A 223,329-nucleotide genomic window follows, 5' to 3' on the forward strand; every position below is an offset into this window, starting at 1 on the left:
CGTACCGGGACCAGGGCGTCATCCTGCGGACCCACAAACTCGGCGAGGCCGACCGGATCATCACGCTGCTCACCAGGCAGCACGGCCAGATCCGGGCGGTTGCCAAAGGCGTGCGCCGCACCAGCAGCAAGTTCGGCGCGGTGCTGGAACCCTTCATGGTCGCGGACCTGCAGCTGGTCTCCGGCCGGAGCCTGGACATCGTTACGCAGGCCCAGATGGTCGGGCCGTACGGGCGGGACATCGCCGCCGACTACACCAAGTACACCTCCGCCGCCGCCATCTGCGAGACGGCGGAAAAACTCACCGACGTCGACGGCGAATCGGCAGGAGCGCAGTACGGGCTGGTCATCGGCGCGCTCTCGGCGCTCAGCCGCAGCGTGCACGCGCCCGAGCTGATCCTGGATTCCTACCTGCTGCGGGCGCTTGCGACGGCGGGCTGGGCCCCGAGCTTCGACCAGTGTGCCCGGTGCGGCGCCCAGGGGCCGCATACCGCCTTTGCCGCTCCGCTGGGCGGCGCGGTATGCCACGACTGCCGTCCGCCCGGGTCGGCCTCGCCCGCACCGGAAACGATGCAGCTGCTCGCCGCCCTGCTCTCCGGAGACTGGCCGGCAGCGGACGCCTCCGCCGCCGGCCCGCGCCGTGAGGCCGCCGGCCTAGTGGCCAGTTACCTGCAGTGGCACCTTGAACGAACCCTGAAATCCCTCAAGCATGTGGAGCGAGTGTGACCCCGATTTCCCGGCAACCGCAGCAGCCATGGCCGCATCCCTCCGGCGCCAAACCGCCCGCCCTGCCTCCGGCGCTGGTCCCGGAACACGTGGCCATCGTGATGGACGGCAACGGCCGCTGGGCGAACCAGCGCGGGCTGCCGCGGACCGAGGGGCACCGCGCCGGGGAAGCGGCCCTGCTGGACGTGATGGCCGGCGCGATCGAAATCGGGGTCAAACACGTCAGCGTGTATGCCTTTTCCACCGAGAACTGGAAGCGGTCCCCGGAAGAGGTCCGCTTCCTGATGGGCTTTAGCCGGGATGTGCTGCGCCGCCAGCGCGACCAGCTCGACGATTGGGGGGTGCGGATCCGCTGGTCCGGCCGCCGGCCCCGGTTGTGGAAGTCGGTGGTCAACGAACTGGAGGTCGCCGAGCGACAGACGGCCGGAAACTCCACCTGCACCCTGACCATGTGCGTGAACTACGGCGGGAGGGCGGAAATTGCCGATGCCGCCGCCGCCATCGCCGCCGACGTTGCGGCCGGACGGCTGCGGGCGTCGTCGGTCTCGGAAAAGACCGTGCAGCGCTACCTCGACGAGCCGGACCTGCCGGACGTCGACCTGTTCCTGCGGACGTCGGGGGAGCAGCGTTTCTCCAACTTCATGCTGTGGCAGTCCGCGTATGCGGAGATGGTGTTCATGGATACCCTCTGGCCCGATGTGGACCGCCGCACCCTTTGGGAAGCCATCGACATTTACGCCCGCCGCGACCGGCGGTACGGGGGAGCGGTGGACGCCGCCGCGGCCGGCGGGGCCTAGCCGGTTGCAACCGCGGCGGCCGTACTACCGCTGCTGGGTGTCCGTAAGGTCCTCGGTCCGGTCGTCCTGCAACACGTAGGCCTGCGCCCAGCGCTGCAGCCGGGCATAGGCGTCCCGCCGCACGTCGGTGCGGGAGAGGAACACGTCGTGCAGGGCGTCATGCACCTGCTCGATGGAGACGCTGTATCCCAGCCGGACCGCCCGCTCGGTCATGGTGCGGATGTCCAGCACCACGTCGGTGCTCCTCATGTCCTCGTGCCAGACCGAGCCGTTCATGCTGCGCGTCGAAGACATCACCAGCACCGGGATCTCGAGCTTCAGCCCCTTCGCGACCTTCGACTGTCCCTCCCAGATGGCGCTGAGCCAACCGGCGCGCACGGGGAAGGACTCCGGCGGCCGCAGCCTGGGGTCCAGATCCCATTCGCCCTCGGCGGTGCGGCTGATGCTGCGGTAGTAGAAGCCCCGGACCGGCAGTTTGATCTCGGTTTCCGGCTTGAGCCGGGACAAGGGGTCCAGCACCGCGCCGGCGGCTCGCCGGACCAGGGAGCTGCCGTGCATTTCCAGCCAGGGACTGTTCAGGACCAGGGCGCGCAGCTCGCCCGGGTGTTCCGCCGCCCACAGGGCCGCCACCAGCCCTCCGGTGGAGTGTCCCATCAGTGTGATCTTCGTCTCCGACTGGCCGCGTTCCTCACGGATCAGATCGAGCGCCAGCGAAATCTCGTCCTCGTACTGGCGCAGGTCCGTCACGAAGCCCGCCGGATCCCCCTCCCGCAGGCTGCGTCCGTGATGGTGCAGGTCCAGCGCAAAGAACGCCACGCCTTGGCGGTGCCAGAACTCCGCCAGTTCCGTGTTGAAGAAATAGTCGCTCCAACCGTGCACATACAGGACGGCGTGCCCGCCGGGGGAGCGCTGCGGGGAGTGCGGCAGGTAGCGGATCAGCGTCGCCCGCTGCTCCCGCCCGCCGGGGGCCGGCACTTGCAGGACCGTGGACTCGAACTCCGGGCCGAGGATGTCTTCTTGCCAGTCGGCTGCCGTCGCCACGTGGTCCTTCCTCTCTGTCCGGTTGCTGCCCCCATGTTATCGCCGGGTGGACACGGTTTGGTGCGGCGGCCTCCGCACGGAAAACTAGGACCATGCGCCTCTACCCCGCCTTCTTCCGCGCCGCGTTCTCCTGGATGGACGCCGAGCGTGCCCACCGAATCGGTTTCCAGCTCATCCGTGCCGCGCACCGGTGCGGGGCAGGGGCAGTGCTGCGCCGCGTCACGCGCCCGGATCCGTCCCTGGCCACCGCGGCGCTGGGCCTGACCTTCCCCTCGCCGTTCGGCCTGGCCGCGGGCTTCGACAAGGAAGGTTTCGGCATCGAGGCGCTGGCCGACCTGGGTTTCGGCGCGGTGGAGGTCGGCACCATCACCGGGAGCGCGCAGCCGGGCAACGCGCAGCCCCGGCTGTTCCGGCTGGTCGAGGACCGCGCCGTGATCAACCGGATGGGCTTCAATAACGACGGCGCGGCCGCCGTCGCGCCGCGGATCGCCGCCGCCCGGCGCGGCCTGGCTTCCCGATACGGCACGCTCCGGCCCGTCATCGGCGTGAACATCGGCAAGACGAAGGTGGTGGAACTGGCCGATGCCACCGAGGACTATCTGAAGAGCACCCGGCTGTTGGCCCGGTCCGCCGACTACCTCGTGGTCAATGTTTCGTCGCCGAACACGCCCGGATTGCGGCTGCTGCAGAACGTGGAGACGCTGCGGCCGCTGCTGCGGGCAGTGGGGGAGACCGCCGATTCCGCGGCCGGCCGCCATGTCCCGTTGCTGGTGAAGATCGCCCCGGACCTCAGCGACGAGGACATCGACGACGTCGCCCGGCTCGCGCTGGAACTGAACCTGGACGGCATCATCGCGACCAACACGACGGTTTCCCGCGAGGGCCTTGTCTCGGACGACACCAAGATCGCGGCCTGCGGGGAAGGCGGCCTCTCCGGGACCCCGTTGAAGCAGCGCTCCCTCGACGTGCTGCGCCGGCTGCGCGCCGCCGTCGGGGACGACCTGGCGCTAATCTCCGTGGGCGGTGTCGAGACGGCCGGCGACGTGCAGCAGCGGCTGGACGCCGGTGCGACCCTGGTGCAGGGCTATACGGCGTTCCTGTACGAGGGACCCTTCTGGGCAAGCCGCATCAACCGCGGCCTGGCCAAGCGCCGGCGCTGAACCGACCCGCGCCATCCGGCGCCCCGGCATGCCCTCCGAAGGGCGACCGGGCCTCGGATGGGATGCAAAAGGACCGAAAACCGCGATGCTCCCGGCCGATGGCATGCGAAAGGGCCGGGAGCCGCGATGCTCCAGGCCCCAGGGATGCGAAAGGGCCGGGAGCCGCGATGCTCCCGACCCTTCGACCGGCCCCTCCCCGCTGGATCAGGCGGGGTATTCGCCGCGCTTGACCTGCGGCTTCGGCAGGCGCATCCGGCGCAGCTGCAGCCCGCGCATCACGCCGTACCAGACTGCCCCGCGCTCCACGTCGCCAAACTTGGCGGCCAGGCGCTTCTTGAGCTGGCGGCCGAGGATGAAGGCATCGATGGCGACCAGCGCCAGCAGCACCCAGAAGCCAAACAGGATGAACGCCTGGACGTTGAGGTCGCGGATAAAGCTGAGGACCACGAAGATGAGGGCGAAGACGATCAGGAATTCGCCCAGCACCCAGCGGGCGTCCACGAAGTCGCGGACGAAGCGCTTCTGCGGCCCCTTGTCGCGCAACGGCAGAAAGCGCTCGTCGCCGGTGTTCATGGCCTCGCGCATCTTCAGCCGCTGATCCGCCATGGCGGCCCGGTTGGCCTCCTTGGCGGCCTTGCGGTCGTTCGGGACCAGGGGGCGCTTGCGCGCAGCTTCCTGGTCCTTGCGCCGGGGCGTGGGCGCGCCCTTGCCGTATCGAGGCTGCTGGGCGTCGTTGGCCTGGTCGATGGTTTCCTGGGGCGTGGGAGCCTCTTTTTTACGTCCGAACACCAGTCAAGAATACCGGACCGCGTACGGCCGTTGTCCCCCTTGGGACCCGCGCCGCCGGGGGAGTCACGGGGGCATCGTCGCGACGGAGCCCGGGCGATAGGGTGTCGACTATGACCAATGTGAACGTAGACGAACTTGCGGCCGCGGTCGACGCCGGCATGGGGCTCACCATCTCCTCGTTGGAACAGCTGGTTTCGATCCCGGGGATCGCCTGGCCGGCCTTCGACCCGGAGGACCTGGCGCGCAGCGCGGATGCCGTAGCCGGCATGGTCCGGGAGCTGGGCCTGGAGGACGTGCAGATCCTCAGCGTCGCGAACGGCGGGGCCGCCGGCGGCCCCGCCGTCGTGGCCCGCCGCCCGGCCGCGGCCGGCAAGCCGACCGTCCTGTTGTATGCCCACCACGACGTGCAGCCGCCGGGGGACCCGGCGCTCTGGCGGACGGAACCGTTCAAGGCCACGGAGATCGACGGCCGCCTCTATGGGCGCGGAACGGCCGACGACAAGGCCGGGATCATGGTCCACCTGTCCTCGCTGCGCACGCTGCTGGAGGTCCTCGGAGACGATTTCGGGCTCGGCATCACGTTGTTTATCGAGGGGGAGGAGGAGGCCGGCTCGCCAAGCTTCCGCCCGTTCCTCGAAGCTCACCGCGAACTGCTGCGGGCAGACGCCATCATCGTCGCCGACTCCAGCAACTGGAAGGTCGGCGTCCCGGCACTGACCACGAGCCTGCGTGGCCTGGTGGACGGCACCGTGGAGCTGCGGGTGTTGGAACACGCCGTCCATTCGGGCATGTTCGGCGGGCCGCTGCTGGACGCGCCCACGCTGCTGGCCCGGCTGATTGCCACCTTCCACGACGACGACGGGTCGGTCGCCATCGAGGGCCTCGTGTCCGCTCCCGCCGCCTCGGTGGACTATCCGGAAGAAGACTTCCGCCGCGATTCGTCGGTGCTCGAGTCCGTGCGGCTTGCGGGCACCGGAAGCATTGCCGACCGGCTCTGGAACAAGCCGGCCTTGTCGGTGATCGGCTTTGACGCCCCCAGCGTCGAGCTCGCGTCCAACACCTTGATCCCCGCCGCCCGCGCCAAGATCAGCCTGCGGCTGGCACCGGGACAGGATCCGGACCGGGCGATGGAGGCGGTGGCCGCGCATGTTGCCGCCCACGCGCCCTTCGGCGCCGCCGCCACGTTCGTGCCGGGGGAACGCGGCCACGCGTTTGCCACCGACACCTCCGCGCCGGCGGCCCGGGCGGCGCTGTGGGCCCTGGAGCAGGCGTGGGGCACGCTGCCGGTGGAGGCCGGCATGGGCGGGTCCATCCCGTTCATCGCCGACCTCACGGAGGTCTATCCGGAGGCACAGATCCTGATCACCGGCGTCGAGGACCCCGATTCGCGGGCGCACTCGGCCAACGAGTCGCTGCATCTCGGGGACTTCCGCAACGCGGTCCTGGCCCAGGCGCTGCTCCTGGCACGGTTGAACGGCGAGGGACTCTAGGCCTGTTCGCGCCAGGCTGGAGGCGGGGGAGAGTTATCCCATTTCGGCCCACCAGACGTACGATGGATGGGAAGCCCGACGCACCACTGAGTAATAGCAGCAGGTCACCGGACGGCCCGAAATAGATAAGGAAGTGCAATGAGCGCAACGACCAACTCGTCCGCCCCCACTTCGGCACCCGAAGCGGCAGAACTGCCCACGCATGAAGTTGCTTTGACCGACGTCGCCGCCGGAAAGGTCCGCAGCCTCCTGGAGCAGGAAGGCCGCACGGATCTGCGCCTGCGCGTTGCCGTACAGCCGGGCGGATGCTCCGGCCTGATCTACCAGCTGTACTTCGACGAGCGGATGCTCGACGGAGACGCTGTCCGTGATTTCGACGGGGTCGAGGTCGTCGTCGACAAGATGAGCGTTCCTTACCTCTCGGGCGCCTCGATCGACTTCGAGGACACGATTTCCAAGCAGGGCTTCACCATCGACAACCCGAACGCCGGTGGCTCCTGCGCCTGTGGAGACTCCTTCCACTAAGGGCCTGCAGGGCGCTCTCCGGCCGCCGGGACGGCCGACGCACGGGGGAGCCTGTCACATGGAAGTCATGTGGGCGGGTAAGCTCTACAGTGAGTAGTAAAACTGGATATGCGGCCAGGCTCAGCTCTGCCATGGCCGCATCACTTGCACGAAACAAAGAGGAAGGGCCGTCTGTGAGTTCGCAGGTTCGAACCGGCAGTCGACGCGCCAGAATCGCCAAGGCTACAGGTCTGGGTGCACTCGGTGCGTTGTTGTTGACGGGATGTTCAGAAGAAGTCCGTTTGGGTTGGTTGCCCACCGAGCGGGACGTTACCAACCACACGCCCGAAATCATTGATTTGTGGGTCAACGGATGGATCGCCGCGCTGGCCGTCGGTGTCGTGACCTGGGGCCTGATCCTCTGGTGCATCATCGCGTACCGCCGCCGCAAGGACGAAACGGGTTACCCGCGCCAGCTGAGCTACAACCTGCCGCTGGAGATCTTCTACACCGCGGTTCCCGTGGTCATGGTCATGGTCTTCTTTTACTTCACGGACAAGACCACGTCCAACATCACCGAGCGGGTGGACAACCCCGACGTCGTCGTCGACGTGCGCGGCAAGCAGTGGGCCTGGGACTTCAACTACGTCAAGCAGGACAAGTACTTTGCCGGCGTGCAGGCCCACCTGACCGGCGAGACCGGCGTCCCGGAGACCCTGCCCACGCTGTACCTGCCGGTCAACCAGAGCGTGGAGCTGCAGATCAACTCCCGCGACGTCATCCACTCGTTCTGGGTTCCCGCCTTCCTGCAGAAGGTGGACATGATCCCGGGCAAGACCAACTTCCTGAACTTCACCCCCACCCGTGAGGGCATCTACGACGGCAAGTGCGCCGAGCTTTGTGGCGAGTACCACTCCGAAATGCTCTTCCGTGTCGCGGTGGTCTCCGAGGCTGAATTCGACGCTCAGATGGCGCGGCTCAAGGACGGCCAGCTCGGCGAAGAGTACGACCGCAACCCCTACGCTGAAGCGTCTGAGTAAAGGAGCGAGGGCCACAAGTGTCAACGTACGAATACACAGCTGACGACCGGGCTACCACGGTAGCTCCGCGCGTCGTGCCGGTGTCCAAGGGGCGCATCGTCGTCAACTGGATCACCTCCACGGACCACAAGACCATCGGGTACATGTACCTGATCGCGTCGTTCATCTTCTTCTGCCTCGGCGGCGTGATGGCCCTGGTCATCCGCGCCGAACTGTTCGAGCCCGGCATGCAGATCCTGCAGACCAAGGAACAGTACAACCAGCTGTTCACCATGCACGGCACGGTGATGCTGCTGATGTTCGCCACGCCGCTGTTTGCCGGCTTCGCCAACGTCATCATGCCGCTGCAGATCGGTGCCCCCGACGTAGCGTTCCCGCGCCTGAACGCGCTGGCTTTCTGGTTCTTCCTGTTCGGCAGCATCATTGCGGTGGCCGGTTTCATCACCCCGCAGGGCGCCGCTTCCTTCGGCTGGTTTGCCTATGCACCGTTGTCCAACACCACCTTCTCCCCGGGAGTCGGCGGGGACTTGTGGGTCTTCGGCCTGGCGCTGTCCGGCTTCGGCACCATCCTCGGTTCGGTCAACTTCATCACCACGATCATCACCATGCGCGCCCCGGGCCTGACCATGTGGCGGATGCCGATCTTTACCTGGAACACGCTGGTCACCGCCATCCTCGTCATGATGGCATTCCCGCCCCTGGCCTCGGCGCTGTTCGCCCTCGGCGCCGACCGGCGCTTGGGTGCGCACATCTTCAACCCGGAGAACGGCGGTGCCATCCTCTGGCAGCACCTGTTCTGGTTCTTCGGCCACCCTGAGGTTTACATCATCGCCCTGCCGTTCTTCGGCATCGTTTCCGAGATCTTCCCGGTGTTCAGCCGCAAGCCGATCTTCGGATACAAGGGCCTGGTCTACGCCACGATCGCCATCGCCGCGCTGTCCGTGACGGTGTGGGCCCACCACATGTACGTCACCGGCTCGGTGCTGCTGCCGTTCTTCGCCTTCATGACGATGCTCATCGCGGTGCCAACCGGGGTGAAGTTCTTCAACTGGATCGGCACCATGTGGCGCGGATCGATCACCTTCGAGACGCCCATGCTGTGGAGCCTGGGCTTCCTGGCGACCTTCCTGTTCGGCGGCCTGACCGGCATCATCCTGGCTTCCCCGCCGCTGGACTTCCACGTCTCCGACACCTACTTCGTGGTGGCGCACTTCCACTACGTGGTCTTCGGCACCGTCGTGTTCGCAATGTTCGCGGGCTTCTACTTCTGGTGGCCCAAGTGGACCGGCAAGATGCTCAACGAGCGCCTCGGCAAGATCCACTTCTGGATGCTGTTCCTGGGCTTCCACGGCACCTTCCTCATCCAACACTGGCTCGGCGTCGAGGGCATGCCCCGTCGCTACGCCGACTACATGCCGGAAGACGGGTTCACCGCGATGAACCAGTTCTCCACGGTTGCATCCTTCGTGTTGGGCGCCTCGATGATCCCGTTCTTCTGGAACGTCTACATCACCTGGCGCAACGGCAAGAAGGTCGAGGTCGACGACCCCTGGGGCTTCGGTGGTTCGCTTGAGTGGGCGACCTCCTGCCCGCCGCCGCGGCACAACTTCACCTCGCTGCCCCGCATCCGGTCGGAGCGCCCCGCCCTGGACCTGCACCACCCGGAGCTGGCACCGCGGCACACCCCGACGACTCCGGCACCGGTGGCCCAGATGGCCGGTCCCGCTGACCAGAAGGACGCATAACTGTGAAGATTGAAGCCTGGCTATTCATTGCGCTTGCGCCGTTCTTCGCCCTCGTTGCCACCGTCTACGGCTACATGGGGAACTGGGAAGAGCCCGTCGGCTGGCTGGCGCTGTACCTGACGGCCGGATTGTCCTTGATGATCGGCGGTTACCTCTGGTTTACGGCGCGGCGCATCGGTGCCCGTCCGGAGGACCGGGTCGACGCCGAGATCCATGAGGGTGCCGGCGAGCAGGGCATGTTCAGCCCGTGGAGCTGGTGGCCGATCGTGCTCGGTCTCGGTGCCGCCACTGGGTTCATGGGCCTGGCGGTCGGCTGGTGGATCGTCTACATCGCCGTTGGCCTGACCACGGTGGCCATCATCGGCTGGGTCTACGAATACAGCCGCGGGGACCACGCGCACTGATTCCCGCAGCTACACGACGAAAGGGTCCGGAACCGTCAGGGTTCCGGACCCTTTCGTCGTCCCCGCCGGGGGGCCGGGCGCGGCGACGCTGGTCTAGACCGGATAGGATGAAAGGGAATTAAACCGGCTGAGCAGGAGGCCGCATGTCCGTGAACGCCGCCGCGATCGAGGGTGGGCTCGATGGCTCCTCCCGTACCGCAAAGCACGTCCAGCTCAGGGACATTTTGCGCAGGCATGCCCAGGAGCGCTGCGAACCCGGGGCCGCTTTTCCCTCGGAGCGGGAACTGGCCGAACGCTTCGGCGTGGCGAGGATGACCGTGCGCCAGGCGATCGATTCACTGGTCGCCGAACAGGTGCTCGAACGCATTGTCGGCCTGGGAACGTTTGTGCGGCAGCCGAAGCTGGACCTGCAGGTCAAGCTCACGTCCTACAGCGAAGAGATGCAACGCCGCGGCATGGTTCCCGATGCCCGCGTCCTCAGCTTCGAGCAGATCGGCGCCACCCCGCTGGTGGCCCGCGAGCTGCAGATCGAGGAGGGGCAGCCGGTGGTGCGCTTCCGCCGCCTGCTGCTGGCGGACGCCGAACCGATGAGCGTGGACGAAAACTTTATTCCTGCGCAGCGCGTGCCGGGGATCCTCGACGAGGGCCCGCCGTCGTCGCTGTACAACGTCTTGAGCGAACGATACGGACTCATCATGGAGTGGGGCGAGGACACGATTGAGGCGACCGCGGCCCAGCCCTCCATCGCGCGGCTCCTGAGCGTGGACATCGGATCGCCGCTGCTGAAGATCCAGCGGCATGCCTACGTCTCCAAAACCATGGTCGACTTCTCGATCTCGTATTACCGCGCGGACCGGTACAAGCTGTGGGTGCCGCTGCAACGGCCCGGGGGACGTGCGCCGCGTTCCTACAACGTCAAGCGCTTCTAACGGCTGTACGGCGCTGCTGAAGGCCGTCTCGGCCGCAAATGGCGCCGCCGGCCGGGCCCAGAGCTACTGCTGCGCCGGGGGAGCGCCGTGCGGCCGCGTGCCGCCCGTGGTCGCCGTGAAAGCCCCCGTCCCGCCCGGTATACGCAGGGAGCCCCACCGCGGTGAAGCAAAGGGGTGAGACATAGAGAAATGGCCCCGGACCAGGTCCGGGGCCATTTCTCTATGTGGATTTTGCCTTAGCGGGCGGTGACTTCCGCCTTCTCGGCGGGTGCCTCGACCTCGGCGTGGTGGCTGTGTGCAGCCTCCAGCTCGGCCGGGGTAACCGGTGCCACACGGTCTTCGAAGAAGAACCGGGACAGGGCACCGCGCAGCTTCTCGGAGCGCTTGATGTGCCCGGCCCTGTTCGGCTGCGCCGGGATTACCTCGGGCGACTCGTAGCTGACCAGCCGGTACTGCTTGTACTCGTTCAGCGGCTCGTGGACCTCGATGAACTCGCCATGCGGCAGGCGGACAATGCGTCCGGTCTCCCGGCCATGGAGGGCGATCTCGCGGTCCTTGCGCTGCAGCGCCAGGCAAATGCGGCGCGTGACGATGAAGCCGAGGATCGGGCCCAGGAAGAACAGGGCGCGCAGCCAGTAGGTCACGTCGTTGAGCGACACGTGGAAGTGCGTGGCGATCAAGTCGGAGCTGGCAGCTGCCCACATCACCGAGTAGAAGACGATGCCGGCGACGCCGGTGGCGGTGCGGAACGGGACGTTGCGCGGGCGGTCCAGGATGTGGTGCTCGCGGGTGTCCTTGGTCACCCAGCTTTCGATCCACGGCCAGGCGAACATCACGGTGAACAGCAGGGCCGCCGGGCCGAGGGCCGGGATGAGCACGTTCAGCGAAATGGTCCGGCCGAAGATCACGAACTCGCCCACACCGGGCATCAGGCGCAGCGCGCCGTCCACCCAGCCGATGTACCAGTCAGGCTGGGTACCGGCCGAGACGGGGGAGGGGTCGTAGGGGCCGTAGTCCCAGATCGCCAGGATCTGGAAGTTCGCGGCAATGACGGCCAGGATGCCGAAGACAACGAAGAAGAAGCCGCCTGCCTTGGCCGCGTAGACCGGGCCGATCGGGAAGCCGACGACGTTGGTCTCGGAACGGCCGGGGCCGGGGTACTGGGTGTGCTTGTGCACGACAACCATGAACAGGTGGACGGCGATCATCAGGAGGATCAAGGCCGGGACCAGCAGGATGTGGAGCACGTACAGGCGGCCCACGATGTCCGTACCCGGGAACTCGCCGCCGAACAGCAACAGCGATATGTAGGTACCAACCAAGGGGATTGCCTTGATCACGCCGTCGATGATGCGCAGGCCGTTACCGGAGAGCAGGTCGTCCGGCAGGGAGTAGCCGGTGAAGCCGGCTGCCAGGGCCAGGATCAACAGGACGCAGCCGACAACCCAGTTCAGCTCACGCGGGCGGCGGAACGCGCCGGTGAAGAACACGCGCAGCATGTGGAACGAGACCGAGGCAACGAACAGCAGCGCAGACCAGTGGTGCAGCTGACGCATGAACAGGCCGCCGCGGACCTCGAACGAGATCTCCAGGGTGGACTGGTAGGCGACGGACATTTCGACGCCCTTGAGCGGCACGTACGGTCCGTCGTAGTGCGTCTCGGCCATCGAAGGATCGAAGAAGAACGTCAGGAACGTTCCGGTGAGCAGCAGGATGACGAAGGAGTACAGCGCCACTTCGCCGAACATGAAGGACCAGTGGTCGGGGAAGATCTTCCGACCGAATTCCTTGACGATCCCCGAACCGCCGACGCGGGTATCGACGAAGTTGGTGATCCGCCCGACCCGCGTCTTGGGTACGTAGGTATCAGTTGAAGCGCTCATGCTTAGCCACGCTCCCAGTAGCTCGGTCCGACAGGTTCATGGAAATCGCTCGTGGCGATCAGGTAGCCCTCGTCGTCGACGCTGATCGGCAGCTGGGGAAGGGCGTGCGCGGCCGGGCCGAACACTACCTTGCATTCCTGGGCGGCATCGAAGGTCGACTGGTGACAAGGGCAGAGCAGGTGGTGCGTGTGCTGTTCGTACAGCGCCACCGGGCAGCCAACGTGGGTACAGATCTTTGAGTACGCAACGATGCCATTGTAGTTCCAGTCTTCGCGGCCTGGGGAGACCTGGAGGACGTCGGGATTCAGGCGCATCAGGAGGACGACGGCCTTGGCCTTCTCCTCGAGCTTGTGCTCGGCCTCGTTGAGCCCCTCGGGGATGACGTGGAACGCGGAACCAATGGTGACATCCGAGGCCTTGATCGGGGTGCCGCTGGGGTCGCGGGTCAACCGGACGCCTGCGTCCCACATGGTATGCCGCAGCACCTCAGGGTTCAGGTCCTTGGACAGGTCGCGGAAGATGCCGATGGCCGGCAGGATCGCCAGCACGCCGGCGCCGATCAGGGTGTTGCGGATCAGCGGGCGGCGGGAGATGCCGGACTCGTCCAGGACCTGGCCGATGATCTGCTCGGCGTCCTTGCGGTCTTCCTCGGTGCGGACCTCGTGGCGCTCTTCGACGATCTCGTGGTCCGGCATGAGGGTCTTGGCCCAGTGGACAATGCCCACGCCAATGCCCAGCATGGCAAAAGCGGTGCCCATGCCGAGGGTGAAGTTCTGCAGTCGCAGCGTTGCGGTGGTGTCATCCAAGCGGATGCCAAAGTACCCGACGAAGAAAAGTACGGTGCCGATGATGGAGATTACGAAGAGTATCGCAACCTGGCGTTCGGCTCGCTTTTCCGCCCGGGGATCTTTGTCGGCACGGCGCGGGCGGTGCGGGGGGAGTCCAGGATCCTGAAACTTCTCCACGTCGCTCTGACCAGCCGTAGCAACGGTGCCCGAGGTGTTCGGACTGCCGTGACTATGGTCGCCCATGATCCCTCTCATCCTTCTCTAAATAGTTCAAAACTCATTAATGACTGTTGGCGCTTCTCCGGCGGCCCGTTGGGCCGCCGGAAGCGAAGGTTAGGAAGACCGCTGGGTCAGCCAAATGGTGAACGCGATGACCACGCCCAATCCAAGCGTCCACATCAGCAGGCCCTCGGACACGGGGCCGAGCCCGCCAAGCGAGATCCCGCCGGGGGAGGGCTGCTCTTCGATGGTCTTCAGGAAGGCGATGACGTCGCGCTTCTCCTCCGGGGAGATGTTCGCGTCGCTGAACACCGGCATGTTCTGCGGACCGGTGGCCATGGCTTCGTAGATGTGCGCTTCGCTGACGCCGCTAAGCGCCGGCGCGAACTTGCCGCGCGTCAGGGCACCACCTGCTGCGGCAGCGTTGTGGCACATGGCGCAGTTGACCCGGAAGATCTCACCGCCGGCCGCAGGATCACCCTGGGAGACGTCGAGGAATTCATCCGCCGGAATTGCGGGACCGGCGCCGAGGGAGGCTACGTAGGCCGCCAGCTGCATGGTCTGCTCTTCGTTGAACTGGTTCGGCTTTTCCAGTGCCTGGGGGCCGGACATCTGCATGGGCATGCGGCCGGTTCCTACCTGGAAGTCCACGGCTGCGGCGCCGACGCCGATCAGCGACGGACCGGCCTGGTTGCCGTGCGCACCCTCCGGGGCCCCGACAGCACCGATTCCGTGACAAGTTGCGCAGTTGGCCACGAAGAGCTTCTCGCCCTCTTCGATGTCCTGCGCGGAAAAGGTGGTGGTTTGGGCCTTGGCCTCGTTGACGTTCCCGGCAACGGCGTACAGTCCGCCGGTGACGAGCAATCCCATGAGCAGCAGGGCAACGGCCGCCAGGGGATGTCGTCGCCTCTGGGAGAGTGCCTTCACTTGTTGGTTCCTAACTTTGCGGTGCGTGTGCGTAGATGTTCGGCTGGCTCGGTTCGCAGCGAGGCGCGGACCTTTCGGCCGTCTACTTAAGGAAGTAGATAATGATGAAGAGAGCGATCCACACGACGTCGACGAAGTGCCAGTAGTACGACGTGACGATGGCCGATGTGGCTTCGAAATGGCCGAACTTCTTGGCGACGTAGGCGCGGCCGATGATCAGCAGGAAAGCGATGAGGCCGCCTGTGACGTGGAGGCCGTGGAAGCCGGTGGTGATGTAGAACGCCGAACCGTAGGAGTTCGAGGACATCGAGACGCCTTCGGAGACGAGCATCGCGTATTCGTAGGCCTGGACGGAGACGAAGATGGCGCCGAGGATGAATGTCAGCAGGAACCATTCGACCATGCCCCACTTGGCGACATTGAAGAGCCCGCCGGAGCGGCGGGCCTGCAAGCGCTCTGCGGCGAAGACGCCGTACTGGCAGGTGAAGGAACTGGACACCAGAACGATGGTGTTGGCCAGCGCAAACGGAACATTCAACTTCTCGGTTTCCATCGCCCACATCTCGCCGGAGGTGGCGCGGAGGGTGAAGTACATAGCGAAAAGGCCGGCGAAGAACATCAGCTCGCTGGAGAGCCACACAACGGTTCCGACGGAAACCAGGTTGGGGCGATTCAGCGTTGGATGCGCCGGGGTACTGGGGGCATGGGTTGCAGTTGTCACAAGGCCATTATGTCTATAAATCTGCCCACTTCACCAATGCATTTGAACGCGTGGCGTCGCGTTCCGGTTCCTGAAGCGCCGGATTCCGCGGAACGGCGCGGAAGTTAACAATCCGGAAGTTTCTACAAAACGTAGATAACCTAGTGAAGTGACGACCGAACCCAACGCTCAGAACACACCCACCTGGCCTGAACTGATCTCTGCCCTGATCTCCCGGCAGGACCTCACAGCGGCCCAAACCCAGTGGGCGATGAACACAATCATGTCCGGCGGGGCCTCCGACGCGCAGATGGCCGGCTTCCTGGTCGCGCTGCGGGCGAAGGGGGAGACGGTCGACGAGCTGACCGGCCTGGTGGAGGCCATGGTCGGCAACGCCCGGCCGATTGACATCCCGGGGGAGAAGCTGGACATCGTCGGTACCGGCGGGGACCGGCAGAACACCGTCAACATCTCGTCCATGGCCGCCCTGGTGTGCGCGGGGGCCGGGGCCCGGATCGTCAAGCACGGAAACCGCGCCGCGTCGTCGTCGTCTGGTTCGGCCGATGTGATCGAAGCCCTGGGCGTGCGCCTGGACCTCCCGGTGGACCGCGTGGCGCAAACTGCCGTCGAAGCGGGGATCACGTTTTGCTTCGCGCAGGTGTTCCACCCCTCCATGCGTTATGCGGGCGCGGTGCGCGCGGAACTCGGGGTGGCCACCGCCTTCAATTTCATGGGTCCGATGACCAACCCGGCGAATCCCACGGCGGCCGCCATCGGCGTTGCCGATGCCCGGCTCGCGCCGCTCATCGCCGGCGTGCTGGCCGCCCGGGGCATCCGCGCACTCGTCTTCCGCGGCGGGGACGGCCTGGACGAGTTGACCACCACGGGCCCCTCGTCGGTATGGGAGGTGCGCGGCGGCGCCGTGACGGAACACGACCTGGACCCGCTTAACCTCGGCATCCCCCGGGCCACGCTGGACGACCTGCGTGGCGGGGACGCCGCCGCGAATGCCGAAGTGGTGCGCCGCGTGCTCGCGGGGGACAAGGGGCCGGTGCGCGACGCCGTCGTCCTCAACGCAGCCGCCGCCCTGGTGGCCAACGATGCAACAGCCGACGCTCCGCTGCTGGAGCGGCTGGCCGCCGGTTTGGAACGGGCCGAGGAAGCCATCGACAGCGGTGCCGCGGCCGAGGCGCTGCAGCGCTGGATCGACGCTACCCGCTGACTTCCCGGCCCGCGCGTGGGCCGCAACAGCTTAACAATTAAGAACAATTAACAAGGAGTGCCCCGGACAAAATGTCCGGGGCACTCCGCCTGTCCGCGGAGCCTAGTGCTCGAACCCGAGCGAGAAGGCTGCATCCAGGTCGTGCTTGGAATAAGCGCGGAAGGCGATGTGAGTGGTCGTTGCCTGAACGCCCTGGACCTTCGAGAGCCGGTCGGCGATGACATCGGCCAGCTCGTCGTGCTTGGCGACCCGTGCGACGGCGATCAAATCCCATTCCCCGGTGACCGAATAGACCTCGCTGATGCCCTCTATCTCGGAGATCTCCTGGGCGCACTCCGGAATCCGGGTCGCATCGGTGCGGATGAGAACGAATGCTGTAGCCACTGCACTGCCTTTCTGCTGGAACTGGGTGTTCTTCCCTATGTCCGAGGTTATTCCACCCGTCGGGCGAAACGTAGTTTGATGAACAGTGCGGCGGCCGCGCGCCACCCCAACAGCAGGGCGCCGAGCACCAGGAAGGCCACGATCTGGAAGGACGGCGCGAGCCCGCCGCCCGCGAGGCCGCGAAGGGCGAGCCCCAGGGCCACTGCGGCCAGCCAGACCGCGACTCCGGTCGGCCAGAGGGCGGCCGGCCGGCGCCAGGCGCGCGAGGCCAGCCAGCCTACGAGGGCCCCGGCCAGGAACGGGCTCGCGGTGATCAGGATTCCGGCCAGCGCCATTCCGTGTTCGTGCGTGTTTCGGCCGGCCGCCGCAAAAATGACGACGGCGGCCAGGTCCAGGGCGAGCGATGCTGCCACCAACGGGATGCCCGCGCGGAGCCGGGGCGATGTTTCAGTCACCCCTCCACACTATCGGGCAGGCACGGGCGTACGATTCGAGGACGAGCCGGTCGGGTCCCTGGCGACGGGTCAGGGGCCGAAGCCGGTCGGCTGGTCAGGGGCCGAAGCCCGCGGCGGATGGGGAGGAGCCGAAGCCATGAAGTTGGCACAGGTCGCGCTCGGTGTGCACGAGCTCGAGCGGGCCACCGCTTTCTACACCGACCTGCTCGGTTATCCGCCGGCCGGGGTCTTCGACCCTCCGGGCCTGGTGTTCTTCGATCTCGACGGCGTGCGGCTGCTGCTGGAGGTGGGCGCGCCGGCCGCCCTGTTGTATCTGCAGGTTGACTCGGTGCGGGACCGGGTCGAGGAACTGCGCGCCCGGGGAATACCGGTTGCCGAAGAACCACACATCATTTTCCGGCATGCCGATGGTGCCTTGGGACCTGCCGGCATGGATGAATGGATGGGCTTCATCCGCGACTCGGAAGGCAATCTCGTGGGGCTGGTCAGCCACGAGCAGGCGGAGCATTAAGGTTGCACCCGTGCCCACAACCCTGCATACTTGTTGCTTGAGCAACAAGGAAGCAGATTTGTATGTATGTGTTGACGGTCGATCAGCGGCGCTCCCGGCGCCACGTGGACCTCGTCGAGGGCGCGCTCGGCGCCCTGAATGACGACCCGTCCCGTCCGCTGGTGCGCGGTTTCGAACGCACCGCCGGCGACGAGATGCAGGCGGTGGTCGCCGACCCGGCCGTCGCGGCTGATCTTGCCCTGGACCTGGCGGTCAGCAACCACTGGAGCGTGGGAATAGGCGTGGGCGGGGTCGTCACCCCGCTCCCGGAGTCTACCCGCGCGGGTTCCGGCGAGGCCTTCGAGCGCGCGCGCGAAGCGGTGACCGCGGCCAAGACATCGCCCGGCAACGTCGCCGTCTCCGGTGCCCGCGAGGAGGCCGGCCATGCCGAAGCGGTGCTGCAGTTGCTGGTATCAGTGGCACGGAAGCGCAGCAGGCAGGCGACGGAAGCCGGGTTGCTCAGTGATGAAGGACTGACCCAACAGCAAATTGCCGACCGGCTGGGGATCACCCAGCAGGCCGTCTCCAGCAGGCTGCACAGTGGGCTCTGGCCCGAGTGGCGACGCGCACGGCTGGCGGCCCAAGCGTTGCTGGAAGGGGCCGACCGATGAGCGTCATCGCACTGCTCACGCTCTGCGTGGCCACGGCCGTGGCGGCGCCCATGTACTTCGAGCGGTTCCAGGGCCGGGGCAACCGCTGGCTGTACGCCGCCAGTGCCGTATCGCTGTTGCTCCTGGGCATTGCGGCATTGTTGGCGGTCCTGGGGTCGGGCGGTCTAGGCCCGGCAGCCTATGCGTTGGGCGTGGCGGCCGCCGCGATCGGCGGTGGCCCGGCCACCGTGACCATCCTGCGGTTGTCGTTCAATGCCTCGCACCCTGACAACCACACCGACCCCGAAGCATCCCCGGTGCTCCGCGGAGGGGCCTGGATCGGGGTGCTCGAGCGGACGGCCATCGCGGCCACCCTGCTGGCCGAGTGGCCGGAAGGATTGGCAGTCGTCCTCGCGGTGAAAGGCCTGGGTCGGTATTCCGAACTCGGTCAGTCCGGGGCGGCCGAGCGATTTATCCTGGGCACCCTCGCGAGCGTGCTGTGGGCCGCGGCCGCTACCGGCGTCGCGGTTCTCCTGCGCTGAGCGCAGGCGGGCTCGGCATTCCCGGGCCAAGGCGGCGGCGCCAGGCCAGCGGCGCGCAGTCCGTAACAAAAACCACGGTCCCGCCCGGTGCTGCCGCCGCCCCTGCTGGGCCCGTGTTCCGTCCCCATGAAATATTGCCAGCGGTCTGTTGCCCACGCCACATTCGGCCTCTTATGATGATCACCGGTCAAGGAGCGGCCATGGGGAACTCTTGAGGGGACAAAGCATGGATCCCAAACTGCGAGTGGTCGTCCGGCTGGATATCGATCGGGAATCCGCCAATATCGAAGTGCGCGGGCACGTGACAACCCGAAACATCGTGGCGCTGTATTCGTTGGTTCGCCGCACCAGCGCCCTTGCGCCCGGTCGGGGCGTCACCATCAACCTTCAGCATGCCCGGATTGAAGCTGTCGCGCTGGAAGAGCTTCACCGCTGCAGTGAAAGCAAGCAGCTTCCCGGTTATGCGGCGCCCGAAGGGGAGGGGTGCCGCCTGCAGGTGATAGACCCGGGTGGCAGGGACGCCACGGCCCCGGTGCTGGCCGGTGCCCCCGGCTGAGCTGGAGGCATAATGTTTGGCTGCCGGTGGGTGCCCGGTTCACGTTGAACACCCGATTCATGGACGTTCGAGGGGCGGTTCTGGTACGCCTGACGCAGGGGAGGAGCCCATCATGCAGAAGATCACGCCATGCCTGTGGTTCGACAGCGAAGCCGAAGAGGCGGCACAGTTCTATGTCCAGCTGTTCAAGAACTCGAAGATCCTGGACGTAACGCATTACGGCGAGAGCGGTCCCGGGATGGAAGGCCAGGTGCTGACCGTAGAGTTCGAGTTGGACGGCCAGTCCTTCACGGCCCTGAACGGGGGAGCCCAGTTCACGTTTAATGAGGCCGTGTCCCTGCAGGTGGATTGCGAGGACCAGGCGGAGGTCGACCGGCTCTGGGACGCCCTGACCGCCGACGGCGGTGCCGAGAGCCAATGCGGATGGCTCAAGGACAAGTACGGATTGTCCTGGCAAATCATTCCCTCGGTGCTGCCGCGGCTGATCGGGGGACCGGATGCGCAGAAGGCCCAACGTGCCATGGAAGCCATGCTGCAGATGCGGAAGATCGACATCGCCGAACTGCAGCGCGCCTACGACGCCGGCTAGCGCCTTGTCCGCCGCGAGCCCTTTCTGTCCGCTGCCGCCGGCCGGGTGCTCACAGGATGCCGGCCGGCAGGTGCGTGTTCCTGACTGCGTCGAAGACGACGTCGGTGAGTCTGTGCTGGCGCGCGAGGACTCTCCGCTGCCTTGCCGCGCCGGTGCCGTCGCGAAGGATTCCGTCGACGACGACCTGTATGGGTTCCAGATCGTCCGTTTCCGCCAGCACGGGGCCGACGTGTTCGAGCAGGGCGCTGACCACGTTTCGGGCCGGGGTGCGGTCGCTCTTCAACGGGTGGAGCAGTTCGTCTTCCAGTCCTGACCTGCTGGCCCGCCAGGACGCAAGACGCAGCAGCTCTGCCGGTACCGGAGGCGGCGGGCTGCCGTCGCTCCATTGGCGGGCAGCCGTCTCTACCAGCGCCCGGCACAAGGCGGCCACGGCGGCAGCTTGTTCCGCTTGCAGGCAGACATCGGCCACGCGTATTTCAACCGTGGGATGCCGTTGACCGAGCCGCGCGTCGAAATAGATCATGCCCTTATCCAGCAGCACGTCGCACTCGAGCAGCATCCCCAACAGTTGGTGGTAGGCAGCGGGGGAGCCGAAGATGCCGGTCGGCCCGGCGGTGGGCCACCGTTTCCAGACCTGGTAGCGGAAGCTGGCGTAGCCACTGTCCACGCCCTGCCAAAAGGGGGAGTTGGTGCTCAGCGCTAGCAGGACCGGCAGCCAGACCCGGATCCGGTCAAGCACGGCAACGGCTTCCTCATCGGAGGCAACCGAAACGTGCACGTGGAAACCGCACGTCAGCTGTTCGTGCAGGGTCAGACCGAACCGGGCTTCCATGGCCTGGTATCGCGGGCGCGGCACGAGACTGGTAGTGGCGGGCAGGGGATAGGTGCCCAATGCTGCAGCCCTGGCGCCAAAACGCCGCGCCTGTCGGTCAGCCTCGGCGCGCCCGGCCCTGATACCCGCTGCCAGCTCCTGCAGATCCTTGTACGGAGCGGACACCGCTTCGAGCTGTTCCTGCTTGACCTCCGACATCAGGCTGCCCTTGTAGCCTCCGCGGGACGCCGTATCCCGAGGTGTATCCAACGTCGCAGGCTCTCCCTGCCCCCGGAGCAGTTGTTCCGAGACTGAGGCCAGGGCGCCGGTCTTGGCGTCCACCAGGAGCAGCTCTTCCTCCACGCCAAAGGTTCGCATGCTGTTTAGTGTTCACCACAGGCGGGCTTGGCGAAAGACCGTCGCGGCCCGCCGGACATTCCTTGGGGGCCGGACGCGGCACGTTCACGCCGGTTGATCAGGTTCGCCCGCGGTCATGACCGCATTCAGGGGTCCCGCCGGGCCGCAAAACGGGATACCGTAGCCGTCACGGAGGAGCGCATGCACCTCCGGCAGGGCCCGCAACCGATCAGAATCCCCACGGCCTGATCTTCGCAAGGCCGCTTTGCAGCCCCGGGGTCTGTGCCGTTGCGAGCCGGCGTATATCGGCCCTCACCCTAGGATCGTGCTGTGGAAATCGTCGAAACCATGCTCCCCGGCGTCGGCATGCGTTATGACCTCAAGACGAGGACCAACGTCAATTTTTCCCTGGTGATAGACCGGAATGGCGGGGCCGACATCCTGACCTTTGACGAGGCCGATCCGGACCGGGCAATCAGCAAGCTCCAATTGGAACCGGAAGAAGCGTTACAGCTGGCCGAGCTCTTGGGCGCGCCCAGGATCACGCAGCGCTTTGCGGATCTTTCCAGGGAGGTCCCGGGATTGGAAACCAGCCGCTTCACCGTTCGGCCCGACTCACCGTATGCGGGCCGGGCTCTGGGTGACAGCAAGGCCCGCAGCCGGACGGGGTGCTCAATCGTGGCGATCATACGAGGAGAGCGCGTGATCACGGGCCCGACCCCGCAAGAGCAACTCCTGGCCAACGATGACCTGATAGCCCTGGGTTCGGCCGACGGGCTCGCCGCACTTGAGGCCCTCATCAATGCGCCGACCGCCACCTGAACGTGACACACCTGTCGCTCCTCCTGATCGAACTGGGAGTGCTGTTCACCGTCCTATCCGGGCTCGGGCTTCTGGCCCACAGGCTTGGCCTTTCACCGGTCCCGTTTTACCTCCTTTCCGGCTTGCCGTTCGGAGAGGACGGACTGCTGCCGGTGCATGCCGCGGGGCCCTTCGTGGAAACCGCGGGGGAGATCGGCATTGTCCTTTTGCTGCTCCTGCTGGGACTCGAGTTCTCCGCGGCCGAGCTGATGTACAGCCTCAAGCGGCATCGTGTCTCGGGTTTGATCGATTTCCTGCTGAACGCGGTACCCGGATTCCTGCTGGGACTGGTGCTGCAACTGCCGTGGCAGGCGGCTTTGGCGCTTGGGGGAGTCACCTGGATATCCTCGTCCGGCATTATCGCAAGGTTGCTTGATGACCTGGGCCGCTTGGGAAATCGGGAGACGCCGGCGGTGCTGTCGATACTGGTCCTGGAAGACATGGCCATGGCACTGTTCCTGCCCATCCTGGTGGTGGTCCTTGCCGGCGGCGGAGCCTGGCAGGCAGCCGGGGGAGTCGCCCTGGCCGCAAGCGCTGTGACACTGGCCCTTGTCGCGGCACGCAAGGCCGGGTATCGGATGGGACGTCTGTTGTCTCATCCCCAGAATGAACAGGTCATGTTGCGCCTCCTGGGCATTACATTGGCCGTTGCCGGAGTGGCCGAGGGTATGGGCGCCAGCGCAGCAGTCGGCGCGTTCCTGGTGGGCATAGCGATTCCTCAGCACTTTGCCGACCGTGCCCGGCACGTTTTGAGCCCGCTGCGCGACCTCTTTGCTGCGATCTTCTTTGTGACCTTCGGCCTGGCCATCGATCCTGCGGACATGTGGCCCATCCTGCCAGCAGCCCTGCTGTTGTCCGTCGTGACCGCTGCTACGAAACTGGGTACAGGCTGGTGGGCAGCAGGAAAGGAAGGCGTGCGGCAGCGTGGACGGCTCCGGGCGGGGGCCGCCCTGGTCACCCGGGGTGAGTTTTCCGTCGTCATTGCCGGTCTGGCGGTTGCGGCAGGCTACACAGTGGTGGGGCCCATCGCCGCAGCATATGTGATGATCCTGGCGGTCGCAGGTCCTCTTCTGGCCCGCTTCAGCGACGCATGGGTGCCTCGAGCGGACGGTAAGGGCCTGCCGAAACCGGGCCCCGAACCGAGGTGAAGACTTTTTACGCCGAAGCCGGGGCACGCGGGCAAGACGTCCTGGTGCACCCGGCGTTTCAGGGAACAGGCGTAGGGCGCGCCCTTTTTGATCATGTGAGGCAGCGGTACCAGCACGTTCGGCAAACGGTGCTCATCACCGATGATGAACCTCGGCAACGCGCCTTCTACCAATCCATGGGACTGACCGAGGGATCGGATTTCGAATCAGGTCCCGTCCGCGTCTTCGCCCGGTTCCGCTGACGTGCGACCGTCCAAATACCGACGGCGCTGTGCTCTTCAAGACGCCGCCGCCCGCGCTTCAGCGCAATCTGGCCCTGGGCAGCACGTCTCTGAAGTCCCGGCCGTCAGGGGACAGGATGGATGCCCCAGCCGAGCCACTACTTGACATAATGTTGATTATCGGCGTTACGGAAAGGCCTAAGCGGGGACCTAATCCGTGGCGGTTCGCCTCCTGCTGCGGCGCATGTATACGCGGTCGTCGGCTGCGCGTTATGCCCAGCTTTCGAGTGTCCTGGCATGCGCGCCTGACCGGTGCATCTCGCTGCAGGCCGGCTGTGTTCGGCTCGTGGGTCCAATGATCCCTTGTCGTCCACAGACACACGAGCTCGCCGAACGTTGGCAACAGGCAGCCAGGACTCAATGTCACGCTATCTGTGCGGCGAGTTCGAGGCGAGACCCGATAGTGGGCTGGAAAAGCTGTTTTCCCGCAACCGCGTGTGCAATCGGGATCCCCTCGAACAACGTCGGCACTCCCCTCAAACCATCATTAGGTTGACATAACTCTGCACCCGCCTGCTGCCGTCGGCGCTCCGGACTCCGGCGGCAAGCTTGGTCCTCAGGCGCCGACGTAGGCCGCCAGGTGCTTGCCGGTCAGCGTGGAACGATCGGCGACGAGATCAGCAGGCGTCCCCTCGAAGACAATGCGGCCGCCGGCATGCCCGGCCCCGGGGCCGATGTCGATAATCCAGTCGGCGTGGGCCATGACGGCCTGGTGGTGCTCGATCACGATGACCGACTTGCCGGAGTCGACGAGGCGGTCCAGCAGGCCGAGGAGCTGCTCGACGTCGGCCAGGTGAAGTCCCGTCGTTGGCTCGTCGAGCACGTAGACGTCGCCCTTTTCGGCCATTTGGGTCGCCAGCTTGAGCCGTTGCCGCTCGCCGCCGGACAGCGTGGTGAGCGGTTGGCCCAGCGTCATGTAGCCGAGTCCCACGTCGGCGAGTCGTTCCAGGATCTTGTGGGCGGCCGGGGTGCGCGCGTCGCCTGTGCCGAAGAACTGCTCGGCCTCGGTCACCGGCATGGCGAGCACCTCCGCGATGTTCCGGCCGCCGAGCCTGTATTCCAGCACGGCCGCCTGGAACCGCTTCCCCTCGCATTCCTCGCAGGTGGACTCGACGGTTTCCATGATGCCCAGTTCGGTGTAGATGACGCCGGCGCCGTTGCAGACGGGGCACGCGCCCTCGGAATTGGAGCTGAACAAAGCCGGCTTGACGCCGTTGGCCTTGGCGAATGCCTTGCGGATCGGTTCGAGCAATCCGGTGTAGGTGGCCGGATTGCTGCGCCGGGACCCTTTGATCGCTCCCTGGTCAATCACCACGACGCCGGGGCGGCGGGCGACCGAGCCGTGGATCAGCGAACTCTTGCCCGAGCCGGCGACCCCGGTAATCACCGCGAGTACTCCGAGCGGGACGTCAACGTCCACGTCCTGCAGGTTGTGCGTCGAGGCGCCCCGGACCTCCAAGGCGCCGGTGAACGGGCGGACCGACTCCTTCAGGGACGCCCGGTCGTCGAAGTGGCGGCCGGTGGTGGTGTCGCTCCCCCGCAGTTCCTCAACGCTGCCTTCGAAGCAGATCGTCCCGCCCGACGTGCCCGCGCCCGGCCCGAGATCCACGACGTGGTCGGCAATCGCTATGGTCTCGGGCTTGTGCTCCACCACCAGCACGGTGTTGCCCTTGTCCCGCAACTGGAGCAGCAACTGGTTCATCCGCTCGATGTCATGGGGGTGCAATCCGATGGTGGGTTCGTCAAACACGTAGGTGACGTCGGTGAGCGACGAGCCCAGGTGGCGGATCATCTTCGTTCGCTGTGCCTCTCCCCCGGACAGCGTCCCCGCCGGCCGGTCGAGCGACAGGTACCCCAATCCGATCTCCGCAAACGAATCGAGCAGGTGCTGCAGCCCGGTGAGCAGCGGCGCGACCGACGGCTCGTCCAGAGCGCGGATCCAGTCGGCCAGGTCGCTGATCTGCATCTGGCAAAGATCCGCGATGTTCTTGCCGCGGATTTTCGACGACAGCGCCTCTTGCGCGAGCCGGGTCCCGTTGCACTCGGGGCAGGTGGCGAAGGTGATTGCGCGGTCCACGAAGGCCCGGATGTGCGGCTGCATCGCCTCACGGTCCTTGGAGAGCATCGATTTCTGGATCTTGGGAATCAAGCCCTCATAGGTGAGGTTGATCCCCTCCACCTTGATCTTGGTCGGCTCCGAATAAAGCAGCTGGTGGAGCTCCTTCTTCGTGTACTTCGCAATCGGCTTGTCCATGGGCAGTCCTGCACCGCTGAAGATGCGGCCGTACCACCCGTCCATGCTGTAGCCGGGTACCGTCAGCGCGCCTTCGGAGAGCGACTTCGTGTCGTCGTAGAGCGCGGACAGGTCGAAATCGCTGACCGAGCCCATGCCTTCGCAACGCGGGCACATCCCGCCGAGGCGGTTGAAGGTGGCCTTCTCCGCCTTGGTCTTGCCGCCGCGCTCGACCGTGATGGCCCCGCTGGCCTTGACCGACGGGACGTTGAAGGAGAAGGCGTTGGGCGACCCGATATACGGGTCTCCCAGCCGGCTGAAGAGGATCCGCAGCATGGCGTTGGCGTCGGTGGCCGTGCCCACGGTGGAACGCGGGTTGGCGCCCATGCGTTCCTGGTCCACGATGATTGCGGTGGTCAGGCCGGCGAGGAAGTCGACCTCGGGACGCGACAATGTCGGCATGAAGCCCTGGACGAACGCGCTGTAGGTCTCGTTGATCAGGCGCTGCGACTCCGCGGCAATGGTGCCGAACACCAGCGAACTCTTGCCCGATCCCGAGACCCCGGTAAACACCGTGAGCCGCCGCTTGGGGATCTCGATATTGATGTCCCTGAGGTTGTTCACCCGCGCGCCCTGCACCCGGATCTGGTCGTGGCTGTCCGCCGAATGCAGCGACGGCTGCTGCAGGTCCCTCGTCGTGGCCGTGCTCATTGCTGTCTCCATCCCTTGGGTGCCTCGCCCGCACGGCCCGACCCTGCGCCGGCGAGACCGCTGTCCGCTCGGTTCGGGGTGCCTTGCCTGCGGGCGCCCCTCCGCCCGACGCGGCAACGGTTACGTCTCTTTACCTTAATGGACTAGCCCGGAACCCGCTCCGGATTTTTGGTCCGCCGCGCGGCCGGTCGTTACTCCGCGGCCTCGCCGACCGCTTCGAGTGCTTGGCGGATGCGGCGGGACGGTCCGCCCAGGTTCAGGTCCTTCGCGAGCTGCTCAAGCCGCTCTGCCTCTTCGGGGCGCAGCGGCCGGAGGGCGGCATCGAACGTCCCGAGCTCCAGGTCGCGGACGACGCCGACAACGGTCGGCGCGACGTCGAGGTAATCGGCGGCCTCCGTGATCCTGGCCCGCATACGTGCCGCCATGGCAGCCGTGGGATCCGCTGCCGCCGCAACGATCCCGCCGAGGCTGCCGTAGTCCTTCAGCAGCCCGGCCGCCGTCTTGTCGCCGATGCCCGCAACTCCGGGCAGGCCGTCGGACGTGTCCCCGCGCAACGTGGCGAAGTCCGCGTACTGACTGGGCAGCACGCTGTACTTGCGCACCACCGACACATCGGTCATCACCTCGAGGTTGCTCATGCCCCGCGCCGTGTAGATCACCCGCACACCGCGGTCGTCGTCCACCAGCTGGAAGAGGTCCCGGTCCCCTGTGACGATATCCACCGGCACATCGGCCTGGGCCGCGAGACTGCCGATGACGTCGTCGGCCTCATGATGGTCCGCGCCAACGACGGCGACATTGAGCGCGTCGAGCACCTCGCGGATCAGGGGCAGTTGCTCGACCAGGCCCGCCGGTGTCTCCTCGATATCGAGACCGTCGGGCACGCGCCGGGCCACGCGGTGGCCCTTGTAGGTGGGGAGCAGCTCAACCCGCCAGGCGGGGCGCCAGTCGTTGTCCCAGCAGGCCACCAGCCGGGTGGGCCGGTAGTCGGCGATCAGCCGGGCCATGATGTCGAGCAGCCCGCGCACGGCGTTCACGGGGGTGCCGTCCTTGGCCTTGATCGTGTCCGGCAGGGCGTGGAAGGCCCGGAAGTACAGCGACGCGGTGTCGAGGAGCATCAATCGTTCGGCCACAGGTTGCCCTTTCGCTGCCGGTGAGGAGCACGTCCACGGGAGTTGGTACTACCTTAGTGGCATGGCTCCCGGTCCCCTGCGGTACCGCAGCGGCTTGGTGGCGCTGCCGATGACGGCGGCCCTGCTGGCCGCATGTTCGGGCGCTCCCGGGAGCCTCTCCCCTGCTTCCCCGAGTGCCCGGAACGTGATCACTGCTGCCGTGGACCAGAGCCGGGCGGACTACACGGACCGGGTGGTCAGCCTCATGATCACCAACACCTCCGCGCAGCCCCTGCTCGTCACCTCCGCGGCGCTGCATTCCCCGCTTTACGACGACGCCGCCGACTGGAAGCCAACGCGCACCGGCGGGACCAAGGTGGCCCCCGGTGCGACGGTGAGCCTGCCGGCCGACCTGCCGGCCGCCCGGTGCTCCGCCGGTCCGTCCCCGACTGCGGCGGAGTATCGGATAACCGTGACCCTTGACGGCGAGGGCCCCGCGCCGGGCACGGTGGAGGTCCCTGCCAGGGATCCGCACGGTGTCCTCGCGCGCAACCACACCGGGGACTGCCTGGCCCAGGCGGCGGCTTCGGTGGCCGGGCTTCGGGTCAACCCCGGGCTTCAGGTGCTGGCCGGGAGCCGCGCTGCCGTCGTCGGAGTCGAGGTCCGGCCGTCCGGCGGGAAGGGCTCGCTGGTGATCGAATCCTTCGGGACCACCACCTTGCTCAGCGAAGACGCCGAACACCCGTGGCCCAAAAACATCCGGGTGGCCGGGACGGATCCGGCGTCGCGGCTGGCCCTGCATGTCGTGCCGACCCGCTGCGATCCCCATGCGCTGGCCGAAGACAAGCTGGGCACCAAGATTCCGGCAACGATCAGGACGGCGGGCGGAGCGGGCGTGCTGCGGCTGGACGGCGGACGGGATTTCACCCGCGAGGTATACCGGTTTATCGCCGACGCCTGCTCCTCCGCGGACCGGAGCGGCTAGCGGCGCAGGATCGACCGGAGCGGCTAGCGGGGCAGGATGGGACGGAGCGGCCAGCAGCGCAGCAAGGGCTGGCGCCCCTACACTGACAGCTGTGACTGACTACCCTGCGGAACGCCTGCGCGATCTCGTTCATTCGCTGGTCGCCTCCGGCGACCCTGCGCCCATCCTGCAGGTCGGCGAGCCCGTGCTGAGGCAGCCTGCCGCGACGTTCGACGGGCAATTGGACGACGCGGAACTGAACGCCCTGCTCGCACTCCTGCGCCGGACCATGCACGCGGCGCCCGGCGTCGGACTGGCGGCGCCGCAGATCGGCATCCCGCTGCGCATCGCGGTCCTCGAGGATGCCTTCCCAACGGCGCCCGAGGTGGCCGCCACCCGGGAACGGGCCCCGCTCCCCTACTTCGCCATCATCAATCCGTCCTACCGCGCCCGCGGCGACGAGACAGCCGCATTTTACGAGGGGTGCCTGTCCTTCGCGGGCTACCAGGCGGTGGTGGAACGCCCCCGCAGCGTCGACCTCGACTTCGAGCGGCCCGACGGCGTCCGCGTGCGCGAGACCTTCTCGGGTTGGCAGGCCCGAATCGTGCAGCACGAAACGGACCACCTCTCGGGCACGATCTACGTGGACAAGATGCAGCCCCGGTCTTTGAGCGGCAATGACGAGTACACCCGGCACTGGGCGCAGCCGACGATTGACCTGGCACGCGCCGGCCTGGCCTTCTAGGCCCCGCAACGGCCCAGCCGCCGTGCTACGCCCGGGCTGCGGGATCCGGTTCGGCGGCTGCCGCCCGTCCGCCGTCGTTGTTCTGCGCCGTGGGAAGGTGGGCCGCCCACCAGCGCAGGATTTCGTCGAAGCGCTGCTTCCGGTGCCACGGCGTACCGGTACGGGACAGCTCATGGTTCTCCCCGGGGAAGATCAGCAATTGCGTGGGCACGCCGCGCTGCTTGAGGCCCACGTAGTAGCGCTGGGCCTGTTCCAGCGGGCAGCGCAGGTCGTCTTCGGAGTGGATGACGAACACCGGCGTCCGGACGGAATCCAGCAGGGCGAACGGGTTCTGGCTGTGCACCTGCTCGGGATCCGTGCCGGTGTATTCGTCGGAGAAGAACCAGCCGATGTCCGAGGAGCCGGCGAATGACGGCGGGTCCAGGTAACCCCGCTCCACGATCGCGGCGGTGAACCGGTGGTCCCGGGACACCGTCCAGGCGGTCAGGTAGCCGCCGTAGGATCCGCCCATGATGCCCTGCCGCGTACCGTCCAGCTGCGGGTATTTGGCGACGGAACCCTCCAGGAACGCCAGGACATCGGCCATGGCGAGGGTTCCCAAGGCACCCTTGACGGCGCGCCCGTGCGCCTGCCCGTAGCCCGCGGAACCGCGCGGGTTGCACATGACGACGGCGTAGCCGGCCCGGGCATAGACCTGTGCCTCGTCGAAAACCTCCCAGCCGTACTGCGCGAACGGCCCGCCGTGGATGTTCAGCAGCACGGGATGCGGCCCCCGGCCCTCGGGCAGCAGCACCCAGCCGTGCACCGGGTATCCGTCGGCCGAAGCAAAAGTCTCTTCCCGCGGCGCAATGAGGCCCGAGTCCCGCAGCTCCGCGGAGAAGTCGGTCAGCCGGGTGAGCCCGCCGCCGGCCACGAGCCCCAGATCACCGGCGGTCGACGCGTCGGAGAAACTGACGACGGTGTGGCCCGCCGCCCGGTCGGCCGCCGCTGCGTTCAGCGGCCCGTCGACCAGGACCGCCATGCCGCCGGTTGCCGAGACCTCCACCAGCTGCACGGCGCCGCGCTGCCGGTTCAGGGCCAGCACCGCATCCGGGCCGGCCGCCACCAGCGTGCCTTCGCCCAGGTCCGTCCCCTCCGGATCGGTCAGGCGGCGCACCTCGTGGGGGGCGGAGACCGGAGCCGCGTACAGCGCGGCATTCTGCGCGACGAAGTCCCTCCCGCCGCCGATGAGGCTGCCGAGGTAGAACAGCCAACGGCCGTCGGCGCTGGGCTGCGGCGACGCGGCGGCCAGGAGCGGGCCGGAAAGGTTGGACATCAGCCACGGGCTGCCGCCGGCAGCGTCGGGCTCCAGCGCGTACACGTCCCGGCGCAGGTCCTCGTCGGCTCCCTCGTGGAGGGCGGCGGTGAAGTAGAGCGTGCGGCCGTCCGGGCTGAAAGCCGGGCAGTCATGGTCGGCGTCCGCGAACGTCAGCCGGCGCGCTTCGGGCACGGCGGTGAAAGCGGCTTCGCCGTCCCGGCCCGCCCGCCGGGCGGCGCGGCCCACCGGGGCGACCGGCGGTTCGGCCTGCAGATCCGGTGCGTCCACCGCGAACAGCTGGGCCCGCTTGTCGCCGGTGTAGCCGACCCCGTTCAGGCGGTACTTGTAGCCGGTGACCAGCCGGGCATCCTCGGCGCCGGGGCCAACGCCGTCCATCGTGCCGTAGCGCCCGTCCGCGGGGACCCGGGCCGCGAAGACCAGGCGGCGTGAGTCCGGGGACCAGACGAACGAGGAGACCCCCAGTTTCTCGTCCGTGACCGCGACCGGCTCCCCGCCCCGACTGTCCACCACCATCAGTTGCGCCCGTTCCCCCGGTCCGGCCGCGCGCAGGAACGCCAGGCAGAGCCCGTCGGGCGAGTAGGCGGGTGCGGTGTCCCTAAAGCCGCGCGTGAGGCGGCGGGGCGCACCGCCGCCGTCGTCCAGCGGGACTTCCCACAGTTGCCCCACGTAGCTGTCCGACGCGAAGTCGGGATGCGTGGCCGAAACCGCGGCCCGGCCGCCGTCCGGATGGAGCGTGGGGGCGGACACGGAATTTAATAAAGCAATGTCTTCAGATCGCACGACTGTGAGCCTAGTCTCACCAGCAGGCCGGAGCCAATCGGCGGATCGTGGTCCGGCTTTGCCTAGGATGGAGCATGCCCTCCGCCCCGCACTTCCAGGACCTGATCCCGCTGCTGCTCTGCCCGGTCTGCGGGGAAGGACTGCTGGCCGCCGGGCCCACCCCGGCCCAGGGGCTGCGCTGCGCGGAGGGCCACCAGTACGACGGCGCCCGGCAGGGTTACGTCAATATGCTCACCGGGCGCGGCACCCGGTTCACCCCGGACACGGCCGACATGGTGTCCGCCCGGGAGGCGTTCCTGGCCGCCGGCCACTACGCACCCCTGGCGGACCAGCTGTCCCGGACGGTCCGCGCCCTTCAGCCCGGCTCCCCCGCTCCCGTGGTGCTGGATGCCGGCGCCGGTACCGGCTACTACCTCGCGGCCGTCCTCATGGGGCTGGGCGACGGGCGGGCCGTGGCGCTGGACCTGTCCAAGTTCGCCCTCCGGCGCGCGGCCCGGATGCTGCCGGACGCCTTGTGCCTGGTCTGGGACCTCTGGAAGCCGCTGCCGCTGGCGGCCGGGACCGTGGACCTGATCCTCAACGTTTTTGCGCCCCGTAACCCGGCCGAATTCGCCCGTGTGCTGAAACCGAACGGGCACCTGGTGGTCGCCACCGCTGCGCCGGGGCATTTGGACGAGCTGCGTGACGTGGTCCCGCTGCTGGCCGTCGACACCGATAAGGCCGACCGGCTGGGGGCGGCCCTGGGCGGCGACTTCGAAGAACTGGCCGCCGATCCGCTGCAGGTGCCGCTTCAGTTGGGCGCCGAGGACATCGTGCGGCTGGTCATGATGGGGCCCAACGCCCACCACACCGACGCCGACGCGGTGCGTGCGGCCGTCGGGGATGCCGGACGGCCGCTGCAGGTTACCGCGCGTTTCACCGTGAGCACGTACCGGCGCCGCGGCCGCGACGGGGAGCCCGTCCGCCCCGCCGGTTAGCCGCCGCCGGTGTCCGAGCGCCCCCTAGCCGCGGCCGGGCCTGGCGGGGGATTTCTTCCGGACGCCCGGATTCAGGTCGACGAACATCCACTTCAGGAACAGCTGGATCAAGGGTCCGATGGCCAGGACGAACACCAGGGTGCCGAGGCCCACGACGCCGCCGAGCAGCCACCCGGCGAGGGTTGCCGCTGCTTCAATGCCGGTGCGGACTATCCAGACCTGCCAACCGGTCGCGGCGTGCAGGCCGGTCATCAAGCCGTCCCTGGGTCCGGGTCCGAGGCCTGCCCCGATATACAGCGCGCTGGCCGCCGCCAGCAGGACCAGTCCGGCCGTGAACGAGAGGACCTGCGCGGCCAGGTGATCCCAAACCGGGATGAGCAGCAGCCCGAAGTCGGCGAAAAACCCCACGAGGATGGCGTTCGCGACCGTTCCCGCGCCCGGCTTTTGCCGCAGCGGGATCCACAACAGCAGCACGGCCGCGCTGATCGCCACCGTGGCCCAGCCGAAACTGATGCCCGTGGCCTTGGCGACGCCCTGGCTGAGCACATCCCAGGGGGCCGAGCCAAGATTGGCCCTGATCATCAGCGCGATGGCGATCCCGTAGGCGAAGAGGCCGGCCAGCAGCCGCAGCGTCCGCAGGGACAGCCGATTGCTGGTCAGCAGGGTTCGCATGGCCGGTTCCGGGGTGCGCGGCAGGGCGCGGTGTTCAGCACTGGATCATCCTATCCGGCAACGCACCCAGGCCCGCGGGACGGCCTATCTGGTCACAACTTGGCCACGAAACGCCTCGTAGCGTCCGGAAGTGACGGATTTCACTCCGCCGCGCGTCGTCGTCGGGCATGATGGAGGTACTAAGGGCACCGGCAGCCCGCGGTTTCATGCATGCGTGCAAGAGGCAGGCTCGGGAGACGGCGGCTGCTCCAACATCAGGGGGTACTGATGATCGAATGGCTCGTCGCCAACAGCTGGGTCCTCTGGCTGGCCGTGTTCCTGATCCTGGCCATCGTCGAAATGATGACGCTGGACCTGTTCTTCATCATGATGTCCTCCGGGGCGCTCGTGGCCCTGTTCGCGGCACTGCTCGGCCTGCCCTTCTGGATGCAGGTGGTCATCTTCTGCGTGGTCGCGTTGCTGATGGTCCTTTTCGTCCGACCGGTAGCGCTGCGGCATCTGCGCAGCGGACCGCGGGACCTGGCTACCAACGTTGACCGGCTGATCGGCGAATCGGCGATGACCCTCGAATCCGTCACCGATCATTCCGGCGTCGTGAAGATCGGCGGCGATACGTGGTCGGCCCGGTCGGCGGACGGCTCGCCCATCCCGGCCGGCCAGCGCGTTTCGGTCGCCCGGATCGAGGGGGCGACCGCCGTCGTGACTCCGCAGCGCGCGGACGGGCCGCTGCCGGCCCAGTAAGACCCGGGCGGGCATCGTGCCGGCACCGTGACCCACTGAAACCACTCTTAGAGGGGAACTATGGATAGCAATATCGGAATCTGGATCGTGCTGCTGGTCCTGATCGTCTTCGTCGTAATCGTGCTCGTCCGCGCCGTGCGGATCATCCCGCAGGCACGGGCGGGCGTCGTGGAACGGCTGGGCAAGTACCAGCGCACGCTGAACCCCGGGTTGACCATCCTGATCCCCTTCGTGGACCGGCTGCTGCCGCTGCTGGATCTGCGCGAACAGGTCGTGTCCTTTCCCCCGCAGCCGGTCATCACCGAAGACAACCTGGTGGTCTCCATCGACACCGTCGTCTACTTCCAGGTGACCGATGCCCGCGCCGCGACCTATGAGATCGCCAACTACATCCAGGCAGTGGAGCAATTGACCACCACCACGCTCCGCAACGTGGTGGGCGGCCTGAACCTGGAAGAGGCGCTCACCTCACGCGACCAGATCAACGGCCAGCTCCGCGGCGTCCTGGACGAGGCGACCGGGCGCTGGGGCATCCGCGTCTCCCGCGTGGAACTCAAGGCGATTGACCCGCCCCACTCCATCCAGGACTCCATGGAAAAGCAGATGCGGGCCGAGCGCGACCGCCGGGCGGCCATCCTGACGGCTGAAGGCACCAAACAGTCCCAGATCCTGACGGCCGAAGGCCAGCGCCAGGCGGCCATCCTCGCCGCCGAAGGCGACGCCAAGGCAGCGATCCTGCGTGCCGACGGCGAGGCCCAGGCAATCCAGAAGGTGTTCGACGCCATCCACAAGGGCAACCCCACACAGAAGCTGCTGGCCTACCAGTACCTGCAGACGCTGCCCAAGATCGCCGAAGGCGAGTCGAACAAGCTCTGGATCATCCCCAGCGAGGTGGGCGAGGCGCTCAAGGGCATCGGCAGCCTGCTGGGAACGGCCACCCCGGACAGCGAGACAGCCCCGGCCGCCTCAACAATCGGCAGCGAGCTGCGCGGCTGACACAGCAGAAAACAGGCACGGGGCCGGGAGCCCGGAGCGTCAGCCGGTCGGATGCTCCGCGCCCCGGCTTCGGTTTACCCGGGACCGCCGCCCGGACTATAATGGGTGGTTTGCCGGGAAGTTGCCGCCTACAACCATCCTTGACGCAGGCGGGATTCGCGTTATCATCGCGGCCGGGAACAGACGGCCGCCCGCCGACGTTGAGAGTGTTAGCGAGCCATCGCGGACGCGGTCCAGCCGCCTGTCCGCCACAAGACAAGAGGGAGAGATCATGAGCGATCGTAGCCTGCGGGGTATGCGCCTCGGAGCGCAGAGCATGGAGACTGAATCCGGTGTTGAACCGGCTCCGCGCCAGCGCGTTGAGTACCGTTGCGAGGACGGCGAGCAGGTGTTCGTGACCTTTGCCGCAGAAGCCGAGATCCCCCCGGTATGGGTTTCCAAGTCGGGGAAAGAAGCACTCCTGGTCAACGGAGAAAAGCCCGTCGACCCGAATGCCAAGCCGGTGCGCACCCACTGGGACATGCTGCTGGAACGCCGCAGCGTTGAGGAGCTCGAACAGATCCTCGAGGACCGCCTGACCAAGCTGCGCGAACGCCGCGGGGAACGGCGCACGGCTTAAGGCCTGACAGCCCCGTCCTTAAAGAGAGGGAGCGCGCCCGCCGGGGCGCGCTCCCTCTCTTTGTGCCGTGGGGTTGTGTGCGGTCGCGGTCAGCCTTTGCGGGCGCGGAGTCTCCGCCACTTGTCCGCGATCCCCCACTTGGTGACCAGCAGGATGGACTCCAGCACGATGCCGCCGCTCATTTTCGAGTCGCCGTATTCGCGTTCGACGAAGGTGATCGGCACTTCACGGACCGCCAATCCTGCCTTCAGCGTCTGCCAGGTGAGGTCGATCTGGAAGCAGTAACCAACCGATTCCACGCTGTCGAGATCGATGGCGCGCAGGGTCCCGGCCTTGAAAGCGTTGAAGCCGCCGGTGATGTCCCGGATAGCCACGCCGAGCATGAGCCGGGAGTACAGGCTGCCGGCCAACGAGATGGCCTTGCGGTGGAGTGGCCAGTTGACGACCTTCCCGCCCGGAATCCACCGCGAGCCCTTGACCATGTCCGCGCCGCCATCGAGTGCGCCCAGTAACCTGGTCAGTTCCTCGGGCTGGTGTGAGCCGTCGGCGTCCATCTCCACCAGGACGTCGTACCCGGCGTCAAGCCCCCAGCGAAAGCCGGCGATGTAGGCGGCGCCCAGCCCCGCTTTCCCTTCGCGGTGGAGGACATGGATGGCGGAGTCATCGGCCGCCAGCCGATCGGCCAAGGTTCCGGTGCCATCCGGGGAATTGTCGTCGACCACCAGGATGTCCGAGCCGGGTACGGCGGTGCGAAGGCGGGCTACTGTCTTCGGGAGGGACTCGATCTCGTTATACGTCGGGATGATGGTGACGACCCGCACTCAGTGGCCTTTCGAACGTTGTGCTGCAAACCGCAGATTTCCTCGTGCCGGAGATACCCGGAGGCTTCCGCATCGACGGTCCAGTATAGGCCATGAGTTTGTACCGGAGGCCGGCGGGCACGCCCGGCCGCGCGGCCTGAAGGTGAAAGGAAGGGTAGGTCCACACGCCTTCGGGCCACGAAAGCAAACCTGTGGGGGAACGCAGACATGTTTTCTACTGACGTGCGGACCTACCCCGGAAGTGCCGGTTCGTCAAGGGACGTCGGGCGCAACCGCCCGCAGGCAGGTGCCGCCAGCAGCCTCTCTCCCCGGCACGGACCGGTATCCGCGAAGAAATACCGGCCCATTGAGAGTTCAGCCTACTGGTTGTGCGGGATGTGTCAATACCGCTCTGACCTGCGGTTTTGTCCATACCTGCACGTCAGAGCGGGGCTCCCGGCGGTCGAAAGTTCTCGAAATCAAACAAATCGTTCAGATTTTTCCGCGACCGCCGAAAACGGAACTACCTCAGGAGCCGTCATAAATGGTTACTCCATTCATCACCGTGCGGACACACACCGGCAACCTGCCACTGTCCAGGGAGGGCAGCATCGGCGTGCCCGCACGCGCATCGGTGCTCCAAGCGGACACCCGCGAGTCGGGAGTCTGGATGGAAAGTTCGTCCGCGTCCCAGACGGCGAACGTCGCGGGAGTACCCGGAGCCAGCTGGCCCTCCATGGGGTTCCGTTCGCCCGCGGCCCGCCAACCGGCCCTGGTGTGCGCCAGGAACGCCGCCCGGGCGGAGATCTGCTCGGACCGGTTATGGTGCTCCAGGCACGCCTTCACGGCGGCCCACGGGCTTTGTTCCGTGACCGGGGCGTCGGACCCGATCGCGACCGGAACGCCCGCAGTCTGCAACGTTCCCACCGCGTTCATGGCGAGTGCAGACTCGGCGCCCAGCCGCGTGGCATACATGCCTTCCGCCCCGCCCCAATAGGCGTCGAAGAGCGGCTGCATGCTGGCGGTCACCCCGTGCCGGAGCATCCGCTCCAGCGCCCCCTCGGGGACCATTTCCACATGTTCAAGGCGCGGGCGGGCCGACCGTACCGCCGCGTCCCCGACGCGTTCGGCGGCCAGGTCCAGGGCGTCAAGCACCCGCAGCAACCCGGCATCGCCAATCACGTGGAAACCCGCCTGGATGCCCTGCTCCGCTGTCAGTTCCACATGCCGCGCAGCAGCCTCGGTGTCGAGATAGAGCGTCCCGTGCTCCCCCGGGAGGTCGGCGTAGCCCGCACTGACGGCCGCCGAATGCGATCCGACGGACCCGTCCATGGTCAGGTCCCCGCCCAGCCCCCGCAGGCGGCCGGAGAAGTAGTGCACCGTTTCCTTGACCTGTTCGGCGGAGGTCATCAGCTCCCCCCAATACGGCAGGATCCTCGGCCCGGGCTCGGCATCGCCGAGTTCGAGCAGCGCCAGCAGGTCCTCGGCGGGACCCAGCTGCGGGGCAGCCATTTCCGTGACGGCGACGTACCCGCGGGACGCAGCGTGCCGCAGGGCCAGACGCTGGAGCTCTTCGCGCCGGCCGGATGCAGGGATCTGGACCGCGGCCCGGGCCCGTGCAAGGGCCGGCCCGCTGGCCGTCCCGGTCTCCGACCAGCCGGGCAACTCCGAGAGCGACAGGCGGGTCGCCAGCGCGGCCGAGACGGCCGCGGAATGGACATCCACCCGCGTCAGGAAGACATCCGCCCCGCCCGACGCGCGATCCAGTTCGGCGGCGGAGGGGGCGCGGTTCTCGGGCCAGCGGGTTTCGTCCCAACCGTGGCCCAGGACGGGGCCGCCGTCCTGCCGGGAAGCGGCGGCGACGGCGTCGAGCAGTTCCACCAGCGACGCGCAGCCGGTCAGGTCGAGCGAGGACAGGGCGAGCCCCGTCTGCGTCACGTGGGCGTGCGCGTCCACGAAACCGGGCGCCACCAGACGTCCATCGAGGTCGACCACCCGCATGCTGCCGTCGGCAATGGACGTCGCGGCGTGCTCCGACCCGATCCAGGCCACGGTGCCGCCGTCGACGAGCATCGCCGTGGCGTACGGGTCGGCGGCGCTGTAGACGCTGCCGTTGCGGTACAGCGTAAGGCCCGTGGCAGCGGGCAGGACAGATTCGCTCATGGAAATCCTTTCAGAAGGTGGTGTGCGCGCGGTAGCCGGGCTATTCGGCCACGGCGGCGTAGGCGACGACGCCCCGGCGGACCAAGCCAATGGCTTGCCTGCCGCGGGCCGCGAGCTGAGGATCGAGGGCGGGCACTTTGATCAGCTGGTCCAGCAGGTCGATCACCTGCTTGGCCCACCGGACAAAGTCGCCGGCGGCCAGGTCCGTGCCCTTGAGCGCGGTCTGCAGGGACCGGCCGCTGGCCCACTTGTACATCGGCCAGGCGAGTCCGAGCTCCGGCTCGCCGGTGAGCGGCAGCCGGTGCTGTTCCTCAAGATCGGTCAGCTGCGACCATTCACGGACGGCGATCATGACCGACGCTTCCATGGCGGCCGAGGGCATCTTGGGCCGGATGCCGGCCTCTTCCCGCTTGGCCTGGTACACGAGGCAGGACACGAAGGCCGCCAGTTCCGCGGCGGTGAGCCCGGCGAAGGCGTCCTGCTCCAGGCACAGCGCCACCAGCAGGTCACGGTCGCCGTAGATGCGCCGCAGCCGTTCCCCGGCGGGGCTGATGGCGACACCGTCGCCGCCGGTCTCCAGGTAGCCATAGCTGTCCAGCACCTGGCAGACCCGGTCGAAGGTCTTGGCGATGGTGTTGGTGCGGCCCTGGATCTGCGTCACCAGCTGGTCGGTTTCCTTGCGGAGGTTCCACCAGCGCTCCGCCCAGCGGGCATGGTCTTCCCGGTCGCTGCAGCCGTGGCAGGGGTGGGCCTTGAGTTTGCGGCGCAGGTCGTTGATCTGCCGCTCGGCCTGGGTCCCGCCGGGAACGATGAAGTCACGGTGCTCGCTCCCCCGCCGCGGCGGGCGCTTGTCGTGCAGCGCATTGCGCAGCGAGGACGCCAGGTCGCGGCGTTCCTTGGGGCTGCGCGCGTTGAAGGTCTTGGGGATCCGGATGGTGGAGAGTACCTCCACCGGGCCCTGGAAGTCGTCGACGGAAATGCGGCGGATGTGCTTCTCCTGGGTCAGCACCGTGGGGCGGGGCTCGCGGGCGGCTTCGTCCCGGTCCAGCACCACGGCGTAGCCGAGGTTCCGGCCCGCCGAAATGTCGATGATGTCGCCGCGGCGCAGGCGGTCCAGGGACGATGCCGCCGCCGAGCGCAGGTGCCGGGACTGGGTGCGGGAGGCGCGTTTCTCGACCTCGTTCAGGTCCCGGCGCAGGCGGGCGTATTCGTTGAAGTCGCCCAGGTGGCAGCTCATGGCCTTCTCGTAGCCTGCCAGCGACTCTTCCCGGCTGCGCACCTGCTTGGCAAGGCCCACCACGGAGCGGTCGGCCTGGAACTGCGCGAACGAGGTTTCCAGGATCTCCCGGGCCGGGCCGCGGCCAAACTGCGCGATCAGGTTGATGCTCATGTTGTAGGTGGGCCGGAAACTGGAGTTCAGCGGATACGTCCGCCGCGACGCCAGGCCGGCTACGGCTCCCGGATCCGTGCCGGGCTGCCAGAGCACCACGGCATGGCCTTCGACGTCGATGCCCCGCCTGCCGGCGCGGCCGGTGAGTTGCGTGTACTCCCCTGCCGTGATGTCGACGTGCGCCTCGCCGTTGAACTTGTCCAGTTTCTCCAGCACCACCGTCCGCGCCGGCATGTTGACGCCCAGCGCCAGCGTCTCCGTGGCGAAAACGGCGCGGACCAGGTTGTCGGCGAAGAGCTTCTCGACCACTTCCTTGAACGTCGGCAGCATGCCGGCGTGGTGGGCTGAAAAGCCGCGGGACAGGCCTTCGCGCCAGGTCCAAAAGCCCAGCACGTCCAGGTCCTCTTCGGCTATGTCCTGCACGGCCTCGTCCACGCGGCGGACGATGACGGCGCGTTCCTTTTCCGTGGTGAGCAGCAACCCGGATTCCAGGCACTGCTTCACGGCGGCGTCGCAGCCGTTGCGGGAGAAAATGAACGTGATGGCCGGCAGCAGTCCCTCGCTGTCGAGCTTGGCGATGACCTGCGGCCGGCTGGCGCGCCGAATCCGGGTCAGCGCCTGCCGCGGGGGTTCGGGCGCGCGCCGCCCGCGCCGGCCGCCGGAACGGCCCCAGTTGGCGCTGCGGTTGAGCCGGTGCTCGGCCGACGCCAGTTTCAACAACTCGGGGTTCACCTCGTAGGCGCGGCCGCTGCCGGTGCCGGATTCCTGCGCGGTTTCGTCGAAGGCGACGTCGCCGGCGAAAAGATCGAACAGGTCCGAGCCGACCATGACGTGCTGCCACAGCGGCACCGGGCGGTGCTCGGACACCACCACGTCGGTGTCGCCGCGGACGGTGTCCAACCAGGCGCCGAATTCCTCCGCGTTGGAGACGGTCGCGGACAGTGAGACCAACTGCACGTCGTCGGGCAGATGGATGATGACCTCTTCCCACACGGCGCCGCGGAACCGGTCGGCCAGGTAGTGGACTTCGTCCATCACCACATAGGCCAGGTCCAGCAGGGTGTCGGAATTGGCGTACAGCATGTTCCGCAATACCTCGGTGGTCATCACCACCACGTCCGCGTGCGGATTGACCGAGGTGTCCCCGGTGAGCAGCCCCACCCGCTCCGCGCCGTAGGTCGCCACCAGTTCGTTGTACTTCTGGTTGCTCAGGGCCTTGATCGGCGTCGTATAGAACGCCTTGAGTCCCCGCTGCAGGGCCATGTAGACGGCGAACTCGCCGACGACGGTCTTGCCGGCGCCGGTGGGGGCCGCGACCAGGACGCCGCGGCCGCGCTCCAGGGCCTCGCACGCCTCGCGCTGGAAGGGGTCGAGTTCGAATCCGAGCGTCTGGCTGAACGAGTACAGCCGGGTCTTGGAGAAGGCCACCCGTTCGGCGGCCGCAAGGTAGCGTTCGGAGGGGGAACTCATAGCAAAAGCCTATCCGCTTAAATCCGCCGGCCCGATGGGTGCCGCCGGCCCCTGGCCGGGCCGCAGCCTATTTGGCTCCGTCCTGCTCCGGGTTGTCGGCCTTCAGCTGATCGAGCGGCGTGGCCTGGTCGACGCCGGCGGCTACTTCCGCTTCACGGACCTTGCGCCGCTTGTCCCGCCGCTTGTCGTTGAGCAGGCTGATGCCGGTTGCCACGAAGAACAACGCCAGCAAGGGGGCCGCCAGCAGGAACATGGACATGGCATCCGGGCCGGGGGCGGCCATCGCCGCCACCAGGCAGACCACGAACACCACGATCCGCCAGCTCTTGATCACGCGGCGGCCGGACAGCAGGCCGGCGAAATTCAGCCCCACCAACACCACGGGAAGCAGGAACGCGATGCCGAGGGAGAGGAACATCCGCATCACGAATGTGAGGTAGTCGGTGGCCAGGATCTGGTTCACGCCGCCTTCCGGCGTGAACATGGTCAGTACCTTGACGATCTCCGGGAGCACGATCCAGCCGAAGTAGATCCCGAGCAGGAACAGCGGCACGGCGGCGACCATGAAGCCGAGCGTGTAGCGGCGTTCCTTGGTCTTCAAGCCGGGCGTGATGAAGGCCCACACCTGGTAGATCCACACCGGGGAGCTGACCAGCAGCCCCAGGAAGATGGAGACCTGGATTTTCAGGTCGAACGGAGATCCGACACTGCCGTAGTTGATTTCCGCACGCCGGCCCTCTTCCGCCGAGATTTCCATCAGCGGTGCCTGGACGGCGACCATCACGGGGTCGTACAGGAACCAGCCGGCGACCGCGCCGAGCAGGACGGCAATGCCGGAAACGATGAGCCGGTTGCGGAGTTCTTTCAGATGGGCCTTGAGCGGCATCCGCCCCTCAGGGTTGGCCTTCCGGCCTTTCTTACCGGCCACGGCCCTTACTGCTGGTGCGGCGATGGGGATCCGCCGTTCGCATTCGGCTGCTGTCCGCGGTTGTCAGTGTTGTTCCGCGGCGGGTTGACCACGCGGCCCTCGACGGGTTCCGAGTCCGGGGCGGCGGTGGACGCGTCGTCGTCCTTCATCTGCTTCACCTCGGACTTGAAGATCCGCATGGACTGGCCCAGGCTCCGGGCAAGGCCCGGCAGCTTCGGTGCGCCAAAGAGCAGCAGCACAATGATCACCAGAATAATGATGGTCCAGGGGTTATCGAAGAGTCGTCCCATGCGTGGTTCCTTTCGTCTAGTCCATCCTATGCCATCGGCGGGTCAGGACAGCCGCAGATCGCGGAGGGACTGCCGCTGGCCGCGGGCGGCGCGCCGGGCGAACCTGCGCTGCCTCCGCTCCTCGCGCCTCCGCTCCTTGCCCTGGACGTATTCCTCCTTGAGTACCGTGGAGTCGGCGAAGAGTGCCAGCCGGGGGCGGTGCGGGTCGGCGGGCTGCCGTTCCGTCTGGAGTCCGCCGGCCAGCCGGTCGGCCGCCGCCTCGAATTCACGCAAAGTTCGCATGAACTGGCGGAAAATCCGCCAGCCGAGCAGGGCGATGAACACCAGGGCCAGCGCGCAAAGGGCAACCCAGAGAAGGATCCAGAACCAAAGGGGCATGCTGTCCACTCTAGCTTCCGGCCGAAGCCGGGGCCTCGCGGTAGGCCTCCAGCGCCTGCCGCAGCCATTCCCGGGTCTGGCCGGCCGCCTCCGCCGGTTCCAGCACGGCAACTTCGCCGCCGTGGCGTGCCGCCAGGCCGGGCAGCACAGCCGTGCTGGACAGCCGGATTTCGGCCGCGAGCGAACCGTCCGCAAGGACCGCGCGGCGCCGGGCATTGTATTGGTCGGCCAGTTCGGCCAGGCGCTCGGAGATCCGCAGGACCACCACCTGGTCCGTCTCCTGCGGGGTGAACAGGCTGTCGGGGAATTCGCTGCTCCGTTCGGCCGGCGGCTCAAAGTGCTCGGCGGTGGCGGCCAGGGAGCGCATGCGGTCTACCCGGAACTGCCGCACGGCCTGCTGGCGGTGGCACCAGGCCTCGGTGTACCAGTGGCCGTCCACGGCGAAGACCCGGAGCGGATCGATCCGGCGGTTCGTCATCTCATCCCGGGACGGCACGAGGTAGTCGATGTCCACGCTGCGCCGGGCGGCCGCGGCTTCCTGCAGCGCGAGCACCTCGGGCGTGCTGTCCTCGGCCGCCAGATCCGCGGCGATGGCCGTGTGGCGGGCGGCAACCCCGCCGGCCGCCGCCAACAGCTTGCTGAGCGCGCTGCGCAGGGCGGGCTGCTCCCCCACCCCGGGCACCGTCTCGAGGGCCTGCAGGCCGACCACCAGCGAGAGCGCCTCGTCCAGGCTCAGGCGCACCGGCTTGTCGATCTCGTCGGCGTTGTTGATGGAGATGGTGCCGTCTTCCCAGAAGGCTTCGATGAGCTGGTCCGGGCCGTAGCCGGGAGTCCCGCAGACGAACAGCAGGTTCAGGTCCTTGATCAGCTGGTTCTTGCTGATCTTGAACTTCTCGGCGGTGGCGTCCAGCGGCACCCCCGGATTCGCCGTGACGTAAGAGACCAGATCCAGCAGCCGCGGCAGATGGTCCAGGGACCCCGTCTTCCGTGCCGGCCGTGAGCTGTCCTCCAGCAGGGTGTACGACGGCGGTGCCTGGGTGGCGGCGGCCAGGGCGCCTTCCAGCCGGCGCACCACGGCGCCGCGCAGCTCGTCCGGACCCTGGACCAGGGCGTTGGCACCGTGCGAGGCAATTTCCTCCGCCAGCACCTCCGCGTCGCCGTAGCCAAGTGTGACGGCGTCCCAGCCCGCCGGCGGCCGGACGTCCTCGGCGGGTGCGGCGGCCGCACGCAGCGAGTTGGCCTTGTCCTGCCGGAGCAGGAGGACGGCGGTCCCGTTGTCCTCCGGCGCCTGCAGCCCGTCCAGCACCGTGCGCATGGCGAAGCCTTCCGGGATGCTGTAGGTCCCGTTCAGCTTCTTTATGGTGGAGGTGATCCTGGACAGCCGGAAGGTGCGCTGGGCGTCCCGGTCCAGGTCGCGGCCGGCCAGGTACCAGTGGCCGTAGCGGTTGCCCAGCCCCCAGGGCTCCACCCGCCGCGGCTGCGGCCGGCCGTCTTTGGGCGACCGGTAGTCGAAGGAGACCGGGGTGTGGTCCAACACCGCCTTGAGCAGCGGTTCGAAGGCCGGCTCCGCGGTGCGGATGCGCGGTTCCACCCCGATCAGTGGATCGCCGTCGGCCAGGGCTCCGTGCACGTCGAGCCGGCGGACGGCCCGGGCGGCTGCCGACCCCAGCGAGGCCTGCTGCCACAAGCGGGAGGCCAGCGAGAGCACCGCGCTCTCCCGGGCGGTGAAGTGGAGTTCCGGCAACCGGTACTTGTGCCGGTCGATCCGGTACCGCAGCCCGCTGTTGTCGTTTTCGTAGAGCGTGTCGTCCGGGAACGTCTCCACCGGGATGCCCATTTCCCGCAGGTCCTCTTTGTCCCGCTCGAACAGCCGGTTGAAGGCGTCGTCGCTGGTCGCCTCGCGATACGGCGGGATCAGCGCGCGCAGCTCTTCCTTGCTGTAGCCCCGGCGGCGTTCCAGCAGCGCGATCAGCAGGTTGAGGAGTCGTTCGGTCTTGGAGGCGGACATAGTTGAAACGTTACTGGCTGGAGGGTTTCGGGGCGAAGTCAACGCCGAAGGGGCGGAGTAACGATGAACTAACGTTCTCCGTCGCTCCGCCCCCGGCTGCCGGTCTGTGGGCTCAGCGGACGCCGAGCAGGTCCACCACGAAGATCAGCGATTCGCCCGGCGCGATCGCGGACCCGGCGCCGCGGTCGCCGTATGCGAGGTGCGCCGGGATCTCCAGCCGGCGGCGGCCGCCCACCTTCATGCCCAGCAGGCCCTGGTCCCAGCCCTGGATGACTTGGCCGACGCCAACGCGGAAGTCCAGCGGTGCGCCGCGGTTCCACGATGCGTCGAACTCTTCACCGGTGGACCAGGCGACGCCCACGTAGTGGGTGGACACGGTGTCGCCGGCCTTGGCCTCGGCGCCGTCTCCCACGATGATGTCTTCGATCACCAGGTCCTGCGGGGTTTCGGTCCCCGGGAAGTCGATCTCGGGTTTGGTGCGGTCGTATTCGCGCTTGCCAAAAGACATGCTGAACCTCTCTTGCTTGACGTGTATCTGGTGCTGCGTCGGCTACGTTACCGCACGGTGCGGCATCCCCTACCGGACGTCCGTAAGCTCCACATAGAAGATGAGGTCCCCCACGGCATCTCCCTGGCCCTGCACATAGGCCATCTCGGTGGGAATGGACAGCATGACCTTGGCACCTTCCTTCAGGCCGGTCAAACCCTTGGTCCAACCTTCGATGACTCGGTTGAGCGGGAACTCGGTGGCTTCCCCGCGGGAATAGCTGGAATCGAATTCGGTGCCCTTGGCCCAGTTCCATCCGGCGTAATTGGCCCTAACCGTGCTGGAAGCGGTGGCTTCCTTGCCCTTGCCTTCTTCGATGACCTTGACGATGAGGTTCTCCGGCGCGTCGTTGCCTTCAGGGATCTTGACCGAGGGGACGCCCTCGCCGTCGAGGGTGATCTCGGGAAGTTTGCCGGCCTTCTCCAGCTCGGCGACCTCGGCGGGACTTGCCTTGACGGCCTTGTCCTTGACATCCTCCACGGTCAGGACGAACAGTTGCGGGTTTTGCGCCGGCGCGGACGCGCCGGCGGTTTCCGGAGGCTGCAGGTAGTAAGCGATCTGGCTGCCCGGGTTGGAGCCCAGCAGAGCCCCGTACAGCGTCGGATCGGCAGCTTCCAGATCCTTGCTCAGTTCCACCGTCTGGTCCGCCAGGCCGGAGTAGGTCTCGACCAACTGTTCCCCGGTGACAGCGTCCTTGGCCAGCAGCCGGTAGCGGATCCACTGGCCCGCGGCAGCACCGTCCCCCTCGCCTTCGGTGATGACTTCGGCCCGGGATTCGGGCAGTTCCAGCGGCGCGGCGAATTCGACGGCGGGGGCGGCGCCTTCGGCGCCGGAGGTCACGGAGATGTCATCCAGGCTGTCCGAACCCGAATCGCCGTTGCCGCCGCACGCGGTGAGCAGCAGGGCGGCCGGCAGGAGGATGGAGAGTATTTTGCGCACAATCGACTTTCTTATCGCGGAACTTGCGGGCACGGGACATTCTCGCAGAGAAATCTGGTGATCCGCTTGGAATACGGGGCGGAGGTCACAAGGTGGCGAGCAGCGCCTCGACCCTGGGGTCCTCGCTTTTGAACGGATCCTTGCAGAGGATGGTCTGCTGGGAGCGGTCGTTGAGCTTCAGGTGGACCCAGTCGACCGTGAAGTCGCGGCCGTTTTCCCGGGCCGCGCGGACGAAGTCGCCGCGCAGCTTGGCGCGGGTGGTCTGCGGCGGCCGGTCCACGGCGTCCTTGACGTCCTGTTCCTCCACCACCCGGGCCACCTCCCCGCGTGCCTGCAGCAGGTGGTAGAGGCCGCGCCGGCTGGAGATGTCGTGGTAGGTCAGATCCACCTGCGCGATCCGCGGGTGATCCAGGTCGATGGCCTGGCGGTCCATGATCCGGTTGATCAGCCGCTTCTTGATGGCCCAGTCGATCTCCCGCTCGATGCCGCGGTGGTCGCCCGATTCGACGGCCGCCAGGGTCCGTTCCCACAAATCGAGGATGCGTTCCACGTGCGGGCTGTGTGCCCCGTTGGCCTGGACGAACCCGCGCGCCTTGGCCAGGTATTCCTGCTGCATGGCCAGCGCAGACATCTCCCGCCCGCTGGCCAGCTTCAGCGGCCTGCGGCCGGTCAGGTCGTGCGAGATGTCCCGGATGCTGCGGATCGGGTTTTCCAGCCGGAGGTCGCGCATGATGACCCCTGCTTCGATCATCCGCAGGAGCAGGTCCACCGTCCCGACCTTGAGCATGGTGGTGGACTCGGACATGTTTGAGTCGCCGTTGATGACATGCAGCCGCCGGTAGTACTCGGCGTCTGCGTGCGGTTCGTCCCTCGTGTTGATGATGGGCCGTGACCTGGTGGTGGCGGACGAGACGCCCTCCCAAATGTGGTCGGCGCGCTGGGAGAAGGCGAAGATGGAGCCGTTCTGCGTCTTGAGCACCTTGCCGGCGCCGACCAGGATCTGCCGCGTCACCAGGAACGGGATCATGATGTCGGCCAGCCGGGAGAATTCCAGTTTGCGCGGGATCAGGTAGTTTTCGTGGCTGCCGTAGGAATTCCCGGCAGAATCGGTGTTGTTCTTGAACAGGTAGACGCTGCCGCCGAAGCCCTCCCGCGCCAGGCGCTCCTGGGCTTCGTTCATCAGGTCTTCGAGGATCAGTTCCCCCGCCCGGTCCTGCGCCACCAGTTGGGCGACGTCGTCGCATTCCGCGGTCGCGTACTCGGGATGGGACCCGACGTCCAGGTACAGCCGGGACCCGTTGGTCAGGAACACGTTGGACGACCTGCCCCACGTGACCACCTTGCGGAAGAGGTAGCGGGCCACCTCTTCGGGCGAGAGCGGGCGCGAATCCGGCGCCGAATAGGAAATGCCGAATTCGGTCTCGATCCCGAAGATGCGTCGGTCCATGGCTAGCCGTCCATTCCCTCGCCTAATATCCGGTGCAGTTCAGCGGTCGGCAACCGGCGGAAGGCGCGCCGGCTCCCCCGGGTGGACAGCGGGTCGCGGTCCAGGACGGCGACTTCCAGGCCCTCGGGACGCAGTTCCCTGCCCTGCCCCGCGTCCTGCTCGCCGGTCCCGCCGGACAGGGCGGCCACCGCCGCCCGGACCGCGCCGGGAAAGTCCCGGTCCGCGGCCGGGTTGCCGCGCAGCCTCTCGCCCACCGCCTCGGCCGAACCACCCATCACCACGAAGCCGCGCTCGTCGGCGATGGACCCGTCGAAGGTCAGCCGGAACAGCCGGTCGTCGCCCGGCGTATCGCCGACCTCGGCGACGGCAAGCTCCACTTCGAACGGCTTGCTGTCGGCGGTGAACACGGCGCCCAGGCTTTGCGCGTACACGCTGGCGAGGCCGCGGCCGGTGACGTCATCCCGGTCGTAGGAGTAGCCGCGCACGTCGGCGTAGCGGACCCCGGCCTGGCGCAGGCTTTCGAACTCGTTGTATTTGCCGACCGCGGCGAACGCGATCCGGTCGTAGATTTCCCCGATCTTGTGCAGCGCCGGCGAGGGGTTTTCGGCGACCAGCGCGATTCCCTCGGAGCAGCTGAGCACCACCACGGAACGGCCCCGGGCGATGCCTTTCCGGGCGAAGTCCGCCCGGTCCTTCATCAGCTGTTCGGGCGAGACGTAGAACTGTTGCGTCATGCTCAGGCCTCCCGTCCGGCCGCGGCCCGCGCTCCGATGACGGCCTCGGACGTGGCGGCGAGTTCCCGGTCCGGGATCCGGCGGGCGCCGGCGGCGTTGACGGTGTAGATCACTGGCCACACCTGCCGGACGGCATCCGGTCCCCCGGTCGCCGAGTCGTCGTCGGCGGCGTCGTACAGGGCTTCGACGGCCACCCGGACCGCTGCCGCCTCCTCCAGGTTCGGCTGCCAGAGCTTCTTCAGCGCCCCGCGGGCAAAGACCGACCCGGACCCCACGCTGTGATGCTCCTGCTCCTCATAGCGTCCGCCCGTGACATCGTAGGAGAACAGCCGGCCAACCCGCCGCTCGGCATCGAATCCGGCGAAGAGCGGAATGACTGCGAGGCCCTGCATCGCCATGGGCAGATTCGACCGGATCATCGCGCCCAACCGGTTGGCCTTGCCGTCGAGGCTGAGCAGCGTGCCTTCGATCTTCTCGTAGTGCTCGAGTTCCACCTGGAAGAGCCGCGTGATGTCCAGGGCGATGCCGGCGGTGCCGGCGATGCCCAGCAGCGAATGGGAATCGGCCGGAAAGACCTTTTCAATGTGCCGGCTGGCAATCAGGTTGCCCATGGTTGCCCGCCGGTCGCCGGCCATCAGCACGCCGCCGGCGAACGTCATCGACACGATGGTGGTGCCGTGGGGCACCATCGGTGCCGCCCCCGCCGGCAGCTGCTGGGCCCCCCGGGCGCCCGGCAGCAGATCCGGGGCGGTGCGCGCCAGATACTCGCTGAAGGAGGCGGTGGCTGAATGGGAAATGTGGGCGAAAACCGAGCCCGGACCGCCGGCCGGCATGTCCATCAATTACTGGCCGCCCTTCTGCACGAAACCGCGCACGAATTCTTCCGCGTTCTGTTCCAGCACGCCGTCGATCTCGTCCAGCAGATCATCCGTGCCTTCGGTCTCGGCCTGCGCGGCCGGTGCGGCGGCAGGCTCGGGCGTGGGCTCGTCGTCGTACTCTTCGTCGTCGCGGCGCGAGTCCACGTTCTTGCGGTCCTGGGTTGCCATGATGGCCTCCTTCTGGTGGGACGATCGACTCTGTCCTAGTGCTTATGTTGCCACGTGGGGCTCGTCCGCGGGGCCCAGCAACGCCGTGATGAAGTCCTCTGCCGACGAAGCTTCCTCGAAGAGCCTGCCGGTCAGTGCGCGGTTGCCGCGCAACGGCTCGCGGGTGGGGATGCGCTGCAGCCGGCGCCGGTCGGGAAGATCGAAAATCACCGAGTCCCAGCTGGCCCCGACGACCTCGCGGGGGAAGTGTTGAATGCACTTCCCGCGGAAGTAGGCCCTGGTGTCCTCGGGCGGCTCGCCCACGGCGGCGTCGATCTGTGCGTCCGAGAGCAACCGGCGGATCCGGCCGCGTGCGGCCAGGCGGTGGTAGAGGCCCTTCTCGGGCCGCACGTCGGCATATTGCAGGTCGATGAGGCCCAGGCGCGGGTCGCCCCACTCCATGCCGTCCCGGTCCCGGTAGGCCTGCAGCAGTTTGAGCTTGGCCACCCAATCCAGCTGGTCGGCGGCGTCCATCGGGTCCCGGCGGAGCGTGTCCAGCACCGCAGCCCAGCGCCGCAGCACGTCCGCGGTCTGGCCGCTGTCGGTCCCGTGCCGGCGGCAATGCTCCACCGCTGCCTGCAGGTAGATCTCCTGCAGGTCCAGGCCGGTGACCATGCTGCCGTCCTTGAGCGGTACCTTCTGCTGCAGGGAGGGGTCGTGGCTGATCGCCTGCAGCGCCTGCACGGGGTCGGCCAGCTGGACGTCCGGTACCTCGCCGTGTTCGATCATCGACAGCACGACGGAGGTGGTGCCCATCTTCAAAAAAATCGACACCTCGCTCAGATTCGCGTCGCCGATGATCACGTGCAGCCGCCGGTACTTGTCCGCGATCGCGTGCGGTTCGTCCCGGGTGTTGATGATGGGCCGCCGGATGGTGGTCTCCAACCCCACTTCGGCCTCGAAGAAGTCCGCGCGCTGGCTGACCTGGTAGCCAGGGGTGCGGCCGTTGCTGCCCAGCCCCACCCGCCCGGCACCGCACACGACCTGCCGGGACACGAAAAACGGAATCAAGCCGGTGACAATCCGGTTGAACGGCACGCTGCGCGGCATCAGGTAGTTCTCGTGCGCGCCGTAGGAGACCGACTTGTTGTCGGTGTTGTTCTTGTACAGGTTCACCGGCGAGAATCCCGGCGTGGCGGCGATCCTGCGCATCGCGGCGAGCACGACGGCATCGCCCGCCTTGTCCCAGCGCACCGCATCCAGCGGGTTGGTCACCTCGGGCGAGGAATATTCCGGATGGGCGTGGTCCACGTACAGCCGGGCCCCGTTGCTGAGCACCATGTTCATGAGCACGCCGGAGGATTCGTCCGTGTAGAACTCGTTGCCGGCCGCGCGGCCGCCGGCCAGCGCTATCTGCTCGGCGTCGAGGATCGGCGGGACATCGGTGAGCTGGGAAGGGTCCGCCTGGTCACGCGACAGGTCGAATCCGCGGGCATCGTGCAGCGGCTCCTCGTCGGTGTAATCCCACCGGGTGCCGGCCAGGTTCCCCAGGCCCTTCCGCATGGTCGCCGCGTACGCGTTGATCACCTGCGAGGAGAGCACCGTGGAGTTGGCCAGGGGTTCGCCGGGAGCATGGATGCCATACTCCGTCTCCGAACCCATCACGCGATAGACGCTCACAGGTACTGCCCGGTGTTGGACATCGTTTCGATGGCCTTGCCGGCCTCCTGCCCGGCCTTGCCCTGCACGATCGTGCGGATGTAGGTGATCCGTTCGCCCTTCTTGCCGGAAATCCGGGCCCAGTCGTCCGGATTGGTGGTGTTGGGGAGGTCCTCGTGCTCGCGGAATTCGTCCACCACGGCGCTGAGCAGATGCTCGATCCGCAGGCCCTTCTGCTGGTTGGTCAGCAGGTCCTTGATGGCGTTCTTCTTGGCCCGGTCCACCACGTTCTGGATGACGGCGCCGGAATTGAAGTCCTTGAAGTAGAGCATTTCCGTGTCGCCGCTGGCGTAGGTGACTTCCAGGTACTCGTTCGACTTGTCGGTGGAGTACATTTCCTCGACCGTGCGCTGGATCATCGCGTCGATGGTCGCCTTGCGGTCCTGCCCGTGCTCAGCGAGGTCCTCGGCATGGATGGGGAGGTTGGTGGTGAGGTACTTGGCGAAGATGTCCGCGGCCGCCTCGGCGTCCGGCCGGTGGATCTTGATCTTCACGTCCAGCCGGCCGGGGCGCAGGATGGCCGGGTCGATCATGTCCTCGCGGTTGGAGGCGCCGATGACGATGACGTTCTCCAGCTTCTCGACGCCGTCGATCTCGGACAGCAGCTGCGGCACGATGGTCGTTTCGACGTCGGACGAGACGCCGGTGCCGCGGGTGCGGAACAGCGAATCCATTTCGTCGAAGAAGACCACCACCGGGCTGCCGTCGGATGCCTTCTCGCGTGCCCGGGCGAAAATCAGCCGGATGTGCCGCTCGGTCTCGCCCACGTACTTGTCCAGCAGTTCCGGTCCCTTGATGTTCAGGAAGTAGCTGCGGGTGTCCGTGCCGCTGCGCTCGATGGCCTTGGCGGCCAGCGAGTTGGCCACGGCCTTGGCGATCAGCGTCTTGCCGCAGCCGGGAGGGCCATAGAGCAGGATGCCCTTGGGGGCCTTCAGGCCGTGCTCGCGGTAGAGGTCGGGATGCAGGAAGGGAAGCTCGACGGCGTCGCGGATCTGGTCGATCTGCGGTCCCAGGCCGCCGATGTCCTCGTAGGAGATGTCCGGCACCTCCTCGAGGATGAGGTTCTCCACCTCGCTGCGTGGAATCTTCTCCAGCGCGTAACCGCTGCGGGCGTCGATGGACACGGCGTCGCCGACCCGGAGCCGTTCGGTCCGCAGGGCGCCGGACAGTTTGACGACCCGTTCCTCGTCGGCGCGTCCGACCACCAGGACGCGGTCACCGTCGAGCATTTCCTTGATGGTGACCAGTTCGCCGGAGCGCTCGAAGCCGAGCGCGGCGATCACTGTGAGCGACTCGTTGAGCAGGACCTCCTGGCCGGGGGCGAGGTGGTCCATCTTTACCAGGGGGCTGACCGCGACGCGCAGCTTGCGCCCGGACTGCACGATGTCGACGCTCTCCTGCACCACGGCAGCGTTGCTCGTGCCGGGCCGCGGCCGTTGCGCCTTGTTAACCTGGGTGATGGTCGCGAAGCTGAAGGGGGTTTCGCCGTCGCGTTCGAGGGCGGACTTAAGCCGGACAATCTCGCTCTTCGCGGTCTCGAGCGTGGAGACGAGGCGGGAATTGTTTTGGGTGGCCGCGGCCAACTGCTTGTCCAGGTGGCGGAGTTTGTCGCGCAGGACGTTGATCTGGCGCTGGGCGACCGTCAACGCGTCACGCGGGTCGTCCTGCCGTTCAGCCGGTGCCGGTTGGTTGTTCTGGTTCTGGTCGTTCATCACCGCGACCTGCTTCCGTGATCGGTTCCTTCCCTAGACACTAACCGGCCCCCGCGCCGGCTGCACCTGTCTACGAAAGAAAACGCCAAACCGAGACATCTTGTTCCGATGCCCCCGCGGAAGCGGCCCGCGTCCCGCCCTCAGTCGGTTTCGGGGTTGATGTCCTTGAACGCTCCGCGCTGCACGGTGGAGGCGGCATCCTTGGCAGCGCGGCGCAGCCGGCGGTCGGACACGGTCCGCTCCCCCAGTGCCTCGGCATTCCAATCGTCCTCGTCGCCGGTCCACGCCTGCACGTCCTCGGCGGCGAAGCCGGTCTTGGACGGACGACGCTTGGGCGTCAGGCCCGTCTCGCCGCCGGCCAGCCGGCGGGCCGTGAGCAGGAAACCGGTGTGCGCCACCATGCGGTGGTCGGGCCGGACGGCCAGGCCCTCCAGGTGCCAGCCGCGGACCATCGACTCCCAGCCGTCGGGCTCGGTGAACCGGCCGTCGGCCCGGATCGCCTCGGCAGTACGTGACAATTGCGTAACGGTCGCGACGTAGCTGATCCAGACGCCGCCGGGCGCCAGCACCGTCGCCACCGCGTCCAGGCACTCCCACGGCGCCAGCATGTCCAGCACCACCCGGTCCACGCTGCCGGGTTCCTCGGCTTTGACGACTTCGTCCTGGAAATCTCCCAGCGAGATCTGCCAGGCGGGGTGCGGTCCGCCGAAGAACGTTTCCACGTTGCCGCGGGCAACGTCGGCAAATTCCTCGCGCCGCTCGAACGAGTGCAGCCGTCCGCCGTCGCCCACGGCGCGCAGCAGCGATATGCTCAGGGCACCCGAACCGACCCCGGCCTCCACCACCCGGGCGCCCGGGAAGATGTCCGCCATGGTCACGATCTGGGCGGCGTCCTTGGGGTAGACCACGGCGGCGCCGCGCGGCATGGAGAGCACGAAGTCCGAAAGCAGCGGGCGCAGGGCCTGGTACCGGTGGCCCACCGTGTTTGCCACGACCGTGCCCTCTTGCCGTCCGATCACCTCGTCATGCGGCAGGAAGCCCTTGTGCGTATGGAACGCGCCACCGGGCGTCAGGGTGATGGTGTTCATCCGGCCCTTTTCGTCCGTGAGCTGGACCCGTTCCCCGGGCCGGAACGGCCCGCGTCGCTGGTCGGCGCCGTGCGCGCTGGTGGTGGAGCTCATGCGTGGGATCACTTCCGGTCGTTGTGTGTGCGGCCGCGGCGGTGTGTGCCGGGCCGGTTCGTCGATTGTATTCCGGCCGGCGGCCGGGTTCCCGGCGCCGACCGGCGGGATCAGAGCCTGCCGGCCTTGCCGGTGATGGCGCGGACCACCGTGCTTTGCTGGAGCACCCCGGTGACGCGGCCCTCGCCGTCGATCACGGCGTACTCGCTGCCGGCCAGCCGGGCCAGGTACTGCACCAGCTCCTGGCCGGCAGCCGCCTCCGGCACGTAGGCCCCCGGCGCCAGAGCCCGGGAGACGGCCGCGGCGGGAGTCCGGGGGGCGGCCGGCGGCGGCACCTGCTCCAGCGCCGTGGGGTCCACGACTGCTTCGGGCTGGCCGGTCGCGGCGGTGAGCACCACGGAGAGCCCGGGGTGCCCCTGGATCAGCTGCCGCACCTGGTCCACCGTGGCGGTGGCGGGCAGCGACGCGGCCGGAAGCTTGAGCTGCCCGGCGCTGACGGACGGCAGCCGCAAGCGCATCCGGGCGTGCGAGATGGCCGAGCTGGCGCCCATCCAGAGGAAACCGCACACCAGCACCATGAGCACCACCAGCTGGAGGTCCGGCGTGCCGCCCCGCAGCAACGGGACGCCGATCACGCCGATCACCAGCAGCACCACGATGGCGCGGCCGGCCCAGCCCGCCGCCACGGTCCCCTTTTCCTGGCTGCCGGTCGCCTTCCAGACGGCGGTCTCCACCAGACGCCCGCCGTCCAACGGGAGCCCCGGAAGGATATTGAAGACGGCCACCAGGAAGTTGGCCCAGATGAAGATGTCGGTCAGCAGGAACGGAATCGGTTCGCCGCGGAACAGCGGCAGGACGAGCATGCCGGCGCCGGCCAGCGCGAAGTTGGCCACGGGCCCGGACAAGGCCACCAGCAGGGACTTGCCCGGCGTGGCGTTGAAGTTGTCGAACTGGGTGTGGCCGCCCCAGAGATTGAGCACGATCTTGGCCGACGGCCACCGGAAGGTCCGGGCGGTCAGGGCGTGGGCGAGTTCGTGCACCAGCACCGAGAACAGCAGCAGCAGCGCGTAACCGAACGCCACGGCGTACGCTCCCACGCCGATCTCCGGCATCAGGCGCTGCACCTGGGGGCCGAAGATCAGCACGATGAAGGCGGCGATCACGAACCAGGACCAGGCCAGGACCACCGGGACGCCGAACATGCGGCCCAGGGGAATGCCTTCGCTGCGTTCCTTTTCCTCGGCCGGCCGGGGGGTTTGCGTGCTCATACTCCTGCTTCCTGGGCGGCGCCCACCAGGACGCCCTCCACGTCCGCCAGGCCCTTTCCGGCCAGGCTGTCCCAGTGCGGGCGCCCCGGTACCGGCGGAACGGGCACGACGTGTGGGATGGCCACGGTCACGAGGCCGGCGGCTTCGGCGGAGGCAACCCCGGGAACCGAGTCTTCCAGCGCCACGACGTACTGCTTGTCGGCGCCGGGCAGGTGGCCGCTGAGCCAGTCGAAGGCCTGCTGGTACGGTTCCGGGTCCGGCTTGCCGCGCGTGACCATGTCACCGGTGACGACGTGGCGGAAGCTGCCCTCGGGCAGCGCCCTGACCACTTCGGCGGCGAGCTTGGTCTCGCTCATGGTCACCAGGACCGACGGAATGCCTGCCCCGGCCAGCTCCGCGAGCAACTCCCGTGCGCCGGGGCGCCACGGGATGCGCCCGCGGACGCGTTCGGTCACGGCGTCGATCAGCCGGTCGACAATCTCGCGGATGCCCAGTTCGACGCCGGCCTGCTGCAGCACGGCGGCGGATGTCTCCAGCGCATTGCCCACCAGCTTTTTGCCCAGTTCGTCGTCCCACACCCCGCCGAACGAAGCAACCAATTCGGTTTCGGCTTCGATCCAGTACGGCTCGGTGTCGACGAGCGTTCCGTCCATGTCCCAGAAAACGGCCTGCAGGCCGGACGACGGATGGCTGGACGCAGCGGGGGAAGGGGAAATTTCGGGCATGCATCCAGTCTACGGGCCCTTCCTGCCCGGCCCCGGCATCGGCCCCATCACGGGCTCCGGCACGGGGCTACGGCACCGGAATCGGGGGCTATGCTGGGCGCGAATCGAATGTCGGCTCACTGACAAGCCGTGCCGGGAGGATTAGGGTGAAACCGTGAGTACTCAGGACAGTGGCGACCTGCCCACGGAAGGCGACGGCGAGCAGCGCGGTTTGCACTTGCTGTTCCCGCAGACGAAGCCCGGCGAGACACCGCGGCGTTATACCGTGATGCTGGCTGCATTCGAAGGCTGGAACGATGCCGGCGAAGCCGCCACGGACGCCGTCAAGTACCTGAGCCGGCTCTGGGACAGCCACAAGGTGGCCACGGTGGACCCGGATCTTTATTACGACTTCCAGTTCACCCGGCCGGTGGTGCACCGCACCGCCTCCGGGGAACGCCGGATCAAATGGCCGACGACGAAACTGACGCGCAGCAGCATCCCGGGCAGCCGGCTGGACATTATCTTTGTACACGGGGTGGAGCCGTCCTACCGCTGGCGGGCGTACACCGCGGAACTGTTGGCCCACGCCGAAGAGCTGGGCGTGGACTGCATCATCCTGGTAGGCGCCCTCTTGGCCGACGTGCCGCACACGCGTCCCATTCCCGTCACGGTCACCAGCGACGACGACGACGTCCGCCGCGCCCTGAATACCGAGTCCAGCCAGTACGAAGGCCCCACCGGAATCGTCGGAGTGTTGTCCGATGTCGCCTCGCTGGCCGGCATTCCCACGATGTCCGTCTGGGCCGCGGTGCCGCACTACGTGGGACAGTCGCCCTCCCCCAAGGCCGAGCTTGCTTTGCTGCACCGGCTGGAGGACATCCTGCAGGTCCCGCTGGAAGTGTCCGTCCTGAGCGAAGAAGCCGAAGCGTGGGAGCGCGGCGTGGACGAACTTGCCACCGAGGATCCGGAAGTCGCCGCCTACGTGCGGCAGCTGGAGGAGGCCAAGGACACGGCCGAGCTGCCGGAGGCAACCGGGGAATCCATCGCCCGCGAATTCGAGCGCTACCTCAAAAAGCGCGGTAAAGAGTAGGGGCCTCCACGGGAACCACACGCCGCTTAGCCGGTTGGGGCGGGCCCTGTCGTGTCGACTTCGTCGCCACGCCGGGTCCCTGCCCGCCCCGCCCTTCCCGCTCGTTCCTCGCTCGGCGATGCGCGGCTTAGTGGTTCCCGCCTCCGGCCCTAACTCTTGGCTTAGAGCCGGATGCCCAGCAGCGCGTCGAGCAGCGCCGCGAACTGCCCGGCGCCGTCACCGGCCTGCCCTCCGGCCTGCTGCCGGGAGTGCTCGGCGAAGCCGTCGATTTCGGCCAGGGCCGCGGGTGCGTTGAGGTCGTTCGAGAGCGCCTGGCGGATTTGCTGTGCCAGCTCGGGTACCTGTTCGGCCTGCACATAGGGGGCCGCGCCGCGCCACGCAGAAAGCCGCGCCTGCGCCTGGCGGAGCAGATCCCCGGTCCAGAACCAGTCGCTGCGGTAGTGCTGGCCCAGCAGCACGGTGCGGATCGCAGCCGGCTCCACGCCTTCTTCGCGCAGGGCCGAGACCAGCACGAGGTTGCCCTTGGACTTGCTCATCTTTTCGCCGTCGAGGCCGACCATGCCGGCGTGCATGAAGTGCTTGGCCAGCGGCTTGCCGGTCATCGCGTAGGCGTGCCCTGCGCTCATTTCGTGATGCGGGAAGCTCAGGTCCGAGCCGCCGGCCTGGACGTCGAAGGTTTCCGGCAGGAATTTGCGCGCGATTACCGAACACTCGATGTGCCAGCCGGGGCGGCCGGGGCCGAGCGAGGCGCCCGGCCACTCGGGTTCGCCGTCTCGGGCGACGCGCCACAACAGTGCGTCCAGCGGGTGTTTTTTGCCCGGGCGCTCCGGATCGCCGCCGCGCTCGGCAAAGAGCGGCAGCATTTGATCTTCGGTCAGCCTGGAGGTGGCGCCGTTGTGCCAGCCCGGTCCCGCTGCGGCAACGGAATCGAAGTACACGTCGCCGTCGGGCTCGCCGCCGGTGCCCGGTACGCGGTACGCGAGGCCGCGGGCCAGCAGGTCCTCCACCACCGGAACGATCCACTCGATCGATTCCACCGCTCCGATGTACTCGCCGGGCGGGATGACGTTGAGTTCTTCCATGTCCGTGCGGAACAGCTCGGTCTGGTCCTTCGCCAGCAGCTGCCAGTCCATGCCGGTGGCCGCGGCGCGTTCCAGCAGCGGATCGTCGATGTCCGTGACATTCTGCACATAGTTGACGGTGCGCCCGGCGTCGCGCCAATAGCGGTTGAGCAGGTCGAAGGCCACGTAGGTGGCGGCATGGCCCATGTGCGTGGCGTCGTACGGGGTGATGCCGCAAACGTACAGGCTTCCCGTCGAGGACGGCTCAAGCCGTACCAGCGACCCCACGGAGGTGTCGTGGATGGTCAGTTCGTCTTTGCCGCCCGGAATTTCGGGTACGGCACGGGCATTCCAACCAAGCACTCTTGGGTTTCCTTCCGATGAGGTGAACGGACGCGGATGGCGGGCGGGGCCGCCGTCGTAAATGACGCTCCTAACATTCAAGAATGCAGGAGCCGGATAAATTCCCGCGGGTCAGGCGTTGATGACTCCGGCGCCCAGCAGCACGAACAACAGCGCGCCCAGGGCGATCCGGTACCAGACGAAAAGCCGGTAGCTGCGGGTGGACACATACTTCAGGAACCACCCGATGATCACGAAGCCGACGCCGAAGGCCACCACCGTGGCCAGCGCCGTCTCCCCCAGCCCGTACGGCCCGGGTTCACCGAAGCTCTTGGCCAGCTGGTACAGGCCCGAGGCGAAGACCGCCGGAATCGCCAGCAGGAACGAATACCGGGCGGCGGCCTCGCGGGTGTAGCCCATCAACAGGCCGGCCGTGATGGTGCCGCCAGAGCGGGAGACGCCCGGGACCAGGGCCAGCGCCTGGGCCAGCCCGTACAGGATGCCGTGCTTGTAGGTGAGCTTGTCCAGCGTGCGCATCTGGCGGCCGATGGAGTCGGCGATGGCCAGGAACACGCCGAAGACAATCAGCATGGTGGCCACGATCCACAGGCTGCGGAAGGTGGATTCGATCTGGTCCTGGAACAGCAGCCCGAGCACACCGATGGGGATCGAGCCGATGATGACCAGCCAGCCCATCCGGGCGTCCGGGTCGTTCCGCGGCACCTTGCCGGTGAGCGAGCCGAACCAGGCCTTGATGATGTTGACGATATCGCGCCAGAAATAGACGACGACGGCGGTTTCCGTGCCCAGCTGGGTGATGGCGGTGAAGGCGGCCCCGGGATCGGCGGCACCGGGCAGAACCTCTCCGATGATGCGCAGGTGCGCGCTGGATGAGATCGGGAGGAACTCGGTCAGGCCCTGCACGAGCCCCAGGATGATTGCTTCTAGCCAATTCACATCCTCGACCTTATGGCACCAAGGCCCGCGGAACGGAAACGGACACAGCCGCGGCGGCGAAGATCCGCCCACGGCACGACGCCGGGCACCCGGCGCGGGGCCGGGGCGGATGGGCTGCCCGTGCGGGAGGACGAGGCACGCGCCTGCGTCGGCGGGCCGCTGCCAAGGGCGCGGCAGCGCAGGCCATAAGCTGGCTTTATGGAGCACAATCGCTTGGGTCACAGCGGGTTGAAGGTCCCGCAGCTGTCGCTGGGAACGATGACGTGGGGAGAGGAAACGGACGAGGAGGCCGCGGGCACCATGCTGCGCGCCTACCTGGACGCCGGCGGCACGCTCCTGGACACCGCCGCGCCGTACGCCGAAGGCCGCAGCGAGGCCATGCTCGGGGCGTTCCTGGGCGAACTGGTTCCCCGGCAGGAGGTGCTGGTGGTCTCCAAGGCGGGCGTGACGCGCAGCGAGGGCCGGCGCGAGGTGGACACGTCCCGCGGCGCCATGTTGCGCAGCCTGGACGCCAGCCTGGCCCGGCTGGGCACGGACTACCTGGACCTGTGGCTGGTCCATCTCTGGGACGACGGCGGCGCGCCGCTGGAAGAGACCCTGTCCGCCCTCGAGCACGCGGTCTCGTCGGGCCGCGCCCGCTATGTGGGAGTCTCCAATTACTCCGGCTGGCAGCTGGCCCGGGCTGCCTCGATCAGCCCGGTTCCGCTGGTCGCGGTGCAGAACGAATATTCGCTGCTGCACCGCCGGGCCGAACACGAGGTCATTCCGGCGGCGCGGGCCCTCGGGCCGGGCCTGATGGCCTGGTCGCCGCTGGGACGCGGCGTCCTGACCGGCAAGTACCGCACCGGCATTCCGGCCGATTCCCGGGCCGCCTCCGAGCAGCGCGCCGGGTACGTGGAACCGTACCTAAGCGGCCGGCCGGCCCGGATTGTGGATGCGCTGGCCACGGCGGCGCGCGGCCTGGACGTCCGGCCGCTGGACCTGGCGTTGAGCTGGGTGCTGCAGCGGCCCGCCGTCGGCACGGCCGTGGTGGGTCCCCGCACGCCCGCCCAGCTGGCAGAAATCTTGAAGGCGCCCTTGGACGCCCTGCCCGCCGCGATTGGCCAGGCGCTGGACGAGATTTCCACGCCGTAACGTTCCGTCCCGGGCGCGGCGGCGCCGGCCCGTCAACGCTTGATCGGGTCCGGGCGGCCTCGGGGGCGTGCTACTTTTCTTCGATCTCCAGATCGTCGTCGAAGGGGTCCACCACGTCGTCGGGTTCGTCCATGCCCTCGTCGTCCGACTCGTCGTAAATGACCAGCGGGGTCACTTCGCCGTAAGCATCGTAGAGCGCGTCCTCGTAGGTTTCGAACGATTCCATAATGGACGAGAAGGCCGCTTCCACGGCAGGATCGTCATCACCCCGGCGGCTGGAAGCGGCGGCCAGGTGCTCTTGCAGGGCGGAAACCAGTGACTCGAGTGCGACGCGCGGATCAATGCTCATGCTGTAGACGTTAGCCGCATTGTGGAGAATAAGTGAAGAGAACAGGAGGGCAATGAGAGAACAATTTCTGGGTGCCGCCGTCACCCGCGAACGCGACTACGCCCGGCAGTACGAATACCTGGTCCTGACCGTGAACAAAGACGAATCCGTCGGCGAGGCCCGCCGCGCGCTGACCGAGCACGCCGAGTACGGCAAGTGGGATCTGGTCCGGACCCGGCTGTACCTGGGCGGCGGCCGCAAGTACTGGCTCCGCCGCAGGGTGCTGAAGGTCGAACGCACCGCCTGACCCCCGGCAGGCGGTGCGCGGCCCGCGTCAGTCTTCCAGCGGCCCCAGCCAGGCCGTTGCAACAGTGCTGTGCGCGGACTCGTCGTCCGAGGGGTGGTAGAGCCCGGCCAGCACGTCGCGGTACAGCCGCTCCAGTTCACCGCCGCGGAAGTACCCGCCGCCGCCGGAGACGCGTACGGCCTTCTCCACCACGTCCTTGGCGGTTTCGGTGGCCCTGATCTTGATGCCGGACAGTTTGGCGAACCAGAACCTGCCGTGGTCGGCCAGCGTATCCACGTCGCGGGCAATGGACGCCAGCTGCGGGTACAGCCCGTCCATGGCCAGGGCGGCGTCGGCCACCCGCCAGCGGATGTCCGGATCCTGCGCGTAGCTCTTGCCCGTTTTCAGCGAACGACGGCGGTGCACGGCTTCCACCGCGAGGTCCAAAGCCCGGGTGCCGATCCCCGCATAGACGGACGAGAGCAGGATTTCGAAGCACGCGAAGATGCCGAAGATCAACGGATCCGGGTTGGGTCCCACCGGCAGTTTCCGGAAGATCCGCTCCGGCGCGGCGACCGCGCCTTCCAGCACCGTGGTGTTGGACTGGCTGGCGCGCATGCCCAGCGTGTTCCAGTCGTCCTTGATCCGGTAGCCGGGCTTGTCCCGGTCGATGAACCCCCACACCAGCTGCGGTTCGGTGCCGGAATCGTCGCGGCCGAAGACACCGAGCCGCGTCCAGGCGGGCGAGAGGCTGGTGAACACTTTCGTGCCGGTGAACCCGTACCCGCCGTCCCCGCGGGGTGCGGCGACGGTGCGCGAATCGAAGAGGACCTGGTCGTTTCCGGCCTCGGAGACCCCGAACCCGAAGACTTCGCCGCGGCCGGCCTCGGCCAGGACGTAGTCCATGCTGTCGTCGCCACGGGCCTTGAGGACCCGCGCGACGCCGGTCCACACCAGGTGCATGTTGACGGCCAGCGCCGTGGCGGGTGCCGCGGTGGCCAGCCGCATCTGTGCCCGGGTTGCCTCCTCCAGCGTGTAGCCCAGGCCGCCGTCTTCCTCCGGGACGAACATTTTCAGGTAGCCCGCCTCGACGAGGTCGGCGAAGTCTTCGTGGAAGAAGCTGTTCGCTTCGTCGTAACCTGCGGCCCGGCCCCTGATGGTCTCAAGCAGGTCGTCCGGGAGCAGTTCTTCAACACTGGCGGGCATGCCGGTGGTCCTTTCGTCGTCGTTCCAAGTGGTCAGTAGGTGGTGAGCAGGCGCTGCAGGACGCGGGTGCCGAACTTCAGCGAGTCCACCGGCACCCGTTCGTCCACGCCGTGGAACATACCGGTGAAGTTCAGGTCATCGGGCAACCGCAGCGGAGCGAAGCCGTAGCCGGTGATGCCCAGCCGGGCCAGCGCCTTGTTGTCCGTGCCGCCGGAGAGCGTGTACGGGAGCACCACGGCGTCCGGATCCTCGTGCGCCAGCGAATCGATCATGGCGTCCACCAGGTTCCCGGCGAACGGCACCTCCAGCGACCTGTCCTGGTGCACGTAGCTGACCTGCACGTCGGGGCCCGCCAGTTCGCGGATGGTGGCCAGCACGAGCTCTTCCTGCCCGGGCAGTGTCCGGGCGTCAATCCGCGCCTCGGCCAGCCCGGGGATCACGTTTTCCTTGTAGCCGGCCTTCAACACCGTGGGGTTGGACGTGTTCTGCAGGGTGGCGCCGACAAAGCGGGCCAGGGTGCCCAGTTCCTTGAGCAGGATGTCCGGGTTGTCCGGGTCGAATTCGACGCCGGTCAGCTCGGTCACCCCGTCGAGGAACCGGCGGGTGGTGTCCGTCAGCTCGATCGGCCACTGGTGGGCCCCGATCCGGGCCACCGCGGCCGCCAGCGTGGTTACCGCGTTGTCCGTGTTGATCTGGGAACCGTGCCCGGCCCGGCCTGCGACTGCCAGCCGCAGCCACGCGATCCCCTTCTCCGCGGTCTGGAGCAGGTACGCGCGGCGGCCGCCAATGGTGGCCGAGAAGCCGCCCACCTCCGAGATGGCCTCGGTGGCGCCGTCGAAAAGCTCGGGACGGTTCTCTACCGCCCAGCGCGCCCCGTAGGTGCCGCCGGCCTCTTCGTCGGCGAAGAACGCGAAGACGATGTCCCGGCGCGGGCGGGTGCCGCTGCGTGCCATGTGCCGCGCCACCGAGAGGATCATCGCGTCCATGTCCTTCATGTCCACGGCGCCCCGGCCCCAGATGAGGCCGTCCCGCTCCTCGCCGCTGAACGGGTCCACCTGCCAGTCATCGGCTTGCGCCGGCACCACGTCCAGGTGGCCGTGCACGACCAGCGCCGGCGCCGAGGGGTCCGTGCCGGCCATCCTCGTGACCACCGACGTCCGGCCGGGCGCGGACTCGAACACGTCGGTGGCCAGTCCGGCTTCTTCCAGCAGTCCGGCGGCGTACTCGGCGGCCTGCCGCTCCCCCGGCCCCTCGTTGCCGCCGTAGTTGGAGGTGTCGATCCGGATCAGTTCCTGGCAGATCTGGGCCACTTCTTCGTGCGGGCTCGGTACAGTCATGAAGGCTCCTCGGAATCGATGTCTGTCCCCAGCCTAACGAGCGGGAGCAGTCGAGGGCAGCAGCTGTCCGCAGGAGGCGCCGCAGGTGGCGCCGCAGTTGGTACAGCCGGAGTCGGGCCCCGGTGCCGGCTCCGTCGGGCGCACGGAGGGCCCGATTCAACAGTTCGGGCAAAACATGTTAGAGTTTTTCTCGCTGCTTTCGACGGAATCGGTGCGCCTGAGGGCCTCTGGAGAACCGGCGAAAGTCCACCTGCGCGGGTGGCGGAATGGTAGACGCGCTAGCTTGAGGTGCTAGTCCTCTTATTGAGGGTGAGGGTTCGAGTCCCTTCCTGCGCACAGAGAAAGCCCCGGACTTCCGGGGCTTTTTTGTGCCCGCAGCGCGCGAAGAGCGCAGGCGGCCCGGCGCAGCCACGGGTCCTCGTCTTCCGCCCACCGATCGAGGATTGCTTCCGCACGCATGCGGGACCGGCCGGTCAGCCCCTGGATCAAGGGACCGACGACGTCAATGGCGAGCGGGTCCGCCAAGGCCGCCAGGCGCGCGTCGCGCAGGAAGCCTTCCAGCCGGGTGAGGTCCGAGCTTCGCAAGAGGCGTTGGTTCGACTGCAGCAGCACCACGGCGGCCAGGCGCCGCTCGAAGACCGGCCGGGCCCACAGTTCGGAGCTGAGGGCGGTCACCTCGTCGTGCGAGAGCAGCCGGAACTTCCGCCCGGCGTCCCGGACCGTACCCCGGACCGCACCGACCGACGCACCGTAGTAGCGCAATCCGTCGCCCGCCTCGTTCTGCGCTTCCGCCCGTGCCCAGGAGGCTTCCCGCCGCAACGTGCGGTCGATGAATTCTGCCGCCTCGCTCATCCAGCAATTCTTTCATTCACTCACCGTCCCGGCCGCTACCCTCCTATCCGGATGCCCGATCGTTGCCGGTTTCTTCCTGGCCGGGCGCCCGTTCGTGACCGGCTTCTTCCTGGCCGGTGTAGGTGCGCAGCAGGTCTTTCGCGCCCTCGGCCGCCTGCCCTTCCTGATCCAGCGTCCGCTGCATGGTTTCCGCGTTCTCCCGGCCGGCCGGGAACGGCGGGAGCAGCGGAACGTCGGGATCGGTGAGCACCTCGATAAGATACGGCCGGTCGGCGGCCAGTGCCTCGTCCCATACGGCCCCGAGCTGCTCGGGGTCCTCGACCCGTTTCCCGTGCAGTCCGAGCAACCGTGCGTAGCCCGCGTAGTCGACATCGGGCAGGGCCTGGCTGTCGGCAAACCGCGGCTCGGCCTCCATCTCCCGCTGTTCCCAGGTCACTTCGGCGAGTTCCCGGTTGTTCAGGACGCACACCACAAAACGAGGGTCCATCCACCGCTGCCAGAGTCGGCCGACGGTAATCAGTTCGGCCAGGCCGCTCATCTGCATGGCCCCGTCTCCCGTGAGGGCAACAACCACCCGTTCCGGGGCGGCCAGCTTGGCGGCGATGCCGTACGGTATCGAACAGCCCATGCTTGCCAGGGTGCTGGAGAGGTGCGCTTGCGCCCCTGCCGGCAGCCGCAGCTGCCGGGCATACCAGTAGACGGAACTGCCGACATCGACGGCGAGCAGGCCGTCCGGCGGGAATCGTTCGCTCAGCTCAAAGGCCACCCGTTCGGGGTTGACCGGTTGCGCCGGCGTCATGGCCCGCTGCCGCGACAGCTCGCGAGACTGCCGCACCCAGCCTTCCACCTGCTCGCGCCACCCGCCGCCTGCGCGGTCCTCAAGCAGCGGCAGCAGCGCCGCCAGGGTGGTGGCGGCGTCGCCGGTGAGCGCCGCCTCGACCGGATAGCGGTTGCCGATGGCACTGGCGTCATTGTCGATCTGCACCGCTCGGGCAGCACCGGGCGGCGGGTAGAACTCAGTCCAGGGGTCATTGGAGCCCACGATCAGCAAGGTGTCGCAGTGTCCCAGCAGTTGGCCACTGGCGGCGGTACCCAGATGCCCCATGGTTCCGGCCGCGAAGGGCAGCGACTCGTCCACATAGGGTTTGCCCAGCAGGCTGGTGGCAATGCCGGCCCCGAGCTTCTCCGCCACCGCAACTACCTGCCCGCGGGCATCCCGCGCTCCCTGTCCTACCAGCAGGGCAACCCGCTGCCCGGCGTTGAGCACGTCCGCGGCCGCGCGCAGGTCGTCCGGGTCCGGGACCACGTGCGGGGCACGCCAGATCGGCGCGGTGGTCACCACGCCATGGGTGTGCTCAAGTTCGGGGGCGGGAAGTTTCTGGATGTCGTGCGGAATGATCACCACGGCCGGGCCGCGGCCGCTCAGGGCCGCCTTGAAGGCGCGGTCCAGCACCAGCGGAACCTGCTCAGGGGTGCTCACCTGCTGCCGGAAGGTGGCCACGTCCTTCGTCAGGTTGGCCAGGTCCACTTCCTGCATGTACCCGGAGCCGAGCGCGGTGCGCGACTGCTGCCCGACGATGGCCACTACCGGGACGCTGTCGAGTTTGGCGTCGTACAGGCCGTTGAGCAGGTGCACGGCTCCGGGACCCTGGGTGGCCGTGACCACCCCCACCCCGCCCGTGTACTTGGCGTGCCCCACCGCCATGAAGGCGGCATTTTCCTCGTGCCGGGCCTGGACGAATTCGACCGGTCCCCGCGCGCCGCAGCGCGCCCATGAACGTGTTGATGCCGTCCCCGCTGTAGCCAAAAATCCGCGACACCTGCCACGCGCGAAGCCGATCGACAATAAGGTCTGCAACGAGCCGCTGGGCCATATCCACTCCACTCGCAATTCTCAGGGTGCTTACTGTTTAACATCCCTATCATCCGCTGCCTCCGTTTTGAACCGTCCCTGAGCCGCCCCGCGGCCGGCATGCAAAGATGGCGGCATGGAACTGAACGGAGAACTGGCGGCCCATCCCGTCAGGCAGGGCGCAGTGGATCAGCGGGACATCGACCTGTACCGCACGCTCACCGCCGACATTGCCGCGGGCGTCGCGGTGGTGTCGACGCGGTGGCGGAACCGGGACTACGCGGCGACCGTCAGCGGTTATCTCTCGGTGTCCTACGATCCGCCCACCATGCTGGTCAGCCTCTTCGAGGAGTCGAGGATTTGCGACGCCGTGGCCGACTCGGGGACCTGGGCCTTGAGCCTGCTGGCCTCGCAGCATCAGGGCACGGCGAACTGGCTGGCGAGCCCGGGCAATCCGGTGGAAGGCCTGCTCAACCAGGTGCCGTACCGGCGCGGCCCGGCCACCGGTGCTGCGGTGATCGGCGGAGCCCCCGCGTGGTTCGAGCTGAGGACGACAGCGGTGCATCCGGCGGCGACCCACCTGCTGATCGTCGGCGAGGTGCTGGCCATGGGCCGGGACGCCGCCGGTGCGGAAAGCGCCGATCCGCTCATCCACTTCGGCTCCTCCTACCGGCGCCTGGGCCGCTAGCAGCGCCGGGCCACGGCCCGGTGCCAGCGAGGCCGGAGTTGGTCAGGGCAGCGCCGGCGGCCCGGAGTAGGCGCCTTCCCAGACCGCCCGCGTTCCGGATTCGCCGGTCAGCACCACTGCCACCGTGGCGCCGGCACACACGGCCAGCACGGCGACGGCGAGCACCGCCGCGATGACGCGGTATCCGGCGCCAAGCCTGCGCCGGGAGGAGGCGTCCGCCGTCGTTCCGTAGCGGAACCACAGCCACAGTCCCAGCGCCACAGTGAAAAGGCCGGCCACCCACGGCAGCAGCATGTCGCCCAACCGCATGTGTTCGACGGCCAGCGGCGTCTGGTCGATCCTGAGGAACAACCAGTGGCCGGCCTGTTGGGTGACCGGCACCAGCACCAGGGCCAGCAGGGCGATCAGCGGGGTGGCAATCCCCAGGCGCCGCCTCGCCGCCGGCCAGAGCAGGGTGAGCGCAACGCACAAAGCCGCCAGCGGAACGAACACCACGGTGGCGTGGACCAGGAGCACGTGCAGCGGCAGGGAATTGATTTCGTACTCCACCGGATCCGCTCCTTGTGTCCCAGACCTGGCCCGTCAACCGGTAAGACGCCCGGGTGTTACGTAGCGGTTCAGCCGGGAGGCGGGCGGCCGGTCCATTGTCTTACCCGGCTGCCTGCTCTATGAATGGACTATGACGGCCACGCTGAGAGCCCTGGAAACCGCTGTTCCGGATACCATCCTGATCCAGTCGGAGGCGCGGGACGTGTTCTCCACGCAACCGGGCCTGACGCGCCTGGGACAGCGCCTGGTGACCACATCGTTCGACCAGTCCGGCGTCGACACCCGGTACACCGCCGTCGAGGAACTCACGACGGCCAAGCGGGCGGACAACCCGGTGTTCTTCGACGCCGAATCCCGGCAGTTGCTCTCTCCCAGCACGAAGGTGCGCAACGACATCTTCGCGGACAAGGCCACCCCGCTGTTCATCGAGGCGGCAGGCAAGGCGCTTGCCTCCTGCGAGGGGATCGGCCCGGCGGACATCACACACCTCATCACCGTCTCCTGCACCGGGTTCTTCAATCCGGGACCCGATTACAAGATTGTGCGTGCGCTGGGGCTCAACCCCGCCGTCCAGCGCTACCATCTCGGCTTCATGGGCTGCTATGCCGCGTTCCCGGCCCTGCGGGCAGCCAAGTCGTTCTGCGACGCCGATCCGCAGGCGGTGGTGATGGTCGTATCGGCAGAACTCTGCACGCTGCACGTGCGCACCTCCAACGACCCGGACACCATTGTCGGGTCCTCCCTGTTCGCGGACGGCGCGGCGGCAGCGGTCATCACCGCGCGCGGCCTGGACGAGACCGGTCCTGCCATCCGGCTGGACCACTTCGAAACCGTCCTCACCCCGGTCGGCGAGGAATCCATGGCCTGGAACATCGGTGACGAGGGCTTCGAGATGGTCCTGGGGACCTATGTTCCGCACATTATCGACGAACACATCGTTGGTGCGCTGGAGCCGTTGCTGGCCCGTGAACCGGACGTGGCGGCAAGACCATACCGCGATATTGAGCACTGGGCGATCCATCCGGGCGGCCGCAGCATCTTGGACAAGGTCGAGGCCAAGCTGGAGCTGACCGGGGAACAGCTCGTGCCGGCCCGGGAAACGCTGCGGCGGTACGGGAACATGTCCAGCGCCACCGTGATGTTTGTGCTCAAGCACATTCTGGAGCAACCGGCAGGGTCCGGGGAGGAGCGGATTTGCTCGATGGCCTTCGGCCCGGGCCTGACCGTGGAAACCGGCCTGTTCACCAAGACCGTGCCCGCCGCCACCCTCCAGGCACGCCAGGTTTCCGCGGCAGCGGCGGTGTAGGGCGGGAACGGATCGCCGTGGCCGCCCGCCTGCCGGATCGCAAGGCGTCGACGTTCCTGGCCCTCCGCGCCACGGACGCCGTGGAGGAAATGGACAAGCCGGACTGCGACCCCGCGATGCTTCGGCGCACCTACGCCCAGTTTCCGCTGATCAACCGGGCGGTGTCGGGTTGGCACGGCATCTACCGGCGCCTGCTCCGCCCGCGCCTGGCCGGCCTCGAGGCCCCCACCCTGCTCGATATCGGCTCCGGCGGCGGCGACGTTCCCCGGCTGCTCGCCCGCCTGGCCGCCCGGGACGGCCTGGACCTGCGGATCACGGCGATCGATCCCGATCCGCGCGCCCATGCCTTCGCCGTGTCCCGGCCGCAGTCGCCCGGCCTCGAGTTCCGGCAGGCCTTCAGTTCCGAACTGGTGGCCGAAGGACGCAGCTTCGACGCCGTCGTGTCCAACCACTTGCTGCACCACCTGACCGCCCCCGAGCTGGCAGGCCTGCTGGCGGACTCGCAGCGGTTGTCGCGCGCCCTCGCAGTCCACAGCGACATCATCCGCAGCCGCGCGGCGTATGTGCTGTTCGCCGCCGGGACGCTGCCGTTTTTCCACCGCTCCTTCATCCGCCGGGACGGGCTGACCTCCATCCGCCGCAGCTACACCCCGGAGGAATTGCGCGCCGCCGTCCCGCCGGAGTGGCGGGTGCGGCCCGATTCGCGTTTCCGCCAGCTGGTGATCCATGAGCCCAATGCCTGAGGCGGCGCTCCCCCGGGGCCGGCCTGTTGCAGCGACCGGCGGCCGCCTGCTCGATGTCGCCGTGGTCGGCGGCGGCCCGGTGGGTTTGCTGATGGCCATCCTGCTGGCCCGGCGCGGGGTGGACGTCGCGGTCCTGGAGCGGCGCAGCGCACGCAGCAGCCACTCCCGGGCGATCGGGATCCATCCGCCGGCGTTGGCCGTGCTCGACGACGCGGGCGTGGGTCCGGAGCTGTTGGCGGCCGGCGTCCGCATCCGCCGGGGCGTGGCCCGCAGCCGCGGCCGGGACGTCGCGTCGCTCTCGTTTGACGGCATTCCCGGCGCGCATCCCTACGTGCTGGCCGTGCCGCAGGTCATCACCGAACGGCTGCTGGAAGAACGGCTGGAGGCGCTGCGTCCCGGGGCGGTGCGCCGCGCGGTGGCGGTGCAGGGGGCGTACGACGACGGCGCGACCGTGACGTTGTCCTGTCGCCGGGGCGCGGGACCGGAACCGGCGGCGGCGGGCACGGGCAGGGCACCGGCACCGCCTGCCGGCGTGGCACCGGCTGCCGCTGCGGAGACGGTGCGGGCAAGGCTGGTGGTGGCGGCCGACGGCGCCTATTCCGCCCTGCGCCGCCAACTCGGCGTCCCGGTGCGAACGCGGGTGTATCCGGACGCCTACCTGATGGGAGACTTCGCCGACACCACCGGCGACGGCAGCACCGCCGTGCTCTATTTGGAGGCCGGCGGCATCGTCGAATCCTTCCCGCTCCCCGGGGGTACCCGGCGCTGGGTGGCCAGGATGCCCGGCGTGGTCAGCCATCCGACGCCGGACGGCCTCGCCTCCCTGGTCGCGCGGCGCACCGGGACGGGGCCGGACCCCGGCAGCTGCTCCATGCTCAGCGCCTTCGCCGTCAGCTCCCGGACGCCGCGGCGGCTGGTAGCCGGACGCGTCGCGCTGGTCGGCGACGCAGCACACCAGGTGAGTCCGATCGGCGGGCAGGGCATGAATTTGGGCTGGCTGGATGCCGCAGCCCTGGCTCCGATCGTGGCCGCGGCCCTGGCGGGCGAGCCGACGGGCATGGCGTTGCGGAGATTCGAGGCGGACCGGCGGCGGGCGGCCAACACCGCCGTCTGGCAGGCGCACCTCAACATGGCCCTGGGCAGGCCGTTGCCGCCGCCGGTGCTCGCGGCCCGCAACCGCCTGTTCAGCACGCTCACCCGCTTCCCCGGAGTGCAGGACACGGTGGCCAGCCGCTTCACCATGCACTGATCCGTCATCAAGCGGCCGGGGCCTACCCGGGCGGCTAAAGTGGCTGCTAGACAAATTCGGCGGCACGTCGATTTTCCCGAGCCGGAGACGTCCCGGCTGACACGGTCTGGAGGTGGGCATGGTCGGCGCGGAGCGCATCGCCGTGCTGTCGCTGCACACCTCGCCGCTGGCCCTCCCCGGCGGGGGCGATGCCGGCGGGATGAACGTCTACGTGCGCGCCCTGGCGCGGGAACAGGCGGCGCTGGGCACCGCCGTCGACGTTTTCACCCGCTCCCTGCATGACGGGCAGGAACCCGTGGAACATCCCCGGGCCGGCGTCCGCGTGATCCATCTGGACGGAGCCCCCGCCGACGCGGTAACCAAGGAAGACCTGCCGCAGCGGTTGGCCGCGCTGGAGGCTTCGCTGCGGCAGTTCACGCAGCGGGACGGGGCACGGTACGACGTGCTGCACTCGCACTACTGGCTTTCGGGTGCCGTGGGGCTGCGGCTGCAGCACGACTGGCACATTCCGCTGGTGCACTCGATGCACACGATGGGGCTGGTCAAAAACCTGCACCTGCAGCCCGGCGAACCGCCCGAGCCGGCCTCCCGGATCGACGGGGAGCAAGCCATAGCGTCCGGAGCCGGCCGGCTGATTGCCAATACCCTGACCGAGGCGGCCGAGTTGGTCGATCTCTACGGCGCGGACGAGGGGACGGTGGACGTGATCCCGCCCGGGGTGGACCTGCACACCTTCCGCCCCGACGGCCGCCGCGCGGACCGGGAGGCGGCGGGCATCGGCCCGGATACCTTCCACCTGGTGTTTGCCGGCCGCATCCAGGTACTGAAAGGGCCGCAGGTCCTGCTGGCCGCCGCGGCCGAACTGCGCCGCCAACGGCCCGACATCCGGCTGCGCGTGTCCATCATCGGCGAGATCAGCGGGTCCGCCGGGCTTGACCTGCCGGCGCTGGCCGGGAAGCTGGGGCTGGCGGACACCGTGACGCTCTCGCCCCCCGTGGAGCCGCGCGCCTTGGCGGCCACCTTCCGCAGCGCCGATGTGGTGGCGGTCCCGTCCTTCAGCGAATCCTTCGGCTTGGTCGCCCTGGAAGCGCAGGCGTGCGGTACGCCCGTCGTTGCCACCAACGTGGGCGGGCTGCCGGTGGCGGTCAGCCACGGGCTCACCGGGCTGCTGGTGGACGGGCACGACCCGGTCCGGTGGGCGGGGGCCCTCCGCGAGCTCCACGACTACCCGGAGTTCCGCCGGCGGCTGGGCGCCAATGCCGCGGTGCACGCCTCGTCCTTTGGCTGGGAGCAGACCGCCGCGCTGACGGCGCACAGCTACCAGCTCGCGGTCGACCACTTCCGCCGCTGAGCCTTGCGGTGCCGGCATGATCTGGGATCCGGGCAGCCGCACGGCTAGGATTCATGGGTGCCAACCCCCGATTTCCGCATCCGCCGCGCCACCCCAGACGACATCCCGGCCACACTCGACATGAAGCTCGCCGCCTGGCGGGAAACCTACTCGTCCCAGCGGCCGGAGAGCTTCTTCGCCGCCGAAGCGGCCCGGCGGGACCAGCAGATCGACTGGTGGTCGCGCGGGCTGGCGGCGGGGGCGGAGCTGTGGGTCGCCGAAGACCCCGCCGGACGGATCATCGGCTGCTCGGGCGGCGGCCCCATGCAGGACGACGACGCCGACGCCGGCGTGCCGCACGAACTGCAGATGCTCTACGTGCTGGCGGAGGCCTACGGGACCGGGCTCGGGCGGCAACTGCTGGAGGCGGCGATCGGTGGCGGGCCCGCGCTGCTCTGGGTCCTCGAGGACAACCCGCGCGCCCAGGCGTTCTACCGCAAGCACGGATTCGGCCCGGACGGACGCCGCGAGCCCCTGACCGGCCTGTGGGAAGGCCTGCACGAGATCCGGATGGTCCGGCGGGGCGGCTAAACCCGTTCGAGCTCGGCGCGAATGGCGGCGATGCCGCGCCACACCTCCTGGAAGCTGGTGGACAGCGGCGAGAGCCCCAGCCGGAGGCCGTCGGGCTCGCGGAAGTCCGGTATCACTCCCTGCTCCCAGAGCCTGCCGGTGATTTGCTTGAAGTCCGGGTGGTCGATGGTGACGTGGCCGCCGCGTTCCGCCGGATCAAGCGGCGAGGCGATGGCGACGCCGAAACCGGCCAGCGCCTCCTGCACGGCCTCGACGGCAAACCCGGTCAGGGCGATCGACTTTTCCCGGACCGCCGCCAGCCCGGCCTCGTCGATGAGGGCGACCATGTCCTGGAGGGCGGTCATGCCGATGATCGGCGGAGTTCCGGACGTGAACCGGCGGATCCCGCCGGCCGGCTGGTACCCCTGACCCATCTCGAAGGGTTTGGCGCTGCCTAACCAGCCCTGGATCGGCTGGCTCAGGTGCTGGTGCTCGGTCCGCACGTAGGCCCAGGCCGGGGCGCCCGGACCGCCGTTAAGGTACTTGTAGCTGCAGCCTGCGGCCAGGTCGACGCCCCAGCCGTCCAGTTCCACGGGCAGCACCCCGGCGGAATGGCACAGGTCCCACAAAACCAGGGCACCGGCGTCGTGCGCGGCGGCGGTGATGGCCGGGATGTCCGCAACATAGCCGGAGCGGTAGGCCACGTGGCTGAGCAGCACGAGCGCTGTGTCGGGCCCCACGGCGGCCCGGACCGCTTCCGCCGTCACTCCCCCGGCGTGCGGGGGCTCGAGCCAGTCCAGCTCCAGGCCGCACTCGACGGCGATGCCTTCCACGATAAAGCGGTCGGACGGAAAATTGTCCCGGTCCACCAGGATGCGCCGGCGCCCTGGCCGCGCATCGATCGCGGCGCGGGCCAGCTTGTACAGCAGCACCGTGGTGGAGTCGGCCACCACGCATTGTCCCGGCGCGGCTCCCAGCACGACCCGGCCCAGCTCGTCGCCGATCTGCTCCGGCAGCTGGAGCCAGACCTCGTCCCAGGCCCGGATCAGCCGGCCGCCCCACTGCTGCGCCATGACGTCCCGGACGCGCTCGATGCTGGCGGCCAGCGGCCGGCCCAGCGAATTGCCGTCGAGGTAGGCCACGACGGCGTCGTCGTCGTGGCCCGCGAACCGGGTCCGGTATCCGGCCAGCGGGTCTGCGGCGTCAAGCATCCGGGCGCGGTCACGCAACTGATCGTCGTTGGTCATACGGCAAGCATAGAGGCGGCTGCCGCGGGGCCGCCGAACCGCGGCGCGAAGATTCCGAAAATAGTTTCCGGGCCTGTCGATATCCACGGCCCCCGTTCGACGGCATAGTAGAAGGCGCATGCCTGCGTCTCGTTCCGAGAAGGAGAAAAGCCATGAAGTACATGTTCATCATGCGGTCCACGGATGAAGCCCTTGAGGCGTCCAAATCCATGCCGTTCGAAGAAATGATCAACAAGATGGGCGCCTACAACGAGGCGATGATCAACGCCGGCGTCATGCTGGCGGGAGAAGGCCTGGCGGATCTTTCCGACGGCAGCGGATTCGTCGTGGACTTCTCGGAGGAGCCGCCGATTGTGACCGACGGCCCGTACGGCGAAACGCACGAACTGTTCAACGGTTTTTGGATCGTCCAGGTGGCCTCCAAGGAGGAAGCCGCGGAGTGGGCCAGCCGCTGCCCGCTGGGACCGGGCTCAAAGCTGGAGGTCCGCCGCGTGACCGAGGCCGCCGATTTCGCGGACTTCGCCGACAACGAGTACATCCGGAAGGAAGAAGGATGGCGCGAGGAAGAGGCGAGGCTCCGCTCGGAGAACGCCTGACCCCCGGAGCCGAGGCCCGGGAGCCCGGGGCGGCGGGAGCCGAGGCCCAGGCGCCCGGGGAGGCGGGGGTTGAGGCCCAGGCGGCAATCCGGCGCCGGATCGATGCGTTGTGGCGGATCGAGGGCGCCCGGATTGTCGCCGCCCTGGCCCGTGCCACCGGGGATGTCGGTTTCGCCGAGGACGTCGCGCAGGAAGCCGTGGCCGATGCGCTGGCCCGGTGGCCGCACGCCGGCGTCCCCAGCAACCCGGCGGCGTGGCTGACCACCGTGGCCAAGCGCCGGGCCATCGACTCCTGGCGCCGGGCCGAACGCCTGGAGGACCGTTACCAGGTGCTGGCCCGCGGGCTGCGGGACGAGGAAGACCTGGGTTGGGACCCCGTACCCGACGACGTGCTCCGGCTCGTCTTTACCGCCTGCCACCCGGTCCTCTCGCGGGAAGCGCAGGTATGCCTGACGCTGCGGGTCGTCGCCGGCCTCTCCGCCGAGGAGATCGGCCGGCTCTTCGTGATTCCGGTCGCCACGGTTCAGCAGCGCATCGTCCGGGCCAAGAAAACCCTGGCCGTGGCGAAGGTCCCCTTCGAAGTCCCCGAACCGAACGACTGGGGCCCGCGGCTGGGCGCCGTCCTGCGGGTGGTCTACCTCCTGTTCACGGAAGGGTACGCGGCGACCTCCGGGAACCGTTGGATCCGGTCGGACCTGGCCGGCGAAGCCCTGCGGATCGGACGCGTCCTGGTGTCACTGGTGCCCCGGGAGCCCGAAGCGCACGCACTGGTGGCCCTGATGGAGTTCCAGGCGTCGCGTTTCGGCGCCCGCACCCGGCCCGACGGCAGTCCGGTCCTGCTCGCCGACCAGGACCGGACGCGTTGGGACCGCGCCCAGATCGAACGCGGCCGAGCCGCCCTGGCCAGGGCCGACGCGCTGGGCCGCGGCCGGGGCAGCTACGCCCTGCAGGCGGCCATCGCCGCATGCCATGCGGCCGCCCCCAGCGTCGCCGGCACCGACTGGGCGCAGATCGTGCTGCTCTACGAAGCGCTTGGCCGGGTGGCGCCGAGCCCGGTGGTGGAGCTCAACCGTGCTGTGGCAGTGTCCATGGCCACCGGCCCCGCCACCGCCCTGGCGATCGTGGACCGGCTGGCCTCGGAAGGCGCCCTGCGCGGCTCCCACCTGCTCCCGAGCGTCCGCGGCGAGCTGCTGGCCCGGCTCGGCCGGGCGGACGAGGCCCGCTCCGAGTTCGCCGCCGCCGCCGCCCTGGCGAAGAATGATCGCGAACGGGAGGTCCTCGAACGCCGGGCCGTCACCGGCTGACCCGGTCCGGCCACGCCGCTCAGCCGGCGAGCGTGTGGACGCTGCCCGTGAAGTGCAGCCGGTGGCTGCGCTCCCCCCAGCCGGTGAACTCGGAAGCTTCCCAGGACCCGTCGCGTTCCGTGTCATGGATCCTGACGGCCACGGTGGCGGGCAGGAAGACCGGAGCGGCAAAGTCGATGCGCCAGCTGAAGGGTTCGCTGGCCGTGGCTTCCACGCTGGTCAGGACCCGGGAGGCCAGGTACATCCCGTGGGCGATGGACCGCTTGAGCCCCAACATCTTCGCGGACACCGCGCTCAGGTGGATCGGGTTGAAGTCGCCGGACACCCCGGCGTACTCGCGCCCGGCCTCCGGCCCGAGCCGCCAGCGGGCCGTCGGCTGCGGCGGCGTGAAATCGGCGCGCTCCGGGCGGGCTGCCTTGTCCAGGCCGGGCAGGTAGACCGCCTTGGCCAGGTAGTCCGAGACACCTTCCCACACGGCCTCGCCGTCGGCCTCGATCCGGGTGTGCAGTTCGACCTGCGTGCCCGCGTGGTGGCCGCGGAGGCCCTCGGCCCAGGCCGTGACGGCCAGGGGCTCGGTGAAGTGGACCGGCCGCAAGTGCCGCACCCGATTGGCCAGATGGACCATGCCGAGCAGCGGCAGCGGAAAGTCCGGCCGCGTCATCACGCTCATCGCCACGGGGAACGCGACCGAGTGCAGGAACACGGAGGGCAGGGTGTCCCGCACGGTGCCGTGGACCAACTGCTGGAACCCGCTGATCCGCTCGGGGGTGATCTGCACTCCGTGCAGGGTATGCCGCGCCGCCGGGACCTGCTCGGCGTGCTGTCCCACGCCCAGCTTGTGCCGCGCGGCCGTCGACGCCGCCGTCAGGTAGAGGCGCGAGAGCGTGGGCATCTCCCCCAGGATGACTTCGTTCATGCGCCGACCATGCTTTGCCCGCAGACCCGCAGGGTTTGGCCGTTGATGCCGCCCGCAGCATCGCTGGCCAGGAAGGAGACGGCCTCGGCGACATCGCGCGGCTGTCCGCCCTGTTGCAGCGAGGAGAGCCGGCGTGCCACTTCCCGGGTCAGGAACGGCATCCGGGCGGTCATGTCCGTCTCGATGAAGCCCGGTGCCACGGCGTTGATGCTGCCGCCGGCGTCGGCGAACCCGGCGGCCGAGGCCCGGACCATTCCGATGATTCCCGCCTTCGACGCGGCGTAATTGGTTTGCCCGCGGTTGCCCGCAATGCCGCTGGTCGAGGCCAGCGAAACCACGCGCGGCCGCCCGCGGAACGCGCCCGAGGCCAGCAGCTGCCCGTTCATCGTCAGCTGCGAGGTGAGGTTGACGGCGATCACGGAGTCCCATTTGGCCTGGTCCATGTTGGCCAACAGTTTGTCCCGGGTGATGCCGGCGTTGTGGATCACGATGTCCAGTCCGTGGTGCCGCTCCACGGCATGGGCGGCGATCTTCGCGCCGGCATCGGCCGCGGTGATGTCCAACTGCAGGGCGGTGCCGCCCACCCGGTTCGCGACCTGCGCCAGCTGTTCCCCCGCCGCGGGGACATCGACGACGACGAGTTGTGCGCCGTCGCGGTGCAGGGTCTCGGCGATGGCAGCGCCAATGCCGCGCGCGGCGCCGGTGACGACGGCGACCTTGCCGGTCAGCGGACGGTCCGGATCCGCGGGGAGCGAGCCGTCGTCGGAGCCGACCAGCAGGAACTGCCCGCTGACGTAGGCGCTCCGGGCCGAGAGCAGGAAGCGCAGGGGTCCCAGGACGGCCGGTGCTCCGGCGTCCACGCCTTCGCCGAGCAGGATGCCGTTGGCGGTGGCGCCGCCGCGCAGCTCATGGGCCAGTGACCGCAGCGACCCGTCCACCGCCTGGCGCGCGGCGGCCTGCGCGGGCCGGGCGGCGCCGTCGGCGGGCCGGGATACGGTGATCACGCGGCCGCCGGGGGCCAGGTCCCTGAGGCTGGCGCCGGCGCTGAGCATGGGCTCCGACAGGTCCTCGGGCGCTTCCAGCTCGTCGAGCACCAGCACGATGCCGCCGAGGCGTTCCTTTGGTGCCGCATGCCGGCGAACGTCGAGGTCCCACCCGAGCATTTCCTTGGCCACCGTGTCGGCGCCGGCGCCCGCGCCGAGCACCAGGACAGGTCCGGGCAGCAGCGGTGCGCCGGGCCGGTAGCGCCGCAGCACGGCCGGCTGCGGCAGCCCCAGCTTCTTGGCCAGGCTCTTCACCGGTCCGGCGTTGACCAAATCCACGTACCGGTCGGTCATCAGTTCGCCTCCAGGATGGCGACGACGCCCATGCCGCCTGCGGCGCAGACGGAAATCAGGCCGCGCGTGGTGCGGGACTCGGCGTCGGCCTTCTCGCGCAGCATCTTGGCCAGGCTGGCCACCAGGCGTCCGCCGGTGGCCGCGAAGGGATGGCCGGTGGCCAGAGAGGAGCCATTGATGTTGAGGCGGGTCCGGTCGATGGCGCCCAGGGGCTTCTCGAGGCCCAGCTTGTTGCGGCAGAACTCCTCGCTTTCCCACGCGGCCAGGTGGCACAGCACCGTCCCGGCGAAGGCCTCGTGGATCTCGAAGAAATCGAAGTCGGCGAACGTCAGGGCCTGCCGGGCCAGCAGCCGGGGCACGGCATAGGCCGGCGCCATCAGCAGTCCTTCCTTGCCGTGCACAAAATCAACGGCGGCGGCCTCGGAGTCCACCACCTCCGCCAGCACCGGCAGGTCGTTACTCCGGGCGTACTCTTCCGAACTGAGCAGCACGGTGGAGGCCCCGTCGGTCAGCGGCGTGGAGTTGCCGGCCGTCATGGTTGCCTCGGCGCCGAGGTTCTTGCCGAACACCGGCTGCAGCTTGCCCAGCTTCTCCAAGGTGGTGTCGGCGCGCAGGTTGGAGTCCTTGGCCAGGCCCCGGTAGGGCGTCATGAGGTCATCGAAAAACCCGCGCTCGTAAGCTGCCGCCAGGTTGTGGTGGCTGGCCAGGGCGAGTTCGTCCTGCGCGTCGCGGCTGATGTTCCAGGCCGCGGTGGTCAGCGCCTGGTGCTCGCCCATCGACAGCCCTGTCCTCGGCTCGGCCGTGCCCGGCGCGTTGGGGGCCAGATCCTTGGGCCGCAACTTGGCGATGGCGGTCAGCTTCTGCTGCATGCTCTTGGCGCGGTTCAGTTCCAGGAGGACGGCCCGGAGGCCCTCGCTGACGGCGATCGGTGCGTCCGAGGCGGAGTCCACGCCGCCGGCGATGGCGGAGTCGATCTGCCCCAGTTTGATCTTGTTCGCCAGGCCCATCACGGTTTCCAACCCGGTGGCGCACGCCTGCTGCAGGTCGTACGCAGGTGTTTGCGGTGAAAGCGCCGAGCCGAGCACCGCCTCGCGGGTGAGGTTGAAGTCGCGCGAGTGTTTAAGGACAGCGCCGGCGGCCACCTCGCCGATGCGTTCGTCCTGCAGCCCGAACCGTGCCACCAGCCCGTCCAGGGCCGCGGTGAGCATGTCCTGGTTGCTGGCCTGGGTGTAGGCTCCGTTCGCGCGGGCGAAGGGGATGCGGTTGCCGCCGACGACTACTGCCCTGCGCAGTCCGTTGGCGGAGCGGGTGCCGGTGGCGTCAGGTGAAGTGGCCATGTGGGCTCTCCTCGATTGGGTGCGGAGCGGAACAAACGACAGTTACCGTAACCAAGCGTACCTGATACGCTGAGTTACGTGAACACCGCCACAGGCCGCCAGGCCGCCTCGAATCCGGCGACGCCCGCGGACGGCCGCTCGGCCCGTTGGGACCGTCACCGGACGGAACGCCGCCGGGAGCTGATCCGGGCGGCGCGGCACGCGGTGCACCGGCTTGGCCCCGATGCGTCCATGGAGGAGATCGCGGCGGCGGCCGGGACGTCCAAGCCCGTCTTCTACCGCTACTTCGGCGACAAGGCCGGCCTGCAGCGGGCCATGGGCGAGGTGGTGATCGGCCGGATGCAGGCCCGGCTCCAGGAGGCCGCCGCCACCGCGACCACGGCCCGGGAGGGCCTGCACGCCATGGTGTCGGTCTACCTGCAAATGGCCGAATCCTCGCCGCACGTGTACGCGTTCGTCACCCGGGCCGCGCCGTCCGAGCCGCCGGCCGCACCGCAACCCGGCGCGGAGGAAACTCGGCCGGCCGGTGCACCGGCCGCCGCCACGGAGGACGGCAGTTCCGCCGTCCTGCAGGACTTTTTCGCCAACGTCACCGCCATGATCGAGGCTCCGCTGCGCGGCCACCTGGCCGCGGCAGCGGGGAATGCCGCGGAATTGGCGGCCGCATCCTACTGGCCCCGGGCCGCCATCGGCATGGTGCGTGCGGCCGGTGAATGCTGGCTGGCGGCTCCCGCCGATGAAACCAAGCCGAGCCGGGAAGTCATGACGGGCCTGCTCACCCAATGGCTGCTGGGTGGCGTCGCACCGGACAACGGAGCTCCCGCAGCTGGCTCCGGGCCACCCGGCCGTTCCCGCAACGCCCCGGGCATGGACTGACCGCCCGCACCCGGCCGCCCCGCCCCGCCGCCTTCCCCGGCCCCACCGACACACACCTGACGACCGAAGGAACATCCGATGACGTATACGCCCGCCCTGGAAACCCCGGAACCGGTTGAAGACAACGGAGCCACCGTGGATGTGGCCGAACTCGGCCGGCTCCTGCTGGGCCGCTGGGCCGACATCCGCCAGGCGGCACGCGACCTGGCCGGCCGCCCGGAACTCCACCGCATCGACGGGCTGACGATGGAGGAGCACCGGCAGCGGGTCTTCGGGCAGTTGAAGTACCTGGTGGACACCGGCGCCGTGCATCGTGCCTTCCCCGCACGGCTCGGCGGCGAAGACAATCACGGCGGCAACGTGGCCGGTTTCGAGGAACTCGTCACCGCCGACCCCTCGCTGCAGATCAAGGCCGGTGTGCAGTGGGGCCTGTTCGGCGCGGCGGTGCTGCACCTGGGCACCCGGGAACACCATGACCAGTGGCTGCCGGACATCATGAGCCTCAAGACGCCGGGCGCCTTCGCCATGACCGAAACCGGCCACGGATCCGACGTGGCAAGCATCGCCACCACCGCCACCTACGAACCGGCCACGCAGGAATTCGTCATCCACACACCCTTCCGGGCCGCGTGGAAGGACTACCTGGGAAACGCCGCCAACGACGGCCTGGCCGCGGTGGTGTTCGCGCATCTCATCACCCGGGGCGTCGACCACGGCGTCCACGCCTTCTATGTGCCCATCCGGGACGAACAGCACAACTTCCTGCCCGGCATCGGCGGCGAAGACGACGGTTACAAGGGCGGGCTCAACGGCATCGACAACGGCCGCCTGCACTTCGACCATGTCCGCATCCCGCGCGCCAACCTGTTGAACAGGTATGGCGACGTGGCCGAGGACGGCACCTACACCTCCCCCATCGCCAGCCCGGGCCGCCGCTTCTTCACCATGCTGGGAACCTTGGTGCAGGGCCGCGTGTCGCTCGACGGCGCCGCGGTGGCCGCCAGCAAGGTAGCCCTGGCCATCGCGGTGCGCTACGGCACCGAGCGCCGGCAGTTCAATGCGTCCTCGGACACCTCCGAAGAGGTCTTGCTGGACTACCAGCGCCACCAGCGGCGCCTGCTGCCGCGGCTGGCCACCACCTACGCGGCGTCCTTCGCGCACGAACAATTGCTGGAGAAGTTCGACGACGTGTTCTCCGGCGCCCACGACACCGACGAGGACCGGCAGGACCTGGAAACCCTGGCCGCCGCCCTGAAGTCGCTCAGCACGTGGCACGCGCTGGACACCCTGCAGGAGTGCCGGGAGGCCACCGGCGGGGCAGGTTTCCTGGCCGAAAACCGCTTCGCGGCGCTGCGCGCCGACCTGGACATCTACGCGACCTTCGAGGGCGACAACACGGTGCTGCTGCAGCTGGTCGCCAAGCGGCTGCTCGCGGACTACGCCAAGGAGTTCCGCCACGCAGACTTCGGCGTGATGGCCCGGTGGGTTGCCCACCAGGCGGCCGACGCCACCTTCCACCGCACCGGCCTGCGCCAGGTGGCCCAGACGTTCGCGGACAGCGGTTCGGAGCGCAAGAGCGCCAACTACCTGAAGGATCCGGAGTCGCAGCGCCAGCTGCTCACCGACCGGGTCTCCACCATGGTCGCCGGCATCGGCGGCGCGCTCCGCAATGCCACGAGGCTGCCGCAGGCGGAGGCCGCGGCGCTGTTCAACGAACACCAGCATGAGCTGATCGAGGCCGCCCGCGCACACGCGGAACTGCTGCAGTGGGAGGCCTTTACCGCCGCACTCGGGCAGATCGACGACGACGGTACCCGCCGGGTGCTGACCTGGTTGCGGGACCTGTTCGGCCTGTCGCTGGTGGAGAAAAACCTGGGCTGGTACCTCATGCACGGGCGGCTCTCCGCCCAGCGCGCCCGCATCCTTGGGGGGTACGTCAACCGTCTGCTGTCCCGGCTCCGCCCGCATGCCCGCGACCTCGTGGACGCCTTTGGCTACGGGCCGGAGCATCTGCGCGCGAAGATTGCCACCGGCGCCGAGCAGGAACGCCAGGACGACGCCATGGCCTATGCCCGCTCGCGGCGGGCCAGCGGCGACGCCCCGGTGGACGAGAAGGTGCTCGTCGCCCGCCGGAAGGCCGCCGAGAAGCTCGCCGCGCGACGCCAAAAGCTGCCGGCTAGCAGCTAGGCGAACGACGGCGAGGCCAGGCCGGAGGCGATCCGTTTCGCCACGGCGGGCACACCGCCGTCGTCAGCGGGGTAACCCAGGGCGACGCGGCGCCGCCACGGCGGGCACGCCGCCGTCGTCAGCAGGCATCCCCGGGCGACACGGCCCACCCGTGGCGGCCGCCGCCGTCGTCAGCGCAGTTGGAGCGGCTAAGATTTTCTGGGCCCGCTTTTCCCTTCCGCGGGCGGAAAGCACAGCATGTCCTTCACCCAGAACGCCCTTGCCCGCTGGCAGGAGCTGCAGGCCTTGTCCGCGACGCCGGGCCTCAAGCTCGCCGCCGCCAGCCCGTGGGTGCCCGCGCTGTTCCGGACCGCTTTCACCCGCTCCCGGCCGCAGCTGCCGCTGGAGGAGTTCCACCGCAACACCGACGCGATCCTGGCCGAGCTGCGGCGCGCCGGGGTGCCGCTGCGGGAGGATTGGTCCGCCCGCCAGTACGCGGACGACTGGGTGGCCCGCAGGTTCCTCTCCCGCCTGCGCGAGGGCGGGCGGTTCGTTTACGAGCCCACCGAAGCGACAGTGCGCTTTTTGGAGTATCTGGACGGCTTGACCGGGGCTTCCTCCTCCCTGAACAGCTCCCGCCTGGCCACGCTGCTCACCCGGGTCGAGGCCCTGGCCCATGAGACCGATCCCGACCCCGAGGCGCGCATTGCCGTGCTCCGGGCCGAAATCGCCGAACGGCAGGAAAAGATCCGCGCGCTGGAAGCAGGCGACGCGCCGGCGGCGGTGCCCGCAGCCGCGGCGGCGGAGGCGGCACGCGACATCCTGGCGCTGGCGGCCGGGCTGCCGGCCGACTTCAAGCGGATGCGCGACGGCTTGGAGCGCATGCTGCACACGCTGCGCGCCGAAATCGTCGAGTCGAATGCCACCAAGGGCATCACCATGGGCGAGGTGCTCGACGCCGACAAACGGCTGCGCGGCACCAGCGAAGGCCGGACGTACGAGAGCTTCACGGCGTTCCTGAACGACGAGGACCAGCAGCAGCGCTTCCGGCAGGCGATCGCCGACGTGCTCGAGCGGGACTTCGCCGACGGCCTGGAGCCGGAGGACCGGAGGGCCCTGCAGCAGCTCATGCCCCAGTTGCGGGCGCAGGCGGCCGAGATCCACCGCATCTACGGGCGGCTCTCGGAGAGCATGCACACCTTCGTGCAGTCGGACGACTACCGCGAATCGGTCCAGCTGCGCCAGGCGATTCGGGCTGCCGAGGCCGCGATCTTCAAGTCGCGGCACAGCCTGCCGGGCCGGCGTGCGGTGGTACCGGCGCCGCAGTTGTACGGCTCCGGCTTCGAATCGGTGAGCATGATCCGGCTCTACGACCCGCAGGATCACCAGGCGCCGGCGAAGTTGCCGCCGCCGCCCGAGTTCACCGAAGCGGACATCCGCCGCGCGGTACGCACGCCGCAGGCTGACGCCGAGGTGCTCTCCCGTGCGGTGCGCACCGCCGTCGAAGCACGCGGGCCGGCGCCGTTGTCGGCGGTCTACGACCAGCTGGAACCGGAACACCGGCACCTGAACAGCCTGCGCTGGCTGCTGCACCGGGCCTTGAATACCGGCGGCGTGCTCGATCCGGACGCGACCGACAGCGTGACCCTGATCCAAATCGACGGCAGCGAACGAACCGCGGTGCTGCCCGCCGTCACTTTCACGAAAGCTGCAGACTAATGAACGAGTTGACCGAGGACGAGTTGACCGGGGTTTCCGCCCATCCGCCCGCAGGGCCCGAGGACGCGGCCGCACCGGAGGAAGCGGATCCCGCCGAGGCTGCCGGGCCGGAGGAGGCGGATCCCGCCCAGGCTGCCGGGCCGGAGGAGGCGGATTCCGCCGAGGCTGAGGAGGCGACCGCCCGCAACGAGATGGTGGACGGGCCCGAACTCTTCGACGGCGATACCGGCAAGCTGCCCCTGAAGCTGCGCCAGGCCCTGGTCCGGCTGCTGCGCGGCCCCTACCTGCACGCCGGCTCCACGGACCGGGTCTACGACACCGTGGTGGAACACCGCCGCGTCCTCGCCTCCCGGCTCAGCGAGCTGTTCCTGCAACTGGTCATCGACGAAGACCGCAAGGTCGCCATGCTGCGGCCTGTCCCCATGGCCGAACCGCACACCAACGCCCTGCAGCGGCAGCGGGAGATGACGCGCGAGGAGACGCTGCTGCTCCTGCGCATGCGGCTCGTCCAGGATCGCCACGCCGGCACCGGGACGGAGCCGCTGATCAGCCGGGCCGACGTGATCGACGTGCTGCAGGACTACGTGGACCCCGAACAGCACGACGCCAAACACGTCGAGGACCTGGCCGATGCCTCCATCCGCAAGCTGTCCAACGAGCGCCGGCTGCTGGAAGCCACCGAACTTTCGGACGTGTGGGTCATTTCCCCGGCCCTGCCGCTGGCCTTGCCCTTCGAGAACATCGGCGACATTCCGGCGGTGATCGGCTCGCTGGCCGGTACTCTCCCGCCGGCCGGCGAGGCGCCGGAGACGGACCAGTTGGCTGTCGAGGGCGAGGAGGCCTGACATGAGCATCGAGACGATCCTGCCCCTGGACGGGCTGCTCAATCCCGGCCAGCACCGCCTCAGCCGCGTGCAGCTGGTCAATTGGGGCACCTTCGACGGCTCCCACTCCATCCGCGTGGACCGCGCCGGAACGTTGCTGACCGGCGGCTCCGGGGTGGGCAAGTCCACCATCTTCGACGGCATGCTGCAGGTGCTGGACGCGCGGCCGAAGATGAACGAGGCCGCCCAAACCAGCGCCGGCAGCGCCGCCGAGGAACGGCGCACCGCGTTCAGCTACATGCGCGGACGGCTGGGCGCCACCCCGGCGGACGGCGACGGGTCCCGGAACGCCACGTTCTACCAGCGTCCCGGTGCCACCTGGTCGGCGGTCTGCCTGACCTTCGACAACGCCCTGGGGCAGACCACCAGCCTGTCCGTGCTGCTGGACCTGCCGGCCAACGGGACCGAACACAATGTGGGCCGTTTCTATGTGCTGCATAACAAGGCCCTGGACATTCCCGCTTTGGAGGCCCGCATGCTGGGCCGGTTCAGCAAGACCTCGCTGGAGGCCCTGTTGCCGGGCAGCCAGGTCTTCGATTCGCACAAGGCGTTTGCCGAGCGATTCCGGCAAGCGCTGGGCATCGACCAGGAAAAGGCCTTCGGCCTGCTGCGGACGCTGCAGACGGGCAGGGGCCTGGGCGGCACCGTGAACGACTTCTTCCGCAACCATGTGCTGGACACGCCCCGGACGCTGGCCGCCGCGGAGGAGGCCGTGGAAGACTTCAGCCACCTCAGCAGCATCAGGCGGCAGCTGGAACGCGCCCGGCAGCAGCGGGACCTGCTGGCCCCCGTGCCCCGACTGCATCGGGAGCTGCAGCAGGCGCAGGCCGGGCTGGAGCGCAACCGCGTGTTGGCGGACGAGGCCCTGCCGCTCTACCGGCGACGTTTGGCGCTGGACTGCCATGGCCGGCAGATCGACCGGCTGGAAGCGGAAGCAACGGCGGCGACGGCCGCGCTGGCAACCGCCGAAGCGGCACGCGACGGGCTCCGGGAGAAGGCGGCGTCGCTCAGGGCGCGCTACGGCAGCGAAGGAGGCTCCGCCGTCGCCACCCTGGAACGGGAGCTGGCGGCGGCCCAGGCCGAGCTGCGGGCCCGCCAGTCCGTCGAAGATGCCCTCCGGGGCGAGCTGGCGGCCGCCGGGATTGAAGCAGATTTCAGTCCCGCCGGCCTCGCTGCCGCGCGCAGCCGTGCCGCCGTGCTGGCCAAGGACCTGGCCAAGGCGGCCGAGTCGGCCCGCGAACGGAGCAACGATGCCCAGGGCGAGGCCTGGACCCTCAAGGGCCGGATCCGTGCGCTGGAGGAAGAAATCGAGTCCTTCCGGCGCCGCACCAGCAACATCCGTCCCGACAGCCTGGAGCGCCGCCGGCAGATCTGTGCCGCCACCGGCATCGCGGAAGAGGAACTTCCGTTCGCCGGCGAGCTGATCGACATGGCCGCCGCCGAGGCCCGCTGGCGCCCGGCTGCCGAACGCGCACTGCGGTCGTTGGCCGCCGCAATGCTGGTCCCGGGCGACCGGATGAAGGCCGTCACGCGCTACCTGAACGAGCACAATATCCGTGGCTTCCTGCGGATCATCGACGTCAGCGCCCCGCTGGACGGAAAGGCCGACGCCGGCGACGACGACCTGGTCACCAAACTGGTCACCAAGGATTCCGCCATGGGGCACTGGGTCCGGCGCAAGATCACGGCGCACTACGACTACGTCTGCGTCGACGACCCGGACGAACTGGCACACGTCGCCCGCGGCGTCACCCTGGGCGGCGCGGTAAAGCGCAGCAGCAGCACCACGGAAAAGGACGACCGGCACACCGGGGCGTCCGATTATTTGCTCGGCTTCGACAACCAGGACAAGATTGCCGCCCTCGCCGCGCGGTTGTTGGAACTGCGCGAGACGTACGGCACGGCGGATGCCGAATCCGCCGAACGCGCCCGCGAGCAGCAGGATCTGGGCCGCCGGCTGGCCGCAGCCAAGGCCGTGGCGGCCGACACACGCGACTGGGAGGAGGTTTCCGCCGAAGCACACGCCGCCGCCGTGGCCGCGGCGGCGGAACGCCTGGAGCAGGCCCGGGATGCCAACGCGGACCTGGAGCAGTTGCGGTTCGAGCTGGAAACGGCGGAACTGGACCTCACGGCCGCCACGGAGAAGATCGGTGTGCTCAAGGGCGACGCCGCCCGGCTGACCGCCGACCTGGACGCCGCGCGCAGTCGCCGGGACGCCCTGGCCGCCACCGGTGATGCCGCCGGGCAACTGACGGACGAACTGGCCTCCGAGCTGGACGCCCTCTTTGCCCCGCACGGGGAGATCACCGACCTGGCCTTCCTGGGGGACGTCTGCACCCGGATCGAGCGCGCGCTGCTGGAATCCCGCGGCCTGCTGGCGCGGACCCGGCTGGAGGCCGGCAACCAGCTGGTGAAGATCTTCGAGTCCTACGGCAGGCAGTGGGGCTCAGACCACGGCACGTCGCTGGAGGCCGCCGCCGACTACGAGGCGCGCTACCACGACATCGTGGGCGAAGGGCTGCCGCAGCGGGAGGCTGAATTCCGCGAGTACTTCAACAACCGCACCTACGAACGCTTCAGCGACCTGCTCCAGTTGCTGGACGAAGAACGCCGCAGCATTGCGTCCCGCCTGCAGCCGCTGAACCAAATCCTGCGGCGCGTGAAGTACCACGAGGACAGCCACCTGCAGATTGAGATCGCCAACGCGGTGCCGGACGCGTCGCACAAGTTCCGCACCGACCTGAAGAACGCGCTGCCGGTCATGGGCAGGCGGCAGACCGCCGAGGACATGGACGCCCGCTACCTCGCCCTGGAGCGGATTGTGGAGAGGCTGGCCTCCGAGGACGAGCGCCGCTGGCGCGCCGAGGTCCTGGACGTGCGGTCGCACGTGGACATCACCTGCACCAATCTCCTGGCGGACGGCCGCGCCTACACCAACCTGCAGGCCAGCCTGATGTCCGGCGGCGAGGGCCAGCGCTTCACCGCGTTCATCATGGCGTCGGCGCTGGCCTACCAACTGGGCATCGCCGGGCAGGGCTTCAGCACCTTCGGCACGGTGATGATGGACGAGGCCTTCGTGAAATCATCGCTGGCGTTTGCCGAGGCCAGCATCAACGCTCTGCACGAATTCGGTTTCCAGCTGCTGTTGGCCGCCCCCGAGGACAAGGTGGACCTGGCCCGCTTCCTCGGTTCGGTCACCGAAGTCCTGCGCGACGAATCCGCCAACCGGTCGGGCATCCTGGAACGCGGCCACTCCCTGGCACGGCCGGTGGACATCGTGTTGCGCTGATTGCTCGTCCCTGGCCGACCTCGATGAACGCCTCCCGTCTGGCCTCCATCAACGCACTCCCCCGGGCGGACGGGCGTCGCGCCGCCGTATACTTTTGAGCATGCCGATCACGCACCTCAACCGTGGCCTCTACGTCCAGCAGTCAGCCATCGAGCAACGCGGAGGCGATCTGTGAGCGGCGGTCTCGTCGCCCTGCTCGACGACGTCGCGGCCCTGGCCCGCATCGCGGCCGCCTCGGTGGACGACGTCGCGGCGGGCGCCGCCAAGGCCGGGGCCAAGGCCGCCGGCGTGGTGATCGACGACGCCGCCGTCACCCCGCAGTACGTGTCCGGGGCGGACCCTTCCCGCGAACTGCCGATGATCAAGCGCATCTTCTGGGGCTCGCTCCGGAACAAGCTGCTGATCATCCTGCCGGCGCTGCTGCTGGTCAGCGCCTTCATCCCGGGGGCGATCCCGTTCATCCTCATGCTGGGCGGCACCTACCTCTGCTACGAGGGCGCCGAAAAGGTCTGGCACAAGGTTCGCGGCCACCACGAGGCCGACAAGGCGCCGGCGGTCGAGCGGGGTCCGGAGGCGGAGTCCAAGGTCGTCAAGGGCGCCATCACCACCGACTTCATCCTGTCCTGCGAGATCATGGTGATCTCGATGAACGAGGTGGGCGACGCCTCTCTGTGGGTCCGGGCGCTCATCCTGGTCGTCGTGGCGATTGCGATCACGGTGCTCGTGTACGGCGCCGTCGGGCTCATCGTCAAAATGGACGACATCGGCCTGCACCTGACCACCAAGGACTCCGCGGGCTCGCAGCGCTTCGGCGCGCTGCTCGTCAAGGGCATGCCCGCGGTGCTGGCCGCGATCACTTTCGTCGGCACGATCGCGATGCTTTGGGTCGGCGGCCACATCATGCTCCAGGGGGCATACGACCTCGGCTGGCACGCTCCCTATGACCTGGTCCACGTCCTCGAGGGCCCGTTCGCCGGGATCCCGGTGGCCGGCGGCTTCCTGGCCTGGCTCGTGAACACCCTGTGCTCGGCCGTCCTCGGACTCGCCTGGGGCCTGGTCGTCATGGCAATCCTGCACCCGTTGCTCAAAGTGCTGCCCTTCGGCAAGAACAAGGGCGGGCATGAAGAGGGCGACGTCCGGGCCGCCACAGCCGGCCATCACCCGCCGGGACGCGACGCCGATCCTGCCCCCTGATTCATAAGCTGCCGGGTAGCCTGTTTCCCCGCCGAATACCGGCCTTGGGCCCGCGCAAACGTCGGCACCCGTGGCTATGGCCTAGTGCGGTGGGACATGGCGCTGCGTTTGGGGGCGGCAGCGAGGGCCTTGGTGAACCGGGAAGGGCCGGAGGCGAAGTGGCCACTGTGGAGCAGGGCGATGACCTCCACGTTCAGCGGATTGCGTTGTCGCCCAGTGCGACGTCGAGAACGCAGGTTGCCACTAGGGAGCGAAATCTTCTGCCGCGTCGCTGGCGAATGCAGGCACGTGCTCATCATGAAACGGCAACATGAGCGGCAGTGCTCGGCGCGGGACGTGGCGTCGAAGGCCTGCCGTGCGTTGTCGAGCGGGTGAATTTCCGCCGGAATGACCACCAGGGGGCTTCCTGTTGAATCGACTACGTCTGCGTCTGCGCGCTACCGGCCTTGAGTGCTTTGGCTTTCGCGTCCTTTAGCCTACGCCTTCAGCGTGCTGGTGATCTTCGCCTTGGCCTTTGCCTGGGCTTTCGTTTCGGCTTAGTCCTTGACGAACTTCACGGAGGCATCCTTGGATGCCTTGGTGACAGCGATGTTGGCTGCCGTCTGGGCGCAACTCTGGCTGCAGAGGACCTTGCGCGTGGCGATTGCTTCTCGGTTCGCTTCAGACTGGTGACCTCGTAGGTCACGGTCTGGCTTATCGTGGGTCTTGGTCACGGTGAGCGGGCCCTTGGCCCGTCGATGGCTGTTTACGAGCCTCGGCGACACCTTAAACCATCTGGACCGCCGACTTCCACGGAGTTCCCGGGCAGGATCGCGCTCCTGTTATCCGTTGTGATCCCGTATGAACGGCTTTCCCAACGACAACCAGATAGGGCTCATAGCCGCTCGACGGTTGACTACAAGCCCTATCGGGGCAACACATCTACTAAAAATTAGAGACCCGTTTGGCTCACTCCATACTCTGCCTGCTCCGGCGTGAAGCCCTCGAAGATTAGCTGGTCGATCAGCCCCTGGCGGGAGAAAGCTTGGAAGTCGAGGTAGTTCTGGGCTGCCTTGGCTGCTTGTTCGTTCCAGTCGACCTCAACACGGTCAACCGCCCACGTCGCGTCCTCAGTGGAGTACTCTTCAAACTCCAGCTGCTGGATTAATCCAGTGCGCGAAAAAGCCTGGAAGTCGATGTAGTTCTGAGCGGACCGCAGGGCGTTCTTCTGGCTGACCGTACCCTCAGCCGCCTTGGCTTCTGCTTCAGCCTTGGCCGCAGCCTCGTCCTCAGCCTGTTTGGCAGCCTCTGCTTCCGCTTCTTCTTTTGCTCTTGCCTCGGCTTCCGCTTCGGCCTTCTCGGCAGCTTCAGCGCTGGCCTGGGCCTCGGCCTCAGCGTCCACACTGGGCTCGGCCGCCACCGGGGTTTCCTGAACCTGGCTGCTCTGGTCGGACGAGACTGGATCTTCGCCGCCGCAGCTGCCGATGCCGATGATCAGTGCCAGTACACCGGCCGGGATGATTACGCGCTTCTTCTTGTACCAGGGACGGGCAGTCTTAACTTGGGCTGTCCCCACGGGCTGCTCTCCTCCGGGACGCTGATCCGACGGCTTACCGTTAGGTAGTGGTGTGTTGCTTTTCATGAAAACCCCCTGATTGGATCGCTCCAAGTAGCGATTATTGATGTGACCTGCTGCTCTGGAGGTGATAGCCAGAGAATTCAAGGCAAGCCCCATTACTACATAAGACCAATAAACCTTATCGCCCCCAGCCCGAAGCTGTGGAAAAGGTGATCGAGATGTGACGTAACCGTGAAGGCAGGTCCGTCCGATGGGAGGTCACACCCGCTGCTTTAGACACCGGAAGCGGACGTTCTGAGTCCTCTTTCCGCTCTGTTGGCACCCAAAGTCAGAGCCTCTCGGGAGCCGCTTTCTTAAGGATGCACCGGATGAGTGCGAGATAGCCGTTATCTCCAGTCCCTTTACACTTTAAGGACGTAAGACAGGTGGAGGCAGCGTCATGACAACGCCATGGGATACGCGACCTCAGCGAAGCCGAGGAAACGACCAGAGTGCCTTTACAAATGAAGCCGGACCACGTCGTTCGCGGTGACGCCCTAGAAGCACCTCCACGGATCGCAATTAATCTGTGAAAACCAGTACGATTATTTTCAAACCTTCTGACGGTACTGAGACTGATCATTGCGCTCGTTATCAGAATCGACGACGACTTTTGTCTGTCGAAAACGCAGGACGAGACATCTCCGGAGCAGTTTGCAACGCGGGACGTCGGGCGAAGGTGAGTGGCGAAGCGTACGTTCATCCGCGGACGTACTGCCGAGACGGCAAGGTGTAGCCCCTTTCATGCCGCATTCAGCGGGGATCGAGTAACCGACACGCCGGAACGCTATGCGCAGCCGGTCAGCGAGATTGAGGGCGGAACCCAGCAGCCTCTCATCGCTGCCACGCCTACAACGGATATGGCTTACTTGCATTCTTCTCACAGCTGCGCAAACGCTTAGGCATCCATACGGTGAGACGTGGCGCGCCGTCGGGGCTATCCTCTCTGGCATGGGATCACCGTGGGATCCCGGGCTGCCGGGGGTGCTGCGGCTGCCGTCCGGGAGGCTGCTGCGCGGCCGTGCGCTGCGTGTTCCGCTGCCGCCGGGTCCCGCGCCGGAATTCGCCCTGTACCTGAAGCACCGTGCTCCGGCCTCCACCCTGTGGGAGCAGCGGTGGGTGCGCTGGCGCGATCTCCGGCTGCCGGAAGACCTGTCGGACGCCGAGGCGGCCTTCCGCGAAGCCTGGCTGCGCGCCGGGGACGAACGGGTGGAGGTCGCCTGCTACGGAGGCCGCGGGCGGACCGGCACGGCGCTGGCCTGCATTGCGATTCTCGACGGCGTTCCCGCCGCCGAGGCCACCCGCTACGTCCGTGAGCGCTACCGCCCCGGCGCCGTCGAAACCCCATGCCAGCGACGGTTTGTGCGCCGGTTCCCCCAACGCCAGTAGCGGGCTGCGCCTCCTACGCGAGCACGCTGCGGTAAAGACCCAGGGTCTTCTCGGCGATGGAGTCCCAGGAGAAGTGCTCCTCGGCCCGCCGGCGGCCCGCCTCGCCCTGGCGGCGGGCGGCGGCGGGGTCATCCAGCGTCTTGTTGAGCGCGGCGGCGAAGTCGCGGACGAACTGTTCCTCGTCCAGCGGGGTTCCCGTCCCGTCGCTCGCCTGCTCCAACGGCACCAAAGTGCCGGTGACGCCGTCCTCGACCACCTCCGGAATGCCGCCGGTGGCGCTGGCCACCACCGGGGCACCGCAGGCCATGGCTTCAAGGTTCACGATGCCCAGCGGTTCGTAGATCGACGGGCACGCGAAGACGGTGGCATGGCTGAGCACCTGGATCAGTTCCGGCCGCGGGAGCATCCGCTCGATCACCACGACGCCGTCGCGCGTCCCGCGCAGCCCGGCCACCAGGGCATTCACCGCGGCCGCCAGTTCAGGGGTGTCGGCGGCTCCGGCACACAGCACCAGCTGCACTTCCGGCGGCAGCAACGACGCTGCACGCAGCAGGTACGGCACGCCCTTCTGCCGGGTAATCCGTCCCACGAAGACCACGCTGGGCCGGTCCGGGTCGATTCCCAAGGCGCGCACCGCGTCGTCGTCGTAATCCGGTTTCCATTCCTGCACGTCCACGCCGTTGTGGACCACGTGCACCCGGTCCGGATTCACGTCGGGGTAGCTGCGCAGAATGTCCCTGCGCATTCCCGCGGAAACGGCCACGACGGCGGCGGCCGCCTCGTAGGCGGTGCGCTCCGCCCAGGACGAGAGCCGATAGCCCCCACCCAACTGCTCCGCCTTCCACGGGCGCAACGGCTCCAGCGAATGCGCGCTGAGCACGTGCGGCACATCGTGCAGCAGCGACCCCAAATGCCCGGCCATATTGGCATACCAGGTGTGGGAATGAATCAGGTCCGCACCGGCGAAGCCGTCCAGCATCTCAAGGTCGACGCCGAGGGTCTGCACCGCGGCATTGGCTTTCCGCAGTCCGGCCGGGACCCCGTAGCTGCGCACCCTTGCGCCATAGAAGTCAGACGGCCGGTCGGCCCCGAAGGCATGCACGTGCAGATCCACTCTGCCGGCCAGCACCCGGCTGAGCTCGGCCACGTGTACGCCGGCTCCGCCGTAGATTTCCGGCGGGAATTCTTTTGTCACAATGTCTACACGCACGACACCTAACGTAGTGCACGCCCGGCCCTTCCTCTACTGTGTGTTGACAAGGGGGACGTGTGTCGGTCCGGCACTGGACCGCGAATGCGATGGGATGGACGATGCCACAGAAGAAGGTTTTGGCCGTTGTGCTAGCCGGCGGCGAGGGAAAGCGCCTGATGCCGCTCACAGCCGACCGGGCCAAACCGGCCGTGCCCTTTGCGGGCAGCTACCGGCTGATCGATTTCGCGTTGTCCAACCTGGTCAATTCCGGATACCGGGAGATCGTGGTGCTGACGCAGTACAAATCGCACAGCCTGGACCGGCACATTTCGGAAACCTGGCGCATGGCCTCCCAGTTGGGCAACTATGTTGCCTCGGTACCGGCGCAGCAACGGCGGGGCAAGAGCTGGTTCCTGGGCAGCGCCAATGCCATCTACCAGTCCCTGAACCTGATCCATGACGCCCGGCCGGACATCGTGGTGGTGGTCGGCGCGGACCACGTCTACCGGATGGACTTCTCCCAGATGGTGGAGGAGCACATAGCGTCCGGCGCGGCCGCCAGTGTGGCCGCGGTGCGCCAGCCGCTCTCGCTGGCCAATCAGTTTGGCGTGATCGAGTCCGAGCCCGATGCGCCCACCAAGATCCGCGCCTTCGTGGAGAAGCCCGCGACCACTCCCGGCCTGGCGGATGACCCGGACAGTTTCCTGGCGTCCATGGGAAACTACGTCTTCAACACTGACGCACTGCTGCAGGCCCTGGAAGCCGACGCCGAGCGGCTGGACACCAACCACGACATGGGCGGCGACATCATCCCCTATTTCGTGGAACGCGGCGAAGCAGCCGTCTACGATTTCACCGCGAACGACATTCCCGGCTCCACCGGGGCCGACCAGCAGTACTGGCGCGACGTCGGCACGCTGGATTCCTACTACGAGGCCCACATGGACCTGATCAGCCCGCTGCCCGCCTTCAATCTCTACAACCTGCGGTGGCCGATCTATACGCGCCAGTCGGTTTCTCCCCCGGCCAAGCTGGTGCGCGGAGTCAGCGGCACCGCCGGCACGGCGCACGACTCCCTCCTGTCCCAGGGCGTGGTGGTTTCGGGAGCAGAAGTCACCGAGTCGGTGCTCTCCACCGACGTCTTCGTCGCCGAAGGCGCCCAGATCCACGGGAGCGTGCTGTTGGACAAGGTGACGGTGGGTGAGGGAGCCGTGGTCCGGAGGGCGATAGTGGACAAGAACGTCCGCATCCCGGCCGGCGCCACCATCGGCGTCGATCCGGAACTGGACCGCGCGCGGGGCTTCACGGTCACCGAGTCCGGGCTGACCGTCCTGAGCAAGGACCAGAAGGTCATCCTCGGCCCTACGGCGAGCGCCGAGCACAAGGCGGCTTCTTTGTAGCAGCGGGGACAAGTTCATGGCCTTGTCCCCCCGCCCACCCTCTCTGTTGAAGGGAGGGTGCCGATTGCGCCCGGACCGCGGACCGCAGGCGGTACGGTAGCGAAGTGCCTCAACCTCAGTCACCGCAGTCCCGCCCTGCCCGGCCCGGTCCGCCGGCCGGGCCGCAGGATCCGGGGCGGCGCGCCACACCTTGGCTGCTCCGCATCGGTCCGGGGCTGCTCTTTGCAGCGGCCGCAGTAGTTGCCGCCCACGGCCTGCACTGGCTCGCGCCGGCCGTCCCGGTGATGAGCTTCGCCGTGGTCCTGGGGATCCTGGCGGCGAACCTGCCGCTTACTGCTTCGTGGACGCGTGGAGCGGCGCTTCCCGGGCTGGCTTTCTGCGGGCGGATGTTGATGCGTGCAGGGATTGTGCTGCTGGGTGCCCGGTTGGCGCTCTCGGACCTGGCCGAGCTGGGCTGGTTCGCCCTGGTGCTGGTGGTTCTGGTGCTGCTGCTGGCGTTCGGCGGAACCTACCTGCTGGCGCGCTGGCATCGTTTGCCCGGCGACCAGCCCGTGCTGCTGGCCGCCGGATTCTCCATCTGCGGGGCCTCGGCCATCGGCGCCGTCGCCGCGGCCCGGGGCAGCCGGAGCCAGGACACGCTGATGCCCGTCGCCCTGGTGACGCTGTGCGGCACGCTGGCCATCGGCGTCCTGCCGGCCGTCATGGCGGTCACCGGCATGACCCCGGAAGTGTTCGGCTTCTGGGCCGGGGCCTCCGTGCACGACGTCGGACAGGTGGTCGCCACCGCCCAGAGTGCCGGCACGGCGGCCCTGACCATCGCCGTCGTCGTCAAGCTCGCCCGCGTGGTGATGCTGGCACCCGTCACGGCCGCCGCGGCCTTGCACAGCCGGCGGAGGGCCAAGGCCGGAGCCGTCCACGCGGACGGGACCGCCGGGCCCGGCAAGCAGCCGCCGTTGGTGCCGCTCTTCGTGCTCGGTTTCCTCGCCCTGATGATGCTGCGCAGCGCGGGGTGGTTGCCGCAGCCGGTCCTGGACAGCATGGCGTCCGTGCAGGAACTATTGCTGGCCGCAGCACTGTTCGGGCTGGGCGCTGCCGTCCGCCTGCGGGAACTGCTCCGCTCCTCGCTGCCGGCCGTCTCCACGGCCCTGCTCTCCTGGCTGCTGATTGCCGGACTGGGGATCGGCGCAGCCTGGCTGGCGATGGGCGGACGCTAAGGGGCCGCGACCGGGCCCGCACATGGTTAAATGGGCCGGATGACGAACCAGAACCTCAGCCGCGACGAAGCGGCCGCACGGTCACGCATCCTGCAGGTGGAGCGCTATGAGGTCTCGCTGGACCTGCGCAACGCCGAGGACCCCGACGCGCCGGGTTTCGTCTCCAGCACCGTCATCACCTTCAGTTGCAGCGAACCGGGCGCCACGGTGTTTGCCGACTTCATCCACGGCGGCGTCCACTCCGTCACGCTCAACGGCCGGCCCCTGGACCTCGACGACGTGGTGGACGGTTCCCGGATCACGCTGCCCGGCCTCGAGGCCGAGAACCAGGCCACGATCACGGGCACCGCTCTGTACAGCAGCAGCGGCGAAGGGCTCCACCGGTTCGTTGATCCGGTGGACGCGCGAACGTACCTCTACACCCAATACGAACCGGCCGACGCGCGCCGCGTCTTCGCCAATTTCGAGCAGCCGGACCTGAAGGCCAGCTTCAGCTTCCACGTCGCCGCCCCCGCCCACTGGCTGGTGGCCTCGAACGCCGCGGTGGCCGTGACCGAGCCGATGGGCTCCACGCCCGGCTACTCCGTGCGCCGCTTCGAGCCGACGCCACGCATCTCCACCTACATCACCACCGTCCTGGCCGGGCCCTACCACGCGGCCACGGACACCTGGCAGGGCACCCTGCCCGACGGCGGACAACTGAGTGTGCCGCTTGGCGCCTACTGCCGGGCCTCGCTGGCCGACTCCTTCGATCCGGAGCAGATCTTCGCCGTCACCAAGGCCGGCCTGGATTTTTTCCACGAACTCTTCGACTACCCCTACCCGTTCGGCAAGTACGAGCAGGCGTTCGTGCCCGAATACAACCTGGGCGCCATGGAGAACCCCGGCCTGGTCACCTTCACCGAGGCCTACGTGTTCTCCTCCCGGGCCACCGACGCCCAGTACCAGGCCCGCGCCAACACCATCCTGCACGAGATGGCGCACATGTGGTTCGGCGACCTGGTCACCATGAAGTGGTGGGACGACCTCTGGCTGAAGGAATCGTTCGCCGACTACATGGGGTCCCTGGCGTCCGCCGAGGCTACGCAATGGACCAACGCCTGGATCACCTTCGCCAACCGGCGCAAGGGGTGGGCGTACGTGCAGGACCAGCTGCCCACCACCCACCCCATCGTCGCCGACATCCCTGACCTGGAAGCGGCCAAGCAGAACTTCGACGGCATCACGTATGCCAAGGGCGCCTCGGTGCTCAAACAGCTGGTGGCCTATGCCGGTTTCGACTCCTTCGTCGGCGCCTCGCGCCGGTATTTCCGCGAACATGCCTACGGCAATACCTCGCTGGCCGATTTCCTCACCGCTCTCAGCGCGGCTTCCGGCCGGGACATGGAGCAGTGGGCGCGGCAGTGGCTGCAGACCGCCGGCATCTCCACCCTGGGCGTGGACCTCGAGTACGACGGCGGTGCGATCGCCTCCGCGGCCGTCGTCCAGGAGGCGGTGGATCCGGTGACGCAGGAGCCGTCCTTCCGGCCGCACCGGTTGCGGCTGGGCCTGTACAACCCGGACGCCTCCGGCCGGTTGGTCCGCACGGACCAGCTGGAGCTGGACGTGGCGGGCCCGCGGACCGAGGTTCCGGAACTGGCGGGCCGCGAGGTTCCCGCCCTGCTGCTGCTCAACGACGAGGACTTGAGCTACGCCAAGGTCGTCTTCGACGCCCGCTCCCTGGAGACGGTGCTTTCCGGCCTGGACAAGGTCACCGATCCGCTGGCTCGCGCCCTGTGCTGGTCGACCCTGTGGGACATGGCCCGCGACGGGCGCCTCCCCGCCGCCGACTACGTGGAGGCTGTGCAGCGGTTCGCGCCGGCAGAAACCGAGAACAGCGTGCTGCAGGTGGTCCTGGACTGCGCCAAGACGGCGATGGACCGCTACGCGCCGGCGGAACTCCGGACAGGCCTGCGGGAAGCCTTTCTGGCCGCCGCCCGCCGGGAGGCGGAAGCGGCGGAGCCGGGCAGCGACCGGCAGCTGACCTGGGCGCGGTCGCTGGCGGCGGTCGCGCGCGCCGATGACGGCCAGGCGCCTTTCCTGCGCGGCCTGCTGGACAAGACCACGGTGCTGGAGGGGCTGAAGCTGGACACCGATTTACGCTGGCGTTTCTGGCAGGCGCTGGCGGCCACCGGCCACGCCTCGGCGGCGGAGCTGGATGCGGCCCTGGAAGCCGACCGCAACGCGGCGGCTCGTGCCGGCCACCTGGCCGCGATGACGGCACGGCCCGTTCCGGAGGTGAAGGCCGAGGCCTGGCACACCGCGGTGCATACCGATTCGCTGTCCAACGAGCTGCTGGACGCCACCATCGATGGTTTCTGCCAGGGCCCGCCCGGGCTTCACGCCGGGTATGTGGAACCGTACTTTGAGGAACTCGATCGAATCTGGTCGGTGAAGAGCATCGAGATAGCGGGCAGGCTGGTTCGGGGGCTCTACCCCATCACACAGGACCTGGTCTCCGGACAGGCACCTGCTGAACACCCCGTCGTCGTACGCACCGATGTCTGGCTCGACAGCCACGCCGGGGTGCCGGCCGCGCTGCGCCGCATCGTCATTGAACAGCGCGACCATCTGCTCCGGGCACTGCGCGCGCAGCAGGCCGGCGCCCGGGGCTGAGCGCAGGGCGGCCGAGCGGACGACGGCTGCGGACGGCGGGCGAGCGGCTGCAGGTGTATCGGCGGCCTTTGGCGCGCCGGTAGCCGCTGCACGGTTCCCTGCGCAGCCTCCGTGGAATAGGCTGTCGTCTTCCAGGGACCCGGCCCCTTGGACGCCGGGGTTCAGGAGCAGGAGGATTCGTGCCGAGACTGCGAGTGCACAATTTTTCCGTATCGCTCGACGGCTACGCAGCCGGCCCGAACCAGAGCGTTGAGGACCCGTTGGGAGTGGGCGGCGAACAGCTGCACGAGTGGGTGTTCCGGACCGCGGCCGGCAAGCGGATGGGCGGCGAGGGCGGGGGTTCCACCGGGCTGGACAACGACTTTGTCGAGGCCGGGCAGGAGGGCATCGGGGCCACCATCATGGGCCGGAACATGTTCGGGCCGGTGCGCGGTGAGTGGCCCTCCGTGGAGTGGCGGGGCTGGTGGGGCGAAGACCCGCCGTTCCATCATCCGGTCTTCGTGCTGACGAACTACCCGCGGCCGCCCATCACCATGGCCGGCGGAACCGTCTTCCACTTTGTCGACGACGGGATCGAGTCCGCCCTGCACCAGGCCTTCGACTCCGCCGCCGGGCAGGACGTCCGGCTCGGCGGCGGCGCATCTGCAGTCCGTCAATACGTGCGAGCGCGGCTCGTGGACGAACTGCACCTGGCCATGGTGCCCGTTCTGCTCGGCTCCGGCGAGCGCGTGTTCGAGGATCTGGACGCCGCGGCTCTCGGCTACGAATGCGTCGAATTCGCCGCCTCGCCGGCCGCGGCTCACGCCCGCCTGGTCAGGAGCAGGGACCGGTAGCCCGGCCGCTTTGGCTACCGCCGCTCACGCTACGGTACGCGGTGCAGCCATTCTTCCGTGCCGAACTTGGTCTCCACGAGTTCCCGGGCCATGGCCAGCTCTTCCTCGGAAAAACCGCTGTCCTCGGCGGCATAGCGGTCCTTGAAGGTTCGGATCATCACGTCGATGATTTCCTCGCGGGTCAGGCCGGTCTGCCGGCGCAGCGGATCCACCCGCTTCTTGGCGCTGGCGATGCCCTTGTCGGAAATTTTTTCCTTGCCGATCCGAAGGACATCGGTCATCTTGTCCGCGTCGATGTCGTAGGACATGGTCACGTGGTGCAGCATCCCGCCATTGGCCAACCGCTTCTGCGCCGCGCCGCCGATCTTGCCCTCCGGCGTGGCGATGTCGTTGAGCGGCTGGTAGAACGCCTTGATGCCCACCTTCTCCAGCGACGCCATGACCCAGGCGTCGAGGTACGCGTAGGACGCTTCAAAGCTCTGCCCGTCCACCAGCGTCTGCGGCAGGTACAGCGAGTAGGTAATCGCGTTACCGCGTTCCATGAACATGGCGCCGCCGCCGCTGATCCGGCGCACCACGGTGATGCCGTGGCGTTCCACCCCGTCCGGGTCCACTTCGTTGCGGACCGATTGGAAGCTGCCGATCACCACCGACGGCGCCTCCCATTCCCAGAACCTCAGCGTCGGCGGGCGCTTCCCGGCCCCCACCTGGCGGGTCAGGACCTCGTCCATCGCGACGTGCAGGTGCGTCGGCAGCGGGGTGGGTGGAATAACCTGCCAGTGATGGTCAAGCCAACCGGTGGCCTTGTTGAGCGCGCGGCGCACGGCCACGGCAACCGCATCGGCCGAGAAGCCAAACATTTGCGCGTCCGGCCGCAGCGCGGCGTTAATCGCGCTGGCATAGTGGCCGTGGGGGCTTTCGATGCTCATCCCGTCAAGCGCTGCGTTGATGTCCGCCAGTGCTTCATCCGGTTCCAAAAAGAAGTCGCCGCTGACGGACGGCCGGGTGATCTGTCCGTCCGCCACCTCGAAGTCCACGACCACGAGCTTGCCGCCCTGGACCTTGTACTCTCCATGGCGGTGGTCGGTCATGTGCGCTCCTTGGCAGTCTTCGGGCTATCGTGGCGGGGACGGTACCGGCAGCCAGGCGGCTGCGGTCGACGGTTTTCCCAGTCTAATCAAGGCCCGCGGACAGCCCGTCCGCGCGGGACTCAGGTTCCTCCCAGCTGCTGCCGGGGCTGTGCCCAGAACCCCCTCGTAGTGTCATAGACACCTCATCACGGTGCGAGTGAAAGAGGGGCCGGACGTGCCCGGTCCAAGCGCCGGCGGGTATTGGAGTAACTCCCCCAACCTCTCCACTACCCGCCGGCGCTTTTTCATGCCTTCTTCCCGTCGCCCGTATCGGCAAGCTTCAGCCCGATCACGCAGCCGATGATCCCGGCAACGAAGAGCAGTTTGAGCACGCTCGCGGGTTCTCCGCCGAACAGCATGGCGTAGCCGACGGTCAATGCTGCCCCGGCGCCGGTCCACACTGCATACGCCGTACCAATGGGGATGCCGCGCATGGCATAGCCCAGACCCACCATGCTCAGGGTCAGGGCCACGAAGAACACCACGGCGGGCCCCGTGCGGCTCAGTCCGTCCGACATCCCCAGCGCTGTTGCCCACACGGCTTCCAGGACGGCACTGATCAACAAAACAGTCCAATGCATGCCAGCCCCCTTAACCGATCGCCTTGAGGCCGACGACGCAGCCGATGATGCCCAGCAGCAGGAGTACGCGTATCAAGGTCGCCTTCTCGGCGCCGGTGACCATGGCAACCGCCGCGGTCAGCACCGCACCGATGCCGACCCAGACCGCATAGGCGGTCCCCACCGGTATGGCAGTCATGGCGTAGGCCAGGCCGGCCATGCTCAGGGCCATGGATACTACGAAAATGACGGTGGGCCAGAGCCGGCGGAAATTCTTTGATGCGCCCAGCGCCGTGGCCCAGACGGCTTCCAGGACGCCGGACAGAACAAGTATCAGCCATTCCATGTGTGATTCCTTTGGCCAGTCTTGTCGCACACCGGGTACTGAACCGTCGTCCGGAGACCCAAGGAACAGGTCTTGGACTTGAAAATAGCAAAGTACGACGCCGGTGCGCAGCTTTGGTGGCCAACCTCACCAGCCTGTGGCCTGGCCCCGGTCGTTGATGGCCCTCTAATCGTTTGTTGCTTTCCTGCGTTTCGCCAGGTGCCACGCAGCTCGAAGGGCCGATACAACTGCCATCACGAAGCCGAGCGCGCCTAGCCCGAGGAAAACCAGAACGAAACCGATCCTGAGAGGGGCAGGAGCCAGTCCTTGATCGGCCTCGCTGATTCCCCCGAAACCAATCCACGTAAACAAGGCCAACACGAGGCCAAGGAACACCATGGAGATGCCGGATGCGAAGGCTGCCGCAACGGGGATTTTTTTCATGAACTGCCCGCCCCTTTCGCTGCGTTTTAGGTGCATGCTGCGGACTCCTTGGGACATTGAACGGACGGCCACTCCTCGAACTATCGAATGATACGTCCTGTGGGGATACCCTGATCAGAAAAGCCTGGGCGCTGGAAGGCCGAAATTGGAAGAGGGCAATGCGTAGAACATTCAAGATCGCGGTTGCCTTAGTAATCGGCATGATCCTGGTCAGCGCCGGGTTATTCTTCATTGGATATCCGAAATGGGGAGGATATGCCATCGAGGGTTTGATGCTCATCGCCGTGGTGGTATTTGTAGCCCGGCTTGCGCTTGGAGGTAAAAAGAGCATGTCTCAACCGATGGCGGAGCCCGGAGAGACGCTCAACGATCTATACCTGGGCGCCACCTACACAGGCCCAAGACTCCTCGCCCCTCCCCGAGGAACGCCTGCAGAGTTGGTCATCGATGATGATGAGCGGTTGCAGTTCCTTGAGGCTGTCAAGAACGCAGACGAACGCTCACCACGTGACGTCCCTGGGGAACCGCACCGCCCCTAGGCTTTCCCGCAGCGCGTTCCCGGGAATTCCAATAACCAGCGCTCAGCCAAGCGAAACCACTTTCCTACTCGCCCTGCCTCGTTTTATCGATAGTTGGATTTGGGCCTGCATCACTCCACCATTCCGTCTGCGTAGTCGATGAGCTCCGGATCTTCGACGTGGGAAACGAAGGCCTGCCGCACAAAGGCAGGCCTTTTGTATGGCAGGATAATTCCCAGGCAATCGCACTGAATCCGTGCGTGACTGTTGCCGGACATATTTGGGGGAATACTTGCGCAAGACTCCGGGCCGAATGCTGGCCTCCATCCTTACCGCCGGAGCCCTGCTGCTTGGCGGGTTCACGTCCGCAGCCCCGGCTGAGGCCCTCGGGCCGAAAGCCACGGGGCCGAACGCCTCCTCGGTGCTGAACACCCTGCCGGTCAAGGGCAAGGCCGCCAAGACCGGCTATTCCCGGGACAAGTTCGGACCCTCATGGAAGGACACCGATCGCAACGGCTGTGATACCCGGAACGATATCCTCAAGCGCGACCTCACCAGGGACAGGTTTAAGCCCGGCACGAATAACTGCGTCATCGCTTCCGGGACCCTGAAGGATCCCTACACCGGCAAGACCATCAGCTACGTCCGCGGCGGCAACAAGGTCGACATCGACCACGTCGTGGCTCTGGGCCAGGCCTGGGTGTCCGGTGCCCAGAAGCTCTCCAGCGCCCAGCGCACCGCGCTGGCCAACGACCCGCTGAACCTGCTGGCCGTGGATTCCTCCGCGAATCGGGCCAAGGGCGACCGCGAGGCCAGTGCGTGGCTGCCCAAGAACAAGTCCTTCCGTTGTCCCCTCGTCGCCACCCAAATCGCGGTCAAGAAGAAGTACGCCCTGTCGGTCACTCCCGCAGAGAAGGCCGCTATGAAGCGGGTCCTCACCTCCTGCCCCGGGCAGAAGACGGTGAAGGTCACCGCCATCAAGCCGGCCAGCAAGGCAACGCCGACGAAGGCCGCCAAGCCCTCCACTGCATTGGAGGTCTCCCCCGGTGCTTTCTGCGCCTCGTCTATGAAGGGCAAGCGGGGCATCGGCAAGACCAATGGCAAGACCTACACCTGCAAGGCGTCCTCCACGGACAGCCGCCTCCGGTGGCGGGCCTGAACGGGGTTCAGGAGGAAAGGAAGCGCACGACGCGTGCGGGTGAACCTACAACGATGGAATTTTTGGGCACGTCCTTCGTAACTACGGAGGCAGCCGCCACGACAGCATTTTCGCCAATGGTCACGCCGGGCAGGATGGTGGCGTTCGATCCGATCCAGACATTGCGGTTGATGACGATGGGAGCCGGGTGCATGTCCCCGCGGCGGCTCGGCGCAAGGTCGTGGTTGAGTGTGGCCAAAACGGAGTTGTGCCCGATAAGACAGTCGTCACCAATCACCACGCCGCCCTGGTCCTGAAATTTGCAGCCTGAGTTGATGAAAATCCTCTTCCCGAGCGTGATGTTCTTCCCAAAGTCGGCGTAGAAAGGCGGGAAAACCGTCACGGATTCGTCAATCGGCTTGCCGGTCAGCTGAGTCAACAGCTCCCTCACCCGCGCAGGTTCCTGGTAGGCGCCATTAAGCTCGCCGGTAATACGCAGCGCATCCTGGCTGACCCGGTGCATGACGGCATGGAACGGCGAGCCCCCCGTGATGGTTTGGCGGGCGTTCAGGGCTTCAAGGAGATCTTCGAGTTCCATGGTGTCCTTCATGTTCATCCCGGAAGAGCTCGCCCAGACGTGGCCATGCATCCAGCGTATGTTGCAGCCGGCAGATGGCGACACCTCTCGGGGCATTACAATCCCCGGATTCGAAGGAACGCCGCGGCCTACAGCAGATCACTCGCCAGAGTCGTGTGCACATGCCGCTGTTGGTGGTGCTAACGAACCACCCACACATTGCGGCGAAAGCTGCCAACCATACGCCCATACCGTCCTAACGGGTGCGGTTATTGACTCTGTCCCTGTACCGTCCCGACCTGTTTCGGGGCCTACAGGCACAGCTCTGCCCTCCACCTCCCGAGCCTTCTAATGCGGTGTCCGATTCTCCAGAAACGTTCCTAAGCCCAGGCGCTCATGGAGAGACAGACAAACCCTACGGGCAGTACCCCAGACAGGGGACCACGACGGCAGGGGCTGGCAAATGCGTAGATGATTTTGGAAGGTTGTTCCGCTGGCGCTGCGCAACCCCAGCAGAAGTTAGAGGCCGAGGACAAGCGGGTTCCCGGCGGAGCCGCTTAGTTGATGTGCGGGGTGATGAGAGGCATGACATAGAGGGGTAGGACAAGGTTCACCAGGAGGCCGACGAAGCCGGTGGCGCCGATGCCGACAGCGGCACCCGACAGTGCCGGCCCGTTGCGCTGCCGCAAGCACATGGCCCGATGATGACCGCCGCAAGATCCAGGGCAATAACGACGCCCAAGCCGATGTACATCACGGTGAAGATGTTGTCGTAGTCCTCATGGTCGAGAGCCTATGCTGCCGGGCCTGCAGCCGTTGGAGGATGGCGTCACAGGCTCGACCCGCGTGGCACAAGTCGCCCCTACTCGGGGGCGCTGCGCTAGGCATCACATGGCTTAGCCATGGCCACTCCGCTGGAGCTATGCGGCCAAACCATGCATGCTGTGCGTCCGACCGGACCACCTCATGCCAATGACACTGTTGAGCGAACACTCGGAAGGAACGCGACGGACGACATCGCCCGAGTGGTCTTGCTAATTCCTGAGATGCCGATGAACATCACTGCGTGGGCTGTGCTGAAGGGCCTCCCAATCGGCCAGACGCAGTCAGTGAAGCCGTTCGGGGTCAGGCTCGATGGCCAGCCCGTGCACCGGTATCCCGGAACAACTTCCTACCCTTCGGCTGTGAGGCTGGCGCGAGCTTGAAGCCCTGTCCTAGCGAAGCTGTAGCTCGCACTCCCTGCCCGTCGGTATTCCGTCCAAGGTGAACCGTATCCTGAGGCTTCGTGCTGCTTCCGGGGGGTTGGGGAGATAAACCCAGGAGGCATCCCATTCGGTTCCGTCCCCGGCCACCTGCCCCTGTACGCACCGATACTCGGTGCCGCGGCCGTCATCCAAGAGCGCATTCACCCGTTCCAAGACCGGTACTCCAGGCATTGTGGGAGAAGGGCCCGCAGCTTCCATGCCCTGAGCCTTCATTCGCCTGATCCACGCGTCCCGTGTGTCTAGGAAGAGCACATCACGCCGCTGTGTCTCTTCGCCCCGGACGCCCGCCAGCCTGAGCCGTATACCCTTGCCACCCTCCGGGTGCTGAGGGCCGGGTGGCACATCGGTGTCGAGTTCGATGCCTCCAAAGCGCACATCAATACCGTCGCTGGTGGCAATGACGAGGTCGGCTGGGGCAAACACGATCGATGTCATAGCCCCCAGCATAGGAAAGTTCCCCCACGCGACGTATGGCCAGTGCAGAGGACCGACGAACTCCCTCTGACCGCCCCAGCGCAAACACCAAACTTTTGGAGCCACCGTCTGGGTGTTGGCCTATCCGGGCAAGAGTCGATTCCGATGTCTCCGGGCAAGAGTCGATTCCGATGTCGAGCATGCGACCAGGGCCTATCACCGGTGCGAGCATCCAGAGACTCTGGCTAGCCGCGCCGCCGTCTGAAATTAACCCGCACGGCCTCTCCAGGTGCGACGATGATCGAATGCAGAACAGGGCCGACTTGCTCCTTGAGGGACCGCGCGGGCGACGCCTATGCCTCGAGCTGGCGAAGGCGCTCAGCCCGGACGTCAGAACGGCCGCATCCAGGCTGGCATACGAACTCGATTCTGGAAGGGGCTCCTCAACAGTCCTGCTGACCGCCGGTCAAGGTGTTGCTCTCCCTCCTGCATCACCGAAAGAGTTTGCGGCAGCGATTGCTTCCCTGGATCCGGGTGCCCTGAAGGGTGTACTCATTCAATCGGCGCTGCAACTAGCCGTGGCGTCGGCCAGGTACTGGCAGGAGCCGGAGGGTGAAGACGTGCTCGCCGGGCAGCCCGACGTCGTCGGCGCCCTCTACCCCGTGGCCGAACAGGTCATGGATTCGTCGACGGGGCGGCAATGGGGTCTGCCTCGCCGGATCGAGCAGTGGGCAATTGACTGGCGATCGGCGGAGGATCCGTCGCCGCTGCCCAAAGACCCCCAGCGAACCTTGGCTGAGTGGGGACGTGGAGAGCGAGCCGAAGAAGCTCGGGCTGCGAAAGACCGGCCCGATGACCCCGGGGCACCTTGGTCCGGCACGTGGTGGTCTATCCCGCAGGGGTTGCTCCAGACCGTCGGGCAGATTCCGTCAGGGTTGGACCTCGTCGAAGACAGCCTTGGCGGGGAAGATGCCACCACCATCCCGGTCCGTGGAGTGGGGCGAACCTATGAGATCCGCACGGGGGATGACTGGATCCGCCTGTGCCGCGCCTTCCCCCTGGAGGTTACCGCCTCCCGCCGGCACGACTGGTACCGCACTACCGGACGGACCGGCCGATGGGTGATTCCCGACTGGGCACAAGTTGCGCAGGAATGGGATGCCGTCCACCTGACTGTTGTCGCATATCTCAACGGCGCCACGCGCCCGCTCCGGATTGATTCAGCCACGGCAAGTGTCGTCGCCGGGTGGAACCCCGATACCACGATCTGGCTCACCGACGTCGCACGCGAATGGGAAGGGCCCCGGCAAACGTGGCATCGTACGCCGCAGGGCGGCTGCTGGTCTCCGGGGTCACCGCAGACCGAGCCATGAACCAGCTGGCGCAGCACGGACTGAGCTGCGCCTCTTTGGTCACGCGATCAGCTCCCGCCCGGCAACCTACCCGTCGGCGGCGCAGAACAGCTGCAGTTCAGCGTCTCCGTCACGGATGTAGTGCAGCCCTGTGAACCCGTGTCCCCCGGCGAAGCGGGACTGCAGGGAGGCGCCGTCCTCCAGCTGGTACAGCATGGTCGCCAGCGCTTTGCCGGACTCGTCGGTAATGGCCAGCGAGACGGCGCGGCCGTCCGGGGCCTCCCCCGTGTAGCTTCCGGACAGCCGGAACGAGCCGGCGATCAACTGCTGCCGGTCCCCCGTCGTGCCGTCGACCCTGGGCAGGACCAACTGGCCGGCCTCTTCTCCGGCGCTGCCGCCAAAGTCCGGACGGTACTGCGTGGTGCAGGTGATTTCAGCCGGCAGTTGCTGTTGCCCTGCTGCGCATGCCGTGAGCAGAAGGGCGGAAACGGCCAGCGTGACCGGGCCCCCGATCGCCCGCGGGCGGCGATGGTCCCGGTGCCGCCCAGTGCGGACCGCTTCACGGTGTGGAGTTGGTGCCATGCCAGCAGCCTAACGTCGCGGCCGGCAGGGGACGCCAGGAGCCGGTGCACGACGCGCCAGGCCGCCGGGCCACAAACCCGAGCCAATAGGCCGCCGCATTAAACGGCGAAGCCCGCACCGGGCGGTGCGGGCTTCGCTGAAGACTTGCGGGGAGAAGTGTTACTTCTTGCCGCCGAAGCCCTTGAAGCGTGCGTTGAAGCGCTCCACGCGGCCGGCGCTGTCCATGATGCGCTGCTTGCCGGTGTAGAACGGGTGGGACTCCGAGGAGATTTCAACCTCGATCAGCGGGTAGCTGTTGCCGTCTTCCCACTCCACCGTCCGCTTGGACGTCGCGGTGGACTTGGTCAGGAAGGAAACGCCGGAGGCCAGGTCGCGGAACACAACCGGGGCGTATGCCGGATGGATATCAGACTTCATAGTTGTACCTTTTCTACGCGCCCCTGGATTTTGCCAGCGGCTAGAAGGATGGAAAGATGGCAGCCCCATCAGGGCCAGCACACAACTCTACCGCATTCGGCGGGCTCACGTCGAAGTGACACGGCAGGCCCAGAACGCGACCGCGCTGGCGGCCGCAACGTTCAGGGAGTCCACTCCCGCACGCATGGGGATCATGACGGTCAGATCCACCCGGTCGAGCGTTTGCTCCTTCACGCCGGCACCCTCGGTGCCCAGCACCAGCGCCAGCTTGTCGTAGTCGCGCCGTTCCAGCTCATCCAGGGCGATGGCGTCCTCGGTCAGCTCCAACGCCGCCGTAATGAACCCGGCGTCGCGGAGCGCGGCAACACCCTCCGGCCACTCCGGCAGCCGGGCCCACGGAATCTGGAAGACCGTGCCCATGGAGACCCGGATGCTGCGCCGGTACAACGGGTCGGCGCACTGTGGACTGAGCAGCACCGCGTCCATGCCCATGGCGGCGGCGGATCGGAAGATCGCGCCCACGTTGGTGTGGTCCACGATGTCCTCCAGCACTGCCACCCGGCGGGCACCGGCCAGCACGTCCTCGACGGGCAGCGGCGCGGGCCGGTGCATGGCGGCCATCGCGCCGCGGTGCAGGTGGAATCCGGTGATCGTCTCCAGCACCTCGGGCGTCCCGACGAACACGGGCACCTCGGGGAACCGGTCGATCACATCGCGCAGGTCGTCCAGCCACTTGTCGGTCAGGAAGAAAGACCGCGGGGTGTGGCCGGCGGCGATGGCGCGGCGCAGCACCTTGGAGCTTTCGGCGATGTACATCCCCTCGGCGGGCTCGCGGCGGCGGCGCAGCGCGGTGTCCGTCAGCTGCGCGTAGTCGGCCACCCGCGGATCGGCGGCGGAGTCCAGGCGCACCAGGTTCATGCGAAGAGGTTCCTGACCAGCACGAACAGCGCCACCAGGCCAAGGGTGACAATGATGCTGCGCAACACCACCGGCTTCAGCCGGCGTCCCACGGCGGAGCCAATCAGCGCACCGATCAGCGAACTGATGGCGATGACCAGCACCACCGGCCAGTCGATCCGGTCGAACGCGAAGAGCATGTAGGAGATGGCGGCGATGATGTTCACGCCCAGCACCAGCACGTTCTTCACCGCGTTGGCCTGCTGCAGGGTGCCGTGCAGGAAGACCCCGAGGATTCCCACCAGCAGCACGCCCTGCGCGGCCACGAAGTAGCCGCCGTAGACACCGGCGAAATAGACCAGCCCCAGCAGCAGCCACGGCCGCGGCCGGGTCCGGGCCTGCGCGGCCTGGCGGTCCCGCACCCAGGCCTGGAGCTTCGGTTGGAACACCACGAACAGCAGCGCCACCACGATCAGGAACGGGGCCGCCACGCCGAAGACTTCCTCCGGCAGGTGCAGCAGCAGCCAAGCGCCGGTGATCCCGCCCAGCAGTGAGGCCGGAAGCAGGATGGCCAGGGTGCGGCGCAGCCCGGCCAGTTCCCTCCGGTAGCCGTAGACGCCGCCCACATTGCCGGCGATCAGGCCCATCGCGTTCGAAATGGTCGCGGTCACCGGCGCATAGCCCAGCGCCACGAGAATGGGGAACGTGACCAGCGTGCCGGAGCCGACAATGCTGTTGATGGTGCCGGCCCACAGCCCGCCCAGCCCGATCAGGGCAGCGTTCAGCACATCCATGAGGCGGGCGCCGCCTAGGCGCGCTTGGCTACGGCAGTGTAGCGGCCGCCGTCGTGCTTGACGCTCAGCGGCATGTCGAAGGCGGTGCTCAGGTTCTCTTCGGTCAGCACCTCCGCGATGGGCCCCTGGGCCACCACCCCGCCCTCGCGCAGCAGCATGGCGTGGGTGAAGCCCGGCGGCACTTCCTCCAGGTGGTGGGTGACCAGCACCAGCGCCGGCGCGTCCTCGTCCCGGGCCAGTTCGCTCAGCCGCCGCACCAGATCCTCGCGGCCGGCCAGGTCCAGGCCGGCACCCGGCTCGTCCAGCAGCAGCAGTTCGGGATCGGACATCAGGGCCCGGGCAATTTGCACGCGCTTGCGTTCGCCCTCGCTCAGGGTGGCGAAGGTGCGGTTCATGAAGGTGGACATGCCCCAGGCATCCAGCAGCCGGAAGGCCCGGCGCTCGTCCATCTTGTCGTACTGTTCGCGCCAGCGGCCGGTCACCCCGTAGGCGGCGGTGACCACCACATTGAGCACCTGCTCGTGCTCGGGGATCTGGCCTGCCAGCGCGGCGGAGGCCAGGCCGATCCGCGGCCGCAACTCGAACACGTCGACCTTGCCCATGGTCTCGTCCAGGATCCCGGCGATCCCGCGGGTGGGATGCAGGCGTGCGCCGGCGATCTGCAGCAGCGTGGTCTTGCCCGCCCCGTTGGGGCCGAGCACTACCCAGCGCTCCCCCTCCTTGACCTGCCAGTCAATGCCGTCGAGCAGGGTTTTCCGCCCGCGGACAACAGTGACCCCGGCAAATTCAAGTACATCGCTCATATCAGTAGACAGTAGGCTAAAACGCGTAGTATTCGCCAAACGCGGCGCCGGAGCCTGCCATGATGGATCCGGCCCTCCCCCAAGCTTTGCGTAGAACGGACTCACCATGCCCTCGCTCCTCCGTGTCGTCTCCTACGGCCGGGAACTCCCCGACGCCTACCTCGCTGCCGTGCAGGCAGCGGTCACCGGAGCCGGCGGGAGCATCAGGGAGCTGGAGAACGCGGCCAACGACCGTTTCCAGGTCACCGTCCTGACGGTGGAGTACGACGGCGGTGCCTCCGACGGCGTCGCGGCCTTGCGGGCGGCGCTGGCCCCCGTCCTCACCGACGACCTGGGCACGGCCGTGATGGACGCGTCGCTGGCCGGGCCGCAGCGCAAGCTGCTGCTCATGGACGTGGACTCCACGCTCATCCAGCAGGAGGTCATCGAGCTGCTGGCCGAGCATGCGGGCAAGCGCGAGGAGGTGGCCGCCGTGACCGAGGCGGCGATGCGCGGTGAACTGGACTTCGCCCAGAGCCTGCACGCCCGGGTGGCCACCCTGAAGGACCTTCCGCTCGACGTGATCGACCGTGTCCGTGCCGCGGTGCGGCTGACGGACGGCGCCCGGGAACTCGTGGAGGCTTTCCTGGCCGCCGGCCACGCGGTGGCCGTGGTCTCCGGCGGCTTCAGCCAAATCCTGGATCCGCTGGCCGCCGAGCTCAAGCTGACCTACCACCGCGCCAACCTGCTGGGCATCGACGCGGAGCTGCTGACCGGCACGGTGGACGGCGACGTGGTGGACCGCGCGGTGAAAGAGGCAGCGCTGCGCGAATGGGCCGCCGCGGAGGCCATCGACCTGGCGCAAACCATTGCCATCGGCGATGGCGCCAACGACCTGGACATGCTCGCGGCCGCCGGCCTGGGCGTGGCGTTCAACGCCAAGCCTGCCGTCCGGGCCGCCGCCGACGCCGCCATCAACATCCCCTACCTGGATGTGGCCCGCTACTTCGCCGGCGTCTGACCCCGCCCGCGACTGCCGGACCCGCAATCCCGTGCCGGCTCATTTTCGCCGGACGCGGCCCCTACCGCAGGGCCACGGGCCGGAGTAGGGTCGGTTGAACCTCCCCGGACCGCGCCCCGACTGCCGGACTCCGGGCAGGGGTTCCCGGAACCTGCCGTGAAGGAGAACCAGCGATGGGCACGCACTCCACACCAACCGCCGTCCTGGACCCGGACGTGGCCGAGACGTGCCGGCGCCTGGCGGCGCAGCTGCGGGTCGACTCCATCCGGGCCACCACCCGCGCCGGCTCCGGCCACGCCACCTCGTCGCTCTCGGCGGCCGACCTCATGGCGGTGCTCCTGGCGAACCACCTGCGCTATGACTGGCAGCGGCCGGAGCTCGCCGCGAACGACCATCTGGTGTTCTCCAAGGGGCATGCCTCGCCGCTGCTCTATGCCATGTTCCGTGCCGCCGGAGTGATCGACGAAACGGAACTGCTCGATACCTACCGGCAGTTCGGCGGCCGGCTGCAGGGACATCCCACGCCGGCCCTGCCCTGGGTGGATGTGGCAACCGGATCGCTCGGCCAGGGGCTGCCCGTGGCCGTCGGCATCGCCATGGCCGGCAAGTACCTGGACCGGCTCCCCTACCGGACGTGGGTCCTCTGCGGGGACAGCGAGATGACCGAAGGATCCATGTGGGAGGCGCTGGACAAGGCCGCCTATTACCGGCTGGGAAACCTGACGGCGATCGTGGATGTGAACCGGCTGGGCCAGAACGGGCCGACCGCACTGGGCTGGGACCTGGACCGGTACTCCGCAAGGATCAGGGCTTTCGGCGCCCAGCCGCTGCCGATCGACGGCCATGACCTGGCCGCCATCAACGAAGCCTTCGCCACGGCGCGTGAGACCACCGACCGGCCCAGCGTCATCCTGGCCCGCACGGTCAAGGGCAAGGGCGTTCCCGCGGTGGAGGACAGGGACGGCTGGCACGGCAAGGCACTGCCGGAGGACGTCGCCGGGGCCGCCATCGAGGCGCTGGGCGGCCCGACCCGGCTGCGGATCGCCCCGCTGGCACCGGAACCCGGCGACCCGGCCATCACGCCCAATCCCGCGGCCGCCGTCGCGCTGCCCGCCTACACGGAGGGCGATTCCGTCGCCACCCGGACCGCCTTCGGCGAGGCTCTGGCCGCTCTCGCCGCCCGACCCGAGGTGGTGGTCCTGGACGGCGAGGTGGGCAACTCCACCAAGGCCGGGGAGTTCAGCAAGGCCGCGCCCGAGCGTTTCTTCGAGATGTTCATCTCCGAACAGCAGATGGTGGCGGCGGCGGCCGGACTCTCCGTGCGCGGGTATGTGCCGTTTGCCGCCAGTTTTGCAGCGTTCCTCGTCTCCCGCGGCTACGACTTCATCCGGATGGCCGGGGTATCCGAGGTGGACATCCGCCTGGTCGGCACCCATGCCGGCGTCGAAATCGGCCAGGACGGGCCGTCGCAGATGGCGCTGGAGGACCTGGCCGCGATGCGGGCGATCCACACCTCGACCGTCCTCTACCCCGCCGACGCGCCCTCGACCGCCGGTTTGGTCCGCGCCATGGCGGACACTTCCGGCATCTGTTACCTCCGGGCCACGCGGGGCGATTACCCCGTGCTGTACGGGGAGGGCGAAGAATTCCCCATCGGCGGGGCGAAGGTGCACCGGGCTACGGACCACGACGACGTCACCCTCGTCGGAGCGGGCGTCACCCTGCACGAATGCCTGGCCGCGGCCGCCAGGCTCGCCGACGACGGCATCGGCGCGCGGGTGGTCGATCTCTATTCGATCAAGCCCATCGACCACCAGACGCTGCTGGCGGCGTGCCGGGTCACGGGCGGCCGGATCATCACGGTGGAGGACCACTATCCCGAAGGCGGGCTCGGTTCGGCCGTTGCCGATTCCCTGACCCAGGCGCGGGTACCGGACCTCAAACTGGTCCGGCTGGCCGTGGAAGGCTTGCCGACCTCCGGTGCGCCACAGGACCTGCTGGACGCGGCGGGCATCTCGGCGCGGCATATAGCCGCGGCCGCGCGCCGACTGGTCCGGGAGTAGTCGGGCTCTTGCGGGCCCTTAATCCTGCGCCTGCAGGAAGGACTCGGCCCCGCCCACGTATTCCGTGTGCCCGGAGGGGACATCGGCGGTAACCATCTTGGCCACTTCCGCGCCGAACTCTTCCACCGAGTAGAGCTTGCCGGCCTCGGCCCGGCGGGCCTCGATCGCGCCGGGGCGGGCACGGTCCAGCAGCGTCGCGGTCACGGTGCCTTCGATCATGTCGCCGGACACGACCACCAGCGAGATGCCCTTGGCCTCCAGCTCCGGCAGCAGTTCGCGCAGCGCGTCTTCGCCGGCGCGCTTGCTCAGGGCCACCGGCTCATACTCCGGCATGGTCGGCACGGTACGGATGAAGTGGGCCTGATGGCTGGTGACGAACACAACGCGGGAGCCGGCCGGCATCGCCTCGGCCGCGGCCTTGAGCATGTTCACCTGCGCGTCGCGGTTCAGGCGCAGGGCATAGTCCTCGCCCATGCTGGACTCCATGCCGCCCGACGCGTTGAGCACCAGCACATCGACGCCGCCGAAGTTCTGCCTGGCGGCCTCGACCAGCGCCTCGGCGCCCTCTGCCGCGGTGAGGTCGGCGGCAACGGCGACGGCGCGGCCGCCGGCTTCCTCGATCTGCGCCACTACCTTGTTGGCGCGGGGTGCCTTCTGGCGGTAGTTGACTACCACCGACGCTCCCTCGGCGGCCAGGAGCTTGGCCACCTCCGCGCCGATGCCGCGCGATGATCCCGTTACGATTGCTGCTTTGCCGTCCAGTGCGCCCATGGCTGCTCCTCGAGGTTCTCAGTAGTGGTCCGGTCGGGCGCGTTGTAGGAAACGCCCAACCGGAAAAGGCTTCGGGTTCCATCTTGCCAGTCCCCGAAGCCTTATCCGTTGTCGGGAGCCGACAAAACGCAGGCCGAACACCTGCCCGAGCTGCCTAGTGGCCCATTCCCAGTCCGCCGTCCACCGGGATCACCGCGCCGGAGATGTAGGCGGCTTCGTCGCTGGCAATCCAGCGGACCACCTTCGCGACTTCTTCCGGTTCGGCGAAGCGGCCGGCCGGGATGGACGCCAGGTAGTTCTTCTGCGTGTCCTCCGGCAGCACGGCCGTCATTTCCGTGTTGACGAAGCCCGGGGCCACCACGTTGGCGGTGATGTTGCGCGATCCGAGCTCGCGGGTCAGCGAACGGGCGATGCCCACCAGGCCGGCCTTGGACGCGGCATAGTTGATCTGGCCGGGCGACCCGTAGAGGCCCACCACCGAGGAGATCAGCACCACGCGGCCCTTCCGCAGCCGGATCATGCCCTTGGAGGCCCGCTTGATCACCCTGAACGCACCGGACAGGTTGGTATCCACCACGCTGGTGAAGTCTTCTTCGCTCATCCGCAGCAGCAGCATGTCGCGCGTGACGCCGGCATTGGCGACCAGGACCTCCACGGGGCCGTGTGCAGCCTCGACCTCGTTGAAGGCAGCGTCCACGGACCCGGCATCGGTCACATCGGCCTTCACGCCCAGGAGTCCGTCGGGAACCTCGCCGCTGCGGTAGGTGATCGCCACCTTGTCCCCATTCGCTTCGAAGGCCCGGGCAATCGCCAGCCCGATTCCCCTGTTGCCGCCGGTGACCATCACGCTGCGGCCGGGCTGCTGTTCGTTGCTCACTCTTACCTCCATCACGCTGCTGTTTTCCTATGGAATCCTAGCCCGGGATATCCGCCGCCCGGTCATCGTCGCGCGGCTTTAGACATTCCGGCCATCGTGGGAGAATTGATACAGCCCTGATGGAGTGTGATGAGCAAGCAGCCTGACGAGAAGCCGGAAGTCCTGAGCATTACGGACGTCCCCGAAAGCCATACCGATGAGATGCACCGGCGCATGGTCCAGTACACGCTCGCCATGGGTATCCGGCTGGCCTGTTTGCTGCTCTTTTTCTTCATCGACAGCTGGTTCCGCTGGTTCTTCGTGGGCGGCGCCGTTTTCCTGCCGTGGATCGCCGTGATCATCGCCAATGGCGGCAGCGACAAGTCGAACCTGCAGCACAGCACCGCCCTGCTGGACCAGGCGCCGCAGCCGGAGTTGGAGGCCCCCTCCGCCCGGGCGGGAGACGCAGGGGCAGGCCCGGACGAAGTCCTCACCGGCGAACTTATCGACGACGCCGGGCAGGGAGCGGATGGCAGCCCCGGCCCGTCCTCCCCGCCCGTCCGCCCCGCCTCCGACTGGTCGGAGCCGCAGGGCCCGGCCGCGACGGCGGCCGACGCTCCCGCCCCAGAGAACGTTCCTGCGCCCGACGGCAACCAGGTTGACGACCAGCCATCCGCGTTTCTCGGAAACCTGAGCCCCGTCACCAAGCGGCGCCGGCGGAAGGCGGCCGCGTGAACCTCCTAGACCAACTCGGCGGCGGGCTGGCGGCCGACTCCCCCGTCTGCTCGCGCAAGGGCTGCCGTCAGGCCGCGCAGTGGCAGCTGCTGTGGAACAACCCGAAAATCCATACCCCCGAGCGCCGCAAGATCTGGCTGGCGTGCGGCGGACACCGGGAGTGGCTGCAGGACTATCTCATCCAGCGCAGCCTCTGGCGCGAAACGCTCCCCTTGGAAGGTGCCTGAATGTCCTACCGATTCCTGCTCAGCGGCAAGTGGCTGGGCTGGCTGCTGATCGTTGCCCTGCTGGCCGCGGTGTGCGTGCTGCTGGGCAACTGGCAGATGGACCGCCGGGACCAGGCCCGCAACGTCATCGCAGCGGTGGAGAACAATTACGACGCCGATCCGGTGCCGTTCAGCGAGGTGCCGGACATCTTCGCCAGCGCCGATGACGCGGTGGAATGGACGCCGGTGGTCCTCGCCGGCGAGTACGACGACGCCGGGCAGCGGATCGTGCGCAACCGCCCGCTGAACGGCCGGCCTGGCTACGAGGTACTTGTCCCGCTGCGCCTCGAGGACGGCAGCGCCGTGGTGATCAACCGGGGCTGGCTCCCGATCGGCAACCACCAGGCCGGCCATCCGGACACCATTCCCGCCGCCCCGGAAGGCGACGTCACCGTCGTCGCGCGGGTCAAGCCAGGCGAAGGCCCGGTCAGCCGCGGGGCCCCGGACGGCCAGCTCGCGTCCATTAACCTGGACGCCTATGCGGCCGAGCTGGGGTACCCGGTGCATACGGGCAGCTACGGCCTGATGGCGGCGGAATCCCCCGCCGCGGCCGTACAGCCCGTGCAGATCCCCAAACCGGCCATCGACGAAGGACCGCACCTGTCGTACTCGATGCAGTGGTACGCCTTCGGTGTGCTCTTGTTTGTCGGCTACGGCTATGCCGCCCGCCAGCAGGCGCACCACAGCCGGTACGCGGAGGAAGAGGAGGCGCTGAGCGGATACCACCAGGCCAATCCGGCGCCGCGCGCCGCTGCCCCGAAACGCCGGAGCAAGCGGCCGACGGCCGAAGAAGAGGAAGACGCCCTGCTGGACGCCCAGGGGTTCCGCACCGACGGCACCCTGCTCAGCCGCGACGACTGAACTGCAGCGCCGTCTATAACCGAAATTGCACGGCGCTTAGACACCTCGCTCGTTCCTCGCTCGGCGATGCGCGCCTAGGCAATTTCGATTGCGACGGCGCTGTGCCCGGCATCAGGCCAGCGTCACCAGGTCCAGGTAGTCCTCATTCCAGAGGTCCTCGACGCCGTCCGGCAGCAACACGACGCGCTCCGGGTTCAGTGCCGCCACCGCCCCTTCGTCGTGGCTCACCATAACGACGGCGCCGCTGTAGTTGCGCAGTGCGCCCAGGATTTCCGCCCGGCTGGCGGGGTCCAGGTTGTTGGTCGGCTCATCCAGCAGCAGCACATTGGCCGACGACGCCACGATGGTGGCCAGGGCGAGCCTGGTCTTTTCGCCGCCGGACAACACGCCCGCGGGCTTGTTCACGTCGTCCCCGGAGAACAAGAAGGAACCGAGGATGTTCCGCACCTCGGCATCCTGCAGGTCGGGGGCGGCCGAGCGCATGTTCTCCAGCACGGTCCGGTCCACGTCCAGGGTTTCGTGTTCCTGGGCGTAGTAGCCGATCTTCAGTCCGTGGCCGGGCAGCACATCGCCGGTGTCGGGGGTGTCCACCCCGGCCAGCATGCGCAGCAGCGTGGTCTTGCCGGCGCCGTTCAGGCCCAAAATCACCACGCGGGAGCCGCGGTCGATGGCCAGGTCCACATCCGTGAAGATCTCCAACGAGCCGTAGGACTTGCTCAGGCCTTCGGCGGTGAGCGGAGTCTTGCCGCAGGGTGCGGGATCGGGGAAGCGCAGCGCCGCCACCTTGTCCTGTGCGCGCACCTCGTCCAGGCCGCTGAGCAGGCGTTCGGCGCGCTTGGCCATGTTTTGGGCCGCCACCGCCTTGGTGGCCTTGGCGCGCATCTTGTTCGCCTGGTCCATGAGGACCTGGGCCTTTTTTTCGGCGTTGGCGCGCTCACGCTTGCGGGCCCGCTCGTCGGTCTCGCGCTGGGACAGGTAGCGCTTCCAGTTCATGTTGTAGATGTCGATGGTGGCGCGGTTGGCGTCCAGGTGGAAGACCTTGTTGACGGTCGCTTCCAGCAGCCCGGTGTCGTGGCTGATCACGATGAGGCCGCCCTGGTGGTTTTTCAGGAACTCGCGCAGCCAGCTGATCGAGTCGGCGTCGAGGTGGTTGGTCGGCTCGTCGAGGAGCATGGTGTCGGCACCCGAATACAGAATCCGGGCCAGCTCGACGCGGCGGCGCTGGCCGCCGGACAGCGTCCGCAGGGGCTGGTTCAGGATCCGCTCCGGCAGGGCCAGGTTGGAGGAGATGGCGGCCGCCTCGGCCTCGGCGGCGTAACCGCCGCCGGAGATGAACTCGGCCTCCAGCCGGTCGTAGCGGCGCATCGCCTTGGCCTGGACGTCGGCGTCGGTGCTGGCCATGTCCGACTGCGTTTCCCGCAGCTTGCGGGTCACCACGTCGAGGCCCCGCACCGAGAGGATCCGGTCGCGGGCCAGCTGTTCCATGTCGGGGGTGCGCGGGTCCTGGGGCAGGTAACCGATTTCACCAGTGCGCACCACGGTCCCGGCGGCAGGCATGCCTTCTCCGGCGAGGACGCGGGTCAGCGTGGTCTTGCCGGCGCCGTTGCGGCCCACCAGCCCCACCTTGTCGCCCTTGTCCACACGGAAGGACACCGCCTCCATGAGCAGACGGGCCCCGGCACGCAGCTCAAGATCGTTGACGGTAATCACAGTGGAAGCCTTTCGAAGGGGTGCGGGAGGGATGCCCGGGCGCCGTCCAGACGGGACGGGCGGAAATCAACCTTTCCAGTCTACCGGCAACCCAAGCCGTCCCCACCCCTCCGCCCCGCTCTGATCGGACGGTTATCCTTGGCGAATGAGTTTCTCCCGCGGCTCCCAGTTGGATACGTCACAGGTTCAGGACCGCCGCGGCGGCCTGGGCGGCAAGATCGCCATCGGCGGCGGCGGCCTCCTCGTCCTCATTGCCAGCCTCCTGGGCGTTTCGCCCGAAGTGCTGGAAGGCTTCGGCCTGGGCGCCGGCCAGGAACAGCAGCAGCCGGGTGGTTCGGCCCTGCAGGAAGAATGCCGCACCGGCGCCGACGCCAACGAGCGCACCGACTGCCGCATCGTGGGGGCCGTCAACAGCCTCAACGATTTCTGGGCCGGCTATCTCCCCCGCTACAACATGCGGTACCCGGCCCCGCAGACCGTCCTGTTCGACGGCGGCGTCAGCACCGGCTGCGGCAGGGCCAGCAGCGCGGTGGGCCCGTTCTACTGTCCATCCGACCAGACCGCGTATTTCGACACCTCCTTCTTCACCGAACTGACCACCCGCTTCGGCGCCAGCGGCGGGCCGCTGGCCGAGGAATACGTGGTGGCGCACGAGTTCGGGCACCACATCCAGAACCTCACCGGTGCCATCGACTACGCCCGACAGGATCCCCAGGGACCCGAATCCGGCGCAGTCCGGGTGGAACTTCAGGCGGACTGCTATGCCGGGGTGTGGGCCGGCAACGCCACCGAGCAGATCGACGAACGGACCGGGGAACCCTTCATGCAGCCGCTGACCCAGCGGGACCTGCAGGACGCCCTCTCCGCCGCGGCCGCCGTCGGCGACGACCGCATCCAGCAAGCCGCCGCGGGGCAGGTCAACCCCCACACCTGGACGCACGGCTCCAGCGAGCAGCGGCAGCGCTGGTTCCTGCACGGCTACCGGACCGGCGACGCCGGCCGGTGCGATACGTTCTCGGCCCCGGACCTCGACCGACCCGCCTGACGCAGGTGCGAAGGCTGCAGGTCCCGGACGCAGCCCGCGAAGGCTACAGGTCCCGTGGATCCACGGGGTCCGCCTCCCGGATGCCCGCGGCAAACGGCGGTGCACCCCCGGAGACCCCGGCCGGCGGGGTGCCCCCGGAGGTCCCGGCCCTGCCCTCGGCGGGATCCCCGGGCCCGAATCCCGGAAGATATCCGTCGGGCTCGCGGCCCATCGTCGTGTCCAGCAGCAGGAACACCATGCCCGCCCCCAGCCAGACCAGGATCAGGCCGATGCCCGTCATCAGCAACTCCCCCGGCCCCGCCGTCCCGGGGCTGTACGGCAGCCAACCCGTCGCGGCACCCCTGATGCCCGTCCAGAGCAGCCAGAAACCGGGGAAGGCCAGCCCGACCGTCACGGCGCCGGCGCCGATGCGGGGCCGCGGACCAAAGATGAGCCAGCCGGTCACGACGACGACGGGCAGCACGTAATGCAGGAGCCGGTCCGCCATCACCCAGGCAGCGGTCAGCCCGGCGGCTTCGGGAAAGCCTCGGAACGGGGTGAACTGGGCCAGGAAGACCAGCAGCATGGCCGCCAGGGTGGCGGCCCGGGCTGCCCGCCAGAGCCGTCCCCCGGCCGTGGTCGAATCCATCAGCAGCGTCAGGCTCACCACAAAAACGAGCAGCGCGGCCTGCACCCCCGGGGCGCTGGCGTAGTTCCACCAGGCATGCGCGGCGTCGGCGCCATAGCCGGGCGCCGCCGGCACGGCTGTGATGCCGACGGCGAGGCCCACGACGGCCAGCAGGGCGGTCAGGCCGTGGTAGGCGGCGGCGACGTGGACCTCGTCATAGCGTCCCCGCCGCCGCTTCGTTGCCGCACTCGACGCACTCATGACCCGATCCTAGCCCGCGGGACGGCGTCAAGACAGGAGCGGACCGGCCACCCGAAGGTGACCGGCCCGCTGTCGATTCGTCGAATCAGATATTGAAGCCGAGGGCGCGCATCTGGTCGCGGCCGTCGTCGGTGATCCGCTCCGGACCCCACGGCGGCATCCATACCCAGTTGAGGCGCCACTCGTCCACCACGCCGTCCAGCGCCTGGCCGGTCTGCTCCTCGAGGACGTCGGTGAGCGGGCAGGCGGCGGTGGTCAGCGTCATGTCGATGAGCAGGGCACCGTCGTCGGCGTACTTCAGCCCGTACAGCAGGCCGAGGTCCACGATGTTGACGCCCAGCTCAGGGTCGATGACGTCCTTGAGCGCTTCCTCGACGTCCTCCAGGGACGTCTGCGGGGCATTGGCTTCTGTCATGATCAGGCCTTCGCTGCTGTCAGGTAGCGGTCGTAGCCCTCTTCTTCGAGACGGTCGGCCAGTTCGGGGCCGCCCTCTTCAGCGATGTGGCCATCCACGAAGACGTGCACGAAGTCGGGCTTGATGTAGCGCAGGATACGCGTGTAGTGGGTGATGAGCAGGGTGCCCATCGCGCCGCCGGCATGCACGCGGTTGTGGCCTTCGGAGACCACCTTGAGCGCATCCACGTCCAGGCCGGAGTCGGTTTCGTCCATGATGGCGAACTTGGGCTTGAACAGTTCGAGCTGGAGGATCTCCACGCGCTTCTTCTCGCCGCCGGAGAAGCCCTCGTTCACGTTGCGCTGGGCGAAGTCTGCGTCGATGCGCAGCTGGCTCATCGCTTCCTTGACGTCCTTGGTCCAGGTACGCAGCTTCGGGGCCTCGCCGTCGAGGGCGGTCTTGGCGGTCCGCAGGAAGTTGGTCATGGTCACGCCGGGCACCTCGACCGGGTACTGCATGGCCAGGAAAAGGCCGGCGCGGGCGCGCTCGTCAACGCTCATGGCCAGCACATCTTCGCCGTCCATGGTGATGGAGCCGGAGTCGACGTTGTAGCGCGGGTGTCCGGCGATGGTGGCCGCCAGGGTGGACTTGCCGGAACCGTTCGGGCCCATGATGGCGTGGATCTCGCCGGTGTTGATCGTCAGGGACACGCCCTTGAGGATCTGCTTGCTGCCCTGCTCGGTGTCGATGCTGACGTGCAGGTCCTTGATTTCAAGAGTAGACATCTGTCTGCTTTCTCCTTTGCGCCCGGTGCGGGCGGGCGCCGTTCACGTGATGGAAGTTTTTAGTTGAGGTCCGGGGCAGGCGCCCCGTTGAGGACGTTCGTGACGTCTACGTAGACACTGTCGCCATCGAGCGCCAGCGCGAACACCGGGACGGGTTCGAACGCCGGCAGGCTCAGCGGCTCGCCGGTGCGCAAATCGAACTGGGAACCGTGGCCCCAGCATTCGATCGCGCAGCCTTCGACGTCGCCTTCGGAGAGGGAGACGTCCGCGTGCGAACAGGTGTCCCCGATGGCGTGGAGCTCGCCCTCGGAGTCCCTGACGATGGCTACCGGGTAGTCATCGATCAGGATGCGCACTGCCTGGTTGACCTGTATGTCGGAGGCCTGGCACACCAGTTCGCCGCGCGGCGTCCCGCTCATCAGAGGTTGCCCGCCTCGAGTTCCCGCTCGAGCGCCGCATTGAGGCGCTCTTCGAGGGCGGGCACCCGGATCTGCTGAATGACCTCGTTGAGGAACCCGCGGACCACCAGGCGGCGGGCGACGTCCTGCGGGATGCCGCGCGCCATCAGGTAGAACAGGTGCTCGTCGTCGAAGCGGCCGGTGGTGCTGGCGTGGCCGGCGCCTTCGATCAGGCCGGTCTCGATTTCGAGGTTCGGCACCGAGTCGGCGCGCGCGCCGTCGGTCAGCACCAGGTTCCGGTTTGCCTCGTAGCTGTCGGTGCCCTCGGCTTCCTTGCGGATCAGCACGTCGCCCACCCAGACGGTGTGCGCGTTCTTGCCCTGCAGGGCGCCCTTGTACAGCACCCGCGACTTGCAGTTCGGCACCGCGTGGTCCACGAACAGGCGGTGTTCAAGGTGCTGTCCGGCGTCGGCGAAGTAGAGGCCGTACATTTCCACATCGCCGCCGGTGGCGGTGAACCGGGTGGACGGCGTGACGCGGACGAGGTCGCCGCCCAGGCTGACGGTCACGTGCTTGAACTTCGCGTCGCGGCCCACGCGGGCCTGCTGCGAGGAGGCGTGAACGGCGTCGTCGGCCCATTCCTGCACCGAGACGACGGTGAGGTCGGCGCCGTCCTGCACGTCGATCTCCACGTTCTGCGAGACCGTGGCGCTGCCCTTGTGATCCAGCACGACGACGGCCTTGGAGAACTTTTCGGCCACGATGACCAGGTGCTGCGCGGACAGCTCGGTGCTGTTGCCTTCCACCACCACGGCGACGCCGGAGTCCAGTTGGGCCTCGGCCGGGATGGTCACCACTGTCGCTTCGCGGAAGGCCTCCCAGGCGGCGGCCGAGACGCGGTCCTCGGGGATGCCGGCGACGCCGATGCGGGCATCGGCGCGGCCCACGGTCTCGACCAGGACGCCGGCCGGCAGCTCGGCGCCTTCGGGGCCGGTGACGGTGACCGCCGGGCCGGTACCGGTCAGCGCGTCGCTCTGCAGGCCGCGCAGGCGCTTGAGCGGGGTAAACCGCCAGTCTTCTTCGCGTCCGGTGAGCGGGCCGAAGTCTTCCGCCTTGTATGAGGTCAGGCGGCCGGCGCGGGAGCTGTCCGGAACACCGACGCCGCCTCCGTGGCTGTGGCTCTTGGCGCTGTCGCCGGCCAGCGGGCCTGCGGCAGCGTTGGCCGGGGAGAGATTTTCGCCTTCCTCCGTGAATCCGTCGATGGCCGGAGCACCGATGCGTGCCTTCTCAGTGATCTCAGTCATTAACCTACGGATCCTTCCATCTGCAGTTCAATCAAGCGGTTCAGCTCGAGGGCGTATTCCATCGGCAGCTCGCGGGCGATCGGTTCGATGAAACCGCGCACGATCATGGCCATTGCTTCGTCTTCGGCCAGGCCGCGCGTCATCAGGTAGAACAGCTGCTCTTCGCTGACCCGGGACACGGTCGCCTCGTGGCCCATGGTGACGTCGTCCTCGCGGACGTCGATGTACGGGTACGTGTCCGAGCGCGAGATGGTATCCACCAGCAGGGCGTCGCAGACCACGCTGTTCTTGGTGTTCTTCGCGCCCTCGCGCACCTGGACCAGGCCGCGGTAGGCCGAGCGGCCGCCGCCGCGGGCCACGGACTTGGCCACGATCGCGCTGGACGTGTTCGGCGCAATGTGGACCATTTTCGAGCCGGTGTCCTGGTGCTGGCCCGCACCGGCGAAGGCGATGGACAGCGTTTCGCCCTTGGCGTGCTCACCGGTGAGGTAGACCGCCGGGTACTTCATGGTGACCTTGGAGCCGATGTTGCCGTCGACCCACTCCATGGTGGCGCCCTCGTGGGCGATGGCCCGCTTGGTCACCAGGTTGTACACGTTGTTCGACCAGTTCTGAATCGTCGTGTACCGGACGCGCGCGCCCTTCTTCACGATGATCTCGACGACGGCGGAGTGCAGCGAGTCCGAGCTGTAGATCGGCGCCGTGCAGCCCTCGATGTAATGCACGTAGGAGTCTTCGTCGGCGATGATCAGCGTGCGCTCGAACTGGCCCATGTTCTCGGTGTTGATCCGGAAGTAGGCCTGCAGCGGGATATCGACGTGGACGCCCTTGGGGACGTAGACGAAGGAGCCGCCGGACCAGACGGCGGTGTTCAGCGAGGCGAACTTGTTGTCGCCCACCGGGATGACCGAGCCGAAGTACTCCTGGAAGATCTCCGGGTGTTCCTTCAGGCCGGTGTCGGTGTCCAGGAAGATGACGCCCTGGGCTTCCAGGTCTTCGCGCAGCTGGTGGTAGACGACCTCGGACTCGTACTGGGCCGCGACGCCGGAAACCAGGCGCTCACGCTCGGCCTCGGGGATGCCCAGCTTTTCGTAGGTGACCCGGATGTCCTCGGGCAGGTCCTCCCACGTCTTGGCCTGCTTCTCCGTGGACCGGACAAAGTACTTGATGTTGTCGAAGTCGATGCCGGACAGGTCGGCGCCCCAGGTGGGCATCGGCTTGCGGTCGAAGTACTTCAGGCCCTTCAAACGCAGGTCCAGCATCCACTGCGGCTCGCCCTTCTTGGCGGAGATGTCGCGGACCACTTCTTCATTCAGACCGCGGCGGGCGTTGGCGCCGGCGGTGTCGGCGTCGGCCCAGCCGTATTCGTAGGTCCCGATGCCATGCAGCTCGGGGTTCTTTTCCAGGATTTCGGAAATGGTGGTGTCGGCTACATCGGTCGTCCCGACCGCGTTCCTCATGCTCTGATCCACTTGGTCCGTCATCACGGCCTCTCTTGCAGATTGATGGATACTCGTCTCGTGCCTGTCGCCGGTTCGACGGGTCGAACCGCAGACCTTGTTCGACCCACCGGGATGTGGGTCGTACACACATGTCCCCCGCTGGCCAGCGTGGACAGTCGCCTGACATCCACCCCGAGCAGCCGGGAGAAAACTTCGGTTTCGCTGTCGCAGAAGTCCGGGAAATCTGCTGCCAGCTGCTGCACCGGGCAGTGCCCCTGGCACAGCTGAACGGCCAGCATGGTGCTGTGCGGCGCCTGGGTTCCCACCACGTTGGTGGACCCGACAAAGCCGTCGGCGCTCAGCGCCTCCGCCAGCGCCTTGGCCCGCTCTTCAATTCCGGGCCCTGCCGCCTCCACCACCGGGCGGTAGCGTTCTTCCATGTCCCGGTAGCGGTTCCGCGCGAACTCGGCGACCGCCTCGCGGCCGGCAGCCTCGCCCAGGGCCGCCAATGCGGTTCGCGCAATATCCAGGTAGTCGTTGCCGAGGCGCGTCTGGCCCTGCCGGCTCAGCACGTACTTGCGGGCCGGGCGACCGGCACCGGTGGCAGAATTCGCGGTGAGCTTGACCTCGATCAGGCCCTTGCGGGACAGGGCATCCAGATGGCGCCGCACGGCCGCGGGGGTGAAGCCCAGTATCTCGCCGAGCCCGGCGGCACTGACGGGTCCGTGTTCCAAAACGGCATTCAACACCCGGTCCCGGGTCCGCTCCTCGGACTCCGGTGCCTGGGCACGCAAAGAAGCACTACTGGTCATGGAATACACAACACAATCATGACGTATTCTATTCCGCGCTACCAGTAAGGCAGGCCTTAGCGGAGCGTGCTCTGCGTCGACCGCTCTACGTCCCGTAGAATGTTCGGGTGCCTACCTCCGAACCCTGCCTGGATATCCAGGGACTCGTGAAAGATCTGGGACCGGTGGAGGCCCTGGACAACAAGATGATCCGCGTGATCGACGGGGTCCACCTGCGCGCCTACCCCGGGCAGGTCACGGCCTTGCTCGGGCCCAACGGCGCGGGCAAGACCACCACCTTAGCCTGCGCGCAGGGCCTCATGCGCCCCAACGGCGGCACCGTTCGGCTGCTCGGCCAGGATCCCTACCAGGCGGGAGCGGAGCTGCGCAGCCGGGTGGGCGTCATGCTGCAGGAAGGCGGCCTGCCGCAGGCCATCCGGCCGCTGGCCCTGCTTCAGCATGTTGCCGGGATGTACCGGGACCCCCGCAGCGTGGACGAGCTGGCGGAGCGGCTGGGCATCAACGGCTTCGCCAACACACCCATCCGCAGGCTCTCCGGCGGTCAAAAGCAGCGGGTCGCGCTGGCCGCCGCCCTGGTCGGCGATCCGGAGGTCCTCTTCCTGGACGAACCGAGCGCGGGCCTGGATCCGCAGTCCCGGGCCGTGGTGTTCGACCTGATCCAGGAACTGCGGGCCGAGGGGCTGGGCATCATCCTCACCACGCACCTCATGGACGACGCCCAGCGGCTGGCCGACTACGTCTTCATCATCGATGCCGGCAGGACCGTGGTGCACGGCACGGTGGCCGAACTCACGGCGGCCACGGACGAGAGCGCCGGCGTCGAACGCCTGCTGACGTTCGATGCCGCCCCGGGCCTGTCCTTCGCCCTGCCCGAGCCGTTCGCCGCCGTCGAAAACGTTCCCGGCCGTTACATGGTGGCCGGCCACATAACCCCCGCGCTGCTGGCCGCCCTGGCGGCGGAGTGGGCGGCCCACAATGTCATGCCGGCCTCCATCCACATGGCACCGCGCTCACTGGAAGATGTCTTCCTCGATATTTCCGGGAAGGACCTGCGATGAGCGCGCCCGCCGCCTTGATCCGCCGGATCGCCCTGCAGGGCCGCTACGAGACGTTGGGCATGCTGCGCAACGGCGAGCAGTTGCTGATCGCCATCATCCTGCCGCTCCTGGCGCTCATCGGCCTGACCGTCACGCCGCTGCTGGACACCTTTACGGACGACAGGATCGCCATGGCCGCCCCGGGCGTCCTGGCCTTGTGCACGGTATCCACGGCCCTGACCGGCCAGGGAATCGCCACCGGCTTCGACCGCCGCTACGGGGTTCTCCGCTTTCTGTCCACCACGCCGTTGGGACAGAGCGGCCTGATCCTGGGAAAGATCCTCGCCGTGCTGGCCATCATGGTCATCCAGGTGGTGGTGGTGGGCGGGACAGCCCTCGTCTTCCTCGGATGGCAGCCCGCGCTCGGCGGCCTCCTGCCGGCGGCCGCGCAACTGGTGCTCGGTGCCGCGGCTTTCACCTCGCTGGGCCTTTTGATCGCCGGTACTGTCCGGCCGGAAGCCACGCTGGCGATCACCAACCTGCTGTGGGTGCTGTTGGCGGCGGCCGGGGGTATCCTCTTTCCGGTGGCCAGTTGGCCCGACGTTTTCGAGCCGGCCGCCCACGTGCTGCCCTCGACGGCCTTGGGCGACGCCCTGCGCAGCGCCCTGATCGACGCGCAGTTCAATCTCACCGCCTCAATCGTGCTGCTGGCCTGGACCGTAGTGGCCAGCCTTGCCGCCATCCGCTGGTTCAAATGGAGCTAAGTCAATGACCACCGCCACCCCGAAGTACCGCGACCTCAAGGATCGGCTGCCCGTCTCGGTCACTCGAACCGTGCACGGGCTGGCCATCGCCTCGCTGGCATCGCAGATGGGCATCATCATCACCGGCGGCGCCGTGCGGCTGACCAAGTCCGGCCTGGGCTGCTCCGAGTGGCCCAACTGCGTGCCCGGTTCGATGACGCCGACGCCGGAGATGGGCATCCACGGGCTGATCGAATTCGGCAACCGCACGCTGACGTTCATCCTGGTCATTATCGCCGTGGCCATGCTCGTGTCGCTGTGGCGGATGCGCCGTTCGCACCGCACCCTGTTCGGCCTGGCGGTGGCCCTGCTGTGCGTCATTCCGGTGCAGGCCCTGATCGGCGGCATCACCGTGTGGACCGACCTTAACCCGTGGGTGGTGAGCCTGCACTTCCTGGCCTCGGCGGCACTCGTGGCCGTGGCCACGCTGCTGGTGAACCGCACCGGCATGTACCTGCGCGGCCGCTCCGCCGTGGCCGTCGCTCCGGTCCCGCGCATCCAGGCAACCCTGGGCTGGACCATCGCCGCTACCTCCGCTGCCTCCATCGTGCTGGGCACGATCGTGACCGGCACCGGCCCGCATGCCGGCGACGCCAGTGCCCCGCGGCACGACTTCAGCGCCGACCTGGTCACGCGGATCCACGTGGTGCCGGTCTACCTGCTGGTCGCGGCGATAGTGCTGGCGCTGGTGCTCGCCTACCGCCGCGCCACCTCCCCGCAACTGCGCACCGCCCTTTGGTGGCTGGCCGCCGTGGTCGTGCTGCAAGGCGGCATCGGTTACCTCCAGCACTTCACCGGCCTGCCCGTCGGCCTCGTGCTGCTGCACATGCTCGGGTCGGCCCTGCTGACCGTCGCGGCCACGAACGTCTGGGACCGTTCGACGGGCAAGTTCCCGCTCTAGTCCGGCCGTTCCGGCGGGCAAGTTACCGCCCCAATCCGCCCGGTTCGGCGGGGCCGGCGCTACTGTCCTGCCGGCGCCCGGTCAGCCGGGCGGAACGCCTCGATATCCTCCAGGAGGCGCGCGAGTTCGCGGCGGCTGCTCCCGGGCAATGGGTGCAGCGGCAGCCGCGGATCGCCCGCATCGATCCCGGCGGCCCTCGCCAGCGAGTAGAGATTGCTGAGCGGGCGCAACGACGCGAAATAGGCCATGAGGGGAGCCAACGCGGCCCGTGCCGCGGCGGCGGTTTCCTTATCGCCGGCCACCACGGCGTCGCGCAACACCCGGTAATGCGCCGGCAACACGGCGATCGGCCCGCCGTGCCAGGCGTCGGCCGCGAAGCCGGCGTCGGCGATCAGCGCGTCGCCGCTCATGCCGTGGCTGAAGTCGCCGGCCCCGACCGGCAGCAGGCCGCGGAGTTCTTCATATCGGCCGCGGAATACTTCGGCGGAGGGTGCCGATTCTTTCACGGCCACGATGTTGGGTTCCGCGGCCAGCTCGGCCACGAGCTCCAGGCTGAAGCTGAACTGCGTGGTGCGGGGATTGCTGTACAGGCAAACGGGGAGACCGGACCGGCGGGCAGCCGCAACACACTGGGCCGCCACTTCCTCGTCCGTCAGGGGATAGTAGGACACTGTGGAGACCAGGAGGCCGTCGGCACCGGCCGCGTTGGCGTCGTCGATGTTCTGCAGGAGTTCACGGGTGCCCACCGCGCTCACGCCGACGCACACCGGCAGCCCAGGCCGGACCGCCTTAACCGCCTCCACCGCCGCCGTGACGACATCCCGTCGTTCCGCGCGGTCCAGATACGCGAAGTTGCCCGAACTGCCCAGCACCGTGATCGCGTCGACGGGCGCCTCGCTCACGGCCGCGATATGGCGGATCAGCTCCGGAAGGTTGACGCCGCCGTCGTGATGGAAGGGGGTCACCGGATAGGCAATCAGGCCGCGGAAGGGATTCATGCCGCAATCTTAGGGCAGCAGGGCCGCCCCCGCAGGGCCCGGCACGGGCAGCAGGGCCGCCCCCGCAGGGCCCGGCACGGGCAGCAGGGCCCCCGGCGCACCGCCGGGAGGCAGCAGGCTGGCGTCGGGCGGGTTGCGCCTAGCCGAAGACGGGACCGCCGATAAAGGGATCCAGGGCCAGGGCCAGGAACAGCACCGTGAGGTAGCTGATGGAACCATGGAACACACGCATGGCGCTCTTGTTCGTGACGGCGGTGCTTTCGGTTCCGCGCTTGGTCAGCGCGTAGAGCCGGTGCGATTCGTAGACGAACCAGGAACCGCTGACCAGTGCCACGATGGTGTAGACCCAGCCGGCGCCGCCGACCGGAGCCAGCAGCAGCGAGCAGACCAGGGTGGCCCAGGCGTAGAGGACAACCTGCACGGAGACCTGCCGTGCGCTGGCGATCGCGCCGAGCATCGGCACGTTGGCCGCGTTGTAGTCGTCGCTGTATTTCATGGACAGCGGCCAGTAGTGCGGAGGCGTCCACAGGAAGATGACCATGAACAGGATCACCGCCGGCCACGCCACCGTGTTGGTCACCGCGGCCCAGGCGATGAGCACGGGGAAACACCCGGCGGCGCCGCCCCAGACGATGTTCTGCGAGGTGCGGCGCTTGAGGATCAGCGTGTAGATCACGACGTAGAAGAAGATCGCGCCGACGCCCAGCATGCCGGCCAGCGGATTAGCCCCGAACCAGAGGAGCGCCACGGCCACGACGGCGAGCGCCCAGGAGAACACCAGCGCCTCGCGCGGAGTCAGTTCCCCGGTCACGAGCGGGCGGTTTTCGGTCCGGTGCATGAGCTTATCCATGTCCCGGTCGATGTAGCAGTTAAAGGACCCGGCCGCACCGGCGGCGAGGGCACCGCCGACCATCGTGGCAGCCATCAGCCAGAGGTCGGGGAAACCCCCCTGGGCGAAGATCATGGTGGGCAGGGTGGTCACCAGCAGAAGTTCCATCACGCGGGGCTTCGTGAGCGACAGGTAGGCCTTGGCCTTGCGCGAGAAGCCGGGCTTGGCCGGAACGGCCAACGCCTGGTCCGGAACGGTCTGGATATTCAAGGAAAAACCACTCAGTTCTGCTGGAGTTCGTCTGACACACGAAAGCGCCCAGCCGTTAAGGACGGGCCAAGGTGCACCTACATCATACTCCTTCTATGTCTCGTAGAAACCGGTTTCCTGCCCGTGGAAACCGGTGTCGCCTGCCCTCGCCGAAACCCGCGCGGGCCGGGGGCGGCCGCCGGCGTCAAACAGTGACCGCTGTGACTGCTGGCACTGCACCACGTCCTGCGCATTGCAGATGCAACGGATAGAGTGGGGAAGGAGCGCCAATCCGCGGTTATGGGCGCAACAAGCTTGAGGCAGCAACAACGGCGAATGGCCCAATCGGTCCGCGGCCACGGCTGTTTTCCGGACCGTCGGCTGCCGCTTAGACGTAGATCAGAAAGGGGCCCACCCGGTGCCACACATGGAAGATCAGGAATTGTCCTGGACATCGCTGGACCAGCGGGCGGTGGACACGGTGCGTGTCCTCGCTGCGGATGCAGTCGAGAAGGTCGGCAACGGCCACCCCGGCACCGCCATGAGCCTGGCCCCGGCCGCGTACCTGATCTTCCAGAAGTTCATGCGCCACGACCCCACCGATCCGCACTGGGTGGGCCGCGACCGGTTCGTCCTCTCCCCCGGCCACACCTCGCTGACGCTGTACATCCAGCTGTTCCTCTCCGGCTACGGCCTGGAACTGGAGGACCTGAAGGCGCTGCGGACCTGGGGATCGCTCACGCCGGGCCACCCGGAGTACAAGCACACCCCAGGTGTCGAAATCACCACCGGCCCGCTGGGCCAGGGGCTCGCCTCCGCCGTCGGCTTCGCCTATGCGCAGCGCCGCACCCGCGGCTTGTACGACGCCGATGCTGCCGCCGGCGAGAGCCCGTTCGACCACACGGTCTGGGTGATCGCGTCCGACGGCGACCTGCAGGAGGGCGTCACGTCGGAGGCATCCTCCCTGGCCGGCCACCAGGAGCTGGGCAACCTGGTGGTGCTCTACGACGACAACAAGATCTCGATCGAAGACGACACCGACATCGCCTTCAGCGAAGACGTGCTCAAGCGGTACGAGGCGTACGGCTGGCACACCCAGCGGGTCGACTGGACCGAGACCGGCGAATACGTCGAAGACGTCCCGGCCCTGTCCGAGGCTTTGAAGGCCGCGAAGGCCGAGACGTCCCGGCCCTCGATCATCTCGCTGCGCACCATCATCGGCTGGCCCGCCCCCAAGAAGCAGAACACCGGCAAGATCCACGGCTCCGCCCTGGGTGCCGAGGAGGTCGCCGCCGTCAAGGAGGTGCTCGGCTTCGATCCGGAGCAGCATTTCGCGGTCGAGCCGGAGGTCTTGGATCACGCCCGGCAGGTGGCCGCGCGCGGCAAGCAGGCCCGCGCGGACTGGGAGACCGGCTACCAGGCCTGGCGCGAGGCCAACCCGGAGAACGCCGCGCTGCTGGACCGTGTGCAGGCGTCCGAGTTGCCGGAAGGCTGGGAGGCGGCGCTGCCCGAATTCCCGGCCGGCAAGGACGTCTCGACCCGGGCCGCCTCCGGCAAGGTGCTCAACGCCATCGGCCCGGTGCTGCCGGAGCTGTGGGGCGGTTCGGCGGACCTGGCCGAGTCCAACAACACCACGATCGAAGGCTCCCCGTCGTTCGTTCCCGAGTCGCGGCAGACCGACATGTGGTCCGGCGGGCCGTACGGCAGGGTGCTGCACTTCGGCATCCGCGAGCATGCGGCCGCCTCCATCGTGAACGGCATTGTGCTCAGCTCCAACACCCGCGCCTTCTCGGGCACGTTCCTGATCTTCAGCGACTACCAGCGGCCGGCCATCCGGCTGGGCGCCCTGATGGGCGTTCCCTCCATCTACGTGTGGACGCACGATTCCATCGGGCTCGGTGAAGACGGACCGACCCACCAGCCGGTGGAGCAGCTGGCGAGCCTGCGTGCCATTCCGGGCCTCGACGTCGTCCGTCCGGCCGATGCCAACGAGGTGGCCCAGGCCTGGAAGGCGGTGCTGGAGAACCACAGCAACCCGGCCGGCATCGTGCTCACGCGGCAGAACCTGCCCGTCTACGAGCGCGGCGGGAACGGCTTCGCCTCCGCCGAGAACGTGGCGAAGGGCGCCTACGTGCTGGCCGAGGCGCAGTCCGACGGCACGGACACGACGCCGCAGGTGATCCTGCTCGCCACCGGTTCCGAGGTGCAACTGGCCGTCCAGGCCCGCGAAACGCTGCAGGCCGACGGCATCGCCACCCGCGTGGTCTCCGTTCCCTGCCTCGAGTGGTTCAACCGGCAGGACCCCGCCTACCGCGAGTCCGTGCTCCCGGCCGGCATCAAGGCCCGTGTGTCGGTGGAAGCCGGCATCGCGCAGTGCTGGGACGGCCTGGTCGGCGATGCCGGCCGCAGCGTGTCCCTGGAGCACTACGGCGCCTCGGCCGACTACAAGACCCTGTTCCGCGAGTTCGGACTCACGGCCGAGGCTGTTGTCGAGGCCGCCCGCGACTCGCTCTCCCAGACCACCGATTCCTAAGGAGGACGCAATGTCCAACCCGAACACCCAGGCACTCTCCGACGCGGGCGTTTCCATCTGGCTCGACGACCTTTCGCGGGAGCGGATCAACTCCGGGACCCTGAAGGCCCTGATCGACGAACGGAACGTGGTGGGCGTCACCACCAACCCCTCCATCTTCGCCGCCGCCCTGCAGGACGGCCGCAGCTACGAGGCGCAGGTCCAGCAACTGGCCGCCGACGGCGCGGACGTGGATACGGCGGTCTTCGCCATCACCACGTCAGACGTGGCCGAGGCCTGCGACCTGTTCTCCCCGCTCGCCGCCGATACGGAAGGCGTGGACGGCCGCGTGTCGATTGAGGTGGATCCGCGGCTGGCCCGTGACGCGCACGGCACGGCCGCCGAGGCGCAGCATCTGCACAAGGCCGTGGGCCGCACCAATGCCTTCATTAAGATCCCGGCGACCAGCGAAGGCCTGGAGGCCATCACCGAGACCCTCGCGCTCGGCATCAGCGTCAACGTGACGCTGATCTTCTCGCTGCAGCGCTACCGCGAAGTGATTAACGCCTTCATGCTGGGTCTGGAGCAGGCCAAGGAAAACGGCAAGGACCTGTCGACCATCCACTCGGTGGCTTCGTTCTTCGTCTCCCGCGTCGATACCGAGATCGACAAGCGCCTGGACGCCGCCGGGTCCGCGGAGGCGGCCGCGTTGAAGGGCAAGGCCGGCGTCGCCAACGCCCGCCTGGCGTACCAGATCTACGAGGAGCAATTCGCGACCGAGCGCTGGCAGGTGCTGGCCGCCGCCGGCGGCCGGCCGCAGCGGCCGCTGTGGGCCTCCACCGGCGTGAAGAACCCGGAGTACCCGGACACCCTGTACGTCACCGAACTGGTGGCCCCGAACGTGGTCAACACCATGCCGGAGCCGACGCTGGAAGCCCTCGCCGACCACGGGAAGGTCGAGGGAGACCGGGTCACCGGCACCTACGCGGAAGCGAACAAGGTGCTCGACGACATCGCGCAGGCCGGAATTTCCTACAACGAGGTGGTGGAACTGCTCGAGGAGGAGGGCCTGGAGAAGTTTGTGGCCAGCTGGCAGCAGTTGCGGGAGACCGTCCAGAACGCCCTCGACTCGGTGCACGGAGCCCGGCAGTCATGAGTTCGCTGGCTTTCGAAGCGTCGGGAGCCGCACTGGCCGCCGTCCGCCGTCATATCGGCACCCTGGTGGAGGACCGCGTCGCGTCCCGCATCGCGACGCAGGACAACACCCTGTGGGGCCCGGAGGCAGAAGCCGAGGCGGCCGTCCGCCTCGGCTGGGTCGATGCAGCGGCGCTGTCCCGGCCGCTGGTTCCGGAGATCCTGGAGCTGCGCAAGGAGCTTGCGGCCGAGGGCGTGACGCGCTTTGTGCTGGCCGGGATGGGCGGCTCCTCGCTGGCGCCCGAAGTGATCGCCAATACCGCCGGCGTGGAGCTCACCGTGCTCGACAGCACGGATCCCCAGCAGGTGGGTGCCGCGCTGGCCGAACGGCTGGCCGACAGCGCCATCATCGTGTCCTCCAAGTCCGGTTCCACGCTGGAAACCGATTCCCAGCGCCGTGTCTTCGAGCAGGCTTTCGCCGACGCCGGGCTGGACGCCGCCTCACGCATCATCGTGGTCACCGATCCCGGCTCCCCGCTGGATGAGGCGGCGCGGGAAGCCGGGTACCGTGCGGTGTTCAACGCCGACCCCAACGTCGGCGGACGGTACTCCGCACTGACCGCGTTCGGGCTGGTCCCTGCCGGACTGGCCGGCGTGGACATCGAGAGGCTGCTCGACGACGCCGAAGAGGCCGCCGAGGTGCTCTCCGAGGATTCCGCCGACAACATGGCCCTGGCCCTGGGCGCCGCGCTGGCCGGCACGGAGCCGCTGCGCAACAAGGTAGCCATCGCCGACGACGGTTCCGGAATCGTCGGCTTCGCGGACTGGGCCGAGCAGTTGATCGCCGAGTCCACCGGCAAGCTGGGAACCGGACTGCTGCCGGTGGTGGTCAACGCCGGCGACCCGGAGACCGTCTCGGGAGCCAAGGATGTGCTGGTGGTCCGGCTGGTCTCCCCCGATCACGAGGTGACGGTCGGAGCCGACGAGGTTGCCGTCGGCGGGAGCCTGGGCAGCCAACTGCTGCTGTGGGAATACGCCACGGCGGTGGCCGGCCGCCTGCTGGGCATCAACCCCTTCGACCAGCCGGACGTCGAGGCGGCGAAGGCCGCGGCACGCGGACTGCTGGACGAACGCCCGGCCGCGGCGCTGCCCGACTTCACCGACGGCTCCGTCCAGGTGCGCGGCAGCGGCCTGGCCATGGGTGCGTCGCTGGACGACGCGCTGCGCGGCCTGCTGAGCCAACTGGGGCCGGACGGCTACGTGAGCGTGCAGGCCTACCTTGACCGCTTCGGCCAGGCCGAGTTGGAACGCATCCGGCCCCTGCTGGCCGAGGCGACCGGACGGCCCGTCACCTTCGGCTGGGGCCCGCGGTTCCTGCACTCCACCGGGCAGTTCCACAAGGGCGGGCCGGGCATCGGGGTCTACCTGCAGCTGACCGGCGAGGCCGCGACGGACATCCCCATTCCGGGACGCGAGTTCAGCTTCGGCGAACTGATCGATGCCCAGGCCGCCGGCGACGCCAACGTGCTGCGAGAGGGCGGCCGCCCCGTCCTGCGCCTGCATTTGGCCGACCGGGCCGCCGGTGTGCGCCAGGTGATGGACGCGGTGTCCCGACTGGGTGGAAAGCAGTAATGGCCCCTTCCGAACGACGGCGGCGTCAGGTCAACCCGCTCCGGGACCCGCGCGACCGCCGGCTCGACCGCATTGCCGGCCCCTGTTCCCTGGTGCTGTTCGGGGTCACCGGAGACCTTGCCCGCAAGAAGCTCATGCCGGCGGTGTACGACCTGGCCAACCGCGGGCTGCTGCCGCCGAGCTTCGCGCTGGTCGGTTTTGCCCGCAGGCCGTGGGACGACGACGAGTTCGCGGCCCAGGTGAAGGAATCCGTGCAGCGGCATGCCCGCACCCCGTTCCGCGAGGACATCTGGACGCACCTGGCGGCGGGCATCCGGTTCGTCCAGGGCGCCTTCGACGACGAGGATGCCTTTGAGCAGCTCCGCGGCACCTTGGAAGAGCTGGACGAGCAGCGCGGGACGCAGGGCAACCACGCGTTCTACCTCTCGATTCCGCCCAAGGCCTTCGAGCAGGTGTGCAAGATGCTCTCCTCGCACGGCCTGGCCCAGGCGCCCGAGGAAGTTGACGGCATGCCCTGGCGGCGGGTTGTCATCGAGAAGCCCTTCGGGCATGACCTTCAGTCCGCACGCGAACTGAACAACATCGTCGAATCGGTCTTCCCGCCGGACGCGGTGTTCAGGATCGACCACTATCTGGGCAAGGAGACGGTCCAGAACATCCTGGCCCTGCGCTTCGCCAACCAGCTGTTCGAGCCGCTCTGGAACGCGAACTACGTGGACCACGTGCAGATCACCATGGCGGAAGACATCGGCATCGGTGGCCGCGCAGGCTATTACGACGGCGTCGGGGCGGCGCGCGACGTCATCCAGAACCACCTGCTGCAGTTGCTCGCCCTGACCGCCATGGAGGAACCCATTTCCTTCAACGCCGAGGACCTGCGGACGGAAAAGGAAAAGGTGCTGGCCGCCGTCAAGCTCCCCGAGGACCTGTCGGCCCATTCGGCCCGCGGCCAGTACACCGGCGGGTGGCAGGGCGGTGAGAGGGTGGCCGGCTACCTGGAGGAAGAAGGTTTCAACCCGGATTCGGTCACCGAGACCTATGCCGCGCTGCGGCTGGACATCCACACCCGGCGCTGGGCCGGTGTGCCGTTCTACCTGCGTGCCGGCAAGCGCCTTGGCCGCCGGGTCACGGAGATTGCGGTGGTGTTCAAACGCGCGCCGAATCTGCTGTTCCCCAACCACCACGAGGACGACTTCGGCCAGAACGCGGTGGTGATCCGTGTCCAGCCCGATGAAGGAGTCACCATGCGCTTCGGGTCCAAGGTGCCCGGCACGCAAATGGAGGTCCGGGACGTCACCATGGACTTCGGCTACGGGCACGCGTTCACCGAGTCCAGTCCCGAGGCCTACGAACGGCTGATCCTGGACGTACTGCTCGGCGAGCCGCCGCTGTTCCCCCGCCACCAGGAGGTCGAGCTGTCCTGGAAGATCCTGGACCCGTTCGAGGAGTACTGGGCCAACAGCCGTACCCGGCCGGAACCCTACTCCCCTGGCAGCTGGGGACCGGCGTCGGCCGATGAGCTGCTGGCCCGCGACGGACGCACTTGGAGAAGGCCGTGATCAAAGAGCTCAAGGACACCACCACATCGAAGGTCTCCAAGGAAATCGTGGCCATGCGGGAACAAGGCGGCGTTGTGGCCCTGGGGCGCGTGCTGACCCTGGTGGTCGTGACCTCGCTCGGGTACGAAGAAGAGGCCATCTTCGCCGCCAACGCCGCGAGCCGGGAACATCCCTGCCGGATCATCGCCCTGGTCGACGCCGGGTCGGAGGCGGAGACCAAGCTGGATGCCCAGATCCGGGTCGGCGGCGACGCCGGAGCGGCCGAGGTGGTGGTGCTGTACGGCTACGGCCAGCTGGCAGCCGAGAGCGAGTCCCTCGTGGCCGCGCTGCTGCTGCCCGACGCCCCGATCGTCGCCTGGTGGCCGCACGGCATGCCGAAGGATGCTTCGCGCACGTCGATTGGCCGGATTGCGCACCGCCGCATCACGGATTCAGACAAGGAGCCGGACCCGCAGCAGGCGCTGTTCAGCCTGCGCGAGACTTATACCGCCGGCGACACGGACCTGGCCTGGACGCGGCTGACCAGTTGGCGCGTGCAGCTGGCCGCCGTCTTTGACCAGCTGGAACCTGCCCCGGTCACCTCGGTTGCCGTGGAGGGCGCCTCGGACTCCCCCAGCACCGTCCTCTTGGCGGCGTGGCTGACGCTGGCACTGAACGCGCCGGTGACCATCGTGGAGGACACGGCGGGGACCGGCATCAGGGGCGTGCGCATTTCACGGACGACCGGCGACATCCGGATCCTGCGTCCCGGCCCGTCCGTGGCCGAACTGATCATGCCCGGCCTGCCGGTGCAGCGTATTACGCTGCCGCGCCGCCCGCTGGAGGAATGCCTGGCCGAGGAACTGCGCCGGCTGGACCCGGACGAAGTGTTCGGCGAGGTGCTGATACACGGATTGCCCCGAACCAATTTGAGGAGCGTGCGCCGCAGTGACCGCTGAACCACACGTCATCGTCCACCCCGACACCGCCGCCGTCGCCGGCTCGGTGGCCCGGAGGCTGGTGGAGCGCCTGGCGGCGGCCCAAGCCGCCCGCGGCGACGCCACGGTGGTGCTCACCGGCGGCAGCCTGGGCATCAACACCTTGAAGGCGGTAGCCGCCGTCGATACCCCCGCCGGCTTCGATTGGTCCAAGGTGAACATCTGGTGGGGCGACGAGCGGTTCGTCCCCAAGGACAGCCGCGACCGCAACGAACGGCAGGCACGCGAAGCGCTGCTGGACGCGCTCCCCCTGGACCCGGCCCGGGTGCACCCCTTCGGGGCCGCCGGAGAACACGCCGACCCCCACGCGGCCGCCGTGGCCTATTCCGCGGCGCTGCGCCAGGCCGCGGCCGAGGAGGGCACCAGCGGCCCGGTGCCGAGGTTCGACGTGCTGCTGCTGGGCGTCGGGCCGGATGCGCACATCGCCTCGTTGTTCCCCGAGATGGGCGGCATCCGCGAGGAAGAGCGGTCCGTGATCGGCGAGACCGATGCGCCGAAACCACCTCCGGAGCGCGTGTCCCTGACGCTCCCGACGATCAACTCCGCGGACGAGGTCTGGCTGGTGGTGGGCGGCCAGGACAAGGCCGGCGCCGTGGGACTCGCCCTCGCCGGCGCCAACCCGGTGCAGGTTCCCGCCGCCGGTGCCCGCGGGCGCAAACGCACCGCGTGGCTGCTGGACCGGGACGCCGCGTCCAAGCTGCCCGACGCACTGCTGTCCGCGGCCGAGAGAGGCGACGGCTGACAGCAGTTGCTCCGGGCGGCGGCCGGGCCGGCGGGTTCGACCGCTAGCGCGCCTCCCGACGCCGGCGCCGCAACTTCTCGAGCGCCTGTTCCACCACGGCCTCCGCCTCGTCAGGGCTGCGCCGTTCCTTCGCGTATTCCAGATGGCTCTTGTAGGGCTCGTCGCTGCTGCGGGCGTCGGTGACGTACGCGCCCGGTTCCCTGGCCGCCGTCTGGCCGCAGTGCGGGCAGTCCCAGGACGGCGGGATGTCGGCTTCGCTCAGATTGGCGAAGACCGGAGTGGTCTCGTGTCCCTTCGGACACCAATACGTGACGGGAACCTTGGTCACCGGAACTACCGTCCGCCCGGTCACGGCCTGCCAGCCTGCGAGCCCGGCACCCGATTCGGAGCCCACCCGGACCGCGCGGAAAGAATTCGACGGATCAACCATGTTTGCTCCCCCGCTGAGAAGAATCGATGCCCCCTGCATCGGGCACCAGTCTACGGGTCGAACAGCGAAGGGTTAAGGGGTTGGGCCAAGTCGTCGGCCCGCCGGTCCCGGACAGCGGAGCCGGGCCCCGGAAGCGTCGGTCAGGATTCCGCGCTGAAACGCATCATGAGGCCCAGGGCCACGATGACCGTGCCCCAGACCAGCCCCAGGACCACCGTGAACCGGTTGAGGTTGCGCTCCGCGACGCCGGACGATCCCAGGCTGGTGGTCATGCCGCCGCCGAACATGTCGGACATGCCGCCGCCGCGCCCCTTGTGGAGCAGGATGAGCAGGGTCAGCAGCAGGCTCGTGATGCCGAGCAGGATTTGCAGCGTGATCTTCAGAGCTTCCACAGTGGCCTTTCGTCAGCTGTCGGGATATCCCAGTGGCGGGCAGACATCACTTTGTCAGCAGGTGTTGTTCGAACCTGACAATATTAGCAAATTCGCCTGCATCCAGGCTGGCGCCACCGACCAACACGCCGTCCACGTCGCGCTCGTTCAGGATCGCGGCCGCGTTCGCCGCCTTCACGGAGCCGCCGTAGAGCAACCGCACCCCCGCCGCCACGCTGTCATCGAAGAGGACGGCCATCTCCGCGCGGATGGCGGCGCACATCTCCTGGGCGTCCTCCGGACCGGCCACTTCCCCGGTGCCGATCGCCCACACCGGTTCGTAGGCGATGACCAACCGGGCGGCCTGACCGGCGTCCAGGCCTGCCACATCCGCCCGCAACTGACCCAGCGTGTGCTCCACATGGTTCCCGGCCTGGCGCACCGCGAGGCCTTCCCCGACGCACAGCACCGGGGTCAGCTTGTGCCGGTAGGCCGCCTTCAGCTTCCCGTTCAGCAACGTGTCGTCCTCGCCGTGGATCTCGCGCCGCTCGGAATGCCCGACCAGCACGTACCGGCAGCCCAGCTTGGCCAGGAACTGCCCGGAGATGTCACCGGTGTAGGCGCCGGCATCGTGCGGCGAGAGGTCCTGGGCGCCGTAAACCAGCTTCAGGTCGTCGCCATTGACCAGCGTCTGCACGCCGCGCAGATCGGTGAACGGCGGGAACACGGCGACCTCGACCCGGGCATAGTCGTGCCGGGCATCGCTGAGCGTCCACGCCAGTTTCTGCAAGAGGGTGATGCCCTGGACATGGTCCATGTTCATCTTCCAGTTGCCGGCGATCAGCGGGGTGCGGTCGAACTTTCCGTTGGTCGAGCTGGTCACTGAGGTCTCCATCTGTCGGGGGCGCCGCGGTGGACGCCGTGCTGAGCGGTGTGGCGGGGCAATCCGGAGGCGCCGCGCGCGCCGCGGGCCTGGGCGATGCCGGCATCTCCTGCCGCCGGGGGCAGGAGATGCCGCTCGATCAGTTCTCCAGTGCCGCCAGGCCGGGCAGGGTCTTGCCCTCGAGGTATTCGAGGCTGGCGCCGCCGCCGGTGGAAATGTGTCCGAAGGCGCCGTCGTCGAAGCCGAGGGCACGCACAGCGGCGGCGGAATCGCCTCCGCCGACGACGGTGAAGCCGTCGCTGCCGGTGAGGGCCTTGGCGACCGTGCGGGTGCCGTTGGCGAAGGCGGCGAACTCGAACACGCCCATCGGTCCGTTCCAGAAAACGGTGTTCGCCGAGTGGATCTGGTGGGCGAAGGCCTCGGCCGACTCCGGGCCGATGTCCAGGCCGATGCCGGCGGAGCCAAAGGATGCCGACTCGATGCTGTCCGCTGGAACTACTTCCCAGGCCGCATCGGCGGCAAACTTCTCGGCGACCACGATGTCGGTCGGCAGGATGAACGTGCAACCCAGTTCCTTGGCGCGTGCCAGATAGCCGCGCACGGTGTCCAGTTGGTCCTGCTCCAGCAGGCTGGAGCCGACCTTGTAGCCCTGGGCCGCCAAGAAGGTGAAAACCATGCCGCCGCCGACCAGCAGGTAGTCGGCCTTGCCCAGCAGGTTCTCGATCACGGCCAGCTTGTCCGAGACCTTGGAACCGCCCAGGACCACCACATACGGCCGCTGCGGCGCCTCGGTGAGCTTGTTCAGGACCTGGAGCTCCGTCCGCACCAGGTCGCCCTGGTAGGCCGGAAGCCGGCGGGCAATGTCGAAGACCGAAGCATGCTTGCGGTGGACAGCACCGAAGGCGTCGTCCACGTAGGCTCCGTCGGCGCCGGTCAGGGCGGCGAGTTCGGCGGCGAAGGCCTCCCGGTCGGCGTCGTCCTTGCTGGTTTCCCGGGGATCGAACCGCACGTTCTCCACCACCAGCACTTCCCCGTCCTGCAGCCCCGCGGCCGCCTCCCGGGCGGCCGGGCCCACCGTGTCCGCGGCGAACTTGACCGTGACCGGTGCCAGTTCCTTCAGCCGTGCGACGGCGGGGCGCAGCGAGAACTTCTCCTCGGGTGCGCCCTTGGGGCGGCCGAGATGGGCCGTCACGACCACCCGCGCCCCGGCTTCCGCGAGCTTGACGATGACCGGCAGGGACGCCCGGATCCGCCCGTCGTCGGAGACCGCCAGGTCCGGGAGTTCGCCCTCCAGGGGGACATTCAGGTCCGAGCGGACCAACACGTGGCGTCCGCGGACCCCGGCGGCCAGCAGGGCATCAAGAGAATGTGCAGTCATTTCTTCCTTCGTGCGGAGGACGGGACGGGCGGGACCTAGGACAGCTTCGAGGCGATCAGAGCCGTCAGGTCCACCAGGCGGTTGGAGTAGCCCCACTCGTTGTCGTACCAGCCAACAACTTTCACCTGATTACCCATTACCTTAGTCAGTCCCGAGTCGAAGATCGAAGACGCCGGGTCTGTGACGATATCGGAGGACACGATGGGGTCCTCCGTGTACGTGATGATCCCGGCCCAGTGCGGGTCGCCGGCGGCCTCCTTGAACGCCGCGTTGACCTCTTCCACGTCGGTTTCGCGGGACACGGTGACGGTCAGGTCGGTCATCGAGCCCGTCGGCACCGGCACACGGACCGCGAAACCGTCCAACTTGCCCTGCAGTTCCGGCAGGACCTGCCCGATGGCCTTCGCCGCGCCGGTTGATGTCGGCACCAGGTTGATGGCCGCCGCCCGGGCGCGCCGCAAGTCCCGGTGCGGCCCGTCCTGCAGGTTCTGGTCGGCGGTGTAGGCGTGGATGGTGGTCATGAGGCCGTGCTCGATGCCGAACTTCTCGTGCAGCACCTTCGCCATGGGCGCGAGGCAGTTCGTGGTGCAGGAGGCGTTCGAAATCAGGTGGTGGGAACCGGCGTCGTACTCGCTGTCATTGACGCCCATCACGATGGTGATGTCCTCGTCCTTGGCCGGAGCCGAGATCAGGACTTTCTTCGCCCCGGCGTCAAGGTGCTTCCGGGCCCCGCCGCCCTTGTTGAACCTGCCGGTGGATTCGATCACGATGTCGACGCCGAGGTCGCTCCACGGCAGCGCGGCGGGTTCCTTTTCGGACAGGACGCTGACCTTCCGGCCGCCGACGATCAGGTTGCCGGCATCCACCTCGACCGTTTCTGCCAGCACGCCGAGCACACTGTCGTATTTGAGCAGGTGGGCCAGGGTATGCGCATCGGTCAGGTCGTTGACCGCCACGACCTCCAGGTCCGTGTCTTGCGCCAGGACGGCGCGGAAGTAGCTGCGGCCGATCCGGCCGAATCCGTTGATTCCAACTCGAGTAGTCATGAGCCTCTACCTCGTGGATGGGCCGTGACCGGAAGGGCTCCCCCGGTCCGTGCCCTTGTTGTTGGCCTGCTGGCCGGGTGGTCAGCGCGGAAGCGCCGGTGCGGGCGGCGGCGAAGCGGGCGGCGACGTCGGCCCGGTGGACGGTACCGGCGCGGTGTCCGCCGCCCCGGCCCCGTGGCTGGCATGCATGAAGTCGTTCAGTTCCATGATCCTCGCCCGGACGCGCCGTTCCAAGGCCGCGCAACCGTGGCCGGGGTGCAGTTCGTGCGTGCCCATGGTTCCCTCCAAACTGACGTGCCGTGCCTAGTCGTCCAGCATCTCCGGCGTCACGTTGGCTTCGGTCCCCGGGATGCGCAGCTCCAGCGCCCGCTTGTCCGCCATCGCCAGCAGCCGGCGGATCCGGCCGGCGATGGCGTCCTTGGTCATCGGCGGGTCCGCCAAGCGCCCGAGCTCGTCCAGGGAGGCCTGCTTGTGCGCCACCCGGAGTTCACCGGCGTAACGCAGGTGCTCCGGCACCTCGTCGTCGAGGATCTCGAGGGCACGCTCCACGCGCGCGCCCGCAGCGACGGCGGCCTGGGCCGAGCGCCGCAGGTTGGCGTCGTCGAAATTGGCCAGCCGGTTTGCGGTAGCGCGCACTTCCTTGCGCATCCGGCGTTCTTCCCACACCATCAGCGCATCATGGGCGCCCATCCGGGTCAAGAGCGCCGCGATGCTGTCGCCGTCGCGGATGACAACCCGGTCCACGCCACGCACCTCCCGGGCCTTGGCCGCGATCCCGAGCCGGCGGGCTGCGCCCACCAGCGCCAGCGCCGCTTCCGGGCCGGGACAGGTGACCTCCAGGGCGGAAGAGCGGCCGGGTTCGGTCAGCGAACCGTGCGCCAGGAAGGCTCCGCGCCAGACCGCCTCGGCATCGGCCGCCGAACCGTTGACGACCACGGAGGGCAGGCCGCGGACCGGCCGGCCGCGGCCGTCCAGCAGGCCGGTCTGCCGGGCGAGGGACTCCCCGTCCTTCACCACGCGCACGACGTAGCGGTTCCCGCGGCGCAGCGCACCGCCGGAGACCACGATGATGTCGCCGCTGTGGCCGTACACTTCCGAGATGGCGGTGCGCAGCCGCCGGGCGGTCGCAGCCAGATCAACTTCGGCCTCGATGACGATGCGGCCGGAAATGATGTGGAGTCCGCCGGCGAAACGGAGCGTCGACGAGACCTCCGCCTTCCGGACCTGGGACTTCTTGATGTCAAGGCGAGCGAGCTCATCCTTGACTGCTGCGGTCAGCGCCATGCACCTTGTCCTTACCTAATCCTTGTGGCCTTCGAAAATGTCGTGGTAGGCACTCGCCAGTCTCAACGGATCGTGTACGGGGCGTCCGCCTGAACTTCCTACTCTACCGAAGACCACGCGTGCTCCCAGCGCGGCCGCGGCATCCTCGAAACGCCCCTTGTCGTCAATCACGGCCGGATCGGCCAAGACCACGTCGAAACGCATCCCGGGGGCGCAGCGCCTCACCGCGGCCAGGTGGTCCGAGGCCGTCATCCCGGACGTTTCCTTGGTGTCCACCGACAGGTTCATGGTCAGGCAGCGGCGCGCCGGGGTGTCACAGAGCGCCTCGCGCATCTCCTTCAGCATCAGGTGCGGCAACACCGAGGTGTACCAGGAGCCGGGCCCGAGGATCACCCAGTCGGCATATTCGACGGCGTTCAGTGCCTCGACGCAGGCCGGGGCGTCGTCGGGCAGCAGGCGCACGTCGTGGACGTGGCTGTTGCGTCCGGCCGCCGCCAACCGCGACTGGCCGGAGATCAGCGCGGTGCGCAGCCGCCCGTCCTCGCCCTCCACCAGCACGTCGCCCTCGATGGTCAGCGGCACGGTGGCCATCGGCAGCACCTCCCCGCGGGCCCCCAGCAGGGCGCCGGCCCACTTCAGGCCGGCAACGGGGTCGCCGAGCAGCTCCCACAGGGTCACAATCAGCAGGTTTCCGAGGGCGTGGTTGTCCAGCGACGGCTCGGCGCCCGGGGATGACTTGAAGCGATGCTGCATCACATCGCGCCAGGTCCGCCCCCAGTCGGTGTCATCGCACAGCGCCGCGAGGGCCATCCGCAAATCTCCCGGCGGGAGGACGCCGAACTCCTTGCGCAGGCGGCCGGAGGATCCGCCGTCGTCAGCCACCGTGACGATGGCCGTCAGTTCCGTAGTGAGCAGCCGCAGCGCGCCCAGCGAGGCAGAGAGCCCGTGCCCGCCGCCCAAAGCCACCACGGAGGGAGGCGCACCGCTCTTCCCGGTCCGGCTGCGGGAGGTCCCCGGGGCGGGAACCAGCGGCATCGGTCCGGTCAGGATCGCCACTATTCGCGCCCCAGGTCCCGGTGCTGGACGGTGACTTTGACGCTCGGCAGCTGGGCCAGCCGCTTCCCGATTTCCTCGGCGACCGCCACGGAGCGGTGCTTGCCGCCGGTACACCCGATGGCGATGGTGCCGTAGTGCTTGTTCTCGCGGCGGTAGCCCTCCAGCACCGGCTCCAGCGCGTCCACATAGCGGTTGACGAATTCATCAGCCCCGGAGTCCACCAGCACGTAGTCGCGGACCTTCTCGTCCAGCCCGGTGTGCGGGCGCAGCGCGGGGACCCAGTGCGGGTTGGGAATGAAGCGGGCGTCGGCGACGAAGTTGGCGTCCACCGGCAGCCCGTATTTGAAGCCGAAGCTGACCACGTTGATGCGCAGCACGATCGGACCGGATTCGGTGAAGAGTTCCGTGATGGCAGTGGCCAGGGCGTGGACGTTCATCTCGGTGGTATCCACCACCAGGTCGGCCGAGTCCTTGAGGCTGCTCAACAGTTCCCGTTCGGCGGTGATGCCGTCGGATATGCGGCCGTCACCCTGCAGCGGGTGCGGCCGGCGGCCCTGTTCGAAGCGGCGGACCAGGACGTCCCCGGAGGCGTCCAGGAACAGCACCCGGTAGTGGATGCCGCTGGCCGCCAGGGCATGCAGCGCCTCACGGATGTCGCGGAAGAGGCTCTGGCTGCGCACGTCTACGACCACGGCAAGCTTGGGCAGCGACTGCGGCATCCGCGAAACCAGTTCGGCCAACGTGCCCAGCATCTGCGGCGGCAGGTTGTCCACCACGTACCAGCCGTGGTCTTCGAGGGCATGCGCCGCCGTGGTCCGGCCGGCCCCGGACATGCCGGTGACCACCAGGAGTTCGGATTCCACCGGCTTTTCCGGCGTCAAGTCCTCATCCACCGTCATCGTCATTCCATCCATCCCGACCCCCGCTCCTCGATTCAAGCTCTAGCCTAACTAAGATTCGATGATTTCGCCGGTCGCCATATTTACCGCCGGCGCGGGCTCCTCCGCGGCACCGGCAGCCAGCTGGCGCTTCAAGGAAGCCGCCAGCGCCGGGCCGATGCCCGGAACCTGCTGCAGCTCTTCGGCGCTGGCCGCCTTGAGTTTCTTGGCCGAGCCGAAATGTTTCAGCAGCGCCTTGCGTTTCGCCGGCCCGAGGCCCTGGATGCCGTCCAGCACCGAGACGGTCATGGCCTTGCCGCGCTTCTGCCGGTGGTAGGCAATCGCGAAACGGTGGGCCTCGTCGCGGATCCGCTGCAGCAGGAACAGGCCCTCGGACGAACGCGGCAGGATCACGGGGAAATCGTCGTCGGGCAGCCAAACTTCCTCCAGCCGCTTGGCCAGGCCGACCACGAACACGTCGGTAATACCCAGGTCCGACAGCGCGCGGGAAGCGGCGGCCACCTGGGGCGGCCCGCCGTCCACCACCACCAGGTTGGGCGGATAGGCGAACTTGGTTTTGGGCGCCGGCGTGAGCGTCTCTTCAAGCACGACGGCGGTGTCCGCGCCGTCCCCGGCAGGGGTTTCGCCTGCATCGGCGGCCGCCGGGATGCCCTGGTGGCCTTGTTCCGCCAGATAGTTCCGGAAGCGCCGGCTGATCACGTCATACATCGCCGAGGTGTCGTCCCGGGCGGCCTCGCCGGTGATCGCGAAGCGGCGGTAGTCGGACTTCTTGGGCAGCCCGTCTTCCACCACCACCATGGAGGCCACCACGTTGGTGCCCTGCACGTGGGAGATGTCGTAGCATTCGATCCGCAGCAGCGCCACGGGCAGATCCAGTGCCTCCTGCAACTGCTGGAGGCCGGCCGAGCGCGTGGTAATGTCGCCGGCGCGCCGGCTCTTGTGCAGGGCCAGGGCCTGCTCGGCGTTCTCCCTCACGGTGGCCAGCAGGGCAGCCTTGTCACCGCGTTTCGGCACGTGGATCTGCACCCTGCTGCCGCGGAGTGCGCTGAGCCAGGCCTGCAGTTCGGCGGCATTCTCCGGTTCCTGCGGCAGCATGACCTGGCGCGGGATCCGGTCCGGCCCGTCGGCGTCCCCGTAAACCTGCTGCAACAGGTGTTCGGCCAGGTCGGCGTCGCTCTGGTCCTCGACCTTTTCCACCACCCAGCCGCGCTGGCCGCGGATCCTGCCGCCGCGGACGTGGAACACCTGGACGGCCGCCTCCAGTTCGTCCTGGGCCAGGGCGAACACGTCGGCGTCGGTGTCTTCAGTGAGCACCACGGCATTGCGTTCGAAGACCCGGCGCAGCGCGGCGATGTCGTCCCGGTGACGCGCCGCCGTCTCGTAGTCGAGTTCGGCCACCGCCGCGGCCATCTTCTTTTCGAGGTCCCGGATAAACCGGTCGGCTTCCCCGCCCATGAACGCGCAAAACTCGGCGGCCAGGGCCTTGTGGTCCTCGGGCGAAATCCGTCCCACACAAGGCGCCGAGCACTTGTCGATGTAGCCCAGCAGGCACGGCCGGCCGGTGCGCTGGGCCCGGTTGAAGACGCCGGTGCTGCAGGTGCGGACCGGGAAAACCCGCAGCAGGGTGTCCACGGTCTCGCGGATCGCTTTGGCCGGGTAGTACGGACCGAAGTACTTCACGCCCTTGCGCCGCTCGCCGCGCATCACCTGCACGCGCGGGAACTTCTCCCCCATGGTCACGGCCAGGTAGGGATAGGACTTGTCGTCCCGGAACATGATGTTGAAGCGCGGTGTGAACTCTTTGATCCACGTGTACTCGAGCTGGATGGCCTCCAGTTCGCTGCCCACGATCGTCCACTCCACCGAAGCCGCCGTGTGCACCATCGCATGGGTCTTGGGCGGCAGGTTCTTGGGGCTGGCGAAGTAACTGTTGAGCCGGGACCGCAGGTTCTTCGCCTTGCCGACGTAGATCACCCGCCGGTGCTCGTCCCGGAAGCGGTAGACGCCGGGATTGGTCGGGATCTCCCCCGTCCGCGGACGGTAGGAAGCAGGATTAGCCATGGCCGGTCACTCCCTTCCTCGCCTGGGCCCTGGGTGCCGTCCGGCCGGTCAAGCCGACGGCGTCTTGTTGTAGCTGTTCGAGCGTTCCTGGCCGGTCAGGTCGGCGATCGCGTCCATGATCTGGTCGGTGGCCGACCGGCGCGCCGGCAACGAGTGCTCCGGCCCGGTCCGCTTGAAGTACAGCGGCTTGCCGATCCGGACCGTGAAATGGCTCGGCCGGATCATCATCCTCCCGGCGGGCTGCAGCTGTTCGGTGCCGATCAGCCCGACCGGCAGCACCGGCGCCCCGGTCGTGAGGGCCAGCCACCCCACGCCGGTGCGGCCCCGGTAGAGCTTGCCGTCACGGGACCGTGTTCCTTCAGGATAAATCCCGAAAGCCTCGTTGCGGTCCAGTACGTCCAGGGCGCTCTGCAGCGCGGCCACGCTGGCGGCCTGTTCGCCCCGCTCCACCGGTATCGAGCCGACGCTGTGAAAAAACCACCGCATCGCAGCACCCTTGGGACCGCGGGTGGTGAAGTATTCGGCTTTGGCGAAAAAGGCCACCTTCCGCGGCATCATCGCCTGGATGATGACGCTGTCGAGGAAGGACAGGTGGTTCGGTGCCACAATCACCGGGCCGGTCGCGGGAAAGTTCGCGATGCCTTCAATCGTCGGCCGGCAGCTGAGCCGCAACCCGGCCCGGAACGAGGCGCGGGTCGCTTCGAACGTCCTCATGCGGCCGGTCCGGGGCGTCCGGCCAGGGCGCCCTCGGGCTCGGCGGCGGTCAGCCGCCCAATAGCGGCCTCAAGTTCTTCGGCGGTATCCACGACGACGACGGCGCCGGCGGCTTCCAGCTCCCCGGGGGCTGCGAAGCCCCAGCCGACCCCGACGGCGGGGATGCCGAGCCGGAGCGCAGCGGCCGCGTCGTAGAGCCGGTCGCCCACCATGACCACCGGGCCGCACGCGTCGCTGAAAGCGTCCAGCGCGGCCTGCAGGATCGGCACCTTGCCCAGCCCGGGTTCCGCCGGGGCGGGATCGTCACCCTCGGCTCCGTAAATTCCCGCAAAGTACTGCTCCAGGCCCTGCAGCCGCAGCAGCTCCCGCGCCAACCCGGTCGGCTTCTGCGTGGCGACGGCGAGGATAGCGCCGGTGGAGAGGAGCCGCTCCAGCAGGCCGGTGATGCCCGGGTACACGCGGCTGGCCGCCATGCCGGACCGGCGGTAGCCCGCCCTGTACAAGGCGATCACCTCGCCGAGCCGGTGCTCCGGGACGCCGGCGCCGCGCAGAGATTCACCCAGCGGCGGCCCGACCAGGGATTCGAGTTCTTCCTGCGGCGGGACCGGCAGGCCGGCCGCCGCGAGGGCGCCGGCTATTCCGGTGGTGATGGCACCTGCGGGGTCAACCAGGGTTCCGTCGAGGTCGAAAAGTACCAGCGCAGGCAATTGAGTCACCCGGGCATTTTCCCACAGATCCGCGGATCCGCCGGAATCCATTCCTGCTCGGGAATACCTTCTTCCCTCCGGCAGGCTCACTGCTGGCCGAGCGCCTCCGCCAGGAAGCGCCCGGTGTGGCTGCCCTCGACTGCCGCCACCTGCTCGGGAGTGCCGCTGGCGATGATCTGGCCGCCGCCGGAACCGCCCTCGGGCCCCATGTCCACAACCCAGTCGGCGCTCTTGATCACGTCGAGGTTGTGCTCGATGGTGATCACCGTGTTGCCCTTGTCCACCAGCCCCTGCAGCACCTGCAGGAGCTTGCGGATGTCTTCAAAGTGCAGGCCGGTGGTCGGCTCATCCAGCACGTAGATGCTTCGCCCGTTCGAGCGGCGCTGCAGTTCGCTGGCGAGCTTGACGCGCTGGGCTTCCCCGCCCGACAGCGTGGTGGCGGGCTGTCCGAGCCGGACGTACCCCAGCCCGACGTCCACCAGGGTCCGCAAGTGGCGGGCGATCGGGGTGAACGCGGCAAAGAATTCCGCTGCTTCCTCGATCGGCATGTCCAGGACTTCGGCAATCGTCTTGCCCTTGTAGTGGACTTCCAGCGTCTCGCGGTTGTACCGCGCGCCGTGGCAGACCTCGCACGGAACGTAGACGTCCGGCAGGAAGTTCATCTCGATCTTCAGCGTGCCGTCGCCGGAGCAGGCCTCGCAGCGCCCGCCCTTGACGTTGAACGAGAACCGGCCGGGCAGGTAGCCCCGGAGCTTCGCCTCGTTGGTCTCGGCGAACAGTTTGCGGATGTTGTCGAAGACTCCGGTGTAGGTGGCGGGGTTGGAGCGTGGCGTGCGGCCGATCGGGCTCTGGTCGACGTGGATGACCTTGTCCAGCTGGTCCACGCCTTCCACCCTGGTGTGCCGGCCGGCGACATGCTTGGCTCCGTTGAGCTTGTTCGCCAGCACCTTGTAGAGAATGTCGTTGACCAGGGTCGATTTTCCGGAGCCGCTGACGCCGGTGACCGCGGTGAAGATTCCCAGCGGGAACGAGGCATCGATGCCGCGGAGATTGTTTTCCCGGGCACCCACCACCTTGATCTGGCGCTTCTTGTCCATCTTCCGGCGCTTGGCCGGCAGTTCGATGCGGCGCCGGCCGGACAGGTAGTCACCGGTGATGGAACGCGTGTTGTCCAGCAGTTCCTGCAGCGAGCCGGAGTGCACCACTTCGCCGCCGTGCTCGCCGGCGCCCGGTCCGATGTCCACTATCCAGTCGGCCTCGGCGATGGTGTCCTCGTCGTGTTCCACCACTATCAGGGTGTTGCCGAGGTCGCGCAGCCGTGTGAGGGTCTCGATCAAACGGCGGTTGTCCCGCTGGTGCAGGCCGATGGAGGGCTCGTCGAGCACGTAGAGCACGCCGACCAGGCCGGAGCCGATCTGCGTGGCCAGCCGGATGCGCTGGGCCTCCCCGCCGGACAACGTGCCGGCGGCGCGCTCCAGGTTCAGGTATTCCAGGCCCACGTCCAGGAGGAACCGCAGCCGCGCCTGGATCTCGATGAGTACCTGGTGGGCGATCTGGGTTTCGCGGGCCGAGAGCTCCAGGCCCGCGAGGAACGAACTCGCCTCGCGCAGCGGCAGGGCAGACACATCCGCGATGGACTTGCCGTTGATCAGCACGGACAGCGACGCGGGGTTCAGCCGCGCGCCGTTGCACTCCGGGCACGGGACCTCGCGCATGTACTCCTTGTAACGGTCCCTCGCCCACTCGGACTCGGTTTCCTCGTGCTTTCGGTGGATGTACTGGAACGCGCCCTCGAATCCGGTGCTGTATTTCCGTTCCCGGCCGAAGCGGTTGCGGTACTGCACCACGACCTTGAAGTCCTTGCCGTGCAGTACGGCCTCCCGGACCTTCTTCGGCAGGTTCTTCCATGGCTCGTCCATGGAGAACCCCAGCTCATGCGAGAGCCCTTCGAGCAACCGCGTCCAGTACTCCTGGGTGGCTTTGCCCAAGGACCACGGGGCAATGGCGCCCTCGGACAGGCTCCGGTCGGGATCCGGGACCACCAGGTCCACATCTACTTCGAGCTTGCTGCCGATACCGGTACAGGCCGGACAGGCGCCGAACGGATTGTTGAACGAGAACGAGCGCGGCTCGATCTCGTCGATGGCGAGCGGGTGTTCGTTCGGGCAGGCCAGGTGCTCGGAGAAGCTACGCGTACGGCCCGGGTCGTCCTCGTCAATGTCGACGAAATCGGCCAGCACGCGGCCCTCCGCGAGGGCCAGGGCGGTTTCCACCGAGTCGGTCAGGCGCTGGTGGATGCCTTCCTTGGCCACCAGCCGGTCCACCACCACCTCAATGGTGTGCTTGTACTGCTTCCCCAGCTTCGGCGGTTCGCTTAGCTGCACCTGCTTGCCGTCCACCTTTGCGCGGGAAAAGCCCTTGGTGCTCAGTTCCTTGAACAGGTCGACGAACTCGCCCTTGCGCCCGCGCACTACCGGGGCCAGGATCTGGAACCGGGTCCCTTCGGGAAGCTCTTGCAGCTGGTCCACGATTTGCTGCGGGGTCTGCTTTTCCACCGGTTCACCGCACTGCGGGCAAAAGGGGCGGCCGACGCGGGCCCACAGCAGGCGCAGGTAGTCGTAGATCTCGGTGATTGTTCCCACGGTGGAGCGCGGGTTGCGGCTGGTCGATTTCTGGTCGATCGAGACCGCCGGCGACAGGCCCTCGATGAAGTCCACATCCGGCTTGTCCACCTGCCCCAAGAACATCCGCGCATAGGAAGAGAGCGATTCCACGTACCGGCGCTGGCCCTCGGCGAAGATCGTATCGAAGGCCAACGACGACTTGCCCGAGCCGGACAGGCCCGTGAAGACGATCATGGCGTCGCGGGGCAGGTCCACGCTGACGTTCTGCAGATTATGCTCGCGGGCGCCCTTGACGACCAGCCGGGACATATCCGCGGAGCGGGAAACGGAGGTGGCAGACTCGGAATCGGTCGCCGGGACGGACGCTTCGCTTGCTTTTAGCACGGTATCTACTCTAATCGAAAATTCGTTCGAACTTGTATTACATCGGTCACGGCGGACGGCACCTGCGGACAGAGAGCGTCCGCAATCGTCGGCTCCCCGGCCGGCGCCAGACGACGCCTGATGCCGCCTACTTGATGCCGTGGCGCTCCAACGCGGCCTTGGCGGCGGCGAGTGCTTCCTTGCCGCCGATCCCTTGGCCGTGAACGGCGCGGGCGAATGCTTCGGCGGCATCGCCCAGTTGTTGCCGGGCCTTGCCGGCTCCGGCGCTGACCACGGTGCCGGCCCGGCCGTGGGTTTCCACCCGCCCGGCAGTTTCAAGCTCCCGGTAGGCGCGTGCCACGGTATTCGGGACCACACCCAGATGGTCGGCCAACCGCCTGACGGGCGGCAGCTTCGTGCCTACCGGGAGTTCGCCGGCATCGGCCGCTTCGATGATCCGCAGCCTCAACTGCTCGAAGAGCGGCACGGCGCTGTCGCGGTTCATCCGCCAGTCAAACTCGCTCGCTTCCATCGTCTGCGCCCGCTCCTCGTCGTGTCCCCAGCATCGCGCTGCCTGTCCGCTGCTACAACCAGAATGACATCCTGAGCCGTCCGGGTCGACTGTCGGTAGGCTGGGAAGCATGTTGCTTCACGAAGATCCTGCAGTCACCATCCGCGGTATTTCCGTTTCCGAGATGGACAACAACGTCTATCTGCTGACGGCCAAGGCTTCCGGCACCCAGGTGTTGATCGACGCCGCCGATGACTTTCCGGCCATCCAGCAACTGCTGCGCGAGGGCGCCGCGGATGCCGGGCGGCCGGCCGAGGTTGCCCTGATCGTGACCACGCACAGCCACTGGGACCATGTCCGGGCCCTGCCGGAGGCGGTGGCCGCTACCGGCGCCAAAACGGCGGCCGGGGTGGAGGATATTCCGCAGATCGAGGTGCGGACCGATGTTGCGCTCGAGCATCAGGACGTCGGCCGCTTCGACGGATTCTCGTTGGAAGCCATCAAGCTGCGCGGGCACACGCCGGGTTCCGTGGCGCTGCTCTACCGCGCACCCGAGGGTCCGCCGCACCTGTTCACCGGAGATTCCCTGTTTCCGGGCGGGCTGGGCAACACGCAGCAGGACCCGGAACGGTTTTCAACCCTCTTCAACGATGTGGCCGAACGGGTGTTCAACTACCTGCCCGACGACACGGTGGTCCATCCGGGCCATGGCGCCGGCACCACCCTCGGGGCAGAACGGCCTCATCTGGACGAGTGGAAATCGCGCGGCTGGTAGGGCGCATTCAACCCCGACAGACGTGGACGTTGGGGGGAATCCCGCCTGCCGGGGCTCTCTAATTCTAGCGCCGCGGGCTGCTTTCGCTCCCTTGCCACCCGAGGAAGGATGGCAGGCTGCCCCTGTCAGGCCAGGAAGGACGGCAGGCTGCGTTCCGCCGCGGAGTACGTGGCGGCGTCCGGGATCTGTCCCGCCATAAAGCGGTCCACGAGCCGCGGATCCACGTACGACTTGCGGGCGACGGCGGGCGTATTGCCCAGCCGCTCCGAGACGGCGTGCATGGCTGCGACCACGGCCTTGCGCCGTCCGGTGAGATTCGGCTTGCCGGTGTAGCCGGCCAGTGCCACGGCGGCCGTTACCGTTCCCTGCCACGTCCGGAAATCCTTGGCACTGAACTCCGGCCCGCAGAGTTCGTGGATAAACTCGTTCAACTCCGACGCGGCGAGCCCCGACCAGTCTCCGGTGCCGTTGCGGTAACCGATGGCCGGATCGTCGGCCTTCAGGGTCCGCACCGCCGCCAGCTGGACGGCGATATCCGGATCCTTCAGTTCCACGTCCCACTGCAGTCCGCTCTTCCCGGGAAAATGCAGCCGGACGGTATCTTCCCGCACCTGCACGTGGCGAACCAACAACGTCGTAACCCCGTAGGATCCGTTGTCTTCGGCGTAGACTTCCGAACCGATCCGCAACGACGCGCTGTCCAGCAGGCGGAAGGCAACGGCACAGGCCACCGGGCGGGTTCGTTCGCCGGACCTCAGCAGCCTCGTCACCTTGCGGCGCGCGGTGGTCAGGGTGGCTCCGAACGCCAGGGAGCGGTCAAACTTTTCGCGATCCCTCAGTTCCCGCCAACGGGCATGGTAGATGTATTGCCGCCGCCCGGCATCGTCGGTTCCCGCGGCCTGGATGTGCCCGTTGGGTGCCGGGCAGATCCACACATCCGACCACGCCGGCGGGACCGCCAACGCCTTGATCCTTCGGAGCTCGTCCCCGGCAGGCCTCGAACCGTCGGGGTTGCGGTAGGAGAACCCCGTCCCGTGGCGCCGGCGGGTGATGCCGGGTGCACGGACGTTGCTGCGCCTTAGCCTCAGACGGGCACCTCCATCTTAAATCCGCAGCTGCAGCGAAGGATTTCGACGTCGACCCGCACGGTAGGTAGCGGCCCGGTTTCCGGGGAGCCTGCATCCACGGGATCAACGATGGAGTGGTCGATGCGTTCCACCGGCTGCATGGGCTCCCCGCAGTGCATGTAGCCCTCGGCGCCGAAATCGATACCGACGCTCTCGGATTCCGTGGCCGGCACCTTGAAGGTTTCGTGCCCGTAGTAAGCGTCGCAGCGGCTGCACCAATAGCTGACGTCCCATCGCGGCAGTGCGGGCGCCCCGGCCTGCGGCGGCAGCAGCGTTACGGCATCGAAGACCAGGTACTCGTCGGTGCTGCAGGCAGAGCACGAGGGATCGGGCAACGCGCTTCCCGGTTCCCGGTCCTGGCCGGCATGGGCACTTGAACTGTCATTGGCAATCATGATCTTCTGCCCTTCCAATCTGCAATCCAACTAATGATAAGTATACTGTTTGTAACCCATCATACTGAGGTTGGAAAAGCAGCATAGGCGCCGCGGCGGCGCCCCCGAAAGGGTGTACGGCCGCCCGCGGCACGGGCCGCTTGGATCAGCCGCCACGAAAGCAGCCCCGGGCGGACCTAGCTGGTGCCGTCATACAGCGAGTCCGGCGGTTCGCCCCCTGGTTTGCCGTACAGGCCACGGACCCGCCGCTTGCTGGCCTGCAGCGCGTCCCTGCTGTCGCGCCGGTCCAGTTCAACGCGCAGTTCCTCCAAGCGAAACTCGGTCTCGGGGTCGGCCGCGCCGAACTGGATGCTTTCCCGCTCGAGCTGGCGCATGGCCCTGCCGTACAGTGCCAGCAGTTCGGGGTCCCCGAGGGGGGCCAGATCCATGGGAAATTCGTCGGCGGGTGACAGATGGCGGTGCCGCATCAGTCCCGCCCCAAACCGATGAAACCCCCTGCATACCGACCGGCATCGGACCTGTCCATGCGCAGCCTCCAGATAGCCCGGGAGCCGATTCGGCTCCAACTGCTGCGAGCTTACAAGCGCTTCCCCCCTCCGGCAACGAATGACTGTATTATCGCGCCGGCGCGGTTAATTTTACGCCTTGGTCTTGACAGGCGGCAGCCCGGGATGCCGTGGGCATCCCGGGCACCCGTCCGCCGGGGACGGCGGGATGATCATTCGTCGTAGCGTTCTTCCCGGATGGTTCCGAACGGGACCTCCTCGGCCGCCATGGCTTGCACTTCGTTGGGGAGGAAGCGGACCAGCACGCCGCGATCGCCTTCGGCGGCCGATTGCTTCAGCACCGGCAGGATCGCGTCGGCCTGGGTCGGCTCACATCCGGCCAGGTACCTGGCATACGCCTCCGGCAACTGCTCCGACATCATGGCCGCCGGGATCAGTAGGAGATGAACTCGACCAGTTCACCCACCCGGTCCTCCGGATAGTTGCGGGCGACGTCAGCCTGGCTGAGTATTCCGACCAGGTCGTGTCCATCGATGACCGGCAGCCGGCGCACCTGATGGTCCTGCATGGTTCTGATGGCCTCTTCGATGCTGTCGTCCGCGCCGATGGTCACCGGCTTGCCTTGGCCCAGTTCGCCCGCTTTCACCTCGCGCGGGTCCCGCCCGTCGGCCAGGCACTTGACCACAATGTCGCGGTCGGTGACCATGCCCTTGAGCCTGTTGTCCTCACCGCAAATGGGCAACGACCCCACGTCGAGGTCCCGCATTTTTTGCGCGGCCAGCTCCAGCGTCTCGTTCTCGCCAATGCATTCAACACCACCGGTCATGATTTCCCTTGCGGTTGTCACGGATATCAGTCCCTTCAGGTAGTTCGAGCCGCTTCGCGCACCGTCCGGCCAGCGGGGACGAGCACGCCAAGCTGATTTATAAGGTTACTTACAATTACCACAGGGCGCGGGGGAATTGAAGGGCGGCCCGCGCCTTAAGCCACGGAGCCCCCGTGAACCAGCGGCTCACGGGGGCTCAGTGACAAAGGAACCGGATCAGCGCCTGGCGCCGCCTTCGGTGTCGTCGGCAACACGGTCGGCGTCCTCGTTCAGGTGGGCCTTGGCGTCGGCGATCTTGTCCTTGGCCTCGCCCTCGACCTGCTGGCCCTTGCCCTTCAGCTGCTGGGACTTGTCATCCCTCGCCTCGCCGACGGCTTCGTTGACCTTGCCGGTCACCTTGTCCTTCGCAGCATCGAACTTGTCGCCCATACCCATATCAGCACCTCTTTCGGTTCAGGTTTTCCTACAGGTTTAGCCAGAGTATCGCGCCGCGGGCCAAGTAGAAAGCTTGCTGACCTTCGGGCCGGTTCGCCCGGGGCCGACCCTTCGCGCTTCCGGATCCTTACGGGAGGGCAGGCCGCTACCCGGCTGTACGACCCGATGCACGACAGCGTAGGGTGGCATCACGATCAGCATACTGACCATACCGGCCGCTCCCCGGCCACGCCTTCCACTCCAGTGGAGCACCAACGGTGCCGGCGGAGCCTTCGCAGCGGCCGTTAGAAGGGAGCCAGACATGACGGATCAGTACACCTTCCAGAATCCGGTAGACCGTTTTCCCAGCATCTCGCCGCCCAAACAGAGCCAGCCGGAGCCCGGGCTGGACAAAGAGCTGGAGCCCGAGACCGACCGCGGCGAAGAGTCGTACCGCGGCACCGGCCGGCTGACCGGCCGCAAGGCCCTGATCACGGGAGCTGACTCCGGCATCGGCGCCGCCGTCGCCATCGGGTTCGCCCGCGAGGGAGCCGACGTCGCCCTCTCCTACCTTCCGGCGGAGGAATCCGATGCCCGGCACGTCGCTTCGGTCATCGAGCAGGATGGCCGGAAGGCGGTGCTGCTTCCGGGCGATATTTCCGATGCCGAGGCGTCCCGCGAGCTGGTCGCCAAGGCGGTGGAACAGTTGGGCGGGCTGGACATCCTGGTCAACAACGCAGGGCGCCAAATCGCCGTCGAGAAAATCGAAGACATCAGCGACGAACAGTTCGAGGACACGTTCCGCACAAATGTTTTTGCCATGTTTTGGATCACCAAGGCCGCCGTGCCGCACATGCCGCCGGGCTCGACGATCATCAACACGACCTCGGTCCAGGCCTACAATCCCTCGCCGGTCCTGCTGGACTACGCCTCCACCAAGGCGGCCATCAACAACTTCACCAAGGGTCTTGCGCAGCAGCTGGCAAGCCGCGGGATCCGGGTCAACGCCGTGGCCCCCGGCCCCTTCTGGACCCCGTTGCAGGTCAGCGCGGGACAGCCGAAGGAAAAGCTGCCGGAGTTTGGCAAAAACGTTCCCCTCGGCCGTGCCGGGCAGCCCACCGAACTGGCGCCGGCCTACGTCTATCTGGCCTCGCCGGAGTCGAGCTACGTTTCCGGCGAGACGCTGAACGTCAACGGCGGAACGCCCACGCCGTAGAAGCGAAACGCCCGGCCTTCGAGGACCGCCCCTGCGCCGCACACCGGGTCGCGGGGCGGTCGTCCGGAGGAAAGCGGAGAACAGAAGACTCAGCCGAGCTTGCGCCCCACCGCGAAGATCCGGCGGAATCCGAACACGGTTCCGTGCTCGCCGGCCGGGTAGGCGTCGCGCAGCAGCGTGGCGTACTCTGATTCGAACTTGGCCGCTTCTGCCGCCGGCAGGGCGGCCAGGACGGGGCGCAAGCCGGTCCCCCTGACCCACTCCAGCACCGGATCCGGCCCCTGGAGCAACTGCTGGTAGGTCGTTTCCCAGACGTCGGCGTCACAGCCTTCGTCCCGTAGCAGCATGAGGTAGTCCTCGGGTTCGGAGACCGCGTCCTCGTGGCGAAGCACCCCGTCCAGCCGGCGATGCCACCGCGGCGAGCCGGCGAGCGCCCGCATGAGCGCGTGCGACGGCGCGGCGAAGTTGCCGGGTACCTGCACGGCGAGCCAACTGCCGGGCTTCATGGCGCGCAGCCAGGAACGCATGAGGTCCTGGTGCCCGGGCACCCACTGCAGCGCGGCGTTGGACACCAGCACGTCCAGCTCCGCCGGAGGGGTCCAGGTCCGGATATCCCCGGCCGCGAACGATAACCTGGCCGAGGTGTGCCGCTGCTGCGCCTGCCGGATCATCTCGGGCGAGGAATCCACTCCGGTGATGCTGGCGGCGGGCCAGCGGTCGGCGAGCGCCGCCGTCAGGCCGCCCGGGCCGCAGCCCAGATCCACCACCACTGCGGGGTCGTCGGCGGCGATCCTTCCGGTCAGGTCAAAAAACGGCCGGTCGCGGTGGCCGGCGAATTCCACATACTTCTGCGGGTCCCAGTGCATGGGCAGTACGTTACGCCACGCCCCCGCCGGGGCGGCGCACCGCCGGGTGCCCGCATGGCGCGGCGCGACCACCGCATAAGCTGGAAACAACATGAATCTTCTCCAGCTCCTGCCGGGTACCGGCACTGCCTCAGATCCCGACGACGTCTACACCTGGTTCACCGAGTGGGTCGAATCCCGTGGAATGTCGCTCTACCCTGCCCAGGACGAGGCCGTCATGGAGCTGGTCACCGGCAACAACGTCATCCTGGCTACCCCCACCGGGTCGGGGAAGTCGTTGGTCGCGATCGCGGCCCACTTCCACGCCATGTCCGCCGGGACCGTCAGCTATTACACGGCACCCATCAAGGCGCTCGTGTCGGAGAAGTTCTTCGCCCTGTGCGACATCTTCGGCCCGGAGAACGTCGGCATGGTCACCGGCGACTCGTCGGTCAACCAGGACGCCCCGATCATCTGCTGCACCGCCGAGATACTGGCCAACATCGCGTTGCGTGAGGGCTCCGCCGCGGACCTTGGCACGGTGGTCATGGACGAGTTCCACTACTACTCCGACCCGCAGCGCGGCTGGGCCTGGCAGGTGCCGCTGCTGGAACTGCCGCAGGCGCAGTTCCTGCTGATGTCCGCGACGCTGGGCGACGTGACCCGATTCGAGAAGGAACTCACCGACCTCACCGGCAGGGCGACGGTCACCGTCAGTTCGGCCGAACGCCCCATTCCGCTGCATTACTACTATGTGCAGACCAGCGTGCAGGAGTCGCTGGAGGAACTGCTCTCCACCAGGCAGGTACCCGTCTACGTGGTGCACTTCAGCCAGCTGGAAGCCATTGAGCGCGCACAGAACCTCATGAGCATCAACGTCTGCACCCGGGAGGAGAAGGACCGCATCGCGGAACTGATCTCCGGTTTCCGGTTCGCGGCCGGCTTCGGCAAGACCCTCAACCGCCTGGTCCGGCACGGCATTGGCGTCCATCACGCGGGCATGCTGCCCAAGTACCGCCGGCTCGTGGAGCAGTTGGCGCAGGCCGGGCTGCTGAAGGTCATCTGCGGCACCGACACCCTGGGGGTGGGCATCAACGTGCCCATCCGCACCGTGCTGCTGACCGCCTTGAGCAAGTACGACGGCGTGCGCACCCGCCTGCTCAACGCGCGCGAATTCCATCAGATCGCCGGGCGGGCGGGCCGGGCCGGCTATGACACGGCGGGCACCGTCGTCGTGCAGGCCCCGGAACACGTGGTGGAGAACACCAAGGCGATGGCCAAGGCGGTGGCCAAGTTCGGCGACGACCAGAAAAAACTTCGCCAGGTGGTGAAGAAGAAGCCGCCGACCGGCTTCGTGAGCTGGGGCGAACCGACCTTCCACAAGCTGGTGGAGAGCGACCCCGAACCGCTGACGTCCAGCTTTTCCATCAGCCACGCGATGCTGCTGAACATTCTCGAGCGCCCCGGGGACCCGTTCGCCGCCGCCAAACGGCTGCTGACACGCAACCACGAAACACGCGCGTCCCAGCTGAAGCTGATCAAGAAGGCACTGGGCATTTACCGGGAGCTGGTGGTTTCCGGCCTGGTGGAACGCCTCGACGCGCCGGACGAGCACGGGCACCTCGTCCGGCTGAAGGTGGAGCTGCAGCCGAATTTCGCGCTGAACCAACCGCTTTCCCCGTTCGCCGTGGCCAGCCTGGACCTGCTGGACCCCGAGGACGGCGGCTATGCACTGGACGTGGTCTCCATCATCGAGGCCACGCTGGAGAAGCCCCGCCAGATCCTGTCCGCGCAGGAGAAGAAGGCACGCGGCGAAGCCGTGGCTGCGATGAAGGCCGACGGCATCGAATACGACCAGCGGATGGCCCTGCTGGACGAGGTCACCTACCCGCAGCCGCTGGCCGAGCTGCTCGAGGCCGCCTTCGAGACCTACCGCCACGGTGCGCCCTGGCTGGGCGATTTTGAACTGGCGCCGAAGTCGGTGATCCGTGACATGTACGAACGGGCGATGAATTTCGGCGAGTTCGTGCAGTTCTACGGGCTGGCCCGCAGCGAGGGCATAGTGCTCCGCTACCTGACCGACGGCTACAAGGCACTGCGGCAGACCGTGCCGGCCGAGGCCCTGCGCGAGGACCTGGCCGACATCATCGCCTGGCTGGGCGAGCTGGTGCGGCAGGTCGACTCCAGCCTGCTGGACGAGTGGGAAGAACTCGCCGCGGGCAAGGGCGCCGCAGATCTGGCGGCCGAGCACGCCGCCGAGTCGGTGTTCACGCAGGAGCCGCCGAAGCTGACGGATAACATCCGGGCCTTCCGCGTGATGGTGCGCAACGAGTTGTTCCGCCGGGTGGAACTGTTCGCCGAGGAGCAGGAAGAGGAGCTCGGTGCCCTGGATGCCGATGCGGGCTGGGACGCCGACCGCTGGGCGGACGCGATGGACGCCTACTACGAGGAGTACGACGACCTCGGCATCGGGCCGGATGCGCGCGGACCGGCGCTGCTGATCATCGAGGAGCAGCCGGCCGTCTGGAAGGTGCGGCAGATCTTTGATGACCCGGCCGGCAACCGGGACTGGGGCATCAGCGCCGAGGTGGACCTTGCCGCCAGCAACGAGACGGGAGCGGCCGCGATCCGGATTCTCGACGTCGGACCGGCCGGCGGCTGAGGTCGGCGGGTCGGCCCGGGCCGGCCGGCGGCTTCCGCTTGCAGGCGGTTGGCGGCGACCCTAGGGTGGTAAGCACACTTACCTTCCGGGGGGCGCGGCCTGCGCTCCCCCGGGCGGCGCGACAGGGGGACAAGCGTGAAAGCACTGACCTGGCAAGGCAAACGGAAGCTGAGCGTCGAGCAGGTTCCGGACCCGGTGCTGCGGGAACCCACGGACGCCATCATCAGGGTGACCTCCACCGCCATCTGCGGATCCGATCTGCACCTCTACGAGCTGTTTGGCCCGTTCCTGTCGCCCGGCGACGTCCTGGGCCATGAACCCATGGGGATCGTCGAGGAGACCGGAAGCGCCGTGCCGGGGCTCAAGCCCGGCGACCGGGTGGTGGTTCCCTTCAACATCGCGTGCGGGCGCTGCCACATGTGCAGCCGGGGGTTGCAGTCGCAGTGCGAAACCACGCAGGTCAAGGACAAGGGTTCAGGTGCCGCACTGTTCGGCTACACCGAGCTCTACGGCTCGGTTCCGGGCGGGCAGGCCGAGTTCCTGCGCGTCCCGCACGCGGACTACGGCCCCATCAAGATCGAGGACAGCCAGGCGCCGGACGAGCAATACCTGTTCCTCTCCGACATCCTCCCGACCGCGTGGCAGGCGGTGGCCTACGCCCAGGTTCCCGACGGCGGCACGCTGGCGGTTTTCGGGCTCGGGCCGGTCGGCCAGTTCGCCGCCCGCATCGGCCGCCATCTGGGCCACCGCGTGATCGGGATCGACCTTGTTCCGGAGCGGCTGGAAATGGCCCGCAGGCACGGCATCGAGACCCTGATGTGGGGACCAAAGATCGCCGACGAACTGCGCGACGCGACCCGGGGCCGCGGTCCGGAGTCGGTGGTCGACGCCGTCGGCATGGAGGCGCACGGCGCGACCGCGGCGGCCACCGCGCAATTCGCCGTCGGACTCCTCCCCGACCCCGTGGCCAGGAAGCTGATGTCGACGGCAGGGCTGGACCGCCTCTCCGTCCTGCACGCCGCGATCGACGCCGTGGCCCGCGGCGGCACCATCTCGCTGTCCGGCGTCTACGCCGGCCAGGCCGACCCCATGCCGATGCTGACGCTCTTCGACAAGCAGGTCACGCTGCGGATGGGCCAGTGCAACGTCCGGCGCTGGATCGACGATGTGCTGCCGCTGGCGGCTGATCCGGCGGATCCGCTCGGCGTCGGCGACCTGGTCACGCACACGGCCCCGCTGGCTCAGGCCCCGGAAATGTACGAGAAATTCCAGAAGAAGGACGACGGCTGCATCAAGGTGGTGCTCAAGCCGTAGCGCCCGCTCCGGGACGCTAGGCTTTTGTCATGTCTGTGATCCGCCCGGCCGACGAAGCCGATGTCCCCGTTATCCTCGACCTGATCCGCGACCTGGCCGTGTACGAGAAGGAACCGGACGCGGTCAAAACCACGCCCGAACAGCTGCGGCACGCCCTGTTTTCGGCCCGGCCGTCGGTCTTCGCGCACGTGGCGGAAGACGACGGCGGTGTGCAGGGTTTCGCCCTCTGGTTCCGGAACTTTTCCACGTGGGAGGGTGTGCACGGCATCTATTTGGAGGACCTGTATGTACGGCCCGAGGCCCGCGGACGCGGCTACGGCAAGGCCCTGCTGCAGACGTTGGCCAGCCACGCGGTGGCGTCGGGGTACGCCCGGGTGGAGTGGGCGGTACTGAACTGGAACCGCCCGTCCATCGACTTCTACCGCAGCCTCGGCGCCCGGATGCAGGAGGAATGGTCGACGTTCCGGCTGGCCGGCGACGCCCTCGCCTCGTTCGGCTCGGGCGCCGGCCGGGTGCACCCGTGACCGGACACCGAGTGACCGGAACGCACCGCATCCGCGGCATGCGGACGGCCGGGTATTTCTTTGACGTGCCGCTCGACCATGCGGATCCGGACGGCGAAACCCTCGAGATCTTCGCCCGCGAGTATTCATCCCTGGAACACGACGACGGCGCCGCGGCGCGTCTGCCGTGGCTGCTGTTCCTGCAGGGCGGGCCCGGCGGCCGAGGCAACCGGGTGACGTCGTTGTCCGGCTGGATGAAGGAGGCGGCCAAGACCTTCCGCATCCTCATGCTGGACCAGCGCGGCACCGGCCTCTCCTCCCCCGTGAACCGGCAGACGCTGCCGTTGCGCGGCGACGCGGCGGCGCAGGCGGCCTTCCTGTGCCATTTCCGTGCGGACTCGATCGTGCGTGACGCCGAGCTGATCCGGCAGGAGCTCGGCAGCGGACCGTGGAGCATCTTCGGGCAGAGCTACGGCGGCTTCTGTGCGCTGACCTACCTCTCCCTCGCACCCGAGGGGCTGCGGGAAGTGCTGATCACCGGCGGCCTGGCCCCGCTGGCGGGAGGAGCCGAGCAGGTCTACCGGGCCACGTTTCCCCGGGTGGAAGCACGCAACCGGGAATACTTCGCCCGCTACCCGGAAGACCGGGCCCGGGTCACCGCCGTCGCACGACACCTGGAATCGGTGCCCGAGTACCTGCCGTCCGGCGAGCGACTGACCACCGGCCGGTTTCAGATGGCCGGGTCGTTTTTGGGCGGCAACACCCGGATCGACGCCCTGCACTACCTGCTGGAGGACGCCTTTGTCCCGACGCCGTCCGGCCGGCGGCTCTCGGATACCTTCCTTGAGCAGGTCTCCGCGCTGGCGGGCCGTGCTTCCAACCCCCTCTATGCCCTGATGCACGAATCCATCTATGCTCAGGGCGAAGCGACCGGGTGGGCGGCGTGGCGCGTGCTCCGGGAGTTCCCGCAGTTCGCCCCGGAGGCGGACGAGCCGCTGCTCACCGGCGAGATGGTCTATCCCTGGTACTTCGAGCAGGACCCGGCCCTGGTGCCGCTGCGGGAGGTGGCCGAGCTGCTGGCGGCGAAGTCGGACTGGCCGGCGCTCTACGACGCCGACCGGCTGGCCGGGAACGACGTCCCCGCCGCCGCGGCCGTCTATCGCGACGACATTTACGTGGAGCGCGGCCTGTCCCTGGAAACGGCCGCGCGGGTGAAGGGGCTGCAGGTCTGGGAAACCGGTGAGTTCCATCACGACGGCATTGCGGACGACGGCGAGGCCGTCTTCCGGCGCCTGCTCGGCATGGTCCGGGGCTGACTGCCGTCCCTCACGGCCCGGCAAACGTGCCCGAATGCGCTTTTACCCGATGGCTCACGATGGGCTCCTGTCGCCGACACCCACGCCTGCCGGGATGCCCCGGCTGCGGGCGGCGAAAGCCATCGCCAGCAAGACGCAGGCAACGACGGCGGCCGCCGCGTTCAGGCCGCCGAACCCCAGGGCGGCCAGCAGCGGGCCGGACAGGGCTGCCCCCATGGCCCCGGCGGCGCCCATCAGCGTGTCGGACAGGCCTTGGGCCGGCACGCGGCCGGACTCCGGCACCGACTCGGCCAACAGCGTGGAGCCGGCAATCACCGAGGCCGACCACCCCAGGCCCAGCAACACCAGACCGGCACCCACCAGCCACGTGTCCTGCTGTCCCAACCCGGCCAGCGCCGTCGCGGCCAGGAGGACCAGTTGCCCGGCCGCTATGGTGCGGGTTCGTCCCAGCCGGTCGGTCAGCCAGCCCATCAGCGGCGAGAGTGCGTACATGCCGGCCAGGTGCAGCGAGATCGTGAAGCCGATGATGGCGAACGTGTCTGTCTGGCTGTGCTGGTGCCCGCCGGCATGGTCCAGCGCCTGCAGGTGCACGGGCGTCATGGACATCACCGCTACCATCACCAGCTGGGCGCCCACCACGCACGCCAATCCGAGCGCGGCCATGGGATGGTGCCGGATCGCCGCCACGCCCGTCCGCAGGGTTCCGCGGCGGTTGACCGGTAGGGCTTCCCCGCCGCCGCGTGCGCGCGCATAGCCCAACGGGTCCGGCCGCAGGCCCACCAGCAGCAGCGCCGCGCCGATGGCCATGCCCGCCATCGAGAACAGGAATGGTCCGGAGGATTCGGGCAACCCGAGCGCAGCGCCCAATTCGGCGCCCGGGCGGATCAGGTTGGGGCCGGCCACGGCACCGACCGTGATGGACCAGACCACGAAGGCCAGGTCCCGGCCGCGATGCTGTGGCACGGCCAGGTCCACCGCCGCGAAACGGGCCTGCAGGTTGGCCGCGTTGCCGACCCCCAAGAGGGCGGAGCCGGCCAGCAGCACCGCAAAGGATCCGGTGACCGGTGCCAGCGCCATCAACGCCGAACCCAGCAGGGCCAGCAGCAGACCGGTGACCAGCGCCCGCCGGCGTCCGGAACGGGCGGCGACACCGGCCAACGGCAGCGCCGCCAGCGCGCCCGCCAGTGCTATCGCCATCGTGGACGTTCCCGCCAGGGCCTCGCTGCCGGTGAGCTCCACGGCCAGCAGCGAGCCGATGGCCAGCCCGGCGCCGTGGCCCAAGCCGCTGAACAGCTGGGCCAGGGACAGGGAAACAACGACGCGGCGCTGAACGGCCCTCGTGCGAGGGTCTGCGTTCAGCGCCGCGTCTGGTTGCTGGGTCACACGCCGATCCTAGTCGACCTGCAACCGATTAAACCGCCGTTACTCGGTGTCGGACTTGGCGCGCTCGGCCTCCGACTGGACGCGCTCAGCGTTGGACCGGGCCGGCTCGGCGTCGGCCCGGGCGGCCTCGCTGTCGGCCCTTGCGGCCTCGCTGTCGGCCCTTGCGCGCTCGGCGTCCTTCGCCAGCCGCGCATCGATGGCTGCCTGACGGCCGGCCGGGCTGAGCAGGCTGGCCACCGTGGCGACCACCAGGGTGCCGATGATCACTCCGAGCGACAGCTGGGTGCTGATCTCCGGGACCCACTCGACGTGCTGGCCGCCGTTGATGAACGGCAACTCGTTCTCGTGCAGCGCGTGGAAGATCAGCTTCACGCCGATGAAGGCCAGGATGACCGACAGCCCGTGCTTGAGGTAGACCAGGCGGTCCATCAGGCCGCCCAACAGGAAGTAAAGCTGGCGCAGACCCATCAGCGCGAAGATGTTCGCCGTGAAGACGATGAACGCGCTCTGGGTGAGGCCGAAGATCGCCGGGATGGAGTCTACAGCGAACAGCAGGTCGGTCATACCGATGGTAATGAAGACCATGACCATGGGGGTGAACAGGCGCTTGCCGTCGACCGTGGTGCGCAGCTTGTTGCCGTCGTAGTGCTCGCTGACCGGCAGCTTCTTGGTCAGCCGGGAGATCAGCCCGGACTCGGAGCCCTCTTCCTCGTCCTCGCCCGAGTCTGTTGCCTGCTTCCAGGCGGTCCAGAGCAGGAACGCCCCGAAGATGTAGAAGACCCAGCTGAACTGGGCGATCAGCGTCGCGCCCAGCAAGATGAAGATGCCCCGCAGGATCAGCGCGATGATGATGCCGAACATCAGCACTTCCTGCTGGTACTTCCTCGGCACGGAGAACCTGGCCATGATGATGATGAAGACAAACAGGTTGTCCACGCTGAGGCTGTACTCGGTGATCCAGCCCGCCACGAATTCCTGGCCGTAGTCGGGTCCGGCCTGCCAAAACAGCATGCCCGCGAAGATCAGCGCCAGGGTGACGTAGAAACCGACCCAGAGGCCGGCTTCCTTCATGGACGGCTCGTGCGGCCGCTTGACCACGTACAGCAGGTCGAACAGCAGGATGGCGCCCAGGACCACGAAGGACGTGATCTCAAAGGACAGCGATAATTGGTCCGACACGGAACCTTGCCTTTCACAGAAGATGCCGCGCGGGTGCGGTGCGCGGGTGCGAGTGTTCGCCGCAAGTCTCTCCGCCTGCCGCTCTGCGGCCAGGCCACTGCGCCCGGCGGGGCGTCGATGCCCCGCGTGTTGACGTCCACAGTGTTCGGGATACTCCCCTACGCTCGGTCAAGTGTAGCGCAGGTGCGCGTGACGACGGCGGGTGCGCACCGCCGTCGTCGTTTCACCGCCGGAAGTGCGGGCGGCAGGCTGTTGAGGGCCTAGGCGTGGCCCGCGGCGCGCATCTGCCGGAGGTCCTTCTTCAGGTCGGAGACCTCGTCGCGCAGCCGGGCAGCCAGCTCAAACTGCAGCTCCGCCGCGGCGGCGTGCATCTGCTCCGTCATCTGGGCGATCAGCTCGCCCAAATCCTCGGCCGGTGCCGCAGCCAGGCCGTCGCGGCGGATCTTGTCCTTGGGCACGGCGGCGGACAACCCCCGCTTGCCCTTGCCGTAGTCGAACTCCTTGAGAAGTTGCTCGGTGTCGGCGTCCTCGCGGGCCAGCTGGTCGGTGATGTCGGCGATCCGCTTCCGCAGGGGCTGCGGGTCCACCCCGTGTTTCTTGTTGTGCGCGACCTGGATCTCCCGGCGGCGGTTCGTCTCCTCGATCGCCTTGGCCATCGAGTCGGTGATCTTGTCCGCGTACATGTGCACCTGCCCCGACACGTTGCGGGCGGCACGGCCGATGGTCTGGATCAGCGAGGTGCTGCTGCGCAGGAAGCCTTCCTTGTCTGCGTCCAGGATGGCGACCAGCGAGACCTCCGGCAGGTCCAGGCCCTCGCGCAGCAGGTTGATGCCCACCAGCACGTCGAATGTGCCCATCCGCAGCTCGCGGAGCAGTTCGACCCGGCGAAGGGTGTCCACGTCGGAGTGCAGGTACTGGACCTTCACGCCGTGCTCGTTCAGGTAGTCGGTGAGGTCCTCGGCCATCCGCTTGGTCAACGTGGTGACCAGGACGCGTTCGTTACGCTCCACGCGCGCATTGATCTCGCCCAGCAGGTCGTCGATCTGGCCCTTGGTCGGCTTGACGATGACCTCGGGGTCCACCAGGCCCGTGGGCCGGATGATCTGCTGGACATAGCCGTCGGACTTGGACAGCTCGTACTTGCCCGGCGTGGCGGAGAGGTAGACGGTCTGGCCGATCCGTTCCAGGAACTCGTCCCACTTCAGCGGCCGGTTGTCCATCGCGGACGGCAGGCGGAAACCGTAGTCCACCAGATTGCGCTTGCGGGACATGTCGCCCTCGTACATCGCGCCGATCTGCGGCACAGTAACGTGCGATTCGTCGATCACCAGCAGGAAATCGTCCGGGAAGTAATCCAGCAGGCAGTGCGGCGCGGTGCCCGGACCGCGGCCGTCGATATGCCGCGAGTAGTTCTCGATGCCGTTGCAGAACCCCATCTGCTGCATCATTTCGAGGTCATAGGTGGTGCGCATCCGCAGCCGCTGCGCCTCCACCAGCTTGTTCTGCGACTCCAGGACCTGCAGCCGGTCGCGCAGTTCGTCCTCGATGTCCCTGATCGCCCGGCTCATCCGGTCCTCACCGGCCACATAATGCGATGCCGGGAAGACGTACATTTCAGTCTCTTCGCGGATGATCTCCCCGGTAACGGGATGCAGCGTCTGGATGTTCTCGATTTCGTCCCCGAAGAACTCGATCCGCACGGCCAGTTCCTCGTACATCGGAATGATCTCCACGGTGTCGCCCCGGACCCGGAACGTGCCCCGGTGGAAGTCGATGTCGTTGCGGGCATATTGCATGGCGACGAACCGGCGCAGCATGTCATCCCGGTTCATTTCCGCGCCCTTACGGAGCGTGACCATGCCGGCGATGTATTCTTCCGGCGTGCCCAGACCGTAGATGCAGGACACGGTGGCCACCACGATGACGTCGCGCCGGGTCAGCAGCGCGTTGGTGGCAGAGTGGCGCAAACGTTCGACTTCCTCATTGATGGAGGAGTCCTTCTCGATGAAAGTATCCGTCTGTGCCACGTAGGCTTCCGGCTGGTAGTAGTCGTAATAGGAGACGAAGTACTCCACGGCGTTGTTGGGCAGCAGCTCACGGAACTCGTTGGCCAGCTGCGCGGCCAGGGTCTTGTTTTGCACCAGCACCAGGGTGGGCCGCTGCACCTTTTCCACCAGCCAGGCGGTGGTCGCGGACTTGCCGGTGCCGGTGGCACCGAGCAGCACGATGTCCTTCTCGCCCGCCTGGATCCGTTCGGTCAGTTCTGCGATGGCGGCCGGCTGGTCGCCGGCGGGCTGGAATTCGCTGACGACTTCGAAGGGCGCCACAACGCGTTTGATGTCCTGCGCAAGACTCATGACGTTAACGGTAGACCCGATTGCGGTCAGGCTGGGTCCGGAATCGCTCTGGGCCTAACCCGGGCAGCGGATCCGCGCGTGCCTTGCCCGCTGACCATTGCCCGGTAGCCGCCGCGTGCGGTAAATCTGTGGGTGCAGCCGACGATGAACGGAAGGCACGCCATGGACCTCGTCCGGACCTATCCCGAGGGTGTGACGTCGTGGATCGACGTCGAACACCGTGACCTTGAGGCGGCCAAGGACTTCTACGGCGGGATCTTTGGCTGGACCTTCGCCGAGGCCACTCCGCCGGGGGTATCTCCGCGCTATGTGATCGCCAGGCTCGACGGCCGGGACGTTGCCGGCCTCGGCGAGGGCACAGCGGGCGCCACCCCCGCGTGGAACACGTACGTCGCCGTCTTGGATTCGGAAGCGGCGGCGGAGAGGATCCGCTCCGCGGGCGGTCAGGTGCTCTCCGGCCCGGCCGACGCAGGTGACGGCGGCCGGGCGACGCTGTGTGCGGATCCGGCCGGCGTCCCGTTCCGGCTCTGGCAGGCGCGGAACCGGCCGGGTGCCCAGGCGGTCAATATGCCGGGCGCCTGGAACTTCAGCGACCTGCACGCCGCCGATCCCGCCGCAGCGTCGGCCTTCTACGGAGAGGTCTTCGGCTGGCGCTTCGACGACGTCGGTTTCGGCAGCATGATTCGCGTCCCCGGCTATGGCGACCACCTGCAGGCGACCAGTGATCCCGGCATCCGCGAGCGCCAGTCGGGCATCAACGTCCCGCCGGGATTCGCCGATGCCATCGGGTGGCTCACGGGCCTGCAGCCCGGCGAGACGGCACACTGGCACGTGGCGTTCACGGTCGCCGACCGCGACGAGACCGCCGCCGAGGCTGAACGCCGGGGCGGGACGGTGCTTGGCCAAACCACGTCCGACTGGACCCGGGATGCCCTGATCCGGGACCCGCAGGGCGCCGTGTTCACCGCCAGCCAGTTCGCCCCGTCCGCGGGGTGAGGCCGGCGCCGCTAGCTGCCGACGGCGGGCGGTTTCCACCCGGTGTCCCGGGCCCATTCGTTCATCTGCGGATCGGCCGTCCGGCTGAACCAGTCGTCCTTCGCACGTGCGTAGGCGCCGGTGGAGGGGTCGGACGCATGCAGGCTGGCGAGCCGACGCTTCTCGGCCAGATAGGCCGCAGCCGCGCGGGGGTTGGCCCGCAGCCAGTCGCGGAACAGCAGGGCGTAGCGCCACCCCGGGGAACCTGCTGCCCGGATGTGGACGTTGACGGCGCGGCCCGGGTCGGCGTTGCCGTGCAGTCTTTTCTGCCAGTCCCCGGGCTCCGGGTGCTGTGGTCTCGGGGTGTCACGCCAGGTGCCGGGCCAGCGCGGGAAGCCGGCGGCCGCGAGTGCGTCCGCGGCGGAGTCGGCGTCGTCCAGGCTGCCCACGGTCACCTGCAGGTCCAGCACGTCCTTGGCCGGCAGCCCCGGAACGGCGGTCGAACCAACATGGTCGACGGCAAGGATGCGCGGGTCGGCGCGGCTGATCCGCGCCGCGAGCAGGGCTGCCTGCGTGGGCCAGTGTGGCTGGGGGTCGAGCAAGACCGGCGGGCCGGTGCGCGGAGCCAGCCGCCCGGCCAAGAGGTTGCGGTTGAAGGGCATCAGGCGTTCCGCCCAGAGCGCGTCCAGCGCCGCTGACAATTCCTCCCGGCTGCCGTTGTTTTCCAGCACGACGTCGGCGGCGGCCCGGCGTTCGGCCGCCGGGGCCTGGGCGGCGATGCGGGAGCGGGCGTCGGTTTCGCTCATGCCGCGGTCCTCCACCATGCGCCGCAGCCGCTCGGCTTCGGGCGCATCGATCACCAGCACCAGGTGGAAGGAGGGGCTCTGCCCGGTTTCCACCAGCAGCGGGATGTCCTGCACCAGGATGGCGCCCTCGCCCGCCGCCGCCGCCCGCGCGGCAGCGGTGGCGCGGACCAGCGGGTGCACGATCCCGTTCAGGCGCTCGCGGTGTTCGGGATCGTTGAAGACCAGGGCACCGAGCGCCGGACGGTCAAGCCGGCCGTCGGCCGTGAGGATCCCGGGGCCGAACGCGTCGACGACGGCGCGCAGGCCGTCGGTGCCGGGCTCTACCACTTCCCGGGCGATGGCATCGGCGTCGATGAGGGTGGCGCCGAGCTCGGCCAGCCGCCGGGCAGCCAGCGATTTTCCGGCGGCGATGCCTCCGGTGAGTCCGATTCTGAGCACGGCCTTAGTCTAGCCAGCACGCGGACAGGCAACGCGCCACCGCGGGCCCAACGTGCTGCGGGCGGTCCGGGCGCCGGCCCGCCCGCGTCCTTCCTCCGCACCGGGCCCGCCGTCGTCCTGCCGGGCACTGGCCCGCCGTCGTCCTGCCTCCGCAAGCCTCGGTGCCCTGCCTCCCCCGGGCTTTGGTGCCCGGGCCCGCTACTCCTCGTGCCCTTGGTCTGCGCTCATCTGGTCTTCGGCGGGCGGCGTTTCTCCGGGCGGAACGCCACCGCCGGGTTCCAGTCCGGTGATGTTCTGGCTCTCGGGATCGGGGTTGGCCGAGTCGCCTTGGTCGGCCGATACCCGGCCTTCGTTGACGCCCTCAGGTGCGGCCGGGCCGTGGCCCTTTCCGCCTGAAACACGGGGGTCGAATTCCGGTTGGTTTTTCGCCATGGTTCCGCCGTTCGTTGCGCTTTCCGGCCGCACCGCGGGCGCGGCCCTGTGCACCCACACTAGGCACGCGTGAGCCCCCCGGACAAGGGACCGGGCGGGCGCACTAGGCTGGATCCTATGGTTCCCCCGTCCCCCGGCAGCAGCTACACCACGGTAGCCGGCGAGCACCGGCACGAGATCGAAATCAAACGCTCGAGGTTCATCACGGTGCTGCGGCGGGTGGAAACGGAGCAAGAAGCCCGCGGCCTGGTCGCGGAGCTGCGCCGCGAATTCCACGACGCCCGGCACCACTGCAGTGCCTTCCTGCTGGGCCCGGACCGGGGCGTCCAGCGCTCCAACGACGACGGCGAGCCCGCCGGCACGGCCGGGGCGCCCATGCTGGAGGCCCTGCTCAAACGCGAGACGGCGCCCGGGGTGACGGACCTCAGCGACGTCGCGGCCGTCGTCGTCCGCTATTTCGGGGGCGTCCTGCTGGGAGCCGGAGGACTGGTGCGGGCCTATTCGGAGTCGGTGTCGCAGGCCGTGGCGGCCGCGCCGCTGGTCCGGCGGCGCCGGATGCGCCTGTTCGCGGTGCCGGCGGCGCATGCCCACGCCGGGCGTTTGGAAAATGACCTGCGCGCGGCGGGCACCGTGGTGCTTGGCAGCGAGTACGGAGCCGACGGGGTCCGGATCAGCCTGGCGATCGACGACGAGCCAGCGGTCATTTCCCGGTTCGAGGAGCAGCTTGCCGCGCTGACCTCGGGTGGTTCGGGCGCGGACCCGCTGGGCACGAAATGGGTGGACCTTGACTGAGCGGCCCGCGTTCGATTATCCCGAGCTCCGGCGCTGGCCGGATGTGGAGGCTGACAACCTCTTCGCCTACGACGCGGCGGACAGGTTGCTCCTGGACACCGCCGCGCCCCTGTTGGACGGCGTGGACGGCAGCCGGATCACGGTCGTCAACGACCACTACGGGGCGCTGACGCTGGCCCTCGCGGCAGCCGGCAAGCAGGGCATGCGCGTGATTCAGGACCCGCTCAGCTCCGAGCGGGCCCTGGCCAACAACGCCGCGCGGATGGGACTGGCAGGCTACCGGAATTTCCTGCTGGAACCGGCGGCGTTCGACGACGCACGGCTCGTGCTGCTGCAGTTGCCCCGCGCGCTGGATGCGCTGGAGGAGATCGCCGGCTGTATCGCGGCGGCCGCCTCGCCGGGCGTCACCGTACTGGCGGGCGGGCGCGTCAAGCACATGACCACCGCGATGAATTCCGTGCTCGGCGCCTCCTTCTCTTCCGTGACCGCGGGGCTGGCGCGGCAGAAGGCACGCGTGCTCACGGCCACGGGTCCGCTGCCGGCGACGGGCGGGCGCTTTCCCCTGGCGGAAGAGCATGACGTCGGGCTGCCGGTTCCGTTGCGACTGCTTGCCTTCGGCGGCACCTTCGGCGGGCCCAAGCTGGATCCCGGGACACGGTTCCTGCTGCCCTTGTTGGCGGGCGCCCGGCAGGCGGAGCGCGCCGTCGACCTCGGTTGCGGCAACGGATCCATCGCGGCCTATCTGGCCCTCTCACGCCCGGGCATGCGGGTACTGGCCACCGACCAGTCGGCCTCCGCCGTCGCGTCGGCACGTGCAACGGCGGAAGCAAACGCCGTGGCGGACCGCGTGCAGGTTTGCCGGGACGATGCGCTGTCCACACTACCGGCGGCCTCCGAGCAGCTGGTTGTGCTCAACCCGCCGTTCCACATTGGCAACGCCGTGCACGCGGGCATCGCGCTGAAGCTCTTCGCCGACGCCGGGCGGGTGCTGGGGCCGGCCGGGGAACTCTGGACTGTCTGGAACAGCCACCTGGCCTACAAGCCGGCGCTGAACCGGCTCGTGGGTCCCACCCGGCAGGTGGCGAGGAACTCCAAGTTCACGGTCACCGTCAGCACACGGCGCTGAGGAGCGGCTCCCGCGTGCCTGGGCGTCTGCTGCCGTTTCGCCGCCCGAGCTGCCCTAGGTCCCGTAGTACCTGCGTAACTCGGCCTCTTCCTCAGGGGTGAGGCTGTCGGACGCGTCCGGCGAGGGCGAGTCCTTGATGGTGTCATGGCTGTAGGCGACATACACGTCGCGTGACTCGATGCGGGCTCCGGCGACCGGCACGAACTTTTCGCGGGTGTCGGCCAGGCCCAGGCCAACCGTGAGCCAGGTGATGGTTCCGGTCTCCGGATCCTGGTGGACCTGCCCCACCACGCCCAGTTTCTGCTGCTCGCTGTCCCACACTGTGGATCGCTGCAAGGCGTGAATGTCGACTTTTTCTGCCATGTTCTCTCCATTCCGGCCAACGGCCTGCGTGGGTGTGCGTACGTTCCTCACCCTAAATCCCACGCCAGTACCGGGCAAGGACCGCAGCAACCCCGAGGCGAGCACCGGCCGCGCAGCGACGGTCTTCCGGCGCTTAGGAAAGGCGCAGCAGACGGCGGAACCCCCGCGCCCTGGGGGTGCGGGGGTTCCTCAGTCAGCGATGCCGGGTTGCCCCGGCGCCGAGGGCCGTTGTTACTGGCCGGTCAGCTTCTCACGCAGCGCAGCCAGGGCTTCGTCGGAAGCCAGGGTGCCGCCGCTGGAGGCCGGAGCCGCCGGGGCGTCGGAGGAGTAGCTGGTCGGTGCGGCCTCGGACTCGCTCGGAGCCTCGGCTTCCTCTGCCATCGAGGCAGCAACCTGCTTCTTGTGGGCTTCCCAGCGCGCCTGGGCGTCGGCGTACTGCTGCTCCCACGCGGCGCGCTGCGCCTCGTAGCCTTCGAGCCACTCGTTGGTCTCCGGGTCGAAGCCCTCCGGGTACTTGTAGTTGCCCTGCTCGTCGTACTCGGCAGCCATGCCGTAGAGGGCCGGGTCGAACTCGGATCCCTCCGGATCGACGCCCTCGTTGGCCTGCTTCAGGGACAGCGAGATGCGGCGGCGCTCCAGGTCGATGTCGATGACCTTGACGAAGACCTCGTCGTTGACGGAGACAACCTGCTCGGCCAGCTCCACGTGGCGCACGGCCAGCTCGGAGATGTGGACCAGGCCCTCGATGCCGTCTTCGACGCGGACGAACGCACCGAACGGAACCAGCTTGGTGACCTTGCCCGGGACGATCTGGCCCAGCGCATGGGTGCGGGCGAAGGTCTGCCACGGGTCTTCCTGGGTGGCCTTCAGGGACAGGGACACGCGCTCGCGGTCCAGGTCCACCTCGAGCACCTCGACGGTGACTTCCTGGCCAACCTCGACGACCTCGGACGGGTGGTCGATGTGCTTCCAGGACAGCTCGGAGACGTGCACCAGGCCGTCGACGCCGCCCAGGTCCACGAAGGCACCGAAGTTGACGATCGAGGAGACGACGCCCGGACGGACCTGGCCCTTCTCGAGCTTGTTGAGGAAGGTGGAGCGGACCTCGGACTGGGTCTGCTCGAGCCATGCACGACGAGACAGCACAACGTTGTTGCGGTTCTTGTCCAGCTCGATGATCTTCGCTTCGATCTGCTGGCCGATGTACGGAGCCAGGTCGCGCACGCGGCGCATCTCGACGAGGGACGCGGGCAGGAAGCCGCGCAGGCCGATGTCGAGGATCAGGCCACCCTTAACAACCTCGATGACGGTGCCGGTAACAACGCCGTCCTCTTCCTTGACCTTCTCGATGTCGCCCCAGGCGCGCTCGTACTGAGCACGCTTCTTGGACAGGATCAGGCGGCCTTCCTTGTCTTCCTTGGTCAGCACCAGGGCTTCGACCTCGTCGCCGACGGAGACAACTTCGCCCGGGTCGACGTCGTGCTTGATGGAAAGCTCGCGGGAGGGGATGACACCTTCGGTCTTGTAACCGATGTCGAGCAGGACTTCGTCGCGGTCAACCTTGACGACAGTGCCTTCGACCAGATCGCCATCATTGAAGTACTTGATGGTCGCGTCGACGGCTGCGAGGAAGTCTTCAGCGGTACCGATGTCGTTGATGGCGACCTGCGGGGTACCGGGCTTCTCGGTGGAGGTGATGGTCATGTAGTAGGGGCTCCGATGTGGATAGTTTTCTGAGTTCCGCTGCTGCCCTGCTTCCCGGCGCGCAGCAGCATTGAACCGCTGCAGCACAAGGGATGCATTGCCGTTTACGGAAACGGACTGATGTGTTTTGGTGAAGCTCATGGAGCCTGCCCTTCACCGAAGGGCTCTCCATACGCATTACGCGCCCAATAAGTCTAACTGGTCGCGCCAATCCCGGCAAAGCGACTCGCCTCGTCAAGGCGCAGGTGCACGCCGAAACTGTGCCCGCGGCCCCTCTCCCGGAAGGGTCAAAAATGCGTGATGCAATACGGAGCGGTGTCCGTTGCGAACAGTCGGTCCATCCTGGACACTGCCTCCGCTGACATACCGGAGAAGTGGCCGCCCGCCGCCAGGGTCCGCGCCCGGACTCCGCCCAGATAGAGCGAGCCCAGGGAATCCACGGGCACTGTGGCGTCGACGTCCGCGTCCTCCGGCAGCACGTCGACCACTCCCCGGCCATCCTTGACGGTCAGCCGGTAGGCGCCGCCGCAGATGTCCAGCGGATCGGTGATCCGCAGTGTGCACGAGCCGTCGTGCAGGTACGGCCTGGCTTGGAGGGCCGCTACAGGGTCCAGCACGCGCAGCCACAACACATCTTCGACCGCCGCCACCTCGTAGCCGCGGCTGTCCGCCAGTCCCCACGCCAGCGGATCTTCCACCGGCCCGAGCGGGAACTTGATCCGTTCCACCAGGTCCAGCGACCCGAGGTAACGCCACAACTCCACGTACGCATCCTGTCCGGCGGCAACCAGGTCAGCCACTTTCACGGTGTAGGGCTTGCTGTCCCAGCCGGCAAAGCGGTAGCTGACATAGCCGTCCGGCCGGCCGTCGCCGTCGTAATGGACGGCCGCCCGCAGCGACTTGTCTTCCGACGTTTTGTCCTCGCTCCAGCGGCCGGAGACGCGGAAGGCGTAACTGGCCTGGCGTCCGACCGAGCCAGGGGTCCGGGCGTGGAACCCGTTGAATATTTCCGGCGCCAGGTCCTGGAGCGAAGCCGGGTCGGCCAACTCCATCGTCCCCGTCGCGGCGGCGCGCAGCCCGAACCGTTCGCGGGCATCGATTTCCACTTCGCGGATGAACGTCGCCGCGCCAAACCCGAAGCGTCCGTAGATGGTGGCCTCGGAAGCGGTGAGCGCCGCCATCGCGAGTCCCCGGCCGGCCGCCTGCTTCAGGTCGTCGGTGATCATCCGCCGCAGCAGGCCGCGGCGCCGATGCGTCGCCCGGACCGTCACCGCGGTGATCAGGTGGGTGTCCAGCAGCTGCCCGCCGCCCACGTTCAGGGTGTTGACCATGGTGGCGTAGGTAGCGACAGGTACTTGGGGGTCCCACACGCCAGGGCGCTGCGTGTCGTCGTAGGCACCCCACAGGATCCGCTGGTCCATCCCGTAGACCCGGGCGTAGGCGGCGATGTCGGAGGCATCGGGCTTGCCGTCGTGGAACCCGAACCTGACCGCTTCGAACCAGCCGAGGGTCCTGGCGTCGGGCCGGTCGCCGTCGAGCCCGGCGGCAAACCGGTCGATGCGGATGTCCTGGCGGGTTTCCTGGGTGCGCGTGGTCACGATCTACGAGCCTAGCGGCACCTCCCCCCGGTCCACCAGAGGGAGCCCCCGCCATCGCACAGAACCGTCACCGCCTCCGCGTGCCGGGACACTGGAGGCTGGACGTGTCTAGTGTCCGGCTTCCTGCCAGTTGGCGCCGACGCCGACGGACACGTCCAACGGCACGGTCAGTTCCGCGGCGCCGCCCATTTGGGCGCGCACCAACTTCTCCACCTGTTCCCGCTCCCCCGCCGCTACTTCGAGCACGAGTTCGTCGTGGACCTGCAGCAGCATCCGGGACTTCAGTCCCTGGTGGCGCAGCTCCTCCGAGACGCCGAGCATGGCCTTCTTGATGATGTCCGCCGCCGATCCCTGGATGGGCGCGTTCAGCGCGGCCCGCTCCGACATCTCGCGCAGCTGGCGGTTGTCGCTGGCCAGGTCCGGCAGGTAACGGCGGCGGCCTTCGATCGTCGAGGTGAACCCGTCCACCCTGGCCTTGTCCACCACTCCGCGCAGATAATCGCGGACGGCGCCGAACCGCGAGAAGTATTCCTTCATCAGCGTCCGCGCCTCGTCCACGGAGATGTTCAGCTGCTTGGACAGCCCGAACGAACTCAGCCCGTACACCAGGCCGTAGGACATGGCCTTGACCTTGGCGCGCATCTCGCTGGTGACGTCCTCGGGCGCGACCCCGAAGATGTGCGCGCCGACAAACCGGTGCAGGTCCTCGCCCGAGCGGAATGCCTCGATCAGGCCTTCGTCTCCGGACAGGTGGGCCATGATGCGCATTTCGATCTGCGAATAGTCGGCGGTCAGAAGCAGCTCGTAGCCCTCGCCGACGACGAACGCTTCCCGGATGCGCCGGCCGGCCTCCGACCGGACCGGGATGTTCTGCAGGTTCGGGTTGATGGAGGACAGCCTGCCGGTGGCGGCCACCGTCTGCGCGTAGGTGGTGTGGATCCGCCCATCATCCGCCACGGTCTTGCGGAGGCCTTCCACCGTCTGCCGCAGCTTTGAAGCATCGCGATAGGCCAGCAACTGGACCAGGAATTCGTTGCCCGTCTTGGCGAACAGGTCGTTGAGCGCATCGGCGTCGGTCGAATAACCAGTCTTGATCTTCTTGGTCTTCGGCAGCCCCAGCTCCTCGAACAACACCGTCTGCAACTGCTTGGGCGAGCCCAGGTTGATTTCCTTGCCGATGATGCCGAAGGCCGCCGAGCTGGCGGCGTCGATGGTCACGGTGAAGTCGTCCACCAGCCGGTCCAGCGCGCCGGCGTCCACGGCAATGCCGTCCAATTCCATCCGCGCCAATACCAGCGACAGGGGCAGGTCAAGCCCGCCCAGCAGCTGGTTGGCGCCGCGGTCCACCAGTTGTCCGGCGAAGTGTTCGCTCAGCTGCAGCGCGGCGAATGCCTGCACGACGGCCGGTCCGGCCTTGTCATCCTCGGACAGGCCGAGCTCCAACTGTCCATTCGCCGCGGCTTCGGGGGCCGCCACGGACATCTTCAGGTGGTACTGGGCCAGGTCCGCCAGTTCGTAGCTGCGCCGGTCCGGCTGGATGAGATACGCCGAAATCGCGGTGTCGTCGACGACGCCCAGCAGCTCGAACCCACGCCGCGAGAGAACTTTGTAGGCGTACTTGAAGTCGTGGACGACCTTCGGCGCGTCAAGGTCGGACAGCCAGTGTGCCAGCAACTGCTCGGCGTCGGCGTCCAGCGAAGTCAGCGGCACGTAGGCGGCCTGGGCGTGGGCCACCAGGGCCAGCCCGACGGCGTCGTCCCCGCCTTCCGCGGTTTCGGCCACCAATTGCAGGGCAACGTTGTGCTGGTTGGTCTCCTCCAGCCATTCCTTCAGGGCGGCCGCATCGGTGACCACCGTGTGGGCGGGGGCATTGACCTCCGTCTCGCGGACGGCGTCCTCCTCGCCGAAAAGGTCGAAGAGCCGCTTGCGCAGGGTGTTGAACTGGAGCGCATCGAAGAGTTCCTCGATGGCGGTCCGGTCGGGGTGCTGCAGCACCATGTGCTCCAGCTTCACGGGCAGGTCCAGGTCCCGGAGCAGGTGGTTCAGCCGGCGGTTGCGCTTGACCGAATCGACATTGGCCCGGAGCGCCTCGCCGACCTTGCCGCCGATCGAATCCAGGTTCTCCAGGATGCCTTCGACGCCGCCGTAGAGGTTGATCCACTTGGCCGCAGTCTTTGGGCCCACGCCGGGGACGCCGGGAAGGTTGTCGGCGGTCTCACCGACGAGCGCCGCGAGATCGGCATACCGCTCCGGCCGGACGAAGTACTTGGCTTCCACCGCGTCGGCGTCCATCGGCGGGATGTCGCTGATGCCCTTCTTCGGGTACAGCACGGTGACTTTGTCCGTGATGAGCTGGAACGCGTCCCGGTCCCCGGACACCACCAGAACCTCCCAGCCGGACTTCTCCGCCCGCTCACTCAGGGTGGCGATGACGTCGTCGGCCTCGTACCCGTCCAAGGTGACGGTGGGGATCTGCATCGCCTCCATCACCTTGACGATCAGGTCCACCTGGCCGTGGAATTCCTCGGGCGTTTTGTTACGGCCGCCCTTGTACTCGGAATACTCCTCGGTGCGGAAGGTGGGAGTGTCCAGGTCAAACGCCACAGCGATGTGGGTCGGTTCGCGCTGCTCGATCATCTTGATCAGCATGGAGGTGAAACCGTAGACGGCATTCGTGTGCTGGCCGGTATCCGTGGAGAAGTTTTCCACCGGCAGGGCGTAGAACGCGCGGAACGCCATCGAGTGGCCATCGATCAGCAGCAGGCGCTTTGGCCCCGACGCTTCGCTCTCCAGGCCGGAAACGGGGGCTCCCTCTGCCTCTACTGTCGCGGTCGCTGCTGCCGGTTTGTTAGTTTCACTCACACCTGCCAGCCTAGTTCCCATGAGCGACAAATTCACACCCGGCGACAGTGCTGCGGGACACTCGCAGGGCGCGCTTCCGGCTACGGCCGCGGCCACGATCGCCGAACTGGTCGACGCCGGTGTCCCGGAACACTTGCACCGGTGGCTGATACACACCGGGGTGGGATCGCTCGTGGTGAAGATGGGCATCGTTTTCAGCGAGATGACCCCGCAGCGCATGGTGGCAACCATGCCGGTGGAAGGAAATACCCAAGTGGCGGGCATCCTTCATGGCGGCGCGCATGTGGTGCTGGCCGAAACACTGGGGTCCTTCGCGGCGTCTTTGCACGCGGGCGCCGGCCGACACGCCGTCGGCATCGAAGTCGGCGCCAGCCATCACCGCTCCGTCTCTTCGGGCCTGGTCACCGGCACTGCGACGGCCATCCAGCTGGGGCGTTCGCTGACCGTGCACGAAGTCGTGATGACCGATGACGCCGGACGGCGCCTCTCCACGGCGCGGATCACCAATTTGATCCGCGACAACGCGTAGGCACCCTTCGAAACCCTGGCCCGCGAGCCCGGAGGCCAGATCGGCGCACTGCTGGGATCGGCGCCAGCGCCACCGCCCTTGCGCTGGTCAGCGCCACTCCCCCTTGCGCTGGCAATTTAGGCGGCCGACGGGGCGAGCTTGTCCCTCGGGATTTTCACTACTGCCCAACCGCCCGCAGTGCAGGCGCTCCGCCGGGCGCCGTCGTCGGCGTCGTCATCGCTGTTCGCCGCGGCAGCGGCCAACGCGCCGTGAATGATTTCTGCGCTCGATGCCAAGGATGGCTGGGCGGTCCCTGCGGCCGACATCACTGTGCCCGCCGGCACCGTCTCGGTTCTGGCCTTATCGGACCCTGACGCCCCGATTGGCGGCGTGCCTGGTAGTGGTGGCGGGGTTGAGGTGTAGGTGTGTCGGGTGGGGGTGGTGGTTTCCACCGTGTGGTGGGGCCCGTCGAGGGTGCGGCTGGACCAGCCTTCGGCTTCCTTTGACTGGTTGCATTGTTCGCACAGCCCCTGGCCGTTGGCCATGGTCGTTTCACCGCCTTGCGTCCAGGGCACGATGTGGTCGATGTGCCGGATCGCGGCGTCGCACCAGGGCCTTGCGCAGACGGCGTCGCGGGCGTGGATCATCCGGCGCATCCCGGCGGGGAATCGCCGTGCGGCCGAGTCCATCCCCAGCAGCTGCCCGGTCCCCGGGGCGGTGTAGAGGCGGCGGACCCAGATCTCTTCCACGGTGGCCTGTTTCAATACCTTGGTGCGTTGGGCCTGCTCGCGGGCGGTCTTCCACCCCGGCTCGGTCCCGGCCGGCGGCGCCTGCTGCCCCGCCCCGCCCGGCGGGCTGCCATCGGCTGCCGGCGGTTGCGGCGGGCGGGTGAGGTTGCGGGCGTAACCGGCCGGGACGATGCCGTGCCCGGTCAGCCAAGCCGGCTCGGCCTCGCCCCGCAGCAGGGCACGGTCGGTCATCACCAACTGGATTTCCAGCCGGGCCGGGTCGGCGGTGCTGCGGCCGGTGACGCGTTCGAACACGGTATCGGCCATCATCTGGCCCCGCGACCGGGCGTCCCCGCTGCTGCGCAGCCGGTCCGCTTCCTTGTGCAGGGCGGCCATCACCGCCACCCCCTGGACCACCGGAAGCAGGGTCCGGACCGAGACCATCGTGTCCGGCTCGGGCCGGGAAGACACATGCCGGTCCGCTTCGGCCTTCGCCGCCCGCTCCACCACCGAGCGGGGATCGAGCCGGTAGGCCAGGCGCTTGGCTTCGGCCCGCAGCGCCCGGTTCCCGAGCCCGTGCAACCGGTCCCGGTTCCCGGCCAGTTCCCGGTCCACCCGGGCCCGGTGCTCCGGGGACAGGCAGCCGGTCTCCTGGGCCAGGATCTCGGCCCGGTATTCGTTCAGGTCCCCCGCGGCGAGGGCGGCCAGGGTGTGCGGCATCTGCCCCACCAGGGTCCGGGAGAGGTTCAGCAGGACCGCGGCACGGTGCGGGGACTCGCGCCGAGCCAACCCGATCTGGGCGGCCACCCCGGCGCCCTGCCGGTCTTTCGGGACCCCGGCGCAGGCACGGCGGGCACGCACCGACTCCTCCAACGCGACCTGCACCCGGGCCTGCGCGGCCGCCGCGGCAGCCTTCAAACCCTCCAACGCCGTAAGCTCCTCCACCAACTCACGCTCCGACGCACCCACGTCGATGCCCTCAAGGGCAACGGCCGCAGCCCAAACACCGGCAGAATCCAGCGGAGCTGCCACCGGCCCGGCGCCCCGCAACAAGCCCCTGCCTGCAGGTGATACCGGCGCAAGCACTGCTGCGGCGGGAGGATCGGGTACGGCCGGATCAAACATCTCAGCGTCTCAATCTTCAGCATGCGTAATGCATGGCCTCGACTACGAACGGTCACGAACCCTGCACGGATCCGCAGACGCCGCCGGCAAACCCACAACCCGGCGGCCAACGATGGTGCACAACTGCTACTGAAAACAGGCTATCGGCCGCCACTGACAGTTTCGGGCGATGCAGAAATTCCCCGCCGAAAGCCGCGGATGAATGGTATCGGGCCGTGAGTCTGGATAGTCGAGCAGGGACACAGGCGGTGCAGGGACGCCGGAGGACGACATGGGGGAAGGCGGAGGCCCTAGCGTCCTTGGTCAACATTGGAAGACTGAAGGCGGACTGCGGAGGCTGAAGGACAAAGCGGCGCAAGGCGCACCGCTGGGCTGGAGGGCCGTAGTCGTGGTCGCAGCAGGACCGCGCGGGGGAACCGCGCAGGCGCGAGGCTAGACCGCCACCGGATTGAGGTCGTAGTGCATCTCTACCAAGTCGCCCAAGGTGCGGCTGCCGCGAAGCCGGGCCGGCGCCGTCGTGCTGGGGACTGGGAGCAGCGGTTGTCCGCCGCCCAGCACAACCGGTACCAACGTCAGGATGAGTTCGTCCAGCAGGCCGGCCGACGCATACTGCGCGGCAAGTTGACCGCCGCCGACCAGCCACACGTCTTTCTCGCCGGCATCGGCGCAGATGTCGTCGTGGAAGATACCCACGTCACCTCGCACAAACGTGATGTCTGCTCCGGGGATGCCTGGCAGTTCGTGATGCGTGAAAACCCAGGTGGGTGTTGAGCCGTAGGGCCATGCCTCCGGTGCCTCTTCCAGCACGAACTTGTACGTCTCTGAGCCCATGACGATGGACCCAATGCGCTGCATGAAGGTTTCGAAGCTGTCCTGAACGCCATCGGCGTCGTTGAACTGCGTGAGCCAGTCGAGCTTGTTGCTGCGGTCGGCGATATACCCATCCACCGAGCTGCCGACGTAGTAGATAGTCCGGGCCATGGGGCCCATGCTAGCCAGCGGGTCGAACCAGCGGAAGCGTGGCATGCGGCCCGCGGGAGATGCGGCGTAGTCGGACCGCATGCGCCCCGCGGGAGTGCGGGGGTTGTCCGCCCGCGGCCGCCGCAGTACAACGGTGGGATGGATGGGAAGACGTCGGCGTGGATCACCGCTTACCGGCAGGCGTGGGAGACCAATGACCCGGATCAGATCGGAGCCCTGTTTACCGACGACGCCGAGTACCGGCCGGAGCCGTGGACGGACCCGTGGCGCGGTCGGGACAGCATCGTCCAGCAGTGGCTGGCCCGCAAGGACGAGCCCGGCGCGGCGACCTTCGAGTGGCACGAAGTCGCCGTGACCGACGACGTCTCCGTGGTGGAGGGAACGACTGCCTACCGGGACGGACGCACCTACAGCAATTTGTGGGTGATCCGGTTGAACGGCGAAGGCCGGGCAACCCACTTCACGGAGTGGTGGATGGACCAGTCGGTCCCTTCCTGAGACCAACGCCCGCACAGGATGCTCCGCTCATGCATCAACCGCGCCCGTGGCCGTAAGCTCGGGGAATGGTGAGATACTTCGACGTACACCCCCAGGATCCCCAGCCGCGGTCGATCGGCCAGATTGTTGACCTCGTCCGGTCGGACGCGCTGATCGTGTACCCGACCGACTCTTGTTATGCCTTCGGTGCGCAGCTGGGCAACAAGGACGCCCTGGAACGGATCCGGACCATTCGCCGGCTCGACAACAAGCACCACTTCACCTTGGTCTGCAAGGACTTTGCCCAGCTGGGCCAGTTCGTGCACGTCGACAACAAGGTTTTCCGCAGCATCAAGGCCGTGACGCCGGGAAGCTACACCTTCATTCTGCCGGCCACCGCGGAGGTTCCCCGCCGGCTAATGCATCCGAAGAAGAAGACCGTGGGCGTCCGCATTCCGGCGAACAACGTCGCGCAGGCAATCCTGGCGGAACTGGGCGAGCCGCTGCTCTCCAGCACACTGCTGCTGCCGGACGAGGAGGAACCGCTGACCCAGGGCTGGGAAATCAAGGACCGGCTCGACCATGTGGTGGACGCCGTGGTGGATGGCGGCGACTGCGGGTCCGAGCCCTCCACGGTCGTCGACTTTTCCGGCGGCACTGCCGAAGTGGTCCGTTACGGGGCCGGGGACCCGTCCCGGTTCGAATAGGGGCCAGGGGCGGCGGTCGCCCAGGGCGGTATCCGTCAGGTTGGCGGGCCGCTAGTCCTTCTTGCGCGCCCGGCTGGGCTGCACCCGCGGCGGCTCGCCCGGCATCTTCGGATAGTCGGGCGGGAAGGGCATCTCCCCCAGGCCGGCGGCGAGGTCGCGTTCCCACCACTGGAGCAGGACGTCGATCTTGCCCGGCTCATCATGCATGCGGGACCACGGGTCGCCGGTAGTCTTCAGCCTGTCCGGAACCGTGGCGATCGTGAAGTTCTTCGGGTCGGCCGTTTCGAGTTCGTCCCATGCGATGGGGCAGGACACCGCCGCGTTCGGCAGGGCCCGCGGGCTGTAGGCACCCGCCATGGTCCGGTCGCGGTTGGCCTGGTTGAAGTCCACGAAGATCCGCTCCCCGCGCTCCTCCTTCCACCACGACGTCGTCACTTGTTTCGGCATCCGCCGCTCGATCTCCCGCGCCGCGGCGATGACGGCGTGGCGCACGTCCAGGAATTCGTGCGTCGGCTCGATCGGCGCGAACATGTGCAGCCCGCGGTTTCCGGAGGTCTTGATGAACGCGTTGAGTCCGGCCTCCGCCAGCACCGACCGCAGTTCGATCGCCACCGGGATGGCGTCGTCGAACGAGGTCCCCGGCTGCGGGTCCAGGTCGATGCGAAGCTGGTCCGGGTTGTCGGAGTTCCCCGCGCGCGAGGGCCACGGGTGGAACACCACGGTGTTCATCTGCACCGCCCACACCGCCGCGGCGGGCTCGTCGAGGACCAGTTGCGGGTGCGACCGGGCGCTCGGATACACCACCATCACCGACCGCACGAAGTCAGGCGCACCCTTGGGCGGATTCTTCGAGAAGAACTGCTCGCCGTCGACCCCGTTCGAGAACCGTTGCAAGGACACCGGCCGGTCGCCGTTGGCGCGGACGAAGGCCTCGCCAACCTCCGCGATGTAGCGCGCCAGATCCAGTTTGGTGATCCCGAGTTCGGGCCACATCACCCGGCTCGGGCTGGAAATGCGCACCTCGCGCTCGCCGTGCGGTCCGTCGACCGTCAGCGTTGTCTGTTCGCTGGCCATGGGAACACCTAAACACACACACTCGCTTCTGGCGAGGGCATGATGGGAGCATGCCTATCACCGAGTCCCCCGTGACCATCGACGTCGGCAACACCACCGTCTCCGGTGTCTACGCCCGCCCCGAGTCCCCCTTCGCTTCGCTGGTGGTGGCCCACGGGGCCGGCGCGGGCATGGACCACCCGTTCCTGTCCGGTTTCACCCGCGCCTTGAACGACGACGGCGTAGCCACCTTGCGCTTCAACTTCCCCTACCGGGAGGCCGGCAGAAAGTTTCCGGACCGCCCGCCGGCTGCCATCGTGGCGTGGCGTTCGGCCATGCGGGAAGCGGCAGCGCGGTCCGAAGGTGAACCGCTGTGGGCGGCCGGCAAATCCTTCGGCGGCCGCATGGCGTCGATGGCCGTGGCGGAGGGAATGCCGGCCGCCGGCCTGGTGTACCTCGGCTATCCGTTGCACCCGCCGGGGAAACCGGACAGGCTGCGCGACGAGCACCTGTATGGCCTCACGCTGCCCATGCTGTTCCTGCAGGGCACCCGCGATACCTTCGCAACCCCGGAACTGCTCGAGTCCGTCGTCGCACGCATCGGCCCGAATGCCGTGCTCGCCTGGCAGGAAGGCGGCGACCATTCCTTCGACGTCAAGGGCGGGAGAAGAGGGGCGGCGGAGATTGGGGCATCGCTCGCCGGCCCTGCTGCCGAATTCCTCCGCTCGAGGGTCAGCGGCGCCTGACCGCCGGCCGGCTGCCGGCCAGTGCCCGACGATGGAGTCGAGGGCCCGCGGCGCCTGCCGCCGGCCGGCTGCCGGCTACTGCTCGACGATCGAGTCGATGGTCCGCGGGGAGGTGATGGGATCGGCGTGACGGTGGATGATCTTCCAGGTGCTGTCCTCCAGCCGGAATATCGTCGTGACCCGCAGCGAGATCGGGGACGGCGCATCGGACACGCTGACCTTCACCCGGGTCCGCTCGATTTCGACGATGTAGGCCAGATCGGTCGCGACGTAGGTCGAAATCCGTTCAAACCGGATCGGCTCGCCCTCCCTGAAATGCGATACCGCCCGGTCCATGGCCGCCTCGACCTCCGCCCAGCCACGGGCAGGCGGCCCCAACGGATTGGCAAGCGTGACCTCCTCCTGCCGCGAAAACAGGTCCTTCGCCAAAGCGGGGATTCCCTGGACGAACGCGTCCAGCGCTCGGTGATACCGCTCGGCAACAAGTTCGAGATCGGGCCCTGGCATGATTCCTCCAGCCGCTGCCTCCCGCCGGGGCCGTGCGGCCGGGGCGCGAATACAGCCATGCTCCCACCGGCATCCGGGGATGTCCATGACCGGTGTCGGCCCAGGGCCAGGCTCCTTCACGGGGCCGGCCGGCGGGACTACGATGGCCGGGCCGGCGACCGCACGCCGGGACTACGATGGTCGGACAAGGGGCCCCCACGCCTTCAGCTGCGGGGTCGGTGCCGGAAGGGGCCGCGTCCGATGAACGAGCAACCCGGCGGTTTCGTGCTGGAGCTGAAGGTGGTCTTGGCCGCGCCGTGCGACCAGGTTTTTCGCATGCTGACGGAGGCGGATGAGTTGGCCACATGGTGGGGTCCCGAAGGTTTCACAACACCCGACGCCGTGCTCGACGCCAGGCCGGGCGGCACCTACCGGCTGACGATGAAACCGCCCGACGGCCCGCCCTTCCACCTCGCCGGTGAGTTTCTCGAATTCTTCCCTCCGCGCCGCCTCGCCTACACCTTCCGGTGGGAGGAGCCCGCGCCCGATGACCGCGAAACCGTCGTCATGCTCTCCCTCAAACCCTCGGAGGACGGCACCCGCCTCGCCCTCCGGCAGGGCGGGTTCGCCACCGAGGAACGTCTCGGCCTGCACCGGGCCGGCTGGACGGACGCCCTGGGGAAACTCGCCCGCGTCCTCCGCTCCGGCGGGTGACCGGACCCGTCCCGGCCGATAGCCTTACCGCTGCCCGACCCCCGTCGCCGCTGTCGAAGGCACCGGGTCGTGCCTCAGGTAGGCCCGCCGGAAACGCCCGGTGCCGCCGGTCAGCGCACGAAGGTCGACGGCGTAGCGCAGCAATTCGTGGTCCGGGACTTCGGCGCTGATTTCGGTGAGGTCCCCGCCGGCCGAATCCGACCCGGTCAGGCGTCCGCGTCGGGCGGACAAGTCGCTCATTACCGACCCTACGTAGTCGTCGGGCACCGTGATCGTCACGGAGGAGATTGGCTCCAGCAACTGGATCCGCGCCGCCGCAGCGGCTTCCCGCAAGGCCAGGGCACCCGCGGATTGGAAGGCCGCGTCGGAGGAGTCGACGCTGTGGGTCTTGCCGCCGACCAGTGTCACGCGGATGTCGACGACGGGGAATCCGGCGGAGACGCCTTTTTCCATCTGCGCCCGGACACCCTTTTCGACGGACGCGATGTACGGCCCCGGGATGATGCCGCCGACGATCTTGTCCACGAATTCAAACCCGGCGCCCCGCGCGAGCGGTTCCACCTCGATCTCGCAGATGGCGAATTGGCCGTGCCCGCCGGACTGCTTGACGTAGCGTCCGCGTCCGGTGGCCCCTGTCGCGAACGTTTCGCGCAGGGGCGTGACGACGTCGACGGTTTGCACATTCACGCCCTGCCCGCGCAGCCGGTCGAGCACCACCTCGGCGTGCGATTCGCCCATGCACCACAGGATGAGTTGGTGGGTCTCAGTGTGCCGCTCCACCCGCAGGGTCGGGTCGCCCGCGGCCACCTTGGCCAGGCTTTTCGCCAGGGCGGCCTCGTCGTTGCGCGTGGCCGCCTCCACCGCGACAGGCAACAGCGGTTCCGGCATCTCCCAGGGTTGGATGAGCATCGGCAGCTCCCGCGACGACACCGTGTCGCCGGTCTCGGCCGTGCCGATCTTCGTCAACGCGCAGATGTCGCCGGCGATGCACAGGGACACCGACCGCAGGGTCGAGGCGAGCGGGGCGTGCAGATGCGTGACCCGTTCGTCGCTGTCGTGGTCGGCGTGGCCCCGGTCGGCGAGCCCGTGCCCGGACACGTGGATGGCGGAGTCGTCCCGCAGGGTGCCCGAAAAGATCCGGACCAGGGAGACCCGGCCCAAAAACGGGTCCGTGGTCGTGCGGATCACTTCGCCGGCGAGCGGTCCGTCGGGGTCGCAGCGCAGCGGGGTGCTGCGCGAACCGTAGAGTCCCGTCGCCGCCGGCATCGGGCGCTCGAGCGGGGACGGGAATGCCCGCTGGAGCATGTCCAGCAGCTCCGGGATGCCCAGCCCGGTTTCCGAGGAGGTGGCCAGCACCGGGTAGAAGGATCCGCGCGCGACGGCGGTCTCCAGGTCGGAGAACAGCACATCGAGGCCGATTTCCTCGCCGCCGAGATAACGGTCCATCAGGGACTCGTCCTCGCTCTCGGCGATGATGCCTTCGATCAGGGCGCTGCGGGCCTCCTCGGCTCCCGCGAGCTCCCCGGCGCCCGCGGGACGGACATCGGGCTTTCGTTCCCCGGCACTGTAGTCCGATACGGTGCCGGACAGCAGTGCGTGCAGCCCCGTCAGGTCCGCCCCGCTCCGCACCGGCAGGTACAGCGGCTGTACGGACTCGCCGAAGGCGCGGCGGCAGCCGGCCAGCGCCGCTTCGAAGTCGGCCCGCGGGTGGTCCAGCCGGCTGATGGCCACCGCCCTCGGCATCCCGACGCTCTCGCATTCGCCCCACAGCGCGGTGGTCGCGGCATCGATCCCGTCCACGGCGGACACGACGAACAGGGCGGCGTCGGCGGCACGAAGACCGGCCCGCAGCTCGCCAGTGAAGTCCGAATAGCCCGGAGTGTCCAAGAGGTTGATTTTGACGTCGTCGAACATCACGGGGAGGACGGAGAGCACGACGGAACGCTGCTGGCGGATCTCGGAAGGATCCGAGTCGCTGACGGTGGTGCCGTCGACGATCGAACCCATCCGGTTCGTGGCCCCCGCCGCCAGCAACAGGGCCTCCGCGAGCATCGTCTTCCCGGCACCGGAGTGGCCCACCAGCACCACGTTGCGGATCTGCTCCGGCCGGGACACCGTTGCCGCGGCGGAGACCTCCGCCCGGCGCGGATCCGCGCTCCGTCCAGAACCCTTCGCCAACCCGTTGGCCGATTTCCCCGACATGAGCGCCTCCTGGCGTCGTAGGCATCGTCGTCCTGCGCACTCACCTGCTGTTAACAGATTCGACACCCGGAAGGGGCGCAGCGGCAAGGGCGTGGCCGTATCCCTGCGCAAACAAGACCAGGCCGGGCTGCCGCGCAGCTGGTCTGGTTGGGACATCCGATCGTTGCTAGCGTGGCGGAATGAACCCGTCGAAGGCCCCAGCCGAGATCCTTAACATTGCCGGCAGCGAGGTTCGCATCTCGAGTCCGGACAAGGTGGTGTTCCCACAACCCGGGCTGACGAAGCTCGACCTGGTTCGCTACTACCTTGCCGTCGCGGATGGTGCACTGCGCGGCGCCGGCGGCCGCCCAATGGTGCTCAAGCGCTTCCCGAAGGGCATCGATGCTGAGCCATTCTTTCAGAAGCGCGTGCCTGAAAACCACCCTGACTTCATCCACACGACAACGCTGCACTATGCGTCGGGGACATCAGCCGAAGAGGCCGTCCTTAGGGATGCTGCGGGCTTAGCGTGGGTCGTGAATCTTGGATGCCTGGACCTCAACCCGCACCCCGTGCGCGCCGAGGACCTCGAGCACCCCGACGAGCTGCGGGTCGACCTCGATCCGATGCCGGGAGTCGACTGGTCGCAGCTCGTCGACGTCGCCTGCGTCGCACGGGAAGTGCTCAACGACGTGGGACTGGTGGGTTGGCCGAAGACGAGTGGGTCGCGGGGACTCCACATCCTTGTGCGCATCGCGCCTCAATGGTCGTACCGCCACGTGCGGCTCGCCGCAGAGACCCTCGCTCGCGAGGTCGAGAACCGCGCTCCCGGCCTCGCCACCGCACGGTGGTGGAAGGAGGAGCGCGGCGAGAGTGTGTTCGTCGACTACAACCAGAACGCCAAAGACCGCACCGTGGCTTCCGCGTACTCGATCCGGCCCCTGCCCGACGCCCGGGTTTCGACGCCGCTCACATGGGACGAGGTCACCTCCGCCCGACCGGAACAGTTCACTGTGCGCTCGGTGCTCGAGCGCTTCGCCGACGTGGGCGACCCTCACGCCGGCATCGATGACGCGGTCGGCACCCTCGACGGGCTCCTCGCCTTGGCGGCCGAGCTCGGCCCCGCCGAGAAACCGCCGGGCGGCGGCGACGGCTCCGGCCGCCGGAAGTCGATGATGCCGCTCATTGAAGTGGCCCGAACCAAGACCAAGCCCGAGGCGTACGCGGCGCTCGATGAGTGGAAGACTCGGCATGCGGACGTCGTCCCGGCCCTGCAACCGGCTGATGTGCTCGTCGACGGAATGCGCGGATCAAGCTCGCTCTGGTACAGGGTGCGAGTGAACTTGCAGCACGTCCCCGTAACGAAGCGGCCGCCGCAGGAGGAGCTCATCAGCGACTACGACCCATGGGCCGGCAAGGACTGGCCGGGGCGCCCGGGGTCCTAACCCACCGACCAAAAACCGGAAGCGCACAAAGCCAACGGAACAGCCGGTGTCTGCAACCCCCGAAGGGGCCCACAAGTCAATATTTGTCCACTACCAGAGACCTACATGCCTCCGCACAGTAAAAACGTGCCCGAGGTGGGATTCGAACCCACACGAGTTTCCCCGCCGCATTTTGAGTGCGGTGCGTCTGCCGTTCCGCCACTCGGGCCGGCACCGGTTGCAAAGCCGGCTTCCAAACTGTGAAAACCGTCATGCTGCCCGGTGCGCGAATCTACTCTACATGCCGATAGGCTATTTCACGGAACCGACGCCATGCCAATGGCAACGCAACACTCTAGGAGCGCCAGTGTCTGAACAAACCGAGTCTGTCCCCGCTCGCCGCGTCGTCGTCGCGGAGGACGAGACACTGATCCGCCTGGATATCGTCGAAATTTTGAGGGGCGAGGGCTATGACGTCGTTGGCGAAGCCGACAACGGCGAAAAGGCCGTGGAACTCGCCCAGGAACTGAAGCCGGACCTGGTCCTCATGGATGTGAAGATGCCTGTGATGGACGGCATCTCGGCCGCGGAGCAGATCGTCAAGGCACGCATCGCCCCGGTGGTGCTGCTGACCGCGTTCAGCCAGAAAGAGCTGGTGGAGCGCGCCCGCGACGCCGGTGCCATGGCGTACGTGGTGAAGCCCTTCACGCCGGCGGACCTGATCCCGGCCATCGAGATCGCACTCTCCCGCCACGAAGAGATCGCCGCCCTGGAGTCCGAGGTGTCCGACCTGCAGGAGCAGTTCGAGACCCGGAAGCTGGTGGAGCGGGCCAAGAGCCTGCTCATCACCAAGATGGGCCTGACCGAGCCGGAAGCGTTCCGCTGGATCCAGAAGACGTCGATGGACCGCCGGCTGAGCATGCGCGAAGTCGCCGAGACCATCATCAACCAGGTGAACTAAGGCAACGCGAACGGCCAACCAAGGCTACGGGAACGGCCTCCGGAATGATCCGGAGGCCGTTCTGTTGTCCGTGGACTGCGCCTACGACGTCGGCCAGGGGCCGACCCGCTCGGGCCGGGGGTGCGGCTGGCCGTCCAGCAGTTCACCGGCATCCGCCAGGTCGCCCACCCGGTGCACCTTCAGGGAGTTGGTGGAACCGGCCTTGCCCGGGGGCGAACCGGCGGCGATGACGACCAGGTCATCAATCTCCACCAGCCCGCGCTCGTAGAGGATCCGGTCCACCTGGGCGGTCATATGATCCGTGTGCTCGACGAACTCCACGACCAGCGGCTGGATGCCCCAGGTCAGCGACAGCACGTTCAGGGTGGACTGGAGCGGGGTGAACGCGAAGACCGGCCGCCCCGGGCGCAGCCGGCTGAGCCGGCGGGCCGAGTCGCCCGACTGGGTGAACGTACAGATGTACTTGGCGTCGAGCTGGTCGGCGATCTGCACGGCCGCCCGCGTGATGGCGCCGCCGCGGGTCTTCGGCTGGCTACCCAGCGGCTGGATGCGGTCCAGCCCGTGCTGCTCGGTGGACTCGATGATCCGGGCCATGGTCCGGACCGTCTCCAGCGGGTACTTGCCCACGCTGGTTTCGCCCGAGAGCATGACCGCGTCCGCACCGTCCAGCACGGCGTTGGCGCAGTCCGATGCCTCGGCCCGGGTGGGCCGCGGGTTGTCGATCATCGATTCGAGCACCTGGGTGGCCACGATCACCGGTTTCGCCCAGCGGCGGGCGAGTTCGACGGCGCGCTTCTGGACCAGCGGCACGTCCTCCAGCGGCAACTCCACGCCCAGGTCGCCGCGGGCGATCATGATGGCGTCGAACGCGTCGATGATCTCTTCGATGGCGTCCACGGCCTGCGGCTTCTCGATCTTGGCGATGACCGGGGCGCGGCGTCCCTCCTCGTCCATGATCTCGTGGACCCGCCGGACGTCACCGGCGTTGCGCACGAAGGACAGCGCCACCATGTCGACGCCGGTCTTGAGCGCCCAGCGCAGGTCTTCCTCGTCCTTCTCGCTCAGGGCCGGGACGTTGACCGCGACGCCGGGCAGGTTGATGCCCTTGTTATTGGACACCGCACCCGCCACGGTGACTTCGGTGACCACCTTGACGTCGTCGACCTCGATGGCCTTCAGCGCCACCTTGCCGTCGTCGATCAGCAGGGAGTCGCCCACGTTGACGTCGCCGGGCAGGCCCTTGTGCGTGGTTGAGCATTGCTCGGCGGTTCCCTCCACGTCCTCGGTGGTGATCGTGAAGCGGTCCCCCACCGCGAGGTGGTGGGGGCCGTTCACGAAGCGCCCCAGGCGGATCTTGGGTCCCTGCAGGTCGGCGAAGATGCCCACCGGCTTGGACAGTTCGGCCGACGCCTTGCGCACGTTGTCGTAGGTCTGCTGATGCACGCGGTAGTCGCCGTGGCTCATGTTCATCCGGGCCACGTCCACGCCCGCCTGGAGGACGGCCAAGGTGCTCTCGTAACTGGCGATGGCTGGGCCGAAGGTTGCAACGATTTTTGCGCGTCTCATATACCTACCCTAATCAGAATGCGGCCATCGCGCAGGCGGGCCGCCGCTAGGGCAGCACCGCGATCGCACGGTCTTCCGGGGCCACCGGTGCCGGCAGCCGCGTGGTACCGGTCAACCACCGGTCGACGGCGGCGGCGCAGGCGCGCCCCTCGGCGATCGCCCACACGATCAAGGACTGTCCGCGCCCGGCGTCGCCGGCCACGAAGATGCCCTCGGCGCCGGTCATGTAGCCGCCGTCGCGGCCGACGTTCCCGCGCTCGTCGAAGGACGCGTTGACCTGCGCGTCGATCCCGGCATGCTCCGGACCGGTGAAGCCCAGGGACAGGAACACCAGGTCCGCCGGGATCTCCCGCTCCGTTCCCGGCTTGGGGACCCGCCTGCCGTCCACGAACTCGGTCTCGGCGACCTTCAGTGCGGTGAGCACGCCGTTCTCGCCCACGAACTCCACGGTGGAGGCGAGGTAGGTCCGCTCGCCGCCTTCCTCGTGAGCGCTGGCCACTTCGAACAGCGTGGGGAACGTCGGCCACGGCTGGTGCGAAGCACGCTGGGCCGGCGGCTGCTTGCCGATGGCCAGGGTGGTGACCGAGGCCGCCTGCTGCCGGTGCGCGGTGCCGAGGCAGTCCGCGCCGGTGTCGCCGCCGCCCAGGATCACCACGTGCTTGCCCCGGGCGTCGATCTGGTCCGGGACCGCCTCGCCGGCCACTACCCGGTTGGCCTGCACCAGGTAGTCCATGGCGAAGTGCACGCCGGACAGCCCGCGCCCGGGGATCGGCAGGTCCCGTGGCACGGTGGCACCGGTCGCGATCACCACGGCGTCGTAGCGGCGGCGCAGCTGATCCCAGCTGATGTCCTTGCCCGCCTCGATGCCGGTGCGGAACCGCGTGCCCTCGGCCCGCATCTGCTCCAGCCGGCGGTCCAGGTAGTGCTTCTCCATCTTGAAGTCGGGAATGCCGTAACGCAGCAAACCGCCTACCTTGTCGTCGCGCTCGTACACCGCCACGGTGTGGCCGGCCCGCGTCAGCTGCTGCGCCGTGGCCAGCCCCGCGGGGCCGGACCCGACGATGGCGATCGTGTGACCGGTCAGCCGCTCCGGCGCGTGCGGAGTCACCCAGCCCTGGTCGAAGGCTTCCTCGATGACGGAGACTTCCACCTGCTTGATGGTCACCGCCGGCTGGTTGATGCCCAGCACGCAGGCCGCCTCGCACGGCGCCGGGCACAGCCGGCCGGTGAATTCGGGGAAGTTGTTGGTGGCGTGCAGCCGCTCGATCGCTTCCTGGTCCTTGCCGCGCCAGGTCAGGTCATTCCACTCCGGGATCAGGTTTGCCAGCGGACAGCCCTGGTGGCAGAACGGGATGCCGCAGTCCATGCAGCGGCCGGCCTGGCTGCGGAGCACGCCCTTTTCCTGCGCCTCGTAGACTTCCTTCCAGTCCATGATCCGCACGGGAACAGGACGGCGGGGCTGGGTCTGGCGATCTCGAACTTTCATAAATCCGCGTGGGTCAGCCACCGGTTACCTCCAGGATTCGGGTCCAGACAACGTCGCCGTCGGGGTCGAGCCCTTCGGCTTCGGCGTTCGCCCGGGCTTGCAGCACCGCCGCGTAGTCGCGCGGCAGCACCTTCGTGATGCGGGCCAGGGTCCCTTCGAGGTCCTCGAGCAGGCGCCCGGCGAGCCGGGAACCGGTCTCCTCCGCATGTTTCTTCAAAAGGGTGGCGATGGTCCCTTCGTCCGCCGGGTCCGGGCGCAGCAGCTGCAATTCGCCGGTGCCGGTGCTCTGGGTGTTCAGCATGCCGGGGTCCAGGTCCAGCACGTAGGCCACGCCGCCGGACATGCCGGCGCCGAAATTGCGGCCGGTCCGGCCCAGGACCAGGGCCAGTCCCCCGGTCATGTACTCGCAGCCGTGGTCGCCGATTCCTTCGACGACGGCGGTGGCGCCCGAGTTCCGGACCAGGAACCGCTCGCCCACCTGGCCGCGCAGGAACATCTCGCCGCTGGTGGCGCCGTAACCGATGACGTTGCCCGCAATCACGTTGCGTTCGGACGCGAACGTGTTGGCCCGGTCCGGCCGGACGATAATCCGTCCGCCGGAGAGCCCCTTGCCGACGTAGTCGTTCGAGTCGCCGAGCAGCCGCAGGGTGATGCCGGCGGGCAGGAAGGCGCCCAGCGACTGCCCGGCCTGTCCGGTCAGCGTCACGTCGATGGTGTCGTCCGCCAGGGTTTCGATGCCGAAACGCCTGGTCACTTCGTGGCCGAGCATTGTGCCCACAGCCCGGTCGGTGTTGATCACGTCCAGGCTGATCCGCACCGGTTCGCGGTTGGTCAGCGCGTCCGAGCTCATGGCGATCAGCTGGTTGTCGAAGTGCTTGTCCAGTTCGTGGTTCTGCGTGGTCATGTTGCGCAGCGGGATGTCGGAATCGGTGCCGTAGCCGCGCAGGATCGGTGACAGGTCCAGGCCGTCGGCCTTCCAGTGGTCGAGTGCTTCGCGGGTGTCCAGCAGCTCCGCGTGGCCGATAGCCTCGGCCAGGCTGCGGAAGCCCAGTCCGGCCAGCAGTTCGCGCACTTCCTCCGCAATGAACTCGAAGAAGTTCACCACGAACTCGGGCTTGCCGGTGAACCGGCGGCGGAGTTCCGGGTTCTGCGTGGCAACCCCCACGGGGCAGGTGTCCAAGTGGCAGACGCGCATCATGATGCAGCCGGAGACCACCAGCGGCGCCGTCGCGAAGCCGAACTCCTCGCCGCCCAGCAGCGCCGCGATCACCACGTCGCGGCCGCTCTTCAGTTGCCCGTCCACCTGCACGACCACCCGGTCCCGCAGGCCGTTGAGCATCAGCGTCTGTTGCGTCTCGGCCAGCCCCAGTTCCCAGGGCGCTCCCGCATGTTTGAGCGAGTTCAGCGGGCTCGCCCCGGTGCCGCCGTCATGCCCCGAGACGAGGACGACGTCGGCCTTCGCCTTGGTCACGCCGGCCGCCACGGTGCCGATCCCGACTTCGGACACCAGCTTCACATGCACGCGCGCCGAGGGGTTGGAGCGCTTCAGGTCGTAGATCAGCTGCGCCAGGTCCTCGATCGAGTAGATGTCGTGGTGCGGCGGCGGAGAGATCAGGCCCACGCCCGGTGTCGAATGCCGGGTCCGGGCCACCCACGGGTAGACCTTCTGGCTCATCAGTTGACCGCCCTCGCCGGGCTTGGCTCCCTGGGCCATTTTGATCTGGAGGTCCTCCGCGTTGGTCAGGTACAGGCTGGTGACGCCGAACCGGCCGGAGGCCACCTGCTTGATCGCCGAACGGCGCTCCGGGTCCAGCAGCCGGTCCACGTCCTCGCCGCCCTCGCCGGTATTCGATTTCCCGCCCAGCCGGTTCATGGCGATGGCGAGCGTTTCGTGCGCCTCCTGCGAGATGGAGCCGTAGCTCATGGCCCCCGTGGAGAAACGCTTGACGATGCTGGAGACCGGTTCGACCTCCTCCAGCGGCACGGGCGGGCGGGCGCCGGCCTTGAACTTCAACAGGCCGCGGAGCGTCATCAGGTCCTTCGCCTGGTCGTCCACGCCGCGGGTGTACGCCTTGAACACGTCGTAGCGCCGTTCACGGGTGGCATGCTGCAGCCGGAACACCGTCTCCGGGTTGAACAGGTGCGGCGGTCCTTCGCGGCGCCACTGATACTCGCCGCCGTTCTCGAGCGACCGGTGGGGGTCTTCGATCCCGTCGGCGGGGTAGGCCTGGGCGTGACGCGCCGCGGCCTCGGCGGCGATGACGTCCAGGCCCACGCCGCCGAGCTGCGACTGGGTGCCGGCAAAGTACTGGTCGACCAGGGATTGGGCGAGCCCGATCGCTTCGAACGTCTGGGCACCGCAGTAGGAGGGGACGGTGGAAATGCCCATCTTGGACATAATCTTCAACACGCCCTTGCCCAGGCCCTTGATCAGGTTCTGCACGGCCTGGGCCGCGGTGACGCCCTGGAGGTCGCCGTTGCGCACCAGTTCCTCGCAGCTTTCCATCGCCAGATACGGATTGACGGCGGAAGCGCCGTACCCGATGAGGGCGGCCACGTGGTGAACCTCGCGCACGTCGCCGGCTTCCACCAGCAGCGAGATCTTGGTCCGGTTGGCGCTCTTGAGCAGGTGGTGGTGCACGGCGCTCGTCAGCAGCAGCGACGGGATGGGCGCCCATTGGGCATTCGAGTCCCGGTCCGAGAGCACGATGAACTTCACGCCGCGGTTGACGGCGCCGGAGACCTTTTCGCAGATTTCCTGCAGCCGGGCGGCCAACTCGGCGGCGCCGCCGTCGGGCCGGTAGAGGCCGCTCACCTTCAGCGCGAGGCGGCTGCCCTCCTCGTCTTCCATCGCGGCGATCTTGGCCAGTTCGTCGTTGTTGATCACGGGGAAGTTCAGCGCCACCTGGGTGGTGCGCACCTGGCCGGTCGCCAGCAGGTTGCCGTCGGGGCCGATCGACGAACGCAGCGAGGTCACGAGTTCTTCGCGGATGGCGTCCAGCGGAGGGTTGGTCACCTGGGCGAAGGACTGCACGAAGTAGTCGAACAGCAGCCGGGGGCGCTTGGACAACACCGCGATCGGGGTGTCGGTGCCCATGGCCCCCAGCGGTTCGGCGCCGGTGCGGGCCATTGGGCCCAGCAGGATCCGCAGCTCTTCCTGCGTATAGCCGAAGGTCCGCTGGCGGAGGTTGACCGACGCGGCGGTGTGCACCACGTGCTCGCGTTCCGGCAGGTCTTCCAGCCGGATCATGTTGTCCTTGAGCCATTCGCCCCACGGGTTGGCGGCCGCGACGTCGGCCTTGATCTCCTCGTCCTCGACCAGCCGGCCGGCCTCGGTATCCACCAAAAACATCTTCCCCGGTGAGACCCGGCCCTTCCTGACCACCGTGGCGGGATCGATGTTGACGACCCCGACCTCCGAGGCCAGCACGACCAACCCGTCCTCGGTGACCCAGTAGCGGGCCGGGCGCAGGCCGTTGCGGTCGAGCACGGCCCCAACGAGCCGGCCGTCGGTGAAGGAAACGGCCGCGGGGCCGTCCCACGGCTCCATCAGCATCGAGTGGTACTGGTAGAAGGCACGGCGCTCAGGGTCCATCGTGGCGTGGTTCTCCCACGCCTCCGGAATCATCATCATGATCGCTTGCGTAATCGGGCGGCCCGCGAGCATCAGCAATTCGGCGACTTCGTCAAAGGAGGCGGAGTCGGAGGCGCCGGGCGTGCAAATGGGGAACAGCTCTTCCGGCGTGTCGCCCAGCAGGGGGCCCTTCAGCTGCGACTGGCGGGCCCGCATCCAGTTGCGGTTGCCCTTGACCGTATTGATCTCGCCGTTGTGCGCGATGGTGCGGAACGGCTGGGCCAGCGGCCACGAGGGGAACGTGTTGGTGGAGAAGCGGGAGTGGACGATACCCAGTTTCGTCTTGAAGCGAGGGTCGGAGAGGTCCGGGTAGAAGGGTTCCAGCTGCGCGGTGGTCAGCATTCCCTTGTAGACGATGGTCTTGGACGACAGCGACGGGAAATACACTCCGAACTTGTTTTGGGCGCGCTTGCGGACGCGAAAAACGCGGGCATCCACATCGCTGCTGCCGGCAGCGGCCGGGTCGAGGCCCAGGAACACCTGGGCAAAGTGGGGCATGCAGGACCGCGCCATGGCGCCGACCAGTTCGGCCACCACCGGGACGTCGCGCCAGCCGAGGACTGTGAGGCCTTCGGAGGCGGCGATGGCCTCCACGCCGTCCCGCGCTACCGCCGCCTCAGACTCGTCGCTGGGCAGGAACGCGGTTCCGGCGGCATACCGGCCGGCCGCCGGCAGTTCGAAGCCCACCACCGCGCGGAAGAATTCATCGGGGATCTGGGTGAGCAACCCGGCGCCGTCGCCGGTTCCTTCGTCGGCGCCGACCGCGCCGCGGTGTTCCAGATTGCGCAGCGCCGTCAGCGCCGCGTCGACGATGTGGTGGCCCGGCCCGCCCCGCAGGGTGGCAATCACCGCCAGGCCGCAGGCGTCCTTTTCGTGGGCGGGGTCGTACAGACCGGTGTTTTCCGGGTAGGCGGCGAAACGACTGAACGGCGAGGGCACCGTGGTGTGCCGGCGTTCGTGTCCGCCGCCGAGGCTGCGCGGGGTACTCGACCCCTTGAACGGAGGAGTCATCTGAACTTCCTTCTCCTGGATGTAGGTGAGAAGGGGACGGCGCTGGCCCCGCCCGGGCCCGCTCGAGCAAGCAGGCCCGTGATCCATGGATTCTGTGGCCAGCTCACCCCGCACAGCGCATTCGGTGTCCAGGGGTCGGATGGGGGCCGCCAGGATGAACTGTGCGGTCGATCGGCCACGGCCGCCGGGACCGCACTGGGTGGTGCGCCTGTCCGGCGGAGAATCCACGTCAGTGTGGTCGGTACGCCGCATGCCTGCGCCCGGTTGGTGGTCCGGGAGGTGCGTACTGATGGTTCGGACCGACGGTGAGGGCGGACCGGCCGCGGAGCGAGTCTGTTCTGCGGTAGAGCGACGATAGCACGGCGGGGACCCCGCAACACAGGCTTTTCCGGTTTTTTACCGACCGCTTTTCGGATTGCCGGCGGCAGTCCGGAGCGCACGAAGCCGCCGGAACGTCAGATTGCTGCGTTCCGGCGGCTGCGCGGGGAAGAAACTAGTTCTGGCTGCGGTTGTTGTCCGCCCTGAGCGGGTCGTTCCCGGCCGCGGCATCGGCGGCTTTGGGGGCATTGGCCGCATCGGCGTGCTTGGCAGCATCCGCGGGCCTGGCGGCGGTCTCGGCTGCGGGCTTGGCCGCATCCGCGGGCTTGACGGCGGCCTCAACTGAAGGAGCTTCGTCCGCGGCAGGCTCCCCGGCCTTCTCGTCGGGCGTCCCGGCAGCGGTTTCGGCCTTCTCCCCCGCGATCACGGAGGATCCTGCCCCGCCGGCGCGGGGTCCGCCGTCGTGCTTGGAGGCGTTCTCCTGCCGAGCCGCGGCCTGCCCGGATTCGGCCTTCTCCCCCGCGACTGCCGAGGGCTCGCGGCCCGGCAGGTACAGGGAGTCGGTCTCCGCGGTCCTCGGACGGCGCGCCAGCACGATGAAGATCACGACGGCGGCGACCAGCAGCAGCAGCGACGTCCAGACGTTCAACCGCTGGGTGATGCCGAAGATCGTGATCATTTCGGCATCGTCGATGCGCAGCATTTCGATCCAGACCCGGCCGAGGGTGTAGAACGCGACGTACAGCCAGAACAGCATGCCGCGGCGGAACTTGAAGCGCCGGTCCAGGAGCAGCAGCAGCGCCACGCCCGCCAGGTTCCACAGGGACTCATAGAGGAAGGTGGGGTGGAACAGCGTGCCCGGTTCCGCGTCGGCCGGGAAGTTGGGGTTGTCGGCGTCGATCTCCAGGCCCCAGGGCAGCGTGGTGGGCGCGCCGAAGAGTTCCTGGTTAAACCAGTTGCCCCAGCGGCCGATCGCCTGTGCCAGCAGCACGCCGGGTGCGGCGGCGTCCATGAAGGCCGGCAGCTTGAAGCCGGCCCGGCGGCAGCCGATCCAGGCACCGACCAGGCCCAGTGCCACCGCTCCCCAGATTCCGAGCCCGCCGCGCCAGATCTGCGGGATCAGGCCGAGGTCGCCGTTCGGCCCGAAGTAGGCGTCGGGCGAGGAGAACACGTGGTAGAGACGGCCGCCGACGATGCCGAACGGGATGGCCCAGATGGCCACGTCCCAGATGAATTCTTCCGGCCCGCCGCGGGCCTTCCAACGGCGGTGGGTGAGCCAGATGGCCGCGACGATGCCCAGCAGGATGCACAGCGCGTACGCGTGGATGGTGAGCGGGCCGATGCTGAATCCGGACCAGCCGGGGCTGGGGATGGAGGCCGGTACGGCCGTTGCGATAGTCGTGCTGTACACCAGGTGAGTCCTCTTGGCCGAAAGTTGCGGGTCGGGCGCGGCCCGCGGCAAACCGCTGGCCACTGGTTATTCTGTCAGGCCCGGGCTGTGCCTTCGCTTAGCCGCGCCGCGAGCTTGCCCAGTGCCGGCACACCGGAGTTGCCGAGTTCGGCCACCAGCGCGGTGCCCACGATGGCGCCCTCGGCATACGCGCCGATCTCGCGCACGTGCTCCGGACTGGAGACGCCCAGGCCGACGCAGACCCGTTCGGCTCCGGCCTCGTGCGCCGACCGGACCACGCGCTCGGCGGCGCCGGAAACGCTCTCGCGGGCGCCGGTGACGCCCATGATCGACACCGCGTAGACAAAACCGCGGCTGGCCTTGACCGTCATCGCCATCCGCTCCGGGGAGGACGACGGGGCGACCAGGAACACGCGGTCCAGCCCGTACTTGTCCGAAGCCTCGAACCATTCGGCCGCCTCGTCCGGAATCAGGTCCGGGGTGATCAGCCCGGCGCCGCCGGCCTCGGCCAGCCGGCGGGAGAACTCGTCTACGCCCATCCGCAGCACCGGATTCCAGTACGTCATCACCAGCACGGCGGCGTCGCAGCGGGCGGTGATGCCGGCGACGATGTCGAACACGTGGCTGACCCGGAAGCCGTCCTTCAGCGCCTGCACGGTGGCGGCCTGGATGACGGCGCCGTCCATCACCGGGTCGGAGTACGGGATGCCGATCTCAATGACGTCGACGCCGTTCTCCGCCAGCGCGACGGCGGCGTCGATGGTGGTCTGGACGTCGGGGTAGCCGGCGGGCAGATAGCCGATCAGGGCGGTCCGGCCGTCGGCCAGGGCCCGGTCGATGGCCGCGGCCGATTTGCTGGTGGTGGCGGTATTGTTCACAGCTGCTCTCCTTCGGAGCCGATTTCGGCCTCGGGCGATTCGTCCGGCAGCAGGCCGAACCACTCCGCCGCGGTGGCGACGTCCTTGTCGCCCCGGCCGGAAAGATTCACGACGATGATGACGTCCTGCGGATGATCCTTGCCCTCGGTCAGGCGCTTGCCCACCCGCAGCGCCCCGGCCAGGGCGTGCGACGACTCGATGGCCGGGATGATGCCCTCGGTGCGGCAGAGCAGCCGGAAAGCGTCCATCGCCTCGCTGTCGGTGACCGGCTCGTAGCTGGCCCGGCCGATGTCCGACAGGTAGGAGTGCTCGGGCCCGACACCGGGATAGTCCAGCCCGGCCGAGATCGAATGCGACTCGATGGTCTGGCCGTCTTCGTCCTGCATGAGGTAGGAGCGCGCGCCGTGCAGCACGCCGGGCCGGCCCAGCGTGATGGTTGCGGCATGGCGGCCGGTGTCGACGCCGTCGCCGCCGGCCTCAAAGCCGTACAGCGCGACGTTCCGGTCGTCGAGGAAGCCGTGGAAGATGCCGATGGCGTTCGAGCCGCCCCCGATGCAGGCGCAGACGGCGTCCGGCAGCCGGCCGGTCTGGTCCAGGATCTGCGCGCGGGCTTCCTCGCCGATGACTTCGTGGAAATAGCGGACGAGCGCCGGGAAGGGGTGGGCGCCGGCGGCGGTGCCCAGCAGGTAGTGGGTGTTGTGCACATTGGCCACCCAGTCGCGCAGGGCCTCGTTGATGGCGTCCTTGAGCGTCTGCGACCCGGCGGTGACGGGAACGACGGTGGCTCCGAGCAGCTCCATCCGGGCCACATTGAGGGCCTGCCGGCGGGTGTCTTCGGCGCCCATGTAGACCACGCACTCCATGCCGAGCAGCGCGGCGGCGGTGGCGCTGGCGACGCCGTGCTGGCCGGCACCGGTCTCCGCAATGATCCGGGTCTTGCCCATCCGCTGGGCCAGCAGGGCCTGGCCCAGCACGTTGTTGATCTTGTGGGAGCCGGTATGGTTCAGGTCCTCGCGCTTGAGGAAGATGCGGGCGCCGCCGGCATGCCGGGAGAAGCGCTTGGCTTCGGTCAGCAGCGAGGGCCGGCCCGAATAGTTCTTGTTCAGCTCGGCGACCTGGGCGATGAACTCCGGGTCTGCCTTGGCCTTTTCGAAGGTGTCTTCCAGTTCGTCCAGCGCAGCAATCAGGGATTCCGGCATCCAGCGCCCGCCGAAGGCGCCGAAATAGGGGCCGGGGGCATGGCGGAGGCTGCCGCCGGCCAGGAAGGCATCGGCCGGTTCCTGGGTGTTTCCGGGCTCCGCCGGGGTATCGGGGCTCTGCGTCATGGCCGTCCTGTCTGTTACTGGAGGCAGGACGGCCAGCCGCAACCGGCCCTGCCTGCCCCTGGGGATTCTTAAGTTGTGTGGCGCGCGGGTTCAGCCGCGCGCGGCAATGGCCTCGGCGCCCGCCGCGCCGAATTCGGCCACGGCGGCTTCCGGGTCGCCCGTGATGACCAGCGCCTCGCCCACCAGGACGGCGTCGGCGCCCTGCGTGGCGTAGTCGCGCACGTCGTCCACTCCGCGGACTCCGGATTCGGCCACCACCACGGCGCCGGAGGGGATGCGGCCCGCCAATCCGGTGAACACCGAGCGGTCCACGTCCAGGGTCTTCAGGTTGCGGACGTTCACGCCGATTATGCGTGCGTCCACGGCGACGGCGCGGTCGATTTCTTCGGCGGTATGCGTCTCGACCAGGGCCTCCATGCCCAGTTCGTGGGTCAGTGCCAGCAGGGCCTTCAGCCGCTCGTCGTCCAGTGCGGCGACGATCAGCAGCACCAGGTCGGCGCCGTGGGCGCGTGCCTCGAAGATCTGGTATTCGTCGACGTTGAAGTCCTTGCGCAGCAGCGGAACGTCCACCGCGGCGCGCACCGCGTCGAAGTCGGCCAGCGAGCCGTTGAACCGGCGCTGCTCCGTCAACACGCTGATCACGGCGGCACCGCCGCGTTCGTAACCGGCGGCCAGTTCGGCGGGATCGGCGATGGACGCCAGGTCGCCTTTGGAGGGGCTCTTGCGCTTGACCTCGGCGATCACCTTGAGCGCGGTTCGCGGCGAATCGTTGCCGCCCAGGGCCGCGTAAGCATCACGCGGAGCCGGCGCGGCCGCGGCCAGCCGCTGGATCTGCGCCAACGGAACCTGGGCGCGCCGGGACTCGAGGTCTTCGCGGACTCCAACGATGATGTCGTCGAGAACGGTCACGTTCAGTGTCCGCTGCCCTGGATCTTGCTGCCGTCCACGCCGTAGCCGACCTTCTTCATGATCCAGCCGACGATCAGGCCAATGAACATGATTGCCACGCCGGCCCAGAAGACCGGGGACGAGGCCATGGCGAAGCCGATGCCTCCCACGATGGAGCCCAAGATCATGATGAGCACGCAGGTCCAGGCGGCGGGGCTGTTGCCGTGGCCGATGACCTCGTCGTGGATGCTGCCTGCCGGATCCGTCTTCATCGCGGTTTCGGTGGCGGTGGCCTGGTTGCCCATGGTGTATCTCCCTCTAAAAACGGTTCTGCTACTTCATTCTGCCATTGTTTGCGGGCCCGGCAGGCCAGTGTGACACGGCTGCCGGCGGCCCCGCTGCCTTGGTGCCGGGCGGCCGGCGGTTCAGTCGGTCGGGTCGTTGCCCCGGCTGAGCTGGTCCCAGCTGTCGATTTCATCCACGCTGCCGGCCCGGTCGGACGGCATGCCGTCGGCCTGCCGCTCGGTTGCCGGCACGTACTTCTTCGACGCGGCCCAGGAACGCCCGGCCGCCAGCAGCCAGACGGCCGTCAGCAACAGCAGGACACCGGCGGCGGCGCCCAGGTAAGGGAAGACCGTGATGCCGACGGCGGCCTCTCCCCCGATCTGCCCGGTCGCCTCCCCGATGGCCGCCGAAGCGGCCCCGGCCGGGTTGGCGATCACCGTAAGACTGGCGGCCGAGATGCCGATGCCGGCCGCGGCCAGCAGCACGGCGATCACGATGCGGGCGATCCGGCCGGCGATGGAAGCGGCCAAGGCGGCGGCCAGTGCCACCAGCGCCAGGGCCGTCACCGCGGTAGCGGCGTCGCTGCCGGGCACGCTCACGTCGGGGGTCTGCACCCGGGTCCCCGGGAACCGGGCCGTAAGCCAGGTTTGCGTCGTGGTGCCAAAGGCGGCCAGCGACATCACGACGGCGGCGAGCACCACGGTGCCCTTGCGCCGCCAACGCGCGGCGGCAGGCCGTGGCGCCGGTGCCGCGTCCCGGGCCGGGGAGGTGTTCTCTTCGCTCATTGCTGCCCCTTGACCGGTACGTGTGCCGGGTTGGCCGGGTGGAGCCGCGATGCCAGGGTTACTGCCCGCAGCGGCGCCGCCGCCTTGTTCACGGTCTCCAGCGCCTCGGCCTCCGGCTGGGAGTCGGCCACGATCCCGCCGCCGGACTGGACGTAGGCGACGCCGCCGCGCAGCAGCGCCGAGCGGATGGCGATGGCCATGTCCATGTCCCCGGCAAAGTCCAGGTAGCCCACCACGCCGCCGTAGATGCCGCGGCGGTGCGGTTCCAGTTCGTCCAACAGCCTCAGGGCGCGGGGTTTGGGCGCACCGGAGAGCGTGCCCGCCGGGAACGTCGCGGCCAGCACGTCGTAGGCGCTCTTGTCCGGCGACAGCCGGCCGACCACGGTGGAGACCAGATGCATGATGTGGCTGAATTTCTCCACCTCCATGAACTGCGTGACGTCGACGCTGCCGGGCGTGCAGACCTTGGAGATGTCGTTGCGGGCCAGGTCCACGAGCATCAGGTGCTCCGCGCGTTCCTTTTGGTCGGCCAGCAGCTCCTCGGCCAGTTCCTTGTCATGCTCTACGCTGTGCCCGCGGGGCCTGGATCCGGCGATCGGGTGGGTGATGACCTCGTCGCCGGTCAGCGTGACCAGTGCCTCCGGGGAGGACCCCACGATCGAGTAGCCCACGCCGTCGGCGTCTTCCAGGCTGAACAGGTACATGTAGGGGCTGGGGTTCAGGTTCCGCAGCACGCGGTAGACGTCGAGGGCCTCGGCCGAACATTCGGCCTCGAACCGGCGCGAGATCACCACCTGGAACACTTCGCCGTCGACGATTGCTTCCTTGCCGCGGTCCACGGCCGCCAAATACTTCTCCCGGGCCCAGCGGTGGGTCACGCTGTTCATCAGGTCGGCTGTTTCCAGGGCGGCGTCTTCCAGCACCGACACCTGCTGCGCGAGCGGTTCAGCGAGCTGCGCCAGCAGGTGTTTGGCGCGTTTCACGGCGTCCAGCCATGCCTCGTCCACGCGCTCGTCGCGGTTGTCGAAGTTGATGGCGTTGGCGATCAGCGTGACCGTGCCTTCGGCGTTGTCGTGCACGGCGAGGTCGGTGACAAGGTTCATGGCCAGTTCCGGCAGGTTCAGGTCGTCTTCCGGCGGGGACGTCAGCTTCTCCCAGTGCCGCACGGCCTCCCAGCCGACGAATCCCACCAGCCCGGACGTCAGCGGCGGGAGCGAGTCGAACCGTTCGGTCCGCAGCGCCTCCACCGTGCCGCGCAGGGCCTCCACCGGGTTGCCGGTGCGCGGCACGCCCACCGGCGGCTCCCCCAGCCAGTGCGCCTGCCCGTCCCTGGTCGTGAGCGTGGCGCGCGAGTTGGCACCGATGAAGGAATAGCGGGACCAGACTCCGCCGACGGCGGCCGACTCCAACAGGAAGGTTCCCGGCCGGGAATCGGCCAGCCTGCGGTAGATGGAAATGGGAGTCTGGTCATCGGCGAGCACCTTGATGGAGACCGGGATGACCCTGCGGTCGCGGGCAAGCGCGCGGAATTCCTCCAGGCTGGGGCTGATGACGCCAAGGTCCTGCATGCGTTATCTGTCTTTCGCTTCAGTGGCTGATACTGCGGTGGTCAGGGGCCGGTTCAGGTGCCGGATGCTCCTTGGTTGCCGTCCGGTTCGGCGCTGTGGCCGGCGACGGCGTCGAGGCCCCGGCCGTCAAAGCAGGTGCGGGTGCCGGTGTGGCAGGCGGCGCCGACCTGGTCTACCCGGACCAACAGGGCGTCGCCGTCGCAGTCCAGGGCCACCGACTTGACGAACTGCACGTGGCCGGAGGTGTCGCCCTTGCGCCAGTACTCCCGGCGCGAGCGCGAGTAGAAGGTCACGCGGCCGCTGGTCAAGGTGCGGTGCAGCGCCTCGTCGTCCATCCAGCCCAGCATCAGCACCTCGCCGGAGTCGAACTGCTGGACGATCGCGGCGACCAGGCCGGCGGAGTCGCGCTTGAGCCGGTCGGCGACGGCTGGGTCGAGGGCCGTTGCGCCGGCCCCGGACGGCACTGTTGTGGGGGAATCAGACTCGGAAGGCATCCCTACAAGTCTAGTGCCAAGTCCCGGAGGCTCCCGCCCGCGCCGGCGCGGGCGGACGTACACATTTATCGGCCCGCAAGCGCCTCCTTCGTGCTAGGTTCAGAGTGATGCATTACGTAAATCCGTCCCGTGAAGTCCTGGCCGAGACCTTGCTGGCTGCCGGGCCGGATTCACCCACCCTGTGCGAGGGGTGGAAGACCGCAGAACTGGCCGCCCATCTGTACATCCGTGAACATCGAGTGGGTGCCGCCCTCGGCCTGGCCTTCAAGCCGCTGGCCAGGGTTTCGGACGAGGCCACCCGCAAGGTGGCGGACACAGCGCGGGAACCGGCCGGCTACGCCAAGCTGGTGGAAGCCTTCCGCGCCGGCCCGCCGGCCTGGTCCCCGTTCAGGGTGCCGGCCGTGGACACGGTGGCCAACCTGGTGGAATTCTTCGTCCACACCGAAGACATCCGCCGGGCCACCGACCGCTGGGCGCCGCGGGCGCTGGACGAGGACTATTCGGCGGCACTGTGGGACGAACTGGTTAAGCGGGCGGCCTTGCTGTACCGGGGAGTGGACCTGGGCATCGTGCTCGTGCGTCCGGACGGCCCGCGGCACGTGGCCAAGCGGGCACCCGTCTCGGTGGCCATCGGCGGAGAACCGGGCGAACTGCTGATGCATGCGTCCGGCCGGACCAGGCATGCGCTGGTCACCTTCGAGGGCCAGGCCGATGCCGTGGCCCTGCTGGACAGCGCCGAAATCGGCCTCTGACCCTTCCGCTTCCCCGGCTCCGGGACTCACCGGACCGGGTAGCCCGCGTCCCGGATCGCCTGCTTGACCTGCGCGATGGCGTCGTCGGGCCCGAAATGGAAGACCGAGGCTGCCAGCACCGCGTCCGCCCCCGCGGCGACGGCCGGCGGGAAATGCGCGGGCTTGCCGGCGCCGCCAGAAGCAATCAGCGGGACCTTCACCGCCGCCCGTACCGCCCGGATCATCTCCAGGTCGAACCCGTCCTTCGTTCCGTCGGCATCGATGGAGTTGAGCAACAACTCCCCCACTCCCCGGTCGGCTGCCTCGCGGGCCCACTGCACCGCGTCGATCCCCGTGCCCTTGCGGCCGCCGTGCGTGGTGACTTCGAATCCGGAGGCCACCGAGGGGTCATCGGTCCGGCGGGCATCCAGCGAGAGCACCAGCACCTGGGAACCGAAATGGCGGGTAATTTCGTCGATCACATCGGGCCGGGCGACCGCTGCGGTGTTGATGGCGGCCTTGTCGGCCCCGAAGCGCAGCAGTTTGTCGACGTCGGCGACCTCGCGCACGCCGCCGCCCACGGTCAGCGGGATGAAGACTTCCTCCGCGGTGCGGGCCACGACGTCGAACGTCGTCTCGCGGTTGCCGGAGGAGGCGGTGACGTCCAGAAAGGTCAACTCGTCGGCTCCGGCACGGTCGTACCGGTGCGCCAGTTCCACCGGGTCACCGGCGTCGCGCAGGCCTTCGAAATTAATTCCCTTGACCACGCGTCCGGCGTCGACGTCCAGGCAGGGGATCACACGGATGGCAACAGTCATGGCTTACTCCGGGGCAGTCAGATGCGGCAGGCGTGGATGGTGCTGACCAGGATGGCCCGGGCACCGAGATCGTAGAGCTCGTCCATGATGCGGTTGGTCTGGGTGCGACGGACCATCGAGCGCACGGCCACCCAGCCGGTATCGCGCAGCGGCGAGATGGTCGGTGACTCCAGCCCCGGGGTCAGCGCCGCGGCGGCGTCCACGAGGTCCTTGCGGATGTCGTAGTCCATCATGACGTACTCGCGGGCAACAATCACGCCGCGCAGCCGGCGCATCAGCACGTCCAGCCCGTTGGCCGGGGTCTCCCCCGCGCGGCCGATCAGCACGGCCTCGGACTTCAGGATGGGGTCCCCGAAGATTTCCATCCCGGCGGCCCGGAGCGTGTTGCCGGTCTCCACGACGTCTGCAATCGCGTCGGCAACGCCGAGGCGCACGGAGGACTCCACCGCGCCGTCCAGCCGGACGACGGAGGCGTCGATCCCGTGCTCGGCCAGGTAGCTGCGCAGCAGCCCGTCATAGCTGGTGGCCAGGCGCTTGCCGTTCAGTTGCGCGGCACTGGTGAACTCGCCGAGCGGACCGGCGAACCGGAACGTGGACGCCGCGAAGCCGAGGTTCATCAGCTCGACAGCGTCCACCTGTGCGTCCAAAAACAGGTCACGTCCGGTGATCCCGACGTCAAGGGTGCCGGAGCCTACGTAGACGGCGATGTCGCGCGGGCGGAGGAAGAAAAACTCAATGTCGTTGTCGGCATCGGTCATGACCAGTTCGCGGCTGTCGCGGCGCTGGAGGTAGCCGGCCTCGCCCAGCATGGCGGAGGCGGCTTCGGACAGGGAACCTTTGTTGGGAACAGCTACACGCAGCATGTGGGGGTCTTTCTGGGATCGTCTCGGCCGCAGCAGGGCCTCGCAAGTGTGGAATAGGCCTGGGTCTGGGCGGGGCGCCGCGCAGGGGCGGCGTCCCGCTACAGATGCTTGTAGACGTCTTCCAGCCGCAGGCCCTTGGCGATCATCAGGACCTGCAGGTGGTAGAGGAGCTGGGAGATTTCCTCGGCGGCGGCTTCGTCGGATTCGTGTTCGGCTGCCATCCAGACTTCGGCGGCCTCTTCGACGACCTTCTTCCCGATTCCGTGGATGCCGGAATCCAGCTCGGCTACCGTACGGGAGCCCTCCGGGCGCTGCTGCGCCTTTTCGCTCAGTTCCGCAAACAGGGATTCGAAGGATTTCACGCCCTTTAGACTACGTCAGGAGCGCGTGGGGGCGGCAAACCGCCGTTCCCATTGTGACGAATGCCTCCGGCGCCGCGCGGCGATCCGTTTCAGATGCGGCGCCGCGCGACGGTCCGCTTCGGACGCCGCGCCGCGCCGCGGCCCGCCTTAGACGCCGAGGCCTCGGAGCGTGGCCGCGGTCGCCAGTGCGGCGGTCACCGCTTCGTGGCCCTTGTCCTCGCTGGAGCCCGCCAGGCCGGCGCGGTCCAGGCCTTGCTGCTCGGTGTCGCAGGTAAGCACCCCGAATCCCACCGGGGTGCCGGTCTGCACGCTGACGCTGGTCAGGCCCTCGGTGGCGGCCTGGCAGACGTACTCGAAGTGCGGCGTCCCGCCGCGAATCACGACGCCGAGCGCCACCACGGCGTCATAGTGGGGCGCCAGCCGGGCGGCGGCGACGGGCAGCTCGAAAGCCCCGGGCACCCGGACCAGGGCCGGTTCCCCGATGCCCGCCTCGGTTGCCGCCCGCAGCGCGCCGTCGACCAGCCCGTCCATGATCTCGGTGTGCCAACTGGCGGCGACTATGGCGAGCTTTAGCGCGCCGGTCTCCGCCTGCAGGCCGGTGATGTCGATGGTGGGTGCTCCGTGTCCGCTCATGTTCTTCCTTCGTGAAACTCTCGTCGGTGGTTAACTGTGGTTGCCGTGCCGGGCGCAGGCGTCAGCTCTGCTGCACGGGCGTTGTCTGCAGGACGGCCAGCCGGTGGTCCATCCGGTCCCGCTTGGTCTCCAGGTAGCGGCGGTTCTGCTCCCGGAAGGGAACCTCCGCGGCCACCATCTCGACCACATCGATGCCCAGCGCCGCCAGCATGCTGCTCTTGGCAGGATTGTTGCTCAGCAGCCGGATGGCGCCGATGCCCATCGCCCGCAGGATGGCGGCGGCGGCGGAGTAGTCCCGCGCGTCCACGGGCAGGCCCAGCTGCTCGTTGGCCTCCACCGTATCGGCGCCGGCTTCCTGCAGCGCGTAGGCCCGCATCTTGTTGGCCAGCCCGATGCCGCGCCCCTCCTGCCCGCGCAGGTACAGGACCGTCCCGCCGTGCTCTCCGATCATGGCCAGCGCCTGCTCCAATTGCTCGCCGCAGTCGCAGCGGTAGGAGGCGAACACGTCGCCGGTCAGGCATTCGGAGTGCAGCCGGACCAGAGGTTCGGCCGCCGGACTGACCTGCGAGGTGATGCTCAGGTGCTCCACGCCGGTGGCGGCATCGGTCCACGCCTGGGCGGTGAAGCTGCCGAAGGCCGTGGGCAGCTGGACCGCGGGCCCGCACTCGACCGTGGCGGCCGGAGTCTTTTCGCGGATGTCCTTACCGTCCATGGTTCGCCGCCTTCGGCAGGCCGGCGGTGTCCGCGTTCCCGGCCAGGTGGTTCGCGAGGTCCTCGATCGAAACCAGCGGGCAGCCGTGCTCGTCGGCAAAGGCGCGCAGCGCCGGCAGGCGCATCATGTCCCCTTCATCGTGCACCAGTTCCGCGATGACGCCCACCGGCGCACGCCCGCCCAGCCGGCACAGGTCCACGGCGGCTTCGGTGTGTCCGCGCCGCGCGAGCACGCCGCCGTCGACCGCCCGCAGCGGGAAGACATGCCCGGGCCGGGTCAGGTCGGCGGCAGTGCTGTCCGCCGCCGCCAGCACCACGGCGGTGCGCGCACGGTCGGCGGAACTGATGCCGGTGGTCACGCCGTCGGCCGCGTCGCAGGAAACCGTGTAGGCCGTTCCCTTGGCATCCTGGTTGACTTCGACCATAGGCGGCAGCCCCAGTTCGTCGGCCCGCGCCGCCGGCAGTGGCACGCAGATGACGCCCGAGGTATAGCGGATGGTCCAGCCCATCAGTTCGGGGGTCGCGGCGTCGGCGGCGAAGATGATGTCGCCTTCGTTTTCCCGGTCCTCGTCATCAACGACGACGACGGGGCGGCCGGCGGCGACCGCCGCCACAGCGGCTTCGATCGTGTCGAGCGCGATCCGCGGCTCCACCGCGGCGCTCATGCCCTGGCTCCGGTGGTGAAGGCCAGGAGCCGTTCGGCGTACTTGGCGAGGACGTCCACTTCCAGGTTGACGCTGTCGCCGGGTTGTTTCGCGCCCAGGCCGGTGTCGGCCAGCGTGGTGGGAATCAGGCCGACTTCGAAGAACTGCGTCGCGGCACCGGCATCGCTGACGTTCGTGACCGTCAGCGAGACGCCGTCGACGGCGATGGAGCCCTTCTCCGCGATGTAACGGGCCAGCTCCACGGGAACGGTGAAGCGCAGCCGCTCCCAGTCGCCCAGGTCCTCGCGTTCGGCCAGCGTGCCGACACCGTCCACGTGCCCCTGAACCACATGTCCGTCCAGCCGTCCGCCGGCCGGGACGCAGCGTTCCAGGTTGACCGGCTGCCCCGGACGGAGCGAACCGGTGGTGGTGCGTGTGAGGGTCTCCCCCATCACGTCCACGCTGACCCGGCTGCCGTCCAGCGCGACTGCGGTCAGGCACACGCCGTTGACGGCGATCGACCCGCCGAGCCCGAGCCCGGCAGCCGTTTCGGGTGCGGTGAAGGTCAGCACTGCGCTGTCAGTGGCCGGACTCAGGTCCAGCGATTCAACGCGCCCTTGTTCCGCGATGATTCCGGTAAACATTCATTTGCCTTTCTGAGTGCCGTGGGACGGCAGGGGTTCCAGGTGCAGGCGCAGGTCCGCGCCCAGGATTCGGGTGCTGCCGCCGGCCGTGTCCCAACGCCAGCGGCCGGCCTCGGACAGCGTCCCGATGCCGAGGTCGGCCACCGCACGGGTGCCGGCGCCGAGCATCAGGGGTGCCAGGTAGAGCACGAGTTCGTCGACCAGGTCGGCGCGAAGGAAAGCCGAGGCGACGGTCGCTCCGCCCTCGATCATCGCGTGGCCGATGCCGCGCCGTGCCAGTTCGGCCAGGACTTCGGCCGGGTCGTGGGTGGCCAGTTGCAGGAAGCGGCCATCGGTGCCGCGGACCGCGGCGTCTGCCGCGACCTTTCGGCGCCCCATCACCACGCGCAGCGGCTGGCCCGGAGTTTCGTGTCCGGCCCGGTCGCGGGCGGTGAGCCTCGGGTTGTCGGCCGCGATGGTTCCGTTGCCGGCGATGATGGCGTCCGCGCGGGCGCGGATGCCGTGGCTGTCCGCCCGCGCCTCTTCCCCGGTGATCCATTGGCTGGTGCCGTCTGCCGCGGCAATCAGGCCGTCCACGGTCTGCGCGACGTGCAGGGTGGTGAACGGCCGCGCTTCCCGCCGGGCCTCGAACCAGCGATGGTTCAGGTCCAGCGCCTGCTCCCGCAGCAGTCCCGTACGCACGGCGACGCCGGCCTCGGCCAGCCGCTGCGCCCCGCCGGCGGCCGCCTCGGTGGGGTCGGCCGTGGCGTAGACCAGCGAGCCGATGCCCGCGTCCAGGATGGCGCCGGAACAGGGGCCGGTGCGGCCGCGGTGGTTGCACGGCTCCAGGGTCACCAGCATGGTGCAGTCCGCCAGGTCCGCGGCGCGCTCCGGGGACACGTTCGCCAGCGCATCGACTTCGGCGTGGGGTGTGCCGGCGCCCCGGTGGTAACCGATGCTGACCACCTCGCCCCGCGGGTCGATGATGGCGGCGCCCACGAGGGGGTTTGCTCCGCGCACGCCCTGCCGCGCGGCATCCAGCGCAAACTCCATGGCGCGCTGCTCGGCCGGCGCGAAATCCCTGGCCGTGCCGACTGCCGCCTGGCCCATCACGCATGCACCTGCTCGCCGGCCGGGCGCCCGATGCGCGGATCGGGATGCAGGGTTTCGACGCCGGGCTTGGCCTGCGCGTTGGCCCGCCACCAGACGAAGAATCCAACCAGCGTGAAGCCTCCGTAGAAGAGGTACATAAAGGCGCTGGCGTAGTAGCCGGCGCTAAACAGCAGCGGCACGCCCACAATGTCGACCGCCACCCAGATCAGCCAGAACTCGACCCAGCCGCGTGCCATGCCGTAGGTGGCCAGCAATGAACCGACGAAGGTCCAGGCATCGGCCCAGACCGGCTCGTAGGAGCCGAGGGCCGCGAAGACCGGGGTCAGGGCGACGGTGCCCAGGAGCAAGGCGGCGACCAGGCCCAGGCGCGCCTTGCCGCCGGCCCACTGCGGGGTGATGGCGTGGCCCTCGCCGCTGCGTGCGGAGCGCCAACGCCTCCAGCCGTAGACGGCTACGGCGATGAACATGACCTGCCGGCCGGCCTGGCCCAGGAGGTTGGCGGTATTGGCGGAGCCGAAGAGCGACCCGAGGAAAACGGTCAGCAGCAGCACGTTGCCGATGATGCCGACGGGCCAGGCCCACACCTTCCGGCGCATTCCGCCGAGCGCGCTGAGCAGGCCGAAGACGTTGCCCAGAACTTCGCGCAGCAGTAGAGCGCTGCCGGCTACGGGAATCTGGGCTTCAAAGAGCCACCGCAGAAAATCCATGCCGTTCCTTTCGAGCCGCGGCGGCTCCGGGGAACGACAGAGCGGAAGGTCCGGGGTCTCCGGGCCGCGGTCATCGACCGTACCCGGTGGCCCCATGGCTGCCACCTGTACGTGCTTCTCCCATCCAGACTTTAACTGTCGGTACCGGAATTCCACCGGTTCAACCGCTGCGTGAAGTTCCGGGCGGAACTCTCGGCAGCGGGTCGCGGACTATAACCGCCGGTTCGGACTTACACCGACCCCGGAGCACGTTTGTGTTTGCGTAACTATGCTCTCACAACTGCCCCGTGACACCTTCCATTCCCGTCACAACCTGTAACACCGGTCACAGGGGCCTCAGGAATCGGGCTGCCGGCCGGCCGCGGCCCGCAGCGAGGCGATGGCCTGCTCCGGATCGGCCTTGCCGTACACGGCGGATCCGGCCACGAAGACGGTAGCGCCGGCCTCGGCGGCCCGCACGATGGTGTCCTCGGTGACGCCCCCGTCCACCTGGATCGCCACGGGCAGCCCCGAACCCGCCACGGCGCGGGCGGCCTTGCGGATCTTGGGCAGCGTGACGTCCAGGAAAGACTGCCCGCCGAAGCCCGGCTCGACCGTCATGATCAGCAGGAGGTCCATCTCCGGGAGCAAATCCAGATAGGGCTCGACGGCGGTGGCCGGCTTCAGCGCCATGCCCGCCTTGGCCCCGCGGGACCTCAGCTCCCTGGCCAGCCGGACCGGGGCGGCCGCCGCTTCCACATGGAAGGTCACGGATTCGATCCCCGACTCGGCATATGCCGGCGCCCAGCGGTCCGGGTCGGCAATCATCAGGTGCGCGTCCAGGGGCAGGGTGCTGACTTCCCGGATTCGCTGCACCACCGGCAGCCCGATTGTCAGGTTCGGCACGAAATGGTTGTCCATCACGTCCACGTGCACGGCATCGGCGGTACTGATGCGCCGCAGTTCGGCTTCGAGGTTGACGAAATCGGCCGAGAGGATGCTGGGGTTGATGCAGCACTGTGCCATCGGATGCTTGCCTGCCTGTCTGTCTGTGTGTGTCGAGGGATGTGGGAACCGGTGTTGACCTAATTGGTTCGGCGGAGCAGCGCCATGAACATGGCATCGGTGCCGTGCCGGTGCGGCCACAGCTGCGCCGTCGTCCCGCCGGCCCGGCCCACGGCGTCGCCGCCGGGTTGCCCTGCTTCCAAGTGCCCGGGGAGGCTGACCCCGTCGAGGACGGAGGAGGTGTCCAGCAGTTCCACCCCGGGGTTCCGGCGCAGCAGGTCGGCGACCACCGCCGTCGTCTCCGCGGGGTGTGGGGAGCACGTCACGTAGGCGATCAGGCCGCCCGGCTTTGCGGCGGCCACGGCCGCGCCGAGCAGTTCGCGCTGCAGCGGCCCCAACTGCGCCACGTCGGAGGGCTTCCGGCGCCACCGCGACTCAGGGCGGCGGCGCAGAGCCCCCAACCCGGTGCAGGGAGCGTCCACCATGATCCGGTCGAACCGTCCGGCATACAGCTCGCCCACGTCGCGGCCGTCGCCGGTGCGGATCTCCCACACCCCGGCCGGTACCGGCGCCAAGGCCTTCCGGACCAGTTCGGCACGGTGTTCGGCCACCTCGTTGGCCAGCAGCGTGGCGCCCCGCTCGGCGGCCAGCGCGCCCAGCAGGGCGGCCTTGCCGCCGGGGCCGGCGCACAGATCCAGCCAGCGCTCGCCCGGCGTCACCGGCGCGGCGGCGGCCAAGGCCAGCGCTACGAGTTGGGAGCCGGCGTCCTGGACACGGGTGGTTCCGGCCCGCACGCTGGCCAGCCGGCCGAGGTCTCCGCCCGCATACAGGGCGGATCCAGCGACCAGTTCCCCGGGCTCCGCGCCGGCGTCGATCGCCTCGTCCAGCGAGCCCAGCCCGGGCAGCGCCACCAGGTTTACGACCGGCGCTGCGTTGTCGGCCGCCAGCAGGTCTTCCAATTCGTCCACGCGGCGTCCGTGCCCCGCCAGGGACTGCCGCAGGGCCCGCACCACCCATTCCGGATGGCTGTGTTCCAGAGCCGCCGCCTTGACCGGGTCGGTCTCCCCGGCTGTCAGCTCGGCGGTCCAGCCGTGCAGGTCGCGGGCGGTGACCTTGCGGAGGACGGCGTTGATCAGCGAGCCGGGGCCCGCGCCGATCACGGCGCGGGCCAGGCCGACGGTCTGGTCCAGGGCGGCGTGGGCCGGCACCCGCATGGCGAGCAGCTGGTGGGCGCCGAGGCGGAGCGCATCGAGGATCGCGGGGTCCAGCTGGTCCAGCGGCCGGTCCACGCAGCGGGCCAGGATGGCATCGTACGTGCCCAAACCGCGGAGGGCGCCGTAGGCCAGCTCGGTGGCGAAGCCGGCGTCGCGCTTGTCCAGCCGGTGTTTGCGGATGCTCGCAGGCAGCACCAGGTTCGCGTACGCGTCGTCCCGTTCCACCGCGCGGAGCACCTCGAAGGCCGCCAGCCGGGCCGGGTCGGCCGCCCGCGTCCGCTGCGACGGAGCCGACCGGGAGTACTGCCTGGTGCCGCCGCGGTTTCGCTCCCGCCCCGCAGCATCACGGCGGCCGGCCCCCTGGCCGCCGCCGCCTTGGCGTCCGCTGTTCCGGCTGCCTTCATTCCGGCCGCTCATTCGAAGTGCACGTCCTCACGCTGTCCGAGCCCGCGGGCCCAATCTGCTGCATCCATCATTTTCTTGCCCGCCGGCTGGACCCTGTCCAGCTCCACGGCATGGGAACCGGTGCCCACGAGCGCCGAGGCCGACGAGCCGCCGGACAGCCTCACGGCCCCGGGCGGCAGCCCGCGGTGCTCCGGCCGCAGGCGTACCGGGCCCAGCTTGAAGCGCTGCCCGTCGAGCATGGTCCAGGCACCGGGTTCGGGAGTGACGCCGTTGATGCGGCGGCGGATGGCCAGCGCCGGCTGCCGCCAATCAATGTGACCGTCCTCCAGGGACAGCTTGGGCGCGAGGCTGACGTCGCCGGACTGCGCCACCGCCACTGCTGTGCCCGCGCCAACGGCCGCCAGGGTTTGCGACAGCAGCACGGCGCCGCTGTGGGAGAGCCGCTCCAGCACCTCGCCGCTGGTGTCCGCGGGGCGCAACGCCTCGGTCAGGGTGCCGTACACCGGGCCCGTATCCAGCCCCTTCTCCAGTTGGAAGGTGGAGGCGCCGACGACGTCGTCGCCGTTGATGATGGCGTGCTGCACCGGCGCGGCGCCGCGCCACGCGGGCAGGAGTGAGAAGTGCAGGTTGATCCAGCCGTGTTCGGGTATGCCGAGCGCGGCCTCCGGGACGAGGCCGCCGTAGGCCACGATGGCCGCCACATCCGGGGCGGCTGCCCGGATGGCATCGGCCGCGGCCGATCCGATCCGGTTGGCCCGGATCACCGGCACGCCGAGTTCCGCGGCGCGGGCCGCCACCGGCGAGGCGGTCAGGACGCGTTTACGCCCTACCGGCGCGTCCTCCCGGGTGAGCACGGCAACGATCTCGAAGCCATCCCCGACGAGCCGGTCGAGGGAGGGCACGGCCACGCCGGGAGTGCCGGCGAAGAGGACCCGCAAGCGCCTGCCGCCGTCCGTCATGCCAGCGGCTGCCCGAAGGAACCCGTGCCCGCCGGGGCGGGCCCGCGGCTGAAGCCGGAGCCGACGTGGGCCGCGCGCTGGGCCTGGGTCTCGCCGGCCACTCCGTTGTATCCCGCGTTGCGGATGGAGCGCAGCGCGTTCTTCCGGTTCTCGCCGGTGAGGTGGTCGATGTAAAGGATTCCGTCCAGGTGGTCGGCCTCATGCTGGAAACAGCGGGCCAGCATCCCTTCGCCCTCGTACTCGACCGGGTTGCCGTGCAGGTCCTGGCCGGTGACTCGTGTCCAGCGGCGCCGGCGCACCGGGTAGCCGAGCGCGGGGATCGACAGGCATCCTTCGGCGACGTCGTCCTGGAAGTCGTCGCTGAGCTCGAGCACCGGGTTGACCACGTGGCCGCGCCGGCCGTCCACGCGGAAGGTGAAGACGCGCAGGCTCACGCCAACCTGCGGGGCGGCCAGCCCGGCGCCGTCGACGTCCTCCATGGTTTCGTCCATGTCCGCCACCAGCTTGGCCAGCTCCGGCCCGAACGCGGTGACCGTTTCCGCCTTGGTCCGCAGCACGGGGTCGCCGATAATCCGGATGCTCAGGATCGCCATGTAGTTCTTGTCCTCACTGTTGCCGCTTCAGTACGCTGCCGTTGGGTTCCGATCCAGTTTAGTGGGCCTGCTGGACCGCCTGCAGGGCCGCCGCAGGGGGCGGCGCGATCGGCAGCAGCGCCCGGCCCGCCTCGGCTACCTGCAGATGCGTTTCCCACGCCCGACGCAGCGAGCAGAAGCGGTACCAGTGCCATCGAAGCACCTCGGGGTTGGCGCGCATCGGCCGGACTTCCGTCTCACCGATCGCCACGCCCAGCAGCAGCGGATCGTCACCGTGCGCCCACGGCTCCCAGCTCCCCGTCGCGGCGTCGACCAGCGACTCCTGTGCCTTCATGCCGGCCACCAACTGCATGACCACCTTGTCGTTGAGCGCCTTGACCTGACCGTTGCGGTCCGTGCCCTTGGTCTTGAAGTCAATCAGGCAGGTGCGCCCCGCAATCCGGGCCACGAGATCCAGGGTGCCGGCGTATCCGACTTCCTGGTTCCAGACGGTGATCTCCGGGGCTATCGGCTCCACCCCGTAGAGCTGCCACCATTCGTCGAACCTGGCGGCGAAAGCCTCTTCGCCGTTGGCCTTGAGCGCCTCCCGGGCACCCGCAACGTCGTGCTCCCTGTCCAGCGCCCGCAGTGCCACCTGTTCGCAGTAAGCGTGGACGCGGTCCCCGCGCAGCGCGGCGGCATCCCGGTAGCGGTCGGCGGCCAGGGTCGCTTCCTTCGCCAGCGACCGCAGCCGCCCCGGGTCTCCGGCGGCCTCGGCCAGCCTGGCATCGGAGGCCAGGGAGGTGGCTGCCATGTGGGCGAACCAACCGTCCAGCGTGGTCGGCTCCTGCGCGATCACGGTGGTGATGGAGGGAACCGACGGCGGCTCCGAGGTGGAGCGCGCGTACATGCGGCCGTTGGCGGTGGCATGCGCAAGAAGTGGTGCAGTCATAAGGAAATCTTCTCAGGTTCCACTGACCGTTCCGGTCCGCAAGGCACAGGGCCGGCGCGACGGCGGCCGGCCCCGCGCCCGTTAACGAAACATCCCCGGCCAGGCGATGCTGCCTGGCCGGGGATGTTTTCCGTGGTGGGCGATACTGGGTTCGAACCAGTGACCTCTTCGGTGTGAACGAAGCGCGCTACCACTGCGCCAATCGCCCGGGCTTGCTGCCGGATGCGCCGGGCGCTTCCTGCAACGTCTAGAAATGCTAGCCCACCGAGGCGCTGAAACAAAAATCGCCCGGCCACTGCGCCTGGGCAGTTGTTACCTGTGTGGTCTTTGGGGCGGGCGAGGAACGGGACCGCGGGTGGGCCACGGAACGGGTCGGCGGGCCCGCCGCCGCGTCGATAGCCTCCGGGCCGACCGGCCCGCGTCGTTTCACCCGCCACAGCGTCGATTGGACGAAGCGGGAATCGTCCTATAGAGTTTTTACTCGTTGGAAATCACAGCGACGCCGCGAGCCGTTCGATGAAGGATCGCGGAAAAAGTGATGGAAAACTTTTGCGGACGTAGCTCAGCTGGCTAGAGCACCACCTTGCCAAGGTGGATGTCGCGGGTTCGAATCCCGTCGTCCGCTCGCAAGTCACTGTAACGTGCCAGCGTCGCTGGCCGGTCCTAGCGCAACTGCGAATAGGCACGGTGGGGTGGCCGAGAGGCGAGGCAGCGGCCTGCAAAGCCGTATACGCGGGTTCGAATCCCGTCCCCACCTCGTTTGCGGCGACACAGCAAACATCTCGTGAGAGATCACGGGCGATTGGCGCAGCGGTAGCGCGCTTCCCTGACACGGAAGAGGTCACTGGTTCGATCCCAGTATCGCCCACTGGAACGCAGTCCGGAGTGATCCGGAAACCGTTTCGCGCGGACGTAGCTCAGCTGGCTAGAGCACCACCTTGCCAAGGTGGATGTCGCGGGTTCGAATCCCGTCGTCCGCTCTCTTTTTCAGCGTTTTCTCCAGCGGCCCGCCTCGGGCACACCGGGGCGATTGGCGCAGCGGTAGCGCGCTTCCCTGACACGGAAGAGGTCA

At 68.1% G+C, this 223,329-nt stretch carries 210 protein-coding genes, 7 tRNA genes and 2 riboswitches; of the genes, 86 read left to right on the forward strand and 131 right to left on the reverse strand.

Features of this window, described 5'->3' with window-relative positions:
- Together recO and AC5RW2_RS20800 are read left to right on the forward strand one after the other, a co-directional pair.
- Positions 1 to 725: DNA repair protein RecO (gene recO, locus AC5RW2_RS20795; protein ID WP_494074478.1), on the forward strand; the 725-nt coding region annotated here is incomplete at its 5' end.
- Entirely contained in the window at positions 722 to 1,522 is an 801-nt protein-coding gene (locus tag AC5RW2_RS20800) for an isoprenyl transferase (RefSeq protein WP_494025930.1), read from the forward strand. The genes recO and AC5RW2_RS20800, both read left to right, overlap by 4 nt.
- Before the next feature lie 24 nt (positions 1,523 to 1,546).
- On the opposite strand, the gene AC5RW2_RS20805 is transcribed toward AC5RW2_RS20800, so the two are convergent.
- Positions 1,547 to 2,563: an alpha/beta hydrolase gene (locus tag AC5RW2_RS20805; protein WP_494074479.1), complete on the reverse strand. Its 1,017-nt coding sequence runs from the start codon at positions 2,561 to 2,563 to the stop codon at positions 1,547 to 1,549.
- Between the two features lie 92 nt (positions 2,564 to 2,655).
- Here AC5RW2_RS20805 and AC5RW2_RS20810 point away from each other — a divergent pair, with 92 nt between their 5' ends.
- On the forward strand, positions 2,656 to 3,723 hold the full coding sequence (locus AC5RW2_RS20810; protein WP_494074480.1) for a quinone-dependent dihydroorotate dehydrogenase: 1,068 nt from the start codon (positions 2,656 to 2,658) through the stop codon (positions 3,721 to 3,723).
- Between the two features lie 204 nt (positions 3,724 to 3,927).
- Here the strand turns inward: AC5RW2_RS20810 and AC5RW2_RS20815 are convergent, their stop codons facing one another.
- Entirely contained in the window at positions 3,928 to 4,512 is a 585-nt protein-coding gene (locus AC5RW2_RS20815; protein WP_493999757.1) for a DUF3043 domain-containing protein, read from the reverse strand.
- A gap of 110 nt (positions 4,513 to 4,622) precedes the next feature.
- Between AC5RW2_RS20815 and AC5RW2_RS20820 the strand changes: the two genes are divergently transcribed.
- The 6 genes from AC5RW2_RS20820 to AC5RW2_RS20845 all read left to right on the forward strand — a co-directional run bounded on the left by AC5RW2_RS20820 (position 4,623) and on the right by AC5RW2_RS20845 (position 10,624).
- Positions 4,623 to 6,002, forward strand: coding sequence for a M20/M25/M40 family metallo-hydrolase (locus tag AC5RW2_RS20820; protein WP_494074481.1), 1,380 nt, complete (start codon positions 4,623 to 4,625; stop codon positions 6,000 to 6,002).
- A 138-nt stretch (positions 6,003 to 6,140) separates the two neighbouring features.
- Positions 6,141 to 6,527: a HesB/IscA family protein gene (locus AC5RW2_RS20825; protein ID WP_494074482.1), complete on the forward strand. Its 387-nt coding sequence runs from the start codon at positions 6,141 to 6,143 to the stop codon at positions 6,525 to 6,527.
- 173 nt (positions 6,528 to 6,700) lie between these two features.
- A complete protein-coding gene (gene ctaC, locus AC5RW2_RS20830; RefSeq protein WP_493999755.1) occupies positions 6,701 to 7,546 on the forward strand; it encodes an aa3-type cytochrome oxidase subunit II in 846 nt (281 codons plus the stop codon).
- A 17-nt stretch (positions 7,547 to 7,563) separates the two neighbouring features.
- The gene (gene ctaD / locus AC5RW2_RS20835; protein ID WP_493999754.1) at positions 7,564 to 9,291 is read left to right on the forward strand and encodes an aa3-type cytochrome oxidase subunit I; all 1,728 of its coding nucleotides are present in this window, start codon (positions 7,564 to 7,566) and stop codon (positions 9,289 to 9,291) included.
- 2 nt (positions 9,292 to 9,293) lie between these two features.
- Entirely contained in the window at positions 9,294 to 9,695 is a 402-nt protein-coding gene (locus AC5RW2_RS20840) for a cytochrome c oxidase subunit 4 (protein ID WP_493999753.1), read from the forward strand.
- Positions 9,696 to 9,838: 143 nt separating this feature from the next.
- Positions 9,839 to 10,624, forward strand: coding sequence for a GntR family transcriptional regulator (locus AC5RW2_RS20845; protein ID WP_493999752.1), 786 nt, complete (start codon positions 9,839 to 9,841; stop codon positions 10,622 to 10,624).
- Between the two features lie 236 nt (positions 10,625 to 10,860).
- Here the strand turns inward: AC5RW2_RS20845 and qcrB are convergent, their stop codons facing one another.
- The 4 genes from qcrB to ctaE all read right to left on the reverse strand — a co-directional run bounded on the left by qcrB (position 10,861) and on the right by ctaE (position 15,162).
- Positions 10,861 to 12,507 (reverse strand): cytochrome bc1 complex cytochrome b subunit, encoded by a 1,647-nt coding sequence (qcrB, locus tag AC5RW2_RS20850; protein WP_493999751.1) that lies wholly within the window; start codon positions 12,505 to 12,507, stop codon positions 10,861 to 10,863.
- Between the two features lie 2 nt (positions 12,508 to 12,509).
- A complete protein-coding gene (qcrA, locus tag AC5RW2_RS20855) occupies positions 12,510 to 13,538 on the reverse strand; it encodes a cytochrome bc1 complex Rieske iron-sulfur subunit (protein ID WP_493978421.1) in 1,029 nt (342 codons plus the stop codon).
- 90 nt (positions 13,539 to 13,628) lie between these two features.
- Complete coding sequence (gene qcrC, locus AC5RW2_RS20860; protein ID WP_493999750.1) at positions 13,629 to 14,441, reverse strand: cytochrome bc1 complex diheme cytochrome c subunit; 813 nt, start codon at positions 14,439 to 14,441, stop codon at positions 13,629 to 13,631.
- A gap of 82 nt (positions 14,442 to 14,523) precedes the next feature.
- Positions 14,524 to 15,162, reverse strand: a complete 639-nt coding sequence (ctaE, locus tag AC5RW2_RS20865) for an aa3-type cytochrome oxidase subunit III (RefSeq protein WP_493999749.1) — start codon at positions 15,160 to 15,162, stop codon at positions 14,524 to 14,526.
- 148 nt (positions 15,163 to 15,310) lie between these two features.
- On the opposite strand from ctaE, the gene trpD reads away from it, so the two are divergent.
- Positions 15,311 to 16,363, forward strand: a complete 1,053-nt coding sequence (gene trpD / locus AC5RW2_RS20870) for an anthranilate phosphoribosyltransferase (protein WP_494023065.1) — start codon at positions 15,311 to 15,313, stop codon at positions 16,361 to 16,363.
- A gap of 102 nt (positions 16,364 to 16,465) precedes the next feature.
- On the opposite strand, the gene AC5RW2_RS20875 is transcribed toward trpD, so the two are convergent.
- Positions 16,466 to 16,747 carry an Lrp/AsnC family transcriptional regulator gene (locus AC5RW2_RS20875; protein WP_493978425.1) on the reverse strand — a complete coding sequence of 94 codons (282 nt, stop codon included), beginning with the start codon at positions 16,745 to 16,747 and terminating at the stop codon, positions 16,466 to 16,468.
- Between the two features lie 47 nt (positions 16,748 to 16,794).
- On the reverse strand, positions 16,795 to 17,202 hold the full coding sequence (locus AC5RW2_RS20880) for a DUF3054 domain-containing protein (protein ID WP_493999747.1): 408 nt from the start codon (positions 17,200 to 17,202) through the stop codon (positions 16,795 to 16,797).
- Between the two features lie 136 nt (positions 17,203 to 17,338).
- On the opposite strand from AC5RW2_RS20880, the gene AC5RW2_RS20885 reads away from it, so the two are divergent.
- The 5 genes from AC5RW2_RS20885 to AC5RW2_RS20905 all read left to right on the forward strand — a co-directional run bounded on the left by AC5RW2_RS20885 (position 17,339) and on the right by AC5RW2_RS20905 (position 20,029).
- Positions 17,339 to 17,713 carry a VOC family protein gene (locus tag AC5RW2_RS20885; RefSeq protein WP_494014009.1) on the forward strand — a complete coding sequence of 125 codons (375 nt, stop codon included), beginning with the start codon at positions 17,339 to 17,341 and terminating at the stop codon, positions 17,711 to 17,713.
- Positions 17,714 to 17,775: 62 nt separating this feature from the next.
- Positions 17,776 to 18,363, forward strand: a complete 588-nt coding sequence (locus AC5RW2_RS20890) for a sigma factor-like helix-turn-helix DNA-binding protein (RefSeq protein WP_494023067.1) — start codon at positions 17,776 to 17,778, stop codon at positions 18,361 to 18,363.
- Positions 18,360 to 18,884 carry a hypothetical protein gene (locus AC5RW2_RS20895; RefSeq protein ID WP_494074483.1) on the forward strand — a complete coding sequence of 175 codons (525 nt, stop codon included), beginning with the start codon at positions 18,360 to 18,362 and terminating at the stop codon, positions 18,882 to 18,884. The genes AC5RW2_RS20890 and AC5RW2_RS20895 overlap by 4 nt, the downstream gene beginning before the upstream one ends.
- 226 nt (positions 18,885 to 19,110) lie before the next feature.
- The gene (locus AC5RW2_RS20900; RefSeq protein WP_493999743.1) at positions 19,111 to 19,440 is read left to right on the forward strand and encodes a hypothetical protein; all 330 of its coding nucleotides are present in this window, start codon (positions 19,111 to 19,113) and stop codon (positions 19,438 to 19,440) included.
- Positions 19,441 to 19,552: 112 nt separating this feature from the next.
- On the forward strand, positions 19,553 to 20,029 hold the full coding sequence (locus AC5RW2_RS20905) for a VOC family protein (protein WP_494014005.1): 477 nt from the start codon (positions 19,553 to 19,555) through the stop codon (positions 20,027 to 20,029).
- Positions 20,030 to 20,078: 49 nt separating this feature from the next.
- Here AC5RW2_RS20905 and AC5RW2_RS20910 read toward each other — a convergent pair whose 3' ends face one another.
- Positions 20,079 to 21,218 carry a glutamate--cysteine ligase gene (locus AC5RW2_RS20910; protein ID WP_493999741.1) on the reverse strand — a complete coding sequence of 380 codons (1,140 nt, stop codon included), beginning with the start codon at positions 21,216 to 21,218 and terminating at the stop codon, positions 20,079 to 20,081.
- A 309-nt stretch (positions 21,219 to 21,527) separates the two neighbouring features.
- Here AC5RW2_RS20910 and AC5RW2_RS20915 point away from each other — a divergent pair, with 309 nt between their 5' ends.
- The 3 genes from AC5RW2_RS20915 to AC5RW2_RS20925 are packed head-to-tail and all read left to right on the forward strand — an operon-like array spanning position 21,528 to position 23,448.
- A complete protein-coding gene (locus AC5RW2_RS20915) occupies positions 21,528 to 22,019 on the forward strand; it encodes a cation:proton antiporter regulatory subunit (RefSeq protein ID WP_493999740.1) in 492 nt (163 codons plus the stop codon).
- Positions 22,020 to 22,021: 2 nt separating this feature from the next.
- Positions 22,022 to 23,206, forward strand: a complete 1,185-nt coding sequence (locus tag AC5RW2_RS20920; RefSeq protein ID WP_493999739.1) for a cation:proton antiporter — start codon at positions 22,022 to 22,024, stop codon at positions 23,204 to 23,206.
- Positions 23,203 to 23,448, forward strand: a complete 246-nt coding sequence (locus tag AC5RW2_RS20925; RefSeq protein WP_494074484.1) for a GNAT family N-acetyltransferase — start codon at positions 23,203 to 23,205, stop codon at positions 23,446 to 23,448. Before AC5RW2_RS20920 ends, AC5RW2_RS20925 begins: the two co-directional genes overlap by 4 nt.
- A gap of 595 nt (positions 23,449 to 24,043) precedes the next feature.
- Here AC5RW2_RS20925 and AC5RW2_RS20930 read toward each other — a convergent pair.
- Positions 24,044 to 26,431 carry an ATP-binding cassette domain-containing protein gene (locus tag AC5RW2_RS20930; RefSeq protein ID WP_494074485.1) on the reverse strand — a complete coding sequence of 796 codons (2,388 nt, stop codon included), beginning with the start codon at positions 26,429 to 26,431 and terminating at the stop codon, positions 24,044 to 24,046.
- A gap of 191 nt (positions 26,432 to 26,622) precedes the next feature.
- Positions 26,623 to 27,564, reverse strand: a complete 942-nt coding sequence (locus AC5RW2_RS20935) for a 5'-3' exonuclease (RefSeq protein ID WP_494074486.1) — start codon at positions 27,562 to 27,564, stop codon at positions 26,623 to 26,625.
- Positions 27,565 to 27,625: 61 nt separating this feature from the next.
- Here AC5RW2_RS20935 and AC5RW2_RS20940 point away from each other — a divergent pair, with 61 nt between their 5' ends.
- Complete coding sequence (locus tag AC5RW2_RS20940; RefSeq protein WP_494074487.1) at positions 27,626 to 28,528, forward strand: putative periplasmic lipoprotein; 903 nt, start codon at positions 27,626 to 27,628, stop codon at positions 28,526 to 28,528.
- A gap of 91 nt (positions 28,529 to 28,619) precedes the next feature.
- Entirely contained in the window at positions 28,620 to 29,252 is a 633-nt protein-coding gene (locus AC5RW2_RS20945) for a peptide deformylase (RefSeq protein ID WP_494074488.1), read from the forward strand.
- 25 nt (positions 29,253 to 29,277) lie between these two features.
- On the opposite strand, the gene AC5RW2_RS20950 is transcribed toward AC5RW2_RS20945, so the two are convergent.
- Positions 29,278 to 31,350, reverse strand: a complete 2,073-nt coding sequence (locus AC5RW2_RS20950) for a S9 family peptidase (protein WP_494074489.1) — start codon at positions 31,348 to 31,350, stop codon at positions 29,278 to 29,280.
- Positions 31,351 to 31,424: 74 nt separating this feature from the next.
- Between AC5RW2_RS20950 and AC5RW2_RS20955 the strand changes: the two genes are divergently transcribed.
- Positions 31,425 to 32,327, forward strand: a complete 903-nt coding sequence (locus AC5RW2_RS20955) for a methyltransferase domain-containing protein (protein WP_494074490.1) — start codon at positions 31,425 to 31,427, stop codon at positions 32,325 to 32,327.
- A gap of 24 nt (positions 32,328 to 32,351) precedes the next feature.
- On the opposite strand, the gene yczE is transcribed toward AC5RW2_RS20955, so the two are convergent.
- Complete coding sequence (gene yczE, locus AC5RW2_RS20960) at positions 32,352 to 32,999, reverse strand: membrane protein YczE (protein WP_493999731.1); 648 nt, start codon at positions 32,997 to 32,999, stop codon at positions 32,352 to 32,354.
- Positions 33,000 to 33,266: 267 nt separating this feature from the next.
- Between yczE and AC5RW2_RS20965 the strand changes: the two genes are divergently transcribed.
- The 3 genes from AC5RW2_RS20965 to AC5RW2_RS20975 all read left to right on the forward strand — a co-directional run bounded on the left by AC5RW2_RS20965 (position 33,267) and on the right by AC5RW2_RS20975 (position 35,355).
- Positions 33,267 to 33,740 carry an NfeD family protein gene (locus AC5RW2_RS20965; protein WP_493999730.1) on the forward strand — a complete coding sequence of 158 codons (474 nt, stop codon included), beginning with the start codon at positions 33,267 to 33,269 and terminating at the stop codon, positions 33,738 to 33,740.
- A gap of 60 nt (positions 33,741 to 33,800) precedes the next feature.
- Positions 33,801 to 34,736 (forward strand): SPFH domain-containing protein, encoded by a 936-nt coding sequence (locus AC5RW2_RS20970; protein ID WP_494013994.1) that lies wholly within the window; start codon positions 33,801 to 33,803, stop codon positions 34,734 to 34,736.
- Positions 34,737 to 35,007: 271 nt separating this feature from the next.
- Positions 35,008 to 35,355 (forward strand): RNA polymerase-binding protein RbpA, encoded by a 348-nt coding sequence (locus AC5RW2_RS20975; protein WP_493978444.1) that lies wholly within the window; start codon positions 35,008 to 35,010, stop codon positions 35,353 to 35,355.
- 89 nt (positions 35,356 to 35,444) lie between these two features.
- On the opposite strand, the gene AC5RW2_RS20980 is transcribed toward AC5RW2_RS20975, so the two are convergent.
- The 18 genes from AC5RW2_RS20980 to AC5RW2_RS21065 all read right to left on the reverse strand — a co-directional run bounded on the left by AC5RW2_RS20980 (position 35,445) and on the right by AC5RW2_RS21065 (position 56,079).
- Positions 35,445 to 36,176, reverse strand: a complete 732-nt coding sequence (locus tag AC5RW2_RS20980; RefSeq protein WP_493999728.1) for a polyprenol monophosphomannose synthase — start codon at positions 36,174 to 36,176, stop codon at positions 35,445 to 35,447.
- A 507-nt stretch (positions 36,177 to 36,683) separates the two neighbouring features.
- Complete coding sequence (locus AC5RW2_RS20985) at positions 36,684 to 38,318, reverse strand: amidohydrolase (RefSeq protein ID WP_494074491.1); 1,635 nt, start codon at positions 38,316 to 38,318, stop codon at positions 36,684 to 36,686.
- A 40-nt stretch (positions 38,319 to 38,358) separates the two neighbouring features.
- Positions 38,359 to 41,178, reverse strand: coding sequence for a DEAD/DEAH box helicase (locus AC5RW2_RS20990; protein WP_494025916.1), 2,820 nt, complete (start codon positions 41,176 to 41,178; stop codon positions 38,359 to 38,361).
- Between the two features lie 67 nt (positions 41,179 to 41,245).
- Positions 41,246 to 42,106: a twin-arginine translocase subunit TatC gene (tatC, locus tag AC5RW2_RS20995; RefSeq protein ID WP_493999725.1), complete on the reverse strand. Its 861-nt coding sequence runs from the start codon at positions 42,104 to 42,106 to the stop codon at positions 41,246 to 41,248.
- Positions 42,107 to 42,111: 5 nt separating this feature from the next.
- The gene (tatA, locus tag AC5RW2_RS21000) at positions 42,112 to 42,396 is read right to left on the reverse strand and encodes a Sec-independent protein translocase subunit TatA (protein WP_493999724.1); all 285 of its coding nucleotides are present in this window, start codon (positions 42,394 to 42,396) and stop codon (positions 42,112 to 42,114) included.
- A gap of 42 nt (positions 42,397 to 42,438) precedes the next feature.
- Positions 42,439 to 42,774, reverse strand: a complete 336-nt coding sequence (locus tag AC5RW2_RS21005; protein ID WP_494013990.1) for a hypothetical protein — start codon at positions 42,772 to 42,774, stop codon at positions 42,439 to 42,441.
- A 10-nt stretch (positions 42,775 to 42,784) separates the two neighbouring features.
- Positions 42,785 to 44,782, reverse strand: a complete 1,998-nt coding sequence (locus AC5RW2_RS21010; RefSeq protein ID WP_494074492.1) for a helix-turn-helix transcriptional regulator — start codon at positions 44,780 to 44,782, stop codon at positions 42,785 to 42,787.
- Positions 44,783 to 44,894: 112 nt separating this feature from the next.
- Entirely contained in the window at positions 44,895 to 45,290 is a 396-nt protein-coding gene (locus tag AC5RW2_RS21015) for an FKBP-type peptidyl-prolyl cis-trans isomerase (RefSeq protein ID WP_493978452.1), read from the reverse strand.
- 69 nt (positions 45,291 to 45,359) lie between these two features.
- Complete coding sequence (locus AC5RW2_RS21020; RefSeq protein WP_494074493.1) at positions 45,360 to 46,268, reverse strand: FKBP-type peptidyl-prolyl cis-trans isomerase; 909 nt, start codon at positions 46,266 to 46,268, stop codon at positions 45,360 to 45,362.
- Positions 46,269 to 46,353: 85 nt separating this feature from the next.
- On the reverse strand, positions 46,354 to 47,715 hold the full coding sequence (gene pafA, locus AC5RW2_RS21025; RefSeq protein WP_494013987.1) for a Pup--protein ligase: 1,362 nt from the start codon (positions 47,713 to 47,715) through the stop codon (positions 46,354 to 46,356).
- Positions 47,716 to 47,717: 2 nt separating this feature from the next.
- Positions 47,718 to 48,449: a proteasome subunit alpha gene (gene prcA, locus AC5RW2_RS21030; protein ID WP_494049943.1), complete on the reverse strand. Its 732-nt coding sequence runs from the start codon at positions 48,447 to 48,449 to the stop codon at positions 47,718 to 47,720.
- Between the two features lie 2 nt (positions 48,450 to 48,451).
- Positions 48,452 to 49,288 (reverse strand): proteasome subunit beta, encoded by an 837-nt coding sequence (prcB, locus tag AC5RW2_RS21035; protein WP_494074542.1) that lies wholly within the window; start codon positions 49,286 to 49,288, stop codon positions 48,452 to 48,454.
- Positions 49,289 to 49,291: 3 nt separating this feature from the next.
- On the reverse strand, positions 49,292 to 49,495 hold the full coding sequence (locus tag AC5RW2_RS21040) for a ubiquitin-like protein Pup (protein ID WP_493978456.1): 204 nt from the start codon (positions 49,493 to 49,495) through the stop codon (positions 49,292 to 49,294).
- Positions 49,496 to 49,537: 42 nt separating this feature from the next.
- Positions 49,538 to 51,136: a depupylase/deamidase Dop gene (gene dop / locus AC5RW2_RS21045; RefSeq protein WP_494014131.1), complete on the reverse strand. Its 1,599-nt coding sequence runs from the start codon at positions 51,134 to 51,136 to the stop codon at positions 49,538 to 49,540.
- Between the two features lie 14 nt (positions 51,137 to 51,150).
- Entirely contained in the window at positions 51,151 to 52,839 is a 1,689-nt protein-coding gene (gene arc, locus AC5RW2_RS21050; protein WP_493978557.1) for a proteasome ATPase, read from the reverse strand.
- A 206-nt stretch (positions 52,840 to 53,045) separates the two neighbouring features.
- On the reverse strand, positions 53,046 to 54,086 hold the full coding sequence (locus AC5RW2_RS21055) for a tRNA (adenine-N1)-methyltransferase (RefSeq protein ID WP_494074494.1): 1,041 nt from the start codon (positions 54,084 to 54,086) through the stop codon (positions 53,046 to 53,048).
- 110 nt (positions 54,087 to 54,196) lie between these two features.
- Entirely contained in the window at positions 54,197 to 55,354 is a 1,158-nt protein-coding gene (locus AC5RW2_RS21060) for a site-2 protease family protein (protein ID WP_494074495.1), read from the reverse strand.
- Positions 55,351 to 56,079 carry an HAD family hydrolase gene (locus AC5RW2_RS21065; RefSeq protein WP_494074496.1) on the reverse strand — a complete coding sequence of 243 codons (729 nt, stop codon included), beginning with the start codon at positions 56,077 to 56,079 and terminating at the stop codon, positions 55,351 to 55,353. Before AC5RW2_RS21065 ends, AC5RW2_RS21060 begins: the two co-directional genes overlap by 4 nt.
- Before the next feature lie 211 nt (positions 56,080 to 56,290).
- On the opposite strand from AC5RW2_RS21065, the gene AC5RW2_RS21070 reads away from it, so the two are divergent.
- Positions 56,291 to 57,151 (forward strand): PAC2 family protein, encoded by an 861-nt coding sequence (locus tag AC5RW2_RS21070; protein WP_494001254.1) that lies wholly within the window; start codon positions 56,291 to 56,293, stop codon positions 57,149 to 57,151.
- 161 nt (positions 57,152 to 57,312) lie between these two features.
- On the opposite strand, the gene mshC is transcribed toward AC5RW2_RS21070, so the two are convergent.
- A complete protein-coding gene (gene mshC, locus AC5RW2_RS21075; RefSeq protein WP_494023083.1) occupies positions 57,313 to 58,575 on the reverse strand; it encodes a cysteine--1-D-myo-inosityl 2-amino-2-deoxy-alpha-D-glucopyranoside ligase in 1,263 nt (420 codons plus the stop codon).
- Between the two features lie 111 nt (positions 58,576 to 58,686).
- The gene (locus tag AC5RW2_RS21080; protein WP_494074497.1) at positions 58,687 to 59,511 is read right to left on the reverse strand and encodes an undecaprenyl-diphosphate phosphatase; all 825 of its coding nucleotides are present in this window, start codon (positions 59,509 to 59,511) and stop codon (positions 58,687 to 58,689) included.
- 198 nt (positions 59,512 to 59,709) lie between these two features.
- Here AC5RW2_RS21080 and AC5RW2_RS21085 point away from each other — a divergent pair, with 198 nt between their 5' ends.
- On the forward strand, positions 59,710 to 60,645 hold the full coding sequence (locus AC5RW2_RS21085; protein ID WP_493999712.1) for an aldo/keto reductase: 936 nt from the start codon (positions 59,710 to 59,712) through the stop codon (positions 60,643 to 60,645).
- Between the two features lie 70 nt (positions 60,646 to 60,715).
- Here AC5RW2_RS21085 and AC5RW2_RS21090 read toward each other — a convergent pair whose 3' ends face one another.
- Complete coding sequence (locus AC5RW2_RS21090) at positions 60,716 to 60,994, reverse strand: hypothetical protein (RefSeq protein WP_493978463.1); 279 nt, start codon at positions 60,992 to 60,994, stop codon at positions 60,716 to 60,718.
- A 52-nt stretch (positions 60,995 to 61,046) separates the two neighbouring features.
- Between AC5RW2_RS21090 and AC5RW2_RS21095 the strand changes: the two genes are divergently transcribed.
- Positions 61,047 to 61,280 (forward strand): DUF5703 family protein, encoded by a 234-nt coding sequence (locus AC5RW2_RS21095; protein ID WP_493999711.1) that lies wholly within the window; start codon positions 61,047 to 61,049, stop codon positions 61,278 to 61,280.
- 27 nt (positions 61,281 to 61,307) lie between these two features.
- Here AC5RW2_RS21095 and AC5RW2_RS21100 read toward each other — a convergent pair whose 3' ends face one another.
- Positions 61,308 to 62,465: an acyl-CoA dehydrogenase family protein gene (locus tag AC5RW2_RS21100; RefSeq protein ID WP_494074498.1), complete on the reverse strand. Its 1,158-nt coding sequence runs from the start codon at positions 62,463 to 62,465 to the stop codon at positions 61,308 to 61,310.
- A gap of 32 nt (positions 62,466 to 62,497) precedes the next feature.
- Entirely contained in the window at positions 62,498 to 63,802 is a 1,305-nt protein-coding gene (locus tag AC5RW2_RS21105) for a M20/M25/M40 family metallo-hydrolase (protein WP_494074499.1), read from the reverse strand.
- Between the two features lie 252 nt (positions 63,803 to 64,054).
- Between AC5RW2_RS21105 and AC5RW2_RS21110 the strand changes: the two genes are divergently transcribed.
- Positions 64,055 to 64,138: transfer RNA gene (locus tag AC5RW2_RS21110), tRNA-Leu, on the forward strand.
- Here the strand turns inward: AC5RW2_RS21110 and AC5RW2_RS21115 are convergent.
- Positions 64,103 to 64,654 (reverse strand): DNA alkylation repair protein, encoded by a 552-nt coding sequence (locus AC5RW2_RS21115; protein ID WP_494074500.1) that lies wholly within the window; start codon positions 64,652 to 64,654, stop codon positions 64,103 to 64,105. The two genes, AC5RW2_RS21110 and AC5RW2_RS21115, sit on opposite strands and share 36 nt — an antisense overlap.
- Positions 64,655 to 64,697: 43 nt before the next feature.
- Positions 64,698 to 66,539, reverse strand: a complete 1,842-nt coding sequence (locus AC5RW2_RS21120; RefSeq protein ID WP_494074501.1) for a thiamine pyrophosphate-requiring protein — start codon at positions 66,537 to 66,539, stop codon at positions 64,698 to 64,700.
- Positions 66,540 to 66,642: 103 nt separating this feature from the next.
- On the opposite strand from AC5RW2_RS21120, the gene AC5RW2_RS21125 reads away from it, so the two are divergent.
- Complete coding sequence (locus AC5RW2_RS21125; protein WP_494074502.1) at positions 66,643 to 67,194, forward strand: flavin reductase family protein; 552 nt, start codon at positions 66,643 to 66,645, stop codon at positions 67,192 to 67,194.
- Between the two features lie 42 nt (positions 67,195 to 67,236).
- Here the strand turns inward: AC5RW2_RS21125 and AC5RW2_RS21130 are convergent, their stop codons facing one another.
- Entirely contained in the window at positions 67,237 to 67,743 is a 507-nt protein-coding gene (locus AC5RW2_RS21130) for a hypothetical protein (RefSeq protein WP_494074503.1), read from the reverse strand.
- Between the two features lie 130 nt (positions 67,744 to 67,873).
- On the opposite strand from AC5RW2_RS21130, the gene AC5RW2_RS21135 reads away from it, so the two are divergent.
- The 5 genes from AC5RW2_RS21135 to AC5RW2_RS21155 all read left to right on the forward strand — a co-directional run bounded on the left by AC5RW2_RS21135 (position 67,874) and on the right by AC5RW2_RS21155 (position 72,962).
- Complete coding sequence (locus tag AC5RW2_RS21135; protein WP_494074504.1) at positions 67,874 to 69,049, forward strand: type III polyketide synthase; 1,176 nt, start codon at positions 67,874 to 67,876, stop codon at positions 69,047 to 69,049.
- A gap of 17 nt (positions 69,050 to 69,066) precedes the next feature.
- Positions 69,067 to 69,792 (forward strand): class I SAM-dependent methyltransferase, encoded by a 726-nt coding sequence (locus AC5RW2_RS21140; protein ID WP_494074505.1) that lies wholly within the window; start codon positions 69,067 to 69,069, stop codon positions 69,790 to 69,792.
- Complete coding sequence (locus AC5RW2_RS21145) at positions 69,776 to 71,041, forward strand: FAD-dependent oxidoreductase (protein WP_494074506.1); 1,266 nt, start codon at positions 69,776 to 69,778, stop codon at positions 71,039 to 71,041. Before AC5RW2_RS21140 ends, AC5RW2_RS21145 begins: the two co-directional genes overlap by 17 nt.
- Before the next feature lie 118 nt (positions 71,042 to 71,159).
- The gene (mshA, locus tag AC5RW2_RS21150; RefSeq protein ID WP_494025910.1) at positions 71,160 to 72,392 is read left to right on the forward strand and encodes a D-inositol-3-phosphate glycosyltransferase; all 1,233 of its coding nucleotides are present in this window, start codon (positions 71,160 to 71,162) and stop codon (positions 72,390 to 72,392) included.
- Positions 72,393 to 72,449: 57 nt separating this feature from the next.
- Entirely contained in the window at positions 72,450 to 72,962 is a 513-nt protein-coding gene (locus tag AC5RW2_RS21155; protein ID WP_494025909.1) for a GNAT family N-acetyltransferase, read from the forward strand.
- On the opposite strand, the gene AC5RW2_RS21160 is transcribed toward AC5RW2_RS21155, so the two are convergent.
- Positions 72,959 to 74,188 (reverse strand): kynureninase, encoded by a 1,230-nt coding sequence (locus AC5RW2_RS21160; protein ID WP_494025908.1) that lies wholly within the window; start codon positions 74,186 to 74,188, stop codon positions 72,959 to 72,961. The genes AC5RW2_RS21155 and AC5RW2_RS21160 overlap by 4 nt on opposite strands.
- Positions 74,189 to 74,340: 152 nt before the next feature.
- Here AC5RW2_RS21160 and AC5RW2_RS21165 point away from each other — a divergent pair, with 152 nt between their 5' ends.
- Positions 74,341 to 74,784, forward strand: coding sequence for a YciI family protein (locus tag AC5RW2_RS21165; protein ID WP_493999698.1), 444 nt, complete (start codon positions 74,341 to 74,343; stop codon positions 74,782 to 74,784).
- Positions 74,742 to 76,088, forward strand: coding sequence for an RNA polymerase sigma factor (locus tag AC5RW2_RS21170; protein ID WP_494074507.1), 1,347 nt, complete (start codon positions 74,742 to 74,744; stop codon positions 76,086 to 76,088). The genes AC5RW2_RS21165 and AC5RW2_RS21170 overlap by 43 nt, the downstream gene beginning before the upstream one ends.
- 19 nt (positions 76,089 to 76,107) lie before the next feature.
- Here AC5RW2_RS21170 and AC5RW2_RS21175 read toward each other — a convergent pair whose 3' ends face one another.
- Genes AC5RW2_RS21175 through AC5RW2_RS21185 form a run of 3 tightly spaced genes read right to left on the reverse strand, consistent with a single transcriptional unit; the run spans position 76,108 to position 79,678 of the window.
- Positions 76,108 to 77,004: a MaoC family dehydratase gene (locus AC5RW2_RS21175; protein WP_494025906.1), complete on the reverse strand. Its 897-nt coding sequence runs from the start codon at positions 77,002 to 77,004 to the stop codon at positions 76,108 to 76,110.
- Positions 77,001 to 78,341: a 3-oxoacyl-ACP reductase gene (locus AC5RW2_RS21180; RefSeq protein ID WP_494025905.1), complete on the reverse strand. Its 1,341-nt coding sequence runs from the start codon at positions 78,339 to 78,341 to the stop codon at positions 77,001 to 77,003. The genes AC5RW2_RS21175 and AC5RW2_RS21180 overlap by 4 nt, the downstream gene beginning before the upstream one ends.
- On the reverse strand, positions 78,341 to 79,678 hold the full coding sequence (locus AC5RW2_RS21185; RefSeq protein ID WP_494013966.1) for an acetyl-CoA C-acetyltransferase: 1,338 nt from the start codon (positions 79,676 to 79,678) through the stop codon (positions 78,341 to 78,343). The genes AC5RW2_RS21180 and AC5RW2_RS21185 overlap by 1 nt, the downstream gene beginning before the upstream one ends.
- Before the next feature lie 78 nt (positions 79,679 to 79,756).
- Between AC5RW2_RS21185 and AC5RW2_RS21190 the strand changes: the two genes are divergently transcribed.
- From AC5RW2_RS21190 to AC5RW2_RS21215, 6 genes are all read left to right on the forward strand, one after another.
- A complete protein-coding gene (locus AC5RW2_RS21190) occupies positions 79,757 to 80,554 on the forward strand; it encodes a TetR/AcrR family transcriptional regulator (RefSeq protein ID WP_494023096.1) in 798 nt (265 codons plus the stop codon).
- Positions 80,555 to 80,632: 78 nt separating this feature from the next.
- On the forward strand, positions 80,633 to 82,741 hold the full coding sequence (locus AC5RW2_RS21195) for an acyl-CoA dehydrogenase family protein (protein ID WP_494023097.1): 2,109 nt from the start codon (positions 80,633 to 80,635) through the stop codon (positions 82,739 to 82,741).
- 237 nt (positions 82,742 to 82,978) lie between these two features.
- Complete coding sequence (locus tag AC5RW2_RS21200) at positions 82,979 to 84,439, forward strand: DUF3375 domain-containing protein (RefSeq protein ID WP_494023098.1); 1,461 nt, start codon at positions 82,979 to 82,981, stop codon at positions 84,437 to 84,439.
- Positions 84,439 to 85,284 (forward strand): DUF4194 domain-containing protein, encoded by an 846-nt coding sequence (locus AC5RW2_RS21205; RefSeq protein WP_494023099.1) that lies wholly within the window; start codon positions 84,439 to 84,441, stop codon positions 85,282 to 85,284. The genes AC5RW2_RS21200 and AC5RW2_RS21205 overlap by 1 nt, the downstream gene beginning before the upstream one ends.
- Position 85,285: 1 nt before the next feature.
- Positions 85,286 to 88,612, forward strand: a complete 3,327-nt coding sequence (locus AC5RW2_RS21210; RefSeq protein ID WP_494023100.1) for an ATP-binding protein — start codon at positions 85,286 to 85,288, stop codon at positions 88,610 to 88,612.
- A gap of 171 nt (positions 88,613 to 88,783) precedes the next feature.
- Entirely contained in the window at positions 88,784 to 89,806 is a 1,023-nt protein-coding gene (locus AC5RW2_RS21215; RefSeq protein ID WP_494074508.1) for a DUF808 domain-containing protein, read from the forward strand.
- Positions 89,807 to 90,737: 931 nt separating this feature from the next.
- Here AC5RW2_RS21215 and AC5RW2_RS21220 read toward each other — a convergent pair.
- Complete coding sequence (locus AC5RW2_RS21220; RefSeq protein ID WP_494074509.1) at positions 90,738 to 91,520, reverse strand: Ltp family lipoprotein; 783 nt, start codon at positions 91,518 to 91,520, stop codon at positions 90,738 to 90,740.
- An 834-nt stretch (positions 91,521 to 92,354) separates the two neighbouring features.
- Here AC5RW2_RS21220 and AC5RW2_RS21225 point away from each other — a divergent pair.
- The gene (locus AC5RW2_RS21225) at positions 92,355 to 92,792 is read left to right on the forward strand and encodes a protein-tyrosine phosphatase family protein (RefSeq protein ID WP_494074510.1); all 438 of its coding nucleotides are present in this window, start codon (positions 92,355 to 92,357) and stop codon (positions 92,790 to 92,792) included.
- Between the two features lie 13 nt (positions 92,793 to 92,805).
- On the opposite strand, the gene glgA is transcribed toward AC5RW2_RS21225, so the two are convergent.
- Entirely contained in the window at positions 92,806 to 94,002 is a 1,197-nt protein-coding gene (glgA, locus tag AC5RW2_RS21230; protein ID WP_494074511.1) for a glycogen synthase, read from the reverse strand.
- 89 nt (positions 94,003 to 94,091) lie between these two features.
- On the opposite strand from glgA, the gene glgC reads away from it, so the two are divergent.
- From glgC to AC5RW2_RS21250, 4 genes are all read left to right on the forward strand, one after another.
- Positions 94,092 to 95,384, forward strand: coding sequence for a glucose-1-phosphate adenylyltransferase (gene glgC / locus AC5RW2_RS21235; protein ID WP_494074543.1), 1,293 nt, complete (start codon positions 94,092 to 94,094; stop codon positions 95,382 to 95,384).
- 104 nt (positions 95,385 to 95,488) lie between these two features.
- On the forward strand, positions 95,489 to 96,598 hold the full coding sequence (locus AC5RW2_RS21240; protein ID WP_494074512.1) for a YeiH family protein: 1,110 nt from the start codon (positions 95,489 to 95,491) through the stop codon (positions 96,596 to 96,598).
- Positions 96,599 to 96,637: 39 nt separating this feature from the next.
- Positions 96,638 to 99,253, forward strand: a complete 2,616-nt coding sequence (gene pepN, locus AC5RW2_RS21245; RefSeq protein ID WP_494074513.1) for an aminopeptidase N — start codon at positions 96,638 to 96,640, stop codon at positions 99,251 to 99,253.
- Between the two features lie 179 nt (positions 99,254 to 99,432).
- Positions 99,433 to 100,086, forward strand: coding sequence for a dihydrofolate reductase family protein (locus AC5RW2_RS21250; protein ID WP_493999681.1), 654 nt, complete (start codon positions 99,433 to 99,435; stop codon positions 100,084 to 100,086).
- A gap of 29 nt (positions 100,087 to 100,115) precedes the next feature.
- Here AC5RW2_RS21250 and lplAB read toward each other — a convergent pair whose 3' ends face one another.
- From lplAB to AC5RW2_RS21270, 4 genes are all read right to left on the reverse strand, one after another.
- Complete coding sequence (gene lplAB, locus AC5RW2_RS21255) at positions 100,116 to 101,177, reverse strand: lipoate-protein ligase LplAB (protein WP_493999680.1); 1,062 nt, start codon at positions 101,175 to 101,177, stop codon at positions 100,116 to 100,118.
- A 284-nt stretch (positions 101,178 to 101,461) separates the two neighbouring features.
- Positions 101,462 to 101,797: a DMT family transporter gene (locus tag AC5RW2_RS21260; RefSeq protein ID WP_493999679.1), complete on the reverse strand. Its 336-nt coding sequence runs from the start codon at positions 101,795 to 101,797 to the stop codon at positions 101,462 to 101,464.
- A 10-nt stretch (positions 101,798 to 101,807) separates the two neighbouring features.
- Positions 101,808 to 102,122 carry a DMT family transporter gene (locus AC5RW2_RS21265; RefSeq protein WP_493999678.1) on the reverse strand — a complete coding sequence of 105 codons (315 nt, stop codon included), beginning with the start codon at positions 102,120 to 102,122 and terminating at the stop codon, positions 101,808 to 101,810.
- Between the two features lie 10 nt (positions 102,123 to 102,132).
- Positions 102,133 to 102,198: riboswitch (guanidine-III (ykkC-III) riboswitch) on the reverse strand.
- 89 nt (positions 102,199 to 102,287) lie between these two features.
- Positions 102,288 to 102,581 (reverse strand): hypothetical protein, encoded by a 294-nt coding sequence (locus tag AC5RW2_RS21270; RefSeq protein WP_493999677.1) that lies wholly within the window; start codon positions 102,579 to 102,581, stop codon positions 102,288 to 102,290.
- A gap of 122 nt (positions 102,582 to 102,703) precedes the next feature.
- Here AC5RW2_RS21270 and AC5RW2_RS21275 point away from each other — a divergent pair, with 122 nt between their 5' ends.
- Both AC5RW2_RS21275 and AC5RW2_RS21280 read left to right on the forward strand, forming a co-directional pair.
- A complete protein-coding gene (locus AC5RW2_RS21275) occupies positions 102,704 to 103,084 on the forward strand; it encodes a hypothetical protein (protein ID WP_493999676.1) in 381 nt (126 codons plus the stop codon).
- Positions 103,085 to 103,376: 292 nt separating this feature from the next.
- Positions 103,377 to 104,222, forward strand: a complete 846-nt coding sequence (locus tag AC5RW2_RS21280) for an HNH endonuclease family protein (protein ID WP_493999675.1) — start codon at positions 103,377 to 103,379, stop codon at positions 104,220 to 104,222.
- Between the two features lie 7 nt (positions 104,223 to 104,229).
- Here AC5RW2_RS21280 and AC5RW2_RS21285 read toward each other — a convergent pair whose 3' ends face one another.
- The 3 genes from AC5RW2_RS21285 to AC5RW2_RS21295 form a co-directional block, all read right to left on the reverse strand.
- Positions 104,230 to 104,799, reverse strand: a complete 570-nt coding sequence (locus tag AC5RW2_RS21285; protein ID WP_493999674.1) for a DapH/DapD/GlmU-related protein — start codon at positions 104,797 to 104,799, stop codon at positions 104,230 to 104,232.
- A gap of 536 nt (positions 104,800 to 105,335) precedes the next feature.
- The gene (locus tag AC5RW2_RS21290) at positions 105,336 to 105,473 is read right to left on the reverse strand and encodes a hypothetical protein (RefSeq protein ID WP_493999673.1); all 138 of its coding nucleotides are present in this window, start codon (positions 105,471 to 105,473) and stop codon (positions 105,336 to 105,338) included.
- 519 nt (positions 105,474 to 105,992) lie between these two features.
- On the reverse strand, positions 105,993 to 106,478 hold the full coding sequence (locus AC5RW2_RS21295) for a hypothetical protein (RefSeq protein WP_493999672.1): 486 nt from the start codon (positions 106,476 to 106,478) through the stop codon (positions 105,993 to 105,995).
- A gap of 557 nt (positions 106,479 to 107,035) precedes the next feature.
- On the opposite strand from AC5RW2_RS21295, the gene AC5RW2_RS21300 reads away from it, so the two are divergent.
- A complete protein-coding gene (locus tag AC5RW2_RS21300; protein ID WP_493999671.1) occupies positions 107,036 to 107,830 on the forward strand; it encodes a hypothetical protein in 795 nt (264 codons plus the stop codon).
- Positions 107,831 to 107,896: 66 nt separating this feature from the next.
- On the opposite strand, the gene AC5RW2_RS21305 is transcribed toward AC5RW2_RS21300, so the two are convergent.
- The 5 genes from AC5RW2_RS21305 to AC5RW2_RS21325 form a co-directional block, all read right to left on the reverse strand.
- Positions 107,897 to 108,391 carry a hypothetical protein gene (locus tag AC5RW2_RS21305; protein ID WP_494074514.1) on the reverse strand — a complete coding sequence of 165 codons (495 nt, stop codon included), beginning with the start codon at positions 108,389 to 108,391 and terminating at the stop codon, positions 107,897 to 107,899.
- Between the two features lie 159 nt (positions 108,392 to 108,550).
- Positions 108,551 to 108,808, reverse strand: coding sequence for a type B 50S ribosomal protein L31 (locus tag AC5RW2_RS21310; RefSeq protein WP_493978504.1), 258 nt, complete (start codon positions 108,806 to 108,808; stop codon positions 108,551 to 108,553).
- 105 nt (positions 108,809 to 108,913) lie between these two features.
- A complete protein-coding gene (locus AC5RW2_RS21315) occupies positions 108,914 to 109,726 on the reverse strand; it encodes a TrmH family RNA methyltransferase (protein ID WP_494074515.1) in 813 nt (270 codons plus the stop codon).
- Positions 109,723 to 110,499, reverse strand: coding sequence for a sulfite exporter TauE/SafE family protein (locus AC5RW2_RS21320; protein ID WP_493999668.1), 777 nt, complete (start codon positions 110,497 to 110,499; stop codon positions 109,723 to 109,725). Before AC5RW2_RS21320 ends, AC5RW2_RS21315 begins: the two co-directional genes overlap by 4 nt.
- Before the next feature lie 14 nt (positions 110,500 to 110,513).
- Complete coding sequence (locus AC5RW2_RS21325) at positions 110,514 to 111,302, reverse strand: ABC transporter ATP-binding protein (protein ID WP_493999667.1); 789 nt, start codon at positions 111,300 to 111,302, stop codon at positions 110,514 to 110,516.
- Positions 111,303 to 111,408: 106 nt separating this feature from the next.
- Here AC5RW2_RS21325 and serB point away from each other — a divergent pair, with 106 nt between their 5' ends.
- Positions 111,409 to 112,302 carry a phosphoserine phosphatase SerB gene (gene serB, locus AC5RW2_RS21330; RefSeq protein WP_494074516.1) on the forward strand — a complete coding sequence of 298 codons (894 nt, stop codon included), beginning with the start codon at positions 111,409 to 111,411 and terminating at the stop codon, positions 112,300 to 112,302.
- Positions 112,303 to 112,475: 173 nt separating this feature from the next.
- Positions 112,476 to 114,365: a transketolase gene (locus AC5RW2_RS21335; protein ID WP_494074517.1), complete on the forward strand. Its 1,890-nt coding sequence runs from the start codon at positions 112,476 to 112,478 to the stop codon at positions 114,363 to 114,365.
- Between the two features lie 18 nt (positions 114,366 to 114,383).
- Here AC5RW2_RS21335 and AC5RW2_RS21340 read toward each other — a convergent pair whose 3' ends face one another.
- Positions 114,384 to 115,136 (reverse strand): SDR family oxidoreductase, encoded by a 753-nt coding sequence (locus AC5RW2_RS21340; RefSeq protein ID WP_494025888.1) that lies wholly within the window; start codon positions 115,134 to 115,136, stop codon positions 114,384 to 114,386.
- 154 nt (positions 115,137 to 115,290) lie between these two features.
- A complete protein-coding gene (fabG, locus tag AC5RW2_RS21345) occupies positions 115,291 to 115,980 on the reverse strand; it encodes a 3-oxoacyl-ACP reductase FabG (RefSeq protein ID WP_494074544.1) in 690 nt (229 codons plus the stop codon).
- Between the two features lie 162 nt (positions 115,981 to 116,142).
- On the opposite strand from fabG, the gene AC5RW2_RS21350 reads away from it, so the two are divergent.
- The 3 genes from AC5RW2_RS21350 to AC5RW2_RS21360 are packed head-to-tail and all read left to right on the forward strand — an operon-like array spanning position 116,143 to position 117,854.
- On the forward strand, positions 116,143 to 116,727 hold the full coding sequence (locus AC5RW2_RS21350) for a DUF3099 domain-containing protein (RefSeq protein ID WP_494074518.1): 585 nt from the start codon (positions 116,143 to 116,145) through the stop codon (positions 116,725 to 116,727).
- Entirely contained in the window at positions 116,724 to 116,954 is a 231-nt protein-coding gene (locus tag AC5RW2_RS21355) for a hypothetical protein (protein WP_493999662.1), read from the forward strand. Before AC5RW2_RS21350 ends, AC5RW2_RS21355 begins: the two co-directional genes overlap by 4 nt.
- Complete coding sequence (locus AC5RW2_RS21360) at positions 116,955 to 117,854, forward strand: SURF1 family cytochrome oxidase biogenesis protein (protein ID WP_493999661.1); 900 nt, start codon at positions 116,955 to 116,957, stop codon at positions 117,852 to 117,854. It abuts the gene before it with no gap.
- A gap of 111 nt (positions 117,855 to 117,965) precedes the next feature.
- Here AC5RW2_RS21360 and abc-f read toward each other — a convergent pair whose 3' ends face one another.
- Positions 117,966 to 119,564: a ribosomal protection-like ABC-F family protein gene (abc-f, locus tag AC5RW2_RS21365; protein WP_493999660.1), complete on the reverse strand. Its 1,599-nt coding sequence runs from the start codon at positions 119,562 to 119,564 to the stop codon at positions 117,966 to 117,968.
- A 145-nt stretch (positions 119,565 to 119,709) separates the two neighbouring features.
- Between abc-f and ypfJ the strand changes: the two genes are divergently transcribed.
- The gene (gene ypfJ, locus AC5RW2_RS21370) at positions 119,710 to 120,609 is read left to right on the forward strand and encodes a KPN_02809 family neutral zinc metallopeptidase (protein WP_494074519.1); all 900 of its coding nucleotides are present in this window, start codon (positions 119,710 to 119,712) and stop codon (positions 120,607 to 120,609) included.
- Positions 120,610 to 120,652: 43 nt separating this feature from the next.
- Here the strand turns inward: ypfJ and AC5RW2_RS21375 are convergent, their stop codons facing one another.
- The 7 genes from AC5RW2_RS21375 to AC5RW2_RS21405 all read right to left on the reverse strand — a co-directional run bounded on the left by AC5RW2_RS21375 (position 120,653) and on the right by AC5RW2_RS21405 (position 126,612).
- On the reverse strand, positions 120,653 to 121,477 hold the full coding sequence (locus AC5RW2_RS21375; RefSeq protein ID WP_493999658.1) for a Pr6Pr family membrane protein: 825 nt from the start codon (positions 121,475 to 121,477) through the stop codon (positions 120,653 to 120,655).
- Positions 121,478 to 121,562: 85 nt separating this feature from the next.
- A complete protein-coding gene (locus AC5RW2_RS21380) occupies positions 121,563 to 121,892 on the reverse strand; it encodes a metal-sulfur cluster assembly factor (RefSeq protein ID WP_493999657.1) in 330 nt (109 codons plus the stop codon).
- Between the two features lie 2 nt (positions 121,893 to 121,894).
- Complete coding sequence (gene sufC, locus AC5RW2_RS21385; protein ID WP_493999656.1) at positions 121,895 to 122,656, reverse strand: Fe-S cluster assembly ATPase SufC; 762 nt, start codon at positions 122,654 to 122,656, stop codon at positions 121,895 to 121,897.
- Positions 122,657 to 122,715: 59 nt separating this feature from the next.
- Positions 122,716 to 123,075 carry a non-heme iron oxygenase ferredoxin subunit gene (locus AC5RW2_RS21390; RefSeq protein WP_493999655.1) on the reverse strand — a complete coding sequence of 120 codons (360 nt, stop codon included), beginning with the start codon at positions 123,073 to 123,075 and terminating at the stop codon, positions 122,716 to 122,718.
- Positions 123,075 to 124,358, reverse strand: coding sequence for a Fe-S cluster assembly protein SufD (sufD, locus tag AC5RW2_RS21395; protein WP_493999654.1), 1,284 nt, complete (start codon positions 124,356 to 124,358; stop codon positions 123,075 to 123,077). The genes AC5RW2_RS21390 and sufD overlap by 1 nt, the downstream gene beginning before the upstream one ends.
- Positions 124,358 to 125,842 carry a Fe-S cluster assembly protein SufB gene (gene sufB / locus AC5RW2_RS21400; protein ID WP_493999653.1) on the reverse strand — a complete coding sequence of 495 codons (1,485 nt, stop codon included), beginning with the start codon at positions 125,840 to 125,842 and terminating at the stop codon, positions 124,358 to 124,360. Before sufB ends, sufD begins: the two co-directional genes overlap by 1 nt.
- Positions 125,842 to 126,612, reverse strand: a complete 771-nt coding sequence (locus tag AC5RW2_RS21405; protein WP_493999652.1) for a helix-turn-helix transcriptional regulator — start codon at positions 126,610 to 126,612, stop codon at positions 125,842 to 125,844. The genes sufB and AC5RW2_RS21405 overlap by 1 nt, the downstream gene beginning before the upstream one ends.
- Positions 126,613 to 126,719: 107 nt before the next feature.
- Between AC5RW2_RS21405 and AC5RW2_RS21410 the strand changes: the two genes are divergently transcribed.
- The 3 genes from AC5RW2_RS21410 to AC5RW2_RS21420 are packed head-to-tail and all read left to right on the forward strand — an operon-like array spanning position 126,720 to position 129,353.
- Entirely contained in the window at positions 126,720 to 127,670 is a 951-nt protein-coding gene (locus AC5RW2_RS21410) for an ABC transporter ATP-binding protein (RefSeq protein WP_493999651.1), read from the forward strand.
- The gene (locus tag AC5RW2_RS21415) at positions 127,667 to 128,413 is read left to right on the forward strand and encodes an ABC transporter permease (protein ID WP_493999650.1); all 747 of its coding nucleotides are present in this window, start codon (positions 127,667 to 127,669) and stop codon (positions 128,411 to 128,413) included. The genes AC5RW2_RS21410 and AC5RW2_RS21415 overlap by 4 nt, the downstream gene beginning before the upstream one ends.
- A 4-nt stretch (positions 128,414 to 128,417) precedes the next feature.
- Entirely contained in the window at positions 128,418 to 129,353 is a 936-nt protein-coding gene (locus tag AC5RW2_RS21420) for a COX15/CtaA family protein (protein WP_493999649.1), read from the forward strand.
- A gap of 59 nt (positions 129,354 to 129,412) precedes the next feature.
- Here AC5RW2_RS21420 and AC5RW2_RS21425 read toward each other — a convergent pair whose 3' ends face one another.
- Positions 129,413 to 130,351, reverse strand: coding sequence for a dihydrodipicolinate synthase family protein (locus AC5RW2_RS21425; RefSeq protein WP_493999648.1), 939 nt, complete (start codon positions 130,349 to 130,351; stop codon positions 129,413 to 129,415).
- Between the two features lie 139 nt (positions 130,352 to 130,490).
- Positions 130,491 to 131,450 carry a heme o synthase gene (locus AC5RW2_RS21430; protein WP_493999647.1) on the reverse strand — a complete coding sequence of 320 codons (960 nt, stop codon included), beginning with the start codon at positions 131,448 to 131,450 and terminating at the stop codon, positions 130,491 to 130,493.
- 406 nt (positions 131,451 to 131,856) lie between these two features.
- On the opposite strand from AC5RW2_RS21430, the gene tkt reads away from it, so the two are divergent.
- Genes tkt through pgl form a run of 6 tightly spaced genes read left to right on the forward strand, consistent with a single transcriptional unit; the run spans position 131,857 to position 139,985 of the window.
- A complete protein-coding gene (gene tkt / locus AC5RW2_RS21435) occupies positions 131,857 to 133,962 on the forward strand; it encodes a transketolase (RefSeq protein WP_493999646.1) in 2,106 nt (701 codons plus the stop codon).
- 10 nt (positions 133,963 to 133,972) lie between these two features.
- A complete protein-coding gene (gene tal, locus AC5RW2_RS21440; RefSeq protein WP_493999645.1) occupies positions 133,973 to 135,097 on the forward strand; it encodes a transaldolase in 1,125 nt (374 codons plus the stop codon).
- Complete coding sequence (locus tag AC5RW2_RS21445) at positions 135,094 to 136,707, forward strand: phosphoglucose isomerase-related protein (protein WP_493999644.1); 1,614 nt, start codon at positions 135,094 to 135,096, stop codon at positions 136,705 to 136,707. Before tal ends, AC5RW2_RS21445 begins: the two co-directional genes overlap by 4 nt.
- A complete protein-coding gene (zwf, locus tag AC5RW2_RS21450) occupies positions 136,707 to 138,266 on the forward strand; it encodes a glucose-6-phosphate dehydrogenase (protein ID WP_493999643.1) in 1,560 nt (519 codons plus the stop codon). The genes AC5RW2_RS21445 and zwf overlap by 1 nt, the downstream gene beginning before the upstream one ends.
- 53 nt (positions 138,267 to 138,319) lie before the next feature.
- The gene (locus AC5RW2_RS21455; protein WP_494001252.1) at positions 138,320 to 139,204 is read left to right on the forward strand and encodes a glucose-6-phosphate dehydrogenase assembly protein OpcA; all 885 of its coding nucleotides are present in this window, start codon (positions 138,320 to 138,322) and stop codon (positions 139,202 to 139,204) included.
- A complete protein-coding gene (gene pgl / locus AC5RW2_RS21460) occupies positions 139,194 to 139,985 on the forward strand; it encodes a 6-phosphogluconolactonase (RefSeq protein ID WP_493999642.1) in 792 nt (263 codons plus the stop codon). The genes AC5RW2_RS21455 and pgl overlap by 11 nt, the downstream gene beginning before the upstream one ends.
- 43 nt (positions 139,986 to 140,028) lie before the next feature.
- Here pgl and AC5RW2_RS21465 read toward each other — a convergent pair whose 3' ends face one another.
- From AC5RW2_RS21465 to AC5RW2_RS21530, 14 genes are all read right to left on the reverse strand, one after another.
- A complete protein-coding gene (locus AC5RW2_RS21465) occupies positions 140,029 to 140,415 on the reverse strand; it encodes an RNA polymerase-binding protein RbpA (RefSeq protein ID WP_493999641.1) in 387 nt (128 codons plus the stop codon).
- A gap of 140 nt (positions 140,416 to 140,555) precedes the next feature.
- Positions 140,556 to 140,807, reverse strand: a complete 252-nt coding sequence (gene secG, locus AC5RW2_RS21470; RefSeq protein WP_127515609.1) for a preprotein translocase subunit SecG — start codon at positions 140,805 to 140,807, stop codon at positions 140,556 to 140,558.
- Between the two features lie 46 nt (positions 140,808 to 140,853).
- Positions 140,854 to 141,669, reverse strand: a complete 816-nt coding sequence (gene tpiA, locus AC5RW2_RS21475) for a triose-phosphate isomerase (RefSeq protein ID WP_493999640.1) — start codon at positions 141,667 to 141,669, stop codon at positions 140,854 to 140,856.
- A 139-nt stretch (positions 141,670 to 141,808) separates the two neighbouring features.
- Positions 141,809 to 143,047: a phosphoglycerate kinase gene (locus AC5RW2_RS21480; protein WP_493999639.1), complete on the reverse strand. Its 1,239-nt coding sequence runs from the start codon at positions 143,045 to 143,047 to the stop codon at positions 141,809 to 141,811.
- Between the two features lie 35 nt (positions 143,048 to 143,082).
- Entirely contained in the window at positions 143,083 to 144,093 is a 1,011-nt protein-coding gene (gap, locus tag AC5RW2_RS21485) for a type I glyceraldehyde-3-phosphate dehydrogenase (protein WP_494025877.1), read from the reverse strand.
- A gap of 81 nt (positions 144,094 to 144,174) precedes the next feature.
- The gene (locus tag AC5RW2_RS21490; protein ID WP_493999637.1) at positions 144,175 to 144,369 is read right to left on the reverse strand and encodes a hypothetical protein; all 195 of its coding nucleotides are present in this window, start codon (positions 144,367 to 144,369) and stop codon (positions 144,175 to 144,177) included.
- 27 nt (positions 144,370 to 144,396) lie between these two features.
- Positions 144,397 to 145,377: a DNA-binding protein WhiA gene (gene whiA / locus AC5RW2_RS21495; protein ID WP_493987300.1), complete on the reverse strand. Its 981-nt coding sequence runs from the start codon at positions 145,375 to 145,377 to the stop codon at positions 144,397 to 144,399.
- A gap of 15 nt (positions 145,378 to 145,392) precedes the next feature.
- Complete coding sequence (locus AC5RW2_RS21500) at positions 145,393 to 146,433, reverse strand: gluconeogenesis factor YvcK family protein (protein WP_493999636.1); 1,041 nt, start codon at positions 146,431 to 146,433, stop codon at positions 145,393 to 145,395.
- Entirely contained in the window at positions 146,433 to 147,347 is a 915-nt protein-coding gene (gene rapZ / locus AC5RW2_RS21505) for an RNase adapter RapZ (RefSeq protein WP_493978538.1), read from the reverse strand. Before rapZ ends, AC5RW2_RS21500 begins: the two co-directional genes overlap by 1 nt.
- 36 nt (positions 147,348 to 147,383) lie before the next feature.
- Entirely contained in the window at positions 147,384 to 149,393 is a 2,010-nt protein-coding gene (gene uvrC / locus AC5RW2_RS21510; RefSeq protein WP_493999635.1) for an excinuclease ABC subunit UvrC, read from the reverse strand.
- A 48-nt stretch (positions 149,394 to 149,441) separates the two neighbouring features.
- Positions 149,442 to 150,107, reverse strand: a complete 666-nt coding sequence (locus AC5RW2_RS21515; protein WP_493999634.1) for a lysophospholipid acyltransferase family protein — start codon at positions 150,105 to 150,107, stop codon at positions 149,442 to 149,444.
- Positions 150,104 to 150,823, reverse strand: a complete 720-nt coding sequence (locus tag AC5RW2_RS21520; protein ID WP_493999633.1) for an HAD hydrolase-like protein — start codon at positions 150,821 to 150,823, stop codon at positions 150,104 to 150,106. The genes AC5RW2_RS21515 and AC5RW2_RS21520 overlap by 4 nt, the downstream gene beginning before the upstream one ends.
- Before the next feature lie 77 nt (positions 150,824 to 150,900).
- Positions 150,901 to 153,747 (reverse strand): excinuclease ABC subunit UvrA, encoded by a 2,847-nt coding sequence (gene uvrA, locus AC5RW2_RS21525; RefSeq protein ID WP_494001251.1) that lies wholly within the window; start codon positions 153,745 to 153,747, stop codon positions 150,901 to 150,903.
- A gap of 202 nt (positions 153,748 to 153,949) precedes the next feature.
- Complete coding sequence (locus tag AC5RW2_RS21530; protein WP_493978542.1) at positions 153,950 to 154,333, reverse strand: GntR family transcriptional regulator; 384 nt, start codon at positions 154,331 to 154,333, stop codon at positions 153,950 to 153,952.
- Between the two features lie 109 nt (positions 154,334 to 154,442).
- Here AC5RW2_RS21530 and AC5RW2_RS21535 point away from each other — a divergent pair, with 109 nt between their 5' ends.
- Positions 154,443 to 155,087, forward strand: a complete 645-nt coding sequence (locus AC5RW2_RS21535) for an MBL fold metallo-hydrolase (RefSeq protein ID WP_493999632.1) — start codon at positions 154,443 to 154,445, stop codon at positions 155,085 to 155,087.
- A gap of 125 nt (positions 155,088 to 155,212) precedes the next feature.
- Here AC5RW2_RS21535 and AC5RW2_RS21540 read toward each other — a convergent pair whose 3' ends face one another.
- From AC5RW2_RS21540 to AC5RW2_RS21565, 6 genes are all read right to left on the reverse strand, one after another.
- Positions 155,213 to 156,175, reverse strand: a complete 963-nt coding sequence (locus tag AC5RW2_RS21540; RefSeq protein WP_494014845.1) for a DNA topoisomerase IB — start codon at positions 156,173 to 156,175, stop codon at positions 155,213 to 155,215.
- On the reverse strand, positions 156,172 to 156,639 hold the full coding sequence (locus AC5RW2_RS21545; protein ID WP_494074520.1) for a hypothetical protein: 468 nt from the start codon (positions 156,637 to 156,639) through the stop codon (positions 156,172 to 156,174). The genes AC5RW2_RS21540 and AC5RW2_RS21545 overlap by 4 nt, the downstream gene beginning before the upstream one ends.
- A gap of 146 nt (positions 156,640 to 156,785) precedes the next feature.
- Positions 156,786 to 157,037 (reverse strand): hypothetical protein, encoded by a 252-nt coding sequence (locus AC5RW2_RS21550; protein WP_493999630.1) that lies wholly within the window; start codon positions 157,035 to 157,037, stop codon positions 156,786 to 156,788.
- A 290-nt stretch (positions 157,038 to 157,327) separates the two neighbouring features.
- Positions 157,328 to 157,537 (reverse strand): hypothetical protein, encoded by a 210-nt coding sequence (locus AC5RW2_RS21555; protein WP_493999629.1) that lies wholly within the window; start codon positions 157,535 to 157,537, stop codon positions 157,328 to 157,330.
- Positions 157,538 to 157,548: 11 nt separating this feature from the next.
- Complete coding sequence (locus tag AC5RW2_RS21560; protein WP_493999628.1) at positions 157,549 to 157,962, reverse strand: CBS domain-containing protein; 414 nt, start codon at positions 157,960 to 157,962, stop codon at positions 157,549 to 157,551.
- Between the two features lie 195 nt (positions 157,963 to 158,157).
- Positions 158,158 to 158,376 (reverse strand): CsbD family protein, encoded by a 219-nt coding sequence (locus AC5RW2_RS21565; protein WP_493999627.1) that lies wholly within the window; start codon positions 158,374 to 158,376, stop codon positions 158,158 to 158,160.
- A 301-nt stretch (positions 158,377 to 158,677) separates the two neighbouring features.
- Here AC5RW2_RS21565 and AC5RW2_RS21570 point away from each other — a divergent pair, with 301 nt between their 5' ends.
- Complete coding sequence (locus AC5RW2_RS21570) at positions 158,678 to 159,571, forward strand: glucose 1-dehydrogenase (protein WP_493999626.1); 894 nt, start codon at positions 158,678 to 158,680, stop codon at positions 159,569 to 159,571.
- 89 nt (positions 159,572 to 159,660) lie between these two features.
- Here the strand turns inward: AC5RW2_RS21570 and AC5RW2_RS21575 are convergent, their stop codons facing one another.
- A complete protein-coding gene (locus AC5RW2_RS21575) occupies positions 159,661 to 160,437 on the reverse strand; it encodes a trans-aconitate 2-methyltransferase (RefSeq protein WP_493999625.1) in 777 nt (258 codons plus the stop codon).
- 91 nt (positions 160,438 to 160,528) lie between these two features.
- On the opposite strand from AC5RW2_RS21575, the gene AC5RW2_RS21580 reads away from it, so the two are divergent.
- From AC5RW2_RS21580 to AC5RW2_RS21595, 4 genes are all read left to right on the forward strand, one after another.
- Positions 160,529 to 163,078 (forward strand): DEAD/DEAH box helicase, encoded by a 2,550-nt coding sequence (locus AC5RW2_RS21580; protein WP_494074521.1) that lies wholly within the window; start codon positions 160,529 to 160,531, stop codon positions 163,076 to 163,078.
- A gap of 135 nt (positions 163,079 to 163,213) precedes the next feature.
- Positions 163,214 to 164,392, forward strand: a complete 1,179-nt coding sequence (locus AC5RW2_RS21585; protein ID WP_493999623.1) for a zinc-dependent alcohol dehydrogenase — start codon at positions 163,214 to 163,216, stop codon at positions 164,390 to 164,392.
- 29 nt (positions 164,393 to 164,421) lie between these two features.
- Positions 164,422 to 164,916, forward strand: a complete 495-nt coding sequence (locus AC5RW2_RS21590) for a GNAT family N-acetyltransferase (protein ID WP_493999622.1) — start codon at positions 164,422 to 164,424, stop codon at positions 164,914 to 164,916.
- A gap of 38 nt (positions 164,917 to 164,954) precedes the next feature.
- Complete coding sequence (locus tag AC5RW2_RS21595) at positions 164,955 to 166,211, forward strand: alpha/beta fold hydrolase (protein ID WP_494001249.1); 1,257 nt, start codon at positions 164,955 to 164,957, stop codon at positions 166,209 to 166,211.
- A gap of 54 nt (positions 166,212 to 166,265) precedes the next feature.
- Here the strand turns inward: AC5RW2_RS21595 and AC5RW2_RS21600 are convergent, their stop codons facing one another.
- From AC5RW2_RS21600 to uvrB, 3 genes are all read right to left on the reverse strand, one after another.
- The gene (locus tag AC5RW2_RS21600; RefSeq protein WP_494074522.1) at positions 166,266 to 167,594 is read right to left on the reverse strand and encodes an MFS transporter; all 1,329 of its coding nucleotides are present in this window, start codon (positions 167,592 to 167,594) and stop codon (positions 166,266 to 166,268) included.
- Positions 167,595 to 167,633: 39 nt separating this feature from the next.
- Positions 167,634 to 168,773 carry a TerC/Alx family metal homeostasis membrane protein gene (locus AC5RW2_RS21605; protein ID WP_493999620.1) on the reverse strand — a complete coding sequence of 380 codons (1,140 nt, stop codon included), beginning with the start codon at positions 168,771 to 168,773 and terminating at the stop codon, positions 167,634 to 167,636.
- A gap of 260 nt (positions 168,774 to 169,033) precedes the next feature.
- Positions 169,034 to 171,130 (reverse strand): excinuclease ABC subunit UvrB, encoded by a 2,097-nt coding sequence (uvrB, locus tag AC5RW2_RS21610; RefSeq protein ID WP_494074523.1) that lies wholly within the window; start codon positions 171,128 to 171,130, stop codon positions 169,034 to 169,036.
- A 162-nt stretch (positions 171,131 to 171,292) separates the two neighbouring features.
- On the opposite strand from uvrB, the gene AC5RW2_RS21615 reads away from it, so the two are divergent.
- Positions 171,293 to 172,126 carry a VOC family protein gene (locus tag AC5RW2_RS21615; RefSeq protein ID WP_494023151.1) on the forward strand — a complete coding sequence of 278 codons (834 nt, stop codon included), beginning with the start codon at positions 171,293 to 171,295 and terminating at the stop codon, positions 172,124 to 172,126.
- An 11-nt stretch (positions 172,127 to 172,137) separates the two neighbouring features.
- On the opposite strand, the gene coaE is transcribed toward AC5RW2_RS21615, so the two are convergent.
- Together coaE and AC5RW2_RS21625 are read right to left on the reverse strand one after the other, a co-directional pair.
- Complete coding sequence (coaE, locus tag AC5RW2_RS21620) at positions 172,138 to 173,349, reverse strand: dephospho-CoA kinase (protein WP_494074524.1); 1,212 nt, start codon at positions 173,347 to 173,349, stop codon at positions 172,138 to 172,140.
- Positions 173,350 to 173,547: 198 nt separating this feature from the next.
- Entirely contained in the window at positions 173,548 to 173,781 is a 234-nt protein-coding gene (locus AC5RW2_RS21625) for a DUF6480 family protein (RefSeq protein ID WP_493999616.1), read from the reverse strand.
- Positions 173,782 to 173,898: 117 nt separating this feature from the next.
- Here AC5RW2_RS21625 and AC5RW2_RS21630 point away from each other — a divergent pair, with 117 nt between their 5' ends.
- Positions 173,899 to 174,573: an IMPACT family protein gene (locus AC5RW2_RS21630; RefSeq protein WP_494023153.1), complete on the forward strand. Its 675-nt coding sequence runs from the start codon at positions 173,899 to 173,901 to the stop codon at positions 174,571 to 174,573.
- Positions 174,566 to 175,699, forward strand: coding sequence for a class I SAM-dependent methyltransferase (locus AC5RW2_RS21635; protein WP_494023154.1), 1,134 nt, complete (start codon positions 174,566 to 174,568; stop codon positions 175,697 to 175,699). The genes AC5RW2_RS21630 and AC5RW2_RS21635 overlap by 8 nt, the downstream gene beginning before the upstream one ends.
- Positions 175,700 to 175,753: 54 nt before the next feature.
- Here the strand turns inward: AC5RW2_RS21635 and AC5RW2_RS21640 are convergent, their stop codons facing one another.
- The 4 genes from AC5RW2_RS21640 to polA all read right to left on the reverse strand — a co-directional run bounded on the left by AC5RW2_RS21640 (position 175,754) and on the right by polA (position 182,247).
- A complete protein-coding gene (locus AC5RW2_RS21640; protein ID WP_494013903.1) occupies positions 175,754 to 176,062 on the reverse strand; it encodes a PRC-barrel domain-containing protein in 309 nt (102 codons plus the stop codon).
- Positions 176,063 to 176,293: 231 nt separating this feature from the next.
- Positions 176,294 to 177,766, reverse strand: coding sequence for a 30S ribosomal protein S1 (gene rpsA, locus AC5RW2_RS21645; RefSeq protein WP_493980210.1), 1,473 nt, complete (start codon positions 177,764 to 177,766; stop codon positions 176,294 to 176,296).
- 287 nt (positions 177,767 to 178,053) lie between these two features.
- Positions 178,054 to 179,364 (reverse strand): GNAT family N-acetyltransferase, encoded by a 1,311-nt coding sequence (locus AC5RW2_RS21650; RefSeq protein ID WP_494074525.1) that lies wholly within the window; start codon positions 179,362 to 179,364, stop codon positions 178,054 to 178,056.
- Positions 179,365 to 179,472: 108 nt separating this feature from the next.
- Positions 179,473 to 182,247, reverse strand: a complete 2,775-nt coding sequence (polA, locus tag AC5RW2_RS21655) for a DNA polymerase I (RefSeq protein WP_494074526.1) — start codon at positions 182,245 to 182,247, stop codon at positions 179,473 to 179,475.
- On the opposite strand from polA, the gene AC5RW2_RS21660 reads away from it, so the two are divergent.
- Entirely contained in the window at positions 182,246 to 182,755 is a 510-nt protein-coding gene (locus AC5RW2_RS21660; protein ID WP_494074527.1) for a hotdog fold thioesterase, read from the forward strand. The genes polA and AC5RW2_RS21660 overlap by 2 nt on opposite strands.
- Positions 182,756 to 182,871: 116 nt before the next feature.
- Here the strand turns inward: AC5RW2_RS21660 and AC5RW2_RS21665 are convergent, their stop codons facing one another.
- Both AC5RW2_RS21665 and AC5RW2_RS21670 read right to left on the reverse strand, forming a co-directional pair.
- Entirely contained in the window at positions 182,872 to 184,494 is a 1,623-nt protein-coding gene (locus AC5RW2_RS21665; protein ID WP_494074528.1) for an HNH endonuclease, read from the reverse strand.
- Positions 184,495 to 185,019: 525 nt separating this feature from the next.
- Complete coding sequence (locus tag AC5RW2_RS21670) at positions 185,020 to 185,568, reverse strand: dihydrofolate reductase family protein (RefSeq protein WP_494023158.1); 549 nt, start codon at positions 185,566 to 185,568, stop codon at positions 185,020 to 185,022.
- Positions 185,569 to 185,706: 138 nt separating this feature from the next.
- Here AC5RW2_RS21670 and AC5RW2_RS21675 point away from each other — a divergent pair, with 138 nt between their 5' ends.
- Positions 185,707 to 186,066 carry a nuclear transport factor 2 family protein gene (locus AC5RW2_RS21675; protein ID WP_494025861.1) on the forward strand — a complete coding sequence of 120 codons (360 nt, stop codon included), beginning with the start codon at positions 185,707 to 185,709 and terminating at the stop codon, positions 186,064 to 186,066.
- Between the two features lie 65 nt (positions 186,067 to 186,131).
- Positions 186,132 to 186,752, forward strand: coding sequence for an L-threonylcarbamoyladenylate synthase (locus AC5RW2_RS21680; RefSeq protein ID WP_494074529.1), 621 nt, complete (start codon positions 186,132 to 186,134; stop codon positions 186,750 to 186,752).
- Positions 186,753 to 186,803: 51 nt separating this feature from the next.
- Here AC5RW2_RS21680 and ligD (AC5RW2_RS21685) read toward each other — a convergent pair whose 3' ends face one another.
- Positions 186,804 to 187,826 (reverse strand): non-homologous end-joining DNA ligase, encoded by a 1,023-nt coding sequence (ligD, locus tag AC5RW2_RS21685; RefSeq protein WP_494025860.1) that lies wholly within the window; start codon positions 187,824 to 187,826, stop codon positions 186,804 to 186,806.
- Between the two features lie 50 nt (positions 187,827 to 187,876).
- Here ligD (AC5RW2_RS21685) and AC5RW2_RS21690 point away from each other — a divergent pair, with 50 nt between their 5' ends.
- A complete protein-coding gene (locus AC5RW2_RS21690; RefSeq protein ID WP_494074530.1) occupies positions 187,877 to 188,551 on the forward strand; it encodes an alpha/beta hydrolase family protein in 675 nt (224 codons plus the stop codon).
- Between the two features lie 75 nt (positions 188,552 to 188,626).
- Here the strand turns inward: AC5RW2_RS21690 and AC5RW2_RS21695 are convergent, their stop codons facing one another.
- Positions 188,627 to 189,058 carry a YybH family protein gene (locus tag AC5RW2_RS21695; protein WP_494025859.1) on the reverse strand — a complete coding sequence of 144 codons (432 nt, stop codon included), beginning with the start codon at positions 189,056 to 189,058 and terminating at the stop codon, positions 188,627 to 188,629.
- Between the two features lie 240 nt (positions 189,059 to 189,298).
- Between AC5RW2_RS21695 and AC5RW2_RS21700 the strand changes: the two genes are divergently transcribed.
- A complete protein-coding gene (locus AC5RW2_RS21700; protein WP_493999602.1) occupies positions 189,299 to 189,751 on the forward strand; it encodes an SRPBCC family protein in 453 nt (150 codons plus the stop codon).
- A 24-nt stretch (positions 189,752 to 189,775) separates the two neighbouring features.
- Here the strand turns inward: AC5RW2_RS21700 and AC5RW2_RS21705 are convergent, their stop codons facing one another.
- Positions 189,776 to 191,953 carry an elongation factor G-like protein EF-G2 gene (locus AC5RW2_RS21705; protein ID WP_494074531.1) on the reverse strand — a complete coding sequence of 726 codons (2,178 nt, stop codon included), beginning with the start codon at positions 191,951 to 191,953 and terminating at the stop codon, positions 189,776 to 189,778.
- 179 nt (positions 191,954 to 192,132) lie between these two features.
- Here AC5RW2_RS21705 and ligD (AC5RW2_RS21710) point away from each other — a divergent pair, with 179 nt between their 5' ends.
- Positions 192,133 to 193,377: a non-homologous end-joining DNA ligase gene (gene ligD / locus AC5RW2_RS21710; RefSeq protein WP_494074532.1), complete on the forward strand. Its 1,245-nt coding sequence runs from the start codon at positions 192,133 to 192,135 to the stop codon at positions 193,375 to 193,377.
- Between the two features lie 127 nt (positions 193,378 to 193,504).
- Here ligD (AC5RW2_RS21710) and AC5RW2_RS21715 read toward each other — a convergent pair.
- Positions 193,505 to 193,585: transfer RNA gene (locus AC5RW2_RS21715), tRNA-Leu, on the reverse strand.
- Between the two features lie 138 nt (positions 193,586 to 193,723).
- Between AC5RW2_RS21715 and AC5RW2_RS21720 the strand changes: the two genes are divergently transcribed.
- On the forward strand, positions 193,724 to 194,317 hold the full coding sequence (locus tag AC5RW2_RS21720; RefSeq protein WP_493977830.1) for an ANTAR domain-containing response regulator: 594 nt from the start codon (positions 193,724 to 193,726) through the stop codon (positions 194,315 to 194,317).
- An 81-nt stretch (positions 194,318 to 194,398) separates the two neighbouring features.
- Here the strand turns inward: AC5RW2_RS21720 and pyk are convergent, their stop codons facing one another.
- The 11 genes from pyk to hisI all read right to left on the reverse strand — a co-directional run bounded on the left by pyk (position 194,399) and on the right by hisI (position 209,966).
- Positions 194,399 to 195,883: a pyruvate kinase gene (pyk, locus tag AC5RW2_RS21725; RefSeq protein ID WP_494023165.1), complete on the reverse strand. Its 1,485-nt coding sequence runs from the start codon at positions 195,881 to 195,883 to the stop codon at positions 194,399 to 194,401.
- A gap of 46 nt (positions 195,884 to 195,929) precedes the next feature.
- Complete coding sequence (locus AC5RW2_RS21730) at positions 195,930 to 197,390, reverse strand: glutamate synthase subunit beta (RefSeq protein WP_494074533.1); 1,461 nt, start codon at positions 197,388 to 197,390, stop codon at positions 195,930 to 195,932.
- Complete coding sequence (gene gltB, locus AC5RW2_RS21735; RefSeq protein WP_494074534.1) at positions 197,383 to 202,014, reverse strand: glutamate synthase large subunit; 4,632 nt, start codon at positions 202,012 to 202,014, stop codon at positions 197,383 to 197,385. The genes AC5RW2_RS21730 and gltB overlap by 8 nt, the downstream gene beginning before the upstream one ends.
- Before the next feature lie 493 nt (positions 202,015 to 202,507).
- Complete coding sequence (gene lgt / locus AC5RW2_RS21740; RefSeq protein ID WP_494074535.1) at positions 202,508 to 203,743, reverse strand: prolipoprotein diacylglyceryl transferase; 1,236 nt, start codon at positions 203,741 to 203,743, stop codon at positions 202,508 to 202,510.
- 74 nt (positions 203,744 to 203,817) lie between these two features.
- Positions 203,818 to 204,621, reverse strand: a complete 804-nt coding sequence (gene trpA / locus AC5RW2_RS21745) for a tryptophan synthase subunit alpha (RefSeq protein ID WP_494074536.1) — start codon at positions 204,619 to 204,621, stop codon at positions 203,818 to 203,820.
- A complete protein-coding gene (gene trpB / locus AC5RW2_RS21750; RefSeq protein WP_494025853.1) occupies positions 204,618 to 205,946 on the reverse strand; it encodes a tryptophan synthase subunit beta in 1,329 nt (442 codons plus the stop codon). The genes trpA and trpB overlap by 4 nt, the downstream gene beginning before the upstream one ends.
- 90 nt (positions 205,947 to 206,036) lie before the next feature.
- Positions 206,037 to 206,855 (reverse strand): indole-3-glycerol phosphate synthase TrpC, encoded by an 819-nt coding sequence (gene trpC, locus AC5RW2_RS21755; protein ID WP_494074537.1) that lies wholly within the window; start codon positions 206,853 to 206,855, stop codon positions 206,037 to 206,039.
- 2 nt (positions 206,856 to 206,857) lie between these two features.
- Entirely contained in the window at positions 206,858 to 207,139 is a 282-nt protein-coding gene (locus tag AC5RW2_RS21760; protein WP_493999592.1) for an HGxxPAAW family protein, read from the reverse strand.
- A 120-nt stretch (positions 207,140 to 207,259) separates the two neighbouring features.
- Positions 207,260 to 207,904, reverse strand: coding sequence for a Trp biosynthesis-associated membrane protein (locus tag AC5RW2_RS21765; RefSeq protein ID WP_494013882.1), 645 nt, complete (start codon positions 207,902 to 207,904; stop codon positions 207,260 to 207,262).
- Entirely contained in the window at positions 207,901 to 209,472 is a 1,572-nt protein-coding gene (locus AC5RW2_RS21770) for an anthranilate synthase component I (protein WP_494023172.1), read from the reverse strand. Before AC5RW2_RS21770 ends, AC5RW2_RS21765 begins: the two co-directional genes overlap by 4 nt.
- Before the next feature lie 53 nt (positions 209,473 to 209,525).
- Positions 209,526 to 209,966 carry a phosphoribosyl-AMP cyclohydrolase gene (hisI, locus tag AC5RW2_RS21775; protein ID WP_494074538.1) on the reverse strand — a complete coding sequence of 147 codons (441 nt, stop codon included), beginning with the start codon at positions 209,964 to 209,966 and terminating at the stop codon, positions 209,526 to 209,528.
- Between the two features lie 107 nt (positions 209,967 to 210,073).
- Here hisI and AC5RW2_RS21780 point away from each other — a divergent pair, with 107 nt between their 5' ends.
- Positions 210,074 to 210,718, forward strand: a complete 645-nt coding sequence (locus AC5RW2_RS21780) for a TIGR03085 family metal-binding protein (protein ID WP_493999588.1) — start codon at positions 210,074 to 210,076, stop codon at positions 210,716 to 210,718.
- 26 nt (positions 210,719 to 210,744) lie between these two features.
- On the opposite strand, the gene hisF is transcribed toward AC5RW2_RS21780, so the two are convergent.
- The 15 genes from hisF to AC5RW2_RS21855 all read right to left on the reverse strand — a co-directional run bounded on the left by hisF (position 210,745) and on the right by AC5RW2_RS21855 (position 222,465).
- Positions 210,745 to 211,515, reverse strand: a complete 771-nt coding sequence (gene hisF, locus AC5RW2_RS21785; protein WP_493999587.1) for an imidazole glycerol phosphate synthase subunit HisF — start codon at positions 211,513 to 211,515, stop codon at positions 210,745 to 210,747.
- A gap of 17 nt (positions 211,516 to 211,532) precedes the next feature.
- Entirely contained in the window at positions 211,533 to 212,378 is an 846-nt protein-coding gene (hisG, locus tag AC5RW2_RS21790) for an ATP phosphoribosyltransferase (protein WP_493999586.1), read from the reverse strand.
- A gap of 98 nt (positions 212,379 to 212,476) precedes the next feature.
- Positions 212,477 to 212,740: a phosphoribosyl-ATP diphosphatase gene (locus AC5RW2_RS21795; protein ID WP_493977843.1), complete on the reverse strand. Its 264-nt coding sequence runs from the start codon at positions 212,738 to 212,740 to the stop codon at positions 212,477 to 212,479.
- Between the two features lie 147 nt (positions 212,741 to 212,887).
- The gene (ribH, locus tag AC5RW2_RS21800; RefSeq protein WP_493999585.1) at positions 212,888 to 213,373 is read right to left on the reverse strand and encodes a 6,7-dimethyl-8-ribityllumazine synthase; all 486 of its coding nucleotides are present in this window, start codon (positions 213,371 to 213,373) and stop codon (positions 212,888 to 212,890) included.
- Positions 213,374 to 213,434: 61 nt separating this feature from the next.
- Positions 213,435 to 214,085, reverse strand: coding sequence for a GTP cyclohydrolase II (ribA, locus tag AC5RW2_RS21805; RefSeq protein WP_494023174.1), 651 nt, complete (start codon positions 214,083 to 214,085; stop codon positions 213,435 to 213,437).
- Positions 214,075 to 214,749, reverse strand: a complete 675-nt coding sequence (ribB, locus tag AC5RW2_RS21810; RefSeq protein WP_493999583.1) for a 3,4-dihydroxy-2-butanone-4-phosphate synthase — start codon at positions 214,747 to 214,749, stop codon at positions 214,075 to 214,077. Before ribB ends, ribA begins: the two co-directional genes overlap by 11 nt.
- A complete protein-coding gene (locus AC5RW2_RS21815) occupies positions 214,746 to 215,372 on the reverse strand; it encodes a riboflavin synthase (RefSeq protein ID WP_493999582.1) in 627 nt (208 codons plus the stop codon). Before AC5RW2_RS21815 ends, ribB begins: the two co-directional genes overlap by 4 nt.
- The gene (gene ribD, locus AC5RW2_RS21820) at positions 215,373 to 216,461 is read right to left on the reverse strand and encodes a bifunctional diaminohydroxyphosphoribosylaminopyrimidine deaminase/5-amino-6-(5-phosphoribosylamino)uracil reductase RibD (protein ID WP_494023175.1); all 1,089 of its coding nucleotides are present in this window, start codon (positions 216,459 to 216,461) and stop codon (positions 215,373 to 215,375) included.
- The gene (gene pnuC, locus AC5RW2_RS21825; RefSeq protein ID WP_494074539.1) at positions 216,461 to 217,171 is read right to left on the reverse strand and encodes a nicotinamide riboside transporter PnuC; all 711 of its coding nucleotides are present in this window, start codon (positions 217,169 to 217,171) and stop codon (positions 216,461 to 216,463) included. The genes ribD and pnuC overlap by 1 nt, the downstream gene beginning before the upstream one ends.
- A gap of 107 nt (positions 217,172 to 217,278) precedes the next feature.
- Positions 217,279 to 217,425: riboswitch (FMN riboswitch) on the reverse strand.
- Positions 217,426 to 217,507: 82 nt separating this feature from the next.
- Complete coding sequence (rpe, locus tag AC5RW2_RS21830; RefSeq protein ID WP_493999579.1) at positions 217,508 to 218,176, reverse strand: ribulose-phosphate 3-epimerase; 669 nt, start codon at positions 218,174 to 218,176, stop codon at positions 217,508 to 217,510.
- Positions 218,177 to 218,235: 59 nt separating this feature from the next.
- On the reverse strand, positions 218,236 to 219,786 hold the full coding sequence (locus AC5RW2_RS21835; protein WP_494074540.1) for an RsmB/NOP family class I SAM-dependent RNA methyltransferase: 1,551 nt from the start codon (positions 219,784 to 219,786) through the stop codon (positions 218,236 to 218,238).
- A complete protein-coding gene (gene fmt, locus AC5RW2_RS21840; protein ID WP_494074545.1) occupies positions 219,783 to 220,712 on the reverse strand; it encodes a methionyl-tRNA formyltransferase in 930 nt (309 codons plus the stop codon). The genes AC5RW2_RS21835 and fmt overlap by 4 nt, the downstream gene beginning before the upstream one ends.
- A 17-nt stretch (positions 220,713 to 220,729) precedes the next feature.
- Complete coding sequence (gene def / locus AC5RW2_RS21845) at positions 220,730 to 221,326, reverse strand: peptide deformylase (RefSeq protein WP_494074541.1); 597 nt, start codon at positions 221,324 to 221,326, stop codon at positions 220,730 to 220,732.
- A gap of 58 nt (positions 221,327 to 221,384) precedes the next feature.
- Positions 221,385 to 222,257: a cytochrome gene (locus AC5RW2_RS21850; protein ID WP_493999576.1), complete on the reverse strand. Its 873-nt coding sequence runs from the start codon at positions 222,255 to 222,257 to the stop codon at positions 221,385 to 221,387.
- 133 nt (positions 222,258 to 222,390) lie between these two features.
- A tRNA-Val gene (locus tag AC5RW2_RS21855) sits at positions 222,391 to 222,465 on the reverse strand.
- Between the two features lie 343 nt (positions 222,466 to 222,808).
- Between AC5RW2_RS21855 and AC5RW2_RS21860 the strand changes: the two genes are divergently transcribed.
- The 4 genes from AC5RW2_RS21860 (at position 222,809) to AC5RW2_RS21875 (ending at position 223,237) form a co-directional block, all read left to right on the forward strand.
- Positions 222,809 to 222,882, forward strand: a tRNA-Gly gene (locus AC5RW2_RS21860).
- Positions 222,883 to 222,943: 61 nt separating this feature from the next.
- Positions 222,944 to 223,014, forward strand: a tRNA-Cys gene (locus tag AC5RW2_RS21865).
- Positions 223,015 to 223,053: 39 nt separating this feature from the next.
- Positions 223,054 to 223,125 (forward strand) — tRNA-Val (locus tag AC5RW2_RS21870).
- Positions 223,126 to 223,163: 38 nt separating this feature from the next.
- Positions 223,164 to 223,237: transfer RNA gene (locus AC5RW2_RS21875), tRNA-Gly, on the forward strand.
- The last annotated feature ends 92 nt before the right edge of the window (positions 223,238 to 223,329 follow it).

The sequence above is a fragment of the Arthrobacter sp. B0316-1-20 genome, assembly GCF_059091865.1.

Bases quoted from the DNA above. Each gene is read 5' to 3' on its own strand.
- AC5RW2_RS20810 (WP_494074480.1), top strand. From the start codon at position 2,656: ATGCGCCTCTACCCCGCCTTCTTCCGCGCCGCGTTCTCCTGGATGGAC.
- AC5RW2_RS20820 (WP_494074481.1), top strand. From the start codon at position 4,623: ATGACCAATGTGAACGTAGACGAACTTGCGGCCGCGGTCGACGCCGGC.
- AC5RW2_RS20825 (WP_494074482.1), top strand. From the start codon at position 6,141: ATGAGCGCAACGACCAACTCGTCCGCCCCCACTTCGGCACCCGAAGCG.
- AC5RW2_RS20845 (WP_493999752.1), top strand. From the start codon at position 9,839: ATGTCCGTGAACGCCGCCGCGATCGAGGGTGGGCTCGATGGCTCCTCC.
- qcrB (WP_493999751.1), bottom strand. From the start codon at position 12,507: ATGAGCGCTTCAACTGATACCTACGTACCCAAGACGCGGGTCGGGCGG.
- qcrA (WP_493978421.1), bottom strand. From the start codon at position 13,538: ATGGGCGACCATAGTCACGGCAGTCCGAACACCTCGGGCACCGTTGCT.
- AC5RW2_RS20885 (WP_494014009.1), top strand. From the start codon at position 17,339: ATGAAGTTGGCACAGGTCGCGCTCGGTGTGCACGAGCTCGAGCGGGCC.
- AC5RW2_RS20890 (WP_494023067.1), top strand. From the start codon at position 17,776: ATGTATGTGTTGACGGTCGATCAGCGGCGCTCCCGGCGCCACGTGGAC.
- AC5RW2_RS20895 (WP_494074483.1), top strand. From the start codon at position 18,360: ATGAGCGTCATCGCACTGCTCACGCTCTGCGTGGCCACGGCCGTGGCG.
- AC5RW2_RS20900 (WP_493999743.1), top strand. From the start codon at position 19,111: ATGGATCCCAAACTGCGAGTGGTCGTCCGGCTGGATATCGATCGGGAA.
- AC5RW2_RS20905 (WP_494014005.1), top strand. From the start codon at position 19,553: ATGCAGAAGATCACGCCATGCCTGTGGTTCGACAGCGAAGCCGAAGAG.
- AC5RW2_RS20910 (WP_493999741.1), bottom strand. From the start codon at position 21,218: ATGCGAACCTTTGGCGTGGAGGAAGAGCTGCTCCTGGTGGACGCCAAG.
- AC5RW2_RS20930 (WP_494074485.1), bottom strand. From the start codon at position 26,431: ATGAGCACGGCCACGACGAGGGACCTGCAGCAGCCGTCGCTGCATTCG.
- AC5RW2_RS20940 (WP_494074487.1), top strand. From the start codon at position 27,626: ATGGCTCCCGGTCCCCTGCGGTACCGCAGCGGCTTGGTGGCGCTGCCG.
- AC5RW2_RS20955 (WP_494074490.1), top strand. From the start codon at position 31,425: ATGCCCTCCGCCCCGCACTTCCAGGACCTGATCCCGCTGCTGCTCTGC.
- yczE (WP_493999731.1), bottom strand. From the start codon at position 32,999: ATGCGAACCCTGCTGACCAGCAATCGGCTGTCCCTGCGGACGCTGCGG.
- AC5RW2_RS20965 (WP_493999730.1), top strand. From the start codon at position 33,267: ATGATCGAATGGCTCGTCGCCAACAGCTGGGTCCTCTGGCTGGCCGTG.
- AC5RW2_RS20970 (WP_494013994.1), top strand. From the start codon at position 33,801: ATGGATAGCAATATCGGAATCTGGATCGTGCTGCTGGTCCTGATCGTC.
- AC5RW2_RS20975 (WP_493978444.1), top strand. From the start codon at position 35,008: ATGAGCGATCGTAGCCTGCGGGGTATGCGCCTCGGAGCGCAGAGCATG.
- AC5RW2_RS20985 (WP_494074491.1), bottom strand. From the start codon at position 38,318: ATGAGCGAATCTGTCCTGCCCGCTGCCACGGGCCTTACGCTGTACCGC.
- AC5RW2_RS20990 (WP_494025916.1), bottom strand. From the start codon at position 41,178: ATGAGTTCCCCCTCCGAACGCTACCTTGCGGCCGCCGAACGGGTGGCC.
- tatA (WP_493999724.1), bottom strand. From the start codon at position 42,396: ATGGGACGACTCTTCGATAACCCCTGGACCATCATTATTCTGGTGATC.
- AC5RW2_RS21005 (WP_494013990.1), bottom strand. From the start codon at position 42,774: ATGCCCCTTTGGTTCTGGATCCTTCTCTGGGTTGCCCTTTGCGCGCTG.
- AC5RW2_RS21010 (WP_494074492.1), bottom strand. From the start codon at position 44,782: ATGTCCGCCTCCAAGACCGAACGACTCCTCAACCTGCTGATCGCGCTG.
- AC5RW2_RS21015 (WP_493978452.1), bottom strand. From the start codon at position 45,290: ATGTCTTTTGGCAAGCGCGAATACGACCGCACCAAACCCGAGATCGAC.
- pafA (WP_494013987.1), bottom strand. From the start codon at position 47,715: ATGGACCGACGCATCTTCGGGATCGAGACCGAATTCGGCATTTCCTAT.
- prcA (WP_494049943.1), bottom strand. From the start codon at position 48,449: ATGACGCAACAGTTCTACGTCTCGCCCGAACAGCTGATGAAGGACCGG.
- prcB (WP_494074542.1), bottom strand. From the start codon at position 49,288: ATGGACATGCCGGCCGGCGGTCCGGGCTCGGTTTTCGCCCACATTTCC.
- AC5RW2_RS21040 (WP_493978456.1), bottom strand. From the start codon at position 49,495: ATGGCAACCCAGGACCGCAAGAACGTGGACTCGCGCCGCGACGACGAA.
- dop (WP_494014131.1), bottom strand. From the start codon at position 51,136: ATGGGTTCGGAGACGGAGTATGGCATCCATGCTCCCGGCGAACCCCTG.
- AC5RW2_RS21055 (WP_494074494.1), bottom strand. From the start codon at position 54,086: ATGAGCTCCACCACCAGCGCGCACGGCGCCGACCAGCGACGCGGGCCG.
- AC5RW2_RS21060 (WP_494074495.1), bottom strand. From the start codon at position 55,354: ATGAGCACGCAAACCCCCCGGCCGGCCGAGGAAAAGGAACGCAGCGAA.
- AC5RW2_RS21065 (WP_494074496.1), bottom strand. From the start codon at position 56,079: ATGCCCGAAATTTCCCCTTCCCCCGCTGCGTCCAGCCATCCGTCGTCC.
- AC5RW2_RS21085 (WP_493999712.1), top strand. From the start codon at position 59,710: ATGGAGCACAATCGCTTGGGTCACAGCGGGTTGAAGGTCCCGCAGCTG.
- AC5RW2_RS21090 (WP_493978463.1), bottom strand. From the start codon at position 60,994: ATGAGCATTGATCCGCGCGTCGCACTCGAGTCACTGGTTTCCGCCCTG.
- AC5RW2_RS21095 (WP_493999711.1), top strand. From the start codon at position 61,047: ATGAGAGAACAATTTCTGGGTGCCGCCGTCACCCGCGAACGCGACTAC.
- AC5RW2_RS21100 (WP_494074498.1), bottom strand. From the start codon at position 62,465: ATGCCCGCCAGTGTTGAAGAACTGCTCCCGGACGACCTGCTTGAGACC.
- AC5RW2_RS21105 (WP_494074499.1), bottom strand. From the start codon at position 63,802: ATGACTGTACCGAGCCCGCACGAAGAAGTGGCCCAGATCTGCCAGGAA.
- AC5RW2_RS21115 (WP_494074500.1), bottom strand. From the start codon at position 64,654: ATGAGCGAGGCGGCAGAATTCATCGACCGCACGTTGCGGCGGGAAGCC.
- AC5RW2_RS21125 (WP_494074502.1), top strand. From the start codon at position 66,643: ATGGAACTGAACGGAGAACTGGCGGCCCATCCCGTCAGGCAGGGCGCA.
- AC5RW2_RS21135 (WP_494074504.1), top strand. From the start codon at position 67,874: ATGACGGCCACGCTGAGAGCCCTGGAAACCGCTGTTCCGGATACCATC.
- AC5RW2_RS21145 (WP_494074506.1), top strand. From the start codon at position 69,776: ATGAGCCCAATGCCTGAGGCGGCGCTCCCCCGGGGCCGGCCTGTTGCA.
- mshA (WP_494025910.1), top strand. From the start codon at position 71,160: ATGGTCGGCGCGGAGCGCATCGCCGTGCTGTCGCTGCACACCTCGCCG.
- AC5RW2_RS21160 (WP_494025908.1), bottom strand. From the start codon at position 74,188: ATGACCAACGACGATCAGTTGCGTGACCGCGCCCGGATGCTTGACGCC.
- AC5RW2_RS21165 (WP_493999698.1), top strand. From the start codon at position 74,341: ATGAAGTACATGTTCATCATGCGGTCCACGGATGAAGCCCTTGAGGCG.
- AC5RW2_RS21170 (WP_494074507.1), top strand. From the start codon at position 74,742: ATGGCGCGAGGAAGAGGCGAGGCTCCGCTCGGAGAACGCCTGACCCCC.
- AC5RW2_RS21175 (WP_494025906.1), bottom strand. From the start codon at position 77,004: ATGAACGAAGTCATCCTGGGGGAGATGCCCACGCTCTCGCGCCTCTAC.
- AC5RW2_RS21180 (WP_494025905.1), bottom strand. From the start codon at position 78,341: ATGACCGACCGGTACGTGGATTTGGTCAACGCCGGACCGGTGAAGAGC.
- AC5RW2_RS21185 (WP_494013966.1), bottom strand. From the start codon at position 79,678: ATGGCCACTTCACCTGACGCCACCGGCACCCGCTCCGCCAACGGACTG.
- AC5RW2_RS21195 (WP_494023097.1), top strand. From the start codon at position 80,633: ATGACGTATACGCCCGCCCTGGAAACCCCGGAACCGGTTGAAGACAAC.
- AC5RW2_RS21200 (WP_494023098.1), top strand. From the start codon at position 82,979: ATGTCCTTCACCCAGAACGCCCTTGCCCGCTGGCAGGAGCTGCAGGCC.
- AC5RW2_RS21205 (WP_494023099.1), top strand. From the start codon at position 84,439: ATGAACGAGTTGACCGAGGACGAGTTGACCGGGGTTTCCGCCCATCCG.
- AC5RW2_RS21210 (WP_494023100.1), top strand. From the start codon at position 85,286: ATGAGCATCGAGACGATCCTGCCCCTGGACGGGCTGCTCAATCCCGGC.
- AC5RW2_RS21220 (WP_494074509.1), bottom strand. From the start codon at position 91,520: ATGGGGCTTGCCTTGAATTCTCTGGCTATCACCTCCAGAGCAGCAGGT.
- AC5RW2_RS21225 (WP_494074510.1), top strand. From the start codon at position 92,355: ATGGGATCACCGTGGGATCCCGGGCTGCCGGGGGTGCTGCGGCTGCCG.
- glgC (WP_494074543.1), top strand. From the start codon at position 94,092: ATGGGATGGACGATGCCACAGAAGAAGGTTTTGGCCGTTGTGCTAGCC.
- pepN (WP_494074513.1), top strand. From the start codon at position 96,638: ATGACGAACCAGAACCTCAGCCGCGACGAAGCGGCCGCACGGTCACGC.
- lplAB (WP_493999680.1), bottom strand. From the start codon at position 101,177: ATGACCGACCACCGCCATGGAGAGTACAAGGTCCAGGGCGGCAAGCTC.
- AC5RW2_RS21260 (WP_493999679.1), bottom strand. From the start codon at position 101,797: ATGCATTGGACTGTTTTGTTGATCAGTGCCGTCCTGGAAGCCGTGTGG.
- AC5RW2_RS21265 (WP_493999678.1), bottom strand. From the start codon at position 102,122: ATGGAATGGCTGATACTTGTTCTGTCCGGCGTCCTGGAAGCCGTCTGG.
- AC5RW2_RS21270 (WP_493999677.1), bottom strand. From the start codon at position 102,581: ATGCACCTAAAACGCAGCGAAAGGGGCGGGCAGTTCATGAAAAAAATC.
- AC5RW2_RS21275 (WP_493999676.1), top strand. From the start codon at position 102,704: ATGCGTAGAACATTCAAGATCGCGGTTGCCTTAGTAATCGGCATGATC.
- AC5RW2_RS21280 (WP_493999675.1), top strand. From the start codon at position 103,377: ATGCTGGCCTCCATCCTTACCGCCGGAGCCCTGCTGCTTGGCGGGTTC.
- AC5RW2_RS21285 (WP_493999674.1), bottom strand. From the start codon at position 104,799: ATGGAACTCGAAGATCTCCTTGAAGCCCTGAACGCCCGCCAAACCATC.
- AC5RW2_RS21290 (WP_493999673.1), bottom strand. From the start codon at position 105,473: ATGTGCTTGCGGCAGCGCAACGGGCCGGCACTGTCGGGTGCCGCTGTC.
- AC5RW2_RS21295 (WP_493999672.1), bottom strand. From the start codon at position 106,478: ATGACATCGATCGTGTTTGCCCCAGCCGACCTCGTCATTGCCACCAGC.
- AC5RW2_RS21305 (WP_494074514.1), bottom strand. From the start codon at position 108,391: ATGGCACCAACTCCACACCGTGAAGCGGTCCGCACTGGGCGGCACCGG.
- AC5RW2_RS21310 (WP_493978504.1), bottom strand. From the start codon at position 108,808: ATGAAGTCTGATATCCATCCGGCATACGCCCCGGTTGTGTTCCGCGAC.
- AC5RW2_RS21315 (WP_494074515.1), bottom strand. From the start codon at position 109,726: ATGAACCTGGTGCGCCTGGACTCCGCCGCCGATCCGCGGGTGGCCGAC.
- AC5RW2_RS21320 (WP_493999668.1), bottom strand. From the start codon at position 110,499: ATGGATGTGCTGAACGCTGCCCTGATCGGGCTGGGCGGGCTGTGGGCC.
- AC5RW2_RS21325 (WP_493999667.1), bottom strand. From the start codon at position 111,302: ATGAGCGATGTACTTGAATTTGCCGGGGTCACTGTTGTCCGCGGGCGG.
- serB (WP_494074516.1), top strand. From the start codon at position 111,409: ATGCCCTCGCTCCTCCGTGTCGTCTCCTACGGCCGGGAACTCCCCGAC.
- AC5RW2_RS21335 (WP_494074517.1), top strand. From the start codon at position 112,476: ATGGGCACGCACTCCACACCAACCGCCGTCCTGGACCCGGACGTGGCC.
- AC5RW2_RS21340 (WP_494025888.1), bottom strand. From the start codon at position 115,136: ATGGGCGCACTGGACGGCAAAGCAGCAATCGTAACGGGATCATCGCGC.
- fabG (WP_494074544.1), bottom strand. From the start codon at position 115,980: ATGGTCACCGGCGGCAACAGGGGAATCGGGCTGGCGATTGCCCGGGCC.
- AC5RW2_RS21350 (WP_494074518.1), top strand. From the start codon at position 116,143: ATGAGCAAGCAGCCTGACGAGAAGCCGGAAGTCCTGAGCATTACGGAC.
- AC5RW2_RS21360 (WP_493999661.1), top strand. From the start codon at position 116,955: ATGTCCTACCGATTCCTGCTCAGCGGCAAGTGGCTGGGCTGGCTGCTG.
- ypfJ (WP_494074519.1), top strand. From the start codon at position 119,710: ATGAGTTTCTCCCGCGGCTCCCAGTTGGATACGTCACAGGTTCAGGAC.
- AC5RW2_RS21375 (WP_493999658.1), bottom strand. From the start codon at position 121,477: ATGAGTGCGTCGAGTGCGGCAACGAAGCGGCGGCGGGGACGCTATGAC.
- AC5RW2_RS21380 (WP_493999657.1), bottom strand. From the start codon at position 121,892: ATGACAGAAGCCAATGCCCCGCAGACGTCCCTGGAGGACGTCGAGGAA.
- sufC (WP_493999656.1), bottom strand. From the start codon at position 122,656: ATGTCTACTCTTGAAATCAAGGACCTGCACGTCAGCATCGACACCGAG.
- AC5RW2_RS21390 (WP_493999655.1), bottom strand. From the start codon at position 123,075: ATGAGCGGGACGCCGCGCGGCGAACTGGTGTGCCAGGCCTCCGACATA.
- sufD (WP_493999654.1), bottom strand. From the start codon at position 124,358: ATGACTGAGATCACTGAGAAGGCACGCATCGGTGCTCCGGCCATCGAC.
- sufB (WP_493999653.1), bottom strand. From the start codon at position 125,842: ATGACGGACCAAGTGGATCAGAGCATGAGGAACGCGGTCGGGACGACC.
- AC5RW2_RS21405 (WP_493999652.1), bottom strand. From the start codon at position 126,612: ATGACCAGTAGTGCTTCTTTGCGTGCCCAGGCACCGGAGTCCGAGGAG.
- AC5RW2_RS21415 (WP_493999650.1), top strand. From the start codon at position 127,667: ATGAGCGCGCCCGCCGCCTTGATCCGCCGGATCGCCCTGCAGGGCCGC.
- AC5RW2_RS21420 (WP_493999649.1), top strand. From the start codon at position 128,418: ATGACCACCGCCACCCCGAAGTACCGCGACCTCAAGGATCGGCTGCCC.
- AC5RW2_RS21425 (WP_493999648.1), bottom strand. From the start codon at position 130,351: ATGAATCCCTTCCGCGGCCTGATTGCCTATCCGGTGACCCCCTTCCAT.
- tkt (WP_493999646.1), top strand. From the start codon at position 131,857: ATGGAAGATCAGGAATTGTCCTGGACATCGCTGGACCAGCGGGCGGTG.
- tal (WP_493999645.1), top strand. From the start codon at position 133,973: ATGTCCAACCCGAACACCCAGGCACTCTCCGACGCGGGCGTTTCCATC.
- AC5RW2_RS21445 (WP_493999644.1), top strand. From the start codon at position 135,094: ATGAGTTCGCTGGCTTTCGAAGCGTCGGGAGCCGCACTGGCCGCCGTC.
- zwf (WP_493999643.1), top strand. From the start codon at position 136,707: ATGGCCCCTTCCGAACGACGGCGGCGTCAGGTCAACCCGCTCCGGGAC.
- AC5RW2_RS21455 (WP_494001252.1), top strand. From the start codon at position 138,320: ATGCGGGAACAAGGCGGCGTTGTGGCCCTGGGGCGCGTGCTGACCCTG.
- AC5RW2_RS21465 (WP_493999641.1), bottom strand. From the start codon at position 140,415: ATGGTTGATCCGTCGAATTCTTTCCGCGCGGTCCGGGTGGGCTCCGAA.
- AC5RW2_RS21480 (WP_493999639.1), bottom strand. From the start codon at position 143,047: ATGACTGCACATTCTCTTGATGCCCTGCTGGCCGCCGGGGTCCGCGGA.
- gap (WP_494025877.1), bottom strand. From the start codon at position 144,093: ATGACTACTCGAGTTGGAATCAACGGATTCGGCCGGATCGGCCGCAGC.
- AC5RW2_RS21490 (WP_493999637.1), bottom strand. From the start codon at position 144,369: ATGGGCACGCACGAACTGCACCCCGGCCACGGTTGCGCGGCCTTGGAA.
- whiA (WP_493987300.1), bottom strand. From the start codon at position 145,377: ATGGCGCTGACCGCAGCAGTCAAGGATGAGCTCGCTCGCCTTGACATC.
- rapZ (WP_493978538.1), bottom strand. From the start codon at position 147,347: ATGGATGGAATGACGATGACGGTGGATGAGGACTTGACGCCGGAAAAG.
- uvrC (WP_493999635.1), bottom strand. From the start codon at position 149,393: ATGGCTAATCCTGCTTCCTACCGTCCGCGGACGGGGGAGATCCCGACC.
- AC5RW2_RS21515 (WP_493999634.1), bottom strand. From the start codon at position 150,107: ATGAGGACGTTCGAAGCGACCCGCGCCTCGTTCCGGGCCGGGTTGCGG.
- uvrA (WP_494001251.1), bottom strand. From the start codon at position 153,747: ATGTCCCGGCTGGTCGTCAAGGGCGCCCGCGAGCATAATCTGCAGAAC.
- AC5RW2_RS21530 (WP_493978542.1), bottom strand. From the start codon at position 154,333: ATGGAAGCGAGCGAGTTTGACTGGCGGATGAACCGCGACAGCGCCGTG.
- AC5RW2_RS21535 (WP_493999632.1), top strand. From the start codon at position 154,443: ATGTTGCTTCACGAAGATCCTGCAGTCACCATCCGCGGTATTTCCGTT.
- AC5RW2_RS21550 (WP_493999630.1), bottom strand. From the start codon at position 157,037: ATGGATCTGGCCCCCCTCGGGGACCCCGAACTGCTGGCACTGTACGGC.
- AC5RW2_RS21555 (WP_493999629.1), bottom strand. From the start codon at position 157,537: ATGATGTCGGAGCAGTTGCCGGAGGCGTATGCCAGGTACCTGGCCGGA.
- AC5RW2_RS21565 (WP_493999627.1), bottom strand. From the start codon at position 158,376: ATGGGTATGGGCGACAAGTTCGATGCTGCGAAGGACAAGGTGACCGGC.
- AC5RW2_RS21570 (WP_493999626.1), top strand. From the start codon at position 158,678: ATGACGGATCAGTACACCTTCCAGAATCCGGTAGACCGTTTTCCCAGC.
- AC5RW2_RS21575 (WP_493999625.1), bottom strand. From the start codon at position 160,437: ATGCACTGGGACCCGCAGAAGTATGTGGAATTCGCCGGCCACCGCGAC.
- AC5RW2_RS21580 (WP_494074521.1), top strand. From the start codon at position 160,529: ATGAATCTTCTCCAGCTCCTGCCGGGTACCGGCACTGCCTCAGATCCC.
- AC5RW2_RS21590 (WP_493999622.1), top strand. From the start codon at position 164,422: ATGTCTGTGATCCGCCCGGCCGACGAAGCCGATGTCCCCGTTATCCTC.
- AC5RW2_RS21595 (WP_494001249.1), top strand. From the start codon at position 164,955: ATGCGGACGGCCGGGTATTTCTTTGACGTGCCGCTCGACCATGCGGAT.
- uvrB (WP_494074523.1), bottom strand. From the start codon at position 171,130: ATGAGTCTTGCGCAGGACATCAAACGCGTTGTGGCGCCCTTCGAAGTC.
- AC5RW2_RS21615 (WP_494023151.1), top strand. From the start codon at position 171,293: ATGGACCTCGTCCGGACCTATCCCGAGGGTGTGACGTCGTGGATCGAC.
- AC5RW2_RS21625 (WP_493999616.1), bottom strand. From the start codon at position 173,781: ATGGCGAAAAACCAACCGGAATTCGACCCCCGTGTTTCAGGCGGAAAG.
- AC5RW2_RS21630 (WP_494023153.1), top strand. From the start codon at position 173,899: ATGGTTCCCCCGTCCCCCGGCAGCAGCTACACCACGGTAGCCGGCGAG.
- AC5RW2_RS21640 (WP_494013903.1), bottom strand. From the start codon at position 176,062: ATGGCAGAAAAAGTCGACATTCACGCCTTGCAGCGATCCACAGTGTGG.
- rpsA (WP_493980210.1), bottom strand. From the start codon at position 177,766: ATGACCATCACCTCCACCGAGAAGCCCGGTACCCCGCAGGTCGCCATC.
- AC5RW2_RS21660 (WP_494074527.1), top strand. From the start codon at position 182,246: ATGAGCGACAAATTCACACCCGGCGACAGTGCTGCGGGACACTCGCAG.
- polA (WP_494074526.1), bottom strand. From the start codon at position 182,247: ATGGGAACTAGGCTGGCAGGTGTGAGTGAAACTAACAAACCGGCAGCA.
- AC5RW2_RS21670 (WP_494023158.1), bottom strand. From the start codon at position 185,568: ATGGCCCGGACTATCTACTACGTCGGCAGCTCGGTGGATGGGTATATC.
- AC5RW2_RS21675 (WP_494025861.1), top strand. From the start codon at position 185,707: ATGGATGGGAAGACGTCGGCGTGGATCACCGCTTACCGGCAGGCGTGG.
- AC5RW2_RS21680 (WP_494074529.1), top strand. From the start codon at position 186,132: ATGGTGAGATACTTCGACGTACACCCCCAGGATCCCCAGCCGCGGTCG.
- ligD (WP_494025860.1), bottom strand. From the start codon at position 187,826: ATGGCCAGCGAACAGACAACGCTGACGGTCGACGGACCGCACGGCGAG.
- AC5RW2_RS21690 (WP_494074530.1), top strand. From the start codon at position 187,877: ATGCCTATCACCGAGTCCCCCGTGACCATCGACGTCGGCAACACCACC.
- AC5RW2_RS21695 (WP_494025859.1), bottom strand. From the start codon at position 189,058: ATGCCAGGGCCCGATCTCGAACTTGTTGCCGAGCGGTATCACCGAGCG.
- AC5RW2_RS21700 (WP_493999602.1), top strand. From the start codon at position 189,299: ATGAACGAGCAACCCGGCGGTTTCGTGCTGGAGCTGAAGGTGGTCTTG.
- AC5RW2_RS21705 (WP_494074531.1), bottom strand. From the start codon at position 191,953: ATGTCGGGGAAATCGGCCAACGGGTTGGCGAAGGGTTCTGGACGGAGC.
- ligD (WP_494074532.1), top strand. From the start codon at position 192,133: ATGAACCCGTCGAAGGCCCCAGCCGAGATCCTTAACATTGCCGGCAGC.
- pyk (WP_494023165.1), bottom strand. From the start codon at position 195,883: ATGAGACGCGCAAAAATCGTTGCAACCTTCGGCCCAGCCATCGCCAGT.
- gltB (WP_494074534.1), bottom strand. From the start codon at position 202,014: ATGACTCCTCCGTTCAAGGGGTCGAGTACCCCGCGCAGCCTCGGCGGC.
- trpB (WP_494025853.1), bottom strand. From the start codon at position 205,946: ATGACGCAGAGCCCCGATACCCCGGCGGAGCCCGGAAACACCCAGGAA.
- AC5RW2_RS21760 (WP_493999592.1), bottom strand. From the start codon at position 207,139: ATGGGCAACCAGGCCACCGCCACCGAAACCGCGATGAAGACGGATCCG.
- AC5RW2_RS21765 (WP_494013882.1), bottom strand. From the start codon at position 207,904: ATGAGCGAAGAGAACACCTCCCCGGCCCGGGACGCGGCACCGGCGCCA.
- AC5RW2_RS21770 (WP_494023172.1), bottom strand. From the start codon at position 209,472: ATGCAGGACCTTGGCGTCATCAGCCCCAGCCTGGAGGAATTCCGCGCG.
- hisI (WP_494074538.1), bottom strand. From the start codon at position 209,966: ATGCCTTCCGAGTCTGATTCCCCCACAACAGTGCCGTCCGGGGCCGGC.
- AC5RW2_RS21780 (WP_493999588.1), top strand. From the start codon at position 210,074: ATGCATTACGTAAATCCGTCCCGTGAAGTCCTGGCCGAGACCTTGCTG.
- hisF (WP_493999587.1), bottom strand. From the start codon at position 211,515: ATGACTGTTGCCATCCGTGTGATCCCCTGCCTGGACGTCGACGCCGGA.
- hisG (WP_493999586.1), bottom strand. From the start codon at position 212,378: ATGCTGCGTGTAGCTGTTCCCAACAAAGGTTCCCTGTCCGAAGCCGCC.
- ribH (WP_493999585.1), bottom strand. From the start codon at position 213,373: ATGAGCGGACACGGAGCACCCACCATCGACATCACCGGCCTGCAGGCG.
- ribA (WP_494023174.1), bottom strand. From the start codon at position 214,085: ATGGACGGTAAGGACATCCGCGAAAAGACTCCGGCCGCCACGGTCGAG.
- ribB (WP_493999583.1), bottom strand. From the start codon at position 214,749: ATGAGCGCCGCGGTGGAGCCGCGGATCGCGCTCGACACGATCGAAGCC.
- AC5RW2_RS21815 (WP_493999582.1), bottom strand. From the start codon at position 215,372: ATGTTTACCGGAATCATCGCGGAACAAGGGCGCGTTGAATCGCTGGAC.
- ribD (WP_494023175.1), bottom strand. From the start codon at position 216,461: ATGGGCCAGGCGGCAGTCGGCACGGCCAGGGATTTCGCGCCGGCCGAG.
- pnuC (WP_494074539.1), bottom strand. From the start codon at position 217,171: ATGGATTTTCTGCGGTGGCTCTTTGAAGCCCAGATTCCCGTAGCCGGC.
- rpe (WP_493999579.1), bottom strand. From the start codon at position 218,176: ATGGCACAGTGCTGCATCAACCCCAGCATCCTCTCGGCCGATTTCGTC.
- AC5RW2_RS21835 (WP_494074540.1), bottom strand. From the start codon at position 219,786: ATGAGCGGCCGGAATGAAGGCAGCCGGAACAGCGGACGCCAAGGCGGC.
- def (WP_494074541.1), bottom strand. From the start codon at position 221,326: ATGGCGATCCTGAGCATCCGGATTATCGGCGACCCCGTGCTGCGGACC.
- AC5RW2_RS21850 (WP_493999576.1), bottom strand. From the start codon at position 222,257: ATGACTGCACCACTTCTTGCGCATGCCACCGCCAACGGCCGCATGTAC.